Annotated in this window: 190 protein-coding genes and 4 pseudogenes (2 of these 194 running past the window's edge); 91 read left to right on the forward strand and 103 right to left on the reverse strand. The window is 60.5% G+C overall.

What is annotated here, in order from left to right; all coding sequences use genetic code 11:
* A protein-coding gene (gene acnB / locus JIO00_RS12860) for a bifunctional aconitate hydratase 2/2-methylisocitrate dehydratase (protein WP_010459703.1) crosses the window boundary here: on the reverse strand, positions 1 to 2230 show its 5' portion. The gene continues 380 nt to the left of window position 1, outside the view; 2230 of the gene's 2610 nt are visible here — the first part of the coding sequence; the start codon lies at positions 2228 to 2230; the stop codon falls past the left edge of the window.
* Between the two features lie 408 nt (positions 2231 to 2638).
* On the opposite strand from acnB, the gene JIO00_RS12865 reads away from it, so the two are divergent.
* The gene (locus JIO00_RS12865) at positions 2639 to 3109 is read left to right on the forward strand and encodes a DUF1289 domain-containing protein (protein WP_010459705.1); all 471 of its coding nucleotides are present in this window, start codon (positions 2639 to 2641) and stop codon (positions 3107 to 3109) included.
* 127 nt (positions 3110 to 3236) lie between these two features.
* Here the strand turns inward: JIO00_RS12865 and JIO00_RS12870 are convergent, their stop codons facing one another.
* Positions 3237 to 4100 (reverse strand): universal stress protein, encoded by an 864-nt coding sequence (locus JIO00_RS12870; protein WP_077749702.1) that lies wholly within the window; start codon positions 4098 to 4100, stop codon positions 3237 to 3239.
* A gap of 161 nt (positions 4101 to 4261) precedes the next feature.
* On the opposite strand from JIO00_RS12870, the gene JIO00_RS12875 reads away from it, so the two are divergent.
* From JIO00_RS12875 to JIO00_RS12885, 3 genes and pseudogenes are all read left to right on the forward strand, one after another.
* Positions 4262 to 4870, forward strand: a complete 609-nt coding sequence (locus JIO00_RS12875; RefSeq protein ID WP_010459709.1) for a tRNA-(ms[2]io[6]A)-hydroxylase — start codon at positions 4262 to 4264, stop codon at positions 4868 to 4870.
* A gap of 176 nt (positions 4871 to 5046) precedes the next feature.
* The gene (locus JIO00_RS12880) at positions 5047 to 5754 is read left to right on the forward strand and encodes a winged helix-turn-helix domain-containing protein (protein ID WP_010459711.1); all 708 of its coding nucleotides are present in this window, start codon (positions 5047 to 5049) and stop codon (positions 5752 to 5754) included.
* Positions 5755 to 7040 (forward strand): annotated as a pseudogene (locus tag JIO00_RS12885) (ATP-binding protein). It abuts the gene before it with no gap.
* A 658-nt stretch (positions 7041 to 7698) separates the two neighbouring features.
* Here the strand turns inward: JIO00_RS12885 and JIO00_RS12890 are convergent.
* From JIO00_RS12890 to JIO00_RS12900, 3 genes are all read right to left on the reverse strand, one after another.
* The gene (locus JIO00_RS12890; RefSeq protein ID WP_077750494.1) at positions 7699 to 8487 is read right to left on the reverse strand and encodes a MipA/OmpV family protein; all 789 of its coding nucleotides are present in this window, start codon (positions 8485 to 8487) and stop codon (positions 7699 to 7701) included.
* A 102-nt stretch (positions 8488 to 8589) separates the two neighbouring features.
* Complete coding sequence (locus JIO00_RS12895) at positions 8590 to 9078, reverse strand: GFA family protein (protein WP_010459717.1); 489 nt, start codon at positions 9076 to 9078, stop codon at positions 8590 to 8592.
* Positions 9079 to 9124: 46 nt separating this feature from the next.
* The gene (locus tag JIO00_RS12900; protein WP_229801754.1) at positions 9125 to 9559 is read right to left on the reverse strand and encodes a PaaI family thioesterase; all 435 of its coding nucleotides are present in this window, start codon (positions 9557 to 9559) and stop codon (positions 9125 to 9127) included.
* Between the two features lie 217 nt (positions 9560 to 9776).
* Between JIO00_RS12900 and JIO00_RS12905 the strand changes: the two genes are divergently transcribed.
* The 3 genes from JIO00_RS12905 (at position 9777) to JIO00_RS12915 (ending at position 12986) form a co-directional block, all read left to right on the forward strand.
* The gene (locus JIO00_RS12905) at positions 9777 to 10661 is read left to right on the forward strand and encodes a LysR substrate-binding domain-containing protein (RefSeq protein ID WP_200668394.1); all 885 of its coding nucleotides are present in this window, start codon (positions 9777 to 9779) and stop codon (positions 10659 to 10661) included.
* Positions 10662 to 10761: 100 nt separating this feature from the next.
* Positions 10762 to 11886 carry an agmatine deiminase gene (aguA, locus tag JIO00_RS12910; RefSeq protein WP_077750492.1) on the forward strand — a complete coding sequence of 375 codons (1125 nt, stop codon included), beginning with the start codon at positions 10762 to 10764 and terminating at the stop codon, positions 11884 to 11886.
* A gap of 2 nt (positions 11887 to 11888) precedes the next feature.
* Positions 11889 to 12986 (forward strand): extracellular solute-binding protein, encoded by a 1098-nt coding sequence (locus JIO00_RS12915; protein WP_010459725.1) that lies wholly within the window; start codon positions 11889 to 11891, stop codon positions 12984 to 12986.
* A 132-nt stretch (positions 12987 to 13118) separates the two neighbouring features.
* On the opposite strand, the gene JIO00_RS12920 is transcribed toward JIO00_RS12915, so the two are convergent.
* The 5 genes and pseudogenes from JIO00_RS12920 to JIO00_RS12940 form a co-directional block, all read right to left on the reverse strand.
* Positions 13119 to 13736: a DNA-3-methyladenine glycosylase family protein gene (locus JIO00_RS12920; protein ID WP_200668398.1), complete on the reverse strand. Its 618-nt coding sequence runs from the start codon at positions 13734 to 13736 to the stop codon at positions 13119 to 13121.
* Positions 13737 to 13741: 5 nt separating this feature from the next.
* A complete protein-coding gene (locus tag JIO00_RS12925) occupies positions 13742 to 14545 on the reverse strand; it encodes an isocitrate lyase/PEP mutase family protein (RefSeq protein WP_200668400.1) in 804 nt (267 codons plus the stop codon).
* A 40-nt stretch (positions 14546 to 14585) separates the two neighbouring features.
* The gene (locus JIO00_RS12930; protein ID WP_200668402.1) at positions 14586 to 15668 is read right to left on the reverse strand and encodes a bifunctional transcriptional activator/DNA repair enzyme AdaA; all 1083 of its coding nucleotides are present in this window, start codon (positions 15666 to 15668) and stop codon (positions 14586 to 14588) included.
* Positions 15669 to 15897: 229 nt separating this feature from the next.
* Positions 15898 to 16938: a DMT family transporter gene (locus JIO00_RS12935; protein ID WP_200668404.1), complete on the reverse strand. Its 1041-nt coding sequence runs from the start codon at positions 16936 to 16938 to the stop codon at positions 15898 to 15900.
* A gap of 73 nt (positions 16939 to 17011) precedes the next feature.
* A pseudogene (locus tag JIO00_RS12940) lies at positions 17012 to 17630 on the reverse strand (LysE family translocator).
* A gap of 489 nt (positions 17631 to 18119) precedes the next feature.
* Here JIO00_RS12940 and JIO00_RS12945 point away from each other — a divergent pair.
* The gene (locus JIO00_RS12945; RefSeq protein ID WP_077750487.1) at positions 18120 to 18479 is read left to right on the forward strand and encodes a DUF6124 family protein; all 360 of its coding nucleotides are present in this window, start codon (positions 18120 to 18122) and stop codon (positions 18477 to 18479) included.
* Between the two features lie 204 nt (positions 18480 to 18683).
* Here the strand turns inward: JIO00_RS12945 and JIO00_RS12950 are convergent, their stop codons facing one another.
* The gene (locus JIO00_RS12950) at positions 18684 to 19040 is read right to left on the reverse strand and encodes a DUF7079 family protein (protein WP_077750545.1); all 357 of its coding nucleotides are present in this window, start codon (positions 19038 to 19040) and stop codon (positions 18684 to 18686) included.
* Positions 19041 to 19566: 526 nt separating this feature from the next.
* Between JIO00_RS12950 and JIO00_RS12955 the strand changes: the two genes are divergently transcribed.
* Positions 19567 to 19929, forward strand: coding sequence for a DUF6124 family protein (locus JIO00_RS12955; RefSeq protein ID WP_010459737.1), 363 nt, complete (start codon positions 19567 to 19569; stop codon positions 19927 to 19929).
* 170 nt (positions 19930 to 20099) lie between these two features.
* Here JIO00_RS12955 and JIO00_RS12960 read toward each other — a convergent pair whose 3' ends face one another.
* Complete coding sequence (locus JIO00_RS12960) at positions 20100 to 20996, reverse strand: DMT family transporter (RefSeq protein WP_077750513.1); 897 nt, start codon at positions 20994 to 20996, stop codon at positions 20100 to 20102.
* Positions 20997 to 21087: 91 nt separating this feature from the next.
* Between JIO00_RS12960 and JIO00_RS12965 the strand changes: the two genes are divergently transcribed.
* The 5 genes from JIO00_RS12965 to JIO00_RS12985 all read left to right on the forward strand — a co-directional run bounded on the left by JIO00_RS12965 (position 21088) and on the right by JIO00_RS12985 (position 26225).
* The gene (locus tag JIO00_RS12965) at positions 21088 to 22419 is read left to right on the forward strand and encodes an aminotransferase-like domain-containing protein (protein WP_200668406.1); all 1332 of its coding nucleotides are present in this window, start codon (positions 21088 to 21090) and stop codon (positions 22417 to 22419) included.
* Positions 22420 to 22575: 156 nt separating this feature from the next.
* Positions 22576 to 23547, forward strand: a complete 972-nt coding sequence (locus JIO00_RS12970; protein WP_102594382.1) for a tripartite tricarboxylate transporter substrate binding protein — start codon at positions 22576 to 22578, stop codon at positions 23545 to 23547.
* Positions 23544 to 24038, forward strand: a complete 495-nt coding sequence (locus JIO00_RS12975; RefSeq protein WP_077750510.1) for a tripartite tricarboxylate transporter TctB family protein — start codon at positions 23544 to 23546, stop codon at positions 24036 to 24038. Before JIO00_RS12970 ends, JIO00_RS12975 begins: the two co-directional genes overlap by 4 nt.
* Positions 24039 to 24052: 14 nt before the next feature.
* A complete protein-coding gene (locus JIO00_RS12980; RefSeq protein ID WP_010459748.1) occupies positions 24053 to 25561 on the forward strand; it encodes a tripartite tricarboxylate transporter permease in 1509 nt (502 codons plus the stop codon).
* 76 nt (positions 25562 to 25637) lie between these two features.
* Entirely contained in the window at positions 25638 to 26225 is a 588-nt protein-coding gene (locus tag JIO00_RS12985) for a LysE family translocator (RefSeq protein WP_010459750.1), read from the forward strand.
* 66 nt (positions 26226 to 26291) lie between these two features.
* On the opposite strand, the gene JIO00_RS12990 is transcribed toward JIO00_RS12985, so the two are convergent.
* Positions 26292 to 27125, reverse strand: a complete 834-nt coding sequence (locus JIO00_RS12990) for an AraC family transcriptional regulator (RefSeq protein WP_010459752.1) — start codon at positions 27123 to 27125, stop codon at positions 26292 to 26294.
* A gap of 35 nt (positions 27126 to 27160) precedes the next feature.
* On the reverse strand, positions 27161 to 27658 hold the full coding sequence (locus JIO00_RS12995) for a VOC family protein (protein ID WP_200668408.1): 498 nt from the start codon (positions 27656 to 27658) through the stop codon (positions 27161 to 27163).
* A gap of 266 nt (positions 27659 to 27924) precedes the next feature.
* Between JIO00_RS12995 and JIO00_RS13000 the strand changes: the two genes are divergently transcribed.
* The gene (locus JIO00_RS13000; RefSeq protein ID WP_077750507.1) at positions 27925 to 28173 is read left to right on the forward strand and encodes a transmembrane sensor/regulator PpyR; all 249 of its coding nucleotides are present in this window, start codon (positions 27925 to 27927) and stop codon (positions 28171 to 28173) included.
* Positions 28173 to 28367, forward strand: a complete 195-nt coding sequence (locus JIO00_RS13005) for an NnrS family protein (protein WP_200668410.1) — start codon at positions 28173 to 28175, stop codon at positions 28365 to 28367. Before JIO00_RS13000 ends, JIO00_RS13005 begins: the two co-directional genes overlap by 1 nt.
* Here JIO00_RS13005 and JIO00_RS13010 read toward each other — a convergent pair.
* The gene (locus JIO00_RS13010) at positions 28364 to 29281 is read right to left on the reverse strand and encodes a LysR family transcriptional regulator (protein WP_234452955.1); all 918 of its coding nucleotides are present in this window, start codon (positions 29279 to 29281) and stop codon (positions 28364 to 28366) included. The genes JIO00_RS13005 and JIO00_RS13010 overlap by 4 nt on opposite strands.
* A gap of 113 nt (positions 29282 to 29394) precedes the next feature.
* Here JIO00_RS13010 and JIO00_RS13015 point away from each other — a divergent pair, with 113 nt between their 5' ends.
* The 5 genes from JIO00_RS13015 to JIO00_RS13035 all read left to right on the forward strand — a co-directional run bounded on the left by JIO00_RS13015 (position 29395) and on the right by JIO00_RS13035 (position 34519).
* A complete protein-coding gene (locus tag JIO00_RS13015) occupies positions 29395 to 30240 on the forward strand; it encodes an oxidoreductase (protein ID WP_200668414.1) in 846 nt (281 codons plus the stop codon).
* Between the two features lie 382 nt (positions 30241 to 30622).
* On the forward strand, positions 30623 to 31078 hold the full coding sequence (locus tag JIO00_RS13020; protein WP_200668416.1) for a (2Fe-2S)-binding protein: 456 nt from the start codon (positions 30623 to 30625) through the stop codon (positions 31076 to 31078).
* A 24-nt stretch (positions 31079 to 31102) separates the two neighbouring features.
* Complete coding sequence (locus tag JIO00_RS13025; RefSeq protein WP_200668418.1) at positions 31103 to 33271, forward strand: xanthine dehydrogenase family protein molybdopterin-binding subunit; 2169 nt, start codon at positions 31103 to 31105, stop codon at positions 33269 to 33271.
* A 1-nt stretch (position 33272) separates the two neighbouring features.
* Positions 33273 to 33851, forward strand: a complete 579-nt coding sequence (locus JIO00_RS13030) for a hypothetical protein (RefSeq protein ID WP_010459768.1) — start codon at positions 33273 to 33275, stop codon at positions 33849 to 33851.
* A 74-nt stretch (positions 33852 to 33925) separates the two neighbouring features.
* On the forward strand, positions 33926 to 34519 hold the full coding sequence (locus JIO00_RS13035; RefSeq protein WP_200668420.1) for a GGDEF domain-containing protein: 594 nt from the start codon (positions 33926 to 33928) through the stop codon (positions 34517 to 34519).
* On the opposite strand, the gene JIO00_RS13040 is transcribed toward JIO00_RS13035, so the two are convergent.
* Complete coding sequence (locus JIO00_RS13040; RefSeq protein WP_145310173.1) at positions 34510 to 35787, reverse strand: amidase; 1278 nt, start codon at positions 35785 to 35787, stop codon at positions 34510 to 34512. The genes JIO00_RS13035 and JIO00_RS13040 overlap by 10 nt on opposite strands.
* Complete coding sequence (locus tag JIO00_RS13045) at positions 35784 to 36209, reverse strand: VOC family protein (protein WP_200668422.1); 426 nt, start codon at positions 36207 to 36209, stop codon at positions 35784 to 35786. The genes JIO00_RS13040 and JIO00_RS13045 overlap by 4 nt, the downstream gene beginning before the upstream one ends.
* A gap of 114 nt (positions 36210 to 36323) precedes the next feature.
* On the opposite strand from JIO00_RS13045, the gene JIO00_RS13050 reads away from it, so the two are divergent.
* Positions 36324 to 37190 carry a LysR family transcriptional regulator gene (locus tag JIO00_RS13050; RefSeq protein WP_200668424.1) on the forward strand — a complete coding sequence of 289 codons (867 nt, stop codon included), beginning with the start codon at positions 36324 to 36326 and terminating at the stop codon, positions 37188 to 37190.
* A gap of 195 nt (positions 37191 to 37385) precedes the next feature.
* On the forward strand, positions 37386 to 38597 hold the full coding sequence (locus tag JIO00_RS13055) for a hypothetical protein (RefSeq protein WP_200668426.1): 1212 nt from the start codon (positions 37386 to 37388) through the stop codon (positions 38595 to 38597).
* A 203-nt stretch (positions 38598 to 38800) separates the two neighbouring features.
* Here JIO00_RS13055 and fabI read toward each other — a convergent pair whose 3' ends face one another.
* The 8 genes from fabI to gloB form a co-directional block, all read right to left on the reverse strand.
* A complete protein-coding gene (fabI, locus tag JIO00_RS13060; protein WP_077749640.1) occupies positions 38801 to 39595 on the reverse strand; it encodes an enoyl-ACP reductase FabI in 795 nt (264 codons plus the stop codon).
* Between the two features lie 21 nt (positions 39596 to 39616).
* Entirely contained in the window at positions 39617 to 41227 is a 1611-nt protein-coding gene (locus tag JIO00_RS13065) for an ABC transporter ATP-binding protein (RefSeq protein ID WP_200668428.1), read from the reverse strand.
* A 1-nt stretch (position 41228) separates the two neighbouring features.
* Positions 41229 to 42248: an ABC transporter permease gene (locus tag JIO00_RS13070; RefSeq protein ID WP_010459784.1), complete on the reverse strand. Its 1020-nt coding sequence runs from the start codon at positions 42246 to 42248 to the stop codon at positions 41229 to 41231.
* 1 nt (position 42249) lies between these two features.
* Positions 42250 to 43323 (reverse strand): microcin C ABC transporter permease YejB, encoded by a 1074-nt coding sequence (locus JIO00_RS13075; RefSeq protein WP_010459785.1) that lies wholly within the window; start codon positions 43321 to 43323, stop codon positions 42250 to 42252.
* Between the two features lie 4 nt (positions 43324 to 43327).
* Positions 43328 to 45169, reverse strand: coding sequence for an extracellular solute-binding protein (locus JIO00_RS13080; RefSeq protein WP_010459787.1), 1842 nt, complete (start codon positions 45167 to 45169; stop codon positions 43328 to 43330).
* Positions 45166 to 46974, reverse strand: a complete 1809-nt coding sequence (locus JIO00_RS13085) for an extracellular solute-binding protein (protein WP_370655179.1) — start codon at positions 46972 to 46974, stop codon at positions 45166 to 45168. The genes JIO00_RS13080 and JIO00_RS13085 overlap by 4 nt, the downstream gene beginning before the upstream one ends.
* A 362-nt stretch (positions 46975 to 47336) precedes the next feature.
* Positions 47337 to 48791, reverse strand: a complete 1455-nt coding sequence (locus JIO00_RS13090; RefSeq protein ID WP_200668430.1) for a transglycosylase SLT domain-containing protein — start codon at positions 48789 to 48791, stop codon at positions 47337 to 47339.
* A gap of 99 nt (positions 48792 to 48890) precedes the next feature.
* A complete protein-coding gene (gloB, locus tag JIO00_RS13095; RefSeq protein ID WP_145310159.1) occupies positions 48891 to 49658 on the reverse strand; it encodes a hydroxyacylglutathione hydrolase in 768 nt (255 codons plus the stop codon).
* Positions 49659 to 49723: 65 nt separating this feature from the next.
* Here gloB and JIO00_RS13100 point away from each other — a divergent pair, with 65 nt between their 5' ends.
* Positions 49724 to 50482 (forward strand): class I SAM-dependent methyltransferase, encoded by a 759-nt coding sequence (locus tag JIO00_RS13100; protein ID WP_010459795.1) that lies wholly within the window; start codon positions 49724 to 49726, stop codon positions 50480 to 50482.
* A 91-nt stretch (positions 50483 to 50573) separates the two neighbouring features.
* On the forward strand, positions 50574 to 51026 hold the full coding sequence (gene rnhA / locus JIO00_RS13105) for a ribonuclease HI (protein WP_008152099.1): 453 nt from the start codon (positions 50574 to 50576) through the stop codon (positions 51024 to 51026).
* 138 nt (positions 51027 to 51164) lie between these two features.
* Here the strand turns inward: rnhA and JIO00_RS13110 are convergent, their stop codons facing one another.
* Positions 51165 to 51467 carry a DUF2388 domain-containing protein gene (locus JIO00_RS13110; protein WP_200668431.1) on the reverse strand — a complete coding sequence of 101 codons (303 nt, stop codon included), beginning with the start codon at positions 51465 to 51467 and terminating at the stop codon, positions 51165 to 51167.
* Positions 51468 to 51657: 190 nt separating this feature from the next.
* On the opposite strand from JIO00_RS13110, the gene dnaQ reads away from it, so the two are divergent.
* The 3 genes from dnaQ (at position 51658) to JIO00_RS13125 (ending at position 55504) form a co-directional block, all read left to right on the forward strand.
* Positions 51658 to 52416 carry a DNA polymerase III subunit epsilon gene (dnaQ, locus tag JIO00_RS13115; RefSeq protein WP_010459800.1) on the forward strand — a complete coding sequence of 253 codons (759 nt, stop codon included), beginning with the start codon at positions 51658 to 51660 and terminating at the stop codon, positions 52414 to 52416.
* Positions 52417 to 52619: 203 nt separating this feature from the next.
* Positions 52620 to 54875 carry an Orn/Lys/Arg decarboxylase N-terminal domain-containing protein gene (locus tag JIO00_RS13120; RefSeq protein WP_172790823.1) on the forward strand — a complete coding sequence of 752 codons (2256 nt, stop codon included), beginning with the start codon at positions 52620 to 52622 and terminating at the stop codon, positions 54873 to 54875.
* Between the two features lie 14 nt (positions 54876 to 54889).
* Entirely contained in the window at positions 54890 to 55504 is a 615-nt protein-coding gene (locus tag JIO00_RS13125; RefSeq protein ID WP_200668432.1) for a GNAT family N-acetyltransferase, read from the forward strand.
* Here the strand turns inward: JIO00_RS13125 and JIO00_RS13130 are convergent.
* Together JIO00_RS13130 and JIO00_RS13135 are read right to left on the reverse strand one after the other, a co-directional pair.
* Complete coding sequence (locus JIO00_RS13130) at positions 55470 to 56363, reverse strand: LysR substrate-binding domain-containing protein (RefSeq protein WP_200668433.1); 894 nt, start codon at positions 56361 to 56363, stop codon at positions 55470 to 55472. The genes JIO00_RS13125 and JIO00_RS13130 overlap by 35 nt on opposite strands.
* A gap of 88 nt (positions 56364 to 56451) precedes the next feature.
* Positions 56452 to 56712: a hypothetical protein gene (locus tag JIO00_RS13135; protein WP_010459809.1), complete on the reverse strand. Its 261-nt coding sequence runs from the start codon at positions 56710 to 56712 to the stop codon at positions 56452 to 56454.
* A gap of 175 nt (positions 56713 to 56887) precedes the next feature.
* On the opposite strand from JIO00_RS13135, the gene JIO00_RS13140 reads away from it, so the two are divergent.
* Complete coding sequence (locus JIO00_RS13140; protein ID WP_154911789.1) at positions 56888 to 57448, forward strand: NADPH-dependent FMN reductase; 561 nt, start codon at positions 56888 to 56890, stop codon at positions 57446 to 57448.
* A 112-nt stretch (positions 57449 to 57560) separates the two neighbouring features.
* Positions 57561 to 58844 carry an arsenic transporter gene (locus JIO00_RS13145; protein WP_010459813.1) on the forward strand — a complete coding sequence of 428 codons (1284 nt, stop codon included), beginning with the start codon at positions 57561 to 57563 and terminating at the stop codon, positions 58842 to 58844.
* Positions 58845 to 58974: 130 nt separating this feature from the next.
* On the opposite strand, the gene JIO00_RS13150 is transcribed toward JIO00_RS13145, so the two are convergent.
* The gene (locus JIO00_RS13150; RefSeq protein WP_200668434.1) at positions 58975 to 59925 is read right to left on the reverse strand and encodes a DUF1853 family protein; all 951 of its coding nucleotides are present in this window, start codon (positions 59923 to 59925) and stop codon (positions 58975 to 58977) included.
* Positions 59926 to 60032: 107 nt separating this feature from the next.
* Between JIO00_RS13150 and JIO00_RS13155 the strand changes: the two genes are divergently transcribed.
* From JIO00_RS13155 to JIO00_RS13190, 8 genes are all read left to right on the forward strand, one after another.
* Positions 60033 to 60923: an NAD(+) kinase gene (locus JIO00_RS13155; protein ID WP_010459816.1), complete on the forward strand. Its 891-nt coding sequence runs from the start codon at positions 60033 to 60035 to the stop codon at positions 60921 to 60923.
* Positions 60920 to 61894, forward strand: a complete 975-nt coding sequence (locus JIO00_RS13160; protein WP_370654424.1) for a metallophosphoesterase — start codon at positions 60920 to 60922, stop codon at positions 61892 to 61894. Before JIO00_RS13155 ends, JIO00_RS13160 begins: the two co-directional genes overlap by 4 nt.
* A complete protein-coding gene (locus tag JIO00_RS13165; RefSeq protein WP_010459820.1) occupies positions 61891 to 62760 on the forward strand; it encodes a rhomboid family intramembrane serine protease in 870 nt (289 codons plus the stop codon). Before JIO00_RS13160 ends, JIO00_RS13165 begins: the two co-directional genes overlap by 4 nt.
* 30 nt (positions 62761 to 62790) lie before the next feature.
* Positions 62791 to 63051 carry a YeaC family protein gene (locus JIO00_RS13170; protein WP_010459822.1) on the forward strand — a complete coding sequence of 87 codons (261 nt, stop codon included), beginning with the start codon at positions 62791 to 62793 and terminating at the stop codon, positions 63049 to 63051.
* The gene (locus JIO00_RS13175) at positions 63048 to 63878 is read left to right on the forward strand and encodes a DUF2797 domain-containing protein (protein ID WP_042932108.1); all 831 of its coding nucleotides are present in this window, start codon (positions 63048 to 63050) and stop codon (positions 63876 to 63878) included. The genes JIO00_RS13170 and JIO00_RS13175 overlap by 4 nt, the downstream gene beginning before the upstream one ends.
* Before the next feature lie 10 nt (positions 63879 to 63888).
* Positions 63889 to 66546 carry an aminopeptidase N gene (pepN, locus tag JIO00_RS13180; RefSeq protein WP_200668435.1) on the forward strand — a complete coding sequence of 886 codons (2658 nt, stop codon included), beginning with the start codon at positions 63889 to 63891 and terminating at the stop codon, positions 66544 to 66546.
* A gap of 384 nt (positions 66547 to 66930) precedes the next feature.
* Positions 66931 to 68010, forward strand: coding sequence for a WD40/YVTN/BNR-like repeat-containing protein (locus JIO00_RS13185; RefSeq protein WP_200668436.1), 1080 nt, complete (start codon positions 66931 to 66933; stop codon positions 68008 to 68010).
* A gap of 15 nt (positions 68011 to 68025) precedes the next feature.
* Entirely contained in the window at positions 68026 to 70410 is a 2385-nt protein-coding gene (locus tag JIO00_RS13190; protein ID WP_042932105.1) for an efflux RND transporter permease subunit, read from the forward strand.
* A 113-nt stretch (positions 70411 to 70523) separates the two neighbouring features.
* Here JIO00_RS13190 and JIO00_RS13195 read toward each other — a convergent pair whose 3' ends face one another.
* Positions 70524 to 71243 carry a FadR/GntR family transcriptional regulator gene (locus JIO00_RS13195; RefSeq protein ID WP_010459832.1) on the reverse strand — a complete coding sequence of 240 codons (720 nt, stop codon included), beginning with the start codon at positions 71241 to 71243 and terminating at the stop codon, positions 70524 to 70526.
* Positions 71244 to 71431: 188 nt separating this feature from the next.
* Positions 71432 to 73168, reverse strand: coding sequence for an IlvD/Edd family dehydratase (locus JIO00_RS13200; RefSeq protein WP_010459835.1), 1737 nt, complete (start codon positions 73166 to 73168; stop codon positions 71432 to 71434).
* A gap of 193 nt (positions 73169 to 73361) precedes the next feature.
* On the opposite strand from JIO00_RS13200, the gene JIO00_RS13205 reads away from it, so the two are divergent.
* The 9 genes from JIO00_RS13205 (at position 73362) to JIO00_RS13240 (ending at position 80331) form a co-directional block, all read left to right on the forward strand.
* Positions 73362 to 74684: an MFS transporter gene (locus tag JIO00_RS13205; protein WP_083376877.1), complete on the forward strand. Its 1323-nt coding sequence runs from the start codon at positions 73362 to 73364 to the stop codon at positions 74682 to 74684.
* A gap of 150 nt (positions 74685 to 74834) precedes the next feature.
* Positions 74835 to 75827, forward strand: coding sequence for an AraD1 family protein (gene araD1 / locus JIO00_RS13210; RefSeq protein WP_200668437.1), 993 nt, complete (start codon positions 74835 to 74837; stop codon positions 75825 to 75827).
* A 10-nt stretch (positions 75828 to 75837) separates the two neighbouring features.
* Positions 75838 to 77418: an aldehyde dehydrogenase (NADP(+)) gene (locus JIO00_RS13215; protein ID WP_200668438.1), complete on the forward strand. Its 1581-nt coding sequence runs from the start codon at positions 75838 to 75840 to the stop codon at positions 77416 to 77418.
* 200 nt (positions 77419 to 77618) lie between these two features.
* On the forward strand, positions 77619 to 77915 hold the full coding sequence (locus JIO00_RS13220; RefSeq protein WP_200668439.1) for a DUF5629 family protein: 297 nt from the start codon (positions 77619 to 77621) through the stop codon (positions 77913 to 77915).
* Positions 77902 to 79077, forward strand: coding sequence for a lactonase family protein (locus JIO00_RS13225; RefSeq protein WP_200668441.1), 1176 nt, complete (start codon positions 77902 to 77904; stop codon positions 79075 to 79077). Before JIO00_RS13220 ends, JIO00_RS13225 begins: the two co-directional genes overlap by 14 nt.
* A gap of 156 nt (positions 79078 to 79233) precedes the next feature.
* Complete coding sequence (locus JIO00_RS13230) at positions 79234 to 79413, forward strand: hypothetical protein (protein WP_010459844.1); 180 nt, start codon at positions 79234 to 79236, stop codon at positions 79411 to 79413.
* A 210-nt stretch (positions 79414 to 79623) separates the two neighbouring features.
* Positions 79624 to 79749, forward strand: a complete 126-nt coding sequence (locus JIO00_RS29945; RefSeq protein WP_255311789.1) for a hypothetical protein — start codon at positions 79624 to 79626, stop codon at positions 79747 to 79749.
* A 115-nt stretch (positions 79750 to 79864) separates the two neighbouring features.
* The gene (locus JIO00_RS13235) at positions 79865 to 80077 is read left to right on the forward strand and encodes a hypothetical protein (protein ID WP_200668443.1); all 213 of its coding nucleotides are present in this window, start codon (positions 79865 to 79867) and stop codon (positions 80075 to 80077) included.
* Entirely contained in the window at positions 80074 to 80331 is a 258-nt protein-coding gene (locus JIO00_RS13240) for a hypothetical protein (RefSeq protein ID WP_010459851.1), read from the forward strand. Before JIO00_RS13235 ends, JIO00_RS13240 begins: the two co-directional genes overlap by 4 nt.
* Before the next feature lie 25 nt (positions 80332 to 80356).
* On the opposite strand, the gene JIO00_RS13245 is transcribed toward JIO00_RS13240, so the two are convergent.
* The 3 genes from JIO00_RS13245 to JIO00_RS13255 are packed head-to-tail and all read right to left on the reverse strand — an operon-like array spanning position 80357 to position 85832.
* Positions 80357 to 80953 (reverse strand): glutathione S-transferase, encoded by a 597-nt coding sequence (locus tag JIO00_RS13245; RefSeq protein WP_200668444.1) that lies wholly within the window; start codon positions 80951 to 80953, stop codon positions 80357 to 80359.
* Positions 80950 to 84591 (reverse strand): AAA family ATPase, encoded by a 3642-nt coding sequence (locus JIO00_RS13250; RefSeq protein ID WP_200668445.1) that lies wholly within the window; start codon positions 84589 to 84591, stop codon positions 80950 to 80952. Before JIO00_RS13250 ends, JIO00_RS13245 begins: the two co-directional genes overlap by 4 nt.
* Positions 84588 to 85832: an exonuclease SbcCD subunit D C-terminal domain-containing protein gene (locus JIO00_RS13255; RefSeq protein WP_010459857.1), complete on the reverse strand. Its 1245-nt coding sequence runs from the start codon at positions 85830 to 85832 to the stop codon at positions 84588 to 84590. Before JIO00_RS13255 ends, JIO00_RS13250 begins: the two co-directional genes overlap by 4 nt.
* 210 nt (positions 85833 to 86042) lie before the next feature.
* On the opposite strand from JIO00_RS13255, the gene JIO00_RS13260 reads away from it, so the two are divergent.
* Positions 86043 to 87626 carry an ABC-F family ATP-binding cassette domain-containing protein gene (locus tag JIO00_RS13260; protein ID WP_200668446.1) on the forward strand — a complete coding sequence of 528 codons (1584 nt, stop codon included), beginning with the start codon at positions 86043 to 86045 and terminating at the stop codon, positions 87624 to 87626.
* A 6-nt stretch (positions 87627 to 87632) separates the two neighbouring features.
* On the opposite strand, the gene JIO00_RS13265 is transcribed toward JIO00_RS13260, so the two are convergent.
* The 7 genes from JIO00_RS13265 to JIO00_RS13295 form a co-directional block, all read right to left on the reverse strand.
* Complete coding sequence (locus JIO00_RS13265; protein ID WP_200668447.1) at positions 87633 to 89270, reverse strand: BatD family protein; 1638 nt, start codon at positions 89268 to 89270, stop codon at positions 87633 to 87635.
* A complete protein-coding gene (locus tag JIO00_RS13270; protein WP_010459861.1) occupies positions 89267 to 91006 on the reverse strand; it encodes a tetratricopeptide repeat protein in 1740 nt (579 codons plus the stop codon). The genes JIO00_RS13265 and JIO00_RS13270 overlap by 4 nt, the downstream gene beginning before the upstream one ends.
* Positions 91003 to 92082, reverse strand: coding sequence for a vWA domain-containing protein (locus JIO00_RS13275; RefSeq protein ID WP_010459863.1), 1080 nt, complete (start codon positions 92080 to 92082; stop codon positions 91003 to 91005). Before JIO00_RS13275 ends, JIO00_RS13270 begins: the two co-directional genes overlap by 4 nt.
* Positions 92075 to 92569 carry a DUF4381 domain-containing protein gene (locus JIO00_RS13280; RefSeq protein WP_200668448.1) on the reverse strand — a complete coding sequence of 165 codons (495 nt, stop codon included), beginning with the start codon at positions 92567 to 92569 and terminating at the stop codon, positions 92075 to 92077. Before JIO00_RS13280 ends, JIO00_RS13275 begins: the two co-directional genes overlap by 8 nt.
* Positions 92566 to 93510: a DUF58 domain-containing protein gene (locus JIO00_RS13285; RefSeq protein ID WP_010459867.1), complete on the reverse strand. Its 945-nt coding sequence runs from the start codon at positions 93508 to 93510 to the stop codon at positions 92566 to 92568. The genes JIO00_RS13280 and JIO00_RS13285 overlap by 4 nt, the downstream gene beginning before the upstream one ends.
* Before the next feature lie 5 nt (positions 93511 to 93515).
* Entirely contained in the window at positions 93516 to 94475 is a 960-nt protein-coding gene (locus JIO00_RS13290; protein WP_003218556.1) for an AAA family ATPase, read from the reverse strand.
* Between the two features lie 269 nt (positions 94476 to 94744).
* Positions 94745 to 95098 (reverse strand): hypothetical protein, encoded by a 354-nt coding sequence (locus JIO00_RS13295; protein ID WP_102594848.1) that lies wholly within the window; start codon positions 95096 to 95098, stop codon positions 94745 to 94747.
* A gap of 503 nt (positions 95099 to 95601) precedes the next feature.
* On the opposite strand from JIO00_RS13295, the pseudogene JIO00_RS13300 reads away from it, so the two are divergent.
* Positions 95602 to 100504: pseudogene (locus tag JIO00_RS13300) on the forward strand (NAD-glutamate dehydrogenase).
* 101 nt (positions 100505 to 100605) lie between these two features.
* Here the strand turns inward: JIO00_RS13300 and JIO00_RS13305 are convergent.
* The 4 genes from JIO00_RS13305 to pdxR form a co-directional block, all read right to left on the reverse strand.
* Positions 100606 to 101316, reverse strand: a complete 711-nt coding sequence (locus tag JIO00_RS13305) for a hypothetical protein (RefSeq protein ID WP_010459884.1) — start codon at positions 101314 to 101316, stop codon at positions 100606 to 100608.
* A gap of 226 nt (positions 101317 to 101542) precedes the next feature.
* Positions 101543 to 101956 (reverse strand): cupin domain-containing protein, encoded by a 414-nt coding sequence (locus tag JIO00_RS13310; RefSeq protein ID WP_010459886.1) that lies wholly within the window; start codon positions 101954 to 101956, stop codon positions 101543 to 101545.
* Between the two features lie 156 nt (positions 101957 to 102112).
* Positions 102113 to 102406: an antibiotic biosynthesis monooxygenase family protein gene (locus JIO00_RS13315; RefSeq protein WP_010459887.1), complete on the reverse strand. Its 294-nt coding sequence runs from the start codon at positions 102404 to 102406 to the stop codon at positions 102113 to 102115.
* Positions 102407 to 102529: 123 nt separating this feature from the next.
* Positions 102530 to 103963 carry a MocR-like pyridoxine biosynthesis transcription factor PdxR gene (gene pdxR / locus JIO00_RS13320; RefSeq protein ID WP_010459888.1) on the reverse strand — a complete coding sequence of 478 codons (1434 nt, stop codon included), beginning with the start codon at positions 103961 to 103963 and terminating at the stop codon, positions 102530 to 102532.
* A 206-nt stretch (positions 103964 to 104169) separates the two neighbouring features.
* Between pdxR and JIO00_RS13325 the strand changes: the two genes are divergently transcribed.
* The 3 genes from JIO00_RS13325 (at position 104170) to JIO00_RS13335 (ending at position 106314) form a co-directional block, all read left to right on the forward strand.
* Entirely contained in the window at positions 104170 to 104610 is a 441-nt protein-coding gene (locus JIO00_RS13325) for a carboxymuconolactone decarboxylase family protein (protein ID WP_010459889.1), read from the forward strand.
* 86 nt (positions 104611 to 104696) lie between these two features.
* Positions 104697 to 105617 carry a LysR family transcriptional regulator gene (locus tag JIO00_RS13330; protein WP_174604237.1) on the forward strand — a complete coding sequence of 307 codons (921 nt, stop codon included), beginning with the start codon at positions 104697 to 104699 and terminating at the stop codon, positions 105615 to 105617.
* A 175-nt stretch (positions 105618 to 105792) separates the two neighbouring features.
* On the forward strand, positions 105793 to 106314 hold the full coding sequence (locus tag JIO00_RS13335; RefSeq protein ID WP_083376864.1) for a GNAT family N-acetyltransferase: 522 nt from the start codon (positions 105793 to 105795) through the stop codon (positions 106312 to 106314).
* A gap of 1 nt (position 106315) precedes the next feature.
* Here the strand turns inward: JIO00_RS13335 and JIO00_RS13340 are convergent, their stop codons facing one another.
* Positions 106316 to 107008 (reverse strand): aspartate/glutamate racemase family protein, encoded by a 693-nt coding sequence (locus tag JIO00_RS13340; RefSeq protein ID WP_200668449.1) that lies wholly within the window; start codon positions 107006 to 107008, stop codon positions 106316 to 106318.
* A gap of 78 nt (positions 107009 to 107086) precedes the next feature.
* Between JIO00_RS13340 and JIO00_RS13345 the strand changes: the two genes are divergently transcribed.
* The gene (locus JIO00_RS13345) at positions 107087 to 107863 is read left to right on the forward strand and encodes a helix-turn-helix domain-containing protein (protein WP_200668450.1); all 777 of its coding nucleotides are present in this window, start codon (positions 107087 to 107089) and stop codon (positions 107861 to 107863) included.
* Between the two features lie 70 nt (positions 107864 to 107933).
* Positions 107934 to 108428, forward strand: coding sequence for a hypothetical protein (locus tag JIO00_RS13350; RefSeq protein WP_010459894.1), 495 nt, complete (start codon positions 107934 to 107936; stop codon positions 108426 to 108428).
* A gap of 129 nt (positions 108429 to 108557) precedes the next feature.
* Here JIO00_RS13350 and JIO00_RS13355 read toward each other — a convergent pair whose 3' ends face one another.
* Together JIO00_RS13355 and ccoN are read right to left on the reverse strand one after the other, a co-directional pair.
* Positions 108558 to 108779, reverse strand: a complete 222-nt coding sequence (locus tag JIO00_RS13355) for a hypothetical protein (RefSeq protein WP_042932102.1) — start codon at positions 108777 to 108779, stop codon at positions 108558 to 108560.
* An 8-nt stretch (positions 108780 to 108787) separates the two neighbouring features.
* Positions 108788 to 110215, reverse strand: coding sequence for a cytochrome-c oxidase, cbb3-type subunit I (gene ccoN, locus JIO00_RS13360; RefSeq protein WP_010459896.1), 1428 nt, complete (start codon positions 110213 to 110215; stop codon positions 108788 to 108790).
* A 273-nt stretch (positions 110216 to 110488) separates the two neighbouring features.
* On the opposite strand from ccoN, the gene JIO00_RS13365 reads away from it, so the two are divergent.
* From JIO00_RS13365 to JIO00_RS13375, 3 genes are all read left to right on the forward strand, one after another.
* Positions 110489 to 112162 (forward strand): nitrite/sulfite reductase, encoded by a 1674-nt coding sequence (locus tag JIO00_RS13365; protein WP_077749666.1) that lies wholly within the window; start codon positions 110489 to 110491, stop codon positions 112160 to 112162.
* A complete protein-coding gene (locus JIO00_RS13370; RefSeq protein WP_083376860.1) occupies positions 112159 to 112638 on the forward strand; it encodes a DUF934 domain-containing protein in 480 nt (159 codons plus the stop codon). The genes JIO00_RS13365 and JIO00_RS13370 overlap by 4 nt, the downstream gene beginning before the upstream one ends.
* 255 nt (positions 112639 to 112893) lie before the next feature.
* Complete coding sequence (locus tag JIO00_RS13375) at positions 112894 to 113862, forward strand: hypothetical protein (protein ID WP_083376859.1); 969 nt, start codon at positions 112894 to 112896, stop codon at positions 113860 to 113862.
* A gap of 115 nt (positions 113863 to 113977) precedes the next feature.
* On the opposite strand, the gene JIO00_RS13380 is transcribed toward JIO00_RS13375, so the two are convergent.
* On the reverse strand, positions 113978 to 116332 hold the full coding sequence (locus JIO00_RS13380; protein ID WP_200668451.1) for a tetratricopeptide repeat protein: 2355 nt from the start codon (positions 116330 to 116332) through the stop codon (positions 113978 to 113980).
* Positions 116333 to 116546: 214 nt separating this feature from the next.
* Between JIO00_RS13380 and JIO00_RS13385 the strand changes: the two genes are divergently transcribed.
* Positions 116547 to 117218 (forward strand): DUF3313 domain-containing protein, encoded by a 672-nt coding sequence (locus JIO00_RS13385; RefSeq protein ID WP_010459901.1) that lies wholly within the window; start codon positions 116547 to 116549, stop codon positions 117216 to 117218.
* A gap of 136 nt (positions 117219 to 117354) precedes the next feature.
* Here JIO00_RS13385 and JIO00_RS13390 read toward each other — a convergent pair whose 3' ends face one another.
* The 7 genes and pseudogenes from JIO00_RS13390 to JIO00_RS13420 form a co-directional block, all read right to left on the reverse strand.
* A complete protein-coding gene (locus JIO00_RS13390) occupies positions 117355 to 118350 on the reverse strand; it encodes a DUF3829 domain-containing protein (protein WP_200668453.1) in 996 nt (331 codons plus the stop codon).
* Positions 118347 to 119720: a J domain-containing protein gene (locus JIO00_RS13395; RefSeq protein WP_200668454.1), complete on the reverse strand. Its 1374-nt coding sequence runs from the start codon at positions 119718 to 119720 to the stop codon at positions 118347 to 118349. Before JIO00_RS13395 ends, JIO00_RS13390 begins: the two co-directional genes overlap by 4 nt.
* A 145-nt stretch (positions 119721 to 119865) precedes the next feature.
* Complete coding sequence (locus tag JIO00_RS13400) at positions 119866 to 120894, reverse strand: HAD family hydrolase (protein WP_200668455.1); 1029 nt, start codon at positions 120892 to 120894, stop codon at positions 119866 to 119868.
* Positions 120891 to 121160 (reverse strand): annotated as a pseudogene (locus JIO00_RS13405) (hypothetical protein); the annotation flags it as partial. The pseudogene JIO00_RS13405 and the gene JIO00_RS13400, both read right to left, overlap by 4 nt.
* A 55-nt stretch (positions 121161 to 121215) precedes the next feature.
* Complete coding sequence (locus tag JIO00_RS13410; RefSeq protein ID WP_200668456.1) at positions 121216 to 122616, reverse strand: DUF1254 domain-containing protein; 1401 nt, start codon at positions 122614 to 122616, stop codon at positions 121216 to 121218.
* Between the two features lie 16 nt (positions 122617 to 122632).
* On the reverse strand, positions 122633 to 122845 hold the full coding sequence (locus JIO00_RS13415; RefSeq protein ID WP_145307337.1) for a hypothetical protein: 213 nt from the start codon (positions 122843 to 122845) through the stop codon (positions 122633 to 122635).
* Between the two features lie 322 nt (positions 122846 to 123167).
* On the reverse strand, positions 123168 to 123593 hold the full coding sequence (locus JIO00_RS13420; protein ID WP_010459909.1) for a YciI family protein: 426 nt from the start codon (positions 123591 to 123593) through the stop codon (positions 123168 to 123170).
* Positions 123594 to 124088: 495 nt separating this feature from the next.
* Between JIO00_RS13420 and tpx the strand changes: the two genes are divergently transcribed.
* From tpx to JIO00_RS13455, 7 genes are all read left to right on the forward strand, one after another.
* Positions 124089 to 124589, forward strand: a complete 501-nt coding sequence (tpx, locus tag JIO00_RS13425) for a thiol peroxidase (protein ID WP_010459910.1) — start codon at positions 124089 to 124091, stop codon at positions 124587 to 124589.
* A gap of 444 nt (positions 124590 to 125033) precedes the next feature.
* Entirely contained in the window at positions 125034 to 126350 is a 1317-nt protein-coding gene (locus JIO00_RS13430) for an MdtA/MuxA family multidrug efflux RND transporter periplasmic adaptor subunit (protein ID WP_145307333.1), read from the forward strand.
* The gene (locus JIO00_RS13435) at positions 126347 to 129451 is read left to right on the forward strand and encodes an MdtB/MuxB family multidrug efflux RND transporter permease subunit (protein ID WP_010459912.1); all 3105 of its coding nucleotides are present in this window, start codon (positions 126347 to 126349) and stop codon (positions 129449 to 129451) included. The genes JIO00_RS13430 and JIO00_RS13435 overlap by 4 nt, the downstream gene beginning before the upstream one ends.
* On the forward strand, positions 129448 to 132555 hold the full coding sequence (locus JIO00_RS13440) for an efflux RND transporter permease subunit (RefSeq protein WP_010459913.1): 3108 nt from the start codon (positions 129448 to 129450) through the stop codon (positions 132553 to 132555). The genes JIO00_RS13435 and JIO00_RS13440 overlap by 4 nt, the downstream gene beginning before the upstream one ends.
* Positions 132552 to 134033, forward strand: a complete 1482-nt coding sequence (locus JIO00_RS13445; protein WP_010459914.1) for an efflux transporter outer membrane subunit — start codon at positions 132552 to 132554, stop codon at positions 134031 to 134033. Before JIO00_RS13440 ends, JIO00_RS13445 begins: the two co-directional genes overlap by 4 nt.
* A gap of 207 nt (positions 134034 to 134240) precedes the next feature.
* Positions 134241 to 136340, forward strand: a complete 2100-nt coding sequence (locus JIO00_RS13450) for a putative bifunctional diguanylate cyclase/phosphodiesterase (RefSeq protein ID WP_200668457.1) — start codon at positions 134241 to 134243, stop codon at positions 136338 to 136340.
* Positions 136341 to 136476: 136 nt separating this feature from the next.
* Positions 136477 to 137223: an SDR family oxidoreductase gene (locus JIO00_RS13455; protein WP_010459916.1), complete on the forward strand. Its 747-nt coding sequence runs from the start codon at positions 136477 to 136479 to the stop codon at positions 137221 to 137223.
* A 152-nt stretch (positions 137224 to 137375) separates the two neighbouring features.
* Here JIO00_RS13455 and mapR read toward each other — a convergent pair whose 3' ends face one another.
* The 3 genes from mapR to JIO00_RS13470 form a co-directional block, all read right to left on the reverse strand.
* Positions 137376 to 138785, reverse strand: a complete 1410-nt coding sequence (mapR, locus tag JIO00_RS13460; protein WP_010459917.1) for a GntR family transcriptional regulator MpaR — start codon at positions 138783 to 138785, stop codon at positions 137376 to 137378.
* 130 nt (positions 138786 to 138915) lie between these two features.
* Positions 138916 to 140343 (reverse strand): cytochrome c oxidase accessory protein CcoG, encoded by a 1428-nt coding sequence (ccoG, locus tag JIO00_RS13465; RefSeq protein ID WP_200668458.1) that lies wholly within the window; start codon positions 140341 to 140343, stop codon positions 138916 to 138918.
* A gap of 196 nt (positions 140344 to 140539) precedes the next feature.
* The gene (locus JIO00_RS13470; RefSeq protein WP_010459921.1) at positions 140540 to 140773 is read right to left on the reverse strand and encodes a DUF3203 family protein; all 234 of its coding nucleotides are present in this window, start codon (positions 140771 to 140773) and stop codon (positions 140540 to 140542) included.
* Between the two features lie 124 nt (positions 140774 to 140897).
* Here JIO00_RS13470 and JIO00_RS13475 point away from each other — a divergent pair, with 124 nt between their 5' ends.
* Entirely contained in the window at positions 140898 to 141410 is a 513-nt protein-coding gene (locus JIO00_RS13475) for an MgtC/SapB family protein (RefSeq protein ID WP_010459923.1), read from the forward strand.
* Between the two features lie 10 nt (positions 141411 to 141420).
* Here JIO00_RS13475 and JIO00_RS13480 read toward each other — a convergent pair whose 3' ends face one another.
* Complete coding sequence (locus JIO00_RS13480) at positions 141421 to 141588, reverse strand: hypothetical protein (RefSeq protein ID WP_167362284.1); 168 nt, start codon at positions 141586 to 141588, stop codon at positions 141421 to 141423.
* Positions 141589 to 141796: 208 nt separating this feature from the next.
* Here JIO00_RS13480 and JIO00_RS13485 point away from each other — a divergent pair, with 208 nt between their 5' ends.
* From JIO00_RS13485 to glgB, 3 genes are all read left to right on the forward strand, one after another.
* On the forward strand, positions 141797 to 143794 hold the full coding sequence (locus JIO00_RS13485; protein WP_200668459.1) for an alpha-1,4-glucan--maltose-1-phosphate maltosyltransferase: 1998 nt from the start codon (positions 141797 to 141799) through the stop codon (positions 143792 to 143794).
* A gap of 186 nt (positions 143795 to 143980) precedes the next feature.
* A complete protein-coding gene (treS, locus tag JIO00_RS13490) occupies positions 143981 to 147322 on the forward strand; it encodes a maltose alpha-D-glucosyltransferase (protein ID WP_200668460.1) in 3342 nt (1113 codons plus the stop codon).
* A gap of 2 nt (positions 147323 to 147324) precedes the next feature.
* Positions 147325 to 149556: a 1,4-alpha-glucan branching protein GlgB gene (glgB, locus tag JIO00_RS13495; RefSeq protein ID WP_145307317.1), complete on the forward strand. Its 2232-nt coding sequence runs from the start codon at positions 147325 to 147327 to the stop codon at positions 149554 to 149556.
* Positions 149557 to 149714: 158 nt separating this feature from the next.
* Here the strand turns inward: glgB and JIO00_RS13500 are convergent, their stop codons facing one another.
* Positions 149715 to 150788, reverse strand: coding sequence for an autotransporter domain-containing protein (locus tag JIO00_RS13500; RefSeq protein WP_077749965.1), 1074 nt, complete (start codon positions 150786 to 150788; stop codon positions 149715 to 149717).
* A 527-nt stretch (positions 150789 to 151315) separates the two neighbouring features.
* On the opposite strand from JIO00_RS13500, the gene JIO00_RS13505 reads away from it, so the two are divergent.
* Positions 151316 to 152086 carry a DUF2092 domain-containing protein gene (locus JIO00_RS13505; RefSeq protein ID WP_077749964.1) on the forward strand — a complete coding sequence of 257 codons (771 nt, stop codon included), beginning with the start codon at positions 151316 to 151318 and terminating at the stop codon, positions 152084 to 152086.
* Between the two features lies 1 nt (position 152087).
* Complete coding sequence (locus tag JIO00_RS13510) at positions 152088 to 152651, forward strand: hypothetical protein (protein WP_010459935.1); 564 nt, start codon at positions 152088 to 152090, stop codon at positions 152649 to 152651.
* Positions 152652 to 152663: 12 nt separating this feature from the next.
* On the opposite strand, the gene JIO00_RS13515 is transcribed toward JIO00_RS13510, so the two are convergent.
* The 14 genes from JIO00_RS13515 to JIO00_RS13580 all read right to left on the reverse strand — a co-directional run bounded on the left by JIO00_RS13515 (position 152664) and on the right by JIO00_RS13580 (position 171062).
* On the reverse strand, positions 152664 to 153464 hold the full coding sequence (locus tag JIO00_RS13515; RefSeq protein ID WP_169857990.1) for an endonuclease/exonuclease/phosphatase family protein: 801 nt from the start codon (positions 153462 to 153464) through the stop codon (positions 152664 to 152666).
* A 196-nt stretch (positions 153465 to 153660) separates the two neighbouring features.
* Entirely contained in the window at positions 153661 to 154419 is a 759-nt protein-coding gene (locus JIO00_RS13520; RefSeq protein WP_077749963.1) for a PIG-L deacetylase family protein, read from the reverse strand.
* A 124-nt stretch (positions 154420 to 154543) separates the two neighbouring features.
* On the reverse strand, positions 154544 to 155203 hold the full coding sequence (locus tag JIO00_RS13525; RefSeq protein ID WP_010459942.1) for a glycosyltransferase: 660 nt from the start codon (positions 155201 to 155203) through the stop codon (positions 154544 to 154546).
* Entirely contained in the window at positions 155200 to 155799 is a 600-nt protein-coding gene (locus tag JIO00_RS13530; protein WP_145307307.1) for an SAM-dependent methyltransferase, read from the reverse strand. Before JIO00_RS13530 ends, JIO00_RS13525 begins: the two co-directional genes overlap by 4 nt.
* The gene (locus JIO00_RS13535; RefSeq protein WP_145307305.1) at positions 155796 to 156554 is read right to left on the reverse strand and encodes a PIG-L deacetylase family protein; all 759 of its coding nucleotides are present in this window, start codon (positions 156552 to 156554) and stop codon (positions 155796 to 155798) included. The genes JIO00_RS13530 and JIO00_RS13535 overlap by 4 nt, the downstream gene beginning before the upstream one ends.
* Complete coding sequence (locus JIO00_RS13540) at positions 156551 to 157540, reverse strand: acyl-CoA dehydrogenase family protein (protein WP_154504539.1); 990 nt, start codon at positions 157538 to 157540, stop codon at positions 156551 to 156553. Before JIO00_RS13540 ends, JIO00_RS13535 begins: the two co-directional genes overlap by 4 nt.
* 1 nt (position 157541) lies before the next feature.
* Positions 157542 to 159701 (reverse strand): glycogen debranching protein GlgX, encoded by a 2160-nt coding sequence (glgX, locus tag JIO00_RS13545; protein WP_010459951.1) that lies wholly within the window; start codon positions 159699 to 159701, stop codon positions 157542 to 157544.
* Positions 159702 to 159895: 194 nt separating this feature from the next.
* Positions 159896 to 160210, reverse strand: a complete 315-nt coding sequence (locus tag JIO00_RS13550) for a DUF2934 domain-containing protein (protein WP_083376845.1) — start codon at positions 160208 to 160210, stop codon at positions 159896 to 159898.
* Positions 160211 to 160231: 21 nt separating this feature from the next.
* The gene (locus JIO00_RS13555; protein WP_200668461.1) at positions 160232 to 163012 is read right to left on the reverse strand and encodes a malto-oligosyltrehalose synthase; all 2781 of its coding nucleotides are present in this window, start codon (positions 163010 to 163012) and stop codon (positions 160232 to 160234) included.
* Positions 163009 to 165087, reverse strand: coding sequence for a 4-alpha-glucanotransferase (gene malQ / locus JIO00_RS13560; RefSeq protein ID WP_010459957.1), 2079 nt, complete (start codon positions 165085 to 165087; stop codon positions 163009 to 163011). Before malQ ends, JIO00_RS13555 begins: the two co-directional genes overlap by 4 nt.
* The gene (gene treZ, locus JIO00_RS13565) at positions 165084 to 166880 is read right to left on the reverse strand and encodes a malto-oligosyltrehalose trehalohydrolase (protein WP_077749958.1); all 1797 of its coding nucleotides are present in this window, start codon (positions 166878 to 166880) and stop codon (positions 165084 to 165086) included. The genes malQ and treZ overlap by 4 nt, the downstream gene beginning before the upstream one ends.
* 16 nt (positions 166881 to 166896) lie before the next feature.
* Positions 166897 to 168483 carry a glycogen synthase GlgA gene (gene glgA / locus JIO00_RS13570; protein WP_010459959.1) on the reverse strand — a complete coding sequence of 529 codons (1587 nt, stop codon included), beginning with the start codon at positions 168481 to 168483 and terminating at the stop codon, positions 166897 to 166899.
* Positions 168484 to 169080: 597 nt separating this feature from the next.
* Complete coding sequence (locus tag JIO00_RS13575; RefSeq protein ID WP_154504547.1) at positions 169081 to 170094, reverse strand: aldo/keto reductase; 1014 nt, start codon at positions 170092 to 170094, stop codon at positions 169081 to 169083.
* A 68-nt stretch (positions 170095 to 170162) separates the two neighbouring features.
* The gene (locus JIO00_RS13580) at positions 170163 to 171062 is read right to left on the reverse strand and encodes a LysR family transcriptional regulator (protein ID WP_077749957.1); all 900 of its coding nucleotides are present in this window, start codon (positions 171060 to 171062) and stop codon (positions 170163 to 170165) included.
* A 213-nt stretch (positions 171063 to 171275) separates the two neighbouring features.
* On the opposite strand from JIO00_RS13580, the gene JIO00_RS13585 reads away from it, so the two are divergent.
* The 3 genes from JIO00_RS13585 (at position 171276) to JIO00_RS13595 (ending at position 179015) form a co-directional block, all read left to right on the forward strand.
* Positions 171276 to 176294 carry an Ig-like domain-containing protein gene (locus JIO00_RS13585; RefSeq protein ID WP_200668462.1) on the forward strand — a complete coding sequence of 1673 codons (5019 nt, stop codon included), beginning with the start codon at positions 171276 to 171278 and terminating at the stop codon, positions 176292 to 176294.
* A 566-nt stretch (positions 176295 to 176860) separates the two neighbouring features.
* Entirely contained in the window at positions 176861 to 178270 is a 1410-nt protein-coding gene (locus JIO00_RS13590; protein WP_200668464.1) for a hypothetical protein, read from the forward strand.
* A gap of 382 nt (positions 178271 to 178652) precedes the next feature.
* Complete coding sequence (locus JIO00_RS13595) at positions 178653 to 179015, forward strand: DUF6124 family protein (RefSeq protein WP_010459965.1); 363 nt, start codon at positions 178653 to 178655, stop codon at positions 179013 to 179015.
* A 321-nt stretch (positions 179016 to 179336) separates the two neighbouring features.
* Here JIO00_RS13595 and JIO00_RS13600 read toward each other — a convergent pair whose 3' ends face one another.
* Positions 179337 to 180647 (reverse strand): MFS transporter, encoded by a 1311-nt coding sequence (locus JIO00_RS13600; RefSeq protein WP_010459966.1) that lies wholly within the window; start codon positions 180645 to 180647, stop codon positions 179337 to 179339.
* A gap of 169 nt (positions 180648 to 180816) precedes the next feature.
* On the opposite strand from JIO00_RS13600, the gene JIO00_RS13605 reads away from it, so the two are divergent.
* The 4 genes from JIO00_RS13605 (at position 180817) to JIO00_RS13620 (ending at position 186506) form a co-directional block, all read left to right on the forward strand.
* Positions 180817 to 181935, forward strand: coding sequence for a sugar diacid recognition domain-containing protein (locus JIO00_RS13605; protein ID WP_200668466.1), 1119 nt, complete (start codon positions 180817 to 180819; stop codon positions 181933 to 181935).
* Between the two features lie 225 nt (positions 181936 to 182160).
* On the forward strand, positions 182161 to 183303 hold the full coding sequence (locus JIO00_RS13610; protein ID WP_200668468.1) for a glycerate kinase: 1143 nt from the start codon (positions 182161 to 182163) through the stop codon (positions 183301 to 183303).
* Between the two features lie 346 nt (positions 183304 to 183649).
* Entirely contained in the window at positions 183650 to 185275 is a 1626-nt protein-coding gene (locus JIO00_RS13615; RefSeq protein WP_200668469.1) for a methyl-accepting chemotaxis protein, read from the forward strand.
* Positions 185276 to 185318: 43 nt separating this feature from the next.
* The gene (locus tag JIO00_RS13620; protein WP_077750477.1) at positions 185319 to 186506 is read left to right on the forward strand and encodes a pyridoxal phosphate-dependent aminotransferase; all 1188 of its coding nucleotides are present in this window, start codon (positions 185319 to 185321) and stop codon (positions 186504 to 186506) included.
* 94 nt (positions 186507 to 186600) lie between these two features.
* Here JIO00_RS13620 and JIO00_RS13625 read toward each other — a convergent pair whose 3' ends face one another.
* The 10 genes from JIO00_RS13625 to JIO00_RS13670 all read right to left on the reverse strand — a co-directional run bounded on the left by JIO00_RS13625 (position 186601) and on the right by JIO00_RS13670 (position 198648).
* Complete coding sequence (locus tag JIO00_RS13625) at positions 186601 to 187599, reverse strand: NAD(P)-dependent oxidoreductase (RefSeq protein ID WP_200668470.1); 999 nt, start codon at positions 187597 to 187599, stop codon at positions 186601 to 186603.
* Between the two features lie 21 nt (positions 187600 to 187620).
* Positions 187621 to 188919 (reverse strand): MFS transporter, encoded by a 1299-nt coding sequence (locus tag JIO00_RS13630; protein ID WP_200668471.1) that lies wholly within the window; start codon positions 188917 to 188919, stop codon positions 187621 to 187623.
* Positions 188920 to 188964: 45 nt separating this feature from the next.
* The gene (locus JIO00_RS13635; protein ID WP_200668472.1) at positions 188965 to 190002 is read right to left on the reverse strand and encodes a sugar kinase; all 1038 of its coding nucleotides are present in this window, start codon (positions 190000 to 190002) and stop codon (positions 188965 to 188967) included.
* Positions 189995 to 190777: a sugar phosphate isomerase/epimerase family protein gene (locus tag JIO00_RS13640; RefSeq protein WP_200668473.1), complete on the reverse strand. Its 783-nt coding sequence runs from the start codon at positions 190775 to 190777 to the stop codon at positions 189995 to 189997. Before JIO00_RS13640 ends, JIO00_RS13635 begins: the two co-directional genes overlap by 8 nt.
* 140 nt (positions 190778 to 190917) lie before the next feature.
* Complete coding sequence (locus JIO00_RS13645; protein ID WP_325166943.1) at positions 190918 to 191943, reverse strand: LacI family DNA-binding transcriptional regulator; 1026 nt, start codon at positions 191941 to 191943, stop codon at positions 190918 to 190920.
* Positions 191944 to 192056: 113 nt separating this feature from the next.
* Positions 192057 to 192665 (reverse strand): LysE family translocator, encoded by a 609-nt coding sequence (locus tag JIO00_RS13650; protein ID WP_010459979.1) that lies wholly within the window; start codon positions 192663 to 192665, stop codon positions 192057 to 192059.
* 52 nt (positions 192666 to 192717) lie between these two features.
* The gene (locus JIO00_RS13655) at positions 192718 to 193557 is read right to left on the reverse strand and encodes an AraC family transcriptional regulator (RefSeq protein WP_200668474.1); all 840 of its coding nucleotides are present in this window, start codon (positions 193555 to 193557) and stop codon (positions 192718 to 192720) included.
* A 76-nt stretch (positions 193558 to 193633) separates the two neighbouring features.
* Positions 193634 to 194275, reverse strand: a complete 642-nt coding sequence (locus JIO00_RS13660; RefSeq protein ID WP_010459983.1) for a DUF1345 domain-containing protein — start codon at positions 194273 to 194275, stop codon at positions 193634 to 193636.
* A gap of 102 nt (positions 194276 to 194377) precedes the next feature.
* Entirely contained in the window at positions 194378 to 197476 is a 3099-nt protein-coding gene (locus JIO00_RS13665; RefSeq protein WP_200668475.1) for an efflux RND transporter permease subunit, read from the reverse strand.
* Positions 197477 to 197490: 14 nt separating this feature from the next.
* Positions 197491 to 198648 (reverse strand): efflux RND transporter periplasmic adaptor subunit, encoded by a 1158-nt coding sequence (locus JIO00_RS13670; protein ID WP_083376828.1) that lies wholly within the window; start codon positions 198646 to 198648, stop codon positions 197491 to 197493.
* Positions 198649 to 198942: 294 nt separating this feature from the next.
* On the opposite strand from JIO00_RS13670, the gene JIO00_RS13675 reads away from it, so the two are divergent.
* The 3 genes from JIO00_RS13675 (at position 198943) to JIO00_RS13685 (ending at position 203397) form a co-directional block, all read left to right on the forward strand.
* Positions 198943 to 199644, forward strand: coding sequence for a response regulator transcription factor (locus JIO00_RS13675; protein ID WP_010459989.1), 702 nt, complete (start codon positions 198943 to 198945; stop codon positions 199642 to 199644).
* A gap of 4 nt (positions 199645 to 199648) precedes the next feature.
* Positions 199649 to 200962 carry an ATP-binding protein gene (locus JIO00_RS13680; RefSeq protein ID WP_102593763.1) on the forward strand — a complete coding sequence of 438 codons (1314 nt, stop codon included), beginning with the start codon at positions 199649 to 199651 and terminating at the stop codon, positions 200960 to 200962.
* 158 nt (positions 200963 to 201120) lie between these two features.
* Positions 201121 to 203397, forward strand: coding sequence for a hypothetical protein (locus JIO00_RS13685; protein WP_200668477.1), 2277 nt, complete (start codon positions 201121 to 201123; stop codon positions 203395 to 203397).
* Between the two features lie 136 nt (positions 203398 to 203533).
* On the opposite strand, the gene pncA is transcribed toward JIO00_RS13685, so the two are convergent.
* The 4 genes from pncA to JIO00_RS13705 all read right to left on the reverse strand — a co-directional run bounded on the left by pncA (position 203534) and on the right by JIO00_RS13705 (position 206059).
* Positions 203534 to 204163, reverse strand: a complete 630-nt coding sequence (gene pncA, locus JIO00_RS13690; RefSeq protein ID WP_200668479.1) for a bifunctional nicotinamidase/pyrazinamidase — start codon at positions 204161 to 204163, stop codon at positions 203534 to 203536.
* A 49-nt stretch (positions 204164 to 204212) separates the two neighbouring features.
* Positions 204213 to 204980 carry an anti-sigma factor family protein gene (locus JIO00_RS13695; protein WP_200668481.1) on the reverse strand — a complete coding sequence of 256 codons (768 nt, stop codon included), beginning with the start codon at positions 204978 to 204980 and terminating at the stop codon, positions 204213 to 204215.
* Entirely contained in the window at positions 204977 to 205462 is a 486-nt protein-coding gene (locus tag JIO00_RS13700) for an RNA polymerase sigma factor (RefSeq protein WP_077748369.1), read from the reverse strand. Before JIO00_RS13700 ends, JIO00_RS13695 begins: the two co-directional genes overlap by 4 nt.
* A gap of 66 nt (positions 205463 to 205528) precedes the next feature.
* A complete protein-coding gene (locus JIO00_RS13705; protein WP_083376824.1) occupies positions 205529 to 206059 on the reverse strand; it encodes a tetratricopeptide repeat protein in 531 nt (176 codons plus the stop codon).
* Between the two features lie 194 nt (positions 206060 to 206253).
* Between JIO00_RS13705 and JIO00_RS13710 the strand changes: the two genes are divergently transcribed.
* From JIO00_RS13710 to nudC, 3 genes are all read left to right on the forward strand, one after another.
* Positions 206254 to 207027 (forward strand): class I SAM-dependent methyltransferase, encoded by a 774-nt coding sequence (locus JIO00_RS13710; protein ID WP_200668483.1) that lies wholly within the window; start codon positions 206254 to 206256, stop codon positions 207025 to 207027.
* A gap of 206 nt (positions 207028 to 207233) precedes the next feature.
* Positions 207234 to 208046 (forward strand): crotonase/enoyl-CoA hydratase family protein, encoded by an 813-nt coding sequence (locus tag JIO00_RS13715; protein WP_200668485.1) that lies wholly within the window; start codon positions 207234 to 207236, stop codon positions 208044 to 208046.
* 5 nt (positions 208047 to 208051) lie between these two features.
* Positions 208052 to 208882, forward strand: a complete 831-nt coding sequence (gene nudC, locus JIO00_RS13720; protein ID WP_169857798.1) for an NAD(+) diphosphatase — start codon at positions 208052 to 208054, stop codon at positions 208880 to 208882.
* Here the strand turns inward: nudC and JIO00_RS13725 are convergent.
* The 3 genes from JIO00_RS13725 to JIO00_RS13735 all read right to left on the reverse strand — a co-directional run bounded on the left by JIO00_RS13725 (position 208850) and on the right by JIO00_RS13735 (position 210990).
* Entirely contained in the window at positions 208850 to 209629 is a 780-nt protein-coding gene (locus tag JIO00_RS13725) for a TSUP family transporter (protein WP_102593769.1), read from the reverse strand. The two genes, nudC and JIO00_RS13725, sit on opposite strands and share 33 nt — an antisense overlap.
* A gap of 264 nt (positions 209630 to 209893) precedes the next feature.
* Complete coding sequence (locus JIO00_RS13730; RefSeq protein ID WP_010460010.1) at positions 209894 to 210370, reverse strand: nuclear transport factor 2 family protein; 477 nt, start codon at positions 210368 to 210370, stop codon at positions 209894 to 209896.
* Positions 210371 to 210426: 56 nt separating this feature from the next.
* Positions 210427 to 210990, reverse strand: a complete 564-nt coding sequence (locus JIO00_RS13735; RefSeq protein ID WP_102593770.1) for a TetR/AcrR family transcriptional regulator — start codon at positions 210988 to 210990, stop codon at positions 210427 to 210429.
* A gap of 236 nt (positions 210991 to 211226) precedes the next feature.
* Here JIO00_RS13735 and pssA point away from each other — a divergent pair, with 236 nt between their 5' ends.
* Positions 211227 to 212570, forward strand: coding sequence for a CDP-diacylglycerol--serine O-phosphatidyltransferase (pssA, locus tag JIO00_RS13740; protein WP_010460013.1), 1344 nt, complete (start codon positions 211227 to 211229; stop codon positions 212568 to 212570).
* A 3-nt stretch (positions 212571 to 212573) separates the two neighbouring features.
* On the opposite strand, the gene JIO00_RS13745 is transcribed toward pssA, so the two are convergent.
* The 5 genes from JIO00_RS13745 to efeU all read right to left on the reverse strand — a co-directional run bounded on the left by JIO00_RS13745 (position 212574) and on the right by efeU (position 218118).
* On the reverse strand, positions 212574 to 213743 hold the full coding sequence (locus tag JIO00_RS13745; protein ID WP_145307271.1) for an MFS transporter: 1170 nt from the start codon (positions 213741 to 213743) through the stop codon (positions 212574 to 212576).
* A gap of 161 nt (positions 213744 to 213904) precedes the next feature.
* Positions 213905 to 214729, reverse strand: coding sequence for an iron uptake system protein EfeO (gene efeO / locus JIO00_RS13750; protein WP_200668487.1), 825 nt, complete (start codon positions 214727 to 214729; stop codon positions 213905 to 213907).
* 24 nt (positions 214730 to 214753) lie between these two features.
* Positions 214754 to 216052, reverse strand: coding sequence for an iron uptake transporter deferrochelatase/peroxidase subunit (gene efeB / locus JIO00_RS13755; RefSeq protein WP_200668489.1), 1299 nt, complete (start codon positions 216050 to 216052; stop codon positions 214754 to 214756).
* Positions 216053 to 216070: 18 nt separating this feature from the next.
* Positions 216071 to 217270, reverse strand: a complete 1200-nt coding sequence (gene efeO / locus JIO00_RS13760; protein ID WP_200668491.1) for an iron uptake system protein EfeO — start codon at positions 217268 to 217270, stop codon at positions 216071 to 216073.
* Positions 217271 to 217278: 8 nt separating this feature from the next.
* Positions 217279 to 218118 carry an iron uptake transporter permease EfeU gene (gene efeU, locus JIO00_RS13765; protein ID WP_200668493.1) on the reverse strand — a complete coding sequence of 280 codons (840 nt, stop codon included), beginning with the start codon at positions 218116 to 218118 and terminating at the stop codon, positions 217279 to 217281.
* Positions 218119 to 218408: 290 nt separating this feature from the next.
* Here efeU and JIO00_RS13770 point away from each other — a divergent pair, with 290 nt between their 5' ends.
* From JIO00_RS13770 to JIO00_RS13795, 6 genes are all read left to right on the forward strand, one after another.
* The gene (locus tag JIO00_RS13770) at positions 218409 to 219425 is read left to right on the forward strand and encodes an AraC family transcriptional regulator (RefSeq protein WP_200668495.1); all 1017 of its coding nucleotides are present in this window, start codon (positions 218409 to 218411) and stop codon (positions 219423 to 219425) included.
* Between the two features lie 151 nt (positions 219426 to 219576).
* Positions 219577 to 221235, forward strand: coding sequence for an AMP-binding protein (locus tag JIO00_RS13775; RefSeq protein WP_145307258.1), 1659 nt, complete (start codon positions 219577 to 219579; stop codon positions 221233 to 221235).
* A 20-nt stretch (positions 221236 to 221255) separates the two neighbouring features.
* Positions 221256 to 222017 carry an SDR family NAD(P)-dependent oxidoreductase gene (locus JIO00_RS13780; protein WP_200668497.1) on the forward strand — a complete coding sequence of 254 codons (762 nt, stop codon included), beginning with the start codon at positions 221256 to 221258 and terminating at the stop codon, positions 222015 to 222017.
* Positions 222018 to 222029: 12 nt separating this feature from the next.
* The gene (locus tag JIO00_RS13785) at positions 222030 to 223229 is read left to right on the forward strand and encodes an acetyl-CoA C-acyltransferase (RefSeq protein WP_200668499.1); all 1200 of its coding nucleotides are present in this window, start codon (positions 222030 to 222032) and stop codon (positions 223227 to 223229) included.
* Between the two features lie 136 nt (positions 223230 to 223365).
* Entirely contained in the window at positions 223366 to 224493 is a 1128-nt protein-coding gene (locus tag JIO00_RS13790) for an acyl-CoA dehydrogenase (protein ID WP_200668501.1), read from the forward strand.
* 13 nt (positions 224494 to 224506) lie between these two features.
* Positions 224507 to 225280, forward strand: a complete 774-nt coding sequence (locus JIO00_RS13795; protein WP_077748383.1) for an enoyl-CoA hydratase — start codon at positions 224507 to 224509, stop codon at positions 225278 to 225280.
* Between the two features lie 116 nt (positions 225281 to 225396).
* Here the strand turns inward: JIO00_RS13795 and JIO00_RS13800 are convergent, their stop codons facing one another.
* From JIO00_RS13800 to JIO00_RS13820, 5 genes are all read right to left on the reverse strand, one after another.
* Positions 225397 to 226548 carry an acyl-CoA dehydrogenase family protein gene (locus JIO00_RS13800; RefSeq protein WP_200668503.1) on the reverse strand — a complete coding sequence of 384 codons (1152 nt, stop codon included), beginning with the start codon at positions 226546 to 226548 and terminating at the stop codon, positions 225397 to 225399.
* 3 nt (positions 226549 to 226551) lie between these two features.
* On the reverse strand, positions 226552 to 227658 hold the full coding sequence (locus tag JIO00_RS13805; RefSeq protein WP_200668505.1) for an enoyl-CoA hydratase/isomerase family protein: 1107 nt from the start codon (positions 227656 to 227658) through the stop codon (positions 226552 to 226554).
* Between the two features lie 218 nt (positions 227659 to 227876).
* Entirely contained in the window at positions 227877 to 228584 is a 708-nt protein-coding gene (locus JIO00_RS13810) for an HPP family protein (protein WP_010460040.1), read from the reverse strand.
* Between the two features lie 160 nt (positions 228585 to 228744).
* Positions 228745 to 229923, reverse strand: a complete 1179-nt coding sequence (locus JIO00_RS13815; RefSeq protein WP_200668507.1) for an MFS transporter — start codon at positions 229921 to 229923, stop codon at positions 228745 to 228747.
* A 106-nt stretch (positions 229924 to 230029) separates the two neighbouring features.
* Positions 230030 to 230686 carry the final stretch of an MmgE/PrpD family protein gene (locus JIO00_RS13820; RefSeq protein ID WP_200668508.1) on the reverse strand. 723 nt of this gene lie beyond the right edge of the window, so the window shows 657 of its 1380 coding nt (coding positions 724–1380); its start codon lies beyond the right edge, outside the window — the gene reads right to left on this strand; its stop codon occupies positions 230030 to 230032.

Genomic DNA, 230686 nt, shown 5'->3' on the forward strand with positions numbered 1-230686 from the left:
TCGGCGGCGACAGCCACAGACGGGTTGGAAGCTGACCTTTGACCTGATCCAGCAGTTTACCGGCAGCGCGGAAGTGACCGATGTTGGTCATGCACGAACCGATGAACACTTCGTCGATCTTCTCGCCAGCAACGCTGGACAGCAGACGGGCGTCGTCCGGATCGTTTGGCGCGCAGAGCACAGGCTCTTTGATGTCGGCCAGGTCGATTTCGATGATTTCAGCGTATTCGGCGTCAGCATCGGCAACCATCAGCTCAGGGTTGGCAACCCAGGCTTCCATCGCTTGAGCACGACGTTCCAGGGTACGCGCATCGCCGTAGCCTTCACCGATCATCCAGCGCAGCAGGGTGATGTTGGAGTTCAGGTACTCGGTGATGGATTCTTTCGACAGCTTGATGGTGCAACCGGCAGCCGAACGTTCAGCCGAGGCGTCGGACAGCTCGAAAGCTTGTTCGATGCTCAGGTTGTCCAGGCCTTCGATTTCCAGGATGCGACCGGAGAATGCGTTCTTCTTGCCTTTCTTCTCAACGGTCAACAGGCCAGCCTGAATCGCGAAGTAAGGAATGGCGTGAACCAGGTCACGCAGGGTGACGCCCGGTTGCATTTTGCCTTTGAAGCGCACCAGGATCGATTCCGGCATGTCCAGCGGCATGACGCCAGTGGCGGCGGCGAACGCTACCAAGCCAGAACCGGCCGGGAACGAAATGCCCATCGGGAAACGGGTGTGCGAGTCACCACCGGTACCGACGGTGTCCGGCAGCAGCATGCGGTTCAGCCAGCTGTGGATGATGCCGTCGCCCGGACGCAGGGAAACGCCGCCGCGGGTCATGATGAAGTCTGGCAGGGTGTGGTGGGTGGTCACGTCGATCGGCTTTGGATAGGCCGCGGTGTGGCAGAAGGACTGCATCACCAGATCGGTCGAGAAGCCCAGGCACGCCAGGTCTTTCAGTTCGTCACGGGTCATAGGACCGGTGGTGTCCTGAGAGCCGACGGTGGTCATCTTCGGTTCGCAGTAGGTGCCAGGACGAACGCCTTTGCCTTCTGGCAGACCGCACGCCTTGCCGACCATTTTCTGTGCCAGGGTGAAGCCTTTGCCGGTATCGACAGGCGCTTCAGGCAGCTTGAACAGATCGGTAGGGCCCAGGCCCAGTTCGGCACGTGCCTTGTCGGTCAGGCCGCGACCGATGATCAGCGGAATACGGCCGCCAGCACGAACTTCGTCCAACAGAACCGGGGTCTTCATTTCGAAGGTGGTCAGGACTTCGTCAGTGCCGTGTTTGCAGACTTTGCCAGCATGCGGGTACAGGTCGATCACGTCGCCCATGTGCATGTTGGTCACGTCGAATTCGATTGGCAGTGCGCCGGCATCTTCCATGGTGTTGTAGAAGATCGGAGCGATTTTGCTGCCGAAGCAGAAACCGCCGGCACGCTTGTTCGGCACGAAAGGCACGTCGTCACCGAAGAACCACAGCACCGAGTTGGTGGCGGACTTACGCGAAGAACCGGTACCGACCACGTCACCGACGTAGGCGATCGGGAAGCCTTGACCGCGCATTTCTTCGATCTGCTTCATCGGACCGGTGACGCCCTGGGCGTCAGGCACGATGCCTTCACGGGCCATTTTCAGCATGGCGAGGGCGTGCAGCGGGATGTCCGGGCGGGACCAGGCGTCCGGAGCAGGGGACAGGTCGTCGGTGTTGGTTTCGCCGGTGACCTTGAACACGCGCAGGCTGATCTTGTCGGCCAGCACAGGGCGGTTCTTGAACCACTCGCCGTCAGCCCAGGATTGCAGCACGCCTTTAGCGTGTACGTTGCCGTTCTTGGCTTTTTCAGCGACGTCGTGGAACGCGTCGAACATCAGCAGGGTGTGCTTGAGTTCTTTGGCAGCGACTGGCGCCAGTTCGGCGTCGTCCAGCAGATTGACCAGGGTCACGATGTTGTAGCCGCCCTGCATGGTGCCGAGCAGTTCAACAGCGCGTTTCTTGTCGATCAGAGGGGAGGTTGCTTCGCCTTTGGCGAGGGCAGACAGGAAACCGGCCTTTACATAGGCTGCTTCGTCCACGCCTGGCGGAATGCGATTGGTGATCAGGTCAACGAGGAAAGCTTCTTCGCCAGCCGGGGGATTCTTCAGCAGCTCGACCAGGCCTGCAGTTTGTTCGGCGTTTAGCGGCTGGGGAACGATACCCAGTGCTGCACGCTCTTCGATATGTTTGCGGTAGGCTTCAAGCACAGTTATTACCCTCATCAGTGGTCCCAAATGGGTGTCCGGGACGCTCATCCCGAAATTGCCGTACTCATGCGCTGCGTGGCGTTGTGGGCCACTTAGCCAGAATTACCGACAATTCCTTACAGAAGCTGCTTTCAAAGTTTTACGCCTGCAGAACGGGGAGCTGATGAGGGTTGGCGTAGAGCTTTTCCCCGCTGGAAAAACCCTTCGCCAACTCCGCTCTGAAGGAACGACTGTGCTCGTGACGCTTTGAAAACAGCTTCTAACGGACATTGGCGCCTTAAAAGGCTGGCTGATTCTACGGCAAAAAAAAATTAAAGGTAAGTTGGCCCCTCAAGATTGAGGGGTGATCAATGTTAGACAAAGGGCTAACATGCCGGCCTGTTCTGCTTTCCCGTGTCCTCCTGACCTATGCCCAATCAGACCATCAAGACCCCCTGCGTCGGCCTCTGTTCCACTGTTTACGGTGATCTGGTGTGCCGTGGCTGCAAGCGTTTCCACCATGAAGTGATCAACTGGAATGGTTACAACGAGGAGGAAAAGCGCGCGGTGTGGCTGCGTCTTGAGCAGTTGTTGTCCCAGGTGATGGCCAGCAAGCTGGAAATTTTCGACCCGCAGCGCCTGCGCTTGCAACTGGAGCAGCGCAAGATCCGCTTTGTGCCGCATCAATCCGAGTATTGCTGGGCTTATCAGCTGATCGCCCGTGGTGCGCGGGTCATCAATAACCTGGAAGCCTACGGGATGGTGCTGATGCCGGAGTTTCGCGACTGGAACCTGCCGGAATTGCGTGACGCCATTGATCGGGAATTCTTTTTGCTCTCTGAGGCGCATTATCAGCGCTACATTGCGCCGGGGTTTCTGAAAGACGCTTTTGGCGGCTGAACATTAAGTGCTTCGCGGGCAAGCCTCGCTCCTACAGGTTTTGTGTTGATCACACCCGTTGTGTCCGACACAAACCCTGTAGGAGCGAGGCTTGCCCGCGAAGGCGTACTACCCGACGCCGCAAATCTCAATGCTGCGTCACAATCTCCTCCAGATGATCCATGATCGTATCCGGCTTCAGCACCAGCACATCGCTCTCCACCGCATCCAGCACCACCTCCGCCGTATTCCCGATCAACGCTCCGGACAACCCGGACCGCGCAACAGTGCCAATCACCGTCACCGCCGCCTGCAGCTTGTGCACCATGAACGGAATCAACACATCCGCCGGACCTTCCTCGATGTGCAGGTGATCATCATCGATATCGAACTCGGCCTGAAAGGCCTTGCACTGCTCGCGATAGCGCGCCTCGATGGTTTCGCTGAGCTGCAGCGTAGGGTCCGCCGCCGACAGCATCGGTGACGGATGGGCACTGACCACGTGCAGTTTGGCCTTGGCCAGGCTGGCGATGTCGTAACCGTGATCGACGATGGTGGCGTGCAACGTGCGGTGTTCGCCATCGGCATTGCCGACGTCAATGGCCGCGAGAATGACCCCGCCGGTCCACGGTTTAGAGGTTTTCACCAGCAGCACCGGCGTCGGGCAATAACGCAGCAGTTTCCAGTCCGCCGGGGTCAGCAGGGCTTTTTTCAACGGGCTGTCGGGGTAATGCTGTTTGATCACCAGCCCGCAGCCTTCCGCCTGCTGCACATCGACAATGGTTTCGTGCAGGCTCTCATTCCAGGCCTGCTCGGTGGTGACGCTGTAGCCGTCCTGCAACAGTGCCGCCTTGAGCACGCCCAACATGCCGCTGTGGTCATGCTTGCGATCGCACACCAGCAGATGCAGATGCGCCTGGGTCACGCCTGCAATCAGTTTGGCCCGTTTGAGCGCCAGGCTTTCCGAGTGTTCGGGTTCGATGACCACCAGGATGCTGCGAATGGCTTGCATGATCGGGATCTCCAGGAAGGTAAAAAATACTGCGTTGGACAACTATAGTTGGTCGCCGCCAACCCGGTACTTGATGCATATCAACGGCGGCGACTGGTGGTCTGGCGGCAGGCCGGTATAATCGGCGCCCTTCGATTCAGACCTTTTATTCCGTGAGCCCCATGATCCTTCCCGAAATTCACGAGTTCCTCGGCTGCCGAACCCCCGATGGCTGGGTCCAGGCCGCGCTTGCCGATCAGGACACCTTGCTGATCGACCACAAGAACTGTGAGTTCAAGGCGGCCAGCACGGCGTTGAGCCTGATCGCCAAGTATCACTCCCATGTCGACCTGATCAACCTGATGTCGCGCCTGGCCCGGGAAGAGCTGGTGCACCACGAGCAGGTCATGCGCCTGATGAAAAAGCGCAAGATCGAGCTGCGTCAGCTGTCCGCCGGGCGTTATGCCTCGGGCCTGCGCAAAGTGGTGCGCAGCCACGAGCCGGTCAAGCTGGTGGACACGCTGGTGGTCGGCGCATTTATCGAAGCCCGCAGCTGCGAGCGTTTCGAGGCGCTGGTACCGCATCTGGACGAAGAACTGGGCAAGTTCTATTTCGGCTTGCTGAAAAGCGAAGCGCGGCATTTCCAGGGTTACCTGAAACTGGCTTACCAGTACGGTGATGCCAAGGATGTTGCGCAAGTCATTGACCGGGTCCGTGCCGCCGAGCAGGAACTGATCGAGTCGCCGGACGTGGAGTTCCGTTTTCACAGCGGTGTCCCGGCATCGGCGTGATTCGCCCTCCGCACGTTGCAATCTTTTGCGACTGAATTGTTAAAAACTCTTAAGAGTATGAAAGATCACTGAAAACCGGCCCTCGAGGCCGGTTTTTGCTGCCCGTCATCACCGTCCCGTCTCCGATTGGCGCCATAATGCCGCCCACTTCTCACAAGGGTTGGCAGACGGTCGTTATGGATAACCTGGGTTTTGGCAAAGTATTGCTGGTGGAAGACGACGAGAAGCTCGCCGGGCTGATCGCGCATTTCCTGTCCCAACATGGCTTTGAGGTCCGCCAGGTTCACCGCGGCGACCTCGCGTTGGCCGCGTTCCTCGAATTCAAACCGAAAATCGTCGTGCTCGACCTGATGCTGCCGGGGCAGAGCGGCCTGCATGTGTGCCGCGAGATCCGCAGCGTGTCCGACACGCCGATCGTCATCCTGACGGCCAAGGAAGATGACCTCGATCACATCCTCGGCCTGGAGTCCGGTGCCGACGACTACGTGATCAAACCAATCAAACCGCCTGTATTGCTGGCCCGCCTGCGTGCGTTGCAACGGCGTCAGGCGCCGGACAGCGGCGTGTGCAGCGCCCTGGAGTTCGGCAACCTGAGCATCGACCGCAGCTGTCGCGAAGTGCGGTTGGCGGGGGAGGTCATCGAAATGACCACCATGGAATTCGAACTGCTGTGGTTGCTGGCCAGCGCTGCCGGCAAGGTTTTGTCCCGCGACGACATCCTCAACCGCATGCGCGGTATTGCGTTTGACGGCCTCAACCGCAGTGTCGACGTCTACATCAGCAAGTTGCGCGGCAAGCTCAAGGACAACCCGCGCGAACCGGTGTGCATCAAGACCATCTGGGGCAAGGGTTACCTGTTCAATCCGTTTGCGTGGGAGCTGTAAATGCTGCGGTTATTTCTTGGGCTGTTTCTGGTGATGACGGTCGGCCTGGTACTGGGGTTGCAAACGGTCGAGCGCACGTTCGATGCACTTCTCGATGATCAGATGCAGAGCTACAACCGCGAGGCGGTGCGTGGCCAGGCCTGGTCGCTGGCCGAGCAATTACGCGATCTGGACGGGTCGGACCGGGAGCGCGAACTGGAAGCGGTGCGCCCGCACTATGGCTTGGGCCTGACGCTGGTCGAGAGCCGTCAACTGTCCCTGACCGATCAGGAGAAAGCCGAGTTGGCCCAAGGGCTTCTGGTGATCCGTGACAAGTACACGCAGTTCATCTCGCGCATTGACGAGGGTTCGCAGTTGCTCAGCATCAAGCTGCCGGCCGAGCCCAGTCTGATGCCGTTCTACATTGCCGCGGCGTATCTGATGATCGCGGTGATGATCGGTTTCGTGTTGATGTTCTGGGTACGCCCGCATTGGCGAGATCTGGAGAAACTGCGCCTGGCGGCCGAACGTTTTGGCGATAACGACCTGTCGTCGCGAATCCAGCTGTCCAAACGCTCGAACATTCGTGACCTGGCCGAGCACTTCAACCTGATGGCGGCGCGCATCGAAGGCTTGATCGCCAATCAGCGCGAACTGACTAACGCGGTGTCCCACGAGTTGCGCACGCCGATTGCCCGGCTGTCATTCGAACTCGATCAGCTCAAGCAACAACCCGATCCGACCCAGAACCGCGAACTGATTGCCGACATGTACGCCGACCTGGGCGAGCTGGAAGAAATGGTTTCCGAGCTGCTGACCTACGCCAGCCTTGAGCGCGGCGCTACGGTCATCAGCCGGGAAAACATCCAGGCCAACAGTTGGCTGGACAGCGTGGTCGGCAGCGTGGCCCTGGAGGCCGAGGCTGCCGGGGTGCAGTTGTTGATTGTCGAGTGTCAGGTCGATGAGGTTCGCATTGAGCCACGCTTTATGGCCCGGGCGGTGATCAACCTACTGCGCAATGCCATTCGTTATGCCGATGAGCGGGTGGAGGTGTCGTTGGTCCGTACCGGTGATCACTACGAAGTGCGGGTCAACGATGATGGGCCAGGTGTGCCGGTGGACGGGCGCGAGAAAATTTTCGAACCGTTCTCGCGCCTTGACGCCAGCCGTGATCGCCGCACAGGTGGGTTTGGTTTGGGGTTGGCGTTGGTGCGGCGGGTGTCGCAATCCCATGGCGGGCAGGTGGAAGTGGGGGATTCGCCTTGGGGGGGGCGTCGTTTCGCATGACGTGGGCGCATCTGGATTGATTGCGTTGATCTCACCGGCCCCCATCGCGAGCAGGCTCACTCCCACAGGGGAATGCATTCCAAGTGTGGGAGCGAGCCTGCTCGCGATGGGGCCATTCGCAACACCGAAGCGCTAAAAGGTGTACACCACCTGCCCACCCACCGAATTCTCCCACAGGAGAATGCATTCCAAGTGTAGGAGTGAGCCTGCTCGCGATGAGGCCATCCGCAACACCGAACAGCTAAAAGGTGTACACCACCTGCCCACCCCACCGAAGTCTCCCACAGGAGAATGCATTCCAAGTGTAGGAGTGAGCCTGCTCGCGATGGGGCCATCCGCAACACCGAAGAGCTAAAAGGCGTACACCACCTGCCCACCCACCAAAGTCTCCCACAGGGGAATGCATTCCAAGTGTGGGAGCGAGCCTGCTCGCGATGGGGCTATCCGCAACACCGAAGCGCTAAAAGGTGTACACGACCTGTCCCGCCACCGAAGTCTCCCACAGGAGAATGCATTCCAAGTGTAGGAGTGAGCCTGCTCGCGATGAGGCCATCCGCAACACCGAAGAGCTAAAAAGCGTACACGACCTGTCCTGCCACCGAAGTCTCCCACAGGAGAATGCATTCCAAGTGTGGGAGCGAGCCTGCTCGCGATGGGGCCATCCGCACCACCGAAGCGCTAAAAGGTGTACACGACCTGCCCAGCCAAAGAGGTCTGCATGCGCCGCTCGACAATCGGACTGTCGGCCGCATCACCTGCCAGATACTGCGCGGCCAGCACCGTCGACACACTCCACTGATCATCAATCGGCATCGACCAGCTCAACTCCGCCCCTCGACTCACCAACCCTCCGCGAGTGTCATGCGTCCTGAACTGGCTGCGCGAAGCCTGCGCCACACTGACGCCATACCAGGTGCGCACGTAATGGCTGTCGCCAAACTGACTGTTCAGGCTGCCCACGACCTTGCCATAGTCGCCCTCATAAAACGGCGCGCTGATGCTCAGCTTCAGGCGATTCCAGGATGAACCGGTGTCGTGATCGTCATCGTCCTTTTCCAGCGCATGCTCGAACTCGGCGCCGAGAATGATCGGGCCCATGTGATAAGTCCCGTCCAGACCCAACGCCGGCCGCGACTTGATCGAGCCCATGCCGTTGAGCTCGTCCGAGCCTTTGAACCCGCTCTTGCGATCCTTGCGCACATCGCTCGCGCCGATGTACACGCTCAGGCCGAAGTCGTCTTCATCAAAAGCCCAGCCCAAACCCTTTTCCGTGTCCAGAAAGAGGCCATAGGGGCTGATAACCTTGGCGCCCAGCAGCGGCGCCACTACGCGCTCGTCGCTGCCGCTGTACCGCGGCGCGCTGGCGGCACCGGCGCGCAAGGTGTATTGCCAGTCTTCAGCGCGTAATGAGTCGGTGGGAAGCAGCAGGCAAAACGAAGTCAACGACAGACACATCGAACGTAACATGGGAGCACCCGAGGGGAGGTTGGATGCGCCCATGCTAGGCGGCCGCCGGCCGGCAATCTTTGAGAGCTTTGTCGGGAAACTGTCAAAGACTGTGAAGCGGCTTTAGCGGCTCAAACCCAGGCGTTCATGCCATTGGGCGATGGACTCCTCGGGGTAGACGTCGAATTGCTGGTCGGCAGGATGCGCCTCGACTTCCACCCACGGCGCCTTGGAGCCGAGCATCAAGTGCGTGTGTTCCGGTGGCACCGGCAATGGCGTGTCGATGGCCGAGGCAAACGGGTGGATCAGCTCCGGCCACTCAGGACTGAACAGCCACAAACCTGACCCGCAAAGGCTGCAGAAATGCCGTTCGGCGCTGCTGCTGTGGGCGCGTTTGTCGCCTTCGTCCTTGAGTCGTGCATGATAAATCGCGATGTGCTTGCGGCCGCGGACTTTCAGGCTGGCGGCATCACCGGCAATATTGATCGAGTAACCGCCACCGCCCTGAGTCTTGCGGCAGATCGAGCAATAGCAGCGCTGATAAGGGTAGGGGTGGGCGCTGGTCAAACTGAACGACACAGCGCTGCAATGGCAGGAACCTTCGAGCTGCATGGGAACCTCCGACAAGGGTTGGGTTTACCCCAGACAGCCTAGACCGTCAGCGGACGTCGACCGGCACCAGAATCGCATCACCGGTCGCCACCAGCTTCAGCTGGTCGCCGGTTTGCGCGAACAACTCGGCGCGGGCAAACACCTGCTTTTTGCCGGCCTTCACCACCCGACCCCTCGCGATGAACACTTCGCCAATGGCGGGTGCCAGGCAGTTGACCGAAAAATGTGAAGCCAGCACGTTGCCGGCAACCGTCCCTGCGGCGAATCCGCAGGCCGTGTCGAGCAGCGCGCCGATCAGGCCGGCGTGCAGAAAGCCTGCGTATTGCGCCATGTCGGCCTCGCGAAAAGCCAGGGTCAGCTCGGCTTCACCGCTCGCGGCCGCGGTCACTTCGAAGCCTGCCCAGCGGTTGAAGGCTGAGGTTGAATTGATGTGTTTGAGTGCGTCGAGCATGTCGAATCCCTCCGGTTGAGACACCAACATGCGCCGGGTTCCGGGGGAAGTCATGGTGGATAAGGGAGGGTGATGGGCCGCAGGATTTGTGGTGAATGTGCCGCCTTCGCGAGCAGGCTCGCTCCTACAGTTGAAATGCATTCCCCTGTAGGAGTGAGCCTGCTCGCGAAGAACGATAGCGCGGTCCCGCTGGACGCCCACCCATGCCCAAGGCAGCATGGTCGCCTTCATCACCGGGGCTGAATTCATGCGACGACTGCCTTCCTTAGCAGCACTCAGAACCTTCGAATGCGCCGCCCGCCACGCGCATTTCGGCCGGGCCGCCGCCGAGCTGTGCGTCACCGACAGCGCCGTCAGCCATCAGATCCGTCAGCTCGAAGAGCACTTGGGCGTCTCTTTGTTCATCCGCGAAGGTCGGCAAATCCGCCCGACCATGGCCGCAGGGCGATTGATGCAAAGCCTGCAGCACGCCTTCGAACTGATCGGCGAGGCCTGCGATGAATTGCGCGACCCGTCGTCGTTGGCGGTGTTGCGCCTGGCGGTCACCGCCGAGCTGGCGCAAAAGTGGCTGATGAGTCGGCTCACGGACTTCTACGCGCGCTATCCGCACATCACGCTGCACCTCTACGAACAACCGATCGACGCCACGGCGCCGGGGGAGGACATCGACCTGGCGATCACGTATGGAACGGGCCCGGTCGACAGCAGCGCGTACTTCGTCCGTCCCTTGCCGGCGTTGCAATTTTTCCCGGTGTGCAGCCCCGGCCTCTTCAACCAAGGCACCCTGAAAACCCCGAAGGACCTGGCGCGCCATTGCCTGCTGCACGACGATCAGGACGGCAAGACCTGGACCGCCTGGCTCACCAGTCATGCCGGCGATCAGCGTCCCGAACGCCAACTGTATTTCGCCCACGCGGGCCTGGCGCTGGAAGCGGCGGCGCAAGGGCAGGGCGTGGCCATGGGCGACAATCTGACGGCTCAGGAAGACTTGCTCAGCGGTCGTCTGGTCCGGCCATTCACCTCCAGCATGACCGCGCTCGGGCAATATGCACTGGTGTGTGAGCGGGTGCGTCTGGAGCGTCCGGCCGTGGCGCAGATGCTGGAGTGGTTCAACGATCAGCTGATCGATTGATGAGTTGAATTCAAGTATTCCGAAATAATCATCGTTGGCGAGGAGGGCGCCGACGACCTTAGCCTGTGGTCATTCCAATCCCCGCTGATGAGGTCTGACCATGGCACGTTTGCTCGATTCCACCCCGAAACTCGACGGCTTCCGCCTGCCCGGCGAATTCGAAACCAAGGCCGGTTGCTGGCTCGGCTGGCCGGAACGTACCGACGTCTGGCGCAACGGTGCCAAGCCTGCGCAGAAAGTCTGGGTGCAGATCGTCACCGCCATTGCCCAGAGCGAACCCGTGACGGTGTGTGCTTCCGCCGCCCAGTTCGCCACCGCTCGCCGCCAGTTGCCGCCTGAGGTTCGCGTGGTGGAAATGACCTGCAACGACACCTGGTTCCGCGACAGTGGCCCGTGCTTTGTGGTCAACGACGACAGCGGTGAAGTGCGCGGCGTCGACTTCGAGTTCAACGCCTATGGCGGTCTCGACGGCGGGTTGTACTACCCGTGGGACAAGGACGATCAGATCGCCAGCAAGATTCTCGAAATCGAGCGTTTCGACCGTTATCGCGCGCCGTTGATTGCCGAGATGGGCGGGATCCAGAGTGACGGCCAGGGCAGCATCCTCACCACCGAGCAATGCCTGCTCAACCGCAATCGCAACCAACATCTGGGCAAGGAAGAAGTGACCCGTCGCCTGACCGATTACCTCGGTGCCGAGCAAATCATCTGGCTGCCACGGGGTTGCAAGTTCGACGAAACCGACGGCCACGTCGACGATCTCGCCTGCTTCGTGCGCCCCGGCGAAGTGGTGCTGCAATGGACCGATAATCGCGATGACCCGCAGTGGGAAATCTATCAAGAGGCCTACGACATTTTGCGCAGCACCCGCGACAGCCGTGGCCGCGAGTTGATCGTGCACAAGCTGCCGCAACCGGATGTGCTGGAGTGGACCGCTGAAGAAGCCGAAGGCCTGGACCAGCAAGACAGCACCCATACCCGTCAGGCCGGGACCCAAATCTGCGCGTCGTACATCAACTACTACGCCGGCAACAGCTCGATCGTGGTGCCGCTGTTTGGTGATCGCAACGATCAGGCGGCGCAGGCGACGCTGGCCGAATTGTTCCCGCAGCACACAATTGTCGGCATCGAAAACTCCCGGGAAATCCTCCTCGGTGGCGGCAACGTCGCATGCATCACCATGCCGCAATACGCCGCCCCCGCCAACAACAGGAAGGGAGTTTAATCATGGGCCTGCACAAACTGACTCAAGCGTTATTGCTGGTGCTTGCACCCATGTGTGTGCAGGCCGCCGACACCGCGAAACCGGTGGTGAACCTGTACATCTGGGGCGAATACCTGGCCCCGGATACCCTGGCCAATTTCGAGAAGAAAACCGGCATCCATGTGGTGGTCGATCACTTCGACTCCCTTGAAACTGCCGAGACCAAACTGCTGACCGGCCGCAGCGGTTATGACCTGGTGCTGACGGCGGGGCAGCACCTGTCCCGGGCGATCCAGAGCGGGGCGATTCAAACACTGAACCTGCAACGGCTGCCGCACTTTGCTGGCGTCGGCGAAGAGTTCCGCCAGCACATGGCGGCGTTCGATCCGGGCAATCGTTATGCCGGGATCTACGCCTGGGGCACTACCGGGGTCGGCTATCAGGAAGAGGCGATCAAACAGCGTTTGCCCGATGCGCCACGGGACAGCTGGGCGATGCTGTTCGACCCGGCCGTGGTGTCGAAATTTGCCGATTGCGGGGTCAGTCTGCTCAACGACCCGAACGAGGTGTTTGCCGCGGTCATGAAGTACATGGGCCTGGACATCAACCGCCAGAACCTCGATGACCTGAAACTGGCCGAACAACAATTGGCGAAGATCCGGCCGTACATCCGCTACTTCGACAATGACCTGAACATCAGCGACCTGGCCAACGGCAATACCTGCGTGGCGATGTCGTGGAACGGCAACGTGGCCATCGCGGCCGGGCAGGCCGAGGCGGCGAACAAACCGTTCAAGCTCAGTTACCGGATACCGAAGGAGGGCACGTTGATCTGGTTTGACGCCATGGTCATTCCCAAGGATGCACCGCACCCCGAGGCCGGGCTGGCGTTGATGGATTACCTGATGACACCCGAAGTGATTGCGCCGATCACGGACACCATTCACTACGCCAATGCGATTACGGCGGCGGACGGGTTGATTGATCCGGCGATTCGTAACGATCCAGGGACGTATCCGTCGGCGCAGGTGAGGGCTTCGTTGTATAGCAAGAATGACAATGGCAAGGCGTTCAACCGGGCGCTGATTCGGGCGTTCAGTCGGTTGAAATCCGGGTTGTGATCGGCTTTGAGTGATGCGGTGAATGGGCAATCGCCTTCGCGGGCAAGCCCGCTCCCACAGGTCGGGCACAGATGCTGCGTACACAAAAATCCTTGTGGGAGCCGGCTTGCGCGCGATGAACGATAACCCGGTTTATTTGCCGGTCATCCGCCACAAATACCAGGAAGCCACCGTCCGATACGGACGCCACGCCAAGCCAATCTCCACCATCTGCTTACGCGTCGGCTGCACCTCCAGACCCTTCAGCCGGCGATACCCCTCACGCACCCCAAAGTCATCCGCCGGCAAAATATCCGGTCGCTCCAGGCTGTAAATCAGCAGCATCTCGACCGTCCAGCGCCCAACCCCGCGCAAGGTAATCAACCGCTCGATCAGCGCCTCATCGTCCATCGCCAGTGCGGTGGCGTAATCCGGTACGACACCGTCCAGAGCCGCCTGCGCAATCCCTTGAATGGTCGCGATCTTGCCCGCGGAAAACCCGCAACTGCGCAGTGGATCAAAGCCTGTCGCCAGAATCTGCTCAGGCCTTGGAAACGTCGTCGCCGGAAACAACGCCAGCAGCCGGCCGATAATCGCATCCCCGGCCTTGGCGTGCAGTTGCTGATAGGCAATCGCCCGCACCAGCGATTCATAGGGATCGCGAGCTGCGTGGGGCGCATGCAGGCAGGGGCCAACGGCGGCGATGTGGCGCCGCCAGTCGTCATCGATTGATGACAGAAACCCGGTCGCGGGCAGATAGGGATCGGGCATGGCGATCAAGCGTTCCCGGCAGGTTTCAGCAGGGCATTGATTTCCCCATACGTGAAGGCCTTGAGGTGGCTGCTGTCGAGTTTGCCAGTTTCCAGAAAACCTTTGGCCAGGGACGCCATGGCGCCATACAGAAATTCGGCGATGCCCGAGCCGGCACTCAGGCGTCGCACGCCGAGTGATTGCAGCGCTTCAGGCGACGGCAAACCCGGCAACCCGAGCACATTCACCGGCAGCGGTGTGCCCTGGCACAGCGCAGCGATTTCATACTCCGCCGTGACGCCCGCCGCAAACAGCCCGTCAGCCCCCGCCGCCTGATACAACGCGGCACGCCTGAGCGTTTCGGCGACGCGGTCTTCGGCAGGCACCAGACCCCTTAAGTACACGTCGGTGCGGGCATTGATGAACAGCTTCACCTTGCGCCGATCGGCCACCTGCCGGGCGACTTCGATCTTGCGCACCAGCAGCTCAGGCGCGCAGGCACCGTCCTCGATATTGATCCCCACCGCGCCGGCCGCGATTACCGCATCAACGACTTCGGCCACCCGCGTCAGGTCATCGGAATAACCGGCCTCGATGTCGACGGTCAACGGCACCGAGATCACCCGGGCGATGGACTCGACGGTCGATATCAGGCGTTCGAGGGGCAGGGCATTGCCGTCCGCATATCCATGCGCCCAGGCCACCGCCGCGCTGCTGGTGGCCACGGCCTTGCAGCCCAGTTGCTCAACGATGCGCGCCCCGGTGGCGTCGGCGACGTTAGTCAGGATCAGTAAGCCGTCGTGGTGCAGTTGATGAAATCGAGTGTCCATCGAATGTCGTTCCTTATGACGTTTGCAGAAAATCAGGGGATCAGAATGCGAGTTGTCCGGTCAGCTGCACCGCGGCTTTTTCCAGCCGGAGCAAAAACGCCTTGCGCGGTTGACCTCCACCATAGCCCGTCAACGAGCCGTCTGCACCGATCACCCGGTGGCAGGGCAATACAATCGAAAGACGGTTCTGCCCGTTGGCCAGGCCCACGGCGCGACTGGCGCCGGGCTTGCCCAGTGTTGCGGCGATGGTGCCGTAGGTGCTGGTCTGGCCGTAGGGGATCTTCGCCAGTTCAGCCCAGACCTGCCGCGCAAATTCGCTGCCGGGCAAGTGCAGTGCGACGGTGAATTCAGTGAGTTTTCCGGCGAAATACTGGGTCAGCTCGGCTTCAATCTGCTGCAAATGGGCGTTGTGTCCCGGCGCCACGGCATAGCCATAACGCTTCTGCAGTTCTTCGACTTCCCGGGTCAGTGCCGGTCGATCCAGAAACTCCAGCAGCACCAGTCCACGGCGTTCGGCCATGGCGATCATCGGCCCAAGCGGTGTGGTCAGGCGCGTGAACAACAGCGGCTCGCTGTTGGCCGCGCGGCCCGGCGTGATGTGAAAGGATTTTTGAAACGCATCGCGAAAACCGCTCAGGGATTCGTAGCCCGAGTCAAACGCCACATTGTCGATGGAATCGCCCTGTTTGATACCGCCCAACGCCATCCCCAGGCGTCGGGTGCGCAGCCAGGCGTGGAAGGTCATGCCGAAATGCTGCTTGAACCAGCGGCGCAGTTTCAGCGGCTCGATGCCCTCTGCCAATAACTGGGCATCGGTCCAGCGCAGGTCGGGATCGTTGTCCACCGACTTGAGCAGCCCCTGCACCCAGTCCGGCGCAATGGCCGCGGCGTCCAGCGGTTTGCAGCGCAGGCAAGCGCGATAGCCCGCCGACATGCACTCATCGGCGTGGGCGAAGAACTCGACGTTCTCCGGCTTGGGCTTGCGCGCCGTGCAACTGGGGCGGCAGAAGATTCCAGTGGTCTTCACGGCAGTAAAGAACACCCCCTCGTAGGCGGTGTCTCGTTCGAGCATGGCGCGAACCATCTCGGCGTGGGGCGGAAGCAAAGCGTTTTGTAGGTTCATGGGCTGAGCATAAGGCCCGTTGGGCGACGTCTCCACCGGAAAATCGACAGGGAATTTCGCTGACTCGTTACAGGGGGGGCGATGCGGTCGCATTCGATTTTCGGTTCGACGTGCGGTGCCATGCACCCGCGACGGGCCGGCCAGTCCCCAATGGCTTTTGTGCCGGCGAATTCCGAAGAGTCTTTGTTATCGACAGGCTCGCGACCAAAACCAACGCACTTTCCCCCTGCTAATGCTTGTGTCGGTGATGGATGTCCGGAAAGTGTGGATGGCTGTGACGGATCGGCGTGTGCTGATGTTCGTGGCTGTGCGGCTCGGTCCCGTCCCACTCGAACGAATGCTCATGTTGATGATGCTCGTCATGCACGTGCCGATGGCCATGGGTGAGTGCCACGTGCTGATGCTCATGAGCATGATGCTCCCTGAGATGTATCCAGACGCCCAGGCCCATCAGCAGCGACGCAATCCAGAACGTCAGGGAAACCGTCTCACCGAACAGCAGGAGGGCGATGGCAGCGCCGAGAAAAGGCGCCGTGGAAAAGTAGGCGCCCGTGCGAGCAGTGCCCAGCCCGCGCAACGCCAGCACGAACAACACCAGGCTGATGCCGTAGCCGAGGAAGCCGACGATCAACGTCGGCCCGATCACCGTGATGTGCGGCAGTTTTGCCCCCAGCAGCAACGCCAGCGAGCAGTTCACCAACCCTGCGGCCAGCCCCTTGATCCCGGCAATGAACACGGCATCCGAGGCCGACACCTTGCGCGTGAGGTTGTTATCGATCGCCCAACAGGCGCAGGCCAGTGCGACCGCCATTGGCCCGATCCAGCCTTGTGGCTGAGCCGAATCGTGCGGCCACGCCAGGAGCAATCCACCCGCGACAATGGCCAGCATCCCGGCGACGATGCGTCGGTCCGCATTTTCCTTGAACACGACCCACGCCAGCACGGCAGTCAGTACCGCTTCGAGGTTGAGCATCAGCGAGGCTGTGGCGCCGGAGGTCAGGGTCAAACCAAACATCAGCGCCACCGGCCCCAGCACGCCGCCAAACACGATGGCACCGATCAGCCAGGGCCATTCAGACGCTTTCAGGCCGCTGGGCTGCCAGCCCCGGTCGCGGATCAGCCTGACGAGGGTCAAGCCCAGCCCGCTGCCCAGATACAGCAATCCAGCCAGCAGGATCGGCGAGACGTCCAGGCCCAACACCTTGGCCAGCGGCGTACTCGCCCCAAACAGCGCGGCTGCGCTCAGGGCATAGACAACGTTCAGGTTCATTCGAGGCTCGGCGAGTATTGATTAGTGATGCAGCGCAGTTTGAACCTGCGCTGCATCCCGTCAACCCCTGGAATCAGGCGCGACGCGCCATCAACAGCACCGAAGCCGCCGCCGACAACAACCCCGCGCAGCAACGGTTGAATAGCCGCTTGCCCCGGGGCTCGGCAAACCAGCGGCGCATGTGCAGGCCCATGTAGGCGTAGGCGCTGATGGCGATCCATTCCAGCATCAGGAACAACGCACCGAGCAACGCAAACTGTGGCGTCACGGCGCGGGTCGGGTCGACGAACTGCGGCAGGAACGCGGTGAAGATCAGGATCGCCTTGGGGTTGCCGGCCGCCACCAGAAACTCCTGTCGCGCCAGCGCCAACACGCCGACCGACGCACCCGTCGCGGCTTTTTCGACGCCCGGATCGGCGCGCCACAATTGCCATGCGAGGTAAAACAGATACGCCGCGCCAACGATCTTGATGCCGTAGAACAGCAACTCGGACGTTTGCAGCACCACCGCCAACCCGGCCGATGCCAAGGCAATCATCCCGGCAAACGCCAGCAACCGCCCGATCCCGGCCACGCAGGAGATGCGGTAGCCGTAGCGGGTCGAGTTGCTGACCGACAGCAGATTGTTCGGGCCCGGCGCCATGTTCAGGGAAGCAGGCGGGGATAAACAGCGTGAGCGTGGCGAGGTCCATGACAGGTCTCCGGTAACGAGAGCGGTATTTTTATCATGGGCGGCGGGGGCTTTCCCCGTACAGCGGTGGACGCAAGTCGCCGTACACTTTTGTTGTTTGTCGTGAGTGCGCGCCCGCTCATTCAACATGATTTGCGGGCGCTTGTTTAAAACCCGTCGGGTTTACTTCCTGAAAGCTACAAATCCTTGCGCCGTTGCCTACGGCTGCGCCAGAATCCGCCGGCTTGTTGTGCTGTAGACCTTGATTCTATTGTTTCCGTGCCGCTGAACACTCAGCGGTCGGGCTTGGAAACTCGACGGGTAAACGACACGAAGGCACCTCTTCATAACGTATTTTTTCGCACTAAGTGCGTTGCGTTATGGCGGCTGTGCGTGGGAGACCTTATAGGTCTGCCGGGCTCGTTTACCCTGGTTTTCCAACCTGCGTACAGCTGCCACCCCTTCGCTTGGAAACGAACGTGGCAGCCTCACCAGTAAACGAGGTTTCACCATGTTCAAAGTCACACCAAACCCGCCGGACACCGATCCGGTTTCCCCATACGAACCTGACTCAAAGAAGCTCAACGAGGCTGCGGAACGGGCGCTCGACTTCCACTTCCCGTCGAATGCCGATATCAAAGCCACTCCGCGAATACGCAGCGCCCTGTTTTCCGTAGACCCCGAGGCCTCGGCCGAAACCCTGGCGGTTTATCTGGTCGAGACCCTGGCCTCGGTCGATGTGATGGTCCATCAGTTGGTGGATCATCTGGAGGGTGAATCGCGTTACGCGTTGTTGGGTATATCCAACAGCATCATGACGGCGGAGATCACGGCAAACCGGGTGTTGGATAAGATTGATCTGCCCAAGTAGGTGCCGCTTGCTGTGGTGAGTGGCTAACGGATGTTTGGCTGTTCATCAGGGCCAGAAGTGACATAGCCGCGACTCGTACGTTTCAAACGCGAAGAACCCCCAGTGGTCTGCCGATCACTGGGGGTTTTTGTTGGCCGCAAGACCGGCCGGTTTCATCGCCGGTCATGCTCCCCCGGTCACATGTTGCGTATCGCCTCGTTCTCGTTAAGCACGAAATTTCATGAGCTCCTTCCAAATGTAACCGTAGCTGTAGCGAAGCCATGCAACTTTTAACAAGTCGAAGTTACGTCGTAGCCAACTGTTTTTTCGCGCTTTTAGTTCTTTGGCTATTTCATCCAGCAACCATTCATCCTTAAAACCAGTCCAGACAGGAGGGACTGGCGTTTCGAGGTTGCTGAAACACACAGGCGCGACCTCTGAGTACAAAATGTCCTCAACGACCTTTGGGTCATAGCCCCGGATTCGTTCTGCGATAGAGGCGTAGTCGACGGAGCTGTCTACAAAAGCCTCTGCCAGCGCGATCTGGATGCTTGCTCGTTCCGCAGTTGTCAGATGTCCCAATGGGCCAGCTCCTCTAGTTCTGCGTCGAACGTATGCAGTGATGTGACTGCGCCATTTCCGTACCGCACGAGAGCGGTATTTTTATCATGGACGGTGAGGGGCTTTCCCCGTACAGCGGTAGACGCAAGTCGCCGTACACTTTTGTTGTTTGTCGTGAGTGCGCGCCTGCTTATTCAACATGATTTGCGGGCGCTTGTTTAAAACCCGCCGGGTTTACTTCCTGAAAGCTACAAATCCTTGCGCCGTTGCCTACGGCTGCGCCAGAATCCGCCGGCTTGTGCGTCTTGGGCCTGGGCTCTATCGTTTCCGGGTCGCTGCCAATTCAGCGTCCGGATTTGACCGTCCGACTCAATCAAGGCGCACCAGTGCCCAAGAAAAGTTTCCGGCTTTTTTGCGGTGGCTGTGCGCGGGACATCTTCGGGTGTGCCGGATTCCTTGATTTCCGGTCGGTCAACCCGCGTACAGCTGCCACCTTCATTCGTTTGACCGCGAATGGTGGCAGCTCCACTAATCAAGGAGCATCACAATGTTCAAGGCCACACCCAATCCCCCGGGAACCGACGACGTTTCCCCCTACGAATCCGCCGATTCCAAAAAGCTCAACGAAGCCGCCGAGCGAGCGCTCGACTTCCACTTCCCGTCGAATGCCGATATCAAAGCTATCCCGCGAATACGCAGCACCCTGTTTTCCGTAGACCCCGAGGCCTCGGCCGAAACCCTGGCGGTTTATCTGGTCGAGACCCTGGCCTCGGTCGATGTGATGGTCCATCAGTTGGTGGATCATCTGGAGGGTGAATCGCGTTACGCGTTGCTGGGTATATCCAACAGCATCATGACGGCGGAGATCACGGCGAACCGGGTGTTGGATAAGATTGATCTGCCCAAGTAGGTGCCGCTTGCTGTGGTGAGTGGCTAACGAATGTTTGGCTGTTCATCAGGGCCAGAAGTGACATAGCCGCGACTCGTACGTTTCAAACGCGAAGAACCCCCAGTGGTCTGCCGATCACTGGGGGCTTTTGTTGGCCACAAGACCGGCCGGTTTCGCCGGGCACCGTCGGTCTACCTCGCAAACCTCCTCGCACCCACCACACACAAAATCACCGCAACAGTGACTCCGAGCATGCCGAGGCTGACCTGCTCGTGAAGCAACGTGGCCGCCAGCGCCAATCCAAAAAACGGCTGTAGCAGCTGCAGCTGGCCAACGGCTGCAATCCCCCCTTGGGCCAATCCGCGATACCAGAATACGAAGCCGATCAGCATGCTGAAGAGCGACACATACGCCAGGCTCCACCAGGCCGGCGCGCTGATGCCCGAGAACGAAGAGGGCGTCAGCCACCAGGTCAGTGGCGCCACGATCGGCAGTGACACTACCAGCGCCCAGGAAATCACCTGCCAGCCGCCCAGGGTTTTGGAAAGCTTCGCCCCTTCGGCATAACCGAGGCCGCAGGCAAGAATGGCCAGTAGCATCAGGATGTCGCCGGCCGGCGAAGCGGTGAGCCCCTGGGAAACGGCGAACCCGACCACCAGTAAACTGCCCAGGACCGAGAAGAACCAAAAGGCCGGCCGGGGACGCTCGCCGCCGCGCACCACCCCGAACGCGGCGGTCGCGAGTGGCAACATGCCGACGAAGACAATGGAGTGCGCGGACGTCACATATTGAAGCGCCAGCGCCGTCAGCAGCGGAAACCCGACCACCACGCCCAGCGCGACGATGACCAAGGGCAGCATCTGGTGGCGCGCAGGGCGCTTTTCCTTGAACAGCCACAACATGCACAGCGCCAGCACGCCGGCGATGGTGGCTCGGGCGACGGTCAGAAAGACCGGCTCGAATTCCAGGACGGCCACCCGTGTCGCGGGCAGCGAACCGCTGAAGATCAGGACGCCTATGAGTCCATTGATCAACCCGCTGGTGTTCTTTTCCACGGTCTGGTTTTGCAGCTTCGATGTGCGTTCCATTTGGCGTCCACTCAAGGGGCGGGGTTGCGTTCAGCGCATCGTATGACCGACTATCGATACAATCAAAAAATTGTCATGGATACATTTCCCTATGCCTCGCTCCCGGTACAAGTCGCTGGTGGACGCCTTCGCAGCCGATATCCGCTCAGGGCGTTTGCCGCCCGGTACGCGCCTGCCGACTCATCGTTTGCTCGCCGCCAGCCATGGCTTGGCCTTGGTCACTGCCAGTCGGGTCTATGCAGAGCTGGAGGCCATGGGCCTCGTCAGTGGCGAAACGGGGCGCGGGACTTTCGTCCGGGAGACTTCGCTGCCGCCCAGCCTGGGCATTCATCAGCCCAGCGTGGCGGCGGGGATGATCGACCTCAACTTCAACTATCCCTCGGTACCGGGGCAGGCCGATCTGCTGCGCAATGCCTTGCGTCAGCTCGCATTGTCCGGTGACCTGGAATCCCATCTGCGCTATCAACCGCACGCGGGGCGCCTGCATGAGCGGGCATCAGTCGCGCGCCATCTGGAGGTGCGCGGGCTGACGGTACAGGCCGAGCAGGTGTTGCTCGTCAGTGGCGCGCAGCATGGTTTGACGGTGGCGTTGATGGCGCTGCTGCAACCGGGTGACGTGATCGCGGCCGACGCCTTGACCTATCCAGGGTTCAAGGTGCTGGCTGAAACGCTGCATCTGGAAGTCGTGCCTATTCCCGGGACCGATACCGGGCCGGATCTGGAGGCGCTGGAAAAGCTCTGCCGGAGCCGATCGGTGCGAGCCGTCTACACCATGCCGACGCTGCACAATCCGCTGGGATGGGTGATGGCCGCCGATCAGCGTGAACGCCTGGTGGCGATTGCGCGCCAGCATGACCTGCACATCATCGAGGACGCTGCCTACGCGTTCCTGGCCGAAGACTCGCTGCCGCCGCTCGCGCAACTGGCCCCCGAAAGAACGGTGTACGTTTCAGGCTTTTCCAAGAGCGTCGCCACCGGCCTGCGCGTCGGATTCGTCGCTGCGCCCCTGCAAACCGTGCCCGCACTGGAGCGCACGATCAGGGCGACTACCTGGAATACCCCCGGGGTGATGACGGCGATTGCGTGTGCGTGGATCGATGACGGCACCGTCAGCCAGCTCGAAGCGCAAAAACGTGCAGACGCACAGGCCCGCCAGGCCGTGGCCGATCAGCACCTGGCCGGCCTGCAATTCGTGCGCCATCCATCCTCCTACTTTATCTGGCTGCCCTTGTCGGAAGACGCACGGGCCGACCAGATTGCCATGGCATTGATGCGCGAGCAGGTGGCGGTATCGACCGCCGAACCGTTTGCGACTTCTGTCCATGTGCCCCACGCAATCCGCCTGGCGCTGGGTTCGGTGGATTTGGGCGCACTTGCCGTGGCTCTGGAGAAAGTGAAGCGGGTGGTCGGGGCGTACACGTAGCGAAGTCATTGCCCGGGTGTGATCACTTCGCTAGCCACACACCCATAACCACAACCATGACCTACGCTTGTTCACAGACGCATGTTCAGAGAGCAGGGTTTGCTCCTGAGCGCGATTCAATCGGCACCCCACAAAAATAATATCGGGAGAGTCCCTATGCTTGCCTTGCTCCGTCGATCAAGCCGCTTCATGGCAATTGCCGTCACCGCTGCCGCGCTCGCGGCTCCGGCGTTTGCGCTGGACACCGTCAAGTTCATGGCCCCTGGCTCGGTCGGTGGCGGCTATGACCAGACCGCACGGGATCTGGGCAAAGCCCTGGTCGAGGCCAAGGCGGCCAAATCCGTCACCTTCGAGAACAAGGGCGGCGCTGGCGGTACGCTCGGGCTGGCGCAATTTGCCAACAGCACCAAGGGCGACCCGAATGCGCTGCTGGTGGTCGGGGCGATCATGGTCGCAGGTATTGAACAGAACAAACCGCAAATCACCTTGAAGGACGTGACACCGGTTGCCCGGCTGTTCACCGAATACAACGTCATTGCCGTACGCAAGGAGTCCGAGTTCAAAACCCTGGAGGACTTGCTCAAAGCCTTCAAGGACAAACCCTCCAGCATCACGTGGGGCGGAGGTTCCAAGGGGTCGATTGATCACATCGGGATCGCCGACCTGGCCGGCAAAATGGGAATCCCCGTTAACAAGGTGAACTACGTGGCGTTCGCGGGTGGGGGCGAAGTGGTGGCGCAGGTACTCGGAGGCCAGATCAAGGTGATCACCGGAGGTTATGCCGAACTGGGCCAATACATCCGCAACGGCCAGTTCCGGGTGCTCGCCATCGGCGCGCCCGAGCGCATTGCCGGCATCGACGCGCCAACGCTCAAAGAGAGTGGTTACGACGTGACTATCGGCAACTGGCGCGGTGTTTACGGTGCCGCGGGCCTCACACCCGAGCAGCGCAAGGAAGTGACGGACGCCGTGCTGGCCGCCGCCGCCAGCGATGGCTGGAAAGCCAATGTCGAGACCAATAAATGGGCGCCCAACCTTCTGACCGGCGATGAGTTCGGCAAATTCGTCGACGAGGAACACGTGCGGCTGCGCGCGATGCTGGTCGAGGTCGGGTTGATTGCGAAATGAACCCGACTCGTAGAATCCTGCCGGTGCAACTGGCGATTGGCCTCGGTGTGGTCGCCATCAGTACAGTGTTGGCGCTCGGCGCCAACCGCTTTCCTGAGGAAATGGGTTTCGTCATCCTTGGCGCTCACGTCTATCCCTACGCATTAGCGGTGTTCCTCGGTGTGGTCGGTCTGTTGCTGTGTTATCAGGCCGTCACCGGTGGTTTTCGCGAATTGGCCGATCACGAAGACGAGTCTGCCAAGGCGCTGCCCGGCGGCAAACTCGGGGCTGCCTGGGTGACCGCGGGCCTGGTGGGCGTGGCAGTGCTGATCAACCTCATCGGGTTCGTGCTGTCGGCGGGGTTGTTGTTCGCCTGTTCAGCCCGGGGGTTTGGCAGTCGTCGCCCGGTGCGCGACCTCGCCATCGGCATTGCCCTGACGCTGCCGATTTACTGGCTGTTCAACGCCGGGCTCGGCGTGTCCCTTCCGCCCCTGATCAACGCCTGGATCTGAGGAGGTAAAGCACGGTGGATATTCTCTCAAGCCTGGCCATCGGTTTCGCCGCCGCGCTGACCCCGATCAATCTGATGTGGGGATTCATCGGCTGCCTGCTCGGCACGGCCATCGGTGTGTTGCCGGGGATCGGACCGGCGCTGACCGTTGCGCTGCTGTTGCCGATCACGGCCAAGGTCGACCCCACGGGGGCGCTGATCATGTTCGCCGGGATCTATTACGGCGCTCAGTTCGGCGGCTCGACCACGTCCATCCTGCTCAATACCCCCGGGGAATCGTCGTCCATGGTCACGGCCCTGGAAGGCAACCTCATGGCCCGAAACGGACGGGCAGGGCCGGCCCTGGCGACGGCGGCTATCGGGTCGTTTGTCGCCGGCACCATCGCGACGGTCCTGCTCACCTTGTTTGCGCCCATCGTTGCCACGTTGGCACTGAAGTTTGGTCCGGCGGAGTATTTTGCGATTCTGGTGCTGTCCTTCACGACGGTGTCGGCAGTGCTCGGCGCTTCGATGCTGCGGGGTTTCGTCTCGCTGGGGATTGGCTTGACGATTGGCTTGATCGGCCTGGATTCGACCTCGGGCATTGCCCGCTACACCCTGGGCGTGCCGGAGTTGGTGGATGGCATTGAAGTCGTGCTCGTGGCAGTCGGTTTGTTTGCCGTGGGCGAGGCGCTGTACAGCTTGCTGTATCAAAAAGAAGAAGCGTCCGGTCGGCACCGGCTAACGTCTTTGTGGATGACGCGCGCCGACTGGAAACGCTCGATTCCCGCCTGGCTGCGGGGCACTCTGATCGGTTTTCCTTTCGGCTCCATTCCGGCCGGTGGCGCTGAAATCCCGACCTTTTTGTCCTATTCGGCCGAACGCAAACTGAGCAAGTTTCCCAAAGAGTTTGCAGGCAGCAAGGGCGAGGGTGCCATCGAAGGCGTTGCCGGCCCCGAGGCCGCCAACAATGCCAGCGCGACCGGTTCCCTGGTGCCGCTGCTGACGCTGGGCATTCCGACTTCCGCCACGGCTGCAATCCTGTTGGCCGCGTTCCAGAACTACAATCTGCAACCGGGGCCGATGCTGTTCCAGACCTCGGGTGATCTGGTCTGGACCCTTGTCGCCTCGCTGTACATCGGCAACGTCATCCTGCTGGTGTTGAACCTGCCGTTGGTGGGGTTGTGGGTCAAATTGTTGCAGATTCCCCGACCGTACCTGAACGCCGGCATTCTGGTGTTCGCCACCATTGGTGTATACGGCATGCGCCACTCTTCGTTCGACCTGCTGCTGATGCTGGCAATCGGTTGGGGCGGGGTGCTGATGCGGCGCTTCGATTTCCCTGTCGCGCCGGTGATCGTGGGCATGCTGCTGGGACCGATGGCCGAAAAACAGCTGCGCAACGCGTTGTCCATCAGCGAAGGTGACTGGATGATCTTTCTGACGCAACCTATCGCCGCGTCGTTTCTCGCGCTGACCCTGTTGGTGTTGATCGTGCCCCATCTGCTGCACGCTCGGGGCATCAAGTTGCATGAGGATGATTAGGCAGTTTTCTTCAATACGCAGGGCAGGGCGCTCAGTACCTTGGGCGCTGGTTTTCCTGAATTGAAGAAGGTGTGCGATGAGTCTGATTATCTCCATGGCCACATTTGCCCTGGTGGCGTCGATAACGCCGGGTCCGGTCAACATTGTCGCGTTGAGTTCGGGGGCGCAGTTCGGCTTTCGCGCCAGTCAGCGGCATGTGGCCGGGGCCACGTTGGGCTTTGTGTTATTGCTGGTGTTGATGGGCCTGGGGCTGCATGAGGTGTTGCGCATCTGGCCCGCGCTGACACAGGTGGTGCAACTGGCGGGCGTGGCGTTTTTGTTGTTCATGGCCTGGAAGCTTGCGGCAGACGATGGTCGCATCGACGCCAAAGAGTCGCGCCGGGCACCGTCGATGCTGTATGGCGCGGTGATGCAATGGCTTAACCCGAAAGCCTGGCTGGCGTGTGTGGCGGGCATGGGCGCCTTCGTCGCGGACGGCGAGGCGCGGTTGGTCTGGCAGTTTGCAGCGGTGTATCTGGTGATTTGCTACGTGTCGGTGGGGTGCTGGGCGTATGCCGGAACTTTCCTGCAGGGCTATCTGAATAACCCTGCAGGCATGCGCTTGTTTAACCGCGTCATGGCGCTATTGCTGGGGGCGAGTGCCGTGTATCTGCTGGTTTCCTAGCCCCCGGCCACTCACCTCAATCGAGACCGTGCAGTAAACTGAACTCATTTTTTATCAACGGCGTGCTTAGCCTCGATACTGTCCCGGTGTCGCTGCCAGATGCTGTTTGAATACCCGCTGGAAATGCGCCTGATCGGCAAATCCCGCTTCCAGTGCTACCTCCGCAATCAACTTGCCATTGCGCAATTGATCACGGGCGAACTGGATACGCCGGTTGACCAGAAAGGCATGGGGCGTCATGCCGTAATGGTGCTTGAAGGCGCGAATCAGGTAGGACGGAGACAGTTGAGCCGCGTCGCAAATATCCTCGAGCTTGAGTGGGTGTGTACAGTTGTCACGAATGTAGTCGGCGGCCCGTTCCAGCTTGAAGTTGGGTTCGCGCAACGCTTGATCGACCGGGTTTAGCCGCTGTTGCACATCGGTAAAAAACTCCACCGCCGCACTGTGTTTGCACAACACGTCCTGCCAGGGATCAACCAGTATTTCGTACAAGCTGTTGAGGCCGTCGAACAGGTTGCCATCGCGGGTGTGGGTGACGGAAAACCGCCTGAAGGCGGAGTCCTGGCTGAAGCCGAGCTGACGCTGCAAATCCGTCAGCCAGGGCGTTTCGACGTACAGCATCAAGTATGACCACGGCTGGTCGTCGATCGGATTGCAGGCATGGACATCATCAGGGTTCATCAACACCACGGTGCCGGCGCTGACCTGGAACTGCGCTTGCTCATGAAGGTAAGTACTGCGCCCGGCGGTGATCGCACCGATGGAAAAGTGCTCGTGGGAATGCCGGGTGTAGCAGACCTCGCGGCCGTCGGCGATGGAACGGGCCTCGATGAAGGGCAGGGCATCGTCTCGCCAGAAACGGGGTGCTGTGTCAGCGTCTTTGGCAAAGGTGTGCTTCATCGTCAATGTCCTCGGCAGGCCAGCAACGGAGTGTATTAGCTCTCGTCGTCAAAGGCTCGTCGCAACGCGGCAATGTCGAGCTTTTTCATCTGCATCATGGCTTGCATGGCGCGTTGGGATTTCTTCGTGTCGGGGTCTTTGAGCATGTCCATCATGGCGACCGGCACGATCTGCCAGGACAAGCCGAACTTGTCCTTGACCCAACCGCACTGCTCGTTCTGCGGATGGGCGGAAAGCGAGCCCCAGAAATAGTCGACTTCTTCCTGGGTCTGGCAGTTGACCTGAAACGAAATCGCTTCGCTGAACGTGAACACCGGGCCGCCATTGAGGCCTGTCATGGGCTGCCCGTCGAGTTCGAAGCTGACCGTCATCACAGAGCCTTCGGGCATGCCATGAACCTCCTGGCCGGCCTTGCCGTAGTGAGTGATGGCAGTGATTTTCGAATGATCGAAGATCGAACAGTAAAACTTCGCTGCCTCTTCGGCCTGATTGTCGAACCAGAGGCAGGGCGTCAGTTTTTGCACGCGTTGCATGATGAAGCTCCTCTACGGGTGATTCATGCTGGATTATCAGCGTAGCCAGCTTGTAGTCGATTGGCTGGACCGTAGATCGACATTTACCCTTAGGTCTTAGTGTGCGATTGAGTCAAAATGACACTTATATGAGTCATATAGACCATTAACGAGAGTGGTCGTTATGACTCATATCGCTTCAGGGTGCTGATTTGGAAGGATTAAAAAACTGGCATGAGACTTGATACGTAAAACGTACAACTGAACTGCTTCAGGAGTACGGAAAAATGTTCGAGTTCTTCAACAATCCTCAGAACGTTCTGAACCTGTCGAGTCGCGTGCTGGGCGCGGGTCTGGCACTGCTTTTGGCGGGCATCTACGGCGCGTATCTCTACGGCGGCCATGTGCCAATCGTGGCGCTGGTGATGATGCATGCCATGACCATCGTCGGGCCGACCTTGCTCAAGATCGGCTACGTGATGCGCCTGCTGGCCCAGCATCGGTTGAGTAAAGGTTTGGTCAGGGCGTTGGCCTGATGCGCAGACTCGCCGCTGCACCCCTTTTCAGTCTCGGCTTTCGACCCTTCTTTCTGGCGATCGCCGGTGCGAGCCGGGTGTTTCCGGTACCGTTTTCCGGGTGGGGGCTGGGACTCTCGGCGTTGCTGTGGAGCGGCGCTTTCGGCCTGTTTCTCATGCACTACACCGGCATCCTGTTGAGGCCGAGACTCTAATGCCCAAGGCCGCCGCGATCAGCGATCCACTGCGTGGCCATGTCGATGAAAGCGCGCAGTTTCGGTTGAGTCTGGGTACGGCTGGGGAAGTACAGGTACAACCCCGAACTCAGCGGCACAAACGGCTGCAGCACTCGCTCCAGCTGACCGTTCGCCAGCTCGTCGATGATCTCCAGGTTGCAGGCGTAAGCTAATCCGAGCCCGTTTCGGGCGGCGCTGATCAGTAGCTTGCGATCATTGACGAGCACGCCACTCTCGACGCCCACCGTGAAGTCTCGCCCGTCGCGGCGAAACTCCCAGCGATGCGCGCTGCCGGAGCTGGCGAAGCGGAAGCCGATGCACGCATGCCGGGTCAGCTCTTCCGGGCTGAGCGGTTTGCCGGCCTTGGCGAAGTACGCTGGCGAACCCACCACCGACCATTGCAGGTCCGGTGTCAGGCGCACGGCGATCATGTCTTTCTCGATGGACTCTCCCAGCCGGATCCCGGCATCGAAACCGCTTTCCATCAAGTCGACTGTGGCGTCGTCCAATGAAATGTCGAGGCTGACCTGCGGATAAGCCTGGCGAAACAGCGGCATCAGCGGCTCGATCAACAAGGCGCCGGACAGGCGTGGCGCGGTGATGCGCAACGTGCCCATCGGTTGGTCGCGAAAACCGCTGAGCACCGCCAAAGCTTCGTCGATTTCACTGGCCGCCGGACGCAAGCGAGCGAACAGGCTGGCGCCAGCCTCGGTCAACGCCACCCGGCGCGTAGTGCGCTGGAACAGCAACACGCCGGTGCGCCGCTCGAGCAGTTTGATCGCGTGGCTGACCGCCGTGGGCGTCACCGCCAACCGGGTGGCGGCGAGGGTGAAGCTTTTGTGCTCGGCCACCGCCAGAAACTCGGTCAAGCCATCGAAAGGATCGTGATTCATATCGGCGCCATTATGAAAGACAGTTTCATAGTGCTTGTAACACGAGGGCATTTTTCAGACCAATCTTCCTGCGTACCTTGTGCTCACCCCAACCCGAACAAGGAACTCGATTCATGACCACTTCCCACACCTTCAAACGTGTCTGGCTCATCACTGGCGCTTCCCGCGGTATCGGCGCCAGGATCGCGGCCGCTGCACTGGCCAATGGCGACGCCGTGGTGGCCACCGCCCGTGATGCCAGCAGCGTCACCCAACGTTTCGGCACTCAACCCGCGTTGCTCGCCGTGTCCCTGGATGTCACCAACGAAGCGCAAGGCGTTGCGGTCGCCAAGGCCGCCATCGAGCATTTCGGGCGCATCGATGTGTTGGTCAACAACGCCGGCTTTGGTTTGCTGGGCGCGGTGGAAGAAGCCAGCGCCGATGAAGTGCGCCGTGTGTACGAAACCAACGTCTTCGGTTTGCTGAACATCACTCGGGCCGTGTTGCCATACATGCGCGCCGCCCGCAGTGGGCATGTGATCAACCTGTCATCGGTGGGTGGTTACGCGTCGGGGCCGGGGTTTGGCGTCTATTGCTCGACCAAGTTTGCCGTCGAAGGCCTGAGCGAGGCGTTGCACGCCGAGTTGGCACCTGTGGGCGTCAAAGTCACCGTGGTTGAGCCTGGATATTTCCGGACCGAATTCCTCGAGGGCAACTCCCTGGTCGAATCCCCGTCGACGATTGCCGACTACGACAGCACGGCGGGTGAGGTGCGCAAAATTGCCAAGGCCGTGACCCTGAACCAGCCGGGCGACCCGGACAAGCTCGCCCAGGCCATGATTATCCTGGTGGAAGCGAAAAAGGCACCGCTGCGCTTGCCGCTGGGCAGTGATTGCGTCGCGGCGATCGAAGCCAAGAACGCCTTCGTCGCTGATGAGTTGCAGACGTGGCGCGAGGTGTCGGTGTCCACCGACTACTGATCGCAATCTTTGTGGCCAGGGAGCTGCTGTGGCGAGGGAGCTTGCTCCCGCTTGGCTGCGAAGCGGCCCCAAGCCCTCCAAACCCGGTACATCAGAAAAACCGTGTTAGCTGGTTTTGCGACGGCTTCGCCGTCGAGCGGGAGCAAGCGCCCTCGCCACAAATGCCCACCAGGCACAAAAGCCCGCTAACCATCCAAGCGCCATCACTACAAAACCTCATTCAAAGGCCACTCATCAAGGTGGCCTTTTTTTGACCGGTGGTCGATGAACCGGTCTCGCCCGGCATTTTGCGCTTAGCTGTAGGGATAACCGGAGGCGCGCGTAGGCATTCCGTGTCACAGCGACGCCCCTTCAGAACACCGTGAGTCTGAGGAAATTCGCAATGCTGACCCTGAATATCAACGGCAAGGATCAGGAGTTGGATGTCCCCGCGGACATGCCGCTGCTCTGGGTCCTGCGCGATGTCGCGCACCTGACCGGGACCAAATTCGGTTGCGGCATGGCCCAGTGTGGCGCCTGCACCGTGCACGTCGACGGCGCGCCGCTGCGCTCGTGCATCACGCCCGCCACCGCGGTGGCCCACGGGCAAAAAATCCTTACCATCGAAGGCCTGTCCACGGATGGTTCGCACCCGGTGCAGCAAGCCTGGGCCGAACTCGACGTGGTGCAGTGCGGTTACTGCCAGTCCGGGCAAATCTTGTCCGCCGCCGCGCTGCTGGCGAAAATCCCCAAACCCACCGACAGCGACATCGATCAGGCGCTCTCCGGCAATATCTGTCGCTGCGGCACCTACCCAAGGATCCGCGCCGCGGTCAAACGCGCCGCCGAGATCGGTTGATGCCACGTTGAAGGGAGTCTGAATATGAACAGCATCAACCCGGTGTCACGTCGCGGTTTTCTCAAGGGCAGCGCGCTGTTGGGCGGAGGTCTGGTGGTGGCGTTCGTCATTCCCGGCGCCCATCGCTTTGCCGTGGGGGCGGAGAATGAAGGCAACGTGTTTGCGCCCAATGCGTTTTTACGGATCGGCAACGACAACGTCGTCACCGTACTGCTCGGCCACTCGGAAATGGGCCAGGGCATCTGGACCGGCCTCACCATGCTGATCGCAGAAGAACTGGACGCCGACTGGTCGAAAATCCGCGTCGAACATTCACCCGCCTCGGCGGCTGACTACGGCATGGCGGGTTTCGGCGGAATGCAGATCACCGGCGGCTCGACTTCGACGTGGATGGAGTTCGATCGTTATCGCCAGGCCGGCGCGGCAGCGCGTCTGATGCTGGTCGACGCAGCCGCCAAGCGTTTCAACGTCGCCCCCTCGGCGATTCACACCGAGTCAGGTGTGGTCATTGCCGGCGACAATCGCGCGACCTACGGCGAACTGGCGGACGACGCCGGCAAGCTGCCGGTGCCGGATCCGGCTTCGATCAAGTTCAAAGAGGCCAAGGACTGGAAACTGATCGGCAAACCCACCAAGCGCCTGGACACCCCGGAGAAAATCACCGGCCGGGCCAAGTTCGGCATGGACGTGCAATTTGAGGGCTTGATGACCGCCATGGTCGCCCGCTCACCCGTGTTTGGCGGCAGCGTCAAATCTTTCGAAGGCGCCGAAGCGCTGGCCGTGCCGGGCGTGCATAAAGTGGTGCAGGTGCCCACCGGCGTGGCGGTGATTGCCGACCATTACTGGGCGGCGAAGCTGGGGCGCGATGCGCTGAAGGTCGAGTGGGACCTGGGGCCGAATGCCGGCCTCGACAGCCAGAAATTGCTGGAAAGCTTCCGCAAACTCGCAACCACGCCTGGCGTCTCGGCCAGCAAAGCCGGCGATACCGCCGCCGCGCTGGGCAAGGCGGCCAAGACCGTCGATGTCGAATACAGCGTGCCGTACCTGGCCCATGCGCCGATGGAGCCGCTCAATTGCACGGTGAAAATCAGCAAGGACAAGTGCGAGATCTGGACCGGCACGCAGTTCCAGACCCTGGATCAAATGATCGCGGGCAAGATCACCGGGCTCAAACCTGAGCAGGTTGAAATCCACACCGAATTCCTCGGCGGCGGCTTCGGTCGTCGGGCCAATCCGACCTCGGACTTTGTCGCTGAAGCCGTGCAGGTCGCCAAGGCGGCAGGCGGGCCGGTGAAAACCGTCTGGTCCCGGGAGGATGACGTCCGCGGCGGTTATTACCGCTCGGCGTTCCTGCATCAGGCACGGATCGGCCTGGATGCTGGCGGCATGCCTGTGGCCTGGAAGCATGTGATGGTCGGTCAGTCGATCATGGCCGGCACCATGATGGAGGCGACGATGGTCAAGGACGGTATCGACAAGACCTCGGTCGAAGGCGTTGCCGACAGCCCGTACCTTGAAGACCTGGCCAATCACCAGGTGGAACTGCACTCGCCGACTACCGGCATCAGCGTGTTGTGGCTGCGTTCGGTGGGGCACAGCCACACGGCGTTTGTCATGGAGTCGTTGATTGATGAACTGGCGGAGGCGGCTGGCAAGGATCCGGTGGATTACCGACGAACCTTGCTCAAGGCGCATCCGCGACATTTGGGCGTGTTGAACCTCGCCGTCGAAAAAGCCAACTGGAAGGCGGAACTGCCGGACGGCCATGCCTTGGGTGTGGCGGTGCATGAGTCTTTCGGCAGTTACATCGCGCAGGTCGCTGAGGTGTCCCAGGACGACCTGAAAATCCGCGTGCACCGGGTGGTGTGCGCGGTGGACTGCGGGATTGCGGTCAACCCGATGAGCATCGCGGCGCAGATGGAGTCCTGCATCACCTTCGGCCTCGGCTTTACCTTGCACAGCAAACTGACGTTCAAGGACGGCCAGGTGGTGCAATCCAATTACCACGACTATCAGGTGCTGCGGCTCAACGAAATGCCTGTGGTCGAAGTGCATATCGTGCCGAGCACTGAACGGTCCGGCGGTATTGGCGAAGCCGGCGTCCCACCCACGGCGCCGGCAGTGGCCAACGCGGTGTTCGCCCTGACCGGGCAGCGCTTGCGGGAACTGCCGTTGCAACTGTCGGGGGTGTGAGATGAGACGACATCTGATTCTGGGGACGGTGGTGTTGATCGGCTTGGTCAGCTATGCCGAGCACCTGTTTGCTGACGATAAGGAAGCGATCAAGGCGTTTGATACGGTGCAGAAGGTCTTTCAAAGTCCGCGTTGCCAGAACTGTCATATCCCGGGCGATTCGCCGTTGCAGTTCGATGCAGGCATCCCCCACGCCATGAGCGTAGTGCGCGGGATGGACGGCAAGGGCGCAGCGGGTTTGCCCTGCGCGACCTGTCACGCCGAGGCCAATCCGCCCGCCAGCTACGGGCCGCATACACCACCGGGGGCGCCGCACTGGAGCTTGCCGCCCGCGGCGCACAAGATGGCCTGGATCGGGCTGCCGGCCGACCAGTTGTGCGCGATGATCAAGGATCGCTCCAGTAATGGTGACCGTGATTTCGCGGCCCTGATCAAGCACGTCACCGAGGACAAACTGGTGCTCTGGGGCTGGAATCCGGGTGAGGGAAGGGCGCCGGTGCCGGTGCCGCACGACATTTTCGTCACCCAATTCAAGCTGTGGGCGACCGCTGGAGGCCCGTGTCCGGTGCAGGGCAGTTGACCGGCGGTCCGTTAACAGGGAGTCAAACCGGGTATGCACGACTCTAAAGTACATACCCGCCAATGGAGTGAGTCATGCTGATCCCAGGCAAACCGGTCAAGCGCGGTGCTTGTACAGACCCGTTACGTTCGCCACTGCAGGAGCGTGAGCTGTTGCGTGACCTGGCCCGCAAGGCCGAGCAAGAACTGATGGGCGTGCAGATGGCGAGCATGGACGAGTTGACGCTGCTGCCCAACCGCCACGGTTTTACAGCGCTGGCCCAACAGGGGATGGACGCCTGCCAGCAACTGGGGCTGCCGGCGACGCTGCTGTTTTTCGACCTCGATAACTTCAAGCGAATCAACTATCTATACGGGCGCGCCGAGGGTGATCACGCCCTGAAGACCTTCGCTGACGTGCTGCGTATCGCCTTTCGCGAAAGCGATGTGATTGGTCGACTGGGCAACGATGAGTTTGTCGCCCTGTTGACGGGTGCAAGCGTTGTCGAGCTGTCCTCGATCAAGGCCCGGCTCGAAGAAATACTCGCCGAGCGCAATGCCACGGCGAATCGCAGTTTTGCCATTCACTTCAGCATTGGCCAGGTCGAGTTTGATGCTCGGCTAAACCCGACAGCGGAAGACGTGTTGACCCTGGCCGATAAGGCGATGCACGACACGGATCATTGCTGAGCGGCGCCTTGCAACGCTGCGGCAACGTAGGCGGCCGTTCGCAACAGCCGGCCATCGTCCCTGAACTTCCCGATGATCTGTAGCCCGACCGGCAACATGGGGTGGGCGCGCACCAGCGGTACGTTCACCTGCGGCCAGCCAAACGCCCCCCAGAACTTGATGAAATCCGACGGTCCGGTGCTTTCCAGGCCCATCGGCGCGACCATCCCGCAGGAGGCGCCGAGCATGGCGTCGAACGGTTGGCAAAGCTCATTCAAACGGGGCGCAAGGGTGGCCAGGCGCGCCTTGGCAGCGGATTCCTGCTCCCAGGTTGTTGCCGCCGCTCGCTCGAACATGGCCAGTGTCGATGGGCTCAGTTGAGCACGATGGCGTTGGAATTCCTTGGCCAGCGAGCGGGCACCTTCGCAATCGTTGATCAGCTGATGGTCGTCGAACACTGCGGCAAACTCATCGGGCAGTTCCAGTTCGCTCACATAATGGCCGGCGCTGCGCAACTGATCCGTGGCCTGCTCCAGAGCGCAGGCCACCTCGGCGTCTACCTGATCCCAGCGTGAGGTGCGGCAGAAACCCAGCCGCAGTGGACGCCGCTCAACGTCAGGCACTACAAAACCGGGAATCAACACCCGCGCCACAAGGTGCAGATCGCGCACCGATCGTCCATACCAGCCCACGGTGTCGAAGCTCGGCGCCAGCGGCTTTACACCTTCCAGCGACACCAGTCCCAGGGACGGTTTGTAGGCGAAGAGACCGCAATAGGACGCCGGCTTGAGCAACGAGCCCGCTGTTTGGGTGCCCAGCGCCACCGCAAAGAAACCCGCTGCCATCCCCGCCGCCGAACCCGCGCTGGAGCTGCCCGGCGTGCGAGCGAGATCGTGAGGATTTCGGGTCGGGCCAGTGTGCATGTAGGCAAATTCGGTGGTGTGGGTCTTGCCCATGATCAGCGCCCCGGCCTGGCGCAGCAGCGTCACGACGTGGGCATCCCGGGACGGTTGATGGTCGGCGTAGATGGGTGAGAAGAATTGCGTGGGGTAGGCGGCCGTGTCGAAGATGTCCTTGATGCCGACGGGGACGCCGGCCAGCAGGCCGCGTCCGGTGATCTGCGCAGCATCGGCACGCACCTGCCGGTCGTCGAACGAGACGAACGCCTGAATCTCCGGCTCCCGCGCCTGAATGCACTCAAGAAAGGATTCGGCGATGGCGGCAGCGGTCGTATCGCCATTGACTACCGCTTCACTGAGGGTGGTCGCGTCAAGGGCTGGGCGGTTCATTTGGCGAACAACTGGCTGATGTTTTTAAATGCCTTGAACTCCAACGCGTTGCCGCAAGGGTCGAAGAGAAACATCGTGGACTGCTCGCCCACCAATCCCTGAAAGCGGATGCCTGGCTCGATCACGAAGCGTGTCCCAAGGCGTTTCAAACGCTCGGCCAGCGCCTCCCATTCCGCCATCCCCAGCACCACACCGAAATGCGGTACCGGTACGTCATGACCGTCCACGGCATTGGTGTGCGCCGCTTCCTGTGAAGCGTTTTTCGGTGCCAGGTGTATCACCAGTTGATGGCCGAAAAAGTTGAAGTCGACCCAATGCTCGCTGGAACGGCCTTCTTCAAGACCGAAGACTTCGCCATAGAAACGCCGGGCAGCGGCCAGATCGTAAACCGGTACAGCCAAGTGAAAAGGGGAGAGTTGCATCGGATTCGCCTCGGATTGTCAGGAGATGAGGCTGAGTTTAGCGCTATGATTTTTGATTGAAAGACGATAGTTTTTGCGTCGAGCTCAAATTATTTCGATCAATCGAGAAGTCCAATGCTGCGCGAATTGAAAACCTTCGTCGCCGTCACACGCTACGGCACATTCGCCGCCGCCGGCATGCACATCGGTCTGACGCAGTCGGCGGTCAGCGCGCAGATGCGCAACCTGGAAAAGGCGCTGGGCATCCGCCTGTTCGATCGCACCGGGCGACAGGCGATTCTGAATGCCGCAGGGCAACGGGCATTGCCGATGGCACAGCAGATCCTCGACACGTTTAGCCGGATGGGCGTCAGTGAGGACGTCAGCGAGTACCGTGGCGAGTTGAAAATCGGTGCGGTGGCCACGGTCCAGACCGGGTTGTTGCCTAAGGCATTTTTGCGCTTGAGGGAGCAGGCACCGCTGCTGGAACCGAAACTGGTGCCGGGCGTGTCGTTGAGCCTGCTGAGTCAGGTTGATACGGGTGAGGTGGATCTGGCGATATTGATCAAGCCGCCCTTCGAACTGCCCAAGGAGCTGTCGGCGCAGGTGATTCGCCGGGAACCGTTTGTATTGATCGTGCCGATGGATCTTGAGGGCGATGATCCGCTGCAGATCCTCGCGAGCCAGCCGCACGTGCGGTACGACCGTAACTCATTCGGAGGGCGCCTGATTACGCGATTTTTGCGTGAACAGCAGATTGATGTGCACGTGGCGATGGAGATGGATGAGCTGGAAGCCATTGTGAAAATGGTTGAATGCGGGTTTGGTGTTTCACTGCTGCCCGAGGCCGGGTTATGGCTTGAACATGGGGCGAAGGTCAGGATCATCGCGCTGGGCGAGCTGACGTTTTATCGGGAGATTGTCTTGTTGCAGCGCTACAGCCAACGCACGCAGCCGATCCAGCTGTTGTTTGCCAAGTGCCTGGCGCAACCTGCCGGCTAACGCAGGCGTGGCAGTGTATGTGCTGTAAAGAATGAATTTTGGCTCTTGAAGACAGTAAGACTGTTATTTATGACAGTGATATGCGTGTCGGCTTTCGCATTAGGGTGGCGCTGTCAAACGGATCTGGCTGTCGGGATGGATGTTTGTTGGCATTCCCCTGATTGCATGGAGCCCTTACTTCAGGAGGATAACGGCATGACAGCGCAAGCCAACACGCAGCAAGCACCAGGTGACCTGGATGTGGGATTTGCTGACAACGGTATGATCAATATTCCCCAAGGTTCGTCTCAGTGTGTCGTTGAAACATCTGCCGGCAAACTTCTTTACGTGGCTCAAACAGGCCGTGTCTCATGGGTTTATCGGGCCATGGCTGATGGCACTTCCGATCCGACCTTCAAACCGTTCGCGTGGGACTTCGCCAAAGGCCAATTCGAAAGTTTCACACGTTTACTTGCTCGAAGAGACGGCAAATTCCTCTTGATTGGTAACTCGGGTAATGAGCCCTTTATCCGGCAGGCTGCGATCACGCGATTCAACGAGGGAGGAAGTCCTGATTTAGTCTTTGGCACAAAAATGCTGCCTTTACCCGTAGACCCCGTCCCTCCGGAGCAGGGTTTGCAGACATTCGGACCTACGGGATGCCTCACTGCTGACAACCATGTGTTAGTGGCCGCAAGTTACCAATTGGCGGACAGCGAGGGCACAACTATCGATTCGGCAGGTAGGGTATACACCCTGGATGACCAAGGTCATCCCGACACTGGATTTGAAGTCAGATTCAAGGGGCCGATTACAACGATTCATAGTATCGGCGTCCTGTCAGACGGGCGCAGCGTTGTGTTTGGGATTGTTGACCGCCCGGCATCAGGCACATCAGTGCCGAACGCGGTCTTGGCTTGCTACAACCGAGACGGCACGTTGAACAAAACCTTCGGCATTGACGGATTTTGGGAAGACAAAAGCTACGCTGGTTTTGGCTCGATGGTGGTGGATGATGACAAGATAATCATCGCCGCTGTCACGTCGATTAATAACGATGGCAACCGTTATGTTTCCGTGCAACGGGTATTGGGTGATGGCACCTCGGATAAGACCTTTAACAATGGAGCGCCGTTGGTGGTTGATCTGGGTTCCGGCTTTATAAACATCCCGTCCATCACCGTACAGCCGGATAAAAAAATCGTGGTCGCAGGGAGTGAGAATTTTCCTGTGCAAAACCTGTACTGGCTGCGTACCACCGAGGGCGGTGAGCTAGACACTTCTTTCGGTGATTCTGGGGTGGTTCGACAGCAAGCTGGCCGGGTGAATGACATTATTGTCCAGCGCACCGGCAATCGACTCATCCTCGCGGTTAATCTGGACTCAAGTGAAGCTCAAGGTCCGAAAGTCTTGGGTATCCTGAGCTGATAGCGTCTTTACGACCACGCAAGCCACAAATCCTTGTGGGAGCGAGCCTGCTCGCGATTGCAGTGTGTCAGTCAACATCAATACTGAATGTCAGACCGCAATCGCGAGCAGGCTCGCTCCCACAGGGGATTTGCGTCGGGCTTGATAATGCAGGCATAAAAAACCCGCCAGACGAGGCGGGTTTCTTATTGGCTAGCAGAAGATCACTCTTCCAGGCTACCCATCGCAGTGGTGTTGAAGCCACCGTCTACATACATGATTTCGCCGCTGATGCCGGACGCCAGGTCCGAGCACAGGAAGGCGCCGGCGTTGCCGACTTCGTCGATGGTGACGTTGCGACGCAGCGGGGTTTGCGCTTCGTTGGCGGCCAGCATCTTGCGGAAGTTCTTGATGCCGGAAGCGGCGAGGGTGCGGATCGGGCCAGCCGATACGCAGTTGACGCGGGTGCCGTCCGGGCCCAGGGAGCCGGCCAGGTAACGCACGCCGGCTTCCAGCGAAGCCTTGGCCATGCCCATTACGTTGTAGTTCGGCATGGTGCGCTCGGCACCCAGGTACGACAGGGTCAGCAGGCTGCCATTGCGGCCTTTCATCATTTCGCGGCCAGCTTTGGCCAGGGCCACGAAGCTGTAGGCGCTGATGTCGTGAGCGATGCGGAAACCTTCACGGGTGGTGGCTTCGGTGAAGTCGCCGTCCAGTTGGTCGCCCGGGGCGAAGCCGACGGAGTGCACGATGCAATCCAGTCCGTCCCACTTCTTGCTCAGCTCAACGAAAACCTTGGCGATTTCTTCATCGCTGGCCACGTCGCACGGGAAGCACAGGTCAGGGTTGGAACCCCAGCTTTGTGCGAACTCTTCGACACGACCCTTGAGTTTGTCGTTCTGATAAGTGAAGGCAAGCTCAGCGCCCTCGCGATGCATGGCGGCAGCGATGCCGGATGCGATGGACAGCTTGCTGGCGACACCGACGATCAGTACGCGCTTACCGGCGAGAAAACCCATGTGTTGCTCCTCTCTTTCAGGTTATTGCGCAGTGGCCGGAGCCAGGAAAGCGGCTTCCAGCAACTGCTGTGTATACGGATGTTGGGGGGCGGCAAAGATACTTTGCGCGTCTCCCTGTTCGACCACTTGGCCCTGCTTGACCACCATCAGCTGGTGGCTCAGCGCCTTGACGACAGCCAGGTCATGGCTGATAAACAGATACGTCAGGTTGTACTTGGTTTGCAGTGAACGCAGCAGCTCCACCACTTGGCGTTGCACGGTGCGGTCGAGGGCCGATGTCGGCTCGTCCAGCAAAATCAACGCCGGTTTTAGCACTAATGCCCGGGCAATGGCGATTCTCTGCCGCTGCCCACCGGAAAATTCGTGGGGGTAGCGGTTCCGGGTTTCCGGGTCCAGGCCTACCTCCTTCAATGCCGCAATAATCGCTTGTTCCTGTTCCGCCTCGGTGCCCATCTTGTGGATCCGCAGGCCTTCGCCGACGATCTGGCTCACGCACATCCGTGGGCTCAGGCTGCCAAACGGGTCCTGAAACACCACCTGCATCTCCCGGCGCAACGGCCGAACCTCGGCCTGCGTCAGGCAGTCTAGCTGCTTGCCTTCAAACCGGATGGCGCCTTTGCTGCCGATCAGCCGCAAAATCGCCAAACCCAGTGTCGACTTGCCCGAACCGCTTTCTCCCACAATCCCCAGGGTCTGGCCCTGAGGCAGGCTGAAATTGATCCCGTCCACCGCTTTGATGTGGTCAACGGTCTTTTTCAGAAAGCCTTTCTTGATCGGGAACCAGACTTTCAGGTCCTCGACCTGCAGCAGCGGCGGGCCAATCACGTTGGTCGCAGGCGTACCGCTGGGCTCCGCTGCCAGCAGTTCCCGAGTGTACGGATGCTGCGGCGCGCGGAACAACTCTTTGCACGATGCCTGTTCGACGATGCAACCGCGCTGCATGACACATACGCGATGCGCAATTCTTCGTACAAGGTTCAAATCGTGACTGATCAGTAGCAAGGCCATGCCCAGGCGGGCCTGCAATTCCTTGAGCAATTCGAGGATTTTCAGCTGAACGGTCACGTCCAGCGCGGTGGTTGGCTCGTCGGCAATCAGCAGTTCCGGCTCGTTGGCCAGGGCCATGGCAATCATCACCCGCTGGCGCTGGCCACCGGACAACTCGTGGGGTAAAGCCTTGAGGCGCTTGTGCGGTTCAGGAATGCCGACCATTTCCAGCAATTCCAGGGTGCGCCTGGTCGCCACTTTGCCGACAAGGCCCTTGTGAATACCCAGCACCTCGTTGATCTGCTTCTCGATCGAGTGCAGCGGATTGAGCGAGGTCATCGGTTCCTGGAAGATCATCGCGATCCGGTTGCCGCGGATGTGGCGGATGGTTTTCTCTTTCAGACTCAGCAGGTCTTGCCCCGAATACTCGATGGTCCCGGACGGATGCCGGGCGAGCGGGTAGGGCAGCAGTCGCAGGATCGAATGCGCGGTCACCGATTTGCCTGAGCCGCTTTCGCCAACCAGAGCCAGGGTTTCGCCGCGCTTGATGTCGAAGCTGACGCCTTCCACCACCCGCTGGCAGTGATCGCCGACGACGAATTCGACGGCCAGGTTGCGCACTTCGATCAGATTGTCCTGATTCATTTCACTTCCTCGGGTCGAAGGCATCGCGAGCGGACTCGCCGATGAACACCAGCAAACTCAACATCAATGCCAACACGGCAAACGCGCTCATGCCCAGCCAAGGTGCTTGCAGGTTGGATTTGCCCTGGGCCACCAGTTCACCCAAGGACGGCGCACCCGGCGGCAAACCGAAGCCCAGGAAGTCGAGGGCGGTCAGGGTGCCGATGGCGCCGGTCAAAATGAACGGCATGAAGGTCATGGTCGAAACCATGGCGTTGGGCAGGATGTGGCGGAACATGATCGCGCCATTCTGCATCCCCAGCGCCCGGGCCGCGCGCACATATTCCAGGTTACGCCCGCGCAGGAACTCGGCGCGCACCACGTCCACCAGGCTCATCCACGAGAACAGCAGCATGATGCCCAGCAGCCACCAGAAGTTCGGCTGCACGAAACTGGCGAGAATGATCAGCAAATACAACACCGGCAGCCCGGACCAGATTTCCAGGAAACGCTGCCCGGCCAGATCCACCCAGCCGCCATAGAACCCCTGTAAGGCCCCGGCGATCACACCGATGATCGAACTGAGAATGGTCAGCGTCAGGGCAAACAGTACCGAAATCCGGAAGCCGTAAATCACCCGCGCCAACACATCGCGGCCCTGATCGTCGGTGCCCAGCAGGTTGTCGGCCGAAGGTGGCGCCGGCGCCGGGACTTTCAGATCGTAATTGATGCTTTGGTAGCTGTAGGGGATCGGCGCCCACAGCACCCAGGCATCCTTGGCCTTGAGCAATTCACGGATGTACGGGCTCTTGTAGTTGGCCTCCAGCGGAAATTCGCCGCCGAACGCGGTTTCCGGGTAGCGCTTGAGCGCCGGGAAATACCAGCCGTTGTCGTAATGCACCACCAGCGGTTTGTCGTTGGCAATCAGTTCGGCGCCGAGGCTCAGGCCGAACAGCACCAGAAACAGCCACAGCGACCACCAGCCACGCTTGTTGGCCTTGAACAGTTCAAAACGCCGGCGATTGAGCGGGGACAGATTCATCTCAATGCTCCCGGCTTTCGAAGTCGATGCGCGGATCGACAAAGGTGTACGTCAAATCGCCAATCAGTTTCACCACCAGCCCCAGCAACGTGAAGATAAACAGCGTGCCGAACACCACCGGGTAATCGCGGTTGATCGCCGCCTCGAAACTCATCAAACCGAGACCGTCCAGGGAGAAGATCACTTCCACCAGCAGCGAGCCGGTGAAGAAGATCCCGATAAACGCCGACGGGAAGCCGGCGATCACCAGCAGCATCGCATTGCGGAACACATGACCGTAAAGCACACGGTGATTGGTCAGGCCCTTGGCCTTGGCAGTGACCACGTACTGCTTGTTGATTTCGTCGAGGAAGCTGTTTTTGGTCAGCAGGGTCATGGTCGCGAAGTTGCCGATCACCAGCGCGGTCACCGGCAATGCCAGGTGCCAGAAGTAATCGAGAATCTTGCCGCCGGTGCTCAGCTCATCAAAGTTGTTCGACGTCAGTCCCCTGAGCGGGAACCAGTCCAGGTAGCTGCCGCCGGCAAACACCACGATCAGCAGGATCGCAAACAGGAACGCCGGGATCGCGTAACCGACGATGATCAGCGAACTGGTCCAGACGTCAAAGTGGCTGCCGTGTCGCGTTGCCTTGGCGATCCCCAGCGGGATCGACACCAGGTACATGATCAGCGTGCTCCACAGCCCGAGCGAGATCGACACCGGCATCTTTTCCTTGATCAGGTCGATGACCTTGGCGTCGCGGAAGAAACTGTCGCCGAAGTCCAGGGTGGCGTAGTTCTTGATCATGATCCACAAGCGTTCCGGCGCCGATTTGTCGAAGCCGTACATGTGCTCGATTTCCTTGACCAGCATCGGGTCCAGGCCCTGCGCGCCGCGATAGGCCGAGCCGGCCACCGAGACTTCGGCACCGCCGCCGGCAATGCGGCTGGTGGCGCCTTCGAAGCCTTCGAGCTTGGCGATCATCTGCTCCACCGGCCCACCGGGGGCGGCCTGGATGATCACGAAGTTGATCAGCAGAATGCCGAGCAAGGTCGGGATGATCAGCAGCAGTCGCCGAAAAATATACGCCAGCATCTGATTACTCCGTGCCCGCAGGGTCGGCTTGCAGTTTGGTTTCGACTTCTACCGCAGGTTTCGCATCAGGCTTGACCCACCAGGTAGTGGTGCCGATGTCGTACTTGGGAGAGACTTTCGGGCGACCGATGTGGTTCCAGTACGCCACGCGCCAGGTTTTGATGTGCCAGTTGGGGATCACGTAATAGCCCCATTGCAGCACGCGGTCCAGTGCCCGGGCATGAGCCACCAGGCTTTTGCGCGAATCGGCGTTGATCAGTTGTTCGACCAGTTGATCGACCACCGGGTCCTTGAGGCCCATGGAATTGCGGCTGCCGGGTTTGTCGGCCGCGGCGGACATCCAGAACTCGCGCTGCTCGTTGCCCGGCGAGTTGGATTGCGGGAAGCTGCCGACGATCATGTCGAAGTCTCGTGAACGCACGCGGTTGATGTACTGCGAGACATCGACCCGACGAATCACCAGGTCAATGCCCAGGTCGCTGAGGTTGCGTTTGAACGGCAGCAGCACGCGTTCGAATTCGGTCTGGGCCAACAGGAACTCGATGGTCACCGGTTTGCCGTTGGCGTCGACCATCTTGTCGTCGACGATCCGCCAGCCCGCCTCTTGCAGCAGTTGGTAGGCTTTGCGCTGCTGGGCGCGGATCATGCCGCTGGCGTCGGTCATCGGGTTCTGGAACGCTTCGCTGAATACCTGCTCGGGGATCTTGCCGCGGAACGGACTCAAAATTTCAAGCTGATCGGCGTCGGGCAGGCCGGTCGCGGCCATTTCCGAGTTTTCGAAGAAACTGCGGGTACGCACGTAGGCGCCGTTGAACAGTTGCTTGTTGGTCCATTCAAAGTCCAGCAGCAACGTAAATGCCTGGCGCACGCGCACGTCCTGGAACACCGGACGGCGCAGGTTGAACACAAAGCCTTGCATGCCGGTCGGGTTGCCGTTCGGGATCTGTTCCTTGTTCAATCGGCCTTCGGTGACCGCCGGGATGTTGTAGGCGTTGGCCCAGTTCTTCGCGCTCATTTCCAGCCAGTAATCGAACTGCCCCGCCTTGAGGGCTTCCAGCGCCACCGTGTTGTCGCGGTAGTAATCGGTGGTCATCACGTCGAAATTGTAGAAGCCACGGTTGGCCGGCAGGTCCTTGCCCCAGTAATCCTTGACCCGCTCGTAGCGGATCGAACGCCCGGCCTTCACGTCGGTCACCTTGTAGGGGCCGCTGCCCAACGGTATTTCGAGGTTGCCTTTGTTGAAATCGCGATTGGCCCACCAGTGTTTGGGCAACACCGGCAACTGGCCGAGGATCAGCGGCAGTTCGCGGTTGTTGTTGTGCTTGAACTTGAACAGCACGGTGAGCGGGTCTTCGGCGACCGCTTCCTCGACATCGCTGTAGTAACCGCGATAGAGCGGGGCGCCCTCTTTGGTCAGCATCTGGAAACTGAACACCACGTCTTCGGCGCGCATCGGATGGCCGTCGTGGAAGCGCGCTTCAGGACGCAGGTAGAAGCGCACCCAGCTGTTGTCCGGGGCTTTCTCGATCTTGCCGGCGACCAGCCCGTATTCAGTGAACGGTTCGTCCAGTCCCTGTTTGGCCAAGGTGTCGTAGATCATGCCGATGTCGTCGGCCGGTACGCCTTTGCTGATGAACGGGTTGAGGCTGTCGAAGCCGCCGAACCCGGCCTGGCGAAAGATTCCGCCTTTGGGGGCGTCGGGGTTCACGTAGTCGAAATGCTTGAAGTCGGCCGGATATTTCGGCGGCTCGTTGTACAGGGTCACGGCGTGTTGCGGGGCGGCGCAGGCCAGCCCGGCGAACAGCAGACCGCTGGCCTGCATCAGCAGTGCGCATAGGGGCTTCATCGATCTTTCTCCGAAGATTTCAGCCACCACGCGGAGAGGCCCAGGGTATAGGGCGGCGTGGTGACGAAGGCGAACCGGTTGCGGTAGGCCAGGCGGTGATAATTGAGGTACCAGTTGGGAATCATGTAGTGCTGCCACAACAAGACCCGGTCCAGGGCTTTGCCGGCGGCCACTTGTTCGTCGCGGGTTTGCGCGGCGAGCAATTGTTCAAGCAGGTGATCGACCACCGGGTTGGCGATGCCGGCGTAGTTTTTACTGCCCTTGACCCCGACCTGGCCGGAATGGAAATACTGCCATTGCTCCAGGCCCGGGCTGAGGGTCTGGTTGAGCGTCATCAGGATCATGTCGAAATCGAACTGATCGAGGCGTTGTTTGTACTGCGCGCGATCCACTGTGCGCAGCCGCGCATCGATGCCAATGTTGGCGAGGTTCTCGACGTAAGGCTGAAGGATGCGCTCCAGGTTCGGGTTGACCAGCAGGATCTCGAGCTTGAGCGGTTGGCCTTTGGCGTTCTCGATCCGTTGTCCATTGAGCTTCCACCCGGCCTCGGCGAGCAGCGCCAGGGCCTTGCGCATGGTTTCCCGAGGGATGCCGCGTCCGTCGGTCTTTGGCAGGCTGAACGGCTCGGTGAGGAGCTTGGCGGGCAATTGCTCGCGATAGGGCTTGAGCAACAGCCATTCATGACCGACCGGCAGGCCCGTGGCGGAGAATTCGCTGTTGGGGTAGTAACTCATGGCGCGCTTGTAGGCGCCGCTGAACAGCGTGCGGTTGGTCCACTCGAAGTCGAACATCAGCCCCATGGCTTCACGGACTTTGGTCTCGGAGAAGATCGGGCGCCGGCTGTTCATGAACAGACCCTGAGTCTGGGTCGGGATCTGGTGCGGGATCTGCGCCTTGATCACGTCTCCACGGCGCACGGCCGGGAAGTTGTAACCGTTTTCCCAGTTCTTCGCCTGGTGCTCGATGTAAATGTCGAATTCGCCGGCCTTGAAGGCTTCGAACGCCACATCGCTGTCGCGGTAGAACTCGACTTCCATGCGGTCGACGTTGTACTTGCCACGATTGACCGGCAGGTCCTTGCCCCAGTAATCCTTGACCCGCTCGAAAATGATCTGGCGTCCTGGCGTCACCGAGGTGATGCGATAAGGCCCGCTGCCCAGCGGTGGTTCGAAGGTTGTAGCCTTGAAGTCGCGACCTTTCCAGTAATGCTGCGGCAGCACCGGCAATTCGCCCAGGCGCAGGATCTGCAACGGATTGCCGGCACGCTTGAAGACGAATCGAATGCGCTGCGGGTTGAGGATGTCGACCCGCAACACTTCCTGAAGGCTGGTGCGGTACTGCGGGTGACCTTCCTTGAGCAGCAAGCGGTAGGAAAACGCCACGTCGTAGGCGGTAATCGGCGTGCCGTCGTGAAAGCGCGCTTCGGGGCGCAGGTTGAACACCACCCAACTGCGGTCCTCGCTGTACTCCACCGATTGTGCGATCAGGCCATAACTGGAGGTCGGCTCATCGCCGGACGGCGCGTATTGACCGGTGCCGACCATCAGCGGTTCGTTAAGCTCGTTGATGCCGTATTGCAGGAAATTGGCGGTGGAAACCGGGCTTGAGCCCTTGAATGTGTAGGGGTTGAGCGTATCGAAGGTGCCAAACGCCATCACCCGCAACGTACCGCCCTTGGGCGCTTGCGGGTTGACCCAGTCGAAGTGGGTAAATCTGGCCGGGTACTTGAGCGTGCCGAACTGCGCATAACCATGGCTTTCGCTGATCGTCGCGCTTGCGGTGGAGCTCAAGGCCAGGCTGATCAGGAAGAGGAGGAGGGGACGCTTCAAGTCAGAGATCCGATCCAGGCGGCTTGGGCTTTGTGGGCCGTACAGTAACAGCTTGTATCGACAGGAAAAAGACAGGGGGTTAATGCGCTGTTAATTGCCGAGGTGACGATGCGGCAGGTGCTGTGCCTGTGGCGAGGGAGCTTGCTGCCGCTGGGCTGCGAAGCGGCTCCAAAACCTGAAAATTTTTATAATTTCTGACACACCGCATGTTCAGGGTTTACGACTGCTTCGCAGCCGAGCGGCAGCAAGCTCCCTCGCCACAGTTCCCATGCATCCCCCGATTCCAGCAGAGCTCAAATTGCAGGCGAAAAAAAGCCCCTGGATTCAGGGGCTCGTTTTTAGCGCGGCGAAGACACCGTCAACATCTGCCCAGGCTTGAGGGCCTGGCCAACACGCGGATTCCAGCGCTTGAGGTGCTGCATTTCAACGTTGAAGCGTTTGGCGACCATGTATAGCGAATCGCCTTGCTTGACCTTGTATTGGGTCTGCGGCTTCTGTTTGTCGGCTTTGCTGTTGGTCTTGCTGTTCGCCGCCACAACGGTGTTGACGCGACCGCCGCTACGTTTGGCAGTGTCCTGCATCACCAGGGTCTGGCCGACCTTGAGGTTCTTGCCGGTCATCTTGTTCCAGCGCTGCAGGTCCTTGACGGCGACCTTGTTCGCCTTGGCGATGGCGGCCAGGTTGTCGCCGCGTTTGACGCGGTAGGCACGTTTCAGGCTGGCGACTTCGGATTCATCGGCGCCTTCGAAGACCGGCTTGAGCGACTTCTTGCTGATCAACTCTTCAGGACGCATGGTCGAGAGGCTGGCGGTCAGCAACTGCGCCTTGGACGTTGGCACGAGCAAATGCTGGGGGCCGTCGATGGTGGTGCGCTGTTTGAAGGCCGGGTTGAGCTGGAACAACTCGTCTTCGTCGATGTTGGCCACCGCGGCAACCTTGGACAGGTCCATGCGCTGGTTGATTTCGACGACCTGGAAATAAGGTTCGTTGGCGATCGGGTTGAGGTTCACGCCGTAGGCTTCGGGGGACAGCACAACCTGGGACAAGGCCAGCAGCTTGGGCACGTAAGCCTGGGTTTCGGCTGGCAGCGGCAGGTTCCAGTAATCGGTCGGCAGGCCCAGCTTCTCGTTGCGCTCGATGGCACGGCTGACCGTGCCTTCACCGGCGTTGTAGGCCGCCAGAGCCAGCAACCAGTCACCGTTGAACATGTCGTGCAGGCGGGTCAGGTAATCCATGGCCGCAGTGGTCGAGGCGGTGATGTCGCGACGACCATCATAGAAGCGGGTCTGACGCAGGTTGAAGTAACGGCCGGTGGAAGGAATGAATTGCCAAAGGCCCACCGCATTGGCCCGGGAGTAGGCCATCGGGTTGTAGGCGCTTTCAATCACTGGCAGCAGCGCCAGTTCCAGCGGCATGTTGCGTTCTTCAAGGCGTTCGACGATGTAGTGAATGTAGAGGCTGCCGCGTTCACCGGCGTTTTCAAGGAAGGACGGGTTGCTGGCGAACCACAGGCGCTGTTGCTCGATGCGCGGGTTGACGCCCAGGTTGTCCTGCAACTGGAAGCCCTGGCGCATGCGCTCCCAGACATCCTGTGGAATTTGCGGAGTCGGCTTTTCGCTGAGCCAGATAGGTTTCTGCTTGGCGCGAGCGGCGATGTTCGGAGTGTGTGTCGCTTCGGTCTGCGGCACATGGCTGGAACAGCCCGCCAGAGTGGCGGACACAGCCACCGCTATGGCTTTAGCCAAGCGGGTCAATGCGTCTGAATTGATGGCTTTACGAATAGATGACGACATTGGCTGGAAGTAAGTTCCGGGCAAAAATGTCGGGCGATTCTAGAAAGCGCACCCTCTGCGGTCAACCATTCAGAATTTTTGTACCAACGGGGCGGCGACTTAGAACTTATCTTTCCAAGCCCGAAGAGCAGCAAAGACCGCACTCGGAGACCGGTTTTGGGTTCCATTCCGTTCGTCCACTTTTTCTTTAACGGATGTTTCGTCCACACGCAAAAAGGGGTTGGTCAGTTTTTCAAGCGCCAGAGTAGAGGGCAGCGTCATGATTCCGGCAGCACGTTGCTCGGTAACTTTTTCCAGACGTGCGGCGGTGTCAGGATTGCCGGGTTCGACCGCTGCGGCAAATTTCAGATTGCTCAGGGTGTATTCGTGGGTGCAATAGACCAGCGTATCTTCCGGCAGCTCAGCGAGGCGGCTCAGCGAGGTGTGCATCTGCTCGGGCGTGCCTTCAAACAAGCGCCCGCAACCGGCGGCGAAAAGGGTGTCGCCGCAGAACAGCAGGCCGTGGTGATAATAGGCAATATGCCCCAGGGTGTGTCCGGGAACCGCATAGACGTCGAAGTCCCAGCCCAGCACGCTGACACGGTCGTTGTCCTTGAGCGCCACGTCTCGCGCCGGGATGGTTTCGCTGGCCGGGCCGTAGACTTTCGCGTCTGTCGCTTTTTTCAGCTGCTCGACACCGCCGACATGATCATGATGATGGTGAGTGATCAGGATATCGCTCAATACCCAACCCTTATGCGCCGCCAGCCATGCTTGCACGGGCGCGGCATCACCCGGATCGACCACGGCGCAGCGCTGGGTGTTGTGGTCCTGTAACAACCAGATGTAGTTGTCGGTGAAGGCGGGCAGGGCACTGATCTGTATCATCGTCGGATTCGCCAAGCGGAAAACAATGGCGCATCTTAGAACTTCCTGGCGCGTTGGAGAATGCAATGACCGATAAAGCGTTCGCTCAGGCCGATCCTGAGTGGCTGAATTTGATCAGCGCGGCCCGTGAATGGCTGTCCGGGCCCATCGGGCAATTTCTGTTGGACGAAGAGCGGCGCATGCTTGAAGACGAGCTGGGCCGCTTCTTCGGTGGCTATCTGGTGCATTACGGCCCGTCGGCCCAGACACCGCCGTCGGCACCCCAGGTTCAGCGCAATGTGCGACTTGGCGCGCCGTTGCCGGGGGTCGAGATCGTCTGCGAAGAGCAGGCATGGCCGTTGAGCGAGCATGCCGCTGATGTGGTGGTGATGCAGCACGGCCTGGATTTCTGCCTGTCGCCCCACGGCTTGCTGCGTGAAGCCGCGAGCAGCGTGCGGCCCGGCGGGCATCTGCTGATCATCGGGATCAACCCCTGGAGCAGCTGGGGCTTGCGCCATGTGTTCGCTCACGACGGCTTGCGCAAGGCGCGCTGCATCTCACCGTCGCGGGTCGGCGACTGGCTGAATCTGCTGGGCTTCGCGCTGGAGAAACGCCGCTTCGGGTGCTATCGTCCGCCGCTTGCGTCACCCGCCTGGCAGGCACGCCTGGCCGGTTGGGAGCGCAAGGCCGGAGACTGGCAACTGTCGGGCGGCGGCTTCTATTTATTGGTGGCGCGCAAGATCGTTGTTGGCCTGCGACCCGTCCGTCAGGAGCGGCGCGAACCGATGGGCAAGCTGATTCCATTGCCAATGGCCAAGGTCAACCGTCGTAACATCGAGCCGTAATACACTCTTTATTTTCCCGGCCGGGTTCGCCCCGGCCTCGGGCATCGTCGTCACTGATCGGCGAGCCACCGCATTTTCTGGATAGATTGGCATGAGCGATAGCGTAGAACTCTTCACCGACGGCGCCTGCAAAGGCAACCCTGGCCCTGGCGGCTGGGGCGCGTTGCTGGTGTGCAAAGGCATTGAAAAGGAGCTGTGGGGCGGCGAAGCCAACACCACCAACAACCGCATGGAGCTGATGGGCGCGATTCGTGGCCTGGAAGAACTCAAGCGCTCCTGCGACGTGCTGCTGGTGACCGACTCCCAGTACGTGATGAAAGGCATCAACGAGTGGATGGACAACTGGAAGAAGCGTGGCTGGAAAACGGCGGCGAAGGAACCGGTCAAAAACGCTGACCTATGGAAACTGCTGGATGAGCAGGTCAACCGCCACAACGTCACCTGGAAATGGGTACGCGGGCACATCGGCCACCATGGCAACGAACGGGCTGACCAACTGGCCAACCGTGGCGTGGATGAAGTGCGCGGGTACAAGCAGGCTTGATCGGTAGTGCCGCCCTTCGCGAGCACTGTCTGCCGGAAATCCATGCAGGAGCGAGGCTTGCCCGCGAAGAAAGCGCCGCGGTGTAACTGAGAGACCGCGTTATCGTTCTTCGCGAGCAAGCTTCGCTCCTTCGGGGCGTCACAGCATCAAGATCGCGGTGGCCAGTTGTTGGTCTGAATACGGTTCGTTGACCACCCCGCGAATCCGCAAAAACGCCGCCTGGATCCGCGCCCCGCGAATCACCCCCTCGCTCGCCACAAACGCTGCCGCATCATCCTTGGCCGCCAGTACGATCTTGTCTTCGCTGAATGAGCCACTGGTGCCTTTGGTGGAGCTCATCGTCAGACTGACGGTGACGTCTGTGCTAATGACAAAACTGGTGGCGTGGGCGCCGGAACCCAGCAAACAGGTACTCAATAAAACCAGCCGTGCAGTCTTCATGACGATTTCAAACCCTGGGTCAGCAAGGGGTGCACGCTAGCAATCCATCGGCTTCCAGACTTTATGAATATTGCTAATGATTGTTAAAAACTGCATGAGCGCCCGTCACCTGGCAGTGCGCGCGCCGGATCCCGCGAGCGTGTTAACATCGCCGCTTTTGCACGATTGACCCGTTGAGAGCTGAGCACTGATGGCCACCAGATCCGTTGTACTCGATACCGAAACCACCGGCATGCCGGTGACCGACGGCCACCGGATTATCGAAATCGGTTGTGTCGAGTTGATCGGTCGGCGCCTGACGGGCCGGCATTTCCACGTTTACCTGCAACCGGATCGCGAGAGTGACGAAGGCGCCATCGGCGTCCACGGCATTACCAACGAATTCCTGGTGGGCAAACCGCGTTTCACTGAAGTGGCCGATGAGTTTTTCGAATTCATCAAAGGCGCGCAGCTGATCATCCATAACGCGGCGTTCGACGTTGGCTTCATCAACAACGAATTCGCCCTGATGGGCCAGCACGACCGTGCGGACATCACGCAACACTGCTCGATCCTCGACACCCTGATGATGGCCCGGGAACGTCACCCGGGGCAGCGCAACAGCCTCGATGCGTTGTGCAAACGTTATGGTGTCGACAACTCTGGCCGTGAACTTCACGGCGCCTTGCTCGACTCCGAGATCCTCGCCGACGTTTACCTGACCATGACCGGCGGCCAGACCAGCCTGTCACTGGCCGGTAATGCGTCCGACGGCAACGGTTCCGGCGAAGGCGCTGACAACTCCGCCACCGAAATCCGCCGCTTGCCGGCTGACCGCCAGCCGACCCGGATCATCCCCGCCAGCGAAGATGACCTGGCCCGGCACGTGGCACGCCTGGAAGCCATCGCCAAGTCCGCCGGCGCCCCGTCGCTGTGGCAGCAGTTGGTCGAGGCCAAGGCGCAGGCTTGAGGCGAATCAGATGTAACAGGGCTTTTGTGGCGAGGGAGCTTCCTTGCCACAAGTAGTCCTGCTGAATGTTGGAGAGTTGATGGCCACATGATGGTGCACTCATTGACCCGCTTCAGGGCATCGTCGCTCGCCACATCCGCTTCAACCCTCTACCCTGAGCATATTGGCAGGCCACGGTCTGCAGCCTCAGGACACTGAGCCTCATGTATAAAGATTTGAAATTCCCGGTCTTGATCGTGCATCGCGACATCAAGGCCGACACCGTCGCCGGTGATCGCGTGCGTGGCATCGCCCGGGAACTGGAGCAGGAAGGCTTCAGCATCGTTTCGGCGGTGGACTACACCGAAGGGCGGCTGGTCGCTTCGACCCATCACGGCCTTTCCTGCATGTTGATCGCCGCCGAAGACGCCAGCGTCCACTCTCATTTGTTACACAATATGGCCGAGCTGATCGGCCTGGCGCGAGTGCGGGCGCCGGACTTGCCGATCTTTGCGCTGGGCGAACAGGTCACGCTGGAAAACGCCCCGGCCGATGCCATGGCCGAACTCAATCAACTGCGCGGCATTCTCTATCTGTTCGAAGACACCGTGCCCTTTCTGGCGCGGCAAGTGGCCCGGGCGGCCCGTAAATACCTGGATGGTTTGCTTCCGCCGTTTTTCAAGGCGCTGGTGCAACACACCGCCGATTCCAACTATTCCTGGCACACACCCGGCCATGGCGGTGGCGTGGCGTATCACAAGAGCCCGGTGGGGCAGGCGTTTCACCAGTTTTTCGGGGAAAACACCCTGCGTTCGGACTTGTCGGTGTCGGTGCCGGAACTGGGTTCCTTGCTCGATCACACCGGCCCGCTCGCTGAAGCGGAAGCCAGGGCGGCGCGCAATTTCGGCGCCGATCACACCTTTTTCGTGATCAATGGCACCTCGACTGCCAACAAGATCGTCTGGCATTCGATGGTCGCTCGCGATGACCTGGTGCTGGTGGACCGCAACTGCCACAAGTCGGTACTGCACTCGATCATCATGACCGGCGCGATTCCGTTGTACCTGTGCCCTGAACGCAATGAGCTGGGGATCATCGGACCGATTCCGCTGAGCGAGTTCAGCCGCGAATCGATTCAGGCAAAGATCGACGCCAGCCCGCTGACCCAGGGGCGTGAGCTCAAGGTCAAGTTGGCCGTGGTGACCAATTCGACCTACGATGGCCTTTGCTACAACGCCGAACTGATCAAGCAGAGCCTGGGCAACAGCGTCGAGGTCCTGCATTTCGACGAGGCCTGGTACGCCTACGCGGCGTTCCACGAGTTTTTCGCCGGTCGTTATGGCATGGGCACGTCCCGTAGCGAAGACAGCCCGCTGGTATTCACCACGCATTCCACACACAAACTGTTGGCCGCGTTCAGCCAGGCCTCGATGATTCATGTCCAGGACGGAGGTGCGCGGCAACTGGATCGCGATCGCTTCAATGAAGCATTCATGATGCACATCTCGACGTCGCCGCAGTACAGCATCATCGCTTCGCTGGACGTGGCATCGGCGATGATGGAAGGCCCGGCCGGGCGTTCGCTGTTGCAGGAAATGTTCGACGAAGCCCTGAGTTTTCGCCGGGCGCTGGCCAATCTGCGCCAGCACATCGCTGCGGACGACTGGTGGTTTTCCATCTGGCAGCCACCGTCGGTGGAAGGCATCGAGCGCGTGGTCACCGAAGACTGGCTGCTGCAACCCGACGCCGACTGGCATGGCTTTGGTGGGGTGACTGACGATTACGTGTTGCTTGATCCGATCAAAGTCACCTTGGTGATGCCTGGCCTGACGGCGGGCGGTGCGCTGAGCGAACGCGGGATTCCGGCGGCCGTGGTCAGCAAGTTCCTTTGGGAGCGCGGGCTGGTGGTCGAGAAGACCGGCCTCTATTCATTCCTGGTGCTGTTCTCGATGGGCATCACCAAGGGCAAATGGAGCACGTTGCTGACCGAGTTGTTGGAGTTCAAGCGCAGTTACGACGCCAATGTCAGTCTGGCGTCGTGCCTGCCATGCGTGGCGCAACAGAACGTCGCGCGTTATCAGGGCATGGGTTTGCGGGATTTGTGCGATCAACTGCACGCCTGTTATCGCAGCAATGCCACGGCCAAACACCTCAAGCGCATGTACACCGTGTTGCCGGAAATCGCCATGAAGCCGGCTGACGCCTATGATCATTTGGTGCGGGGAGAGGTGGAGGCAGTGTCGATTGATGCCCTGGAAGGGCGAATTGCCGCGGTGATGCTGGTGCCGTACCCACCCGGCATCCCGCTGATCATGCCGGGGGAGCGGTTCACCGAGTCGACCCGGTCGATCATCGATTACCTGTCGTTTGCTCGCACGTTTGACAGCAGCTTCCCCGGGTTTGTCGTTGATGTGCACGGACTGCAACACGAAGACGAGGGCAATGGACGGCATTACACCGTCGATTGCATCAAGGAATGAGGACCTTTCCCAGCATGCAACCGATCATGAATCCCAAATACCCAGGCCTCTCGGTGCGTGTCGCCGATGAGGGGTTTGCGCCCTATATCTGGGGCAGCGATTTCAGTTTTGAAGTCGCGGCCTATGGCGCAGCTGAAATCGGCAAACCGGTGGAGCAGTGGCGGGTCACGCCGATCACCCCTTATCGAAAGTGCTACGGGATTGATCCCGAGGAGTTCAGCAGTTTTCGCGATGCCGCCGACAGTGCGGTGTTCATGGCCTATCTCGATGACGAGCCCGTCGGTCATCTGGTGGTCAGCACCAACTGGAACGGCTTTGCCCATATCGACGAGTTGGCCGTGCATGCGCCAGCGCGCCGTCACGGTGTGGCCAAGGCGTTGCTGGATGTGGCGCAGTTCTGGAGTCGCAAGAAGAAGTTGCCTGGCATCATGCTCGAAACCCAGAACAACAATCTGGGCGCCTGTCGACTCTATGAGCGCTGTGGTTTCGTGATAGGCGGGATCGATCATCTGCGTTATCGCGGCATCGACCCGAACACCGCCGAAGTCGCGCTGTTCTGGTATCGCCTGTTCGATAATCCGCTGGAAAACCCGCTCAGCGCGACAACATCGCCACGGCTTGTTCCGTGAGGATGTCCAGCAGCACCTGAACGGCGGGCATGGGCTCGCCGTTCTTCAGGGTCAGGGCATAGAGGCTGATCGGCACCGCAGGCGCCAAGGGGCAGGCATCCAGGCCGCTCGACTTGGCCCCAAGGGCGGTGAAGGGGTCGACAATCGCCAGGCCTTCGCCGGCCTCGACCATGCTGCGCATCATCTGATGAGTTTGCACCCGCGTCTGGATGACCGGGGCAGGGCGCAAGGCATGCAATTTGTTATCGAGCGCCGGGCTTAGCGGATCATGACCTTCCAGGCCAACCATCGACTGGCCGGCCAGGTCCTGCAACGAAATGTACTTCTGTTTCGGTTGCAGCCAGCCATGGGGCGCCAACAGCTGGAGCTTGCCTTGGGCAATCACTTGGCAATAGATGTCGGCGTGGTCGGGATCGTGCAGGCTCAGCCCCAGATCGCTTTCACGCAGCAGCAGGCTTCTGACGATCTCGCGGGTGGGTTGGCTCAGCAGGGTGCAAGCCGCATCGGGAAGGCGTCGGCGCAGGGCGGCGATGCTGTGGGGCAATAACTGCTGGGCCAGCGGCGGGGTGCATATGATGCGCAGCGGGTGCGCCTGATACTGCTTGAGGCTGCTGGCCAGGCGCTGGACCGGTTCAAGCGCGTCATACACGCGGGCGATTTCAACCTGCAGCTCCCGCGCCTCGCGCGTCGCCTGCAAACGTCCACGCACGCTGGAAAACAGCATGAATCCCAACTGATCCTCGGCGTCGCGCAAAATGCCTTCGACCTCGGCCACCGGCAACTGCAGCCATTCGGCGGCGGTGCCCAGATGACCGGTCTGCAAGAGCGCGTGGATCACTTCGATATGACGTAAACGCATGCGTGAAGTCCATGTTCAGCAGGTGAGGGAGTCAGTGACTGAATCCTAACTCAAGTGCGCGCATATGACTTCTGCTCATAACGCGGGGTTATGAGGCGGTGGTGATTTCCGGCCGGATGCCGACGTAAGTGTCGGGTTCGCGAACGATGGTGACATCCGACTGAATCAGCAGAAACTGGTTGTCATCGAGCTTCTTGACGCGATCGCCAATGGCCAGCTTATAGGTGGTGACAGGCTTCGTGTCGCCGAGGCCGTCTGCCGACGGGGTGGATTCCTGGAACTCATGCACGGAATAAACGCGGCCTTCCGCGTCTCTTGCATGGAACTGATCGACGAGTACTGCTGCCATCTGCTTAGAACCTCTGGAGATAAATCACTCAATTTGCGGTTCTGTAGACCGTGGTTAAGCGAAGTAAGTTTTCCTACAGGAAAAAAATAGTCAGGGGCGGTGAATTCAACAGCCCACTGGGTGAATCGTCATCTATAACTACAAGTCTTTCCCATCGAACAGTCGAGAGTCTTCAATGAGCAACGTCTACACGATCGCCGTACTGGTCGGCAGCTTGAGAAAGGAATCAATCAACCGCAAGGTTGCGCTCGCCCTGGCCGACCTGGCGCCTGCCAATCTCAAGCTCACCATCGTCGAAATCGGCGATCTGGCGCTCTACAACGAAGACATTGACGGGACTTCACCGCCGGCAGCCTACAGCACTTTCCGACAACAAGTGAGTTCATCCGACGCAGTGCTGTTCGTCACCCCTGAATACAACCGCTCGGTGCCGGCACCGCTGAAGAATGCGATTGACGTGGGATCGCGTCCCTATGGCAAGAGCGCCTGGAGCGGCAAGCCAGGGGCGGTGATCAGCGTTTCGCCGGGGGCTGTCGGCGGGTTTGGGGCCAACCATCACTTGCGTCAGTCAATGGTGTTTCTGGACGTGCCGTGCATGCAGCAGCCGGAAGCCTATCTGGGGGGCGCAGGTTCGGCGTTCGATGAGTCGGGCAAATTGTCCGAATCGGTGAGGCCGTTCTTGCAGAATTTCATCAATGCGTATGGCAAATGGGTCGAGCAGCATAAGAAAGAGTGACCTGAACGCAACACATCCCCTGTAGCAGCTGCCAGGTTGTTCAGTCTTTGCTTTACTGCATATTCGGAATTCCATATATTCACGCCTCGTTTTTCCAGAGGCGTGTACCCGCATGCTTATAGCGTCGCTGATTTTCCTGCTGACCATCACCCTGGTGATCTGGCAACCCAAAGGCCTGGGGGTTGGCTGGAGTGCGACATTCGGCGCCGTGCTGGCGCTGATTTTCGGGGTGGTGCACCTGGCTGATATCCCGATTGTGTGGCAGATCATCTGGAACGCCACCGGCACCTTCGTGGCGCTGATCATCATCAGTCTGTTGCTGGATGAGGCGGGATTCTTTGCCTGGGCAGCCTTGCATGTGGCCCGTTGGGGAAAGGGCAGCGGGCGCAAACTCTTCGCTTATATGGTGCTGCTCGGGGCGCTGGTGTCGGCGTTGTTCGCCAATGACGGTGCGGCGCTGATTCTCACCCCGATCGTGATTTCCATGCTGCTGGCGCTGCGCTTTTCCCCGGCGGCGACGTTGGCATTCGTGATGGGCGCCGGGTTCATCGCCGATACCGCGAGCCTGCCGTTGGTGGTGTCGAACCTGGTGAACATCGTTTCGGCGGACTACTTCGATATCACTTTCAACCGCTATGCGGCGGTGATGATTCCGGTCAACTTCGTCAGCGTCGCCGCCACGCTGGCGATGCTGATGTGGTTTTTTCGTCGTGACATCCCCAAGGCTTACGACCCCGAACAACTGGAACATCCGTCGACGGCGATCCATGACAAGGCGACGTTTTATGCCGGTTGGGCAGTGCTGGCCATCCTGTTGATCGGCTGCTTCGCCCTTGAGCCGCTGGGCATTCCGATCAGCGCCATTTCCGCTGTCTGTGCCGCGTTGCTGCTGGCCATCGCCGCCCGTGGCCACAAGATCTCCACGCGCAAGGTGATGAAAGAAGCGCCGTGGCAGATCGTGATTTTCTCGTTGGGCATGTACCTGGTGGTCTATGGCCTGCGCAATGCCGGGCTCACCGGGTATCTGGCGGGGTGGCTGGACGGGTTTGCGCAGTACGGCGTTTGGGGCGCGGCGATGGGCACGGGCGTGCTGACGGCGCTGTTGTCGTCGATGATGAACAACTTGCCGACGGTATTGATTGGTTTGCTGTCGATCGATGCCAGCCAGGCCACGGGAGTGGTGAAGGAAGCGATGATTTATGCCAACGTCATTGGCAGCGACCTGGGGCCGAAAATCACGCCGATTGGCAGTCTGGCGACGTTGTTGTGGTTGCATGTGCTGCAACGCAAGAACATTCAGATCGGCTGGGGGTACTACTTCAAGGTCGGGGTGGTGTTGACGGTGCCGGTGTTGTTGGTGACGTTGGCGGCTTTGGCTTTGCGGTTATCCATTTAGAATGGGGTGGCTTCTTCGCGGGCAAGCCTCGCTCCTACAGGATTTATGACGAATGCAAATTCAGCGAACGATACAAAACCTGTAGGAGCGAGGCTTGCCCGCGAAGGGGTCAACCCAGGCACTACAAATCTCAACCACTGCCCGGCACATTCGGCCAAAGATCCGCCACCAGAAACAATCGCTCCGCTTCCTCCCAATCCCCATCCGCGTTCTCGATCAGGCGCACCATCAACTGCGCCGGGGCCAATGGCTCCAGGTCACTGAGCCATGCCTCCAGCTGCCCGGTGTTCCAGGTCTGTTCCGCCGGGTAATGCGCCGGCGCCAGCCATGCATGGCGGGGCAGGGGTTGCCAGCGGCCGAACGGGCGCTGCACGACAAAGTCCGCCCAGTCTTTCTGATGCAGCCAGCTGCCGCGCAGATGCTGCGGATGGGCACCGTGGGGGGGCTCGGCTTGTCCTGGCCACGGATACAGCAGATAACCGCCCAGCCACAGATGCGCGCTGAACTGCTGAATATCCAGCGCCGCCAGTACCTCGCGACTCTCGGGGCGGGCGGAAATCGGCAGTTGGTGTTGCGTCAGATGCGCCAGTTTGCGGTCCAGTCGATCATGACAACCTGGTCCGAGCCACTGCGCCGTGTCCTGTCCGTCACCATTCTGCGGCCCCAGATACAGCTTGATCGCCAGTTCCAGATGATGTACGCCGTCGCGGTCGCGCAACAGCATGTCCAGCTCGCCCAAGGTGTGGCCTTCGCGGCGGATCGGCATGTTGGCGGCAATCAACTCGATACCCGGCGCATGGCGCACGGCGTATTGCCACAAGCGTTCGTAATACAGGCCCAGTCGCCGGGTCCTGGCCTGCGCCAGCCAGTGCAGCAAGTCGTAACTGTCGCGGTCGAGTTGCTTCAGCCAGCGTTCCAGCTGCTCAGGTGCCTGCACCCAGTCGCTGCCGGCCAGCGGATGGCGTTGCGGCCACGGAGTGGTGTCGAGCATCGGCGGCGCGAGGATGACCCAGGCAAGGTCGCGCACCTCGGGGTGGCGCAACTGGTGGGGTAACTGGAGCAAATCGGGAAATAGGATCATCTTGCGAGCATAGCCCTAAACATGAGTACACCCTTGTGGCTGAAAGGATTTTGTCTATCCCGCGCTTTCGCCCATAATCGTGTTTTTCACCGTCGCGCAGGAACCCCATGGAGCAATTTCGTAATATCGGCATCATCGGTCGCCTGGGCAGTTCGCAGGTGCTGGATACCGTCCGCCGACTGAAACGGTTTCTGCTAGATCGTCACCTGCACGTGATTCTCGAAGACACCATCGCCGAAGTCCTGCCCGGTCATGGCCTGCAAACCTCGTCTCGCAAGATGCTCGGCGAAGTCTGTGACATGGTGATTGTGGTCGGCGGTGACGGCAGCCTGCTTGGCGCCGCGCGTGCCTTGGCCCGACACAATATTCCGGTGCTCGGCATCAACCGGGGCAGCCTCGGTTTCCTGACCGACATTCGCCCGGATGAACTGGAAGTCAAAGTCGCCGAAGTGCTCGATGGCCATTACCTGGTGGAAAACCGCTTCCTGCTGCAAGCCGAAGTCCGGCGCCATGCCGAGGCCATCGGCCAGGGCGATGCGCTGAACGACGTGGTCCTGCACCCGGGCAAATCGACGCGGATGATCGAATTCGAGTTGTACATCGACGGCCAGTTCGTCTGCAGCCAGAAGGCCGACGGCCTGATCGTCGCAACGCCCACCGGTTCGACCGCCTATGCGCTGTCGGCAGGCGGGCCGATCATGCACCCCAAGCTCGACGCTATTGTGATTGTGCCGATGTACCCCCATACCTTGTCGGGCAGGCCAATTGTGGTCGATGGCAACAGTGAGCTGAAAATCGTCGTGTCCAAAGATATGCAGATTTACCCGCAAGTCTCCTGTGACGGGCAGAACCATTTCACCTGCGCGCCGGGCGACACCATCACCATCAGCAAAAAAGCCCAGAAACTGCGGCTGATCCACCCGCTCGACCACAACTACTATGAGGTCTGCCGGACCAAGCTTGGCTGGGGCAGCCGGTTGGGTGGTGGAGGCGACTGATGCTCGATCCCGCGCGTAGCTACGACCTGATCGGTGACGTGCACGGTTGCGCTCTGACCCTTGAGCACTTGCTCGACCGGCTCGGTTATCACAAACAAGGTGGCGTCTGGCGGCATCCATCGCGCATGGCGGTGTTCGTCGGCGACATCATCGACCGCGGCCCGCGGATTCGCGAGGCGCTGCATATCGTCCACGACATGGTCGAGGCCGGTCAGGCGCTGTGCATCATGGGCAACCATGAATTCAACGCCCTCGGCTGGGCCACGCCGGCGCCGCCAGGCAGCGGCAAGCAGTTCGTGCGCGAACACACGCCACGCCATGCGCGCCTGCTCGGTGAAACCCTGACGCAATTTGAACATCACCCCGGCGACTGGCATGACTTCCAGCAATGGTTTTACGAACTGCCATTGTTTGTGGATGCCGGGCGTTTCCGCGTGGTGCACGCCTGCTGGGATGCCGGCCTGATCGAGCCGCTGCGCGCGCTGTTCCCCGATGGCTGCGTTGACGAACATTTCCTCCAGGCCTCGGCCGTGCCGGGCAGTTTCGCCTGCACCGTGTTCGATCGTTTGCTGCGCGGGACCGACATGCGCCTGCCCCACGGGCTGACCATGACCAGCGGCGATGGCCTGACGCGTTCGTTCTTCCGCACCAAATTCTGGGAAGACGACCCGCAAACCTATGGAGACATTGTGTTCCAGCCCGACGCCTTGCCCGAACCCGTGGCCCAGACGCCCCTGTCGTCCACCGAAAAAAATACCTTGCTGCGTTACGGCGTCGATGAGCCGCTGTTGTTCGTTGGCCATTACTGGCGCAGCGGCAAACCGGCGCCGATCCGTCCGAACCTGGCCTGCCTGGATTACAGCGCGGTGCTCTACGGCAAACTGGTCGCCTATCGCCTGGATCAGGAAACCCGCCTCGACCCGCACAAGTTTGTCTGGGTCGATGTCGAGCGGCCGGAGGTGTTGCGATGACTACCGTTGCTGTTTTACGCCTGCCGCTGGCCGTGGATTTGAGCGGGTTCGTCAAACTGCTGCAACGCATGCAGGTGCCGCATCGGGTCAGCGAAGAGTCCGGTGAACAGGTGCTGTGGGTGCCGGCCAATATCAGCGAAGACGTCCGTTCCTTATATGAACGTTTCCCGGCGGGCGACCCTGATCAGCAGCTGGACATTCCGGTCGCGCAAACCACCAGGCGGCCTGGTTTCGTCGAGCAGATGCGCCATGCCAAGGCAACCGGCTTGGTGTTGCTGCTGAGCCTGATCGTCGGTGCGGTGACGCTGCTGGGGGAAAACCTCGACACGCTGCGTTGGCTGACCTTCCTCGATTTTCGTATCGTTGGCGAGTACATCCATTTTGTGCCCTTGGCCGACAGCCTGGCGGCGGGGCAGTGGTGGCGTCTGGTGACGCCGATGCTGATCCACTTCGGCATCCTGCACCTGGCCATGAACGGCATGTGGTACTGGGAGCTGGGGCGGCGCATCGAGTCGCGTCAGGGCAGCATCAACCTGATCGGCTTGACCTTGCTTTTCAGCCTGGTGTCGAACTACGCCCAGTTTGTTTTCAGTGGCCCGACCCTGTTCGGCGGGTTGTCCGGGGTGCTTTACGGCCTGCTCGGGCATTGCTGGATTTTCCAGATGTTGTCGCCGAACCCGGCATATCGCCTGCCGCGCGGCGTGCTGGTGATGATGCTGGTGTGGCTGGTGCTGTGCCTGTCGGGCCTGGTCTCGATGATCGGTTTCGGTGAAATCGCCAACGCAGCCCATGTCAGCGGGTTGCTCGTCGGATGCTTGACCGGTTTGTTGGGCGGTTTGTACAACCGCCGTAAACTGGCCGTCTAATCAGTTATGTATTAAAGAGCGGAGCCCTTGATGTCCTCTTTTAACGAAATGATTCAAAACATCACCCCCGATATCTACCAGAGCCTGAAGCTGGCGGTGGAGATCGGCAAATGGTCCGACGGTGGCAAACTCACCGCCGAACAACGTGAATTGTCGCTGCAAGCGATGATCGCCTGGGAAATCCAGAACCTGCCCGAGGAAGAGCGTACCGGCTACATGGGCCCGCAGGAATGCAGCTCGAAGTCGATCAGCGTGCCGAACATCCTGTTCAAATCGGATGCCATCCATTGATTGAGATTGGCCGTGGTGCAATCAGCAAAATGTCGGCGCGCCTTGACGGGCCGAACGTGCAGTACGCGTTTCGTCTGGATGACGTCGAGGTGCCGGTCAATCCCTTGATCGGCAGCACGGTGCGTCTGGAATATCTGGGGGCGATTCATTGCACCCATTGCGGGCGCAAGACCAAAACCAGTTTCAGCCAGGGGTATTGCTATCCGTGCATGACCAAACTGGCGCAGTGCGACCTCTGCATCATGAGTCCGGAGCGTTGCCACTACGACGCTGGCACCTGCCGTGAGCCGGAGTGGGGCGAGAAGTTCTGCATGACCGATCACATTGTGTATCTGTCGAATTCGTCCGGGGTGAAAGTCGGGATTACCCGCGCCACCCAGCTGCCGACTCGCTGGATCGACCAGGGCGCCCGTCAGGCGTTGCCGATCATGCGCGTTTCGACCCGCCAGCAATCGGGGTTTGTCGAGGACCTGTTCCGCAGTCAGGTGGCAGACAAGACCAACTGGCGTGCTTTACTCAAGGGCGACGCGGTGTCGGTGAACCTGGCCGAGGTTCGCGATCAGTTGTTCGACAGCTGCGCCGAAGGGTTGCAAGGTTTGCAGGAACGATTCGGCCTACAAGCAATCCAGACCATTGCCGACGTAGAAACCCTCGAAATCCGCTATCCGGTCGAGCAATACCCGGCCAAAATCGTCAGCTTCAACCTGGACAAGAATCCGATTGCCGAAGGCACGTTGTTGGGGATCAAGGGCCAATACCTGATTTTCGACACCGGCGTCATCAATATTCGTAAATACACGGCTTATCAGCTCGCCGTGCATCAGTAAGGACTCCAGCATGCGCACCGAACAACCGAAGATGATCTATTTGAAAGACTATCAGGCGCCCGAGTACCTGATCGACGAGACGCACCTGACCTTCGAGTTGTTCGAGGACCACAGCCTGGTCCATGCGCAACTGGTGATGCGCCGCAATCCCGAGCGCGGCCCGGGCCTGCCGCCGCTGGTGCTGGACGGCCAGCAACTCGAGCTGCTGTCGGTCACCGTGGCTGACCGCGAGCTGAGCGACGCTGATTATCAGCTGACGGAAAACCACCTGACCCTGCACCCGACCAGCACCACCTTCACGGTCGATACCAGCGTCAAGATCCACCCGGAAACCAACACCGCCCTGGAAGGTTTGTATAAATCCGGCACGATGTTCTGCACCCAGTGCGAGGCCGAAGGCTTCCGCAAGATCACCTATTACCTCGACCGCCCGGACGTGATGAGCACGTTCACCACCACGGTCATTGCCGAGCAGCATAGCTATCCGGTGTTGCTGTCCAACGGCAATCCGATTGCCTCCGGTCCCGGCGAAGACGGCCGGCACTGGGCGACCTGGGAAGACCCGTTCAAGAAGCCGGCGTACCTGTTCGCGCTGGTGGCCGGTGACTTGTGGTGCGTCGAAGACAGCTTCACCACCATGAGCGAACGCTCGGTGGCGCTGCGCATTTATGTCGAGCCGGAAAACATCGACAAGTGCCAGCACGCGATGAACAGCCTGAAAAAGTCGATGCGTTGGGACGAAGAGGTCTACGGTCGCGAGTACGATCTGGACATCTTCATGATCGTCGCGGTCAACGACTTCAACATGGGCGCCATGGAGAACAAGGGCCTCAACATCTTCAACTCCAGCGCCGTACTGGCCCGCGCCGAAACCGCCACCGATGCCGCGCACCAGCGTGTCGAGGCGATCGTCGCTCACGAGTACTTCCACAACTGGTCGGGCAACCGCGTGACCTGCCGCGACTGGTTCCAGTTGTCGCTCAAGGAAGGCTTCACCGTGTTCCGTGATTCGGGCTTCTCCGCCGACATGAACTCGGCCACCGTGAAACGCATCCAGGACGTGGCTTATCTGCGTACTCACCAGTTCGCTGAAGACGCAGGCCCCATGGCTCACGCCGTGCGCCCGGACAGCTTCATCGAGATTTCCAATTTCTATACCCTGACCGTGTACGAAAAGGGTTCGGAAGTGGTCGGCATGATCCACACCTTGCTCGGTGCCGAAGGCTTCCGCAAAGGCAGCGACCTGTATTTCGAACGCCATGACGGCCAGGCCGTGACCTGCGACGACTTCATCAAAGCCATGGAAGATGCCAACGGTGTCGACCTGACCCAGTTCAAACGCTGGTACAGCCAGGCCGGTACCCCGCGTCTGGCGGTGAGCGAGTCCTACGACGCCGCCGCGAAAACCTACAGCCTGACTTTCCGCCAAAGCTGCCCAGCGACCCCGGACAAGGTGGAAAAACTGCCGTTCGTGATTCCTGTGGAATTGGGCCTGCTTGACTCGAAAGGGGCGGCCATTGCGTTGCGTCTTTCCGGTGAAGCCCAGACGCAGGGTACTTCGCGGGTGATCTCGGTGACCGAAGCGGAGCAGACCTTCACCTTCGTCGACATCGCTGAACAGCCGCTGCCTTCATTACTGCGCGGCTTCTCGGCGCCAGTCAAACTGAGCTTCCCGTACAATCGCGATCAACTGATGTTCCTGATGCAGCACGACAGCGACGGTTTCAACCGCTGGGATGCCGGTCAGCAATTGTCGGTTCAGGTGCTGCAAGAGCTGATCACTCAGCAGCAAAAGGGCGAAGCACTGGTGCTGGATCAACGTCTGGTTTCTGCTCTGCGCACCGTGCTGTCCGACGAGACGCTGGATCAGGCGATGGTTGCGGAAATGCTCTCGCTGCCGGGTGAGGCGTATCTGACCGAAATCAGTGACGTGGCTGACGTCGACGCCATCCATATCGCTCGCGAGTTTGCCCGCAAGCAATTGGCTGAAGGTTTGTTCGAGGCGCTTTGGTTGCGTTATCAGGCCAACCGCGATCTGTCGAAGAAAACCCCGTATGTGGCCGAGGCCGAGCATTTCGCCCGTCGTGCCTTGCAGAACATCGCGCTGTCGTACCTGATGCTCAGCGGCAAGCCGGAAGTGTTGGCGGCGACGCTGGAACAATTCGAGACCAGCGACAACATGACCGAACGCCTGACCGCGCTGGCGGTGTTGGTCAATTCGCCGTTTGAAGAGCAGAAGGCCTTGGCGCTGGCGAGTTTTGCCGAGCACTTCAAGGACAATCCGCTGGTCATGGATCAGTGGTTCAGTGTCCAGGCGGGCAGCACGTTGCCCGGTGGTCTGGAGCGCGTTCGTCAGTTGATGGAGCATCCGGCGTTCAACATCAAGAACCCGAACAAGGTGCGGGCATTGGTCGGCGCGTTTGCCGGACAGAACCTGATCAACTTCCATGCGGCGGACGGTTCCGGGTATCGCTTCCTGGCGGATCTGGTGATCGAGTTGAATGGCTTCAACCCGCAGATCGCTTCCCGCCAGTTGGCGCCGCTGACTCGCTGGCGCAAATACGACGACGCCCGTCAGGCGTTGATGAAAGGCGAGCTGGAGCGGATTCGTGCTTCGGGTCAGCTGTCCAGCGATGTGTTTGAAGTGGTCAGCAAAAGCCTGGCTTGATCCCTGTTCCGCGGAGTACCTGATCATTCCCACGCTCTGCGTGGGAATGCATCTCGTGACGCTCCGCGCACAGCCTCTACAGCGGACGCAGAGCGTCCATGGCGGCCTTCCCACGCAGAGTGGGAACGATCTTCACGATCTTGCTTAACATCACCCCTCCGAATGCCTCCCCATTCATCCACACCCGCCATCCCCCCAGTTAACAAAACATAACGTGGCGTCGATTGTCAGACCTTTCCAAACCCCGATAGGATAAGCCAGCTTCCGAAGGGGCTCTAGATTGCGCATTTCAGGACTATGCTCCAGAACAGGCAATCCCGATGAGCACCCCTTACGGCGCCCTGAAAGGTTGAACGACCTAACAATAATAATGGGGGAAGGTCTATGAGTGAGCCTGTCATGGGTGTGGGTATCTGCCGCCCGCCGGCATTACGCAAGTTCGCGTTGCTGGCCACAGCGCTCTCGCTGTTGGGTTGTGCCGTGCTGTCGGCACCTGCGGTGGCCGCTGCGGCGCCAGCGTCCGACACTGTTTATGCCGTTGAATCTGCCAAAGCCAGCAAGAGCCTGATGCTCGACGTCGTGCACGTCGGCAAGCGCCTGGTGGCTGTGGGTGATCGCGGGCACATTCTGTATTCCGATGACCAGGGTGCAACCTGGACCCAGGCCAAAGTGCCGACCCGGCAATTGTTGACGTCGGTGTTTTTCGCCGATGACCAACACGGCTGGGCCGTCGGCCATGACGCTCAGATACTCGCCAGCGAGGACGGTGGCGCCACCTGGACCAAGCAATTCGAAGATTTGAAACGCGAATCGCCGCTGCTCGACGTCTGGTTCCAGGACGTCAACAGCGGCTTTGCCGTGGGCGCCTACGGTGCGTTGCTGGCCACCACCGACGGTGGCAAACACTGGGAAGATGCCAGTGATCGCCTCGACAACGAAGACCAATACCACCTCAACGGCATTGCGGCGGTCAAGGATGCCGGGCTGTTCATCGTCGGCGAGCAGGGCAGCATGTTCCGCTCCGCCGACTGGGGCCAGACCTGGGAGAAGCTTGAAGGTCCATACGAAGGTTCGCTGTTCGGCGTGATCGGCACCGCTCAGGCCAACTCACTGCTGGCCTACGGATTGCGGGGCAATCTGTTCCGCTCGACCGATTTCGGCACGACCTGGGAACCGGTCGAACTCAAGGCTGCCCGCGGTGCGCTGGAGTTCGGTCTGTCCGGCGCGACGCTGCTCGACGACGGCTCCATTGTCATCGTCGGCAACGGCGGCTCGGTGATCCGCAGCAACGATAACGGTGAAACCTTCAGCGTGTTCAACCGCCCGGATCGCATTTCCGTTTCGGCGGTGACCGCAGCAGGCAACGGCAATCTGATTCTGGCAGGACAGGGCGGCGTTCGCGTCACCACGCCAACCGGCGCAGAGAATGGCAAAACGGGTCGTCCAAATGAGCCGGGCAAATAATAAGAAGGCGGGTCTATGACATCCTTGAGCAGTCATCACCAAGACAAGGCGACGTTTCTGGAACGCCTGATTTTCAACAACCGCCCGGCAGTGATCGTCATCTGCCTGCTGGTCAGCATCTTCCTGTTCTGGCAGGCGACGCTGATCCGGCCGTCCACCAGTTTCGAAAAAATGATCCCCCTGGATCATCCCTTCATTCAAAAGATGATGGAACACCGTAACGATCTGGCGAACCTGGGCAACACGGTGCGCATTTCCGTGGAAGCCACCGACGGTGACATATTCTCCAAGGAATACATGGAGACCCTGCGTCAGATCAACGACGAAGTGTTCTACATTTCCGGCGTCGACCGTTCCGGCCTCAAGTCGCTGTGGAGCCCGAGCGTGCGCTGGACCGAGGTGACGGAGGAGGGCTTTGCCGGTGGCGAAGTGATCCCGCAGAGCTATAACGGCTCCCAGCAAAGCCTCGACCTGCTTCGCAACAACGTGCTCAAGTCCGGTCAGGTCGGGCGCCTGGTGGCCAACGACTTCAAGTCGAGCATCGTCGACATCCCGCTGCTGGAGTCCTACCCGGACCCGCAGGATCAGGGCAAGTTGCTGGCGCTGGACTACCGCAAGTTCTCCCACGAGCTGGAAGAAAAGATCCGCGACAAGTTTGAAGCGCAGAACCCTAATGTGCAGATCCACATCGTCGGTTTCGCCAAGAAGGTCGGCGACCTGATCGATGGCCTGGTCATGGTGGTGATGTTCTTCGGCGTCGCCTTCGTCATCACCCTGATCCTGCTGTACTGGTTCACCAACTGCATGCGCAGCACCGTGGCGGTGTTGAGTACGACGCTGGTGGCGGTGGTCTGGCAGTTGGGGTTGATGCACTTCTTCGGTTTCGGGCTTGATCCGTATTCGATGCTGGTGCCGTTCCTGATCTTCGCCATCGGTATTTCCCACGGCGTACAGAAGATCAACGGGATCGCCTTGCAGTCCAGCGAAGCCGACAACGCCTTGACCGCCGCACGACGCACGTTCCGCCAGTTGTTCCTGCCAGGGATGATCGCGATCCTTGCGGACGCGGTGGGCTTCATCACGCTGTTGATCATCGACATCGGTGTGATTCGTGAACTGGCCATCGGTGCCTCCATCGGTGTCGCGGTGATCGTGTTCACCAACCTGATCCTGCTGCCGGTCGCCATCTCCTACGTCGGCATCAGCAAGCGCGCTGTCGAACGCAGCAAGAAAGACGCGCACCGCGAACACCCGTTCTGGCGCCTGCTGTCGAGCTTTGCCAGCCCGAAAGTCGCACCGGTGTCGATCGTCCTGGCCTTGCTGGCCTTCGGCGGTGGCCTCTGGTACAGCCAGAACCTGAAAATCGGCGACCTCGACCAGGGTGCCCCGGAACTGCGGCCGGACTCGCGTTACAACAAGGACAACAACTTCATCATCAGCAACTACTCGACCAGCTCCGACGTATTGGTGGTGATGGTCAAGACCAAGTCCGAAGGTTGCTCGCGCTACGAAGCCATGGCGCCGATCGACGAACTGATGTGGAAGATGCAGAACACCGAGGGCGTGCAGTCGGCGATCTCCTTGGTGACCGTGTCCAAGCAGATGATCAAGGGCATGAACGAGGGCAACCTGAAATGGGAAACCCTGTCGCGTAACCCGGACGTACTGAACAACTCCATTGCCCGTGCCGATGGCTTGTACAACAACAGTTGCTCCCTGGCGCCGGTGCTGGTGTTCCTCAACGACCACAAGGCCGCCACCCTGGATCGCGCCGTGCATGCGGTGCAGGACTTCGCCAAGGAAAACAACAAGGACGGCCTGGAGTTCATCCTCGCGGCGGGTAACGCCGGTATCGAGGCGGCGACCAACGAGGTGATCAAGGAATCCGAGCTGACCATCCTGATCCTCGTTTACATCTGCGTCGCGACCATGTGCATGATCACCTTCCGTTCCTGGGCGGCGACCTTGTGCATCGTGCTGCCGCTTGTGCTGACCTCGGTACTCGGCAACGCCCTGATGGCCTTCATGGGCATCGGCGTGAAAGTCGCGACCCTGCCGGTCGTTGCGCTGGGGGTGGGGATTGGCGTGGACTACGGCATCTACATCTATAGCCGTCTGGAAAGCTTCCTGCGTGCGGGCCTGCCGTTGCAAGAAGCCTACTACCAGACGCTCAAGTCCACTGGTAAAGCCGTGCTGTTCACCGGCCTGTGCCTGGCGATCGGTGTGTGCACCTGGATCTTCTCGGCCATCAAGTTCCAGGCCGACATGGGCCTGATGCTGACCTTCATGCTGCTCTGGAACATGTTCGGCGCGCTTTGGCTGCTGCCGGCGCTGGCTCGCTTCCTGATCAAGCCGGAGAAACTGGCGGGGCAGAAGGGCAATTCGTTGTTCGCTCACTGATCCCTGGCTGAAATAGAAAAGCCGCAACCTGGGTTGCGGCTTTTTTTCATCTGAGGATTAACACAACCCTTTGCAGGAGCCGGCTTGCTGGCTCCTAAAAAGGATCGCGTTGGTTATGAGGGATCTGTGCCGAGCACGACGTTCAGCGCACTGCGCGCATCGTCGAGCTGAACGAGGGTCGCATGCCGCGCACCCAGCGCATCGCGGTTCTCGATCGCCGTCAGGATCGCCTTGTGTCGGGGCAGCGCCAGTTCATGCAGGTTCGGCCGCTGGTTGGAATGTTTCAGCGCTTCAGCAATCGCCACCGACAGCATGTTGCACAGGTTGGCCAGCAGATCGTTGTGGGTCGCATCGGCGATGCGGCTGTGAAAATCCAGGTCCGGCTGCAACAGCGCTTCCGGCGTCGGTGCGGCTTCCATGCGCTGGTAGGCTTCACCGATGGAGGCGATGTCTGCGTCGGTCGCGAACTGCGCGGCGAGGGCGGCGGCAGCGGGTTCGATGATGCTGCGCACGCTGGTCAGCAACTCGAAAAATTCATTCTGTGGGCTGCTTTGCATCAGCCAGTGCAGCACATCCGGATCGAGCATGTGCCATTCCTTGCGCTGCTTGACCACGGTGCCGACCCGCGGACGGGAATACACCAGGCCTTTGGCAACCAGCACGCGGGTGGCTTCGCGCAGCACCGGGCGGCTGACCGCGTACTCCTCGCACAGCAGGGCTTCGGCGGGCAGTTTGTCGCACGGTTTGAAGCGCCCGGAAACGATCTGCATGCCCAATTCCTGGACGATGCGCGAGTGCATGCTTTTGCGGTCGGAGGGTTTGCGGTAATCCATGGGGAACGGCGCGATCCTGTGCGATGGAGATGCCGCGCATGATAGCAGGCGCGGACCCGGTCCTGAATCAGATGAAGAGCCAATGTGGAAGTGAGCCTGCACGCGATAGCGGTCGTTCAGTCAACATCAATGTTGAATGTTCGACCGCTATCGCGAGCAGGCTCGCTCCTACAGGGGGATTGATGTGATCAGTGAGAGTGGCGCGGGACTTCGGAACCGCGGCAGCCAACCAGGAAGTCGAAATCGCAGCCCTGATCCGCTTGCAGCACATGGTCGATGTACAGCTGACGATAACCGCCCACGATCAGGTTTTGCGGCGGTTGCAGATCTGCCATGCGCGCCGCCAGTTCAGCATCCGGGATGTCCAGGTGCAAACGCCCGTTGGCGCAATCCAGTTCGATCCAGTCGCCTTCCTTCACTGTTGCCAGAGGCCCGCCGGCCGCTGCTTCCGGGGCCACGTGCAAAACCACGGTGCCATACGCCGTGCCGCTCATGCGTGCGTCGGAAATGCGCACCATGTCCGTCACGCCCTGGGCCAGCAGCTTGGCCGGCAAACCCATGTTGCCGACTTCGGCCATGCCCGGATAACCCTTCGGCCCGCAGTTCTTCATCACCAGAATCGAGTTGGCATCGACGTCCAGGTCCGGATCGTTGATCCGCGCCTTGTACATGTCGAAGTTCTCGAACACCACCGCACGCCCGCGATGCTGCATCAATTCGGCACTGGCCGCGGATGGCTTGAGCACTGCACCGAGGGGCGCGAGGTTACCGCGCAATACGCAAATGCCACCGTCGGCGCGGATCGGGTTGTCGAGGGTGCGGATCACTTCGTCCTGGCCGTAGATCGGCGCGTCCTTGGTGTTCTCGCCCAGGGTTTTGCCATTGACGGTCAAGGCGTTCGGGTTGGGGATCAGGTTAGCTTCACCGAGGCGACGCAATACCGCTGGCAGGCCGCCGGCGTAGTAGAACTCTTCCATCAGGAAGCGCCCGGACGGTTGCAGGTCGACAATGGTCGGCATGCCGCGACCGATGCGGGTCCAGTCATCCAGGTCCAGCTCGACGCCGATACGACCGGCGATGGCTTTCAAGTGGATCACGGCGTTGGTCGAGCCACCGATGGCGGCGTTCACGCGGATGGCGTTTTCGAAGGCTTCCTTGGTCAGGATCTTCGACAGCCGCAGATCTTCACGGACCATCTCCACCGCACGCATGCCGGACATGTGCGCCAACACATAACGCCGCGCATCCACCGCGGGAATCGCCGCGTTGTGGGGCAGGGACGTGCCCAGTGCTTCGGCCATGCAGGCCATGGTCGACGCCGTGCCCATGGTGTTGCAGGTGCCGGCCGAACGGGACATGCCGCCCTCGGCCGCGAGGAAATCGTCAATCGTGATGGTGCCGGCTTTGACTTGTTCGCTGAGCTGCCAGACCACGGTGCCGGAGCCAATGTCCTGGCCTTTGTGTTTGCCATTGAGCATCGGCCCGCCGGTAACGACGATGGCCGGCACGTCGCAACTGGCCGCGCCCATCAGCAGCGCCGGGGTGGTTTTGTCGCAACCGGTCAGCAGGACCACGCCATCAATCGGGTTGCCACGAATCGCTTCTTCAACGTCCATGCTTGCCAGGTTGCGGGTGAGCATGGCGGTAGGGCGCAGGTTCGATTCGCCATTGGAGAACACCGGGAATTCCACCGGAAAACCACCGGCCTCGATCACCCCGCGTTTGACATGCTCCGCGATCTGGCGGAAATGCGCGTTGCACGGGGTCAGTTCCGACCAGGTGTTGCAGATGCCGATGATCGGCTTGCCGTGGAACTGGTGGTCGGCGATGCCCTGATTTTTCATCCAGCTGCGGTACATGAAGCCGTTCTTGTCAGCGGTGCCAAACCATTGGGCGGAGCGCAGGTTGGGTTTTTTATCGGACATGATCGATTCTCTTATTGTATGACTATATTGTTCGGGCTAAGGCGTAACATAAGCGCAATTTCGCCGGTTTGGAAGTGTTGTTGGTTAATTAGTAATACTATATAGTCGCTTTCAACGGAGGGATTGCCCTGGCGGTTTTCAGCGAGAGGCGTCCCCCGAGGTTCTATAACAACAACAATCGGAGACCGATCTCATGAGCCAGGAACTGCGGCTTATTCGTCGCATTACGCTGAAACTGATTCCCTTCCTGATCCTGCTGTACCTGATCGCCTATGTGGATCGCTCCGCCGTAGGTTTCGCCAAGCTGCACATGGGCGCCGACATTGGCCTGGGTGACGCAGCCTATGGCCTCGGTGCAGGGTTGTTCTTCATTGGCTACTTCCTGCTGGAAATCCCCAGCAACCTGATGCTCGACCGCTTCGGTGCCCGACGCTGGTTCGCACGGATCATGGTCACCTGGGGCGCCATCACCATCGGCATGGCGTTCGTCCAAGGGCCGCACAGCTTCTATGTCATGCGCTTTCTGCTCGGCGCGGCCGAAGCCGGGTTCTTCCCGGGCGTTCTCTACTACATCACCCAATGGTTCCCGGTTCGCCATCGCGGCAAGATCCTTGGCCTGTTCATTCTTTCCCAGCCCATCGCGATGATGATCACCGGCCCGGTGTCCGGCGGTTTGCTTGGCATGGACGGCGTCCTTGGTCTGCACGGGTGGCAGTGGCTGTTCATCGTCATCGGCACCCCGGCGATCCTGCTGACCTGGCCGGTACTGCGTTACCTGCCGGACGGACCCCAGCAAGTGAAATGGATGGACCAGGCCGAGAAAGACTGGCTGACCGGCGAACTGAAAAAGGACCTGGAGGCCTACGGCCAGACCCGTCATGGCAATCCGCTGCATGCCCTGAAAGACAAACGCGTGTTGCTGCTGGCGCTGTTTTATCTGCCGGTGACCCTGAGCATTTATGGCCTGGGCCTGTGGCTGCCGACGTTGATCAAACAGTTTGGTGGTACGGACCTGGTGACCGGTTTCGTGTCATCGGTGCCCTACATCTTCGGGATCATCGGACTGCTGATCATTCCGCGCAGTTCCGACCGCCTGAATGATCGTTACGGTCACCTCGCCGTGCTTTACGTGCTGGGCGCCATCGGGCTGTTCCTCAGCGCCTGGCTGACGGTGCCTGTGCTGCAACTTGCGGCGTTGTGCCTGGTGGCGTTTGCGCTGTTTTCCTGCACCGCAGTGTTCTGGACCTTGCCCGGTCGTTTCTTCGCTGGCGCCAGTGCGGCGGCCGGGATCGCGTTGATCAACTCGGTGGGCAACCTGGGCGGCTACATTGGCCCGTTCGTGATCGGTGCACTGAAGGAGTACACCGGCAACCTGGCGTCGGGGCTGTACTTCCTGTCGGGGGTGATGGTGTTCGGGCTGGTGTTGACCGGCGTGGTCTATCGGTTACTGGAGCGCAAGCATGTGCTGGCGGCCGACCAGTTCGCGGCCAGTGCTCGCGGCGCGACTCGCACCTGAGAGATCACACAAATGCCCTGTGGGAGCGAGCCTGCTCGCGAAGGCGGAGTGTCAGTCGGTAATGATTTTGGATTTGACGGCCTCATCGCGAGCAGGCTCGCCCCCACAGGGTGCAATGCCGCCTTCAAGATTGTTTACAGGAGAAAATCCATGCGTTTAGTGCAGTTCGAACTGAGTAACGGCGAGCGCCGGGTAGGCGTGGTCGAGGAGGGGCTGGTGCGCGAAGTGCAGGACGCGCGCACGGTCCGTGACCTGGCCCTGGCGGCTATCGAGGCGGGCGTCAATCTGCAGCAGCAGGTGAAAACCCTGGGCCTGGGCATCGGTCATGACTACGCGGAGCTGCTGGCGCAACTGCGGATCCTCCCTCCGCTGGATCACCCGGACCCGGCGCACATGCTGGTCAGCGGTACCGGCCTGACCCATCTGGGCAGCGCTTCGGCCCGCGACAAGATGCACCAGCAGGCCGGCGACGAAGCGGCAATGACCGACACCATGCGCATTTTCAAATGGGGCGTGGAGGGCGGTAAACCGGCGGCCGGGCAGGCCGGTGTGCAACCGGAGTGGTTCTACAAGGGGGACGGCAGCATCGTCGTGCGTCCGGGCCAGCCGTTCCCGCTGCCACCCTTTGCCGAAGAGGCGGGTGAAGAGCCTGAACTCAGCGGCCTCTACGTTATCGGCCACGACGGTAAACCGTATCGCCTCGGTTTCGCGGTGGGCAACGAGTTCTCCGACCATGTGATGGAGCGCAAGAATTACCTCTACCTGGCACATTCGAAATTGCGCAGTTGCAGCTATGGCCCGGAGCTGCGGGTCGGCGAATTGCCGGCACATCTGGCTGGCACCAGCCGCATCCTGCGTGACGGTGAAGTGCTGTGGCAGAACGAGTTCCTCAGCGGCGAGGCCAACATGTGCCACAGCTTCGAGAACCTTGAGTACCACCATTTCAAGTACAGCCAGTTCTTGCGTCCGGGGGACGTGCACATTCATTTTTTCGGCACCGCGACCCTGTCCTTTGCCGACGGCATTCGCACCCGGGAGGGTGATGTGTTCGAGATCAGTCAGGCCGAGTTCGGCGCGCCTTTGATCAACGGGATCGCCCCGGTTGAAGCCGCTTTCGAGCCCGGCACCGTCGGCACCCTTTAAGGAGATACGCATGCCTCAGATTCTTGGTCACAACTACATCGGCGGTCAGCGCAGCGCGACTGGCACCGTCAAAATGCAAAGTGTTGATGCCAGCACCGGCGAAGCCTTGCCTCATGATTTCTTCCAGGCAACGCCTGAGGAAGTCGATGCCGCCGCCAAGGCTGCTGCCGCCGCTTACCCGGCCTATCGCAGTCTGAGCGCGGAACGTCGCGCGCAATTTCTCGATGCGATTGCCGATGAACTCGACACCTTGGGCGATGACTTTGTCGCGGTGGTCTGCCGCGAAACGGCATTGCCGGCCGGACGTATTCAAGGTGAGCGCGGGCGCACCAGCGGGCAGATGCGTCTGTTCGCCAAAGTACTGCGTCGCGGCGATTTCTACGGCGCGCGAATTGATCTGGCACTGCCGGATCGCCAACCGCTGCCACGACCGGACCTGCGCCAATACCGCATCGGTCTTGGGCCTGTTGCGGTGTTCGGTGCGAGCAACTTTCCGTTGGCCTTCTCCACGGCGGGCGGCGACACCGCGTCGGCACTGGCAGCCGGTTGCCCGGTGGTGTTCAAGGCTCACGGCGGCCACATGGCCACCGCCGAACTGGTCGCCGATGCGCTGATTCGCGCGGCGGAAAAAACCGGCATGCCGGCCGGCGTGTTCAACATGATCTACGGCGGCGGGGTCGGCGAAGCGCTGGTCAAGCACCCGGCGATTCAGGCGGTCGGTTTTACCGGTTCGCTGAAGGGTGGCCGCGCCTTGTGCGACATGGCTGCCGCACGTTCACAACCGATCCCTGTGTTCGCCGAGATGTCGAGTATCAACCCGGTGATCGTGTTGCCGAAGGCATTGGCTGCTCGGGCCGACACCGTCGCCCGTGACCTGACCGCTTCGGTCGTGCAGGGATGCGGTCAGTTCTGCACCAATCCCGGTCTGGTCATCGGTATTCGCTCGCCGCAATTCACCGCGTTTGTGCAGCAGGTCGCGGGCCTCATCGGCGATCAGGCGGCGCAAACAATGCTCAATGCCGGGACGTTGAGCAGCTATGGCAACGGCCTGCAAAAACTCCTTGCTCACCCGGGCATTGAGCATCTGGCTGGCAATCCGCAGCAAGGCAATCAGGCGCAACCGCAGTTGTTCAAGGCTGACGTCAGCCTGCTGATCAATGGCGATGCAGTGCTGCAGGAAGAAGTGTTCGGCCCGACCACTGTGTTCGTCGAAGTGGCGGATCAGGCGCAACTCAGTGCCGCGTTGAACGGCCTGCACGGGCAGCTGACGGCGACGATCATTGGTGAGCCGGCGGACTTCGAACAGTTCGGCGAGCTGACGGCGTTGCTGGAGCAAAAGGTCGGACGGATCCTGCTCAATGGCTATCCGACGGGCGTTGAAGTCTGCGATTCGATGGTCCACGGCGGGCCGTACCCGGCAACTTCCGATGCACGCGGCACGTCGGTCGGCACGTTGGCGATTGATCGATTCCTGCGGCCGGTGTGTTTCCAGAACTATCCCGACAGCCTGTTGCCGGAACCGCTGAAGAACGCCAACCCCCTGCGCATCCAGCGCCTGGTGGACGGCAAACCTTCCCGCGACGCCCTTTAACAGCTCACCGTAATCCCCGTGGGAGCGAGCCTGCTCGCGAAAGTGGTGCATCAGTCAACAACAATATCGACTGACACTCCGCATTCGCGAGCAGGCTCGCTCCCACAGTATTTTGTGTCGCCAGCATGTTGGATGAGCGACACAGACCCACCCTCACATTGAGCTATCATTGCGTCTTTCCCATTCAAAGATTGACTGCCATGACTGCCGCATCCGACACCTTGATCAACGCCCTCGAACACTGTGACATGCTGGAAATCGACGGGCTGCACGCCTTCGATTTTTCCCTCGATGAAGACGAAAACCTGCACATCGAATGCATGGACGGCCGAGCACTCAAACGTTGGAAGTTCAGCATTGCGCAGATCACAGCGGCGACTTTCGATCCTGATTTGAAGAGCTGGATCATTACCGGCGATTCCGGTGAGCATCGACTAGTGCCTATGGACGCGTTCGGCGGTGGTGACGACGAGGAAGAAGGGAATGAGGATGCATAAGCTCTGGCCGCTGTTGATGGCCGGCAGCATCGGCGCGATGGGCATTGAAGCCGTGTCGGCCGACGACTATCAGTTGCTGGTCGGTTCCTACACGGCGGGGCAGAGCCAGGGGATTCATCGCCTGAACTTCGACAGCGCCACCGGGCAGATCAACCCCAAGCCGCTGCAAGTGGTCACCAGTGAAAACCCGTCCTGGCTGACCGTTTCCAAGGATCAGCAGCGTTTGTTCGTGGTCAATGAAAACGGCCCCGGCCAGAAAGACCCGGTCGGGCGCGTCAGCAGTTATTCAATCGATCCCAAGACCCATGCACTGAGCCTGATCAATCAGGTGCAGAGCCTGGGCAACGAGCCGACCCATTCGAGCCTCAGCGGTGAGGCCAGTCATTTGTTCGTCAGCAACTATTCAGTGGTTGAAGACCCGGGCGGCACGTTGGCGGTGTTGCCCGTGGGCGCCGACGGCAAGCTCCAGCCCGTGGTGCAGATGAGCAGTCACCCGTCGAGCCGGGTCAATCCCGAGCGGCAGATGTCGGCGCATGTGCATTCGACGGTTTCCTCGCCGGACGGCCAGTACGTGTTCTCCAATGACTTGGGCGCCGACAAGATCTTTGTCTACCGCTTCGATCCCAAAGCCAATCCGGAGCTACCGTTGACTGCCGCCACACCGGCGTCGGTCCAGTTGCCAGCCGGCAGCGGGCCGCGTCATTTGCTGTTCAGCGCCGATGGCAAACACGCCTGGCTGACCATGGAAATGAGCGCGCAGGTCGCGGTGTTCGATTACCAGAACGGCAAACTTGAGCAGACCCAGATGGTTGATCTGGCGGCGGGCCAGCCTGTTTCCGACAAGGCCGCCGCTGCGTTGCACGCCTCGGCCGATGGCAAGTTCCTTTACGTCAGCAACCGTGGCACCGCCAATCAGGTGCTGGTGTTTGCCATCGATCCTGCGACCGGCCATCTTCAGGAGCTACAACGTCGTTCGGTGGACGGTGATCACCCGCGCGAGTTCAGCCTCGACCCGAGTGGCCAGTTCTTGCTGATTGCCAACCAGAAGAGCAACCAGATTGTTGTGGTCGAACGCGATGCCAAGAGCGGTTTGTTGGGTAAAACCGTACAGAAACTGCCGATGGATGCCCCGAGCGACCTCAAGTTTCTGGTGCGTCAATAGGCCGCAGGCCCCGGTTGATGGGGCCTGCATCCTTGTATTAATGAGGCTGATATCTGCTAATGCTACAAAAGATTTCAAGGCGCCAACCCTCGAAGGTTAAGTTTGCTCCACGGCCCCATCGGGCAAACAAGCCAACTGAATCCGAGGAATACCGCCATGAACTTCAATCTCTTCTCCATCATCGCCGCTTCTGCCATCTCCGCCACCGTTGCTCTGCCAGCCAGCGCCAACGTTGAGATCAGCGACAAAAAATCCCACGCCCAGAGCTACACCCAGAAATACCTGCAACAGAGCGCCAACTTCTACGCGGCACTGGATCACAAGACCCAAGCCTGAAATTCAAGCCCTGCACCCTTTATGCAGGAGCGAAGTCACTTGCGCCGATCGATCGAAATACGTCGAACGTCGATGAGTGATGTCGCTCCTGCATAACGCGTTTACGACAGCATCACATTGCCATCAATGTATCGCTTGATATCACATGGCCATGCATTTAGATTTGACGTTGATTTTTTGACTCAACATCTAATAACAAGGATCGACAGCATGGCGATGCGTCTGGCAGTGGTTCTTCTGTTCCTCTATTCAACCCCCATTCTTTCGGCTGCTCAGCCCGTTTCCCAGGAGCCGGACGCGGCCCGCGAACGCTTGATGAGTTTTATTCAAGACTGAGATAGACGGGCTTAATGATCAATGAAGCTGATGGTGACTATGGAAAACCCTGAGTGGTTGTCACCGCTTTTTTGATCGATTCTGTGGGCACTTAAACATGCCCACGGAGAACACCATGGCCAGCTCAATCCTCACTTCTGCCAAATACGGCGCCTACCTGGCCATAGGTCTTTACGTGGCCCTGGTGCTGATCGTCAGCGTTTCGTCCAATTTGCAGCACACCTTTGAAGCGCCGGTTCAGGTCGCTTATCCCGCCATCCAGTTCGAACACCGTGCTCAAAGCGTCGTGGTCGATCAAGCCGCATCGGCGAGAGTGGCAGGGGCATGAAAGGCAGCAAACTCTGGGTCATTGCCTTCCTGGCATTCATGACCAATGGCGCTTCCCTGTTGGGGATAGGGCAGGGCTCGGCGGGTTCAGTTGCGCGGTCCATCGAAGCCAATCACAACCTGGCGCGTAATATTGAAACGGCGAAAGCGCTTGGGTTGTTGGCGGGTAATCCACCAGTGAAACGCCAGGAGGATTTCTTCGGGCCCTTCCAGGTGGATTGCTCGGTGTTGCAGATGTGCGATGTGTTTGCCTGAGCGCGAGCGGCCACAGAAGGGGCGATTACTTGTGCATGACTGCGGTGAACAGGTCTGACGCCAGAAACCGCTGCAACCACCCCTGCAACCGCACATAAGGCGTCTGCCCGAACCACTCGCGATCGACATGGGCGAATTGCCGTATGAACGGCATCAACGCCACATCCGCCAGGCTCGGATGCGCCGCCAGCAGGTAATCGCGTCCCTCCAGCAACACCTCCAGCTTGCGCAAGAACACCTCACCTTCAGCACGATAGGTGTCCATCGGCTGCTCGGGGTAACGCTCGGCGTACTTGTAGCGATTCAAATGCACCTTGAACACCTGATCGTTCTCTTCAATCAGCGCGGCGATGTGCGCCTGTCCGGCAGGATCACCCTTGAGCAACCAATCCTGCGGATCGTTCTGCGCCAAGGACCAGTGCATGATCGCCAGGCTTTCATCGATGACTTGACCGTCGATACTCAGCACGGGGACCGTGCCCTTGGCCGACAGCGCAAGCATTTCGGCAGGTTTGGCTTTCAGGCTGACCTCGACAATCTGCACCGCAACGCCCGAATAGCGCAGGGCCATGCGCGCCCGCATGGCGTAAGGGCAGCGGCGGAACGAGTACAGCGTATTCATTTGACCTCCAGGGTACTCAAGCCATTGCCCTGGCGTTGGACCTGAATCTGCACCGGAATCCGCTCATGCATTTCCTGCACATGGGAAATCACCGCCACCTTGCGGCCCTGGGCTTGCAAGCCGTCGAGTGCGTCCATGGCCAGTTGCAGGGATTCCGGATCGAGGCTGCCGAAGCCTTCGTCGATGAACAGCGATTCGATTTTCAGTGTGCTCGAAGCCATCGACGCCAAACCGAGCGCCAGGGCCAACGACACCAGGAACGTCTCGCCGCCCGACAACGAATGCACCGAACGCAGCTCATCGCCCATCTCGGTGTCCATCACCAGCAACCCGAGCATGCTGCCGCCGCGTTTCAGGCGATAGCGCCGCACCAGTTGTCGCAGCTGTACGTTGGCGTGATGCACCAGCAAGTCGAGGTTGTAGGCTTGGGCGATCTTGCGGAAGGTGTCGCCGGTCGCCGAGCCGATCAACGCATTCAGGCGAGCCCAGCGCTGGTACTCGCTGTAGGCGTCGGCGATCTGCTGCGCCAGGGCTTGGTTGGCGTTCTGCCGACGCTGATCCTCGGCCTGTTCGGCGCGCAGTTCGGCGCAACGGTGCTCGCTGGCGGCGAACAGGTTTTGCAGGTCTGTCAGTGCCGTGGCGAGTTGCTCGGCATCGAGATTGCCGTTGTGTTGCGCCTGATGATTGAGCAGACGCTGGTCCCGTTCCTGCAATCGCACGTTGGTCTGTTCGATGGCTTTTTCGCTTTGCTGCAAGTGCTGCCGCAGTTCGCTGACGTGCTGGTCGTCGACGCTCAGCAGCGCTTCCAGTCCGCCATCGTCGAGCTCTGGATGCAAGGCGCGCCAGTCGGCGATCTTTGCGCTCAGTTCGCGGTCTTCGGTTTCCAGGGCCAACAGGCGCTCTTGTCTGGCTTTGAGTTCAGCGGCCAGTTCGACTAACCGCGTGCGCACGGTTTGCAGTTCCTGATGGGCTGTTGCCTGGGCAGTGCGCGCCTGTTCGACGGCTTGATCCAGTTGCTGCTGCCAGTGTTCGGCGCTGCTGTGTTCGCCCAGCAATTGCGTCAGCCGTTCCTGGCAAGCCTGTTGTTGCTCGGCGAGGACGGTGAATTGCTGCTGCGCCAATTCCAGTGCCTGGGCGCGGGCCAGTTGGCGGTCCTGTTCTTTTTCCAGTGTCTGCTGGCGTTGTTGCTGTTCGCCGAGCTCATCGCGTTGCTGTTCGAGTTGCTCCAGGCGCTGGGCGATCTGCCGGTCGAGTTGCATGAAGGTCGCGGCCGGTTCGTTGCGCAAGGCCTCCAGTGTCTCGGCCGGAAGCAGGGTGCTGAAGGCGTTCAGCTCTTCATCGAGGCGCTGGCGATCACTGCCCAGCTCACGCTGCTGGTTACTCAGGTGCTGCGTCGCTTGCTGGCTAGCTGCCTCGGCACTGCGCAGTTGCTGCTGAAGGCGAGCCGCGTCTTGCTGCAGGGTGAGCAGGGCGGTCTGCCGTTGTTCATCCTGGGTGATGCTCTGGTTTAACTGGCTGTTTTGCTGCGCCAGCCAACTGTCGCGCTTGTTCGCGTCCTGAGCCAGCAGTTGCGTCGACAACGGATGGGCTTCGAGGCTCGGGGTCAGGCCTTGTTGCTGGCTGGCGAGTTGCTCCTGTTGCTGCAGCAGTTCTTTTTGCTGAGCAATCAAACCGCCGACTTCACCGCGCAAATCGGTGAGTTTCTCTTTCAGCAGGTCGACGGCCTTCTGCGCATTGGCCTGCTCGCTTTCATCGTGGCGACCGAGGCTTTGCAGCAACGCTTCGGGTTGATGATAGGGATGGTCGGGGCTGCCGCAGACCGGGCAGGGCTGATCGTCCTGTAGCTGTGCGCGCAGTTCTTCGACGCTGGCGCTGCGAGCCAGACGCTGACGCTCCAGCAGTTCGCGAGTGACGGTCAGGGTCTGTTCGGCGATGACCAACTCGTTCTTGGTCTTCACGCCGTCCTGGGTCAGGCGATCACGTTCCTGCTGGGCGCTGAGCTGGCGTTGCGTCAGCTCGGCGCTGCGCTTGTCGATCTCCTGCTGGCTGGCCCACAGCCGTGTCAGTTCTTCAAACGCCCGCAGTTGTTTGCGGTTGTCCTGCAACAAGTTGCCCAGTAACTGGATTTGTTCGGCCACGGCTTCCGGCTCGGCACCGGCTTCTTTGTAGAGCACTTCCAGATGCTGCTTTTGAGCCGCCAGTTCTTCGCCGGCGCGGGCGGCGCTTTGCTCCAGAGCCGCCAGTTCAGCCTGGCCCTTGTTCAAGCGATTACCGATCAACATCAGCTGTTGCAGGCGATCACGGTAGGCGTTCCACGCCTCGCTCAACGGTGCTAAATGCGTGCTTTGCTCAAGCTCCCCGGCAATCCGCTCCAGACGTGCAGCCACCTGTTTTTGTTGCTCGAGCAGGCCCTGAATCGTGTGCTGTCCTTGAGTGCCGGCCAGTTCCGCCTGTTGCTTGTGCTCTGCACTCACACTGGCGTCTTTGACCAGCCGAGCGAGGGTGCTTTGCTCTTCAAAGGCCTGGCGCAGCAACGGAGCTTTTTTCGTGTGCTGGCTTTGGGCGTCGACCAGCGCGGTCTGCGCAGCGCTCAAGCTCTGTTCGAGTTGCGCCTGCCGCTCGTTCAACTCGGCCTGCTGTTGGGTGTGCTGCTGAATCTGCGCCGCCAGCGGGGTGAGCTGGGCGGTGAGTTCGGTCTTGCGGGCGAACTGGTGCCGTTGCGGGGCCAGTTGTTCCAGGCGCGTCAGCTTCAACCGGTCGCCAACCAGGCTTTCCCAGTGCTGCCGGGCGCTGGTCAGCTGTTCGGTGGCGCTCTGTTGTTCGTCCCGCAATTGCCGCAGGTCCTTGAGCCAGGTGTGCTGCAATTCAAGTTGTTTGAGCTGCGCTTGCTGGGTCTTGAGTTGCTGCTGCGCTTCTTTGAAGCGCGCATCGAGCTCGGCCCGGGCTTCGGGAGCCAGCGGCGTCACACCCGTGGCCTGATCCTGCAACAGCTTGTGCGCTTCACGCGCCTCTTTGGCTTTGTCGAAGGCGCGGCGACCGAGGCGGGTGTACAGCGCGGTATCGGTGAGCTTTTCCAGCAGTTCGCTGCGTTCGTTGTCGTTGGCCTTGAGGAAGGCACTGAACTCGCTCTGGGCCAGCAGCACGGCGCGGGTGAACTGTTCGAAGTTCAGGCCCAGCACGGCTTCGAGCTGGGTTTTGAACTCGACTTTCTGACTGGCCAGCAACTGATCCTGATCGATGTCGCGCAGGCTCTGACGACTGGCTTGCAGCTTGCCGCCGGCCTTTTCGCGAGCGCGATTGGCTTCCCAGCGCGCACGGTAACGACGGCCATCGATGCCGACGAAATCCACCTCGGCATACCCTTCGCCGGTGCCACGCCGCAGCAAGGTGCGCGGGTCGCCGGTGCTGATTTCGCCATCGGCGTCCGGTGCCTTGGCCGACACCTGAGCGTTGCTCAATCGCGGAACGGCGCCAAACAGCGCGAGACACAAGGCGTCGAGCAAGGTGCTTTTACCCGCGCCGGTCGGCCCGGTGATCGCGAACAGGCCGGCACTCGCCAGCGGTTCAGCGGTAAAGTCGATTTCAAAGGGCCCGGCCAGCGAGGCGAGGTTTTTCAGGCGGATCGCGAGGATCTTCATGGTTGTTCGCTCTCCATCTGCACGTCCTGCAACAGCTCGGCAAAGTCTTTCAGCGTTTGCTCATCGACCTCGCTGCCGTAGCTGTCCTGCCAGGCACGACTGAACAATTCCTGCGGCGTGAGCTGGTCCAGTTCGATCAACGTGGTGCCGTCTTCGACACCCTCGCGACTGCCGTTGCCGGCATATTCGGCGGCAATGCGCACCAGGCGCACGGCTTTGCCTTGAAGGGCGCTTTCAACCTGGTGACGCAAGTCGGGTTGTGGTTCGTCGAGACGCACCCGCACTTCCAGCCACGGCTGGCGCTGGATGTCGGCCAGCAAATCGATGTTCGGCAGGTCGGCCAGTTGCAAGAGAATCTCGGCCAGCGGTGCCGGGCCGATGCGTTGCAGGTTGACCGCACGGGGAATCAGTTTCGGTTCGACGCTGACCAGGGTTTCACCGTCGAGCGTGACGTCGAGAATCTGATGCTGATAGCCGATTTCCGAGAACGACAATGGAATCGGCGAGCCGCTGTAGCGGATGCGCTCTTCACCGTTGACCTTCTGCGGCTTGTGTAAATGCCCCAGCGCGACGTAGCTGATGCTCGGCCCGAACAGGCTGGCGGGCAGGGCTTCGGCATTGCCGATGATCAGGCTGCGCTCGGAGTCTTCCGAAACGGAACCACCGGCCATGTGCGCATGGCTGATGGCAATCAGCGCCTGGCCAGGCTTGCGCTTGGCATTGGCCGCCTCGATCAGCCATTCATGAACCTGACCGATGCCGCGCAAGTAGTTGTCACCCAACTGCGCGCCGGTCACTTCGGCCGGGCGCAAAAACGGCAGCGCCAGGCACCAGCCGGCGATTTCACCGCTGGCATCTGGCAACGGCAGTAACAGCCGTTCGGCGTCCAGTTGACCGTCGTCGAGCCACAGCACGCGGCCAAGCGCATGGGTGCGCAAACGGCGCATCAACGGCGCGGGCAGTTCGATCCGCGAGCCGGAGTCGTGGTTGCCGGCGATGATCACGATGGTCAGCAACGGTTGCTGCTCGTGGGCGCTGACGATGAATTCGTAGAGGCGTTCCTGGGCTTTGACTGGCGGGTTGACCGTGTCGAAGATATCGCCGGCAATCAACAGCACATCAGGCTGGTCCAGCTTCAGCTGGCGCAACAGCCATTCAAGAAAGCAGGCGTGCTCGAAATCGCGGTCCTGGCCGTGCAGGTTTTGCCCAAGGTGCCAGTCGGAGGTGTGAAACAGACGCAAGGCGTACTCCGTAGGAAATAAGGTGATGGCCGCGTGGAAAATGAGGGCGGCGAAAGGGGAGAGAGTTTAATGGCAAAAGACCGGGGGATGCTGAAAGCTTTAAACGATTGCCTATCGATTGTGTGGGATTTCAGTATGGTAGGCAGTCGCAGTGACGAGACGGATGCTGTAGCGCACCACCAGGGAGTTTTGAATAGTTAAGGAGACGTCATGACCCAACGATTACTTCAACTCGATCAAGTGTCGTACAACCTGCCCGATGGGCGCGTTCTGTTCGATCACTTGAATCACACCTTTAACTCCAGGACCACTGGCATTGTGGGTGCCAATGGCTGCGGAAAGTCGTTGCTTGGCCGCCTGCTGACGGGGCAACAATGTCCCACCAACGGCATCGTCCGTCGCGAAGGTCAGGTCTATGCCGTGGCGCAGTTATTGGAGCCCGAGCGCTATCCCACCGTTGCCGCGCTGGCCGGTGTCGACTTAATTCTGGCGGCGCTTGATCGCATCGCCCAAGGCAGCGTCGACGAGGATGACCATGCGTTAGCGGTCGATCAATGGGATTGCGCCACACGCCTTGAGGCGGAGCTGGAGAAGATCGGCCTGGGCCATTTGAATGCCGACTCGCACACCGACGTCCTTAGTGGGGGCGAGCGGCAGCGGGTCGCGCTGCTGGGGGCGTGGTTGTCTCGGGCCGACTGGCTCATTCTGGATGAGCCCAGCAACCACTTGGATATTGATCAGCAACACGAGCTTGCGCAGCAGATCGATCGCTGGCCCAGCGGCCTGGTGTTGATCAGTCATGACCGGGGCCTTCTGGAGCACGTGAACGAAATTGTCGAGCTTTCGCCATTGGGGTTGGCGGCCTATGGCGGCAACTACAGTCAATATGTGGCGGCGCGCGAGCAGGAACAGCAGTCGTTCCAGTCGGCATTGCAAGGCGAGCGGGCACAGGCCAAGCGCGAGCAACGTGAGATGGCCGTGCAGATGGAGCGTCAGCAACGGCGTAATGCGCGCGGCGACCGTCAGGCCCGCGACGGCAATCAGACCAAGTTGATCACCAACGCCCAGAAAGAACGCAGTGAAAACAGTCAGGGAAAATTGCGCCTCAATCAGCAAGTGGCCCGGGAGCAGCAACAACAACGTATTGCCGAAGCCCGGGCGCGGTGTGCGCCGGATATCCAGCGCATGATGCTGTCCCCGGAAAGCGTGGTGCCCAATGGCAAGCTGATTGTGCAGCTCAACGACGTCATTCTGCCGTTCGGTCACACGGCGCCGGTCAATCTGACGCTGACCGGGCCTATGCGCATGGCAATCCTCGGCGCCAACGGTAGCGGTAAGTCGACCTTGTTGCAGGTGATCGCCGGCCAGTTGCCGGTTCGCGAAGGCGAAGTCATACGCACCTGTCATGTCGGCTGGCTGGATCAACACGCCGGGTTGCAGCACCCCGAGCGCACGGCGGTGCAATGGCTCTACGAGAGCAATCCGGAGTTGCCCGAAGCCGAGGCGCGAACCAGGTTGGCGCAGATGGGCATTGATGCGGATCGAGCGACGCTCAAGACCAGTCAGTTGAGTGGTGGCGAACGCCTGAAAATAGCCCTGGCGGCGCAGTTGTATGCACTGCGGCCACCGCAGTTACTGTTGCTGGACGAGCCGGACAACCATCTGGACTTGCCCAGCAAAGTAGCGCTGGAACAGATGCTCAATCAGTTTCAGGGCGCGTTGATCGTCGTCTCTCACGACAGCGCTTTTTTACAGGCCATTCATCTGGACGCCGAGTTTCATCTCAACAGTTAGAGGTCGTTACTTCGGATACAGCGGCGGCAGGCCACTGTCACCCACCGGATCCTGAACCCGTTCGGCAATCGGGATCGCTTTGATCGCCCGCCACAGTTCTTCGCCTTGCCAGTGCTGGCCGGTTTCGCTGTAGAGCGCGCCGTTCAAGCCGTCCAGTGCGTCGGACAGTGGCACGAAGCGGGCGGCCATGTCGGCGAGGGTTTCCGGTTGTTGCCGGGCCCAGGCGTCGAGGGCCTGGCGGGTGGCGTGGGGATCGTTGGCCTGGCAGGCGCGCTTGAGTTCGTCGAGGACGGTGCGTGGGCTCGGGCCGGTCTGCGCGGCGCGCAGCACGGCGGGTTGCCAGCGGCCACGCCACCAGAGACCGAAACCGAGCAGGGTGGTGCAGGCCAGGATCAAGGTGCTGAGTTTCCAGCGCCAAAGGGTTTCGCTGTCGGCTGCGGACATGACCGACGGCGTGCCAGCCGGAGTATCGACCACCAGGCTCGGATTACTCGCCACTTGCAGGCTTCGGGCCGGCAGGCTGCTGTGTTCCAGGTGATCTTCGAAGGTGTTCCACCAGACCACTTCCACCGCAGGCAACTCGATGGCGCCACTGCGGCCCGGCACCAGCGCTTCGCGCTCTTCACGACTGCCGATCAGGCCGCGCTCGGTGCTTTGGTTGCTCAGCACCGGTTGGTCCGGGTAACGGCGCAGGCCGTTGACGTCGGTGGCGGGCAGCGGCGGCAGTTGGGAACTGGCCAAGCCTTCGGCCTTCAAGGTCATGCTACGAGTCAGCGAATCACCCGCCTGCGCATGGTCCGGCTCCGGGTTCCAGCTTTCGCTCAGGCTCAGGCTACGGGCCGGCAACCAGGGCAGGTCGGCAGGGTAGGTAATGGGTTTGGCCTTGACCGTCAGCAGAATCGGAGTGGAGCTGACACGCATCAGTTTCCCGGACTTCGGCGCCTGGGTGGCGTCCTGGGTGGGTTGGGTGTCGACGAGCGTTGCACTGAAAATCTGCGCCGGAATGGTCAATTCGCCGCTGTGTTGCGGGTAGATCGCATAGCGCATTTCAATCACGCCATGACGCAGGCCGTTGATGGCTTTCTCGTAAGTGCGCGACTCGCCCAGTTGTTCGATGCGCGCGTCGGGAATCTGCAACGGAGTCAGGCTGCTGTCGTCGTACAGCGACACCGAATGATAGATGCGTAAAGTCAGAATGGCCTGGGCCTGCACATAAACACTGGACTGGTCGAGGCTCGCGTCGATAAACACCGGGGCCAGTTTGTTCGCGGTGTCCTGGGTTTCGCTTTCGACCACTTGCACGGTAATCGGCTGGCTTTGCACCTCGCCCAGTTGCAGCGGGGGAATCGTCACGCTGCCGTTTTCCTTGGGCAGCAAGGTGATGATCCAGCGCGTGGTAGCGCGGTTATCGCCGTTCAGGGTGGTCAGTTGGTTGACCTGGCGGGTGCCACGCACTTCGAACAGCGGTTCCAGCGGTGCCAGGTCAGGCTTGCCGAATTGGGTGACGTCGTTGGATTCCAGGGTCAGTTCGACCGTCTCGCCGGAGTTCAGGCGACTGCGATCGACACTGGCGACCAGCGCCGCCGCCTGAGCCTGGACGGTGCTGAGCAGCAGGGCGAGCATGAAAAGGGTGAAGCGGGTCATCGCGTTTTTTCCTGATCCTGATGTTGTTGCTGTTCGTACCAGAATTTGCGCCTGAGCAATTCGCCCGGGTCATCGGGGATCTTGCGCAGCCATTGCTCCAGCGCCTGACGCTGTTCGCCGTCGATATTGTCGCTGGCCGGCCGCATCGGTGGTGTGGTGCTTTGCTCGTCCCCCAGCTCGCTGCCCGGGACTTCATTGGCGCCCGGTTTCGGCGGTGTTGTGGCCTGTTGCCCGGCGTCCGGCGTGGTCTGCCCGGCGTCGGACTTCGGTGGGTTGTTGTCCGCGGGCTGTGTGGCGGCACCCGGTGGCGTTTCTTGCTCGGTGTCCTTGGTCTCGTCATCGGCGGATTTCTGCGGCTCAACCGGTGGCGGTGCGTTTTTCTGTTTGAGCAGACTTTCTACCAGTGCCTTGTTGGTCTGCGCGGGGCGCAGATCCGGCTGGCGTTCCAGCGCCTGATCGTAAGCGTCCAGCGCCGCTTCCAGCTCACCGCTTTTGGCCAGGGCGTTGCCACGATTGTAGTGGGCGTGGGCATCGTTGCCCTCGGCGAACCGCTGGGCGGCGCCGCTGTAGTCGCCGGCCTCATACAGCGCGACGCCTTGCCACTGCGGATCCTCAAAATGCTGCGAAGCCTTCGCCGGATGGCCTTGCCTGAGCAGATGCAGGCCCCGTTGATCGGGGCGCAACCACAAGTCTTCAAAGTCGAAGGCATAGCTCGGTTGCGGCAACAGGAACAGTAAAGGCAGACAGAACAACCAGCCACGGCGACCGGCGCACGCCGCCAGTAGCAACAGCGGCAGCAGCAGCCAGTAACCCTGATCGGCCCAGGTGTCCAGGCGCAAGGTCTGGCCGTCGTTGCGCAGGGTGCGTGGACCGTCAAGCAGGCCGAGCCCGCGCAGGTCGGTATCGCCCAGTCGCGCTGGGCGATAGCGTCCGCCAAGCTCGTTGGCAAAAGCTTTCAGGCTTGGACTGTCCAGGTACGGCACAAGGATCGCGCCCTGGTCGTCCTTGAGAAAACTGCCGTCCTCCTGTGCGACCGGTGCGCCTTCGGCGGTGCCGATGCCGAGCATCAGGAACTGCGTCGATTTTCGATCCAGTGCCTGGCGAATGCCTTCACGTTCCAGGTCCGTCAGGGTGGAACCGATCAACAGGATCCGGCCTTCACCCAATCCCCCCTGACTCAGCAGTGCCAGGGCCTTGGTCACAGCGAGGTCCGCGCGATGGCCGGCTTCGGGCATCAGCGACGGCTTGAGCGCATCGAGCAGATTACGGCTGGTCGACAGGTCATCCGACAGAGGCACCAGGGTGTGGGCGCTGCCGGCGTAAACGACGATTGCAGTCTGGGCGTCGCTGCGCACTTGCAGCAGGTCCAACAGTTTGCGCCGAGCCTGTTCGAGTCGGTTCGGCGCAACGTCGGTGGCGAGCATTTCCGGGGTCAGCTCAAGCACGACCACCAGCGGGTCGGCGGGTTTCTGACTGATTTGTTCGACGCGCTGCCAACTCGGTCCTAACAAGGCCAGGACGGTCAGTATCCACGCCAGGCCGAGGACGACCCACGGCAGTTTGCTGTCGCGACCGTTGCCACCGCTCAGCAAAGCAGCGTGGAAGGCCGGTGGCAGGATCATCTGCCAGCGCCCGGCGCGTTTTTGTCGATGCCAGAGTTGCCAGAGCAGCCAGCCCAACAGCGGCAACAACAGCAACCACCAGGGGCGGAACCAGTACGGCCACAGCGCACTCATCGGCGCCTCCGCAGCCGCAGGCGTTTGAGCCGCTGGCGCCAGTCAGGCAATTGCGTTTGCAAAAACAGGTCCTTGGTAAAGAGCCGTTGCAGCGGGTTGTCCGGCCAACGCTCGCGCACCACCAACAACATGCTCAACAACAATGCCAGCGCCAAAGGCCAGTGATACAGCGCCTGCGCCGGGCGGGCCTGGGTCGGCTGTTGGGTCACGGGCTCAAGTGTGTCGAGGGTGTCCTTGATCGTTTGCAGCTCTTTGCCATCGTGGGCGCGGAAGTACTGACCGCCGGTGACTTGGGCGATGGCCATCAACGCCGGTTCATCCAGATCCAGGCTCGGATTGACCCCCAGGAACCCCAAGGTGCCGCTTTGCTCCGGGTCAGCGCCGATGCCGATCGGGTAGATTTTCACGCCTTCCTTGGCCGCCAGGCGCGCCGCCGTGAGCGGGTCGATTTCACCGCCATTGTTGGCGCCATCCGTGACCAGGATCAACACACGGCTCTGGGCCGGACGCATGCGCAGGCGCTTAATCGCCAGGCCGATGGCATCGCCTATCGCCGTGTTCTTGCCGGCGATGCCGATTCGCGCTTCGTCGAGCCACACGCGCACGGTGTGCCGGTCGAACGTCAAGGGCGCTTGAAGGTAAGCCTGGCTGCCGAACAGGATCAGGCCGACACGGTCACCGTCGCGACTTTCAAGGAAGTCACCGAGCAAGTGCTGAACCAGCGACAGTCGACTGACGTCTTCGTCCTGCCACTGCATGTCGGGGAAATCCATGGAACCGGACACGTCCACGGCCACCAGCAGATCGCGACCACTGGCGGCAATCGGCAGGGGATCGCCCAGCCATTGCGGGCGCGCCGCCGCTATCAGTAACAACAGCCACAACAGAATGAACGGTGCTTGCTGGCGCCAGGCCGGCAGGTTGGCGCGCGCACGGCGGCGGGCCAGGCCTTCGAGGTCATTGAGGAAGCTGACCTTGAGCGCCGGTTCGCCGCTGTCGGCCACCGGCAGCAGGACGCGCATCAACCAGGGCAGCGGCAGCAGGGCAAAGATCCACGGCCAGGCGAACTCAAACATGTTTGCGAATCCAGGTATCGACGGCTTGAGTGAGGCCGGCGATGGCCTTGTCGTCGAGTTTGCATTCGGGTTTGTAGGCGCCTTCGACCAGCACCATCCAGCGGGTCAGACCGGCGGCCGGGCAGCGGTTGTCGAGGAACGCCAGCCACTTGCGCCCGTTGAGGGTGTGGCTCTGGCTGTAGGGATAGTGATTGCGGCACAGGCGTTTGAGCAAACCATTGAGTTGTTGCAACCAGGCGCCGGCCGGTGCGCCGTCGTAGGGCTTTGGCATCCGCGCCAGTTCGGCGAGTGCGGCGATGCGCACCGGGTCCAGCGGTTGTTCGGCACGGACGATCGGGCGCTTGTTCGGAATGAATCGGCGCGCCTTCCACAGGCCGACACCGATCAGCGGCAGCAACAACAGCAACAGCCACCAGCCGGGCGCGGGGGGCCAGAACTCGATGGGCGGCGGGGTAATCAGCGGTTGCAGTTGATCGAGGCTGCTCATCGACCTTTCCCCGGTTTCTGTGGGTTGAGGTACTCGCGCAGTTGCTCGACCATCTCGCTCTGGGTGCTCAGCGGCATCAGCAATACCCGCAGTTTTTGCGCGAGCAATTCCCAGCGGGCGATGCGCGCTTCGGCCTGGGCGCGGTAGGTCTGGCGCAGGTCGAAATTCAGGGTGTCGAGTTCCAGTTGCGCGCCACGTTCAACGAAACGAAGCAGCCCGGCGGCGGGCAGGGCGTGGTCCAGCGGATCGGACAGCGGCAACAGCAACAGGTCGCAATGGCGCGACAACAGGCTCAGTTGCTGTTCCGAACCTTCGGTCAAGGCGCGTTCATCGCAGATCACAATCACCAGGCTGCCGGGGCGCAGCACCTCCCGTGCACGACGCAGGGCCATGTTGAGGGAATCGCGGTTCTGTTCGCTTTCGGTGTGCAGCGACTGATTGACCCGCACCAGACGGTTAAGCAGTTGCAGCAGGCTTTGTTTGCTGCGCCGGGGTTTGATTTCGTAGTGCTCGTTGTCGCCGAACACCAGCCCGCCGACCCGGTCGTTATGGCCAAGGGCCGCCCAGCCGATCAGGCTCGCTGCCTGAGCGGCCAGCACTGATTTGAACATCAGCCCCGAACCGAAAAACAGCCGACGGCTTTGCTCGACCATGATGAAAATCGGTCGCTCGCGTTCTTCGTGAAACAGCTTGGTGTGGGGCTCCTGGGTGCGGGCGGTAACGCGCCAGTCGATGGTGCGCACGTCGTCGCCGGCCTGATAAACCCGAACCTGATCGAAGTCCACGCCACGGCCGCGCAGTTTGGAGTGGTGCAGGCCGATCAGGGGGCTGCGCTGGCTCGGCGTGGAAAACAGCTGCACTTCGCGCACGCGATGGCGCATCTCGATCAGCTCGGCGAGGCTGACGCGGATGCCCGGCTCGGGCGGAAGGAGGGCGTTCATGGGGGTCAAGCGACGGCTACGACGTCGAGAATCCGCTGGACCACCCGGTCCTGATCGATGCCAGCGGCTTCGGCTTCAAAGGACAGAATGATGCGGTGGCGCAGTACGTCGAACAGCACGGCCTGGATGTCTTCCGGGCTGACGAAGTCGCGACCGGCCAGCCAGGCATGGGCCCGGGCACAGCGATCGAGGGCAATCGAACCGCGAGGACTGGCGCCATAGGCGATCCACTCGGCCATCTCCGGGTCGAACTTGGCCGGGGTGCGCGTGGCCATGACCAGTTGCACCAGGTATTCCTCCACGGCGTCGGCCATGTACAGGCCAAGGATTTCCTTGCGTGCGGCAAAAATCGCCTGCTGGCTGACCCGGCGCTCAGGCTTGGTTTCGCCGTTCAGGGCTTCGCCACGGGCCTGTTGCAGGATGCGGCGTTCGACGGCGGCATCGGGGAAGCCGATTTTCACGTGCATCAGGAAGCGGTCGAGCTGGGCTTCCGGCAGGGGATAGGTGCCCTCCTGCTCGATCGGGTTTTGCGTGGCCATCACCAGAAACAGCGGTGACAGCTCGTAAGTGCTGCGCCCGACACTGACCTGGCGCTCGGCCATGGCTTCCAGCAATGCCGATTGAACCTTGGCCGGGGCGCGGTTGATTTCGTCCGCCAGCACCAGGTTATGGAAGATCGGGCCTTGCTGGAACACGAAGCTGCCGGTTTCCGGGCGATAGATTTCCGTGCCGGTGATGTCGGCCGGCAGCAGGTCGGGGGTGAACTGGATGCGATGGAACTGGGCTTCGATGCCTTCGGCGAGTTCTTTGATGGCCTTGGTCTTGGCCAGCCCCGGGGCGCCCTCGACCAGCATGTGGCCGTCGGCGAGCAAGGCGATGAGCAAGCGCTCGATGAGTTTTTCCTGGCCGAGAATCTGCGTTGAAAGAAAGGTTCGCAGCGCTAGCAGCGCTTCACGATGTTCCATCGATGACTGTTCCTGGAAAGGGTGACCGAAGACGTTCGAATAACGCCAGGGCTGGGGGCGTTACTTTAATCCATCGCGGGGGGCGGCGACTAACGGCATTTTGTGCAAAGTGTGGGAAATGGTTGGGGAAATTGTTGGAGATTTGTAGCAGGGGAGTGATTGGGTGGCTGTGCCGGCCCCACCGCGAGCAGGCTCACTCCTGCATTGACGGTGTACGACGATCAACTGTAGGAGTGAGCCTGCTCGCGATGGGGCCGGTCAAGGCACCCTCAAATCTCTCTTATATAGGTGCCAGTGCCCTTAAGGATGTTCTGCAAGGTTTCTTCCACTTCAGCCAGATCGCTCGCATCGGTGCTGTGAGTGATCTCCAGCGAATCATCCCCATTCAACGCATCCGCATCCGCCGCGGCGATTTCAATCAGCAAGCGAGTTGCGCTCAAGGTCACCTTCACGCCATCCAGCGTCGAAGGCTCGCCATCAAGGGTGATGTCCAGCGCGTCCTCGTCGGGGTAACGAGTCATCAGGAACATGTCGCCCTGATCGCTGTGGCAGCAGAGCATGGCCATGTTGTCTTCTTCGTCATCGCACGGGTTGACGATCAAGAGTGCGGTGGTCATTTGCATGGGAAAATCCTGGCTCGGCGAGCGTGGTGAACGTAACAAAAGGCAATTCTGCCAGCCCTCGGGAATTTCTGCTTGTCTGAGTGTCAGATCATGTGTCGTGAACACTTGGAGTGTTACTGGTCATTTCTGGTACGGATGTGCCGCAAAACCGGGGATAAAGCGCCCGTTTTCCTGCACGACTGCTAGTGTTGTTCGAGGCGCATGTCGTGAGCTGCGTACCGATGACCGAATATGTCGCAGCGCCGCAAGCACAGGCCTTGCCGCACTCGTTAAGCTGCGCATCGAATGGATATCCGTAAAGACAGTGTGCAATTCATCGCACAGGCGTTTTTACCGATACCCCTTCATGGAAGGTGAATGTGACCTGAGTGTCTCGTCCAGCTTCACCCACCTGTCACCCTGTTTCCTCTGCCCGAGAATCAGGAACAGGGTGACGGATCGCCCCGAAAGGGGTTTTGCACGCGACGCTTCCATCAATAACAAGCCCAAGCGGAGTACCACAGATGGCGTTCTTCACCGCAGCCAGCAAAGCCGACTTCCAGCACCAACTGCAAGCGGCACTGGCCCAGCACATCAGTGAACAGGCACTGCCACAAGTGGCGCTGTTCGCTGAACAATTCTTCGGCATCATTTCCCTGGACGAGCTGACCCAGCGTCGGTTGTCCGACCTCGCCGGCTGCACCCTTTCTGCGTGGCGCCTGCTTGAGCGCTTCGATCACGCGCAACCGCAAGTGCGCGTCTACAACCCGGATTACGAACGCCACGGCTGGCAGTCGACCCACACCGCGGTCGAAGTGCTGCACCACGACCTGCCATTTTTGGTGGACTCGGTGCGTACCGAGCTGAACCGTCGCGGCTACAGCATTCACACCCTGCAAACCACTGTGCTGAGCGTGCGTCGCGGCAGCAAGGGCGAGCTGCTGGAAATCCTGCCGAAAGGCACCCAGGGCGAAGGCATTCTGCAAGAATCGCTGATGTACCTGGAAATCGACCGCTGCGCCAACGCGGCCGAGCTCAATGTCCTGACCAAAGAGCTGGAGCAGGTTCTCGGTGAAGTCCGCGTCGCGGTCACCGATTTCGAACCGATGAAAGACAAGGTCCAGGAAATTCTCTCCGGCCTGGACAACAGCCAGTACGCCGTCGATCCAGAAGAAAAAGCCGAAATCAAAAGCTTCCTGGAATGGCTGGTGGGCAACCACTTCACATTCCTGGGCTATGAAGAGTTCGTGGTTCGCGATGAAGTCGACGGTGGTCACATCGTCTACGACCAGGATTCCTTCCTGGGCCTGACCAAACTGCTGCGCACCGGCCTGACCTACGATGACCTGCGCATCGAAGACTACGCCGTGAACTACCTGCGTGAACCGACCCTGCTGTCGTTCGCCAAGGCTGCGCACCCAAGCCGTGTACACCGTCCGGCTTACCCGGATTACGTGTCGATCCGCGAAATTGACGCCGACGGCAAAGTCATCAAGGAATGCCGTTTCATGGGCCTGTACACCTCTTCGGTGTATGGCGAGAGCGTGCGGGTCATTCCGTACATCCGCCGCAAGGTCGAAGAAATCGAACGCCGTTCCGGCTTCCAGCCCAAGGCTCACCTGGGCAAGGAACTGGCGCAGGTGGTCGAAGTGCTGCCGCGTGACGATCTGTTCCAGACGCCGGTGGACGAGCTGTTCAGCACCGTGATGTCGATCGTGCAGATCCAGGAGCGCAACAAGATTCGCGTGTTCCTGCGCAAAGACCCGTATGGCCGTTTCTGCTACTGCCTGGCCTACGTGCCGCGCGACATCTACTCCACCGAAGTGCGCCAGAAGATCCAGCAAGTGCTGATGGATCGCCTGAAAGCCTCGGACTGCGAGTTCTGGACCTTCTTCTCCGAGTCCGTGCTGGGCACGCGTGCAACTGATTCTGCGCGTCGATCCGAAGAACCGTCTCGACATCGACCCGGTCCTGCTGGAAAAAGAAGTGGTCCAGGCCTGCCGCAGCTGGCAGGACGACTACGCCAGTCTGGTAGTCGAAAGCTTCGGCGAAGCCCACGGCACCAACGTGCTGGCTGACTTCCCGAAAGGCTTTCCAGCCGGTTACCGTGAGCGTTTCGCTGCCCATTCGGCCGTGGTCGACATGCAGCACCTGCTGAGCCTGACCGAAAAAAATCCGCTGGTGATGAGCTTCTATCAACCACTGGGCCAGGTGTCTGGTCAGCGCGAATTGCACTGCAAGCTGTATCACGCCGATACACCGCTGGCGCTGTCCGACGTGTTGCCGATCCTGGAAAACCTCGGTCTGCGCGTGTTGGGTGAATTCCCGTATCGCCTGCGCCACAACAGTGGCCGCGAGTTCTGGATTCACGACTTCGCGTTCACCGCCGCTGAAGGCCTGGAACTCGACATCCAGCAACTCAACGACACCTTGCAGGACGCCTTCGTCCACATCGTGCGTGGCGATGCCGAGAACGATGCGTTCAACCGCCTGGTGCTGACCGCCGGCCTGCCTTGGCGCGATGTGGCGCTGTTGCGTGCCTACGCCCGTTACATGAAGCAGATTCGACTGGGCTTCGACCTGGGTTACATCGCCAGCACCCTGAACAACCACACCGACATCGCTCGCGAGTTGACCCGGTTGTTCAAGACCCGTTTCTACCTGGCGCGCAAGCTGACCAGCGACGATCTGGAAGACAAGCAGCAACGCCTGGAACACGCGATCATTGCCGCGCTGGACGAAGTCCAGGTGCTCAACGAAGACCGTATCCTGCGTCGCTACCTGGACCTGATCAAGGCCACGCTGCGGACCAACTTCTACCAGACCGATGCGAACGGCAAGAACAAGTCCTACTTCAGCTTCAAGTTCAACCCGCACCAGATTCCAGAGCTGCCCAAGCCCGTACCGAAGTTCGAAATCTTCGTTTACTCGCCACGCGTCGAAGGCGTGCACCTGCGCTTCGGCAACGTCGCTCGCGGTGGTTTGCGCTGGTCTGACCGTGAAGAAGACTTCCGTACCGAAGTGCTGGGCCTGGTAAAAGCCCAGCAAGTGAAGAACTCGGTCATCGTGCCAGTGGGCGCCAAGGGCGGCTTCCTGCCGCGTCGTCTGCCACTGGGCGGCAGCCGAGACGAGATCGCGGCCGAGGGCATCGCCTGCTACCGCATCTTCATTTCGGGCCTGTTGGACATCACCGACAACCTGAAGGACGGTGCGCTGGTTCCGCCGGCCAACGTCGTGCGTCATGACGACGATGACCCGTACCTGGTGGTCGCTGCGGACAAGGGCACTGCCACCTTCTCCGACATCGCCAACGGTATCGCCATCGACTACGGCTTCTGGCTCGGCGATGCATTCGCATCGGGCGGTTCTGCCGGTTACGACCACAAGAAGATGGGCATCACCGCCAAAGGCGCGTGGGTGGGCGTTCAACGTCACTTCCGCGAGCGCGGCATCAATGTCCAGGAAGACAGCATCACCGTGGTGGGCGTCGGCGACATGGCCGGTGACGTGTTCGGTAACGGCTTGTTGATGTCCGACAAGCTGCAACTGGTCGCAGCCTTCAACCACTTGCACATCTTCATTGACCCGAACCCGGAGCCGGCCAACAGCTTCGCCGAGCGTCAGCGCCTGTTCGACCTGCCGCGCTCGGCCTGGTCGGATTACGACACCAGCATCATGTCCGAAGGCGGCGGGATCTTCTCCCGCAGCGCGAAAAGCATCGCGATTTCCCCGCAGATGAAAGAGCGCTTCGACATCCAGGCGGACAAACTGACCCCGACCGAACTGCTGAATGCCTTGCTCAAGGCACCGGTAGACCTGTTGTGGAACGGCGGTATCGGCACCTACGTCAAAGCCAGCACCGAAAGCCACGCCGATGTCGGCGACAAGGCCAACGATGCACTGCGCGTGAACGGCAACGAACTGCGCTGCAAAGTGGTGGGCGAGGGCGGTAACCTCGGTATGACCCAACTGGGTCGTGTCGAATTCGGCCTCAATGGCGGCGGTTCCAACACCGACTTCATCGACAACGCCGGTGGCGTGGACTGCTCCGACCACGAAGTGAACATCAAGATCCTGCTGAACGAAGTGGTTCAGGCCGGTGACATGACCGACAAGCAACGTAACCAGTTGCTGGCGAGCATGACCGACGAAGTCGGCAACCTGGTGCTGGGCAACAACTACAAGCAGACCCAGGCCCTGTCCCTGGCGGCGCGTCGTGCCTTGCCGCGGATCGCTGAATACAAGCGCCTGATGAACGATCTGGAAGGTCGCGGCAAGCTGGATCGCGCCATCGAGTTCCTGCCGGCCGAAGAAGCCATCAACGAGCGCGTCGCTGCAGGCCATGGCCTGACCCGTGCCGAGCTGTCGGTGCTGATCTCCTACAGCAAGATCGACCTCAAGGAAGCGCTGCTCAATTCCCAGGTACCGGACGACGACTACCTGACGCGCGACATGGAAACCGCTTTCCCACCAAGCCTGGTGAGCAAGTTCTCCCAAGCCATGCGCCGTCACCGTCTGAAGCGCGAAATCGTCAGCACCCAGATCGCCAACGATCTGGTCAACCACATGGGCATTACCTTCGTTCAACGACTTAAAGAGTCAACCGGCATGAGCCCGGCGAACGTGGCCGGTGCTTATGTGATCGTGCGTGATATCTTCCATCTCCCGCATTGGTTCCGTCAGATCGAATCCCTGGATTATCAGGTTTCCGCCGACGTGCAACTGGAGCTGATGGACGAGCTGATGCGCCTGGGCCGTCGCGCCACGCGCTGGTTCCTGCGTGCCCGTCGCAACGAGCAGAACGCTGCCCGTGACGTTGCGCACTTCGGTCCGCACCTCAAGGAGCTGGGGCTGAAGCTTGACGAACTGCTCAGTGGCGAGATCCGCGACACCTGGCAGGCCCGCTATCAGGCGTACGTCGAAGCCGGTGTGCCGGAGTTGCTCGCACGCATGGTGGCTGGCACTTCGCACTTGTACACCCTGCTGCCGATCATCGAGGCCTCCGACGTGACCGGCCAGAACCCTGCAGACGTGGCCAAGGCCTACTTCGCCGTGGGCAGCGCGCTGGACATCACCTGGTACCTGCAACAGATCAGCGCTCTGCCGGTTGAAAACAACTGGCAGGCCCTGGCCCGTGAAGCGTTCCGTGATGACGTCGACTGGCAGCAACGTGCGATCACCATCTCCGTCCTGCAACAGGGCGACGGCACTCAGGACGTGGAAACCCGCCTGGCGCTGTGGATGGAAGAGCACGAAGGCATGATCGAACGCTGGCGCGCCATGCTGGTGGAAATCCGTGCCGCCAGCGGTACCGATTACGCCATGTACGCGGTGGCCAACCGTGAGTTGCTGGACCTGGCGTTGAGCGGGCAAGCGGTAGTGCCTGCGCCTGTCACAGCAGCTGCGGAGCTGGAACCGGCTGCCTGATCGGCTGTTGAATGAAAAAAACCCGCATTGAGAGATGCGGGTTTTTTTTTGGGGTAGACGTGCTCATTTCATTGTGATTAAAGGCAAGATTATGCTGAGCGCTAGTACGACGCTTGAAGTTGTTTTGACTCAATGGCTGATAGTGTCTCTGTGGGTTGCATCACTAAATTGTTGAGCGATTGATCAAACTTTTGCAGTGCCCGAATTTGCACATTCTGTTGCTCGTTAATATCCGCCACAATCTCTTCACTGCGCTTGTAATCGGCCCATAACGGACTCAACGCTTTGGCATCATGCCCTTGAGCAGTGCCGATGTAATTGAAGTTTGAGTCGTAGAACTGCGCACTCACATGCGCTTCGATATCCGAACTGCGCGATGTGATCAATTGGCTGCGGGTGTCGACAATGGCGACCACGTCGGGCTTCGCCGCCCTGAGGCTTTGCATGTCCGGATACACCGTCACCGAGCCGAACTGGCGTTGTAACGATGCCTTGACCCAGTCCACGGCATGGTCCGGTCTGGAGGTGGCCACGTAGGCGTCGTGGATCGATTGCACCAGCAGGCTCTGGCCGAAGCCGGTGCCGGCGTTGGCCTGGTAGTGTTGCAGGTAGTCGCGGTTGGCCTGGGTGTTGCGGCTGTAGACGATACCCAACGAAACCTGGTGGCCGTTGGGGACGTGCGTGGCATTGCTGCGGCCAACCGGTCCAGTAAAAAGGCCTTCCAGTGAAGACCCGGCTTTGGGCGCAGTGGGAACAGAGCAGCCCGCCAGGATGAGGGTCATTGTTAATGTACTGACAAGCGCGAGTTTCATGGTGTTACTCCAGTGAAACAACATGAGTCGGAAGTTGTAATGTCGGAATATCCGGCGAGTTGTCCAGACTAAACCTGTCGCTGCACAATGAAATAGCCAGTCGCTGCACTTCTTGGCTGGGCGATAGTTTAATTGGGTTTAAGCGAGGCCCAGTAATTACGCCGGGAAATAAAAAGGCCCGAAATGTTAATTCGCGCCTTTTTATTTATGGCTATCCCTTCAGCTATCAGTTTTCCAAGGGGATCAACACTTTCTCGTCGGGGGACAACACCATGAATACCAACAGCTTGGCAGGCTTGGTTGCACTGGCGTTTTTCGAAACCAAGTGTTCCGAACCGGCGGGTTCGTACCAATACTGTCCGGCCTTGTAAGTGATTGCTTTCTCACCCTTCACTTGAGAAATAACCGCACCTGACAGCACGTAGGCCATGGCAGTGCCTTCATGCTTGTGGGCAATCGACGATTGGCCGGGTTTGTAGTCGACCTCGATCATCATGGCTTTTTTGCCGGGCACGTTTTTCAGCGCTTCATCCTGCAATACCGTGATCTTTTCTGAAGGGCCTTCGTGAGCAATGGCAGTCGCAGAAACGGTCAGGGCAAGGGCAGCCAGGGGAGCAGCAAGGATACGCAAAGCTTTCATGGTCATTCACCTGCGGTTGGTTTAGTTGTCAGAAACAACAGTAGTGCGCAGGTGGGGCCAATCAAACAGCCAATATTCGCGAAGGTGAGGGGACCAATCTGTAGCGGCCCTGTGGCGAGGGGACAAGCCCTCCGCCACAGGGCCGCTACAGGGCGTTCAGCGGATCGGGAAGCTGTTGAAGTCGACGGAGTTCGCCAATCGGTTGTCGATCAGGCCAATAAAGCCTTGTACTTCAGGGCAGTTGAAATGCGATTGCATGGCCGCTTCCGATTGCCAGCGGGCGCTGACGGTCCAGCGGTTGCTGTCCTCTGGGCAGCGGTCGACCATATAGGAATCACAGCCCGGTTGCTGACGCAGGGTGTCGACAATCTTTTGCAGTTGCTTACCCAGTTCTTCCGAGCGGCCGGCGGCGGCCTGCACCTGTACGGTATTGATCACTTCGTTGGACATTGCTCACACTCCTGAATCAGGCCGGACGAATCCTGCTCACTGAGGGATAACGCTTATGCAGGATAGGCCTGCACCTGTGGACCGCCAATAGCCAATCGCTGGATAAAGACGCAGACCAATCGATCAGGCCACCTGCTGCAAAATGTCGCGCAAACGGTCCAGGGCGATGTCGATGTCCAGGGTTTCGATGGCGCCAAAGCCCAGGAACAGCCCGGCCCGTGGCGCTTGCTGGTAGAAAAAGCTGTCGATAGCGTAGAGGCCGACTTCGACCTTTTTCGCCAGTTCGATCACCAACGGAATATCGATAGGCACTTTGCACATCACCACCATGTGAAACCCGGCCGTGGTGGGCACGGGTTCAAGCCAGGGCGAAAGGTCGCCCGCCATGCGCGACAGGATCCGCTCGCGACGTCCGGCATAGATCGTATGGCAGCGCCGGATATGCTTGAGCAGGCAACCTTCGGCGATGAACTTGGCCAGCGCCCACTGGGGCAGGGTGGAGGTGTGCAGGTCGGTCAGTTGCTTGGCGCGGATGACGGCTTCAAGAATCGCCGGCGGCAACACCGCATAACCGAGGCGCAGCTCCGGCAGCATGGTTTTCGAAAAGGTCCCGACGTAGGCGACGATGCCGCGCTCATCCATGCTTTGCAGTGAATCGGTCGGGCGGCCTTCGTAGCGAAACTCGCTGTCGTAATCGTCCTCGATGATGATTGCGCCCAACTCATAAGCCCGTTCCAGCAGCGCAACCCGGCGCGCCTGACTCATCGGCATGCCCAGCGGAAACTGGTGGGACGGCGTGACGTAAATCAGCCGGGTGCCCAAGGGGATCTTGTCCACTTCAATCCCTTCGGCATCCACCGGCACCCCGATCACCGTGGCCCCATGGGTGCCAAACAACAGGCGAGCCGGCGGATAGCCGGGGTCTTCCATGGCGACAATGCTGCCCGGACGGGTCAGCACCCGGGAGATCAGGTCCAGCGCCTGTTGCGCGCCGTTGCACACCACCACGTCTTCGTCCTGGCAATTGACCCCACGGGAAAACGCGATGTGCCGGGCGATCGCGTTGCGCAGTGCCGGCAGGCCTTCGGGCAGGCTGTAGAAGCCCTTGGAACCGGCAATCTGGCGCAACGCGTGAGAGGTGCAGCGCCGCCAATCGTCCTGCGGAAACTGGCCTTTGCTGGTCGCCCCACCGATGAAGTCGTAGCGTAACGAGCCCTCCAGGGTCGGGTGGCGCAGAAACACCGGCAGGTTGCGCCAGGACTCGATCACCTCGAAGCTCGCCAGCTGTGAATGGCTTTGCTTGGGGGCGGCTTTGGCCGTCCGGGCGTTGACGAACGTGCCTTTGCCGATCACCCCGGTGAGGAAGTTCTCATAGGTCAGTTGCGCGTAGGTGTCGGAAATGGTCTTGCGCGAAATGCCCAGCTGTTCGGCCAGCAAACGACTGGGTGGCAGTTGCGTCCCGGCTGCCAGGCGGCCGGATTCAATGGCGCTGCGCAGTTGGTTGTACAACTGGCCTGCCAGGTCCTTGCGGCCGTTGATGACAACATGAAGTTCCATACCGGCGAGGCTCCTGGAGCGATTGAGGCGCGTGTGCGTCGCGCCAGATTACCCGCATGAGCCGCCGTGCAGAAGTTGCGTGGGCGAAAAACCCGGGATTGGTCTGCCGCCGAATGGTCCACGGCTTTTTCGCCGAATTGGATCTGTAACGCCGCTGCGTCAGCGCCTACCTTGGGGGTCTTCATTTGATCCAAGAGGGTCACCCCATGAGTTCCCGCCTGGATTACTACAGTGCGTCGCCCAAAGCGATGAAAGCGATGATTGCCATGGAGGCCTTGACCAGCAACCTCAGTATCGAGCCAGCCTTGCTGCATTTGATCAAGATCCGCGCCTCGCAACTCAATGGCTGCGCCTTCTGCACCGACATGCATTCAGTGGACGCGCGGCGCCTTGGCGAGACGGATCGGCGCTTGTATTCGATTGTGGTGTGGCGCGACAGCGGCTTCTTCAACCCTCGTGAACGCGCGGCGCTGGCCTGGACCGAAGCGGTGACCTTGCTTTCCGAAAGCCATGTGCCGGATGACGTCTACGCCGTGGCGCGTGAGCAGTTCAACGAAAGCGAAATGGTCGACTTGACCATCGCGGTCACCACCATCAACAGCTGGAATCGCCTGGCGGTGAGTTTTCGGCAAAGCCCCAGCAGCTGAATCGATTTTCCGCCGTAGGTGTCACGTCAGGTTCATAAACGCTGCGCAGGATGAGGGCTTCAAGGATAGATCGACAGGAGTCATTGATGTCATTCATGGAATCCACCCGCGCCGCCGGTATCGATCCGGTACTGGCGCAGTCTTTCCGGGTCAGCGCCCGTTGCGGCTGTTTCATGCAAGCGGCCCGCAGCCTCAACATCAAATCAACTCAGTTGCGCAAACACCTCGCGCAGCTCGAAACGCAATTGCAGTGTTCGCTGTTCAATCACCAGGACAATGGCCTGGCCTTGAGCCGTGAAGGGTTGCAGCTTCAGGCGCAATTGATCGCCCTGGCCCATGAACACGACGTGCCGGTGATCGAACAGCCGCTGATTCGGTTGGCTGTGGCCGAGTCGATCTTGCACGACATCCTGGGCCGCGATCTGGTCTCGTTGCTGCGACGCAACGCCAGCGTGCGCCTGGACATCATCACGCTGGACAGCGAACTGTCGCTGCGAGCGGTCAGTGCAGATGTGGTGCTGTGGCTGGCAGGCACCGAGTCACCGCTGCCGGGCCCGAGTTTCCCTGTCAGCGAGCCTCAGCCTTTGGCGCGACTGGATTATCTGCCGCATATCGCCAAACGTTATTCACGGGTAGCGGCCCGCCCCGACAGCCTCGATGACCTCGCTGACTTCATGTTGGTGCAATGGCAGCCTGATCGTCAGGTCGAGAGTTTTCGGCCGTGGAATGGCGTGGTCGATCAGCGTCTGGCCGGCGTGGTGCAGTTGCATTCTTATGAGCTGATGCTGGAAATGATTCGTTGCAGCGCCTGCATTGGTTTGCTGCCCAATTACATGAGCCAGTTTGACAGGGGGCTGGTCGGGTTATCGGGGTTGTTCGACCAGCCGATGCAGCGCCAGGTGTGGATGGCGGTCAATGCCGAGTCTGCGGGGCAGGCCGAGGTGCAGATGATCGTCGAACTGATTCACAACACCTTCAACGAGCGGCGGGAGTGGTTCGAAGCCTAACCCCGATCCAAACTGTGGGAGCGAGCCTGCTCGCGATAGCGTCGTAACATTCAATATCCAAGGTGACTGACCCGCCGCTATCGCGAGCAGGCTCGCTCCCACATGGGATTCTCGCCATTCCAGGAGATGGTGTTGTAGAGTAAGCGGCCATGTCTGCATCAAGGATGAGTCAACCATGCCCGCCACCGATTCTGTCATCACCCTCGAACGCTTCAGCGAATCCCACATCGACGGCGTCACCGCGCTCTACAACGAGCCGGCGATTACCCGTCAGGTCCTGCAAATGCCGTTTCAATCCACCGAGATCTGGCGCCAACGCCTGGCTTCGGATAACGAGCGGCTGGTGAAGCTGGTGGCGCTGCATCAGGGCGCGGTCATCGGCAACATTGGTCTGGAGCAGTTCTCGCGGATCCGCCGCAGCCATGCCGGCAATCTCGGCATGGCGGTCGCGGTGCAATGGCAAGGCAAAGGCGTGGGCTCAAAACTGCTGGCAGCGGCGCTGGACGTCGCCGACAACTGGATGAACCTGCAACGGGTCGAGCTTTCGGTGTACGCCGACAACGAAGCGGCCATCGGGCTTTACCGCAAGTTCGGTTTCGAGACCGAAGGCCTGTTCCGTGACTACGCCGTGCGGGACGGCCGACTGGTCGATACCCTGAGCATGGCGCGCCTGCGCCGCTCACTCAAGTCCGACTGACTCAGTCACCCAGCGCGAACGCCACCGCCGCCTGCGCATGCAGTGCGGTGGTGTCGAGCAAGGGCAGGGCGCTGTGCTCGGGTTTGATCAGCAGGCCGATTTCCGTGCAGCCGAGAATGATCGCCTGGGCGCCACGCCGAGTCAGGGACTCGATGACCTGCTGATACACCTTGCGTGACGCCTCGCTGATCACCCCGACGCACAACTCGTCATAGATGATCCGGTGCACGGCGTTGCGTTCCTCGGCGTCCGGCACCAGCACCGTCAACCCCATCGCGCTCAGGCGATCCTTGAGAAAGTCCTGTTCCATGGTGAACGCCGTCCCGAGCAACCCGACTTTCAGCGTTCCGGCCTCCACGGCGGCCTGACCGGTCGGGTCGGCGATGTGCAGGAACGGAATACTGATCGCGGCCTGAATCTGCCCGGCCACCTTGTGCATGGTGTTGGTACACAGCACCACGCATTCGGCACCACCGGCCTGCAGTCGCTGCGCCGCATCCACCAGAATCGCCGCCGCGTCGTCCCAGCGCCCGGCATGCTGGGCCTGTTCGACAGGGCCGAAGTCGACGCTGTACATTAGCAATTTCGCCGAACGCAACGGCCCGAGCCGGTCGCGAACCTGTTGGTTGATGAGGCGGTAATACTCGGCGCTGGACTCCCAGCTCATGCCGCCGATAAGGCCGATGGTGCGCATGGCGTGCTCCTGTTGTTGGCAACCCTTTGCAAGAGAGTGTCCAGTGGATCCCGGTTTCGATCTATCAGGAAATTTCACATGCCTGATGTCATAAGTCAGCGTTTGTTCGACGGCAAAGTCTGCCTGCAACTCTTGCCCCGTGCGGCGTACAGCGCGCGTGACGCGGCGCAGTCGCAAACGCTTGGGGTCACGCTGGAGCGTCAGCAGGGCATACACGCCATCGATTCCGACCGTCGGGTGGATTTCGATACCTTGCCCGGCGTCTTGGCGTATACGCCGATCGGCGTCGAGGTGTTCTCCGAGTCCGTCACCGGTGGTGAATACCTGCTGATGCGCCTGGACGAACCGTTTGCCGATGAACAGTTACCCTGTGTCACCCGCCGTGTGCAGTCTTCAGGCAATCGACGTGCGCTGACCCTGGCACGAGCGGTGCGGCGTCTGTTGCTCGCGCCGCAGCCCGATCTACTGGCGTTTGAGCAGTGTGCGCTGGGGCTCGTTGGCTTGACCCGGCAGAAAATCGACACCACACAGCGGATCACGTCCATGTCCTTCGTCCGGGTGCTGGAGCAGATCGCCGAGCAGTTCCACCAGCCTCTGACGCTTGCGCAACTGGCCGACACTTACGGGCAGAATCCGCTGCGTTTCCTGCGCGATTTCACCCAGGCCATGGGCCTGACGCCCCATGCTTATCTGGTGGAAGTTCGCCTTCAAGCGGCACGCCGCATGATCGAACGCACAGACCTGAGCCTGGCCAATATCGCCCTGGATTCGGGGTTCGCCCATCAGTCGCACATGGGCAGCGCGTTTCGCAAATACCTGGCCATGACCCCCAGCCAATACCGTTCACGCTTTTAGTCGTACGCCGGCAGCGCGCATCTGCCATGCTCAACGTCCGCAGCACCGCTTCAACCAAAGGAACACCGCAATGGACGACGTACAGCAACTGGGCGAGATGCTTCGCCACTATGCAGAAAGCGAAGCGCACAAGAAGCAAGTGTTTGAGTCGCAATCGGCCGTGTGGGCGACGCGCATTGGTGAACTGTTCGACCAGATCCAGCAATGGCTGGAGCCGATCCAGGTGCCGAACCTGCTGGAAGTGAGTCGCGAGGTGTATGTCGCTTCAGGGCCGAGCGTTCCGGTCGAGTCGTCGACGTTCAAGACCGAGAAACTGAGCATTGTCATTGCCGGCAAACCGGTGGAGTTCGTGCCGGACGTGATGGGCGTCGGTGGTCAGATTTCGTTGGCGGTGATGGGTTTGACGGCCGCGCGGTATGGCAGCATTTCGCTGGTGTGCCTGCCGCCTTCCACGAGCTGGCAATGGCGCAAGACCAATGGTTTGAAAGACCCGGATACGTTTGCCTTCGACGCGAACTTCCTGGCGCAGCAGTTGCAGAGCCTGATCCCCCGCGAACGCGGCTGATTCTCGACCTTGCACATAATCCTGTGGGAGCGGGCCTGCTCGCGATGACGGTGTATCAGTCAGCATTAATATCGACTGACACTGCGCCATCGCGAGCAGGCTCGCTCCCACATTTGGATGTGTGGTGTGTCAGATTTCCAGGTTGACCCAACCGGGTTTAGCTTCTTCGGGGGCTACCGCCTTCACAGTCTTCCCCGTCGCCAACTCCACCCGCCGCGCCACCTCAGGGTCATCGGCAAACGGAATCAGGCTCGCGTCCTCCAGGCTCTCGGCCGTCTGGTGTTTCAGGCAGTACTCGATTGCCAGCCAAAACCCCACGACCCCAAACAGATTCAGCACTATCTCGGTCATCTCAAACCTCACGCAATCTGCGCTTCACGTTCGGCCATCGCCATGTCCGAAACCCGCACGGTGCGCCACGTGTTGTAGGCCATCAGCAACATGCCGCTGAGGAAGAAAACCCCGCCGGCAAAGCGCACCACGAACCCCGGATGGCTGGCCTGCAAGGCCTCGACGAACGAGTAGGTCAGGGTGCCGTCGTCGTTGATCGCACGCCACATCAACCCTTGGGTGATGCCGTTGACCCACATCGAGGCGATATACAACACCGTGCCGATGGTCGCGAGCCAGAAGTGCAAGTTGATCAGCGGCGTACTGAACATCTGCTCACGACCAAAGACTTTCGGCACCATGTGGTAAATGGCCCCGAAGGTGATCATCGCCACCCACCCGAGGGCGCCAGCGTGGACGTGGCCGATGGTCCAGTCGGTGTAATGGGAGAGGGCGTTGACCGTTTTGATGGCCATCATCGGACCTTCGAACGTCGACATCCCGTAGAACGCCAGCGACAGCACCAAAAAGCGCAGGATTGGGTCGGTGCGCAATTTATGCCAGGCGCCCGACAGGGTCATCATGCCGTTAATCATCCCGCCCCAGCTCGGTGCCAGCAGGATCAGCGACATCGCCATGCCCAGCGACTGCGCCCAGTCCGGCAGTGCGGTGTAGTGCAAATGGTGCGGGCCGGCCCAGATGTACAGGGTGATCAGCGCCCAGAAATGCACGATCGACAACCGATACGAATACACCGGCCGCCCGACCTGTTTCGGCACGAAGTAATACATCATCCCCAGGAACCCGGTGGTCAGGAAAAAGCCCACCGCGTTATGCCCGTACCACCACTGCACCATGGCGTCGGTGGCCCCCGAATACACCGGATAGGACTTGAACCAGTCCACCGGAATCGACAGGTGATTGACCACGTGCAGCATCGCGATCACGACGATGAAGGCACCGAAGAACCAGTTGCCGACGTAGATGTGCCTGGTCTTGCGCTGCACCACGGTGGTGAAGAAGACGATGGCGTAGGCGACCCAGACCACGGTCATCCACACCGCGCCGGAGAACTCGATCTCGGCGTATTCCTTGGTGGTGGTGTAGCCCAGCGGCAGGGTGATCAGCATCACCACAATCACCGACTGCCAGCCCCAAAAGGTGAACGCGGCCAGTTTGTCGGAGTACAGCCGTACCTGACACGTGCGCTGCACCGCGTAGTAACTGGCGGCGAATTGCGCGCTGCCGGCAAAGCCGAAAATGACCAAGCTGGTGTGCAGCGGGCGCAAGCGGCCGAAGGTGGTCCACGGCAGGTCGAGGTTCATCTCGGGCCATACCAGTTGCGAGGCGATCCATACCCCCATTGCCATCCCCACGACGCCCCAGACGATGGTTGCCACGACGAATTGGCGGACGACCTTGTAGTTATAGGCCTGTCCGATTGTTGCTGTGCTCATGGTCAATGCTTCCACGGTTGCAAAGTCTTGCCAGGCCACCCGGACTGGCATGTCGTCCACTGTAGAAACCCTGCCCGAAACAAAACAGACTCAGAAAAACCGAGTTTATGCGGATCAGATACGAGGCCTGCCTGCGGTGATCTGACGCACTCTGATACGGTTTTTTAGCACTCAGGTGAATCTGTAACGCGCTGCGCCGTAGGTTCATAGTCACTGCCACAAGCACCGCCACCCTGTAGCAGAGCGTGCGATCCACCCTGATGAGGTAGCTACATGTATCAGTACGACGACTATGACCGGGCCTTGGTCTTCGAGCGGGTTGCGCAGTTTCGCGATCAGGTCGAGCGTTTCATGACGGGCGAGTTGAGCGAGGAAGAGTTCCTGCCGTTGCGACTGCAGAACGGCCTGTATATGCAAAAGCACGCCTACATGCTGCGCGTGGCGATTCCTTACGGCACCCTGAGCGCCAGGCAGATGCGCACGCTGGCGAGCATCGCCCGGGACTATGATCGCGGTTACGGCCACTTCACCACTCGGCAGAACATGCAGTTCAACTGGATCGAACTGGCGCAGGTGCCGGATATCCTCGAACGACTTGCCCAGGTCGAGATGCACGCGATCCAGACCTCCGGCAACTGCGTGCGCAACATCACCACCGAAGCGTTTGCCGGTGTGGCGGCGGACGAACTGATGGACCCGCGACCGCTGGCCGAGATCCTGCGCCAGTGGTCGACCATCAACCCGGAATTTCTGTACCTGCCGCGCAAGTTCAAGATTGCCATCTGCTCGGCGGAGCAGGACCGCGCCGCGATCATGATGCATGACATTGGCCTTTATCTTTATCGCGATGACAGTGGGCAGATGCTGCTGCGGGTCATTGTCGGTGGCGGGTTGGGGCGCACGCCGATTCTTGGATTGCAGATTCGCGAGGGCTTGCCCTGGCAACATTTGCTTTCCTATGTCGAGGCGGTGCTGCGGGTCTACAACCGTCACGGCCGACGCGACAACAAGTACAAGGCGCGGATCAAGATTCTGGTCAAGGCCCTGGGCATCGAAGCTTTCGCCAGGGAAGTGGAGGAAGAATGGCAGTACCTCAAGGACGGTCCGGCGCAGTTGACCAACGTCGAATATGAGCGGGTCGCCAGTGCCTTCGTGGCTCCCGATTACCGTTCACTGTCCGACACGGACCTGAATTTCGGCACGCGCCTGGCCGAGAACCCGGCCTTCGCACGTTGGGTTACGCGCAACGTTCAACCGCACAAGGTCGCGGGTTACACCAGCGTGGTGCTGTCGACCAAACCGGGCTTCGACTCACCACCGGGGGACGTTACGACCGAGCAAATGTTGGCCGTGGCCGAGTGGTCCGAACAGTTCGGGTTCGGCGAAATTCGCATCGCCCATGAACAGAACATCGTGCTGCCGGACGTACCCAAAGCTGATCTCTACGCCCTGTGGTGCCTGGCCTGCGAGCAGGGCCTGGGCTGCGCCAATATCGGTTTGCTGACCGACATCATCGCGTGCCCCGGCGGCGATTTCTGCGCGCTGGCTAACGCCAAATCGATCCCGATTGCCCAAGCGATCCAGGCACGTTTCGAGGACCTGGATTACCTCCACGACCTGGGCGACATCAGCCTGAACATTTCCGGCTGCATGAACGCCTGCGGTCACCACCACATCGGCAACATCGGCATTCTGGGCGTCGATAAGAACGGCAGCGAGTGGTACCAGATCACCCTCGGCGGCAGCCAGGGCAAGAACAGCGCCCTGGGCAAAGTCATCGGCCCGTCCTTTAGCGCTGCCGAAGTGCCCGAGGTTATCGAGCGGATCATCGCCACGTTCGTCGATTACCGCGAGAGCGAAGAACTGTTTGTCGACACCTTGCAGCGCATTGGTCTTGAGCCGTTCAAGGAGCAGGTTTATCCAAAGTTGCTGGAGGTCTCGGCATGAACAATCTGTTGCGACTGGTGGAGGGTGTGGCGCGGATTGTGGCTGACGATCCTTGGGTGCTGGTCAGGGACGCAGAGGGTGAATTGCCGGACGGGTCAGTGATTTTACCGTTGAGTCGCTGGCTTCAAGCGCCCGCACAGCATGCGGTCTGGCTGGGGCCTGACGACGAGGTGGAAAGTCTGAAGCCGTGGTTTGACGCATTGCCGCTGATTGCCCTGGATTTCCCGAGTTTCCGCGACGGTCGCGGTTACAGCCAGGCGTACCTGCTGCGTACTCGGTTGGGCTGGACGGGGGAATTGCGCGCGGTCGGTGATGTGCTGCGCGATCAGCTCAGCCACATGCGCCAATGCGGATTCGATAGTTTCGCGGTGCGCGAAGACAAATCCGCCGAGGACGCGCTGAAGGGATTGGCCGGGATGAGTGTGCTCTATGGGCGTTCAGTGATTGAACCGCGGCCGTTATTCAGAAGACGCTGAAACCGACACCGATGTTTGCAGCAACGGTCGAGCCGCACGAGGTTGCGTTCGGCGGCGGAGCCGTCGTAAACCCGGAGCACGCGGTACTCATGACACAACGTGCAAACTGATTTCTCGACTGCTGCGCAGGCGAACGCAGACTCGCAAACTCGACAGCTGCTACGGGCGCGCCCTCGGCATTTTTGCTTGGGCCGCTGATGGCATTTTGGTAGAGTCCACGCCTCATCAGGGAGTCGGTAAAGAAAGGAGTCTGGTTTGAGTGTGGGCAAAAAGATTTTGGGGCTGATTGCGCTGTTGCTGATGTTGGCGCTGTGGGCCAGTTATTTTTACGTGTTCAAGGAAAACCGTGACGGCCAGTTGGGCGGAGCCTTCGACAGCACGGCCTGGTGCGGCACGCCACCGGCCAGCGATGCCGTGCTACTGGGCAAGGATCAACTGACGCTGCGCATCACCAACACGGTGCGCGGCGAGTTCATGCTCAGTGGTGCCGTGGTGGTGTCCGAGCGCACCTTCAACCGCTACGACCTGGGCCGCAACGAACTGCGCCTGCGTCTGGAACCTTTGCAGTGGTCGTTCGGCGTCACGCCGATGTTCCTTGAGCAGGTCAAGGTCCAGCCGCTGAGCCGCAACCTCGCGTCGGCCAACAAAAGCGCCTACGCCGAACTTGAGCCAAGGCCCATCGGAGTGCAGGGCCGGGCCACGGATTTTCCCTTCGATACCTACCGTTATGGCTACAAACCGGTGCTGTATTACCTCAAGGGCAACGAGCGCATCGACTTGAGGTTCAAAAACATCACCACGCTGATGGAGATGTCGAACACGTTCACGCCGGTCCAGAAGTACAACCGCGTCGACTACATCAACGAACGCAACGCTATGATCCGCGACGAAGACTACAAGGCCTACGGCGCCCACGAGTGTGCATTCAGCGTTGAGCGCAAAGGCTCGTTCAAGGTGATCGTGCTGCTCTTGTTGCTGGTGCTGTGCCTGCCGCTGCTGCACGTGTTCTATCGCGATGAACCGGGGATCGATTTTCTCGCCACGCTGGTGAGTATCGGCGCGATCCGGGTGTTGCTGGTGGGGCCGATGAAGGACTTCCAGCTGTACACCATCGACTTTTTGTTCGCGGGGGTGATTATCCTGGTGGGCACGGTGTCGCTGATCAAGGCGATGCGGGCGAACAGCCGGCGGGAGTTGGCGTTGAAGAGTGGTTCTTCGTGGTAAATCCGATCTGAAACCGGGTTGACGCCATCGCGGGCAAGCCTCGCTCCCACCAGGATTGCATAAACCCTGTAGGAGCGAGGCTTGCCCGCGAAGAGGCCTTCGGGTCAACCATCGGTCATTTCAACGCCGGATCGCCCCCGTTCATTTTCTTCCAGCGTTGCAACAGCACCTGCGCCTTCGGTTCCTGCCCGTTATCCAGGTAGTACTGGATCAGCGACAACCGCGCATTGCGGTTGGCCGGTTGCACGTTCAACAACCGCTCCAGCTCTTCGCATGCCTCATCAACCTTGCCGCTGTCGTGCAACGCCACCGCCAGCACGTAGCCGTATTGGGCGTTCTGCGGTTCCAGTTGCGCGGCTTTGCGCAAGGCTGGCATGGCTTGCGCTGACTGGCCCGCACGCACCAGCGCCAAGCCCTGGGTGTGTTGCAGCAGGGCGTTGTCCGGGTGTTCTTTCAGGCTTTGTGCCAACAGCGTCTGCGCTTCCTGGCCGCGTCCATTGGCTTCCAGCCATTGCACCAGCGTGACCAGCGCCGGGTAGAAATCCGGATCACGCTTGAGGGCGGTGCGCAGCAGCGATTCGACTTCGTCGTTGCGCCCGCTGGCCTGGTAGAGCATCGCCAGGTTCAGGTTGGACTCGGCGCGCTCGGCCAGGCTTTTTTGCACCGCTTCGTATTCGGCAATGGCCGCGTTCCAGTTGGCCTGGGCGCTGCCCAATCCGTTACGCGCGACGCTCAGCAAGTCTCGGGCCGCGACGATCCGCACCGCCTTCACCGGATCGTCCAGCAACGGCGTCAGCAGCGGCGCACGCTCCGGTGGCGGCAGGAACGCACTGATTGCCCGCACTGCGCTTTCACGCACCTGCGGTGCAGGGTTGCTCAAGTCCTTGGTCGCGAGTTTCAAGGCCTGTTCGCTGGGGTATAGCGGCAGTTCTGCCAGCAAGGTGGCGCGCTGAATCGCCGGCAGGTTGCTGCGCTGCAACTGTTCGTACAAGGCTTGCGCGGCGCCGGGCTGGCCGTTGCGAATCAGCCACAGGCTTTCGTCGTAGCGTGGCGCCTGCGCCGTGGTGGCGGTGTTCCAGAGTTTGAATTGCTCAGTGACCTTGTCGCCGGCCTTGCCTTGGTGACAGGTCAGGCAGGCGTCCGGCGTGCCGAGTTTTTTTGCCCGCTCCGGGTTGGGAATGCTGAAGCTGTGGTCGTGCCGGAAGTCGTTGCCCATGTAGAACTTGCCGGGCATGTGGCAATCCACGCATTGGGAGCCAGGCTGGCCCGGGGTGTGGCGGGTGTGTTCGATGGAGTCGTAGTTCTTGGCTTGCAAACCCTTGCCATCGACGCCTGTCACCGAAGTCTTGCCGGCGGTGTTGTGGCATTGCAGGCAAACGCCGTTGCCCGGGGCCTTGAGTTCGGTGCTGTGGGGGTTGTGGCAGTTGCTGCAACGCACGCCCTTGTCGAGCATTTTGCTTTGGGCGAAGGAGCCGTGTTCGAACACTTCATCCTTGATCTTGCCGTCCAGCGCGTACAGCTCGCGGGTCAGGGGGCTCGGCAGGTAGTCGTCCATCAAACGCTTGCCAACGGTGTAGCCGTCGCCCAGCGGTGCGCGGCGCGAATGGCAGCGGGCACAGGTTTCGATTTCGACCGTGGCGTCCTTGTCCTTGAGGTCGACCGCAAAGCCGGCGTGGATCAGACCGCCTTTCTTCGCCGTCCATTCCAGGTGGTTGGATGCGGGCCCGTGGCATGCCTGACAACCGACACCGAGGCTGTTCCACTGGCTGTCGAAGGTGTTTTTGGCCGCGTCGAAATTGCGCTTGTAACCAGTGGTGTGGCATTCGACACACATGAAATTGGCGTTCTGGCTGGGCTTGCTCCAGTGCAGCGGGTTCTTGAAATTCACGCCCTGGCCCGGATAGAGGTGGAACCAGCGGTTTCTCTCGGTATCCCAAGCCACACCCAGCGCTTGCAAGCGACCTTCGCCGACCTCTATCAGGTATTGCTGCAACGGCGCGATGCCAAAGGTGTAGGCCACTTTGAAGTCGGCATTCTTGCCGTCAATCCCGGGCGTGTTGACCCAGAAACCGTCGTCCTTGCGCGAGAAACGGGTGGTTTCGTTTTGCGCCTTGAACGTGACGTTATTGAAATCGCCCAGCATCGTTTCGGCATTGGCCTCCTGCATCGCCAACTGGTGATGGGAGCCTTGCCAATCTTTCATCTGTTCGCTGTGGCAGCCCCGGCATTGTTGCTCATCGACCATCTTCGCCGGTGTCACGACGACGGGTTGCGCTTTGGCCGGCTGAACCGTCGGCGTACTGACGGGCACGGTATTGATCGGCGCTGGCGTGCTGTACAGCAGAAACCAGCCGATTGCCGCCACGGCCACCAGCAAGACGCCGATGGTTACGGGAAACAGGTAACGGTTAATCAATGTCGGTGGTGAATCAGGGGTTGGGGTTGCTGCTTTATTTTTATATTTCGGCATTGCAGCTTCCATAGTCCAGTGCATTTGCCGTCAGGCGTGCGTTGAGGCTTGATGCAGCTTTGCCGGAGGTTCTGTGTCTGTCAAATGGCGCTTGTGAGCCATTGCGCAGCGATAGATAAATAGTGTGCTTTTTGACAACAACACGCTGTGCGTTGGCTATAACTGTAATTCCCGTATGCAATACCGTTGTCGGCCTTCTGACAGGAGTTACAGCATGAAGCTTGCGTTAATGATGAGCACGTTGTGCATTGCCTCGATCGGGGTGGTGGGCTGTGCCAGCAAAGTCGTAGAGCCGGACCAGTATTCAGGTTTTCTCAAGGACTACAGTCAACTCAAGGAAGCCAAGTCACCCTCGGGCGCGACAGTGATGCGCTGGGTCGATCCCAAGCTCGACATCCGTCAATACACCAGCGTCTACATTGAGCCGACCCAGCTCTATCCGAAACCACAACCGACGGTGAAAATCCCCCAGGCGACCCTCAACGGCATCACCGGTTACTACGACCAGGCGCTGAAGCGCGAGGTGGGTAAATCCCTGCCATTGGCCGCAGGTCCTGGCCCGGGCGTGATGGTGGTACGTGCCGCGATTACGGCGGTAAGCAGCAAGACAGAAGGGCTGAAACCTTATGAAGTGATCCCGATTGCGCTGGTGGCCGCGGCGGTCAGCACGGCCAGCGGTATTCGTGATCAAGAGACCGATCTGGCCACCGAAGCGGTGTTCCTCGATGGCGGCAATAACCATGTGTTAGCCCAGGTCGTGCGCAAGGGCACCGGCAAGCCGCTGGAAAACGAGTCTCAGGTGATGAAGGCCGATGACGTGAAAGGCGTGATTGATGGTTGGGCGTCGGATTTGCATCAGTCTTTTCTAAAGCTTAAGTCCAAGTGATGCGTTGACGCTTGATGGTCGCTTCGCGGGCAAGCCTCGCTCCTACGGTATTGAGTCGTTAGTCAACTTTATGAACGACCTGATCCTGTAGGAGCAAGGCTTGCCCGCGCAGGCGGCCTCAAGAACAACACATCACTCAATACTCAGCACGTGCCAGCCGGTTGTAATGGCTGATCACCGAATCATATCCACGCGTCACCGCATAAAAATCATCACTCAATCGCTGTGGTTCAGCCTTGTTCTTCCAGTCCTTGTGCAGCGCATTCAAGGCATCCAGATACTTCTGAGTCGGCCTGGCGATGTGCGACCAGAGATAACTGGGTGCTTCGTTACGTTTTTGCGTTTCCTGCATATGGCGTTGGCCGAACTGCTGCAGGTAATCCCAGGCCAATTGCAGTTCAGCGATGGCTTTAGCCAGTGCCTGCGGCGTCAGGGTTCGATTGTTCACGCCCTCGGTTACAAGATTCAGCGTGTCCCTGGCCTGGATCATGTAGGCCAGCAAATACCAGTGAATGTCCTTGCCCAGGCGCGTTTCGATCAGTTTGAGTTGCTCGCGCCGCTGTTCAAGGTCCAGCGCTTCAACCTGCTGCCTCAGTACCGTTGACGCCGTGAGGTAGTCCTCGGCCCTGGGTCTGAATTGATCGGCAAAGGCGGGCTGCACCTCACTGATGGCGGTCGAAAAACGCGCCTGTCGGTAAAAGGTGATTTGCTGCGTAAAGGGCGTCACTTGCTGTAATGCCTGTGCGTAGGCATCGGCTTTCAACGCCAGTGTTGGGTCGTAGTCCAGCAACTTGAGTTTTTCGCTGATTTTCGGCGAACAGATATCCCTTTGAATGGCGGGTGCATCACGGGCACCGTTGTCGTCGAAATCATGCTGGTTGGTGATCCAGTCTCGCACCGGTTCCGCAGGTTGCTTCGGCGATTTGTACAGTGCGTAGGCCACCCGCCAATGCACGTCGACCCGGTTGATGCAATCGATCATCGGGCTCAGGGCATTGGCCTGTGCGGTGAGCGGAGCGTCGTGTTGATCCAGCCACAAATCGATGCGGGCGACGAATGTCGAAGAGCCGGCCAGCCCCATCAGGATCAGCATCACAAGGGTCGCCACCGGGAATAGCCATTTCGGGTTCATGGCTGTTTCTCCTGGCCGTACCACTGCTCAACAGTGGCCGGCACGTTGCATTCGCTGGCGGTGGCCGGCATCCGGCTGCACAAGCGTTCGGTCCACTGTTGCAGGCCCTGGTTGCGGTTGACCGTACTTTGGCTTGAGATCACTTTGAACACGCCGAGTACTAAAACCAGTACCAAAATGCCCGCGCCCATCAGGCTGCGCTTGAGCAAGGGGCTGGCGTGTTGCCAGGAAACGTGCGGTTTGACCTTCCGTCGGCGTATAAGTCCGACACTCATCAGTGTCGTGATGTAAACGATGCTGCCGACCACGCCATACACGTTGCCAATGCCCGCCGCCATCGCAATGCAGGGAATCAAGTCGCGCAGCACTCCAAACGGCAGGGGCATGAGCGAGGGCGAAAGGCGCACACTCAATCGATCGTCCAGCCACCAAAAGCGATGGGCAAAGTGCGCCGTCAGCCAGTTGAGTGCCCATCCGACGACCGCGAATATCACCGACCAGAACACCGTGACGCCGATCAATTCGCCCAGACGCGTGCCCAACGGCGCGAACTGAATAAAGGTGCCGACCAGACAGGCCAGGACAATACCCAGGTAAATCGGCCAGCTGTCATAGGTATGTTCCCAGTCACGCCAGAAGAACGGCGTACCGCCGGGCAGGTCTGCGCAGATGTCGGGGTGGTTGGCGTACAACGCAGAGCTCAGCTTTCGACAGTGCACCCAATCGTCTTCGCGCAAGCGTCGGGCCAGGGCTCGGCGCTGACTGAATGGGCCCGGCGCCAGCAGCAAGTGGGCGGCGCGATGCTCTGGCGTGGCAGCGGGTTCTGCGGCGAGGCGTTGTTGCCGGGCCAGAAATATCGGCGCTTCACGACGCTCCGCCAAGCGCTCGCGCTGTAGCGACAGTTCTACAATCAGTTCTTCGTCCAGTTCCAGGCGCTGCCAGAGACTGAACCAGTGAAAGGTTTCCATTGCCCATTCGAGCAGTGTTTCACAGGTCTCGAAGTGTTCGACGCAATGCCTGAGCACGGCGTCTTCCATCACATCGGCCGCGCCATGTTCGAGGGCGGCGGCATAACGTTGTTCGAGCTCGACACGGCTGACACCGTCCAGCGATCGCGTGACCCGTTGCAGCGTGTCGACTTCCACCACCGACAGCCCGCTCAGGTCCCACGGGGCATCGTTACCCGAGTCATCCTCGCGCAATTGCTCCCATTCCTTGATGCTCAGCGCTTGCTCATACGCCTCACGCAGACGCTGAAAGCCCTCTGGGTCTTCATCCGGGCGCGTCTGTTTGAGCAGGATTGCGTATTGGCGTTTGATACTGCGTGTATCGGCATCGGCCGGGAGGCCAAGGGTGGTCCAGCAACTCATTGCGTGTGCAACTCCATGAAACCCGGGACGCGTCCACTGGTGGCAATTTGATTTTGCGCACCCTACCTGTTTCCCGTCGAAAAGTCCTCGGGTCTTACCTTCAGTCACCGACAAACGTTTATTGCAGTCCGGCGTAACGCTTTTTTTATTGCACTTGCTCGGGAGCGGGCGCATCGAACGGATAGATCTGGCGCCATTCGGATGCCATATCCACAATCGTCCAGCCACGGGTTTTGGCTTCGTCCAGGGCCTTGTCCAGACGCCCGATCTGCGATTGACGGTCATAGGCCCATTCGCGCTTGGCGTCGGTGTGGTGCACCAACCCCATGAAGCGTTTGCCCGGCCCGGCGGCGGTCCACTGCAGCATTTGCAGGTCGCCATCGGAGTTGCCGAACGCGAGGATCGGCCGGCGCCCGATCACTGCGTCGATGCTTTCCGGTTTGCCCGGGCCGTCGTCGTTGTGGGCCAGTTTCGGGGTGCGCACGATCGAGGCCTTGCCGTCCTTGAACTGGAACGCGGTGACAAAGGTGGTGCCGATCACTTGCTCGGGTGGAATGCCGTAGACCTTCTCGGCAAAGGCGCGCATGAACGCGGTGTCGCCCCCGGAGACGATGTAGGTCTTGAAGTCCTGGCTGCGCAGGTAATCGAGCATTTCCAGCATCGGCTGGAAGATCATCTCGGTGTACGGCTTGCCGGTTTTCGGATGTTTGGCTTGGCTCAGCCAGGTCTTGGCGTAGTCATCGAAGGCGTCGGTGGTCATGCCGGTGTGGGTGGCGCCGAAGATCTTCAGGATGCCGTCCATACCGGTGGCAGCCAGGGCCTGGTGATCGTTTTCCAGCACGGCTTTGAAGGGCTGGGTGGTTTTCCATTCCGGGTGTTGCGGTGCGGTGCGCTTGACCTCTTCGAGGGCAAACAGCAACTCGAAATACATCGGCTGTTCGCTCCACAACGTGCCGTCATTGTCGAAGACGGCGATGCGGTCCTCGGGTTTGACGAAGTCCTTGCTGGATTGGTCGGTGACTGCCTGGACGAACTCGATGATGTTTTGCTTCGATGGTCCGTCGTTCCACGAGGGCAAGGGTTCGGCTGCCAGGGCCAGCAGCGGCATGCTCAAGACCAGCGCAAACAGCAGCCTCAGCCCATGGCGTCGGCGGGTCGACATCAGGTTTGTCATGGGAAGTCCTTCTCGTGAATAGGGTTGAGTGGGCGCAACGCGTCAGCTGCCGGGGGCGGGTGGTGACAGGTCTGACTATGCAGCGTAGCCAAGGATTTCTTCAGTTGGCGCAACGCCTGATCTTCGGTCGGTTGCCGGCTGTAACAGGCGCGCAACAGGTTTTGCAGGCGCGGGCCGAGGTTGCCCGGTTTCAGGCCCAGGCGGCTGCGTCTGCCCCAGAGGTACAGGGCGCTCAGTTGTGCCGGTTTGCCATCGATCTGCACCGGAGTTTTGCACCGGGTGTGTCGGTCGGGGTGCTCCTGCGGTTTATGGGGTGGGAATTCATGGTTTAGCCGGCACGGGGTTTAGCAGCGGCATTTTCCACTTCCCGCTGGCAACTTCGGGTTGTGGCAGGTAAAGGCGCAAGACCCCATAGAACGGGCCTTCCGGCGCAGGCAGCCAGTTGCTTCGCAGGTCCTTGGCCGGTGCATTGTTTTGCAGATAAAGGGTCAAGCCACCGTCGGTATCGAGCTTGAGATCGGGCAGCATCCGCGAATTGATCAGGTAGCGATTCAACGGGTTGGCCACCAGCAACTTGTTCTTGCTGTCGTACATCGTCAGCGACCAAAACGCATCGGCCGGGGGCAGGGCGCCTTTGTCGAAATGCAGGGTGTAATCGTGTTTCGAGGCGTCGAGCGGCTTGCCGTCCTTGTCGATGAAATAGCCGATGTAATTGGCCTCTTCGGCCGAGTTGCCGAAAATCCCCAGGTTGGCGCCAGCGTAGCGGTACAGGTAATTGCCCTTGAGGTGATCGCGAGTGCCGTAGAAATCGCCGCTGGTGACCTCGTGAGTATCGACTTTGTCTTTCTTGAATCGGGCGAATTCGGCCTTGGCATCACTGATACCGTCTTCCAGGGCCTGGCGTTGTTCTGCGGTGAAGTCGTGCAGGTTGAAAGGCTCGCCGGCCTCGATGCCGATGGTCTTGAAGCGCGCGAGCAAGTCCGATTCCGCGTCCTGCGCCGGGGCGAAGGCCAGCATGAAGTTAAGGTAGCGGAACAGATCAGGGGTATCGCTCATGGTCGGGGTGGGTTTGGGCCAGGCAATCTTCGGCGCGGCGGGTGGGGCCTTCTGCTTGACGTAGTGGCTCAGCGTTTCGACCTTGTAGCCTTTCTGAATCTTCTTGACCTGGGCCAGGTCCTTTTCATCGAACAGCTGCGTGCGATACAGGGCGTAGGCGATGTCGGTTTCGCTGCGCAACAGGCGATCCATTTTTACCGGTTGCTGACCCTGCCAGTTGGGGCCTGCGACCATGAAATGCCCGCCGTTGTTGCCCGTACTGCGGGTGCCCAGGTACGCAAAGTTTTGCGTGTAGGCGTCGATCAATTGCACGGAGTAGTAACGGTGCTCGTCGATGGGCGGCAAGGTCAGCACAGCGGGTTCGGCGCGCAGGTCCATCCACACAAAGGAGTAGGGTGTGTCGGCGTTGGGTGTGACGAACGCGGTGTCCTTGGCGGTGAACGCCTTCGCGGTGTTGCCGATCCGGTTGAACGGCGCCTTGAAGTTCGCGCTCTTTGTGTCAACCGCTTGGGAGTAGAGGGTTTTGTACATCTCCACCACCGGAAATCCGTACAGGTAGGCTTCCTTGGCGATGCCCCGGGCGTCTTCGGGAGTAGCAGTGAAGTCGGCCCATGCGCTGGTGCTCAGGGCGAGCGAGAGCGCGGTGAGCAACAGGCGGTTAGTCATAGTGAACCCTTGGGCGTCATTTCACCGCTGTGACGGCGTCGAGTACCGGACGGGATGGGGGGGCGATCGCCATAGAACCCGTGTAGAAACAAAGGATCGCTTCTTGGGCCGGCAGACTGTTTTCCAGCGCCGCCTTGCGGATTTGGGTATCGAGGTCCTGGGCACCGACGCCGCAACTGACGAACATGGTCATCAGGCTGTAGCCGGCCAAGCGAATTGCACAGTGCATACGAGACTCCTATTTACCGAAAGGCAGTTGTGTCGCGGTTGCCACTGCTGCGTAATCTCTTTCCTATCAAGCCTGTATGACATGTTTGTTGAAGTTAGCAGCTAACGTCGGATTCGCCAGCCGGACGGGGGCTTTGGATGTTTGTTCAGGTTTTCGGTATTTTTTGTGCATTGAAATTGAATGCAAACCTGAGGCTTGGGTGATGTGGCAGAAAAGCCATCGCGGGCAAGCCTGGCACCTGCAAGAGAGCGCGGTGTGGTGATCGACTTGCCCGAGAAAGGTGTTGATGAGGTGGCGCTGGACGCTTAACCCCCTGCAATGTTCAGCGCTTTTTCATCTGCTCGCGTATCCGTTCTTCCTGCTCGCGCAGTTGCGGAGTGAATTCCTCGCCAAAATCTTCTGCCCCGTAGATCGGGCGTATCTCGATCTCGGCCTCAGTGCCCGGCATCGGATTGGGGCAGCGTTTGACCCACTCGATCGCTTCCTCTTTCGACTTGACCTCCCAAATCCAGTAACCGGCAATCAACTCCTTGGTTTCAGCGAACGGGCCGTCGATGACCGTGCGTTTTTCGCCGGAGAAACGCACACGGGCGCCTTTGCTGCTCGGTTGCAGGCCGTCGCAGTCGATGAGGATGCCGGCTTTGGTCAGTTCCTCGTTGTAATTGCCCATCGCTGTCATCAATTCCTCGGTGGGCAGCACACCGGCCTCGGAGTCCGGGCTGGCTTTCACAATGATCATGAATCGCATGGTTTTATCTCCGCTGGAGGGTGGGTGATTCACTGTCTAGTCGAATGGGCGTGAGCCGAATCGACAGGCAATGTGTGAAATGTAGAGGCGGTGGCTGCCTTTCATCTTGAACGCCGGGTGAAGGCGGGAGAGGGCGGTACGCTGTACACCGGCTGCGCGAACTGTTCGGCTGTCGGTGGTGCGTTGATATGCGCCGGATTTTCGAGACACGGCACCAAAATGTGCTGCGGTTGCTGAGACAGTGGGCACGCATCCGACCCTGTGGGAGCGAGCCTGCTCGCGAAAGCGGTGTACCAATCGACATCCATTTTGAATGTTCGTCTGCTATCGCGAGCAGGCTCGCTCCTACAGGTTTCTGTGTCGTTTGGAAGAGTTGTATCCAGTTTAGGGGGCGACACTTCACAATTTGTATCCGGGCATAGGTCGTCGGGCCATTTCGTGGTTAACTTCGGCCTCTTCAAAATTCTCCACAACAACGTCAGAAGGACTCCGTTCATGGCTCAAGTCACTCTTAAAGGCTCCCCGGTTCAAGTCAACGGCCAACTGCCACAAGCCGGTTCCAAGGCGCCAGCCTTTTCCCTGGTTGCCGGCAATCTGTCCGACGTGACCCTGGCGAACTTCGCCGGCAAGCGCAAAGTGCTGAACATCTTCCCAAGCGTCGACACCCCGACCTGCGCCACTTCGGTACGCAAGTTCAACGCCCAGGCCAACGACATCGCCAACACCGTGGTGCTGTGCATCTCCGCTGACCTGCCGTTCGCTCAAGCTCGCTTCTGCGGCGCCGAAGGCCTGGAAAACGTACAGAACCTGTCGACCCTGCGCGGTGCCGAGTTCATCGAGAACTACGGCGTGGCCATCGCTGACGGCCCGCTCAAAGGCCTGACCGCCCGTGCCGTCGTGGTACTGGACGAAAACGACAACGTTCTGCACAGCGAACTGGTCAAGGAAATTGCTGAAGAACCGAACTACGAAGCGGCACTCGCCGTTCTGAAATAAGGTTACTTTTACAATTGTTAACGGCCTGAGGGGGCGTTCTCAGTTAATTTCCCCGCCGCGTTGTCGCCTTAAAGCGGGCCAGGCAAGGCGCAGGCCGCTGGGAATGGTTGTTCCCTTTCCAAGGCCTGCAACGCAGGCTGGCCCGCTTTAAGGCACAACCCGAAGGGCCGGGCCTGCTGTTGTGCAGGGCTGCGTTGCTCGAAGCTTATTTGGAATGACCAAACCACGCTTCTCGCGCCTAGCTCTGCACAACAGCAGACCCGGCGCGGCGGGGTAATCAGCTGAGAACGCCCCCTCTGTCCAGGCCGTTTTCATTTGTGCTTCAGTGTCTTAGATAAATCTCCTGTTACGTAAGCCGAAGGTAAATTGCCGGTAAAGGCGCTTTGCTTAATGCCCACCAGTGCTTATCGTTCAGCCTCCTGTAGAAAGAAGCTCACGCGCCCAATGGTTGATCATTCCATGCAATCCTCCGCTTCCCGTAATCCTCGTCGCTGGCTGCTCGGCCTGCTTGTCCTGTTGGTCATCGCGGGCCTGTGCTGGAAATTCTGGCCCGCCGGCACTGCCAATAAGGACGGAGCTGCGCCGAAAGCCGTGGCCGGCCACACAGGCAAGTCGGGGGGGATGCGTCCTGGCTTCGGCGGGGCGACCGGACCGATCCCGGTGCGCGTGGCGCCGGCGGTCAAGGGTGATTTTCCGCTGTACTACAAGGCACTGGGCACCGTTACCGCACTGAACACCATCAATGTGCGTAGTCGGGTTGGCGGCGAACTGATGAAGATTTCCTTCGAAGAAGGGCAGATGGTCAAGGCCGGCGACCTGCTGGCTGAAATCGATCCGCGCCCTTACCAGAACGCCTTGCTCCAGGCCGAAGGCACGCTGCTGCAGAACCAGGCACAACTGAAAAACGCGCAGGTCGACGTCGAGCGTTATCGCGGCCTGTTCAAGGAAGACAGCATCGCCAAGCAAACCCTGGACACCGCCGAAGCACTGGTCGCCCAGTACCAGGGCACGGTCAAGACCAATCAGGCGGCGGTCAACGACGCCAAGCTCAATCTCGAATTCACCAGGATCCGCGCCCCGATTACCGGGCGCGTGGGTCTGCGGCAGCTGGACGTCGGCAACCTGGTGGCGGCCAACGACACCACGGCGCTGGCGATCATCACCCAGACCCAGCCGATCAGCGTCGCCTTCACCTTGCCGGAAAACAGCCTCGACATCGTCCTGGCACGCTACCGCACCGGCGCCAAATTGCCGGCCGAAGCCTGGGACCGTGGTGACACCAAGTTGCAGGCCACCGGTGTGTTGCAGAGCCTGGACAACCAGATCGACGTGACCACCGGCACCCTGAAATTCAAGGCACGCTACGAGAACCGTGATCAGGCGCTGTTCCCCAATCAGTTCGTCAACGTCCACCTGCTGGCCGACACCTTGAAAGACGTGGTGCTCGCGCCATCGGCGGCGATTCAGTTCGGCACTAACGGCACCTTCGTCTACGCCTTGGACGGTGACAAGAAAGTCGCGATCCGCCAGTTGAAAGTCGGTGCCAGTGACGGTGAAAACACGGTGATTACCGAAGGCCTGGCGCCTGGGGACCGTGTGGTCCTCGAAGGCACCGACCGCCTGAAGGAAGGCAGCGAAGTGGAGGTGGTCAACGACACCAAGGACGTGCCGACCACCCCGACCGGGCACCTGCAAGGCAAGTCGGCAGCCAGCTCGGCTGAGCCGGCGACCACCGACAAGGCGAAAAAGGGCGGCGCATGAACATCTCGCGGCTGTTCATCCTTCGCCCGGTCGCCACCACGCTGAGCATGCTGGCCATTATCCTGGCGGGCGTGATTGCTTATCGGCTGCTGCCGGTGTCGGCATTGCCTCAGGTGGATTACCCGACCATCCGCGTCATGACGCTGTATCCCGGCGCCAGCCCGGATGTCATGACCAGCGCCGTGACCGCGCCGCTGGAGCGTCAGTTCGGGCAGATGCCCGGCCTGACTCAGATGGCGTCGACCAGTTCCGGTGGCGCGTCGGTGCTGACCCTGCGTTTCAGCCTCGACATCAACATGGACGTCGCCGAACAGCAGGTGCAGGCCGCGATCAACGCTGCGACCAATCTGCTGCCCAAGGACCTGCCGGCACCGCCGGTGTACAACAAGGTCAACCCGGCGGACACCCCGGTGCTGACCCTGGCCATCACCTCCAAAACCATGCTGTTGCCCAAGCTTAACGACTTGGTCGATACGCGCATGGCGCAGAAAATCGCCCAGATCAGCGGCGTCGGCATGGTCAGCATTGCCGGCGGCCAGCGCCAGGCGGTGCGGATCAAGGTCAACCCGGAGGCGTTGGCGGCCAACGGCTTGAACCTGTCGGATGTGCGCACCCTGATCGGCGCGTCCAACGTCAACCAGCCCAAGGGCAACTTCGACGGCCCGACCCGGGTCTCGATGCTCGATGCCAACGACCAACTGACCTCGCCGAAGGACTATGCCAACCTGATTTTGGCCTACGCCAACGGCGCGCCGCTGCGCCTCAAGGACGTGGCCGAGATTGTCGACGGCGCCGAGAACGAACGCCTGGCGGCGTGGGCCAATGAAAACCAGGCGGTGTTGCTGAACATTCAGCGTCAGCCCGGCGCGAACGTTATCGAGGTGGTCGACCGTATCAAGGCCTTGCTGCCGAGCATCACCGACAACCTGCCGGCCGGCCTCGACGTCACGGTCCTCACCGACCGCACCCAGACCATCCGCGCCTCCGTCACCGACGTGCAGCACGAATTGCTGATCGCCATCGCGCTGGTGGTCATGGTCACGTTTCTGTTCCTGCGCCGCTTCAGCGCCACGATCATTCCGTCGGTGGCCGTACCGCTGTCGTTGATCGGCACATTCGGCGTGATGTACCTCGCCGGTTTCTCGGTCAACAACCTGACCTTGATGGCCCTGACCATCGCCACCGGTTTCGTGGTGGACGATGCGATCGTGATGCTGGAGAACATTTCCCGGTTTATCGAAGAAGGGGACAGTCCCCTTAATGCGGCGCTGAAGGGCGCCAAGCAGATCGGCTTTACCCTGATTTCCCTGACCCTGTCTTTGATCGCGGTACTGATCCCGCTGTTGTTCATGGCGGACGTGGTGGGGCGCTTGTTCCGCGAATTCGCCATCACCTTGGCGGTGGCGATCCTGATTTCCCTGGTCGTGTCGCTGACCCTGACGCCGATGATGTGCGCACGGTTGTTGAAACGTGAACCCAAGGAAGAAGAGCAGGGCCGTTTCTACCGGGCCAGCGGCGCGACAATTGATTGGATGATCGCGGCTTACGGCCGCAAGTTAAAGTGGGTTCTCAAGCATCAACCGCTGACGCTGATGGTAGCCATCGGCACCCTGGCGCTGACCGTGTTCCTGTATTTGATCGTGCCCAAGGGCTTTTTCCCGGTGCAGGACACGGGCGTTATCCAGGGCATTTCCGAGGCGCCGCAGTCGATTTCCTTTGCGGCGATGAGCGAGCGGCAGCAGGAACTGGCCAAGGTGATCCTGGCCGATCCGGCGGTGGAGAGCCTGTCGTCCTACATCGGTGTCGACGGCGACAACTCGACGCTCAACAGCGGTCGCCTGCTGATCAACCTCAAGTCCCACAGCAACCGCGACCTGAGCGCCACCGAAGTGATCGCCCGTCTGCAACCGGAACTGGACAAGCTGGTCGGCATTCGCCTGTTCATGCAGCCCGTGCAGGACTTGACCATTGAAGACCGTGTCAGCCGCACGCAATACCAGTTCAGCATGTCTTCGCCAGATTCCGAGTTGCTCAGCCTGTGGAGCGGTCGCCTGGTGGACGCACTGACGCAACGCCCGGAGTTGACCGACGTCGCCAGCGACTTGCAGGACAAGGGCTTGCAGGTCTATCTGGTGATTGACCGCGATGCAGCGTCGCGGGTCGGCGTATCGGTGTCGAACATCACCGATGCGCTGTACGACGCCTTCGGCCAGCGGCAGATTTCCACCATTTACACCCAGGCCAGCCAGTACCGCGTGGTGCTGCAATCGCAGTCCGGCGAGAAGATCGGCCCGGATGCGCTGAACCAGATTCACGTCAAGACCACCGACGGCGGGCAAGTGCGCCTGTCCAGCCTGGCGCGCATCGAGGAGCGTCAGGCGCAACTGGCGATCACTCACATCGGCCAATTCCCGGCCGTGATGATGTCCTTCAATCTCGCACCCGGCGTGGCGCTGGGGCACGCGGTGGAAATCATCGAACAAGTGCAGAAAGACATCGGCATGCCGATTGGCGTGCAGACCCAGTTCCAGGGCGCCGCCGAGGCATTCCAGGCATCGTTGTCGAGCACCTTGCTGCTGATTCTGGCGGCGGTGGTGACCATGTACATCGTGCTCGGCGTGCTCTACGAGAGCTACATCCACCCGATCACCATTCTCTCGACCTTGCCCTCGGCGGCGGTCGGCGCCTTGCTGGCGTTGTTGTTGAGCGGCAATGACCTGGGCATGATCGCGATCATCGGCATCATTTTGCTGATCGGCATCGTGAAAAAGAACGCGATCATGATGATCGACTTCGCCCTCGACGCCGAGCGCAATCAGGGCATGGACCCGGAAACCGCGATTTATCAAGCGGCGCTGCTGCGTTTCAGGCCCATCCTGATGACTACCCTGGCGGCATTGTTTGGTGCGGTGCCGTTGATGCTGGCCACCGGTTCCGGCGCTGAATTGCGCCAGCCGTTGGGCCTGGTGATGGTTGGCGGTTTGCTGCTGAGTCAGGTGCTGACGTTGTTCACCACGCCGGTGATCTACCTGTATTTCGACCGTCTCGGTCGGCGCTGGGGTCGCAAGTCTGAAGCCGCGGAAGCGGTAGAGCAGCCATGAACCTGTCCGGACCTTTCATCAAGCGGCCGGTCGCGACCATGCTGCTGAGCCTGGCGATCATGCTGCTGGGCGGCGTGAGCTTCGGCCTGTTGCCGGTGTCGCCGTTGCCGCAGATGGATTTCCCGGTGATCGTGGTCCAGGCCAGCTTGCCCGGCGCCAGCCCTGAGGTTATGGCCTCGACCGTGGCCACGCCGCTGGAACGCTCCTTCGGCGCCATCGCCGGCGTCAACACCATGAGCAGCCGCTCCAGCCAGGGCTCGACCCGGGTGATTTTGCAGTTCGACCTCGACCGCGACATCAACGGTGCGGCCCGGGAAGTGCAAGCGGCCATCAACGCCTCGCGCAACCTGCTGCCGAGCGGGATGCGCAGCATGCCGACCTACAAGAAGGTCAACCCGTCCCAGGCGCCGATCATGGTGCTGTCGCTGACCTCCGACGTGCTGGAAAAAGGCCAGCTCTATGATTTGGCCTCGACGATCCTGTCCCAGAGCCTGTCCCAGGTGCAGGGCGTCGGTGAGGTGCAGATCGGCGGCAGCTCCCTGCCGGCGGTGCGCATCGAACTCGAACCCCAGGCGCTCAACCAGTACGGCGTGGCCCTGGACGATGTGCGCAACACCATCGCCAATGCCAACGTGCGCCGGCCCAAGGGCTCGGTCGAAGACGGCCAGCGGCTGTGGCAGGTGCAGGCCAACGATCAACTGGAAAAGGCCAAGGATTACGAATCGCTGATCATCCACTACGCCGACGGCGCGGCATTGCGCCTGAAAGACGTGGCCAAGGTCAGCGATGGCGTCGAGGACCGTTACAACAGCGGCTTCTTCAACAATGACGCGGCGGTGCTGCTGGTGATCAACCGCCAGGCCGGTGCGAACATCATCGAGACGGTCAACGAAATCAAGGCTCAGCTGCCGGCGTTGCAGGCGGTGCTGCCGGCCAGCGTCAAGCTGAACCTGGCGATGGACCGCTCGCCGGTGATCAAGGCGACGTTGCACGAAGCGGAAATGACCCTGCTGATCGCCGTGGCGCTGGTGATTCTGGTGGTGTTCCTGTTCCTCGGTAACTTCCGCGCCTCGCTGATTCCGACCCTGGCGGTGCCGGTGTCGCTGGTCGGCACGTTTGCGGTGATGTACCTGTACGGGTTCTCCCTGAACAACCTGTCGCTGATGGCGCTGATCCTGGCCACCGGGCTGGTGGTGGACGACGCCATCGTGGTGTTGGAGAACATTTCCCGGCACATCGATGAAGGTGTGCCGCCGATGAAGGCCGCCTACCTCGGCGCTGAGGAAGTCGGCTTCACGTTACTGTCGATGAACGTCTCGCTGGTGGCGGTGTTCCTGTCGATCCTGTTCATGGGCGGGATTGTCGAAAGCCTGTTCCGCGAGTTTTCCATCACCTTGGCAGCGTCCATCGTGGTCTCGCTGGTGGTCTCGCTGACGCTGACGCCGATGCTCTGCGCCCGTTGGCTCAAGCCGCACACGCCGGGGCAGGAAAACCGTTTGCAGCGCTGGAGCCAGCGGGCCAACGAGTGGATGGTCGGCAAATACGCCACCAGCCTCGACTGGGTGCTGCGTCACCGCCGGCTGACCTTGCTCAGCCTGATCGTGACAGTCGGCGTTAACATTGCGTTGTATGTCGTTGTTCCTAAAACGTTTATGCCGCAACAAGACACCGGCCAGCTCATCGGTTTTGTGCGCGGCGACGACGGTCTGTCGTTCAGCGTCATGCAGCCGAAAATGGAAACGTTCCGCCGTGCCGTGCTCAAGGACGATGCGGTGCAAAGCGTCGCCGGGTTCATCGGCGGCACCAACGGCACCAACAACGCCTTTATGCTGGTGCGCTTGAAGCCGATCAAGGAACGCAACATTTCCGCGCAGAAAGTCATCGAGCGCCTGCGCAAGGAAATGCCCAAGGTCCCTGGTGCGCAGTTGATGCTGATGGCGGACCAGGACTTGCAGTTCGGCGGGGGGCGTGAACAGACCACTGCGCAGTATTCCTACATCTTGCAAAGCGGTGATCTGGGCGCATTGCGCCAGTGGTACCCGAAAGTCGTCGCCGCTTTGAAAGCGTTGCCAGAGTTGACGGCGATCGATGCCCGTGAAGGTCGGGGCGCCCAGCAAGTAACGCTGATCGTCGACCGCGATCAGGCGAAACGCTTGGGGGTCGACATGGACATGGTCACCTCGGTGTTGAACAACGCCTACAGCCAGCGGCAGATCTCGACGATTTACGACAGCCTCAACCAATACCAGGTGGTGATGGAGGTCAATCCGAAATACGCCCAGGACCCGATCACGCTCAAGCAGGTGCAAGTGATCACCGCCGACGGTGCGAGAATTCCGCTGTCGACCATCGCGCACTATGAAAACAGTCTGGAAGATGACCGGGTCAGCCATGAAGGCCAGTTCGCCTCCGAAAGCATTGCCTTCGACATGGCGGAAGGCGTCACGGTGGAGCAGGGCAGCGCCGCCATCGAGCGCGCAGTTGCCAAGGTGGGCCTGCCGGAAGATGTCATTGCGAAAATGGCCGGCACCGCCGATGCCTTCGCCGCCACCCAGAAGAGCCAGCCGTGGATGATTCTCGGCGCGCTGGTGGCGGTCTATCTGGTGCTGGGCGTGCTGTATGAAAGCTACATTCATCCGCTGACGATTTTGTCGACATTGCCGTCGGCCGGGGTTGGCGCGTTGCTGTCGATCTACGCGCTGGGCGGCGAGTTCAGCCTGATTTCGTTGCTCGGGCTGTTCCTGCTGATCGGCGTGGTCAAGAAAAACGCCATCCTGATGATCGACCTCGCGCTGCAACTGGAGCGCCAGCAGGGCCTGGCGCCGCTGGAGTCGATTCGCAGTGCCTGTCTGCAACGTCTGCGGCCGATTCTGATGACCACCCTGGCGGCGATCCTCGGCGCGTTGCCGTTGCTGTTGGGCCGTGCCGAAGGCGCGGAAATGCGTCAGCCGCTGGGCCTGACCATCATCGGCGGGCTGATTTTCAGCCAGGTGCTGACCCTTTACACCACCCCGGTGGTTTACCTCTATCTCGACAAACTGCGCCATCGCTTCAACAAATGGCGTGGCGTGCGTACCGATGCTGCTCTGGAAACTCCGCTATGACTGACCGTTCGCTTATCAATCTGGCCACGCCACTGGCAGCCGCCCGAGGCTCGCGTTTGTTGAGCCTGGCGCTGTGCGTGGCGATGCTCAGCGCTTGCGCTGTCGGCCCGGACTACCAGCGCCCGCCAGCCGCCGCGCCGGTGCAATACAAGGAAGCCGCCGGCTGGCGTCAGGCCAGCCCGAGTGATTCACTGGCCCGTGGTGCCTGGTGGGAGTTGTATGGCGATCAGCAGCTCAACGGCCTGATCGAAAAACTCAACCGCTCCAACCAGACTGTCGCCCAGTCTGAAGCCCAGTACCGTCAGGCCCAAGCCTTGGTGCGCAGTGCCCGGGGCGCGTTTTTTCCGACGGTGGACCTTACAGTCGGGAAAAATCGTTCCAGCCAGGGTACCGGCAGCAGCAGTTCGAGTTTGACCAGTTCCTCCAGCGGGATTCGCGACACCTACACCGCGCAGGCCGGGGTCAGTTGGGAGGCGGATATCTGGGGCAAATTGCGTCGGGGCCTGGAAGCCGACACCGCCAACGCCGAAGCCAGCTTCGCCGACCTGGCGGCGATGCGCCTGAGCCAGCAATCGGAGCTGGTGCAGAACTACCTGCAATTGCGGGTGATCGACGAACAGAAACGCCTGTTGGAAGCGACCGTCGAGGCCTATCAGCGCTCGCTGAAAATGACCGAAAACCAGTACCGCGCCGGTGTCTCCGGCAAGGACGCGGTGGCCCAGGCGCAGACCCAGCTTAAAAGCACCCAGGCGGACATGGTCGATCTGATCTGGCAGCGTGCCCAGTTCGAGAACGCCATCGCGGTGCTGATCGGGCTACCACCCGCCGAGTTCAGCCTGGCCGAAACCAAGACCATCCCGGCATTGCCTGAAGTGCCGCTGGGCCTGCCGTCGCAGCTGCTCGAACGTCGCCCGGACATCGCTTCCGCCGAGCGTTCGGTGATGGCGGCCAACGCCAACATCGGCGTGGCCAAGGCCGCCTACTACCCGGACCTGACCCTGAGCCTGAACGGCGGTTACAGCAGCAGCACCTATGCCAACTGGATCAGCGTGCCGAACCGCTTCTGGTCGGTAGGGCCGCAACTGGCCATGACCCTGTTTGATGGCGGCCAGCGTTCGGCCGAGGTCGATCGCAGTGAAGCGGCCTACGACGAAACCGTCGCCAAGTACCGCCAGACCGTGCTCGATGGTTTCCGCGAGGTGGAAAACTATCTGGTTCAGCTTAAGGTGCTGGAAGACGAAGCCGGCGTGCGCCAGGAAGCACTGGATGCTGCGCGTGAATCCCTGCGGTTGACGCGAAATCAATACAAGGCCGGATTGATTGCTTACCTGGACGTGGTAGTCATCCAGGCCACGGCGTTGAATAACGAACGTAACGTGTTGAGTCTGTTACAGAGCCGCTTGATCGCCAGTGTGCAGTTGATCGCAGCGCTGGGCGGTGGTTGGGACGGGGCGCTTCAAGTCAGCGAGAACAAATAGCCCTGACACCCAACCCCTTTGTTGATCGTTCCCACGCAGAGCCTGGGAACGATCAACTTGAGCCTTTGGGGCGATCAAACAAGCGTTTCATCGGGTTGATGGCCATTTGATTACTTTGTCAGTGCGTTCTTTTGCGCAATCAGTACAATCGCCCGATTTGCCCTGCCGAGAACGGAAGCAGTACGGGGGGCGATCGCGAGAAGTCACATGCTCATCGGTAGCTATTCCCCCACGCTGGTTATCATTTCGCTCTGTGTAGCGATTCTCGCCTCCTATACCGCGCTCGACCTGACCGAACGCATTGCCACCGCCAAGGGCCGTGCCGTGTTCCTTTGGACCGCGGGCGGCGCCTTTGCCATGGGCGTGGGCGTGTGGTCGATGCACTTTATCGGCATGCTCGCGTTCACCTTGCCCATCGATCTGGGTTACGACTTCAGCCTTACGTCCCTGTCGCTGCTGACCGCGATCCTGTCCTGCGGTTTTGCCCTGTGGCTGGTCAGTCAGCCCCGGTTGCCGTCCTGGCAACTGGCGTTCGGCGCGCTGATCATGGGCGCCGGGATCAGTGCCATGCATTACACCGGCATGGCGGCCATGCGCATGCAGCCGGGCATCGATTACGACCCGACGCTGTTTGGTGCATCGCTGCTCATCGCCGTCGGTGCTTCCGGCGCCGCGTTATGGATCGCCTTCCGCCTGCGCCAGCACACGCCGTATGTGGGCCTGTTTCGCGCCGGTGCGGCGGTGATCATGGGCCTGGCCATCGTCGGCATGCATTACACCGGAATGGCGGCGGCACGCTTCCCGGACGGCAGTTTCTGTGGCGCCGCCCTCAGCGGCTTGAACGGCAAAGGCCTCGACAACCTGGTGCTGATCACCACGCTTGCGGTATTGAGCATCGCCTTGTTGACCTCGGTTCTCGATGCGCGTCTTGAAGCCCGCACCGCGGATCTTGCGCGCTCGTTGACGCAAGCCAATCGCGAACTGACCCAACTGGCCCTGCACGACACCCTGACCGGGTTGCCCAATCGCATGTTGCTGGCCGACCGTATCGAACAGGCCATGTCCAAGGTTCAGGAGCAGGGCGGTTGCTTTGCGCTGATGTTTATCGACCTCGACGGCTTCAAACCGGTCAACGATGCCTTCGGCCACCACATGGGCGATCAGTTGTTGCGTGAGGTCGGTTTACGTCTGCGCGAAGACATGCGCAGTCAGGACACCTTGGCGCGGATCGGCGGCGATGAATTCGTCCTGCTGGTACGCCTCAGCGAGCCAAATGACGCGCTGAACGTCGCCTCGCGGCAGGTCGGGTTGATCGGCAGTTCGTTCCGGGTCGCCGAGCAAGACCTGCAGATTTCCGCCAGCCTTGGCATCGCGCTGTACCCGGGCAACGGCCAGACCGCCCAGGAATTGCTGATGAACGCCGACGCTGCGATGTACCACGCCAAGGGCGCCGGGAAAAACGGCTACAGCTTCTTCGACGCCTCGATGAACAGCAACGCGCGTAAACAGCTGCAACTGCTCCAGGATTTGCGCAATGCCCTCGATCAGCAGCAGTTCAGCCTCTATTACCAACCCAAGTTCGACGCCAGCAATGGTCGTCCGGTGGGTGCTGAGGCGTTGCTGCGTTGGGAGCATCCGACCCAGGGCATGCTGCTGCCGGACAAGTTTATCGAGCTGGCGGAAAGGACCGGGCTGATCATTCCCATTGGTGAATGGGTGCTGAACGAAGCCTGCCGCCAGATGCGCGAGTGGTACGTGCTCGGCTACACCGACTGGCGCATTGCGGTGAACCTCTCGGCGTTGCAGTTCTGCCATACGGGCCTGGTCAAGAGCGTCTCCAACGCCTTGGCCCGGCATCAGTTGCCGGCCAACAGCCTGACCCTTGAAATCACCGAAACCACCGCCATGAGCGATGCCGATGCGAGCATGACGGTGCTTCAGGAACTCTCGGAAATGGGTGTCGATCTGTCCATCGATGACTTCGGCACGGGTTATTCGAGCTTGATGTACCTCAAGCGCCTGCCGGCCAATGAGCTGAAGATCGACCGCGGTTTTGTCCGCGATCTGGAACACGACAGTGACGACGCCGCCATCGTGTCCGCCATCGTCGCGCTCGGCCAGGCGCTGGGCTTGCGCATTGTCGCCGAAGGCGTCGAGACCGGTGTCCAGCAAGACTTCCTGACCAAACTCGGTTGCGATTCGTTGCAGGGCTACCTGCTCGGGCACCCGCTGCCGGCGGATCGCTTCATGGCCGACATCGTCCGTGGTGAACGATGGGTGCCTGTGGCCGCTGTCGAGCCTGCCTGATCGTGAGGGGCGACGGCGTCTACAGAGACCCCAATGCACACAGCGTTGGCGAGTTCAGTTGATGTGAGTCCATGCAAAAGCCGGCAATGGAGGTTATTCTTGCCCCCGATTGCTTACGCGTGAAGGGGAAGTCAACATGGACAAAGTCATTGTTATCACCGGCGGCGGCCGTGGTATCGGCGCGGCAACCGCGCTGTTGGCTGCAGGGCTTGGTTATCGGGTCTGTATCAACTATCAGTCCGACGAATCGGCTGCACAAAGCGTCCTTGAGCAAGTTCGGGCTCTGGGTGCTCAAGCCATTCTCGTGCGTGCCGACGTCAGCATCGAAGACGAAGTGATCAGTCTGTTCCACCGCGTGGACACCGAACTGGGTCGCGTCACGGCGCTGGTGAATAACGCCGGCACCGTGGGTCAAAAATCCCGCGTCGACGAAATGTCTGAGTTCCGCATTCTCAAAACGCTCAAGACCAATGTCCTGGCACCGATCCTCTGCGCCAAGCACGCGATCATGCGCATGTCGCCCAAGCATGGCGGGCAGGGCGGCAGCATCGTCAATGTGTCCTCTGTAGCCTCGCGTCTGGGCTCACCCAACGAATACGTGGATTACGCAGCGTCAAAAGGCGCGCTGGACAGCTTCACCATCGGCCTGTCCAAGGAAGTGGCGGGCGAAGGCATTCGCGTCAACGCGGTGCGGCCAGGCTTTATTTACACCGACTTCCATGCGCTGAGCGGTGATCCGGATCGGGTCAGCAAGCTGGAATCGGCGATCCCGATGGCCCGCGGTGGACGGCCGGACGAAGTGGCCGAGGCGATTATCTGGTTGCTGTCGGACAAGGCTTCTTATGCGACCGGGACTTTTGTTGACTTGGGCGGTGGGCGTTAATCCTTAAGATTTGTATTGTCCGGCCCGGGCTCCTTCGCGAGCAGGCTCGCTCCTACAGTGGATTGATGTGAACACAGTATTTGTGAACGACACTAAATTCCTGTGGGGGCGAGCCTGCTCGCGATGACGGTAGCCCAAACGACATCAACGCTTCAGAACGACCGCACTATCCGCCCCAACGTCTCCATCGCCTTCTCCGAATCCTCGGTCCACGGGCTGCCATAATTCAGCCGGATACAATTCCTGAACCGCTGCGTCGGTGAAAAGATCGGCCCCGGCGCGATGCTGATGCCTTGCGCCAGTGCCATCTGAAACAACTTCAACGAATCCATCTGCGGCGGCAGTTCCAGCCACAGGAAGTAGCCGCCGGCCGGTTGGCTGACACGTGTCTGCGCCGGAAAATAGCGGGCAATGGCGGCGAGCATGGCGCTTTGCTGTTCTTCCAGGGCGTAGCGCAGTTTGCGCAGGTGCCGGTCGTAGCCGCCGTGTTGCAGGTAGTCGGCGATGGCGGCCTGGGCCGGCATCGAGGCGCACAGCGAAGTCATCAGTTTCAGCCGTTCGATCTTCTGCGCATATCGCCCGGCGGCGACCCAGCCGATGCGGTAGCCGGGGGCGAGGCTCTTGGCGAAGGAACCGCAATGCATCACCAGCCCTTCGGTATCAAACGCCTTGGCCGGTTTCGGCGCCTGCTGGCCGTAATAGAGTTCGGCGTAGACGTCGTCCTCGATCAGCGGCACCTGGTGGCTGCGCAATAACTCGACCAGCTCCTGCTTCTTCGCCTCGGGCATGGTCGCGCCCATCGGGTTCTGGAAACTGGTCATGCACCAGCAGGCCTTGATCGGGTGGCGCTCCAGGGTTTGCGCGAGTACGCCCAGGTCGATACCGTCGCGCGGGTGCACCGGGATCTCGACGGCTTTGAGTTTCAGCCGTTCCAGGATTTGCAGGCAGGCATAGAACGCTGGCGCTTCAATGGCCACCAGGTCGCCGGGTTCGGTGACCGCTTGCAGGCACAGGTTCAGGGCTTCCAGCGCGCCGTTGGTAATCAGCAGTTCTTCCATCGGCAACATCAGGCCGCCGACCATGTAGCGCAGGGCAATCTGGCGCCGCAGCTGCGGGTTGCCCGGCGACATGTCGGTGACGACCATGCGCGGGTCCATGTCCCGTGCGGCGCTGGCCAGGGAGCGGGACAGGCGCTGCAACGGGAACAGGGTCGGGCTGGGAAAGGCCGAGCCGAAGGGCACGGTGGTCGGGTCCTTGATCGAGTCGAGGACCGAAAACACCAGCTCGCTGACGTCGACTTCGGTGGATTCATTGACCTGGCTGCTGATCACCGGCTCCGAGAACGGACTCGGCGCGTGCGCGTTGACGAAATAGCCGGAACGCGGCCGGGCGCGGATCAGGCCACGGCGTTCGAGCAGGTAGTAAGCCTGGAATACCGTGGACGGGCTGACCCCGTAAGTCTGGCTGGCATAGCGCACCGACGGCACGCGTTGGCCAGGGCCCAGGACGCCGGAGCGAATCAGTTCAGCGATGTCTTCGGCGAATTTTTCGTAGCGTTTCATCGAGTGCCTGGATTGGTGTTTTTCAGTGAAATCGAGGTGACTTCTTCGCGGGCAAGCACCGCTCCTACAGTCAGCACGAAACCGTAGGAGCGAGGCTTGCCCGCGAATGGCAGCACCGCAGTCTAAGGGATCAACGGTTCATCGGCGCAACAAACCGGCTCTTGGCCACGCTATAGATGTCCGGTTCGTCACTGTCGACAATCTTGAAACTGATCGTCTGCGAGCTGCTGCTGGGGCGTTCGGCGGTCATGGCCACTGACACCGGTACATCGACAATCTCACCCGGCGCCAGGCTCAGCTCGGTCTTGCCTTGCAGCACGAAGCCTTCGCCGTCCACCAGGCTCAGCCGATAGTCCTGACGCAGCTGGGTCTTGTTGATGACCTTCAAGCTGTAGATGTTTTCGATCTGCCCCTGGCTGTTCTCTCGGAACAGGCCGCGGTCCTTGCTCACGTCCAGCGACACCATCGACCGCTCGACCAACGCCAGGGCGAGGGCGCCGATCATCACCAGCAGCACCGCGGTGTAACCGATCAGCCGCGGCCGTAGCAGATGAGTCTTGCCCCCTTGCAACTCATGCTCCGAGGTATAGCTGATCAAGCCACGGGCATAGCCCATTTTGTCCATGATCGAATCGCAGGCGTCGATACACGCCGCGCAGCCGATGCACTCCATTTGCAAGCCGTCGCGTATGTCGATCCCGGTCGGGCAGACTTGCACGCACAGCTGGCAATCGATGCAATCACCCAGGCCCACCTCGGCCGGTGTCACCTCGCGTTTGCGCGGGCCACGGTTTTCACCACGGGCCACGTCGTAGGAAATGGTCAAGGTGTCCTTGTCGAACATCACGCTCTGGAACCGCGCATACGGGCACATGTGCATGCACACCGCTTCACGCAGCCAGCCGGCGTTGATGTAAGTCGCGCCGGTGAAAAACAGCACCCAGAACAGACTGACACCGCCAATCTGCAAGGTCAGCAGCTCTTCGGCCAAGGGCCGGATCGGCGTGAAATACCCCACAAAGGTCAGCCCGGTAAGCAGACTGATGGCCAGCCACAGTGTGTGCTTGGCCGAGCGGCGAATAAGTTTGTTCAGGCCCCACGGCGCGGCTTGCAGCTTGATGCGCTGGTTGCGTTCGCCTTCGGTGATCTTCTCGCACCACATGAAGATCCAGGTCCAGGAACTCTGCGGGCAGGTGTAACCGCACCAGACCCTGCCGGCGAACACGGTGATTGCGAACAGGCCGAACGCGGCGATGATCAGCAGCGCCGAAAGCAGGATGAAGTCCTGGGGCCAGAAAGTTGCGCCGAAGATGTGGAATTTGCTTTCGGAAAGGTCCCAGAGCACCGCCTGACGGTCACCCCAGTTCAGCCACACGGTGCCGAAGAACAGCAAAAACAGAACCCCCGCACCGCTCAGGCGCAATGTGCGGAACAGGCCGGTGAAGCTGCGGGTGTGAATCAGGTTGTCGCTGGATTTGGCCTTTATCTTTGGACGCAAAGGCTCGGTTTTTATAAATGAGGCAGGTTCTACGATTCGGACGGGGATTCTTTCGCTCATGGTCTTTCGCTCATCAGCCTCCATCAGGCATGAGTACTATGACCAGCGATCTGTTTGCATAACAGACTCAGGTATTGCAATAAAAAGCGGATCAGATGGGGATTGATCCGCTGCCTGCGACAACTTGATGCACCCCGTCACAGCAGGGCTCAGACGCCTATATCAGGCGCCTGCGGGGCTTGTTGATCGGGGTCAGTCAAATCACCGAATCACTGTCGGTAGCCTTCAAATGCTTACGGCCGTCCACTGCGCCTGCTACGGTCAATGCATCGGCTTCTGCTTCGGTGATGTACACGCGCTGGCCGTTGAGTTCCACCGCCGACATGGCTTTTTCCGAGTCGGTGATGATCGTGACGTCGGGGCACAGACGAATTTCTTCGCCGTTCTCGGTGATGAAGAAGCAGGTCTGGCTTTCGATGCGCACAGTCATGGCGATGTCCTTTTTTAGCGGGTTCTAAACTGTTAGGGCGCATCCGACGGACATCGTTCTGTGCAACTGATTAATGGTCGGCGCGGTCCATCCTCCCATAACGATCAATCACAAGGATTGCACCATGAACGCCTGGTGGCATGAGGTTTGGGTAACGCTGCAAGCGGAGTTCGCCGACATCGGCGATGCGTCACAACTGACGCGTATAACCGTGAGATTACTGATGGCTGCGATCCTGGGCGGCATTCTGGGTTTCGAGCGTGAGCAAAAGGGCAAGGCCGCCGGCGTGCGTACGCACATGCTGGTAGCGCTGGGAGCTGCATTGTTTGTGCTGGTGCCACAGATGTCCGGCTCCCAGGCCGATGCCATGAGCCGGGTGGTGCAAGGCGTGATCGCCGGGATCGGCTTCCTCGGCGCCGGCACCATTCTGAAAAACCAGGAGGGCGATGAAGGCCACGTAAAAGGCCTGACCACCGCCGCCGGTTTATGGCTGACCGCCGCCATCGGTGTCTCGGCCGGGCTGGGCCGCGAGGCGACGGCGGTGTTTAGTACGCTGCTGGCGTTGGCGATTTTCAGCGTGATGCCGAGGATCGTGCAAATGCTCGACAGGGACAAAGACGAGCAGGAACGACCCTAGATCGCCATCGTCACTCAGGCGAGACGATCACCGGCGGCATCGTGCTCGGTGGTTCTTCCCGGGGTGGCGGCGTAGTGCCAGGCGGTTCCTTCTCAGGCACCGGTTGCGGTTCGGTCGGCGGAATGGTCGGGGTGTCGATGTTCGGATCAGGTGTCTCGGCAGGGATTGGAATACTCATCGTTGAAGCCTCCAGTGGCACATGGCGTAAGTCGTGCTTAAGTGAGTTGACCGTCACGCAAGGGATTTGATTCCGCAGCAAATGGGCGTGAACTTTTCCCCGCGCTTGTCGCTCGGAACCTAAGTGAGTTCATTTCGGGCCCGACGGGTTTCGTGTGAAAGACGACCAGACACAAGAGCGTCCATGGGGCGTTAAGGAGAGATGCTCGATGACTGCTGAAAAACCGACAGAGCTGAACTACAACCCTCATATGCCACTGTCGCAGGCGTTACTGCTGCCGCGCATCGCGATTGAAAACGTGATGCCGACCCTGGATGGCGGGCAGTTCGCGGCCAAGGCCGTGGTGGGCCAGGACGTGGTGGTGACCAGCAAAGTGTTCGCCGACGGCCACGACAAACTGGCCGTACGCATACGCTGGCGTGCCGACGGCGACGAGGCCTGGCAGAGCGAGGTCATGACCGAACTCGGCAATAACGGCTGGGAAGGGCAGTTCCGCGTTGAGGATCAAGGCCGCTACGTCTTTTGTATCGAAGCCTGGATCGATCAGTACGCCAGCTTTCTATACGAGATCGAGAAGAAGCACATTGCCGGCGTGCCCATCAGCCTGGAGTTGCAGGAAGGGCGCAACCAGGTGAAACAGGCGGCCGAGCGCTCGGAAGGGCCGCTGAGCGAAGACCTGGCGGCGTTGCACCATGAATTGTCCGGGTTGCTCGAAGCGGAACAAGTCACCTTGTTTCTGCACCAACGCAGTGCGGACCTGATGGCTCAGGCCGATCACCGTGCCTACTTGAGCCTCAGTCCCGAATTTCCGCTGGACGTCGAGCGCGAGCTCGCCCAGTTCGCCAGCTGGTATGAGTTGTTTCCGCGCTCGATCACCGACGATCCAAACCGTCACGGCACGTTCAACGACGTGCATGCCCGGCTGGCGATGATTCAGGACATGGGTTTCGATGTGCTGTACTTCCCGCCCATTCATCCGATCGGGCGCAGCTTCCGCAAGGGCCCGAACAATTCACTGAGCGCCGGCCCCGACGATCCGGGCAGCCCGTATGCCATCGGCAGCGAAGAGGGCGGGCACGAGGCGATTCACTCCGAACTCGGCACCCGCGAAGACTTTCGTCGACTGGTGGCGGCGGCGGCGGATTACGGACTGGAAATTGCCCTCGATTTCGCGATCCAGTGTTCCCAGGATCACCCGTGGCTCAAACAGCACCCGGGCTGGTTCAACTGGCGCCCGGACGGCACGATCAAATACGCCGAGAACCCGCCGAAAAAGTACCAGGACATCGTCAACGTCGATTTCTATGCCAGCGATGCAATTCCCAGCCTGTGGGTCGAGCTGCGGGACATTGTGGTCGGTTGGGTCGAAGAGGGCGTGAAGATCTTTCGTGTCGACAACCCTCACACCAAGCCGCTGCCGTTCTGGCAATGGCTGATCGCCGATGTGCGGGCGTTGTATCCCGAGGTGATCTTCCTGGCGGAGGCCTTTACCACGCCGGCGATGATGGCGCGGCTGGGCAAGGTCGGTTACTCCCAGAGTTACACCTACTTCACCTGGCGCAATACCAAGCGGGAACTGGCGACCTATTTCACCGAACTCAACGAGTCGCCATGGCGCGAATGCTACCGGCCGAATTTCTTCGTCAACACGCCGGACATCAACCCCGCGTTTCTGCATGAATCCGGACGCGCCGGCTTTCTCATCCGCGCGGCGCTGGCGACCATGGGCTCCGGTTTGTGGGGCATGTATTCGGGCTTCGAACTCTGTGAAGCCGCGCCGGTACCGGGCAAAGAGGAATACCTCAATTCCGAGAAATACGAGATCCGCCCACGGGACTTTACCGCGCCGGGCAACATCATCGCCGAGATCGCCCAGCTCAACCGCATCCGCCGGCAAAACCCGGCGTTGCACACGCACTTGGGCCTGAAGGTCTACAACGCGTGGAACGACAACATTCTGTACTTCGGCAAACGCAGCGCGGATGGCAGCAACTTCATTCTGGTGGCCGTCAGCCTCGATCCGCATAACGTCCAGGAAGCGAATTTTGAATTGCCTCTTTGGGAAATGGGCTTGCCCGATGACGCCAGCACTGAGGGTGAAGACTTGATGAGCGGCCATCGCTGGACCTGGTACGGCAAGTATCAGTTCATGCGAATCGACCCGGCGCATCAACCGTTCGGTATCTGGCGAATCACAACTTCTTGAAGACCCCAGATTTGCGATGGGATGAACTTTTGTGGCGAGGGAGCCTGCTCCCGCAGCGGCCCTATTTTTTCAGGGTCAACTGATTTACAGGTTTTGCGACTGCTTCGCAGCCGAGCGGGAGCAAGCTCCCTCGCCACAGGTAGGCGTTCGGCTCAGGGGCTGCACTGAATTCAACAGGAGTTTCAAATGGCGAAGAAACCCAAGGCAGCCACCTTTATCAAGGATCCGCTCTGGTACAAGGATGCGGTGATCTACCAGGTTCACGTTAAGTCTTTTTTCGACTCCAACAACGACGGGATCGGCGACTTTCCCGGCCTTATCGCCAAACTCGATTACATTGCCGACCTCGGCGTCAACACCATCTGGCTCTTGCCGTTCTATCCGTCGCCACGGCGCGATGATGGCTACGACATTGCCGAATACCGTGGCGTCCACCCCGATTACGGCACCATGGCCGACGCCAAACGTTTCATCTCCGAGGCCCACAAACGCGGCCTGCGGGTGATTACCGAGCTGGTCATCAACCACACCTCCGACCAGCACGCCTGGTTCCAGCGCGCACGAAAAGCCAAACCCGGTTCGGCGGCGCGGGACTTCTACGTCTGGTCCGACGACGATCACAAATACGACGGCACCCGGATCATCTTTCTCGACACCGAAAAGTCCAACTGGACCTGGGACCCGGTCGCCGGCCAGTACTTCTGGCACCGGTTCTATTCGCACCAGCCAGACCTCAACTTCGACAACCCGCAAGTCATGAAAGCGGTGCTGTCGGTGATGCGCTATTGGCTCGACATGGGCATCGACGGCCTGCGCCTGGACGCGATTCCCTACCTGATCGAGCGCGACGGCACCAACAACGAAAACCTGCCCGAGACCCACGACGTCCTCAAGCAGATCCGTGCCGAGATCGACGCCAACTATCCAGACCGCATGCTTCTGGCCGAGGCCAATCAATGGCCGGAAGACACGCAGCTGTACTTCGGTGACACCGATAAAAAAGGCCTCAACGGTGATGAATGCCACATGGCCTTTCACTTCCCGTTGATGCCGCGCATGTACATGGCGCTGGCCCAGGAAGATCGTTTCCCGATCACCGACATCCTGCGCCAGACCCCGGAGATCCCGGCCAACTGTCAGTGGGCGATTTTCCTGCGCAACCACGATGAGTTGACCCTGGAAATGGTCACCGACAAGGAACGCGATTACCTGTGGAACTACTACGCGGCCGACCGTCGGGCGCGGATCAACCTCGGTATTCGACGCCGCCTCGCACCGTTGATGGAACGGGATCGCCGTCGGGTGGAACTGCTCAACAGTCTGCTGCTGTCGATGCCGGGCACACCGACGATGTATTACGGCGATGAAATCGGCATGGGCGACAACATCTACCTCGGCGACCGTGACGGCGTACGCACGCCCATGCAGTGGTCGATCGACCGTAACGGCGGTTTTTCCCGCGCCGACCCGGCGAGCCTGGTACTGCCGCCGATCATGGACCCGCAATACGGTTACCTGTCGGTCAATGTCGAGACCCAGGCCGGCGACCCGCATTCGCTGCTGAACTGGACCCGGCGCATGCTCGCCGTGCGTAAGCAGTCCAAGGCCTTCGGGCGTGGCACGCTGAAAATGCTCTCGCCGAGCAACCGGCGAATTCTGGCCTACACCCGTGAATACAACGGGCCGGACGGCAAATACGAAATCATCCTGTGCGTGGCCAACGTATCGCGCAGTGCGCAAGCGGCGGAGCTGGACCTGTCGGCTTACGCCGGTATGGTGCCGGTGGAGATGCTCGGGGGTAACGCCTTCCCGCCGATCGGCCAGTTGAATTTCCTCCTGACGCTGGCGCCTTACGGCTTTTATTGGTTTGGACTTGCTGCGGAGAATCAAATGCCCAGCTGGCACGTAGAACCGGCGCAAAGCCTGCCGGACTTCACCACCCTGGTGTTGAAAAAACGCATGGAAGAACTGCTCGAAGCGCCGTCACGCGGCACGCTGGAGCAGGGCATCTTGCCGAACTGGCTGCAAAACCGTCGCTGGTTCGCCGGCAAGGACGCGGCCATCGAGAAGGTCAACCTGGTCTATGGCGTGCGCTTCGGCGATGCGCAGCATCCGGTGTTGCTCAGTGAAATCGAAGTCACCAGTGGCGGCCAGACCAGCCGTTACCAGTTGCCTTTCGGCTTCATTGCCGATGATCAGGTCGGGCCGGCGTTGCCGCAGCAACTGGCGCTGTCTCGGGTTCGACGTGGCCCTCAAGTGGGGTTGATCACCGACGCATTCAGCCTGGAAAACTTCATCCGCGCGGTGCTGCGGGGTATGCAGGAAAACACCGTGTTGCCTTCCGATGGCGGCGAGATCCGTTTCGAACCGACCGAGGAGCTGGCCAAACTGGGCCTGACGGCCGAATCCGAAGTGCGCTACCTGTCGGCCGAGCAGTCCAACAGTTCGGTGGTGATCGGCAGCAGCCTGGTGCTGAAGCTGATCCGCAAGGTCGCCTCGGGCGTGCACCCGGAACTGGAAATGAGCGCCTATCTGACCAACGCTGGTTTTAGCAACATCTCGCCGCTGCTGGGGTCGGTGGTTCGCCGCGACGCCAAGGGCGAGGACAATCTGCTGATGATTGCCCAAGGCTATTTGAGCAATCAGGGCGATGCCTGGGAATGGACCCAGAACAACCTCGAACGGGCACTGCGTGACGAACTGGCCGACGCCATGTCCGAGCAGGAGCAGCACTACAACGCACTGGGTGAGCTCAAAGACTTCGCTGGCATGCTCGGCCAACGGCTGGGTGAGATGCACCAGGTGCTGGCGGCCCCGACCGATGACCCGGACTTCGCCCCGCAGGTCACCACGCAAAAAGAGGCCCTGGCCTCGGCCAAGGACGTCGCGGCGCAACTGGAGCACTCGCTGAAGTTGCTCAAACAGCATCAAAGCGAACTGAACCCGGCGGACAAAGCGCTGGTCACTCGTTTACTGGACAACAAAAAAGCCATCCTCAGTCATGTCCAGGACCTGGGCGAAAAAGCCGTCGGTGGTTTGCGCATTCGCGTCCACGGCGATTTGCACCTGGGTCAGGTGCTGGTGATCAAGGGCGACGCCTTCTTGATCGACTTCGAAGGCGAGCCGGCACGGCCGCTGAGCGAGCGACGCGGCAAGCACAGCCCGTACAAAGATGTCAGTGGCGTGTTGCGCTCCTTCGATTACGCCGCGGCGATGGCGATCAACGTGCATAACGTCGACAACACCGCCGAAGCCCGAGCGGCACGGCAACGGGTAGCCGACCGTTATTTGAATGAAGCAAAACAGGCATTTGTCGACGCTTATCGGCTGGCGGCAGCTAGTCTTGCTCATGCGTGGCAAGATCCGGAAGGCGAGGACGCCGCGTTGGCGTTGTTCGGGCTGGAGAAGGCGGCGTATGAGGTGGCTTATGAGGCTGAAAATCGCCCCACGTGGTTGCCGGTGCCATTGCACGGTTTGTATGGATTATTGAGTGGGCTTAAACCCTTTTCCGAGCTTGGTGGAGAGTAGTCATGAGTTTCTCGAACAAGGAACAGGGTCACGCTAAAGAAGCGCTGCTGCCCAGATCGCGGGATATCGACGCGCTGGTACGCGCCGAACATCACGACCCTTTTGCAATTCTCGGCCCCCACGGCGATGACGCCGGCGGGCAATTCATTCGAGCGTATCTGCCAGACGCGCTGAGCGTGCAGGTACTGGCCAGGGACTCCGGGGAAGAACTCGGCAACCTTGAAGCCACCCAGACGCCGGGCCTGTTTGTCGGGCACTTCGATCGGGCGCAGCCGTATCTTTTGCGCACCCGTTGGGCCGGTGGCGAACAGGTTTCCGAGGACCCTTACAGCTTTGGTCCATTACTCGGCGAAATGGACTTGTACCTGTTCGCCGAAGGCAATCATCGCGACCTCAGCGCCTGCCTCGGCGCGCAGCTGAAGACGGTGGACGGCGTCGACGGCGTGCGTTTCGCCGTGTGGGCGCCGAATGCCAAACGGGTGTCGGTGGTCGGTGACTTCAACAACTGGGACGGTCGTCGGCACCCGATGCGTTTGCGCCATCCCACCGGGGTCTGGGAAGTGTTCATCCCGCGTTTACAGGCAGGGGAAACCTACAAATACGAAATCCTCGGCGCCCACGGGATTCTGCCGCTCAAGGCTGACCCGATGGCATTGGCCACCTCGCTGCCGCCGGATACCGCGTCCAAAGTCGCCTCACCGTTGAACATCGACTGGCAGGACCAGGCGTGGATGGAGTCTCGTGGCGAGCGTCATCTGCCGAGTGCGCCGCTGTCTATCTACGAGTTGCACGCCGGCTCGTGGCAATGCGAGCTGGACGATCTGGGTGAAGTGGCGCGCCAGTACACCTGGCACGAACTGGGCGAGCGGCTGATTCCTTATGTGAAGGAACTGGGCTTCACCCACATCGAGCTGATGCCGATCATGGAACACCCGTTCGGCGGTTCCTGGGGTTACCAACTGCTCTCGCAATTCGCCCCGAGCGCCCGTTATGGTTCGCCGGATGACTTCGCCGCCTTCGTCAACGCCTGTCACCAGGCTGACATCGGCGTGATCCTCGATTGGGTGCCGGCGCATTTCCCCACCGATACTCACGGCCTGGCGCAATTCGATGGCACCGCGTTGTATGAATACGGCAATCCGCAGGAAGGTTTCCATCAGGACTGGGACACGCTGATCTATAACCTGGGCCGCACCGAAGTGCACGGCTACATGCTGGCCTCGGCGCTGCACTGGCTCAAGCATTTCCACGTCGATGGCCTGCGGGTCGATGCCGTGGCGTCGATGCTCTATCGCGATTACTCGCGCAAGGCCGGCGAATGGGTGCCAAACCGTCACGGCGGTCGCGAGAACCTCGAAGCCATCGACTTCCTGCGTCACCTCAACGACGTGGTCAACATCGAAGCGCCCGGTGCGCTGGTGATTGCCGAGGAATCCACCGCGTGGCCGGGTGTCAGCCAGAGCACGCAACAGGGCGGGCTGGGCTTTGACTACAAATGGAACATGGGCTGGATGCACGATTCGCTGCATTACATCCAACAGGATCCGGTGTACCGCGCCCATCACCACAACGAGCTGAGTTTCGGCCTGGTGTATGCCTGGTCCGAGCGTTTCATCCTGCCGATCTCCCACGATGAAGTGGTGCACGGCAAGCACTCGCTGATCGACAAGATGCCTGGCGACCGCTGGCAGAAATTTGCCAACCTGCGGGCCTATTTAAGCTTCATGTGGGCGCATCCTGGCAAGAAACTGCTGTTCATGGGCTGCGAGTTCGGCCAGTGGCGCGAGTGGAATCACGATCAGCAACTGGATTGGTACCTGCTGCAATACTCCGAACACAAGGGTGTGCAGAAACTGGTCGGCGACCTCAATCGGCTGTACCGCGAAGAGCCGGCGATGCATGACCAGGACGACGCGCCGCAAGGCTTCCAGTGGTTGATCGGCGATGATGCGATCAACAGCGTTTACGCGTTCCTGCGTTGGAGCAAGGAAGGGCGGCCGGTGTTGGTGGTGGCGAACTTCACGCCGGTGCCGCGTCAGGCCTATCGCATCGGCGTACCGTTCGCCGGGCGCTGGGGCGAGGTGATCAACAGCGACGCGGCGATGTATGCCGGGTCCAACTATGGCAACAACGGCGGGGCGTTTACCGAGGAAGAGCCGAGCCATGGCCAGAACATTTCACTGGTGTTGAATCTGCCACCGTTGGCGGTGTTGATCCTGAGTCCTGAGGGTTGATCCAGTACGGGGTCTCTCCCATCACGAGCAGGCTCGCTGCGACATGATCGTTCCCCACGCTCCGCGTGGGAATGCAGCCCCGGGACGCTTAGCGTCCCTACGATGTGACGCAGAGCGCCACTGGAGGCATTCCCACGCGGAGCGTGGGAACGATCACTTCACCACCGCATCCGCACACCCAGACTCCCGATCAAGCCGTTCAAATCATTTTCATCCACATCGCTGCTGTAATCGGCGCTGACGTAGAAACTCACCGCGGGCGTGACTCTGGCCACCAGCCCCAACCCCACTTCGACCGTCGATGAGTTGCGGCTGCTGCTGATCTTGTCGACCTGATCGAGGGTCACGGTGTTGCCGGTGTACACGGTGTGCCACAAGTTGGTCCGCACATAGGGTTCGACCCCCAGGCCGTTGATGTCGTAACTACCTTTCAACCTTGCGCCGACCCGGCCGCTCCAGGACGTCAGGTCGCTGGACGATGCATTACTTGAACCGGCATAAGGCGTATCCAGCGTGATGCGCTGATTAATCAACTGCGCTTGCGGTTCGACTACCCAGTTTTCGCTGACCCCAATCGGAAATCCGCCTTCCACCGACAACGTCACCGCACTGCCTTCGGTTGCTATCCGCGCGCCCTGGTCGTTACGGCTGAAACCGGCGACCCGTCCACCACTGGCCGACAGATCCACGTGCCAGCCTTGTGGCCCGGTCAGGCTCCAGTAGGCGCCGAGGCTCTGGCCTTGAAGGTTGAGGGTGTCGGTCTCGGGGGCGGCGAGGGCGCGACTGGTCAACAGGCCGTTGCTGTTGCCTTGTAACTGCGTCATCCCGCCGATCAGCCCGACCCGTTGGGTATGGCCGCTACCGCTTTGCAGGGTCAGGATCGCCGGGCCTTTGAATTCGGTGCTGCCAGGGCTGGAAAACCCTTGGGTCATTACATCGGTCTGTGCTTGTCGCGATGCCTGTCCGTACAACTGGTCCCAGGTCGAAGGCGCGGCATCTTCGATGGTCAGGCGAGAACTTCGTGTATCGGAGGCGGCGCTGAAATGGCCGGGGTAGGGGGCGGTGATGTGTATCGTGGGCAAGGTCATTGCCGGAACATCCTGGCGATACCAGGGGGCGGTTTCATCCTCTGCGTGCCCGGCTTGCACCTCCATGGACGAACACAGCAGCAGAGAACTCGAGACAGTGCAAAAAGTGATTTTGATCTCTTGTTGGGTGAATGAAGTTTTCATGGGGGTCTACCTTGCAATCGCATGCCGTATCTCGCTTTGGCGTCTCTCCTACCCCGAATGAGGGGCGACCGAATGGATTGAGGCAAGCCGCTGGCCGCCCGATTTCGCGGGTGTCTGGAGGTTTGCCCCTGGTGGATTTCCGGGGGTAGTAACGTGAAGCTAAGAAGACCCTTGACAATGCGTCAAGAAAATGGCCGATAGGCGGTAATGGAATTTTAGTGCTCGCAAGTGACTGATTTTTGCCGCGCATCTAAGTACTTGTTTGTTCGAAAAATCGTCAAAAAACCCTCGGGCCAGAGCCTTTGGATAGTGGGCTACCGGTCTGTCCGGGCGGGGTTCAGGGCCTGCTTGCCCGACGATGTCCATGTCTCGATTCTGTCAGTAATGCTGCGCTGAAATGAACGCAAGGAAATCGCTGTCCTCACACCGGTTTGTCTATCTGGCGAACAGGACTGGCCGCAACTAGGCTGAACATTCAGCCACAAGGTTTCGGGCGGCAGCCCGGCGCAGGGACAGGAGCAAAATCGATGAAAACCCAACCCAGTGTTTTCTGCCTGATGTTTACCCTGCTCCTTGCCCCAGGGGCTCGCGCCGAAGAGGTACCGGCGGCGGACGCCACCCCGATCATCAATCCGCAGGTGGTCGATAAGCTGATTGATATGGGCAACTACCTGCGCAGCCTGTCGAAGTTTCAGGTAGATGCCGAAGTGACCCTGGATACCGTCCTGGAGACCGGGCAGAAGATCAAGTCCGAGGCTTCCACTACCCTGAAAGTGCTGGGGCATGACCGAATGTACGCCCGGACAGAAGGCGATGTCCGAACGCGAGAGTTCTTCTATAACGGCAAGAAACTGACCCAGTACTCACCGTACCTCAAGTACTACACCACGGTGGATGCCCCACCCAAGGTGTCCGAAACCCTGCACATGATCGAAAACCATTACGGGATCCAGATCCCCATGGAAGACCTGTTTCTGTTTGGCAGCGATCAGGCCCAGATCGATGCACTCAAGGAAGCCCTGTACGTGGGACCGTCGACGATCAAGGGCCAACTCTGTGATCACTTGGCCTTTCGGCAGGAGGGCGTCGACTGGCAATTGTGGATCACACGGTCCGAGAAGCCACTGCCGTGCAAACTGGTGATTACCACCACCGATGAGCAAAGCTTTCCGGAATACAGCGCGGTGTATCACTGGAACCTGAAGCCTGGCCTCCAGGAGTCGATGTTCACCTTCAAACCGGCCAAGGGTGATGTGGCGATTGCGCTGAAGAAAGCCGCTGATCAGGGAGGGGAATGACATGAACCGGTCGATGTCGTGGAGCCTGTTTGTATCGCTAGCCACTGCCGCAGTGCTGACTGTCGGCCTGATCGCCGAAGCGGATGCCCGGCCACGGGGCCAGGGGCAGGCAAGGGCGTCAGTCAACCGTGCGCCAGCCCCCAATGCCCAGCGGGCGCAGCGGATCAATACCCCGCCGCGCGCGAGCAACGTCAATGCGGGCAATCGGGTGAACTCAGGCAACCGGGTCAATGCCGGGAACACTGTCGGCAACCGTACCAACATCAACAACAGCACTCGTAACGTCAACATCAACAACAATCGCGACGTCGACATTGATGTCGACGGGCATGGCCGCTATGGCTACGACGATCACTATCATCCGATCGCCACGGCGGCGGCCGTGACTGCAACGGTCGCGGTGACAGCAGCGGTGGTTGGCTCGATCCTGACGCCGGCACAAATGCCCACCAGTTGCGTGCAGGTCATGCAATACAACACGGTGTACATGCAGTGCGGTTCGACCTGGTACCAGCCGCAGTATCAGGGCAGCAATGTGACCTATGTTGTGGTCAACGCACCTTGATGCATTGATCGCTCAGAGGTGCACTTCCACCGCCAACGGCAAGTGATCCGACAGGTGCGTCCAGGGTTTATTGCCGAGAATTCGCGGGTTGTGGCTGCTGGCGTTGCGCAGGTAGACCCGGTCCAGGCGCAGCAGCGGAAAGCGCGCCGGGTAGGTTTTCGCCGGGCGGCCATTGTGGCGTTCGAAGGCTTCGTGCAGGTAATGGCGACGGGAGAGGGCGGCGTTGCCTTGCAACTGCCAGTCGTTGAAGTCGCCGGCGATGATGACCGGCGCATCGTCGGGCAGGGATTCGAGCAGTAGGCAGAGCAGTTGCAGCTGCAACTGGCGATGACTTTCCAGCAAGCTCAAGTGCACGCAGATCGCATGGACTTCAGCGTGCCCCGGCACGTCCAGTACGCAGTGCAGCAAGCCGCGGCGTTCGGGGCCGGTGATCGAGACATCGAGATTGCGGTGTTCGCGAATCGGGTATTTCGATAGCAGCGCGTTGCCATGATGGCCGTTGGGGTAAACGGCGTTGCGACCGTAGGCGAAATCGCTCCACATGCTGTCGGCCAGGAACTCGTATTGCGAGGTCTGCGGCCAGTCGTTGTAACGGGAGGAATGCCGATCGTGCTCGCCGACCACTTCCTGCAGGAATACAAGATCGGCCGACGTACTGCGCACCGCTTCTCGCAGCTCCGGAAGGATGAAACGCCGGTTGAGGGCGGTAAACCCTTTGTGGGTGTTGACCGTCAGCACCCTCAATCGATGAATCGCCGGGGGCGAGTCCAAGGGCACTGATTCAACGGCTCGCTGCTCGGAATCGCTGGTCACGTTCACTCCTCTGAATCTGGGCTGCTTATGCATGCGACTGATGCAGCGGCGGGCAGTTCAGTTTGAGCGACACCCATTCCAAGTGGGAGCGAGCCTGCTCGCGATAGCGGAGTGACATCCAGCATTGATGTCGACTGCCCCAACGATATCGCGAGCAGGCTCTCTCCCGCAGGGATGGGTTGGATGGGGAATTGGGTCAGACAAAGACAACTTCATAGGGCAAACGCATGCGCTCCAATATCACCCGGGGCAGCAGTGGCGCGATGCCGATGGCCGGTTCGCCGTCGAGCTGGCTGGCGTAGGCGTGGGTGGCGTGGCTTTTGCGCGCGACGGTCCAGGTGTCGAGGCGTACTTTGCGCGCACGATGCCAGGGAAAGAGTCCTTGATCTCGGGTCGGCCAGTGCCAGGCCCAGACCGGCAGTTCGTTGATCGTCGCGCCGACCATGCTCGCCGCATTGGCGCTGGCGCGGCCGACGGCGTCATGATCGCAGGTGCCGTCTTCGCGCCAGGTAGTGAACACCACATCGCCGGGGCGCAAATAACGGGCGATGAATTGGGTCAATTGGGTTTCATGCTTGGCCAGGGCGTTGTCGGTAAAGCCGCCGCGAATCCACTTCAGGCTGTGCATCGGCAAACCGAGCCGGCGCAAGGCTTCGACGCTTTCCTGGCCGCGAAACACACTCAGGCGTTTCTCTGACCACTGTTGCGAGCCCGGATGGCTGGCGCTGCCATCGGTGATCGAGATCAATTGCAGGGGATGACCCAACGAGGAAAGGAGCTGAAGCAAGCCTCCACACATGACCACTTCATCGCCAGGATGCGGCGCAATGACCACGGCACGCGCGCCAGTGGGGACCAGGGTCTCGGTGTTGATGACGGGGATGTTGTCCAGTTGCCGGGCGCTGTTCCAGACCTGTCCCGGCAAGCTGCTTTCGATGAGGGAAACGGGTTTCATCGGGCTACGTCCTTGTTCTGTTTGAGAGCAATGTGCAGCGCTCCATACCCTGGATTGCCGCGAGGAGAGTATTGCTCAAGTCTCGCTATTCGTCGCGTGGTGCTGTCATCTGAGACGGTATTTTTTAACCAGGCTGTACCAGGTCTCGCAAATAATCGCCGAAACCACCGCGTGCGCGACTGTCCAGCCGAGCACTGGTCAGCACTTGCGGGCGATGGCTCCAGGCTATGTTTGCGCCACAGCGTTCGAGTTGTCGCACCAGTTGCACATCTTCGTCACAGGCCAGCGGTTCGAAACCGCCGGCGCGCTGATAGGCGTCAGCACTGATGCCCAGATTGGCTCCATGAATGTGCCGATGACCTTCGCGGGCCTGATAGTGCTGGTGATAGCGAATCTGAGCCGACTCATCGAACGCCTCGTGCCACGCCTCCACCGTAACCGTGCCGCACACCGCATCGACGTCGAGGGCCAGTTGCGCCACCAGCCAATCGTGCGCCACACGGCTGTCGGCATCGGAACAGGAAATCCAGCGAGCCCCGCGCTCCAGCAGAAACCGTGCGCCGGCGGCGCGGGCCTGACCGACGTTGCGTGCCTCGATCGCCAGACTGTGCACCGGATAGGCGCTGACGATCTCCGAGGACCGGTCGGTGCAACTGTCGAGCACCACCAGCACCTCGACGGTTTCACCGCCCAGCCGCTCGTGTTGCGCGGCGAGCAGGGCCGCCTCAAGGCAGTCTTCAAGCAAGTCTTCTTCGTTATGCGCGGGGATCAGAATGCCGATCATCGCAAGCCCTCCAGAGCCGCCACGGAGCGTGGTTCACGACTCCAGAGTTCCAGTAGAAAATCCGCTTCCTGATGCAGGGCCAGTCGCGGCAAATGCAAATGTTCGTGGAGCAAGTCATGGACTTGCCGGGCGTTCAACGGACAGCCGTCGATGGGCGGGCGCCAGTGGCAGGCCAGCAGCTGGCCGTCGGCGGTCAGCGATTGTGCGGCCTGTTCGATCAGGCGTTTCAGATCATCGGCGTCGAGGTAGTAGCCGACCTCGCTGAGCACGATCAGGTCGAATTTCTCGTCCGGCCAATCGGCAGGCAAGCGGCTGTGGCGGACTTCGGCGTGGTCGAACGGGCCGAGTCGGGTGCGAGCCAGCGTCACGGCTGCGGCGGCGGTGTCGCAACACAGCAGACGATCGCAGCGGCTGGCCAGCTCAAAGCTCAACTCGCCGTTGGCGCAGCCGGGCTCAAAGATCGCCCGGTAGTGAGGGCGGGGCAGTGCGGCGAGGGTGATTGCGCGTTTGCGCTGTTCATACCAGCGCTGACGGAACGACCAGGGATCATCGTTGCCGGCAAACAGACCGTCGAAATAGCGGTCGTCGACGCTCATACAAACACCACTTCGAACGGTTGCAGCAGCCGTTCCAGCACATAGGGCGCCAGCACGGGCGGCAAGCCGATGTGCGGGTCACCCTCCAACTGGCTGGCAAAGGCGTGGATCGCGTGGCGTTTGCGCGCGACCAGGTGCGGGGCCAGGAGGATTTTTCGCGCCCGGTGCCACGGCACGAAACTGTCTTCAGGTGTCGCCCAGTGCCAAGTCCATACGGGCAATTCATAGACGGTCGCACCCGCTCGTCTTGCCGCTGTGGCGCTGGCCCGGCCCACGGCTTCGTGGTCGCAATGGCCGTCCTCGCACCACGTGGTGAATACCACGTCGTTGGGGTGCAAGTGACGTTCGATGAACTCGCTCAGCTCGCTTTCTCGATCAGCGACCTGGCTGTCTTTGAATCCACCGCGCAGCCATTTCAGGCTGTGCAGGGGCACACCGAGACGTCGCAAGGCTTCGACCGATTCCTGTGGCCGCACCGCGCTCAGGCGCTCCACCGGCCAGCGCTCGGAGCCGGGATGGCTGGCGCTGCCATCGGTGACCGAGATCAGTTGCAAGGGCCGACCGGCGGCGGCGAGCAATTGCAGGAAACCGCCGCAGCCCAGCACTTCGTCATCCGGGTGCGGAGCGATGATCACTGCGCGGGCACCTTCCGGCACCAGGCTCAGGATATCGATCACCGGTAACTGCGCCAGGTGGCTGGAGGTCTGCCACCGATGAAGCGGCGTGCCCTGGCCGACGATAGGATTGGTTTTCATAACGTCCATGTTCCGGTAATGACGGTTTGGCCGAGGGCGGCGAGGTCGCGTTCGGCGTGGCTTTGGCGCAGGAACACCGGCAGGTCGGCGATCAATCGGGCGAACTGCCGATCCCTACAGTAGGGACCCGCGCCGAGGGCGTGGCCGACATGCAACATGACCTGTTCGGCGGTGTGTTCCACCACCGCACGGGCGCGCCGGGCCAGCAATTCGGCGTCGTCCAGCGGGGCGGCGTCGATCATCAGTGCGCTGACCCGCAAGACCTCGGCGGCGGCATGCAGCGCACTGTCGACGGCGCCGAGGTGAGCGAGGGCGTGGGGCTCTTCATGGTGCGCGCAATGGCTGCGCAGGCGTTCGGCAATGCTTTGCGCCGCGCCGTACCAGCAGGCGGCAATGCCGATGCCGCCCTGCCAAAAACCGGGCCGATTCAGGTAATCGCCGGGTGAACCGATGGCTTGGCCCTCGGCGCCTTCGAACAGCACTTCGACGCTGCCGGAGGCGCCCATGCCGACCGCTTGCCAGCCTTGATCGGTCACGGTCACGCCGGGTTGATCCAGCGCCACCGCAACCAATTGCTGGCAGTCCTGTTGATCCCAGGCCGTGAGCAGCGCATGACTCAACACCACCGCGCCCGAGCACCAGGCCTTGCGCCCGTTCAACTCGACCATGTGTCCCTGCGGACGGACGCGCACCCGGGCGTTTGGCGGTTCAGCGGCCCACATCCCCCACGTGCTGCCCGGTGTCGGCGAGCCACCCAACTGCTGGATGATCGCCAGCGCATCGGTATGGCCTTCGTACAACTTGCACAACCCTAGGTCATGCCCGCCGACTTCGGCCAACCGCTGGAAGCGTTCCAGCGTCTGGCCACTGCCGGGCAGCGGAAGCTGATCAAGCCCAGCCTCCACCAACGCCCGCAGGCACCGGCCTAGCGCCTGAGTATCGGCGTAGTCCGGTGGCTGGCGAGTGAGAAACGCTTGAAGGTCCATTTCACTCTTCTTCCTCATGCTGCAATTCGAACAGCAGCAGCGAACGCCCGGTGACGGAGTACTCGTGCCCGAACTCGAAGCGTTCCTGCCCGCGAATCGACGGTTGATTGGTGTCGACCATGCACGTCCAGTGATAGCCGTCCGGCACTTCCGGCAAGGTGAAGTTGACGATGTCGTGGTGCGCGTTGACCACCAGCAACAGGGTTGCGTTACCGCCTTTGCGGCGGATACCGGTTTCCTGGGCGCGGCCGTCCATCAACATGCCGAGGCAGCGGCCGTGCGGTTCTTCCCACTGCTCGATGGACATTTCACTGCCATCCGGGGCGAGCCAGGTCACGTCCTTGACGCCGATGTCCTCGTTGTAATTACCCACCAGGAAGCGTCCGCGACGCAGGATCGGATAGGCCAGGCGCAACTTGATCAGGCGCTTGACGAACTTGAGCAGGGCCTTGCCGTCTTCGCTCAGGTCCCAATTGACCCAGCCAATGTCGCTGTCCTGGCAATAGGCGTTGTTGTTGCCTTCCTGGGTCCGGGCGAACTCGTCGCCGGCCACCAGCATCGGGGTGCCTTGGGACAGCAGCAGCGTGGCGAAGAAATTGCGCATTTGCCGCTGACGCAGTTCATTGATTTCCGGATCGTCAGTCGGGCCTTCGACGCCGTGGTTCCAGGACAGGTTGTTATTGCTGCCGTCCTGATTGTTCTCGTCGTTGGCTTCGTTGTGCTTGTCGTTGTACGACACCAGGTCATTGAGGGTGAAACCGTCATGGGCGGTGATGAAGTTCAACGAGGCATAGGGCCGCCGGCCGCGCTGATTGAACATCTCGCCGGACGCCGTCATGCGGCTGGCGAAGTCGGCCAGTTGGCCGTCATCGCCTTTCCAGAACGCGCGCACGGTGTCGCGGAACTTGTCGTTCCACTCGACCCAGCCCGGTGGAAAACCGCCGACCTGATAACCGCCGGGGCCGCAATCCCATGGCTCGGCGATCATCTTCACCTGGCGCAGCACCGGGTCCTGGCGGCAGGCCACAAGGAAGCTGTGACGTTCGTCGAAGCCTTCATGGTAGCGGCCGAGAATGGTCGCCAGGTCGAAGCGGAAACCGTCCACGTGCATTTCCGTGGCCCAATAGCGCAGGGAGTCGGTGACCATTTGCAGCACGCAAGGGTGACTCAAATCGAGGGTGTTGCCGGTGCCGGAATCGTTGATGTAGTAACGCTTGTCATCAGGCATCAAGCGGTAATACGAGGCGTTGTCGATGCCGCGCATGGACAGGGTAGGGCCTTGTTCGTTGCCCTCGGCGGTGTGGTTGTAGACCACATCGAGGATCACTTCCAGATTGGCTTCGTGCAGGTGCGCGACCATCTCCTTGAACTCGGCGATCTTGCCGCTGGCCAGGTAACGCGGGTCCGGGGCAAAGAAGGCGATGCTGTTGTAGCCCCAGTAATTGGTCATGCCTTTGTGCAGCAGGTGCTGGTCGTTCACGAAAGCGTGGATCGGCAGCAACTCCACCGACGACACCCCGAGCTTGCGAATGTGTTCCAGCACGTCATCGACCATCAACCCGGCGAAGGTGCCACGCACGTTCTCGGGGACCGAAGGGTGGCGCATGCTGATGCCGCGCACATGGGTTTCATAAATGATCGTCTTGTCCCACGGCACGCTGACGCGATGGTCGTTGCCCCAGGTGTGAGCCGGGTCGATCACCTTGCACTTGGGGACAAACGGTGCGCTGTCGCGTTCATCGAAACTCAAATCGGCGTCAGGATGCCCGATGGTGTAGCCGAACAACGCTTCGGACCATTTCAGCTGGCCGACCAGTTGTTTTGCATAGGGGTCGATCAGCAGTTTGTTGTGGTTGAAACGATGACCGTTGGCCGGGTCGTAGGGGCCATAGACACGGTAGCCGTAAATCAGCCCTGGGTGGGCGTCGGGCAAATAGCCGTGATAGATCTCGTCGGTGTATTCCGGCAGTTCGATACGTTCGAGTTCGACCTCGCCGGCATCGTCGAAGATGCACAGTTCGACTTTGGTGGCGTTGGCGGAAAACAAGGCAAAGTTGACCCCCAGACCATCCCAGGTCGCACCCAGCGGGAAGGGCAAGCCTTCACGGATTCGCGAGGCCTCGGCGTGAGGTTCTGGCGCGGCTTTCTTTGGATTGGACATAGATGCTCCTGCAAAAAGGGGATTCTTTGTAGGAGCGAGGCTTGCCCGCGAAGGCGGTGTTTCAGTCACAGTTGAATCGACTGACATGCCGCCTTCGCGGGCAAGCCTCGCTCCTACAGGTTTTTCGTGGGCGAGCAAGCCCACGGTGGCCAGGGGGCTGGCCACGAGGTCAATCAGGACGCGATAGTGAAGCGTCAGACAGCAGGCGGTTTGCGCGCTGCTTTAGGCTTCTTCTCGGCAGCTTTTTCGCCGGGCGGAATTACCTTTGAAGCCGCTGCAGGCTTGGCCTTGGCTTTCGGCTCGGGCACCTTGCCATTGGCTTTGGCCACAGCAGGCTTGGCAACCGTTTTACTGCCGGCAGCCTTGGGCAATTTTTTGGGGGCCAGGGCTTCGGCTTCAGCCAGCTTGCGCGCCATCTCCCAATGCCGGGCGTCCTGGCCCTCAGGCTTACCTTCCGATTCCCAGATTTGATAGGCAAATTCGCGAACGCGTTTATCGTCGGTACTCATCGCAATACTCCTGAACTGAACTCAAGCTTGGGTAAACGTTTGAATAAAGAGATTGACCGGGAAATCCCCCAGCGCGGCGCTGATGTTCAGCTCCCTGTGGTGTGTGACTGCGGTGCTCGAGAAAAGTCCCTTCAGATTTTCCTCGGAGGCGGTGAACGGTAATTTCACCCGTGTATCGCCCCAGCGCAGCGCGTCAACCCGGGGTTCGGCACTGTTTTCCAGCAGCGGGGCGCATCGAATCGGTACGATCACGATGGCCCGTTTTCCCTGATGTTCGCGAGCAAAGGCCAGCACTCGGTGAGCCTGGCTGCCCACGACCTCAAGTGCTTGATACGTCCCTCGTCGAAACAGCTCCGCATGCTCGGCCCGCAGGTTCAACACCTGCTTGATCAGGGTTTGCTTGATGTGCCCGTCACGCCAGTTGGTCAACAGGTCAGGCAGATTCAACGGCACCTGCATCGTCTGTTGGCGGCTCACGTAATCCACCGGCCGGCGGTTGTCCGGGTCCACCAGCGAGAAGTCCCAGTACTCGTTGCCCTGGTAGAGGTCCGGGATCCCCGGCACGGTCATGCGCAGCAAGGTTTGCGCCAACCCGTTGAGGGCACCGGGGACGGCGATGCTCTTGGCGGCTTTGCTGAGTGCGGTGCACAAGAGCTCGCCTTCAGGGCTGAGCAGCAAGCGTTGCAGGAATTGCTGAACGGCGTTTTCGTAAGCCTCGTTCGGCGCGCTCCAGCTGCTTTGCAATTTGGCTTCACGCAAGGCTTTTTGTTGCCACTGCCACACCCGTTGAGTGTAGTTCTCCAGCGCCGGTTGATCGTAACCGTGCAAATCGAGTGGCCAGCTGCCGAGGAGCGCTTGATACAGGATCAATTCATCGCCCGCCGAGGGCATCTGGTCGTCTTCACGCAAGGGCCGGGCAAGTGTCCGCCACAGCGGGACCTGCTCGGCGTACCAGGCGCTGCGTTCACTCAACACCGCCAACCGCGCGCGGGTGTCTTCGCCGCGTTTGTGGTCGTGGGTGGCGGTGGCTAGCAGGTTGTCCGGAAACTGCTCCAGGCGATTGATGCAGACGGCATGGAAATCGGCGACCGGCGCACTGAATTGCTCGGTGCTGAAGCCCACATCATTGCGCGACAGCAGCACCGCTGAGCGATAGAACGCGGTGTCTTCCACAGCCTTGGCTGCGGCGGGTGAAGTCAGTTGCTGGAACCGCACACACGCATGCTTGAGGATCTTGCGCTGACGACCCACCGGGCGTTTGCGCCACGGCTCACCGCCGAGCCAACCGGCCAGGCAATCGAGCACCGGCCAATCGGCCTCGCCGAGGGTCTGCCGGGCACCGTCCATGGCCTGCTGGAAAAACACATCGTCTTCGGCAGAACGGCCACGCGGGCTGATGTAGGTGCGGTACACCGGGAAATGCACGATCAGTTCCTGCAACGCCCGACGGATCGCGCCCAAGGTCAGGTCGCGGGTCATCAGATCGTCCCGAGCCACTTGCAGCAACGCCTGGGCCACACTCTCGAAATCACCGGCCAAGGAGCCGTTGAGAATCTGCTGGCGCGCCAATTGCGCTTCCTGACGGAAGTCGGCGGGCCGTTCGCTGAAGCGATTCCACAGTTCACCCAGAACCTTTTCACCCTCGGGATCGTGCTGCAGCAACGACAACTGGTTCATGAATTCGTAACCGGTGGTGCCGTCCACCGACCAGTCGCGGTGCAGGGTTTCACCTTCACCGAGAATCTTCTCGACGTAGATTGGCAGGTGCCGGTCGGGCGACAGGGTATCGACCCGACGCCGTAGTTTGCGGCAGTAGCCGCGCGGGTCGGCGAGGCCGTCGATGTGGTCGATGCGCAGACCGTCGACCAGCCCTTCAGCCACCAACTCGAAGATTTTCGCGTGGGTCGCTTCGAACACGGCGGGGCGTTCGACCCGCAGGCCGCCCAATTCGTTGACATCGAAAAAACGCCGCCAATTGATGTCATCCGCCGCCGTGCGCCAACTGGCCAGCCGATAGCTTTGGCGTTCGAGCAGGTTGTGCAGCCGCTTAAAACCATCGGGCGTCAGCGAATCGTAGGCACTGAGATTCTGCTGAATGCACTGCAGGATCGCAGGGTCACTGGCCAGTTCGCGCAGCTCTGCCTTCAGCGGTTGCGCCAGGCTGTGCGAGTCGGTCTGGTAGCTCAAAGCACTGAAACGGTCGGCGAGAAACTTGAGTTGCTCGTCGTCGGTTCGCAGCAGTTCACCGTAGCTCGACGGGCAGATCGGGAAGTGATGCTCGTAGTGCTCGACATAAAACGCACCGCGTTGTGCATCAAAGCGCAAGGGCAGGGTGCCGTCTTGCAAGGCGACGCCGTAATCACTGCCAAGGAAAGGCAGCAGCAACTGGCCCTCCATCAGCGGGTCGGGTGAGTGCCACTGAATGTCGAAAAACTCGCCGTAAGGGCTCAGGCGTCCCCACTCCAGCAAATCCAGCCACCAGGGGTTATCACTACCGCCGACGGCCATGTGGTTGGAAACGATGTCGAGGATCAGCCCCATCTTGTGTTCGCGCAGGGCCGCAACCAGGCGGCGCAGGGCCGCTTCGCCGCCCAGCTCAGGGTTGACCGTGGTCGGGTCCACCACGTCGTACCCGTGCATTGAACCGGCGCGGGCAGCAAGCAGTGGCGAGGCATAGACGTGGCTGATGCCCAGGCTGGCAAAGTACGGCACCAACGGCACGGCTTGATCCAGCGTGAAGCCTTTATGGAATTGCAGGCGCAACGACGCGCGAAGCGGCAGCGGTTGTATTGACTGATTCATTGGTCACGCTCGCCAGCCTGAAGTCGAGCGCAGGCGAGCAATTCCAGGCGCCGCGAGGCGTCCGGGTCATCGAGCAGCGCTTCACTGCTGCCCGGCAAGCGCCGCGACCAGTTGGGGTGCGTGTCGATGGTGCCGGGCAGGTTGGCCTGTTGTTCGATGCCCAGGGCATCTTCCAGCGGCAGCAACACCAGCGGTGCCCGCGTATGCCCTAGAAAGCGTACCGCCGCGTCCAGTATCTGGTCCGTCTCATGGGATTCTTCGCGGAAGTTCTGCGGGTCCTCGCTCAGCACGCGACGCAGGCCTTCACGCTCGCGCTCACGGTGATGGCGCCATTCGATTTCACCCGTGGCATCGACCAGGCCCAATCGGGCGTTCCAGTCGATGTCACGGCCATGCCACCAGCCATTGAGCGTCGGCAGGTCATGGGTGCTGGTGGTCGCGAGGGCGTTGTCCGGCCAGTCGAGAATCGATTTGAAGTGCGCGTTGTCCTGTTCAAACAGCAGCACGCGCATGCCGAGGATCGAGCGGGCGATGAGTTTTTCCCGCAGACCATCGGCCACCGTCCCGAGGTCTTCGCCCAGTACGATCGCCTGATGGCGATGGGATTCAAGGCTGAGCAGGCGCAGCAGGTCGTCCACCGGGTAATACAGGTAGGCGCCGTCGGCGGGCGGCGAGCCATTGGGGATCACCCACAGCCGTTGCAGGCCCATGACGTGATCAATGCGCAAGCCGCCGGCGTGGGCGAAATTGGCCCGGAGCATTTCGATGAAAGCGCGAAAGCCGTTGCGCACCAGGCCTTCAGGAGAGAATGCGGAAATGCCCCAGCCCTGGCCGGTGCGGTTGAGAATGTCCGGCGGCGCTCCCACCGTCAGTGAGGCGAGCAGTTCGTCCTGGCGACTCCACGCCTGGCTGCCACCGCCGTCGGCACCCACCGCCAGATCAGCGATCAGCCCAATGCTCATCCCCGCGCTGCGGGCGGCGGTTTGTGCGCGCTCCAGGCAACGGGTGATCAGCCATTGGCTGAACGCGAAGAAGCCAATGCGACCGGCGTTCTCTTCGGCAAATTCGGCGAGGGCGGCGCTGCGCGGGTCGCGCCATTGTTCCGGCCACTCGCGCCAGTCGAGGGTTTCACCCTTGGCGGCGCGCGCTTCTTGTATGGCTTCGAAGCGGCAGTGGTTTTCCAGTGCCTCACCGGCCGCGTGGCGGAAACTGCTGAAATCGGCATGCAACGGGTGTTCGCCCTGGACGAAGCCTTCATACAAGGCTTGCAGCAAACGATGCTTGGCTTCGGCGGCCACGGGCCAGTCAATCAGCGGCTGTTCTTCCAGGTGTTGCAGTTCGGCAGCGAGGCCGGTGGCGTCTATCGCGGCACGCCACGCGCGCTCGCCGAGAATAGCGCCCGGCGCAGCGTAGAGGCTGTTGAGAAACAACCGGCTGGACGGTGAATACGGGCTGTAGCGTTGGGTGTCGCTGCCAAACATCGCGTGCAGCGGACTGATCGCCAGCGCCTCGGCACCGCGTTCGCCGGCCACTCGAGCGAGGTCTTCCAGCGCCTGGGTATCGCCGAACCCGCCATCGCCGGCGCGACGCAGCGAGTACAACTGCACGCTGAGGCCCCAGGTGCGCGGGATCGGACTGTCGACGGCATCGCCGACGCTGTAGCAACGCGCCGGTGCCACGGCCAGGGTAAATGATTGTCCGTCGATGCTGACGTGCTGATACCCGACCGGAACCAGGCCGGGCAGTTGGGCCTCGGCGTCCAGTTTCAGGTTGAGTCGTGAGCCATCTTCAAGGTGGATCTCGCACGGCGATTCCGGTTCAAAGAAATGCGCCAGGTCGAGGCTGACGCCGAAATCGGCGGTAATGAGCGGCGGCAGATGCCGGGTCTGTTGCACCTCCTGCAATTGCAGGAGGCTGGCGTCGATTTCCTGTGCGGTGCTGGCCGGGTGGCCGAGTCCGATCAGGACATTGCGCAATACCGAGGGGGCGACTTTCTGCGGGCGGCCGTTGGCGTCGATCCAGTCGACTGCCAAACCGGCACGGCCGGCCAGTATTTCCAATTGCGCATCACTCATTGGCGCTCTCCATCCGGGGGTAGCAAGGGGGCTGCGGCCGTGAGGCTGACTAGCGCGCAATACGGGGCAAGGGTGCCCTGTTCCAACAGGCCGGCTGACTGAGGCGGCGTTTCGAACAACAACCTGGCGTCGGCCTGTGGGGAGTGGACCACTGGCTTGTCGCTGAGGTTCAGGTCAATGCGCAGCTGACGGCCATTGCCCAGTCGCCAGCGCGCTGTCACTGCACCTTCGCCCAACACCTCGGCACCCAGGGCTTGAGCGCCCGGCAGGTGGGGGATGATGTGGTCGTGGCGAATCCGCAGCAGTTGGTGATACAGCCCCTGCATGGCCGATTGCCGGGTGGCGGTCAGTTTTGGCCGCGACGCTTCAAAGGTCTGAGGCGCGTTCGGATCGGGGATCTGTTCGCGTCTATGAGGATCGGCAAAGGCGCTGAAGGCCGCGAATTCATTCCGTCGCCCTTCACGGACCAGCTCCGCCAGTTCACCGTGGTGACTGGTGAAAAACAGGAACGGCTCTTCGGCCGCGAATTCGTCGCCCATGAACATCAGCGGGATCATCGGCGACAGTAGCAACAGCGCGGTCGCCGCTTTCAGGGCTTCGAGGGGAGCCAGTTGATGCAAGCGTTCGCCGAAGGCACGGTTGCCGATCTGGTCATGGTTCTGCAAAAACAGCACGAACGCGCTGGGCGGCAGGTGACCGCTGGGCTCGCCCCGGGTTGTCCCGTGGCGGGTCACGTGGCCCTGAAACACGAAGCCCTGGCTCAGGCAGCGCGCCAGTTTTTCCGTGGGGTTGTCGGCATAGTCAGCGTAGTAGGCGTCGGTTTCACCGGTCAGCAAAACGTGCAAGGCGTTGTGGCCGTCATCGTTCCACTGCGCGTCGAATCCTTCCTCCAGCAGGCTGGCCTGGTTGTGTTCGTTCTCGACCGTCAGCCAGACGTGCCGCGCCGGGTTGGTTTGCTCGCGAACCGTCTGCGCCAGTTCCTGAAGAAAGTCCGGGCTCTCAATGGCGTGCACGGCATCCAGCCGCAGACCATCGAAGCGGTATTCCAGCAACCACATCAGCGCATTGTCGATAAAAAAGTCCCGCACTTCTCGGCGCCGGAAATCGATGGCCGCGCCCCAAGGCGTGTGCTTGTCTTCGCGAAAAAAGCCCTTGGCGTAGTGATGCAGGTAATTGCCGTCCGGGCCGAAGTGGTTGTAGACCACGTCGAGAATCACCGCCAGGCCATGGCCGTGGGCGGTGTCGATCAGATGTTTAAGTTGTTCGGGAGTGCCATAGGACGATTGGGGCGCGTAGGGCAGAACCCCGTCGTAACCCCAGTTGCGATCGCCGGGGAACTGCGCCAGCGGCATCAGCTCGATCGCGGTGATGCCCAGGTCAACGAGGCGCGCCAGGTGCTTCTCGACTTCACTGAAGCCGCCGAGCGCACCGACATGCAATTCGTAGATGACCGCCTCGTTCCAGGGGCGGCCGGTCCAGGCGCTGTTCTGCCATTGATAGGCGAGTGGATCGACCACCACGCTGTGGTCGCCGATATCGCCGGCCTGCGCGCGGGAGGCCGGGTCCGGCACTTCCAGCTCGCCATCGATGTTGTAGCGGTAACGCGTACCCGCCGTGCAACGGGTCTTGATCACGAACCAGCCATCAGCCTGAGGCAGTAGCGGCAAGGATTGTCCATCTTCCAGTTCGACACTGACGTAAAACGCATCTGGCGCCCACAAGGCAAAACGCGTGTGTTCTGCGTCCAGCATGATTGCGCCGTGGGGCCAGGTCTCAAGGGTCCGTAACGGCATCGTTGAAAACCTCTTTTTACTGTTTGCCCGATTTACCCAGGGCTTTGGCGACCAGTCGTTCGTAGAGTTCGGCGTAGGGTTCAACCGCCTTGCACCAGTTGAACGGCGCGGCCATGGCGCGGCACCGCATGGCGCTGAGCAGGCCGGGGAAGGCGAAGACCTTGAACGCGCGGCTCAGGGCTTCTTGATAGCTCTCCACCGTGGATTCGTCGAACAGGAAACCGGTCACGCCGTTTTCGATGGTGTCGGCCAGACCGCCGGTATTGCGGGCCACCGGCAGCGAGCCGAAGCGCTGGGCGTACATCTGGCTCAAGCCGCATGGCTCGTAACGCGACGGCATCAACAGGAAATCACTGCCGGCGAACATGCGACGGGCGTCGGTTTCATTGAAGCCGATGCGCACGCCGATTTGCCCGGGGAAGCGCAGGGCGAGTTCCCGCATGGCTTGTTCTTCTTCGGGCTCGCCACGACCGATGATCGCGATCTGGCCCCCGTTGTTGACGATGTATTCGGAGACCGCTTCGGTCAGGTCCAGACCTTTCTGATAGACCAGGCGCGAGACCACGGCGAACAGCGGGCCTTCGGAGTCTTCCAGGCCGAACAGGTCGCGGACATGGGCGGCGTTGACTGCTTTGCCGTCCCAGTCGCCGATGCCGAACGGGCAGAACAGGTGCGGGTCGGTGGCGGCGTCCCAGCTTTCATCGATGCCATTGGGAATACCGCTGAGCAGGCCTTGCTGGGTCTTGGCGGCGAGAAAGCCGTCGAGACCGCAGCCGAAGGCCGGCGTGGTGATTTCCTGGGCGTAAGTGGCGCTGACGGTGGTGATGTGGCTCGAATAGGCCATGCCGGCCTTGAGGAACGACATCTTGCCGTAGAACTCCATGCCTTCCTGTTGCAAGGCATGGTTGGGAATACCGAGTTCAGGGCACGAGCCCAGGCTGGTGACGCCTTGATAGGCCAGGTTGTGAATGGTGAAGAGCGTCGGGGTGCGCTGTCCACGCCAGTGCATGTACGCTGGCGCCAGGCCGGCTGGCCAGTCATGGGCATGCACCAGATCCGGGCACCAGTGGATTTGTGCCAGATTGGCGGCGATATCGGCGGCGGCCAGGCCCAGGCGGGCGAAACGAATGTGGTTGTCCGGCCAATCGCGGCCGTTGTTGGCGCCGTAAGGCGAACCTTCGCGCTCGTAGAGTTCGGGGCAGATCAACACGTAAATGACCAGACCGTCCGGCATGTCCATGCGTCCGATCTTGCAGGGTGGCAGTGCGGCGTGCCCACCCAGTTCACCGATGATATGGATCGGGTTTTCACTGTGCAGCACTTGCGGGTAACCGGGGATCAGCACCCGCACATCGTGCAGATGAGACATGGCCCGAGGCAGCGCTGCGGAAACGTCACCCAGGCCGCCGGTCTTGACCAGATCGGCGATCTCGGAGGTGACGAACAATACCTTCTTTCTGTTCGGATTCTGACTGGCAGCCGGTGACAGCGTTTTGGTGCCTGGTACGCTGATCGATTTGGCGCTCGGAGCATTCACGGCGCTTGATTCGCCGACCTGCTGATGAGCACGCTCTCCCTGAATATCTAAAGCCGCACTAATCATATGAATCTCCCGTGTTGTTGATCTAATTCTAGGTCTGGCACCAACGGTGTTCGTGGCCAAATCCTGTGGCCGGGCGCAAACGCGCTTCGCATCGGTGAGCAAATGCTGCCCCATGCGCTAATGCAGAAAGGGTGAAGGGGCCGTTGCAAGGAATGCACCAGTCGCTGAGGCCCTACCTTTAACCTGACCCTTGGGCAGGACCGAAAGTTTCGAGTTTTTTACCACCAGATGACTGACCGGTTTTACCTCGCGAAAATGAGTCTAGGCCAGATCCTAGAGCGGGGCAGGTCAAGTGGCGAAATTGTTCGACAATCGGTGGGGAGAGGGTAAAGGCACAACGCTTGTAGGGGGAAACGCACCGACGAAGGGCAGGTTTATTTTTCGGCACGGGTCAAAACGGGACTGGCAAGTCACGGTAATGGGCGTGGTTTACGGGGTTTTGCACCATTGCAGTGCGAGGTGTGTCGGGTGTGAGGGCCTCATCGCGAGCAGGCTCGCTCCCACAGGATCGCGGTCATCCGTGGACTATTTTCACTGCAAGCCGCTCCCACCTTGAAATGCGGTCCACTGTGGGAGCGAGCCTGCTCGCGAAAAATATCAGGCGGTACGCGGTTTACGCCCTGAAACAAAATGACTCACATCATTGAACCCTGGCGTCGACGAATGCCCCGGCGTGACCAGCGAATCAATGAACGCCTCGTCTTCAGCCGTGATCTTCACCGCCTGCGCCTTGGTGTAAGCATCCCATTGCTCCTCGGTGCGCGGTCCGACAATCGCCGATGTCACGGCGCTGTTGTTCAACACCCAGGCAATGGCGAACTCGACAATGCCCACGCCACGTTCCTGCGTGTACCGATGAATCTGCTGGGCAATACGCAACGACTCCACTCGCCATTCGGTTTCCAGAATGCGTTTGTCAGCGCGACCGGCGCGGCTGTTGGCGTCCGGTTTCACGTCCGGCGCATATTTGCCGCTGAGCACTCCGCGCGCAAGCGGACTGTAAGGCACCACGCCCAAACCATAGTTTTGCGCGGCAGTGATCTGCTCGGTCTCGGCCTGACGGTTGACGATGTTGTACAGCGGCTGACTGATCACCGGCCGATCAACACCCAACTGGTCCGCCACCCGGATCACCTCGGCAATCCGCCAGCCACGGTAGTTCGACAGACCCCAGTACCGGATCTTGCCCTGGCGAATCAGATCGCCAATCGCCGACACGGTCACTTCCAGCGGCGTGTTGTGGTCTTCGCGGTGCAGGTAATAGATGTCGAGGTAGTCAGTGCCCAAACGCGTCAGGCTGGCATCAAGGCCATTGAAAATATGCTTGCGGCTCAACCCGCTGCGGTTCGGCACACCGTCCACCGGGCCAAAACCGACCTTGGTCGCCAGCACCCATTCGTGACGGTTGCCGGCAATCGCTTCGCCGACGATCTCTTCGGAACGGCCGCCGGTGTAGACGTCCGCAGTGTCGATGAAATTGATGCCCTGGTCCCAAGCCTTGTCGATGATCCGCAGGGAATCTTCGGTACTGGTCTGTTCGCCGAACATCATGGTGCCCAAGGTCAGGGTCGACACCTGTAAACCCGAATGACCCAGCGTGCGATAACTCATGAGGAAATCCTTTTACCGTGGGAAAGCTTCAATCAAATACCAGAACGCCTGCGCGTCGAAAAGTGAATTTATACGCAAAGTGCATGACAACGTTCTTGCAGAAACGCTTGCAACACCTTGACCCGCTCCGAGACCTGCACCCGATGCGGGCACAGCAAATTGAACGGCACGCTTTCGCCTTGCCAGTCATCAAACAGCGTCACCAGCCGCCCGGCCTGCACATCGGCGGCGACATCCAGCCAGGCTTTATAAGCAATGCCATGCCCGGCCAACGCCCAGCGACGGGCGACTTCGCCGTCGTCGGTGAGGTAGTCTCCGCGCACCTCAACCTCCAACACTTCATGCTGCCGACTGAAACGCCAACAGTTATAAGGCCGGCCGTTACGCAGGTAGAGCAGGGCGCTGTGCTCGCCGAGGTCCGCCGGCGTTTTCGGCGTGCCGTGGCGGGCGAGGTAATCGGGACTGGCGCAGGCCACACGACGATGCCCCGGCAGAATCGGCAACGCCACCAGCGTCGAATCGCTGGGCACGCCGAAACGCAACGCGACGTCGACGGTTTCGCGAAAGAGGTCTGAGTGGCGGTCATTGAGCAGCAGTTGCAGCTGGATATTCGGGTGCTGGCGCTTGAAGTCATCCAGCCACGGCAACAACACATTACGCCCGAAGTCCGACGGCGCGGCCAGTTGCAACACGCCGCTCAAGCCTTGGGTTTGAGGCTTGAGGGCCTGTTCACCTTCCGCCAGGGCGGCCAAGGCCAGACGCACGCTTTCCAGATAACGCCGGCCTTCCTCGGTCAGGCGCATGCTGCGCGTGGAGCGCGCGAACAGGCGGATGCCGAGGCGGGTTTCCAGGCGTTTGAGGGCGATGCTGGCAGCGGCAGGGGTGAGTTCCAAAGTACGGGCGGCGGCGGAGATGCTGCCGGAGTCGGCGGTGCGAACGAAGATCTCCAGGTCGAGAATCGAGCTCATGGGTAAAAATCCTTTAAAGATCCGGCGCTTTTACCGTCATATTTTGTTGATTCGCAAGCACATGCTTGAGATCGAAGCGACGCGTCGCTCCCATACGGGATGTACCACTTGTCGGGAAAGCACCTCCACCTGTCATTTATGACAGTAGCCAATCGCCGTGACTCACACCTTAAATAACTCCGTCGCCCAGCCCCCCTCGACAGGAGTCTCCCCATGCTCGTGCAACCCGTCCGTCACCCCGTTTCCAGGCTGCTGCGTGAACCAGAAATCCCCGGTGCCCGTCTACTGGACTCTTCCACTGACGTCTGGGCAATCAACCGTGCCGCCGCCCTGGACAACTTCCCCATCAGCGGGCTCAAGGTCTACGTCCCGGCCTGGTCAAGCATGGGCAAAGGCGACAAGGTCGAGCTGCAGTTCAACGGCCAGGTGGTCAATCAGCACATCATCACCGACGACGCCGAAGTCGGTCAGCGAGTGACCTTGTGGGTCGAGCCCAGGCATTGGCTGACCGGGGCGCACACGCTGGCGTACCGGGTGACCCGTTTCAATCAGGGCGCCGAGACGTTTACGCCGGCGCTCAAGCTCTACGCCAAGCTGGAGATTCCTGCGGGCCAGGACCTTAACCCGGAAGAAGGCAGCCACTCGAACCTGTACCTGTTCATCGATCCGGCCATCGTCGAGAACATCGTCGACAAGGAGATCGCCGCGGCCGGGGTGGACATCATCGTTCGGGCCGAGTCCGGGACCGGCGTGCCTTATCCGGATGCGGCGGTGGGCGATGTCATGGTGCTGAGCTGGGGCGGTGTGCTCGTGGAATCCGCGCCGCTGACTGCCGAGCAGATCAGCGACCCGGCCACTCACCCGATCGTGATCCACGTCGACGAAGCCACCATCCTGGCCGCGGGCGACACCGACATCTCCGGGCTGGCGGTCACCTTCCGCGTGCGCGATGTGGTGCACAATTTTTCGGAAGACTGGTGCAAGGCCACGCGGCTGGTGGTCATGACCGGCGTCGATTTTCTGGACGCACCGGTCGTCCAGGAGGCCGTGAACAACGTTCTCGACCTCGATGCGCTGGGCGAAGATGACATCACGGGCGAGGTCTGGGCCAAAGCGCCGGCGTTCGAGCAGGACGACCGCATCATCCTGAAGATGCGCGGCACCACCGTGGACAACGAGGCCGTGGAAGTCATCGCGCCGGCCCAGACGGTCGACAACCTGCCGCATACTTACAAAGTCATCCTGTCCAACGCCGACGTGCGCCAACTGGCCAAAACCCAGGTGACCTTTTCCTATCGCGTAGAGCGCCCGGGCGTGACCGACCCCCTGCCGTCCAAGGGGCAATTTGTCACCTTCATCGGCGAACCGAAACACCTGGCCGCGCCCAAGGCCGAAGATGAACAAAACGGCGCGATTGATCCGGACCTGCCTCACCCCCGCGTGCGGATTCCGTTCGATCCGATCATGCAGCAGGGCATGGCCATCGACCTCATCTGGGCCGGCACCCGCCCGGATACCGGCAGCTACACCCCTGAGCTGGATTGGTATTTTCCAACCTGGGAAGAGATCGAAGCCCAGCAAGATTTCTTCATCGCGGTGGACGGCAGGCACCTGAAAACCCTGGAAGGCGGCACGCTGGAGCTGTCGTACTACCTGCTCCGCGAAGGCCCGAACGGTGAAGTCATCCGCCGCGAATCGCTGCATGCGGCGCCGCTACAGGTGGGCGAGCCGCAGTTCGAGTTGGTCAAACCGATCGTGCAGGGTGAACAGGACGGAGCGCTGGAGCCCGGGGACCTGCCCGGCGGCATCGGCAAACTGACCGCGCCAAGGCCGACCGTCAAACCGACCCAATCCGGTGACATCGTGACCTACACCTGGACGGGTGAAGTCACGGGTACCACGGAAGACTCCGTCACCCTCAACGGGCTGTCCAAAGACAAGGATGTGAATTTCACCCTCAACGCCACGTTTGTCGCCGAACACATCGAGCCGAACCGCGGCAAGAAGGTGACGGTGAGTTACCGGATCTGGCGGGCGGCGACGAGCGAGACGAGTTATTCGAATGTGCTGGAATTTGGGGTTGGCCAGGCGATTGGCCAACTGTTACCCCCGGCCGTGAAAGAAGCGGACGGCGGCACCCGCCTTGATCCGTTGAATGCCCAGACCCATCTGACCGCCGTCGTCAACTACGACGGAATGCTGGTCGGCGACCAGATCACTGCAATCTGGACCGGTGCCGACGGCACGCTGCCCGAGGGTTCGCATACCACCGCACCGTGGCCTGTGACCACGCTCGGGCCGCAGGAGATACCGTTGGAGCCTAAGGTGGTTGCCTTCAGCCTCGGCAAAGCGGTAACGGTGAACTACAAGGTAACTCGCGGCAGCAGCCCCATGCCCTCGGACACCCTGACGTTATCGGTGCTGCCACTGCCGGAAAACGTGCTCGACAAACCATTGATCCTCGAAGCTGACAACGAGGGTGCCGGGACGGAGTTCAATATCAGCGGCCTGACCACTGCCACGGTGCGGTGCAAGGCATGGCCACTGATTGCCCTCCACCAGCCAGTCTGGCTACACCTTCGCAGCCAGAGTGCGAGTGGCAGTGCTCACGAGACAACACTGCTGGCCTACCCGAGAAATGCCGTACATCAGGACTGGCTGAACCGCGGTTATTACGACGCCCCCATTCCGTTGGCTTACCTTCAGGGGCTGGGCGATGGAAAAACACTAGAGCTGGTGTTCAAGGCCGCACTGGACAAAGGGACCGATGAAAACAATGCGCTGCCGTTTCAGGTGCGTACTTATACGATCAAGACTGTGGAGGATGTGAAACCTGCGATCACCCGTGTGACCGATTCCAATGGGGATGAGATCGCAGAAGGCGGGAGCACGGTTGATACCAGCATCACGCTGACCGGTACAGCCAGCAAGGGTCAGAAAGTCGATGTGCTCGACGGTACGGTCTCCAAAGGTCAGCCGACGGCGGATCCGGGCACGGGGGGCTGGACCTTGCTGGTGTCCGGGTTGAGTGCGGGGGCCCATAGCTTTACCGCGAAGGCGTTGTACGGTTCGGGTCAGAGCTCCGCGCCACGAACCTTGACCGTGGCGGTAGCGGTCACACCGGCCATTGACTCGGTCACCGATTCCAAAGGCCCGGTCGCCCAGGGTGGCATCACCTTTGACCGATCAGTAACCGTCACTGGCAAGGCCAGTCCCAATCAGAAAGTGCGCTTGCTCGATGGCACTACTTCACTGGGGGAACCTACCGCCAATGGCAGCGGCATATGGACTCAGGTGGTAAGTGCATTGACCGTCAAGGCTTACAGCCTCAAGGCACTGGCGCTGTATGGCGAAGGCGAAGAGTCCGCTCCACCATTCACGTTTACCGTGGCGGTGGCGGTCACACCGGCCATTGACTCGGTCACCGATTCCAAAGGCCCGGTCGCCCAGGGTGGCATCACCTTTGACCGATCAGTAACCGTCACTGGCAAGGCCAGTCCCAATCAGAAAGTGCGCTTGCTCGATGGCACTACTTCACTGGGGGAACCTACCGCCAATGGCAGCGGCATATGGACTCAGGTGGTAAGTGCATTGACCGTCAAGGCTTACAGCCTCAAGGCACTGGCGCTGTATGGCGAAGGCGAAGAGTCCGCTCCACCATTCACGTTTACCGTGGCGGTGGCGGTCACACCGGCCATTGACTCGGTCACCGACTCCAAAGGCCCGGTCGCCCAGGGTGGCATCACCTTTGACCGATCAGTAACCGTCACTGGCAAGGCCAGTCCCAATCAGAAAGTCCGCTTGCTTGATGGCACCACGTCACTGGGGGAACCTACCGCCAATGGTTCGGGTGTCTGGACTCAGGTGGTAAGTGCATTGACCGTCAAGGCTTACAGCCTCAAGGCGCTGGCGCTGTATGGCGAAGGCGAAGAGTCCGCTCCACCATTCACGTTTACCGTGGCGGTGGCGGTCACACCGGCCATTGACTCGGTCACCGACTCCAAAGGCCCGGTCGCCCAGGGTGGCATCACCTTTGACCGATCAGTAACCGTCACTGGCAAGGCCAGTCCCAATCAGAAAGTGCGCTTGCTCGATGGCACTACTTCACTGGGGGAACCTACCGCCAATGGCAGCGGCATCTGGACTCAGGTGGTAAGTGCATTGACCGTCAAGGCTTATAGCCTCAAGGCACTGGCGCTGTATGGCGAAGGCGAAGAGTCCGCTCCACCGTTCACGTTTACCGTGGCGGCGGCGCTCAAACCGGCCATTGACTCGGTCACCGATTCCAAAGGCCCGGTCGCCCAGGGTGGCATCACCTTTGACCGATCAGTAACCGTCACTGGCAAGGCCAGCCCCAACCAGAAAGTCCGCTTGCTCGATGGCACCACTTCACTGGGGGAACCTACCGCCAATGGTTCGGGTGTCTGGACTCAGGTGGTAAGTGCATTGACCGTCAAGGCTTACAGCCTCAAGGCACTGGCGCTGTATGGCGAGGGCGAAGAGTCCGCTCCACCGTTCACGTTTACCGTGGCGGTGGAGGATAAACCGACCATTGATTCGGTCAAAGGCTCGCCAAGCGGGGTCGAAATTCCCAATAGCGGTACATCGTTCGAGACCAGCGTGACGCTGACCGGCACGGCCAGCAAAGGTCAGAAAGTCCAGGTACTCGACGGTACAACACCGAAGGGCCAACCCACCGCCGATGCGACGACGGGAATCTGGACCTTGACCGACACCGGCCTGGCCTTGGGGCCGCACAGTTTTACGGCGAAGGCGTTGTACGGAAGTGAACAAACGTCAGCTGCACGAACATTTGAAATTAAACCATTTGTTAGCTTTGAGAACTTTCAAAGCCTGCCAACTGGAGACGTTCCTGTAAATGGAACTCCTTTAGAAACGCCTGCACTTTTTCTAAGCGTTTTGCAAGGCGGCTATGTAGTCATTGCCCCAATCGCCCATCCAGTGCCCGGGAAGTTGGAGGGGCAATGTATAGACGGTGTTAATGCAAGAGTCAGACTGGAACTCAAAGCGCCAGTTTCTCAAGTCAGCTTTTGGCACTGGGCGCAATTTACTGCCGTTATCTATGGGGTAGGAGGTGAGATTTTGTACGAAGAAACTGTAGAGCCTATTGATTCGGTTGCACAGAGCACTTTTACGTTTGCCGGGATTAAGCGAATCGAGCTAATTATCCGTGGAAATAGTTTTATAGATACGTTTTCTTTTTCGTTGTAGCCCAAAAGATGTTTGCGGGTGCTGTTTAAGTGCTGTTTAAGGGGGCGGATCTATTTGCTAGAGAAAAGGAGGCTCATCTATTTCCGTTCCCCCAAACACCTGTTGCCATAAATAAAATTGAGGAAATGGGGACGTATTTATTTTATCCGGCGGACATTTATTGATTAGCCCTGAGTGAGGATTAAGCAGGAATGTTTAACAGACATCTCCAGACACTCTCTCAGGCTACACAACCTTGCGCCGTTGCCTACGACTGCGCCAGAATCCGCCGGCTTATGCGCCTTGGGCCTGGGTTTTATCGTTTGTCCCGTCGCTGAATATCAGCGATCGGGTTTGGTAGCCCGGGTCATCTTTAGACGTACAACGTTCGCTCTTCATTTTATGGCGGCTTTGCATGGGGCACTTCGGTGCGCCGGGTTCTAGAGTCCTGGTCTGCTAACCCCGTATAAGCACGCCTACCGCTTGTCAGCCACCTCCGGTTACCTGTTATTTCTGACAGTAGCCAATACCATCGTCTTACGCCTTAATTGACTCCGTCACTCATACCCTCGACAGGAGTCATCATCATGTCTGTTCAATCCGACCGCACCACTTCAACGTCAGAAGCATCCGAAAAAGCCGTGATAGGCTCAGGTCGCCTGAAAGTCATGGGCGCGCGCTCAAATCCCCACCTGTTTGGGCTGTCCGGTACGTCACGTCTACTGCGCGCCTTTGATGCCCTTACCGGGGAGCCAGTCGTTGCGCAGTGGAAGTACGCGACTGACAACGACTGGACAACGGCCCACACCTGGCGCGATACCCAGCAACAGGCACTGCATGTTCGCGTCGGCGACGATCAGGTCATCCTGAATTCGGCGAACATTATTGGCAGTTGGGGCGCCTTCGTCGCGCGTACTGATGACGGGGGCCTCGTCGGCTGGGGGCATCCGGATTTGGGTGCAGCGATCCCTGCGGACACTGCGCCCCCGAATGACATCGCTGCTGTCAGCGCCACTTCCAGCGCTTTTGCCGCCCTTCGAGCCGATGGAACGGTGGCGGTTTGGGGCGACGCGGGCGCTGGCGGGAATATGGGCGGTGTCAGTTCTTCGGGTTTTGTTGAGGTCAGCGGTGGCAAAAGCGCGTTCGCCGGTATAAAAAACACCGGGCAAGTGGTGGCCTGGGGGCAGGGTAGCGAAGTGCCCGAGTCCATCGGCGCGCTGAGGGACATTGTGCAGTGCGTGGGCAGCGACGGTGTATTTGTCGCACGACGGGAAACCGGGCATTTGGTGGCTTGGGGCAAACCTGACACCGGTGGAACGCTGCCGCCCGAGATCGCGATGCTTTCCGACTTCAAAACCTTCCTCGGCACCCAATATGCTTTTGCCGCATTGCGCGCAAAGGGCAGTCTCGTCGCCTGGGGCCGGAGTACCGGGGGAACCCTGCCGGCACCCATCGCCTCACTGACCGATGTCAACGAACTGTGCTGCGCCAATCAGTTCGCCTTTGCTGCAACGCGTTCCACCGGCCAGGTTGTGGCCTGGGGGCACCAAATGGGGGGTGGCACCATCGGCAACCCAGAAATAGAGGCCCGGACTGATATTGAAGTAGTTTGCTGCACCTTTTCCGCATTTGCTGCTCTTTGCACTAACGGTCAGGTTGTCGCCTGGGGAGATGGCTCAGCTGGTGGCGAAATACCTGCCGATATTGCACAACGGCGCGACATTGTTCAGGTGGTTGGCTCGTCGGCAGCCTTTGCAGCCCTGTGCAAGGATGGCAGCGTTGTGGCCTGGGGGAATAAAAGCTTGGGGGGCGATACATCTGCGGTGGAAAGCCGGTTGACCGATGTACGAGCCATTTACGCCAATAGTACCGCGTTCACGGCGCTGACCTCGGACGGCCGCGTGGTGACTTGGGGGAGCGCTCAAACGGGCGGCGACAGCAGTCCGGTGCAAGAACTGTTGGATGGCAAGGTTTCCTATCAGGTGCAAGCGGGTTAGTCAGGGCTGTTGCAACAGCCGTGATGAGTAAGTAATAAACGGAGATGTTTAACAGACATCTCCAGACACTCTCTCGGACTACACAACCTTGCGCCGTTGCCTACGACTGCGCCAGAATCCGCCGGCTTGTGCGTCTTGGGCCTGGGTTTTATCGTTTGTCCCGTCGCTGAATATCAGTGATCGGGTTTGGTAGCCCGGCAATTAGGCGCATATAGCCACCGTTTACAGGCCTCTTCAGGTCTCTGTTTTTATGGTGGCCATGCGCAGGGCTCCTTCGGGGGCGCCGGGTCCTAATTGCCGGTCTACCAACCCGCGTATGGCCACCACCTTTCGTTTGGTAGCGAGGGTGAGGGCTCCTTAATTTCAATTAGGAGTTTCATCTATGTTCAAACCAACACCAAACCCACCCGAAGCGGACGACGTTTCCCCCTACGAATCCACCGATTCCAAAAAACTCAACGATGCCGCCGAACGAGCGCTCGACTTTCACTTCCCATCCAATGCCGACATCAAGGCCACCCCGCGAACCCGCAGCACCCTGTTTTCCGTAGACCCCGAAGCCACGACTGAAACCCTTGCGGTGTATCTGGTCGAGACGCTGGCGTCGGTCGATGTGATGGTTCATCAGTTGGTGGATCATCTGGCGGGTGAATCGCGTTATGCGCTGTTGGGTATTTCCAACAGCATTATGACGGCGGAGATCACGGCGAATCGGCTGCTGGATAACGTTGGCCCGCAGGGCTAAAGCCAATTTCGAAGAGGCACATACTCGTGGCGAGGGAGCTTGCTCCCGCTCGGCTGCGCAGCAGTCGTAAATCCGGTATCTGCGGTGTACCTGAAAGGTCGCGGTTGCAGCTTTTGGGGCTGCTTCGCAGCCCAGCGGGAGCAAGCTCCCTCGCCACAAAAGCTTGAGTGTTCACAAAAGTGTGTCTGGCCACATAAGAGCTGTGTGCACACGAGAAATAAGAAACGGCCCGAAAGGGCCTTTTTTTGTTGATCGGAAGGGACGCGGAGCGTCCCGGGCTGCATTCCCACGCGGAGCGTGGGAACGATCATCTGTAACGCCTTACACCCGCAACGTGCGCGTCATGCGCAGCGCCAACAAGCTCCCGCACACGATCACGCCCGCCAGCAGATAAAGCGCCGCATCGGTCGAGCCGGTGCTGTCCTTGACCCAGCCCACCAGGTACGGGCTCAGGAAACCCGCCATCTGTCCCATGGAGTTGATCAGCGCCAGACCACCCGCCGCCGCGCCCGCGCTCAACATCGCTGTCGGTACTGGCCAGAACATTGGCAAACCGGTGAGGGCGCCCATGGTGGCGATGGTCAAACCGAGAATCGCGATGGCCGGTGTTGTGGCGAAGTTCACGGCAATCAGCAAGCCCACCGCGCCCATCAGCATCGGCACCACCAAATGCCAGCGTCGTTCTTTGCGCAGGTCTGCCGAACGCCCAACCATCAACATGAACAGCGCCGCCAGCAGATACGGAATCGCGCTCAACCAACCAATCACCAGGTTATCGCTGAAGCCCAGGTTTTTGATGATCGATGGCAGCCAGAAGTTGATCGCGTAGACGCCGCTCTGGATGCAGAAGTAAATCAAACCGAAGGCCCAGATCGCCGGGTTCTTGAACACGGCCAGCAGCGAGTCAGTGGCGGTTTTCGGTTTGTTGGCCAGATCGATGGCGTGGTCGGCTTCCAGCACCGAACGCTCGAACGGTGTGAGCCACTTGGCATTGGCGTAACTGTCGCTCAGCAGGAAATAGGCGAGGGCGCCGAGGATTACGGTCGGGATGCCTTGCAACAGGAACATCCACTGCCAGCCCGCCAAACCGCCTTGGCCCGCCGCGAAATGGTTAAGAATCCAGCCAGAGAACGGGCTGCCGAGCAGGCCGGACACCGGGATCGCCGACATGAACAGCGCCATGATGCGGCCACGGCGGAAGGTCGGGAACCACTGCGAAAGATACAGCACCACGCCCGGGAAGAACCCGGCTTCGGCTGCGCCGGTGAACAGGCGCAAGGTGTAGAACTCGGTCGGGGTAGTGACGAACAGCAGGCAGGTCGACAGCGTGCCCCAGACGATCATCATCAGCGCGATCCAGCGCCGTGGGCCGAATTTGGTCAGGGCCAGGTTGCTCGGTACGCCGCACAGCACGTAGCCGATGAAGAAGATCCCGGCCCCGAGGCCGTACACGGTTTCGCTGAATTTCAGCGCGTCGAGCATCTGCAGTTTGGCGAATCCAACGTTGACCCGGTCGAGGTAGTTGAACAGGTAGCAGATGAAGATGAAGGGGATCAAACGCAGGGTAATGCGTTTGTAGACGGCGTTTTTGTCGTCAACGATGGCCTGGGTAGCGGCGGCGCTCTGTGACATGGCGGGCTCTCTCTTTATTATGATTTTTTGCGATGCGCAGGGTAACGTTGATCGCCCAGAGAGTCTCGGCCACCCTCGGGGTGGCTGTCTTTGTGCCTGAGCACAGGGTTTGCGACCCAGCCCTGTGCGGGTGAACAACCTGTCCCATCACGCTTTAAAGGATCCCGATATGTTCGAACTCGATCACGACCTGGCCCAGGACATCGTCGACCGGGCGATGGCCATCCTGCCGTACAACGTCAACGTGATGGACAGCCAGGGATTGATTCTCGGCAGCGGCGAGCCGGAGCGCATCAACACCCGCCATGAAGGCGCGCAATTGGTGTTGGCCAATGGGCGCGTGGTGGAGATCGATGCGCAGACGGCGATTCACCTCAAAGGCGTGCAGCCGGGGATCAACTTGCCGTTGCTGCTCGATCAGCGCTTGATCGGTGTGCTGGGCATTACCGGCGAGCCGGAGCAACTGCGCACCTATGCCGAGCTGGTGCGGATGACCGCCGAAATGTTGGTAGGCCAGCGCAATCAGCAGGCCGAGCAGCAATGGCGGCGTCAGCGTTGCGATGATCTGCTGGCATTGCTGTTGAGCGAGGCCGGGGATTCGCCGCGCTTGCTGGATGAAGCGCAGCAATTGGGCCTGAAACCGCAAATGACGCGGGTGCCTTATCTGTTCGAGTTGGGCATGGAGCACGGTCCCGGGCAGACGGTGGAGGCGCTCAGTGCCTGGCTGACTTCGCGTTACCCGGACAGCTGGTGCGTGAGTTCGGCCAAGTCTTCGTTGCTGTGGTGTCGGCCGGCGAGTCAGGCGATCGAGAATAAACGGCTGCTGGAAAAACTCGATGGCCTGGGCTGGAACATTGTGCGCATTGCCGTGGGGGGGCAGGCGGATGGGTTGTCCGGGCTGCGTCGTTGTTATCGACGGGTTGGCGACTTACTGGCCTATGGGCGCGATGTGCTGCCGCGTTCGCGTTTGCTGACGCTCAACCGATATCGGTTGCCGGTGATGCTGTGGCGGCATCGCAACGATGACGCGCTGGATGAATTGCTCAAGCCACTGCGCAAAGTCATCGCCAAGGACGGCAACGGCCAATTGCTGGCGACCTTGCGCAGTTGGTGCGAGCACGACGGGCAGAGTCAGGCCTGCGCGGATGCGCTGGGGATTCATCGCAACAGCTTGCGCTATCGGATGGAGCGGATTGCCGAGTTGAGCGGGGTTGATCCGCTGAAACTGGACGGCATGCTCGCGCTCTACCTCGGCGTGCAGCTTTTGCCACAAACGGATGTCCCGTAGCGATCTCAAGGACGCCATCGCGAGCAGGGGTTTTGTGAACACCGCAGGACCAATGTGGGAGCGAGCCTGCTCGCGATGGCGGACCAGCAGCCGCACAGATGCTGGATCTGAAAACAGGCGTTTTGTAGAAATGAACAACAAACGCCACCCCCGCTTGTGCAGCGGACCGGCGTTATTGTGCGGGGCTGCTGGCAGCATGGAACGCATTGGAACTGGAGAATTCGCATGAAAATCGTGATCGCCCCCGATTCGTTCAAGGACAGCCTGAGTGCCCAGGGTGTGGCCGACGCCATTGCCCTCGGTCTGGCGCAGGTCTGGCCGGATGCGCAACTGGTCAAATGCCCGATGGCCGACGGCGGCGAAGGCACGGTCGAGTCGATTCTGGCGGCGTGCGAAGGCGAATTGCGCAGGACCCAAGTTCGCGGTCCGCTCGGCATCACCGTCGATGCCGCGTGGGGCTGGTTGCCGCAAACCCACACCGCAATCATCGAAATGGCCGAAGCCAGCGGTCTGCAACTGGTGCCGCCGGGGCAGCGCGATGCGTGCATCAGCAGCACCTTCGGCACCGGAGAACTGATTCGTGCGGCGCTGGATGCCGGGGCGCAACGGGTGATCCTGGCCATTGGCGGCAGCGCCACCAATGATGGCGGTGCCGGAGCGATGCAGGCGCTGGGCGTGAAGTTGCTGGACGTGCAAGGGCAGGCTCTGGCCCCAGGTGGATTGGCCCTGGCGCAACTGGCTTGCATCGACCTGAGTGCAATTGATCCGCGCCTGACCGACGTGCGTTTCGACATCGCCGCCGACGTCAACAACCCCCTGTGCGGTCCGCACGGCGCTTCCGCGATTTTTGGTCCGCAGAAAGGTGCGTCGCCCGAGCAAGTCCTGCAATTGGACGCTGCCCTGGGGCACTTCGCCGAGCTGTGCGCCCAGGCGTTGGGCAAGGACGTCCAGCACGAACCGGGCAGCGGCGCGGCAGGGGGCTTGGGGTTCGCGGCCAAGGCGTTTCTGGAGGCGCAATTCAAGGCCGGGGTTGAAGTGGTGGCCGAACTGGTCGGGCTGGCCGAGGCGGTGAAGGGCGCTGATCTGGTCATCACCGGCGAAGGCCGTTTTGACGCCCAGACCTTGCGCGGCAAAACCCCATTCGGCGTCGCACGCATTGCCCGGGAGCAGGGCGTGCCAGTGATTGTGATCGCCGGGACGTTGGGCGAGGGTTATCAGGACCTGTATGAACATGGCATCGATGCCGCGTTTGCCTTGGCCAGTGGGCCGATGACGCTGGAACAGGCCTGTGCCGAGGCACCACGGTTGTTGCGTGATCGCGCCAGTGATATCGCACGGGTTTGGCGGATCGCCAACCGCAAGCCCTGACCCAAATTGTCTGCACACAGGAATCCTGTGGCGAGGGAGCTTGCTCCCGCTGGGCTGCGAAGCGGCCCCAAAATCTACGGCCGCTGCGCAGCCGGACGGGAGCAAGCTCCCTCGCCACAAATGTTCATCAGGGCCACCACTGTGTTTCAGCGTTGAAACAGATGTCGCCCAGCAAAAATATTTTTCTCCAATCCCCGCAAAAAACCTCATCCCCAGCCGATACAGCCAATAAGCGCACACAAACCTATTACAACAGTGGCGCCCCGCTGATCCTGTGCGCCTCACGCCCGCCACTCAGCCATCACCGCAAGGACGCTCGCCGCCTCAATCACCCGAGTATCGTCCTATGTCCCTGCGTAATCTGAATATCGCACCTCGAGCCTTCCTGGGGTTTGCTTTCATTGCCTTGCTCGTCATCGTGCTCGGTGTGTTTGCGGTGAATCGCATGTCGATCATCCGCCAGGCCTCGATCGACATGGGCAGTACCCAACTGCCCAGCATCGGCTTCCTGGGCAATGTCACCGAAAACATCCTGCGCATGCGCATCCTGTCGTTCCGGATTCTGGTCAACCGCGAGCCGGCCAGTTTGCAGGAAGCTGAAGCGCGGATCGCGGTGCTTATCGACAAGGCGCGCAAGGCCCAGGCCAGTTATGCCGAGTTGCCGATGGAGCCGGACGAAGAGGCGCTGTACAAGGTATTCAGCGCGACGCTGGAAAAATACATGCAAGCGCAACGCGAGATGCTGGACCTGTCGCGCCAGAACAAGGTGGATGAGATGCGCGCCTTGATCAACACGCGGATCAAGGAAGGCACCGACCTGATGGGCGAGCAGCTCAATAAACTGGTGGCTTACAACCAGCAGGGCGCAAAAGCGGCCGGGATGATTGCGCAAGAAAACTACAACACCGCCGTGAACGGCATCATCGTGGTGTCGGTGGTCGCGTCGCTCCTGACCGTGCTGCTGGCCTGGCTACTGACCCGCAGCATCGTCACGCCGCTCAATCGCGCAGTCCAGGCCGCAGAAACCATTGCCGGCGGCAACCTGAGCAAAGCCATCGAAATCGACGGCAAGGACGAACCGGCACGCTTGCTCGGGGCCTTGTCCGTCATGCAGGCCAACCTGCGCAAAACCATCGAACAGATCGCCGGTTCCGCCACGCAACTGGGGGCCGCCGCAGAAGAACTCAGCACCGTGACCGAGGAAGCGTCCCGCGGCCTGCAACAACAGAACAACGAAATCGAACAAGCCGCCACGGCGGTCAACGAAATGACCGCTGCCGTGGAAGAAGTCGCGCGCAACGCCGTGTCGACCTCCGAAGCGTCGAGCCAGTCGACCCAGGCCGCCCGTGAAGGTCGCGACCGCGTGGTGGAAACCGTGGACGCGATCCAGACCATGACCCACGACGTGCAAAACACTTCGTTGATGATCGAAGGCCTGGCCGCACAGGGCCGCGACATCGGCAAAGTACTGGACGTGATCCGCGCCATCGCCGAACAGACCAACCTGCTGGCGCTCAACGCAGCCATTGAAGCGGCCCGGGCCGGTGAAGCCGGACGTGGTTTTGCCGTGGTCGCAGACGAAGTCCGGGCCCTGGCCCATCGCACGGCACAATCGACCCAGGAAATCGAAAAAATGGTCGCCGGCATCCAGAACGGCACGGGCGAAGCCGTCTCGTCGATGCAGCAGAGCAATCAGCGCACCCAGAGCACCTTGGAGATGGCCCGCGCCGCTGGTGTGGCGCTGGAGCAGATCACCCAGTCAATCCACTTGATCAACGAACGCAACCTGGTGATCGCCAGCGCGTCGGAAGAGCAAGCCCAGGTGTCCCGTGAAGTCGACCGCAACCTGGTGAACATCCGCGACCTCGCCACCCAGTCCGCCGCCGGTGCCAATCAGACCAGCGCCGCGACGCATGAGCTGTCGCGCCTGGCGGTCGATTTGAATGCGATGGTGGCGCGTTTCGTGATTTGAGATAGGGTTGAGACTGGGAGTCCGCGCGCGACAGGAGAAACACATGCGCTATTCAGCCTTGACCCAACGAATCGCCGGCGACGGAGCGGCAGCCTGGCAGATTCATGACCGAGCGCTGGAAATGCGCGAGCAAGGAGTCGACGTACTGCTGTTGTCGATCGGCGATCCTGATTTCGATACGCCGGCGCCCATCGTGCAGGCGGCCATCGACAGTTTGCGGGCCGGCGACACGCATTACCCGGAGGTGCGCGGCAGTCGCGGATTGCGCAGCAGCATTGCGCGGCGCCATCGACAGCGCAGTGGTCAGGCGGTGGACGCCGATCATGTGATCGTGTTTCCGGGCGCGCAGTGTGCGGTGTATTCGGTCGCGCAATGCCTGCTCGATCCCGGCGATGAGGTGATCGTCGCCGAACCGATGTACGTGACCTATGAAGGCGTGTTCGGCGCTTGTGCGGCCAAGGTGGTGCCGGTGGCAGTGCGGCCGGAGAACGGCTTTCGCGTTGACCCGGCGGATGTCGCGGCGCTGATTACGCCGAAGACCCGCGTCCTGTTGCTCAACAGTCCAAACAATCCGTCCGGTGCAAGCCTGTCATTGAAGACCTGGCAAGCGCTGGCGGTGTTGTGCGTGCGTCATGATCTGTGGCTGATCAGCGACGAGGTCTACAGCGACCTGTTGTTCGAGGGCGAACACATCAGCCCGGCAAGCCTGCCGGGCATGGCCGAACGCACCGCGACCATCAACAGCCTGTCCAAATCCCACGCCATGAGCGGCTGGCGCGTGGGTTGGTCAATCGGCCCGAAACTGTTGGCCGAGCACCTGGTGCATTTGTCGTTGTGCATGCTGTTCGGCATTCCCGATTTTGTGCAGAAAGCCGCGCAAGTGGCGCTGGATGAAGACCTGCCGGAAGTGGCGCTGATGCGAGAGGAATATCGCCTGCGTCGCGATCTGGTGTGCGCGAGGTTGAGTGGTTGCCCGGGGATCCGCCCGATCCGGCCGGATGGCGGGATGTTCGTGATGGTCGATGTGCGCCCGACCGGGTTGTGCGCCCAAGGGTTTGCCGAGCGTCTGCTGGAGGGTTACGGCGTGTCGGTGCTTGCCGGCGAGGCATTCGGGCCAAGTGCGGCGGGGCATATCCGCATCGGGTTGGTGGTGGATCAAGTGAAACTGGCGGATGCGTGCCGGCGGATTGCATTGTGTGCTGCGGACCTGCTCGAAGCGCGGCGGGCCTGACAGTGTTGTGTGAGTGCCGGCCTCTTCGCGGGCAAACCTTGCTCCTACAGGATCGGCGAAACCCGTAGGAGCTAGGCTTGCCCGCGAAGGCTGACTAACAGACGCCGAAATCCTTACGCTCGGACCACGCCCCGACATTCACCAGGTTCTTCGGCCGTTCTCCAGCCAACGCCATCAGCAGATTATCCACCGCGCACCCAGCCATCGCTTCCCGAGTCTCATGCGTCGCCGACCCCATATGCGGCGTCGCCACCACGTTGTTCAACGTCAACAACGGCGAATCAACATTCAGCGGCTCACGCTCAAACACATCCAGTCCCGCAGCGCGAATCTGTCCGGTGCGCAATGCCTCAATCAGCGCGGCCTCATCGACGACTTTTCCTCGGGAAATGTTGATGAAAATACTCTCCGGGCGCATCAAGGCGAACTCTTCAGCGCCAATCAACCCTTCGGTTTCAGCCGTCAACGGCAAGGTCAGGCAAATGAAATCGGCCTGTTGCAACAGCGCCGTCAGGCTGCGGTACTGAGCATCAAAGCGTTGCTCAACCGCCGGTTTTGACGAATGGCTGTGATAGATCACCGGCATGCCAAAACCAAAATGCCCGCGCTGGGCCAACGCCTCACCAATGCGCCCCATGCCGATGATGCCCAGGGTCTTGCCGTGCACGTCGGTGCCGAAATGCACCGGGCCGATGTTGCGGTTCCACTGACCGGCACGGACCATGTTGGCCAGTTCCACCACCCGCCGGGCCGTCGCCAGAATCAGCGCGAACCCCGTGTCCGCCGTGGTTTCCGTCAGCACGTCCGGGGTGTTGCTGAGCAGAATGCGCCGCTCGGTCAGGTAGTCGATGTCATAGTTGTCGACGCCCACCGAGACACTGGCAATCGCTTCAAGATTGGGCGCCAGATCAAGCAGTTCGCCGTCCAGCTTCAGACTTGCGCCAAGCAAGCCATGGGCGCGGGGCAGGGCGGCGCGCAGTTGTTCGATGCCCTCCGGGTTGAGGTTGTCGATCAGTGTCACGTCGGTGTGCTCATGCAGGCGAGCCATCAACAGCGGCGAGAGTTTCTTGTACAGCACGACCTGCTTTTTCATCGTCATCATCTCAACTTCAAATCAAGGGTGAGCCGGCACTGGCCGTTGCGTATCGGCCTTGGCCACGACCCGGTCACTGGCGCCGGGCTTGAGGAAAATCGTCAAAATCACGGAGAGCATCAACGCGCCGCTCATCAGCAAGTAAGAAGCGCCGGGCGAGCCGGTGGAGCTGTTCAGGTAGCCGACCAGATACGAACCGCCAAACGACCCCAGCGCGCCCATGCTGTTGATCAGCGCCATGGCCCCGCCGGCAACGTTGGCCGGGAGGATTTCCGGAACGATGGCGAAAAACGGCCCATACGGCGCATACATGCAGGCGCCGGCGATCACCAGCAGGGTGTAGGACCACCAGAAATGTTCGGCGCCCAAGGCATAGGAACCGTAGAACGCAATCGAGGCGATCAGCAGCGGCGGCCAGACGAAGCGTTTGCGCTTCTGCAATTTGTCCGAGCCCCAGGACACCAGCAGCATGCCGATCACTGCGGCCAGGTACGGCAGCGCCGAGAGCCAGCCGGCTTCGATCATGTCCATCTGCGCGCCGGCCTTGAGGATCGACGGCAGCCACAACACGAAACCGTAGACACCAATGCTCCAGCAGAAAAACTGCAGCGCAAGGATGATCACTTTCGGCGAACGGAAGGCTTCGGCGTAGTTCTTCACTGCTTTGATGCCGACCTGTTCGGCGGCGAGAGCGCTTTCCAGGTCGTGCTTCTCCTGGTCGGTCAGCCACTTGGCCTGGGCCGGACGGTCATCGGCCAGACGCCACCAGATAAACGCCCAGAATACCGCCGGCAAACCTTCAATGATGAACATCCAGCGCCAGCTGTAATGCTGCACCAGATAACCTGACACCACTGACATCCACAGCATGGTCACCGGGTTGCCGAGGATCAGGAAAGTATTGGCCCGGGAGCGTTCGGCGCGGGTGAACCAGTGGCACAAGTACACCAGCATCGCTGGCATCACCGCGGCTTCGACCACACCGAGCATGAAACGGATCACAATCAGCCAATAGGCGTTGGAGACGACCCCGGTCAACGTCGCGAGCCCGCCCCAGAGGATCAGGCTGAGGAAAATCAGCTTCTTCACGCTGTGCTTCTGCGCATAGATCGCGCCCGGTATCTGGAAGAAAAAGTAACCGAGGAAAAACAGCGCGCCGAGCATTGAAGACAGGCCGGGCGTGATCATCAGGTCGGCGGCCATCCCGGAGGCGGCAGCGAAGCCGTAATTGGCGCGGTCCAGATACGCCAGGCTGTAGGTGATGAAGACGATGGGCATGATGTACCACCAACGGCGGGTGGCGAGTGAGGCGGTTTTCATGGTGGTGCTCCTGAGCTTGTTGTTTTTGTCGCAGCAGGTAACGGGTCAGAAATCTTCAGTGGCTGTGCGGGGCTCTTCGCGGGCAAGTCTCGCTCCTACAAGAGCGCCGCTGTCCTGTGGGCGCGAAGCTTGCCCGCGAACAGCGGTCTCAAATTCGACGGACATCTCAAGTCGGGTCGGCAACCCCTCCATATCCCCGCGACTCTGCACCGCACGGCTGCCAATCCAGTTGGCCCGCTGCACGGCATCGGCGAAGCTGTGGTTTTCGAGCAAGGCGCTGATCATGCCGACGGCAAAGCCATCACCGGCGCCGACGGTATCGACCACCGTTGCCACCGGCACACCCGCGACAAACCCTTGATCTTGCTGCGTGCGGTAATACGCGCCATGAGACCCGAGTTTGATTGCCACCGCTTCTGCACCCTGATCGAGATAAAACGCCGCAATGTCCTCCGGGTCTTCATACCCGGTCAGCAAACGTCCTTCACTCAACCCCGGCAACACCCAGTGGGCGAGGGCGGCGAGACGGTTGATCTCGCTGATCATCAGTTGCTCGCTGGCCCACAGACTTGGGCGCAGGTTCGGGTCGAAGGACACGCTGCGCCCGGCAGTGCGCATGCGGGTCATCAGTTCAAAAGACATTTCCCGGGCCGACGCAGACAGCGCCGGAGGAATGCCGGTAGCGTGCAGATGTCGCGCGTTGAGCAACGGCGGGGAGATCGATTGCACCGACAAATGACTCGCCGCCGAGCCGCGACGGAAATACTCGACCGCCGGATCACTGCCATCGTCGGTACGAGACTTGAGCTGAAACCCGGTCGGGTGTGCCGGGTCGATGGCGACATGGCTGCAATCCAGGCCTTCCTTTTCCAACGTATCGACGACAAACCGTCCTAACGAATCGGCACCGACCCGGCTCAGCCACGCCACGTTGAACCCCAGCCGCGACAGGCCGATCGCGACGTTGCTGTCCGCCCCGGCAATGCGCTTGTGGAATTGGCCGACGGCCGCCAGATCACCGTTCTGATCGGCGACGAACATCGCCATGGTTTCGCCGAACGAGAGGATATCGAACTCAGACATGGGCACTCTCCAGACGGGATTGGCCGAGGCGGGCGAGGGTGGCGACGTGGTCGGTGGTCAACTGCACCAGGTCATCGCCTTGCAGCGGATATTCCGCCGCGCGCATCACGCCTTGGGCCATGTGCCGCAGCAGTTGTTCCCACAGTTGCACATCGCTGGCAGCCGGTGGGATGGCGACCAGTTTGCCGTCAGCCCGGCGCGCAACGGCTTTGCAATGCACGTAGCCGACATGCCGACCGAGCAGCCGAGCGGCATTGACGGCGGACTGGTCCTGCCATTGCCAGTTGCCGATGTCGAAGGTCATTTTGATCGGCAGTCGGTGTTGCTCGACTTCGCCGAAGAAGCGTTGGAACGGCTCGATACGCCCGCCGTGCAAGGTCTGGTCGTTTTCCACCAGCAGCTGCACCGGGCTTCGCGCGAGGATCCGGCTCAAGGTGTGCAGATCGTTGTTGTCGGTGAAGTAGCCCAAGGAAACTTTCAGCCATTTGGCGCCGAACGTTTCAGCGCGCTGGAGGGTGCAAAGCAGTTCAGGGTTGGGTTTCGACTGGCCGGCCAGCCACAGTTCCATCGGTGAGGAATAGATGCTTTCCAGGCCATGTGAGCGAGTGGCGTCGGCCAGTTGCACCGGGTTTTCATGGGTCAGCAATTCTTCGCGCCATTCAATGCGCGTGGCACCGGCAGCCGCCAATACCTCGATAAAACTGCCTTGGCCACGTTGGCGGACCAGATCGGCGCCGTAGCTCGACAGGCTGATGGAAACGGGTGGTTTATTCATTGTTTTGCACCTCTGAAACCGGTTTCATTTTTGTTCAAAAAAAATGGCTTGAGTAATGTGGGGTTCTTTCGGGCCTCATCGCGAGCAGGTGTACGCATTCCAATGTGGGAGCGAGCCTGCTCGCGATAGGGCCATCACATTCACTGAAGATTCCCAAGGGTCGACCCACGCACAATCAACCGCGCCGAAAAATCCATCGTCCGCACCGGTCCGTCATCCCCACGCAACCGCTTGAGCAAACACTCAAACGCGCTCGCGCCAATCTCCGCCGTCGGCTGGGCCAGCGCCGTAATCCCGCTGCCCACCAGCGGATACCAATCCAGATCATCCAAAGCAATCAACCCGACATCCTCGAACAGATTGCACTGCAACTCGCGCAAGGCATGGGTTGCGGCCAACGCCGCAATGCCATTGGCACAGAACAACGCTTTGTGACCAGGGCCGGGGGTTGTCAGGAAGGTTTTCAGTTGCGCAGTCAGCTCGCTACCGGTTTCGACCACCGCGCCGGTCAGCGTCCGACGCTGCCCGATCTGCGCCTTGAAACTGCTGACCCGCTCTATCCGCGAGCTGGTGCCGTCAAACGGTTCAGTCACCATCAGCACGTCGCGATAGCCGCGTTCCTGCAAGTGGGCGATGGCCATTTCCACTGCGGCCGGGTTGTCCAGACCGACCAGATCACTTTCAAGCTGCTCAACCTTGCGATCCACCAGCACCATCGGCATCTCCCGATGCAGCTCGCGCAACTCATCGCGGTGGTGGCCCAGGGTATTCACGATCAAGCCTTCGATGTTGTACGAGCGCAGCAACGCGAGGTGCTGGCGCTCCTGCTCGTCATCGCGATCGGTGTTGCACACCACCAGGCTGTAGCCGTGCTGACGGCAGGCGGTTTCCACCCCGTGCATCACGGCAATCGAATAAGGGTTACGGATGTCGGCTACCAGCATGCCGATCAGGCGAGTGCGGCCGCGTTTCAGGCCGCGGGCCATCTGGTTGGGGCGATAGCCGAGTTGGGCAATTGCCTGCTCGATGCGCAAGGCAATGGCATCGGAGAGCAGAGCGCGATCATCGCCGATGAAGCGCGAGACGCTGGCCTTGGAGACGCCGGCGTGTTCGGCGACGTCAAGCATGGTGACGCGGCTGCGCTGGGCGGCGGAGAAATCGTTCACGGTCTGAAACCTTCTTATTGGATTTAATGAAACCGGTTTCAGAAGACACCAGAAACGAATCCCCCGTCAAGTAGCGAATGAACGATGAGCCTATAAACGCCGACGGATGGAGGTCACAGCCAGACACTCAGCCAGGCCGAAACCAGCAGCAATACCGCCATGCCACGGTTGAAACGTTGCATCGCCTGCGGCGAGCGTAACCAGCGCATGGAGCCTGCGCCGAGCAGTGCCCATACGCCGAGGCAAGGCAGGGAAATCAGGAAAAATGCCAGCGACAGATACACCACCTGTACCAGCCGATGTTCACCCGTTCCGGCAAAGACGCTGACGACGGCGAGGGCCATCATCCATGTTTTCGGGTTAATCAATTGCAAGCTGGCGGCGCCCACCGCTCCAAGTCGCGCCTTGGTTTCCTGCGCGGCAACGGATTGCGCCGGGGCGCTGAAAATCTGCCACGCGAGGTAACTCAGCCACATCACTCCGATCCATTGCATGGCGGTTTGCACGGCGGGCAACGCGCTCAGCGACGAACCAGCTCCGGTACCCACCACCAAAACAAGGGTGGCGGCGCTGGCACAGGCACCGAGAATGATCGGCAGCGCGGCAGAAAGTCCATATCGGGCGCTGTTACTCAGCACCAGAATGTTGGTGGGGCCGGGCGTGATCGACGCCACGAAAGCAAACAGCAGGAAAGGCAGGAACGTCGGGAAAGAGGGCAGCATCGTGGGCAAACTCCGGTGAAGATCGATGATGACGATCTTCACAATCGGCGTATCACCTGTCTGGAAGATTTGAGCAGCGCTTGCGGTACAGCGCGGGTGTCAGGCCATAGGCTCTTACAAACCAGCGGCCCAGATGACTTTGATCGGAAAACCCCAATTCCATGGCGATTGTGGCCGGTAGTTCTCCGCGGGCCAGCAGGCGACGCGCGGTGGCCAGGCGTAATTGCACGAGGTAAGCATGGGGTGCGATGCCATAAGCGGCCTTGAACGCGCGGGTCAAACGGAATCGATCTACGCCAGTTGCCGCAGCTAATTGATCGAGACCGATGTCGTAACGGGCGTTGGCATGCAGGTACTCCCGGGCCTTCTGCGCCACCCGGGGCAGGCGCGGGTCTTCCGCATAACGGGTGCGCCAGTGCAAGTGAGTGGTGAGGCGCTCCAGTAACCCGTCAAGAGCGCTCTGGCGCACGATTCTCAATTCCGCCCCGTGCAAGGCTTCAAAGGCGAGGCTGATGGCGTGAGCCAGCCTTGTATCACTGGCCAGGGTGGTGGCGAAACTCAATTGACTATTAAGCGGCGCGTCTTCGAACAGCGCGCTCAACTCACGTTCCAGCCACTGTGGGTCGAGATACAACATGCGGTAGGTGAACCCATCCTCCGTCGGCGCCTCTCCGTCGTGGATGTCTCCCGGTTCGAGCAAGAACACTTTGCCCGGCGTGCTCTGATGCTTGGCGCGCCGGCAATTGAATTGCTGAACGCCTTGCTCGGTCACGCCCACCAGGTAGCTGTCATGCCAGTGCGGATCGTAAGCGTGGCCCTTGAAATGCGCGCGCAGGGTTTCGATGCCGGTGTCGGCGTCTTGGGTCAGGTCGATCCAGTTGTGGGTGGTCATGTTGCACCTGCGAAACCGTTTACCGACGTATTTAACGCCGACGCCGGGAACAATGACTAGAACGTTTGTGCAGCGCTCAGCCAAATAACCCGGCTGCGATGTTGATCGAAAAACCGAGAATCGCCGTATTGAACAAAAAACCGATCAGTGATTGCGCCAGCACAATCTTGCGCATGCTCCGAGTCGCCACGCCCACATCCGAAGTCTGCACCGCCACGCCAATGGTGAAAGAGAAGTACAGAAAGTCCCAGTAATTGGGAGTTTCCAGTCCTTCGGCGAAGCGTAGTGCCAGGTCCTTGCCGTCCCAGGTGTAGAACAGGCGAGCGTAATGCACGCTGAAAATCACCCCGATCAGCAGCCATGAGCCGATGACCGTCAGCGCGGTGAAGCCGTAATGCAGAAGCTTGCGGGTGGTTTCCAGGTCTTTGCTGCCGGCCAGCTCGAAGGTGATGGTCGCGAGGCTGGCAATCGCCGCGATGCACACCACAAACAACACCAACCCGGCGTTTTCGTCTTCGATCTCGGCAATACGCCTTACATCAGGCGCCTTGGCGCGGGCGGCGAGCCAGAGCATCAGGATCAAGTACGTCCAGACCCCGACATTCCAGCCAATGAGGATTTTGCTGATGATCGAATCGACTGGAGCCAGAATGCCTGCTGCGAGGCCAAGGGTGGCTGCGGCAGACAGGCGAGGGTGGGTGCGGGCGAGATAGGGCATGGGTGCTCGATGGGCCAGGGTATGCGACCACCTTAGTCCAGTGTGGTCTGTTGTGACCACACCAGAGAAAACAACCCGCTCCCGCAGGGGATATGTGGTGGGTTAGATGTCTTTATGGCGTTTGCGGACCAGCTTCATCACCACCACAAAAAACACCGGCACAAACACCACCGCCAGCGTCGCTGTGATCATCCCGCCGATCACCCCGGTGCCGATTGCTTGCTGACTCGCCGAACTGGCCCCGGTAGCAATTGCCAACGGCACCACACCCAGAATGAACGCCAGCGACGTCATCACAATCGGCCGCAACCGCAAGCGCGCGGCTTGCAGCGTGGCGTCGACCAAGTCATGCCCTTCGTCGTACAGGCTCTTGGCGAATTCGATGATCAGGATCGCGTTCTTCGCCGACAGGCCAATGATGGTGATCAGTCCGACCTTGAAGAACACGTCGTTGGGCATCCCGCGAAAGGTCACGGCCAGCACGGCGCCGAGCACACCCAGCGGCACTACCAGCAGCACCGATGTCGGAATCGACCAGCTTTCATACAGCGCCGCCAGGCAGAGGAACACGATCAACAGCGACAGCCCGAGCAGAATCGGTGCCTGACTGCCGGACAAACGTTCCTGCAAAGACAACCCGGTCCACTCCTGACCCAACCCGGCCGGGCCGAGTGCAACCAGCCGCTCGATTTCCGCCATGGCTTCGCCGGTGCTGTGGCCGGGCGCCGGCTCGCCGGAAATGCTGATCGCCGGGTAGCCGTTGTAACGGGTCAACTGCGCCGGGCCTTGGGTCCATTTCGCCTGGACGAAGGCCGACAACGGCACCATTTTTCCGCCGTCGTTACGCACGTGGATCTTCAGCAGATCGGCCACCTGGCTGCGTTGATCGCCTTCAGCCTGAACCACCACCCGTTGCATCCGCCCCTGATTGGGGAAGTCGTTGATGTAGGCCGAACCGACCGCCGTGGAGAGCACGTTGCCAATGTCGGCAAAGGACACGCCCAAAGCGTTGGCCTGTTTGCGGTCGACTTCCAGCTGCACTTGCGGCGCCTCGGCCAGCGCGCTTTCGCGCACGTTCATCAGGATCGGGCTTTTCTCGGCGGCGGCGAGCAATTCGCTACGCGCTTTCATCAGCGTGGCATGACCGAGGCCGCCACGGTCCTGCAAGCGGAACTCGAAGCCGCTGGAAGTGCCGAGACCGTCAACCGGCGGCGGCAGCACCGAGTAGGCCACCGCATCCTTTATCTGACTCAGGGCAATGTTGGCGCGGTCGGCAATCGAACTCGCCGAGTCGTCGCTGCCCCGGTCCGACCAATCCTTCAGCGTGGTAAATGCCAGCGCGGCGTTTTGTCCGCTGCCGGAAAAACTGAAACCGAGAATCACTGTGCTGTCGCCGACACCCGGCTCAGTGGCGTTGTGCGCTTCAACTTGTTCCACGACCTTGACCGTGCGGTTTTTGCTCGCGCCCGGTGGTAGCTGAATGTCGGTGATGGTGTAGCCCTGATCCTCAACCGGCAGAAACGAGGAGGGCAGGCGACTGAAACACAGGCCCAGACTAATCAGCAGTACGCCGTAGATCAGCAGATAACGGCCCGTGCGTTTCAGTGCATACGCCACCCAACCTTGATAACGCTCGGTCAGACGCTCGAAACCACGGTTAAACCAACCAAAGAACCCGCTCTTTTCGTGATGCTCACCCTTGGCAATCGGCTTGAGCAGCGTCGCGCACAGCGCCGGGGTCAGGGTCAGCGCAAGGAAGGCGGAGAACAGGATCGAGGTGGCCATCGACAGCGAGAACTGTCGGTAAATCACCCCGACCGAGCCCTGCATGAACGCCATCGGAATAAACACCGCCACCAGCACCAGGGTGATGCCGATGATTGCCCCGGTAATCTGCTTCATCGCCTTGCGCGTCGCCTCTTTGGGCGACAGGCCCTCGGTGGCCATGATCCGCTCGACGTTTTCCACCACCACGATGGCGTCATCCACCAGAATGCCGATGGCCAGTACCATGCCGAACATGGTCAGCACGTTGATCGAGAAGCCCAGCGCGAGCATGGTCGCAAACGTGCCCATCAGCGCCACCGGCACCACCAGCGTCGGGATCAGCGTGTAGCGGATGTTCTGCAGGAACAGGAACATCACCGCAAACACCAGCAGCATCGCCTCGCCGAGGGTGTAAACCACTTTGGTGATAGAGACTTTGACGAACGGCGAGGTGTCGTAAGGAATCTTGTATTCCACGTTCGCCGGGAAGTAGCGCGCCAGTTCATCCATCTTCGCTCGCACCAGGGTAGCGGTGCTCAGCGCATTTGCGCCCGGCGCCAACTGTACGCTGACGGCGGTGGAAGGCTTGCCGTTCAGGCGCGTGCCGAACTGATATTCCTGGCTGCCGATCTCGACCCGCGCCACGTCCTTGATGCGCACGGTGGAACCGTCAGGGTTGGCCTTGAGGACGATGTCGGCGAATTCTTCCGGCGTCGACAATTGGCCTTTTACCAGAATGGTCGCGGTGATTTCCTGGGTGGTACGCGTCGGCAAATCGCCGATGCTGCCGGCCGAGACCTGGGCGTTCTGCGCGACGATGGCGGCGTTGACGTCGCCCGGGGTCAGGTCGAAACCGATCAGCTTCTGCGGGTCGATCCAGATGCGCATCGCCCGTTCGGCGCCATACAACTGGGCTTTGCCGACGCCGTCCAGACGCTTGATCTCGTTCATCACGTTGCGCGCCAGGTAATCACTGAGCGCCACATCGTCGAGCTTGCCGTCGCTGGAAGTCAGGGTGATCAACAACAGGAAACCGGCGGAGACTTTCTCCACCTGCAAGCCTTGCTGATTGACCGCTTGGGGCAGGCGCGACTCCACGACTTTCAGCCGGTTTTGCACGTCGACCTGAGCCATTTCCGGGTGGGTGCCCGGCTGGAAAGTGGCCTTGATGGTGGCGCTGCCGAGGCTGCTCTGGGATTCGAAATACAGCAGATGATCAGCGCCGTTGAGCTCTTCCTCGATCAGGCTGACTACGCTCTCGTCGATGGTCTGCGCCGAAGCGCCGGGGTACACGGCGTAGATTTCGATCTGCGGCGGCGCGACGTCGGGGTATTGCGCCACCGGCAACTGAGGAATGGCCAAGGCGCCGGCCAGCAGGATGAACAGGGCAACCACCCAGGCGAACACCGGGCGATCGATAAAGAACTGCGGCATAAAAAGCGTCCTGCTTACTGACCAGAAACCTGGGCAAGTGGAAGAGGGGTGTTGTCGATCTGGACTTTTTCACCGGGCTTGGCGTGTTGCAGGCCTTCGGTGACGATGCGGTCGCCGGGGTTAAGGCCGGCGGTGACGATCCAGCGATCGTTCTGTACCGCGCCCAGTTCTACCGTTTGCTGGCCGATGCGCTGCTCGGCGTCGATCACCAACACCTGGGCAATGCCGGCGCTGTCACGCTGAATGGACCGTTGCGGTACGCTGATGCCTTGCTGATTGACGGCTTGTTCGAGGCGCACCCGCACGAAGCTGCCCGGCAGCAAGTCGAGGTCCGGGTTGGGGAACTCGCTGCGCACGATAATCTGGCCAGTGCCCGGGTCGACAGTGATGTCGGTGAATAGCAGCTTGCCCGGCAGCGGGTAAAGGCTGCCGTCATCCTGAATCAGCGTGGCTTTGGCCTGGCCCTGGCCCACTTCCTTCAACTGCCCGGAACGGAAGGCGCGGCGCAGGTCGTTGAGTTCCCGGGTCGATTGGGTCAGGTCGGCGTGAATCGGGTTCAGCTGCTGGATCAGTGCCAGCGGCGTGGTTTCGTTCTGCCCGACCAGCGCACCTTCGGTCACCAGCGCGCGGCCGATGCGCCCGGAAATCGGCGCAGTGACGGTGGCGTAGCCGAGGTTGAGTTTCGCCCGGTCCACGGCGGCCTTGTTGGCGGCGACATCAGCAGCGGTTTGCCGGGCACTGGCCCGGGCGTTGTCGTAATCCTGGCCGCTGATGGCGTTGCCTTCGATCAACTGGGCATAACGCTGTTCCTGCAATTTGGCCTGGAACGCATTGGCTTCAGCCTTGCGCAAGGACGCTTCGGCGCTGTCGAGGTCAGCCTTGAAGGGTGCCGGGTCGATACGGAACAGCACATCGCCTTTTTTGACGTCGCTGCCTTCGCGAAAGGTGCGTTGCAACACGACGCCGGCGACCCGGGCGCGGACTTCGGCAATCCGTGGCGCGGCAATCCGCCCGCTCAGTTCACTGGTGATCGACAGGGGCCGGGCTTCGATTGTTTCGACGCGCACCGTGGCCAGAGGCGCCTGTTCTTCGGCGTTCGAGGACTTGTCACAAGCGCTCAGCGTCAATGCCAGCGCCATCAGGCTGAGCTTGGCAAGCAGGTTCTTTGACATGTAATTACCCCAATAATGACTGCCCGCATCCTACGGGGAGGCGAGGAGAGTAGCGGTGAAGCTTTGTTGGTGCTGTGTGAAATTGTGTAAGGGTTTTGCTCGCGGGCGTGCGGGGGCGTATATCCTTGGCCGCTTGAAACTTTTTGCGCCTGTCAGGCCGCCTTCGCGGGCAAGCCTCGCTCCTACCGTTAATCGCATTCCCTCGTTGGAGCGAGTATGCGCATTTCCCTGTAGGAGCGAGGCTTGCCCGCGAAGAGGCCCCAAAGGTCGCCACTGCACTTTCTGGAAACACCCATGCCCAACATCCTCCTGGTCGAAGACGACACCGCGCTCTCCGAACTGATTGCCAGCTACCTGGAACGCAATGGCTATAGCGTCAGTGTGATCAGCCGTGGCGACCACGTGCGCGAGCGGGCGCGGGTCAATCCGCCGGACCTGGTCATCCTCGACCTGATGCTGCCCGGGCTCGATGGCCTGCAAGTCTGCCGCTTGCTGCGGGCGGATTCGGCCACGCTGCCGATCCTGATGCTCACCGCTCGCGACGACAGCCACGACCAGGTGCTGGGGCTGGAAATGGGCGCCGACGACTACGTCACCAAACCCTGCGAACCCCGCGTCTTGCTGGCCCGCGTGCGCACGCTGTTGCGCCGCAGCAGCCTCAGCGAACCGCAGACCGCCAACGACCGCATCCTCATGGGCAACTTGTGCATCGACTTGTCCGAGCGCACCGTGACTTGGCGCGATCAGCTGGTGGAGCTGTCCAGCGGTGAATACAACCTGCTGGTGGTGCTGGCCCGGCATGCCGGCGAAGTGCTGAGCCGCGACCAGATCCTGCAACGCCTGCGCGGCATCGAATTCAACGGCACCGACCGCTCGGTGGACGTGGCGATTTCCAAGTTGCGGCGCAAGTTCGACGACCACGCGGGCGAGGCGCGCAAGATCAAGACCGTGTGGGGCAAGGGCTACCTGTTCAGCCGTTCCGAGTGGGAATGCTGAGACGATGTTCAGGATCCTGTTTCGCCTCTATCTGGTGATGATCGTCTCGTACAGCGCGGCGATCTACCTGATGCCGGACTTGGTGATCAAGCTCTTCCATGAGCGGTTCGTCACCTACAACCTCGATTATTCGCGCGGGCTGCAAACCCTCATCGTCAAACAGTTCCATGCCGTGCCGGAAGCTCAATGGCCAGCGTTGGCGACTGAAATGGACAAGGAGTTTGCCCCGCTGCGCATCGTTCTGACCCGCCATGACGATCCCGACTTCACCCTCCAGGAGCGCCAGCGTTTGCAGCGTGGCGAGAACATCGTGCGCATCGGCGACTGGGGCTGGCGCACGCTCGCCGTGGCACCGCTGAATGAGCAGTCCGTTGTCGAAATGGTCGTACCGCCGGACCCGATGGACGTCAGCCTGTTGTACTGGAGCATCAACGTCCTGATCGGCGCGACCATGCTCGCCTGCCTGTTGCTGTGGCTGCGTCCGCACTGGCGCGATCTGGAACGGCTCAAAGGCACCGCCGAACGTTTCGGCAAGGGCCACCTCGGCGAACGCACACAGATCTCCTCGCACTCCAACATCGGCAGCCTGGCCACTGTCTTCGACACCATGGCCGGCGACATCGAAAACCTGCTCAACCAGCAACGCGACTTGCTCAACGCCGTGTCCCACGAACTGCGCACACCGCTGACGCGCCTGGACTTCGGCCTGGCCCTGGCGCTGTCCGACGACTTGCCGGCCGCCAGTCGCGAGCGGCTGCTGGGGCTGGTCGCGCACATACGGGAGCTGGATGAGCTGGTGCTGGAGTTGCTGTCCTACAGCCGACTGCAAAACCCGGCGCGTCTGCCGGAGCAGGTTGAAGTGTCGCTGGACGAGTTCATCGACAGCATTCTGGGCAGCGTCGATGAAGAACTGGAATCGCCGGACATCGTGATCGACGTGCTGCTGCATGGGCAACTTGAACGCTTCGTGCTGGACCCGCGACTGACGGCTCGCGCGATACAGAACCTGCTGCGCAATGCCATGCGCTATTGCGAAAAGCGTATTCAGATTGGCGTAAAGGTCTGTCCGAAAGGGTGTGAAATCTGGGTCGACGACGACGGCATCGGCATTCCCGACGATGAGCGCGAGAGGATTTTTGAACCGTTCTATCGACTGGATCGCAGCCGGGATCGGGCAACGGGCGGATTTGGCCTGGGGCTGGCGATCAGTCGTCGGGCGCTGGAAGCGCAGGGTGGCACGCTGACCGTTGAGGCATCGCCGCTCGGCGGAGCGCGATTCAAATTGTGGTTGCCGACGCCGGCCAGCACTTCGGCTTAAGGTCAGGCGCGTTTTCAGACTAAAGGTAGTCATTCAGGTTTTTAAGGTGCTGTACCTGTCAGATCTGACAGTAGCGGTCATCGGCCGGGCGGTGTTGAATAAAAAGGACGTGCTCTTTTCTATCCAGCCATCGCAGCCCGGCCTACAGGGACTTTCCCATGAATACGATGACCACATTCACCCTCGACAAACCCCTCATTCCGGGAATGAAAGAACCGATTCCGGGGCCGGACGGCGTCGACGCCGGGCTGCCACTGGCGTTGACTTACCTGTATCCGGAAGGGGTCAAAGTGTTCATCGAGCCTTCGTCCCTCGCGCAAGCCGGTGACACCTTCAAGTTGCAGCTCAACGGCGCAACGGTGGCCTCATTCCCCGTGATGGCGGGTGAAGAAGACAAGCGTGCGACTGTTTACGTGCAGACCCGGCACTGGACGGACGGGCTCAATACGCTCGATTGCTTGCTTGATCGCGCAGGCACCGAGATCGACGCTTCGGCGCCGTTGCGAGTGTTATTCCATGCGCAGCGCCCCGGCCTCGTGGATCAGTTTCCTGGCGAGGAAGGTCATTCGGAGCTATCGATTGAAGTCGAGTCAGAAGTGCTGGATCAAGGCGTGGACCCTGAGCGGGCGAGCGAAGGTGTTATCGTCACGCTGTCCTATCCGTTGATGAGGACGTTTGACCAGATTCGGCTCGATTGCAATTCCATTGTGCTCAACCACACGGTGACCCAGCCTGAAGTCGATCAGGGTTGGCTCGAGATGACGGTCGACGAAGCGACATTTGTTGCGGCTGGCGATAATCCGCGTTTTCGCATCAATTACACAGTGATCGATCGCGTAGGTAACGGGCCGGATGTCAACAGCCCGTACTCGGCCAGTCTGTATCTGTACGTCAACCTGAAGGGCACGTGGTATGACCCACCGATCGTCAGTGAAGACCCCGCCGATGCCGAAGACGATCCCGATACCATCGAGCTTGAAAAACTCGCGGGCAAACCGGCCACGGCACAGGTTTACGTGCCGCGCGGTTGGTTGAAAGACGACGAAATCCACCTCACTTGCCGCTTCCGCAGCGCCGACGGATCGGAACCGGAAGACGTGTTGACGCTCATTGAAACAATCAAGAATGTCCCTTTCATGTATTCGCTGTCCGTTCCATACGATCGATTCGCCCGAGTTGCGGGCGGGACTGCCGTGTTCAGTTACACCCGCATGAGTCAGGGCAATAGGCTTGATCGTTCCATTGCGTTGAAGGTCGACGTCAAAGGCAAGGCTGTCTCCTTGCTGCAACCGCCAACGCTGGTGGGGGCGGGCACTCCACTGGACCCACTGGACTTTGTTGATGGCGTGACCGCTCGTGTGGAATTTCTTGACGATGTTCCCGGTGATCAGGCCCGACTGTTGGCCGAAGGTACACCCGGTCTCGGCTCGCCGACGTTCGCCGCCATGGCCTTCAACAAAAATCATCGGGCGAACTTTCTGCTCAAGCCACAGATGTTGATGGCCAATCATGGTGCGGTCATGAGCCTGTCCTGGGTGTTGCTCCGCGATACTGCGGCACAAGCCAGCGATTCACTGGATGTGACGATCAATCGAATAAAAGACAAGGATCCGCGCCTGCCAAAGCCGTCGATCCCTCAAGCCCTCGGCAATAAGGTGCTGGATCTCGGCTCGTTTGCGGGCCCAGTGCAGGCGCAATGCGCGCCATGGCCCGGGATAGGACTTGGGCAATTGCGTTGGTTTCGCCTGCACGGTGTTGATGTAAATGGCAACGAGTACGTCATCCCTATCGCTCAGGGCGCACCTGTCACGAATGTGGAGATAGGCGGGCTGGACAACACGGTGCCACGGGATCTGCTGCTGAAGTTCAAGCCCGGAAGCCAGCTGCAAATGGTGTTGAAAGTGGGGTTCGACGGCAAGGACGATGAAAGCGCTGCCGTGGTGTTTGCCACACAGGAACTGACAGTATTGAACCTGCCCGCTCAGCCTCTGGAGGACTTTGACGGTGCGCCCACCCAAACGGTGCGGCACGGCGGTGTCATTGATCTGTCCAGCATGCGGATCACGTTCAAGTCGGGAGAAGGCGAGGTTGCCGTCACCCCCCGCACTGAAATTGGCGAATCGTTTCCGGGACAGGTAGAAAACCAGGTGCTGAGCATCGGTCGCGAGGCGTTTGGCACAGCGGCGGTGAACGTGGAATTGAAACTCAAGAACAGTTACTCACGGATCAGTTTCTGGCACGTCAGCTCCAATTACGACAACAGCACTGTGTCGTATTACACCGCCGCTGGAGCCTTGCTGGGCACACAGAAACTGGGGACATCATACGGTGGTCCGGTGAATGTTTCATTTGATGCACCGGGTATCGCTCGGCTGGATTTTCACTGCCCTACGCCGGACTGGTTCTCACTCGATAATTTCAGAGTGGCTGATTAGTGTGGGGCCGAAACGGAACAGACTTGGTTATCGGTGAGTGAGCGATTGCAATTTCCAGGTAGCGTCTGCCAAGCCTGCGAAACTGCGTTCGAGTCGTGGCGCACTCGATCGCAGTCCTTGTGGGCAGGTGCCGGGGTTAACCCGGCACTTGATCCGCTGAAACCAGATCAACGCCAGCCACCTGCATCCGCTCGATCGCAGCCGCCAACGATCCGTCCAGGTCAATCGCCCGGCACGCATCCAACACCACGAACACATTGAAACCCGCTGCCCGCGCATCCAGCGCCGAGAACATCACGCAGAAATCCAGCGCCAGTCCGACCAGGTAGAGCGTGTCGATGCCGCGTTCTTTCAAATAGCCGGCCAGGCCGGTGGTGGTCTTGCGATCCGCTTCCAGAAATGCCGAGTAACTGTCGATGTCCGGGTTGCAGCCCTTGCGGATGATCAGTTGCGCGTGGGGCAGGTTGAGATCCTTGTGTAACTCGGCCCCTGCCGTCGCCCGTACACAATGATCCGGCCACAGTGTTTGCGCGCCGTAAGGCAGCTCGATGACCTCGTAAGGTTCGCGATCGGGATGGCTGGACGCGAACGAGGCGTGGCCGGGCGGGTGCCAGTCCTGGGTAATGATGACCTGTTTGAACCGGTCGCCCAGGCGGTTGATCAAGGGCACGATCAAGTCTCCCTCGGGCACCGGCAGTTGCCCCCCGGGGATGAAGTCGTTCTGTACGTCGATGACCAGCAAGGCTGTGCGAGAAACGTTTGGCATGGGGAGGTTCCTCCTTGGAAAACAGACGCCAAGCATAGGGCAACTTCGCTCACGCGCTAAGTCGGCTACGCAACGATTTCGCCATGCCTTCCAGTTCCGCCGCCGGGTTATGCCCGATCAGCATCCACGCATGTTCCATGTCTGCCCAATACACCACATTCATCCTGTGCCGAATCTCATGGGAAAAATGCCGGCTACCACTGTTGGAGCGCTTGGCGCACAAGGCAATCGGACCATGTGCCGGGTCCAGATAAGTAATCTGCGCGATCGGCATGCCGTCGTATTCGAGGATCTGCGCGCGCTTCAATTCGGACCGTGGCAGGGCCAGTTTTGCAGGCGTCAGGTTCAGGCCCAGGCGCGCGTCGATGGTTCGCAGTTGCGCCCGTTGTGAGGCTTCGTCGACGGGCAAGTGTTCCAGGGTTTGTGGCACGTACAGCGACATATAGTCGGCGACCAGGCCCCGCCAGTTGCTTTTCTCCTGACTCAGTTGCCAGGCAAGGAACAATCGATCCGCCACCACGCCACTCACCACCAGGCCGGCCGCAGCCGCGAGGAATCGGCGTCGATTCAGGGCCGGACGTTCAGGCGAGGGCAAAGTGTCGAGCATCGACTGCAAGCGGTGGACAGGCGCCTGTTGGGTCAGTTCGTCATAAGCCTCTTTGAACGGCAGGTTGCTGCGGGCCAGCCATTGCAGGCGCAAGTTGAGTGTCGAGTCTTCGGCGACGGCCGCGTCGATGCGGGTGCGCTGGTCGGCATCGAGCTGATCGTCGAGGTACGCCACCAGTTCCTCGTCCGAAGGTGTCGCGCGCTCGTTCATCGACGTTCTCCCGTGAAAGGGTTCGGCACTGTGTGCAGTGGCGGATATTCAGCCAGTTTCACCCGTGCGGCGGCGAGGCGGCTCATGACGGTGCCGATGGGCACTTGCAGCACCTCGGCGACTTCGCGATACGACAGGCCTTCAACGTAAGCCAGGTACACCGTTTCACGCTGGGCCTCGGGCAGGGCGTCGACGCGGCGGATGACCTGGGCGGCGAGCACATGGGTCTGCGCCACGGATTCTCCGTCAACCGACAACTGGCTGTCGGCATCGACCAGGCCCTGACCCTGGCGCACCCGTCGGGAGCGCACTTCGTTGAGCCAGATCGAATGCAAAATGCTCAACAGCCAGCGGTCCATGCGGGTGCCAGGGACAAACTGCCCGGCACGCTCAAGTGCCCGAACGCAGGTGGCTTGCACCAGGTCTTCGGCCACATGCCGTTGCCGGGACAGCAGCAGGCCGTAACGCCATAAACGCGTCAAATGCTGGCCCAGTTCTGTTCGTATTGCCTGATCGCTGGCGATGGCGACCTCCGTCTGTTCGGTGTGTCAGGTTTTCGATGAATCATTGATCGCTTCGGCCAGGTCCTGATATTCCTCACACGTACTGCCACAGATCGATTTGATCTGCTGCAACTGCTCTTGCGCAAGGTCCAGCCGACCTTTGATCACGTAAGCCTCGCCGAGGTATTCACGCACTTGCGCATAGTGCGGGTCGAGTTTGACCGATTGCAGGTAATAACCGATGCCTTCGTCGGTACGCCCCAGTTTACGCGTGGCATAGCCGCGGTAGTTCAGAGCCTTGGCCGTATTTGGATTCTTGAGCGTATCGAGCAGGGCCAGGGCTTCTTCGTAGCGACCGTCCTTGGCCAGGCGGTAGGCGTAATCGGTGCGGTCAGCGTCCGGGACCAGGCTGCTGGTTTGCATGACGCACTTCTGCGATTTGGTGTCGAACACCTGGCCTTTGGGGCAGTTGGGTTTGGCCGGAGCGTCATCGTCGCCATCGGCCAGGGCCAGTGAACCGGACAACGCAACGGCGAGCAACAGCGGGGCGGTGAAAACAGCAAAACGGATAGTCATGGAAAATGCTCGGCGAGTTGATTCGATTGAGTGTAAACCACGCCCCGGCCGCAGGCGGCAGCCGCAGGGGCAATTCTCATGGGGCGTTGATTGGAGAACACCGCAGGGTGAACAATTATTCATTTCTTTGGCGGGGAAAGCTCAAATCGAGGCGCTATGCTCGACAGCATTCGTTGTTGTTCAGGAGCACTGCCATGAAAGATCAGGTCCATCATTCTGCGGCTGCGGGTTACAAAACCGGGGCCGATACGTATTTTCGCGGCCGCCCGGACTACCCGCCGCAAGTGGCCGAGTGGCTGAGCGAAACCCTGGGCTTGAACGCGGGCAAAACCGTGATCGATCTGGGCGCGGGCACCGGTAAATTCACTGGGCGCCTGGTCGCGACCGGCGCGCAGGTGATTGCCGTGGAACCGGTGCCGCAGATGCTTGAGAAGTTGTCCGACGCGTTCCCCGATGTGTTGGCGGTGAGCGGCACCGCGATGGATTTGCCGCTGCCGGATGCATCAGTGGACGTGGTGGTCTGCGCCCAGGCCTTTCACTGGTTTGCCAGCACTGAAGCGCTGACCGAAATCGCCCGGGTCCTCAAGCCCGGTGGCAGACTGGGCCTGGTGTGGAACCTGCGCGATACCAAGGTGAGTTGGGTGCCGAAACTGGATGCGATCGTCAACGCGCTGGAAGGCGATACGCCGCGCTACTACACGGGAGCCTGGCGTCAGGCCTTTCCTCATCCGGCGTTCGGGCCGTTGCAAGCCCAGTATTTCAGCCATGGGCACACGGGGGCGCCGGAAGATGTGATCTTCAATCGCGTGCGCTCCACCAGTTTTATTGCGGCGTTGCCCGAGGAGCAGCGGGAGAGGGTGGATGAACAGATGCGGGCGTTGATTGCCGGGGAGCCTGACTTGCGCGGCAAGGATGTGGTGACCGTACCTTATGAAACCGTGGCGTTTGTGGCGGTGAAGGGCAGTTAGATCGGCGGTGCTGCCTTCGCGGGCAAGCCTCGCTCCTACAAAGGCACCGTATGCCCGTAGGAGCGAGGCTTGCCCGCGAAGAGGTCAGATCAGACACTGGAGAACCCGAGGCAGTCCCGCTTTTGGCCGAACCACTGCCTTACTCCCCCACGCAATGCCTTGTTATAGTCCGGTCCTCATTTTTGCCCGGTAAAAGGATCACTGCCATGTCTCAGTACACCGCGTTCACCGTCGAACTGGCCGATAAAATCGCCCATGTGCAGATCAACCGCCCGGAAAAGATCAATTCGATGAACGCCGCGTTCTGGAGCGAGATCATCGAAATTTTCCAGTGGATCGATGACACCGATGAAGCCCGGGTTGTTGTACTCAGTGGCGCCGGCAAGCACTTTTCCTCCGGCATCGACCTGATGATGCTGGCCGGGGTGGCCAATGAACTGGGCAAGGACGTCGGCCGCAATGCGCGCCTGCTGCGCCGCAAGATCCTCGCTCTGCAAGCGTCGTTCAACGCCGTCGATAACTGCCGCAAGCCGGTGGTGGCGGCGATTCAGGGTTATTGCCTGGGCGGCGCCATCGACCTGATTGCCGCGTGCGACATGCGTTACGCCGCCGAGGACGCGCAATTTTCGATCAAGGAAATCGACATCGGCATGGCCGCCGACGTTGGCACTTTGCAACGTTTGCCGCGGATCATCGGTGACGGCATGCTGCGTGAACTGGCTTACACTGGTCGCACCTTTGGCGCCGAGGAAGCGCGCAACATCGGCCTGGTCAATCGCGTTTACAGCGACCAGGCCAGCCTGTTGGATGGTGTGATGGGCATTGCCCGGGAAATCGCCAGCAAGTCGCCGATCGCGGTCACCGGCACCAAAGAGATGATCAGCTACATGCGCGACCACCGCATCGACGACGGCCTCGAATACGTTGCCACCTGGAACGCCGCCATGCTGCAATCCACCGATTTGCGCGTGGCCATGGCTGCCCATATGAGCAAACAGAAACCCGAATTTCTGGACTGATTAAAATGACTTCACGCTGGACCACCGCAGTACTGGACACCGATCAACCTGGCGGCTGGGCCGTGGCTCGCAGCCCCGAAGGCTTTCTGTTCGACGACAATGGCGCGCTGTTCCCCCGCGAATGGCTCAAACGCCAGGACCTGTCGATCCTGGCCGAACATGGCATCGGTCACCTGGATGGCGAACCGGTCTACCTGCTGGAATTGCGCAGTCACAGCGACGTACCGGGCTGCAACTGGAAAGGCTTGCGGGCGTTCATGCTCGATGGCGATCACACGGTGTACAAGGTGCTTGGTTATGCCGCGCAGATCGGCACCTGGTACCGCGAGCATCGCTTTTGTGGCAATTGCGGTCAGGCGGCGACGCAAGTTCCTCGTGAGCGTGCGATGTACTGCGAACCGTGTGATTTACGCTATTACCCGCGCATCTCGCCGAGCATGATTGTGCTGGTGACCCGGGGCGACGAGGTGCTGTTGGCCCGTTCGCCACGTTTCGTGGCCGGGGTCTACAGCACGTTGGCGGGGTTTGCCGAGCCGGGCGAGTCAGCCGAGGACTGCCTGATTCGCGAAGTGCGCGAGGAGGTGCAGATCGAGGTCAAGAACATCCAGTACCTGGGCAGCCAGTGCTGGCCGTTCCCGCATTCGATGATGCTCGGCTTTCACGCCGAGTACGCCGGTGGCGAGATTGTCTGTCAGGAAGACGAGATTGAAGACGCCCAGTGGTTCAACGTTCATGAGTTGCCACCCTTGCCGGCGTCGCGCTCGATTGCCCGTTACCTCATCGACGTCTACGTGGCGCGGCGCTTAGGCCACGCTGAACCAGTGCTGCCAGGCTAGCCGCACGGTCAAGCCCAGCACCACGGTGATGAACACCGGGCGAATGAACTTCGCGCCGCCGCTGATGGCGGTGCGAGCCCCGAAGAACGCGCCGACCATCACCGACAGGCCCATGCTCAGGCCGATGATCCAGTCCACCTGCCCGGAAAACACGAACACCGACAGCGCCGCGATGTTGCTGACGAAGTTCATGCTGCGCGCCACGCCGCTGGCCTTCACCAGGTCGATGGGATACATCAGCAGACTGCTGACAGTCCAGAACGCGCCGGTTCCCGGACCGGCCACACCGTCGTAGAAACCGAGGCTGAAGCCTTGGGTCGATTGCCACTTTTTCTTGATCGGTGCGTCGCTGTCCAGCGGCGCTTTCGGTGTGCCGCCGAACAACAGGTACAGGCCACAGGCAAACACAATCACCGGCAGCATCTTGTTCAGCCATTCGGCGGGCAGGTAATGCGCGACCACGGCGCCGGTCAGTGCACCGACCAGCGTACCGACGATGGCGTGCACCCACTGCCGGGGATGGAACAGCTTGCGGCGATAGAAGGTAAAACTGGCGGTGGCGGAGCCGAAGGTCGAACTCAGCTTGTTGGTGCCCAGCACCAGGTGTGGCGGCAGGCCGGCGGTCAACAGCGCCGGGGTAGTCAGCAGACCGCCACCGCCGGCGATGGCGTCGATGAAACCGGCAATGAAGGCGACAATGGCCAGAATGGCCAGGGTGGTGAGGTCAACGCTGAGTTCAAAAGGCATGGAAATCGGCTTATTCGGCGGGGTGCAGCAAGGGGCTGCGGGGAAAGGCCGATATCTTACCTAGATCCAGACTTTGCGGCGACTGGTCTGGCCCTTTCGCGGGCAAGCCTCGCTCCTACAGGATTTATGTCGTCCGCCCGTTTTGTGATGACCACAATCCCGTAGGAGCGAGGCTTGCCCGCGAAGGCTGATTCACAGTCAACAAATAAGTGGCCTGTTACATCGCCTTCGCGGGCAAACCTCGTTCCTACAGGGGATCAGCGGTTACAGACCGAGGTCGGACAGGCTCGGATGATCATCCGGGCGGCGTCCCAGTGGCCAATGGAACTTGCGGTCGCTTTCCTTGATCGGCATGTCGTTGATGCAGGCAAACCGGTTGGCCATCAAACCGTTTTCATCGAACTCCCAGTTTTCGTTGCCGTAGGAACGGAACCAGTTACCCGAGTCGTCGTGCCATTCATAGGCATAACGTACGGCGATGCGGTTGCCGGTGAAGGCCCAGAGTTCCTTGATCAGGCGATAATCCAGTTCCTTGGCCCACTTGCGGGTCAGGAAACCTTTGGCTTCTTCGCGGTTGTAGGCGAACTCGGCGCGGTTACGCCACTTGGTGTCCAGGGTGTAGGCCAGCGACACGCGTTCCGGGTCGCGGGAGTTCCAGCCGTCTTCGGCCAGGCGAACTTTTTCGATGGCTGATTCACGAGTAAACGGCGGCAATGGCGGACGAACTTCGGCGTTAGACATATATAGTCTCCCTTTCAAGTTAGAGTTCGAGCAAGTTGTCAGGCTTGGTTCAAGTGTTACAGGTCCAATAACTTTCGCGCCATGCATTGCGCATTATCGGCGGCACTGTGATCACCCATCACAAGCGCTACGGTAATGGCGCCGTCGATCAGGATCAGCAGCTGTTTGGCCAGCGTCTCCGGGTCGTTAGCGCCATGTTCGGTGCAGAGCTCGCACACGTAGTCGAGCAGCTTTTGTTTGTGGTCTTTGGCGACCAGGCGAACCGGGTCTGACGGGTCGCCGGTTTCACCACTGGTATTGATGAACGCACAGCCACGGAAGCCTTCAGAGGCGAACCAGGCCTTGAGCACGGTAAACAGGTTGAGCAGGCGGTCGGCCGGGGTTTCAGCCTGGTCGACTTCACTTCTGTACCAGTGCATCCAGCGCGCGTCGCGGCGTTGCAGGGCGGCGACGGTCAGCTCCTCCTTGTTGGCGAAGTAGCGGTAGATACTTTTTCTGGAGACGCCGGCGGTTTTCACCAGAAGATCCATGCCAGTGGCGGCGATGCCACTTTTATAGATCAACTTTTCGGTGACATCCAGAATGATGTCGCGTGTGTCGTTGCTTGTGATTTCGTTCATGTGGCGAACAGTAGAACGATCGTTCTCCTTGGTCAACAGGTTTTTAGAAAGATCGTTCCCGCGCTCTGCGTGGGAATGCATCCCGTGACGTTCCGCGTCACATTTCGAAGCGGACGCAGAGCGTCCATGGCGGCATTCCCACGCAGAGCGTGGGAACGATCGGTGCCGTGGGAAGACCCAAGCGGATCCATGGTGTAAGCTCTCGGACTCTTCGGAATTGACCCTTTGCGAGCCCTATGCCGTCGCTTTTCAAACGCTCTCTGCTGCCTAAGCTGCGCAGTTTTCCGCTGACCGCCGATGCCGTCACCATTCTTTCCGGCGCTGCCGAGTTCCGGCGTTGCCTGCTGGAAAAAATCGCCAGTGCCACCCAACGCATCTATATCGTTGCGCTGTACTTGCAACAGGACGAGGCCGGTCAGGAAATCCTTGATGCCTTGCACGCCGCCAAACTGAAGCGTCCGGAACTGGACGTGGTCGTGGTGGTTGACTGGCTGCGCGCTCAGCGCGGCTTGATCGGTGCCGGCAAACAGCCGGGCAACTCGGCCTGGTACCAGGAAGCGACGCGCACCCACGAAAGTGTTGTGCCGGTGTACGGCGTGCCGGTGCAGACTCGCGAGTTGTTCGGCGTGCTGCATTTGAAAGGCTTTGTGATCGATGACTGCGTGATCTACAGCGGCGCGAGCCTGAACAACGTTTACCTGCACAAGTTCGACAAGTACCGCTACGACCGTTATCACCTGCTGCAGAACCACGCGCTGGCTGATTCCATGCAGCACTTGATCCAGCACGGTCTGATCGCTTCCAAAGCGGTGCATCGCCTCGACCTGCCGAACCTGCCGACCACCCGCAGCCTGCGCAACGACATTGGCGATTTGCGCAGCCGCCTCAAGCACGCGGCGTACGACACCACGGCCGGCAGTACGGCGAAGGGCGGTTTGTCGGTGAGTCCGCTGCTCGGTGTGGGCAAGAACAACCCGTTGAGCCGAGTGATTTGCGAGTTGATCGCCAGCGCTCAGCATCAGTTGACCATCTGCACACCGTATTTCAACCTGCCATTGGCGGTGACCCGGGAAATCAACCGGGCTCTGGGGCGCGGCGTGAAAATCGACATCGTGGTCGGCGACAAGACCGCCAACGACTTCTTCATCCCGCCGAGCGAGCCGTTCAAGGTGATCGCCGCGTTGCCGTATCTTTACGAGATCAGCCTGCGGCGCTTTGCCAAACGCCATCAACACAGCATCGACAGCGGCAAGTTGAACCTGCATTTGTGGAAGGACGGCGACAACACCTATCACCTCAAAGGCATGTGGATCGACAAGCGCTACACCTTGCTGACCGGTAATAACCTCAACCCACGGGCGTTCCGCCTCGACCTTGAGAACGCGTTGCTGATCGATGACCCGAAAGGCGAATTGCTGGAGCCGCGCAGTAAAGAACTGGGCGAGATTTTCCACAACACCACGCGCATCCAGCGATATCAGGATCTGGAAACGCTGCTGGAATACCCGGCGGCGGTGGCCAAGTTCCTCAAGCGTGTCAGTCGGGTGCGGATCGAGCGGTTGCTCTATCGGATTTTGTAACCCTCAGTGCTGCCGCGTCTGTGGCCACAACGCCACCAGCAGCAACAGCGCAGCGGCAACCAGGTAGGGAAGGCGCGGATCGACGTCGTAGATCAACGTCGCCGCCAGCGGTCCGATTACCACGCCAAAGCCTTGCGCGGCACCAATGGAGCCGGCGGTGGCGCCTTGTTCCGAGGCGTCGACCGCGTTGGCCGCCAGTGCGGCGAACGACGGAAAGATCAGCCCCATCCCACCCGCCGACACGAAAAAACACAGCCATAAACCCCACGCAGCATCCGCCAGGATGCTGCCGGCAAAGCCCACGGCCGCCACCAGTGCGCCCGCGCGGATGAGCCGCAGCGGCGGCCATTCAAGCCGGCGCACCAGCAGTTGCGAACAGATCAGCGCGAAACCGACCATGGTCAAGGCGATGCCCGCGGTTTGCGCGGCATCGGCCGGGTTCATGCCGAGTCGGTCGAGGGCGAAGAAGCCGACGGTGATCTGCGCAATCGACACACAGAGCATCGCCACAAACGCGACGGCCATTGGGCGACGCAGTCGTGGATCGTTCAGATGAACCTTGCGCGGCGCTTGCCGCAGGTGCAGTTCCTGACCCTTGAGTTTGTAGTGCAGCACCACAAACGCCAGTAACGGCAGGATCGCCATGGCATAGAACGGCAGGCTCAGACTGAAGCGCGACAACAACGCCGCAATCGCCGGGCCGATCACCAGCCCGCAGGCGTTGGCCGCGCCCAGGGCCGCCATGGCTTTGGCGCGGTGTTGCGGCTCGATGTTGTCGGCGATCAGCGCGTTGCCGCCCACCGGAATCGCGGCATAGAACACGCCGATCAGGCCGCGTCCGATCATCAACCCGATAAACCCCAACAGCGCCGACGGCAGAAAACGCAACGAGGCATCGATGAACAGGCACAAGGCCCAGTAGGCGAGGGTGAAGCCGGCTGTGGCGATCAACAGAATCCGTCGCCGGCCATAGCGATCACTGGCCCGGCCCCAGGGGCGGGCGAGCAACATCCAGATCACCCCGGACACCGTCACCGCCGCGCCGGCCTGCCAGGTGGCCAGGCCCAACACCCGGGCGATCGGTCCGATCAGGGAGACGAACGCCATCATCGACATGGAACAGGCCATGTTGGCGACCATGAGTGGGCGCAGGTCGAAGGCAGGGGTGGTCATGGTGAGTCTTCCGTGAGCTTTTATTCTTGGCGGGGGATGTTAGCGCGGGTTATGTGCAAGGCAGGAGGAATATCGGTGAGCGTGATAATGCCTTCGCGGGCAAGCCTCGCTGCAGGAGCGAGGCTTGGCCGCGAAAAGGCCCGCCAAAACGCTACAAAAAATCAGTTCAAACCCAATTTCCCACGCAATGTGGAAAGGTCTTCAGCCAACGTATTCACCGGCCCAACCAACGCCTTGCGGTCGTTCTCTTTCACCTTGTCATATGTCTCGAACCCACCATCCCCGGTTTTGTACTTCGCCAGAATCTTGTTCACGCTGGCAAAGTTCTTGTCGACCTTGGCAATAAACGCCGCGTCCTGCTTTTCGATCTGCGGACGGAACAGGTCGACGATTTTCTTCGCGCCGTCGATGTTGCCCTGGAAGTCATACAGGTCAGTGTGGCTGTAGCGGTCTTCTTCACCGGAGATCTTGGTGGCCGCCACTTCTTCAAGCAAGGCAGCGGCGCCGCCCACCACTTTCTCGGGCGGGAAGGTCAGGCTGGCGACGCGGGTTTGCAGGTCTTTGACGTCTTTGTTCAAGCCATCGGCCAGTTGATCGAGACCCTGGGTGCTGTTTTGCGAGAACAGCGAATATTCAATGCGGTGGAAACCGGTGAAATCTTCGGCCTTCACGCCTTTTTCGTGGTCATCAACGCGTGAGTCGATGGACGCATCGAGGTCGCTGAACAGCTCGGCAATCGGCTCGATCGATTCGTAGAAAACCCGGGTCGGTGCGTACAGTTTCCTGGCGGTGGCCAAGTCGCCTTTTTTCACTGCATCGGTGAACTGCTGTGTGTGGCTGGCCAGCTCATCCAGTTGCTCGGTGACATAGATTTTGTAATCCGAAATCGGCTGCACCAGCTCCAGCGGCGCCGTCGTCGCGAAAGCCGACAGCGGGGTATTGAGCAAGCCTAGGGTCAGCAATAACGCGAGGGGCGACTTTTTCATGGGACGGTTCCGTGTGGGGGTTGTTCAGGTGTTTGTTTTGGGTGAGGTAGCGTCAAGCAGCGAGCGACCGATGAAGTCCTGGTCGCCCGTCACACCCGGCAGGGTGAAGAAGTAACCGCCGCCGACCGGCTTGAGGTATTCCTCCAGCGGCTCGCCGTTGAGTCGGGTCTGGACGGTGATAAAACCTTTGTCCAGATCGGCCTGGTAGCAGATGAACAACAAACCCATGTCCAACTGGCCGTTCTTGTTCACGCCGTTGGAGTAGTTGAACGGCCGGCGCAGGATCAGGTTGACCTGGGTCGCAGCAGTGCGCGGGTTGGCCAGGCGGATATGCGCGTCGAGTTTGGTCAGTTTGCCTTGCGGGTCCTTGGCGTAGTCCGGAACTTCAGTTTCATGGGCGCCGCCCATGGGCGCGCCGGTGGCTTTTATGCGGCCGAGAATGCTTTCCTGTTCCTGCAAGGGCGTGCGGTCCCAGCGCTCGACGAAGTTGCGGATGATCCGCACCGCCTGATAGCTGCCATTGGCGGCCCACGCCGGTTCGTCGCTGCCCGGTTGCACCCAGACGAGGCTGTCCATGGCCTTGGCGTCGTTGGAGTCCGGGTTCGCCGAGCCGTCGCGAAAACCGAGGAAATTGCGTGCGCTCTGCGCCGGCACACCGGGTTTCGCCGGGGCCTGGGGCGGCACGCTGCCTTCCTGTTTCCAGCGCACCAGCAGCAGGTCCGGCAGGTTTTTCACAATGTCGCGCAGGGCGTGGATGTTGGTGTCGGTGGTGTTGGCGCAAAACTGCAGACTCAGGTCGCCGTGGCAGCAATCGGCGTCCAGAGCATCGTTAGGAAAACCGACCATGCGGCTCAACCGTTTGGGCTTGGCCGCGGCCAGGCCGAAGCGCTCGTCGAACAGCGACTCGCCCACCGATACGGTGATGGTCAGGTTGTCCGGCGTGACCACCGGGCCGAGGATGCCCGAATCCATCGGCGGCAGTTTCGGATCGACTTGCGCCACCGGTCCGCCCTGCATCAGGAACGCGATGCGCTCGTTGAGGGTGCGGAATAGCCGTTCCAGGTCCTCGCGATCACTGGCCAGCACATCAAACGACACCAGCATGCCGGACGCCGGGCGCGGAGTGACGATGCCGGTCTGGTGCTTGCCGTGGAACGCGTGGCGGTCTTCGGTCTTGTCGCTGCTTGGTGCTTCGGTGACTTGCGCGGGGCTTGCGGCCATCGCCGGGCAGCTCAGTGCGGAGCCTGCCAGCGCAACACCCGCAGCGCCCATGCCCATCAATACACGGCGACGCTGGAGGTTGAAGTGTTCTGAATCGTTCATCGGTTTTGAGTCTTCTGCTTAAAGGCCGGAAAGGCCGAGGGCGGGATCGATTCCATCGAGTGCGTCGGCCAGCGCCTTGGCCTTGTCGGCGATCTGTTTACGCTGCGCGGCACTCACCGTGTCGTAGCTCGCGTAGCCGTCCTGGACCTTCAACCCATTGAGTTCGGCATCGAGGGCGGTGATCGCGCTGTCGATCTTCGGCAGCAACTCGACGGCGGACGTGGTCAGCAACGGGCGCAACAGGTCGACGACTTTGCGCGCAGCAAAGAGGTTGGCGGCAAAACCGTTCAGGTCGGTGTGGCTGTAGCGTTCTTCTTCACCGCTGCTGGCACGCACATCGGCGAGGCTGTGCAGATTGCGCACGACAATGCTCACCAACTGCTCCGGTGGCAGCGATTGCGCGAGCAGTTGCTGTTTGAGCGTGGCGACGTCGCTGTTCAAGCGCTGGGCAACCGGTGCCAGACCGTCGAGGTTGCGTTGCTGAAACAGCGCGTACTCGATGCGGTGGAAACCGCTGAAGGCTGGATCCTGTTCGCGTTTCTCGAAGTAATCGGCGCGGGCATTGATGGCGTTGTCCAGTTCAGCCAGACGCTGGGCGGCGGGGGCGATCCGTTGATAAGCGGCGCGGGCGGGCACATACAGCGCTTGTGCCTGGCTCAGGTCGCCAGCGGCGATTGCTTGCTCAAGGGCGGCGACGGCTTTGATCAGCGCGTTGCTTTGACTGCTCAGGTACACACGGAATTCAGACAACGGCCCTACGAAGGCGACCATCGACGGCTTGGCCTTGGCGGCCGCGTCGGAGGCGGCAGTCGGAGTCACGTGCAAGGTGCCTCGCGGGTTGCTCAGCAATCCGCAGGTGATCGCATAGTCGCCGGGTAGCAGGTTGGCATTGATCACCTGGCTCAGGCCCGGCGCGATGTTTTCCCGTTCTTCGACCACCAGCACGCCGTCAAGGATCTCCCATTCCACCGCCCGATCCGAGCGATTGACGATGCGGAAGCTGGCGCGACCCGCCGGAACGGCAAGCGCATTCGGCTCGCAGCTGTGCGGGTGAATGGTCACCAGCACTTCGTCATGGTTAACCTGGCGCTTGGCCGCCGCCATTTTCGAGGCGTAGTAGAACAGGCCGCCGGCGGCGATCATCACGATTACCGAACCGGCCACCGCCCAGCGCAAGGCGCGGGGAGGCGAGGCCTGGGGAGGGGCTTGATTTGGCATGGGTGCCCTTATTGGCTGGAAACGGAAGAAGGTTGTTCAGCGGGTGCCGGGGCTGGGATGAAGAACATCACCAGCGCCACTACCAGGTAAATCAGATAGGCCCCGAGGGTGCTGACCGTCGGCGCGTCCTGGTAACCGAACATGCCGGCCAGCACCGATCCCACCGGGCCGTCCATCGGCAGCGTCGCACTGAAGTCCAAGAGCACGGTTTGCAGGTGATTCCAGACTCCGGCTTCATGCAGCGCCTGCACCGAGTTGGCGAGAATGCCCGCCGCCACCACCAGGATGAACAAGCCGGTCCAGCGGAAGAACGCGCCGAGGTTCAGGCGCATGCTGCCGGTGTAGATCAGGAAGCCGACGATGATCGCCAGGATCAGGCCGAGGAGGGCGCCGATCGGTGCCGCCGGGCCTTCGCTCTGCTGGAACACCGCGAGCAGGAAGAACACCGTCTCCAGGCCTTCCCGGGCCACGGCGAAAAACACCATGGCGATCAGTGCCGTGACCTGGTGTTTGGAGCCGGTCAGCGCGTGGTCGAGGGAGACGTGCAGCGAGTGCTTGATCGAACGCGCCACTTTGCGCATCCAGAAGACCATGGAGCTGAGAATGCCGACAGCCACCAGGCCGACCACACCTTCAAACAACTCCTGTTGTTTCTGCGGGAATTCGGCGCTCACCAGCTCCAGACCACCGCCCACCAGCAAGGCCAGCGCAACGGCAAGGAAAACGCCGATCCACACGGCGGGCATCCACTGGCCACGGCCGGTCTGCTTAAGGTAGCTGGCGATGATGCCAACGATCAACGCGGCTTCAATGCCTTCGCGCAGCATGATCAGAAAAGGAACAAGCATTCAGCACCGTCGTGGAATTAGATAGGGTGCTAAGTTGTAACATAATGACACTCATTCCCAAATGGCATTCATTGGCATTTACCTGAACCTAACCTGAACAACTCTAAAGATCACACCCCCCCTTGTAGGAGCGAGGCTTGCCCGCGAAGAACGATCACTCGGTATCAGGGCAAGACCGAGTCGCCTGCTTCGCGGGCAAGTCGGATCGCCGCACCGCTCGCTCCTACAGGATTGGGTCGCTGTGCGCTAAGATGCCGGCACTCAAACAAGATCAAGGCCCACCTCGCTCAATGTCGGAAAAAGACACCATCGCCATCCAACTGGTGCGTGAAGCCCTGTTGCAAAGCTGCGCCCCCGGAGCCGCCACCGACGAGGTATTGAACAAGGTCGGCATTGATCCGCAGCTGCTGCAAACCAGTGATGCCCGCGTTCCGGCGACGGCGTATGCACGGCTTTGGCGCTTGCTGGCCCGGCGCGGGGACGATGAATTTTTTGGCATGGACCCGCGCAAGCTCAAATCCGGCAGCCTTGAGTTTCTCTGCCGCAGCTCGATGATCCAGCCGAGCCTGGCAGCCGGCCTGACCTCAGGCCTGAGTTTCCTGTCGTTGATGCTCGAACGCATGCCGGCGCAGCTGGTTCGTCAGCAAAGCCTGGCGGAGATCGTCTTGCTGGAAGATGAGCTGGACCCGCGCCGGGCCTTTACCTATTTCACCTACTGGATGATCGTGCACGGCGTTGCCTGTTGGCTGGCGGGGCGGCGGATACCGATTCTGGCCATTGAATTACGTTGCCCGGCGCCGGATTTCTGCGATGACTATCAGGTGATGTTCTCCGAGAACCTGCGATTCGACCGGCCCCGCACGCGGATGATTTTCTCGGCGGATTGCCTGGACCTGCCGATCAAGCGCAGCCCGGAAGAACTCAAGCGCTTCCTGGCCCATGCGCCAGCGAATATTCTGGTCAAGTACCGCGACCCGGAGAGCCTGGCGAGCCGGATCAAGCATGATCTACGCCAGTTGCCCGCCGATCACTGGCCGGAGACCGAGCCTCTGGCGCAGCAACTGTGCATGTCGGCCTCGACCTTGCGCCGGCGCCTGGCGGAGGAAGGGCAGACCTATCAAGGGCTCAAGGACAGCGTGCGCAAGGAATTGGCCATTGTCTGGCTGGCTGAGCCGAGTATCAGCTTTGCCGAGATCGCCACGCGGCTGGGGTTTGCGGATGCGAGTTCGTTCTACAAGGCGTTTCGCAAGTGGTCGGGGTCCAATCCTGGGCATTATCGGAGTTTGATCCTCAACGAAGCGAGCTAGATACCGATCATTCCCACGCATTGGCTACCTTGGCCAAACCAGTCAGACAACTTGATAGCTTTGACCATTGCCCCGAGCCCCGCGTGGGGTGAGTATTTCTGTGGTTTTTACGGTTCCCCCAACCTAATAAAAATACACAGGGATTCTGGCAATGCGCGATTACTTGTCTGCCACGTCACAGTTCAATTATCAGCACACCGTCGACGCCGCCCTGGCCGGCGATCTGACTGCCCTAAACGCCTGCGTCGAGTGTTGCGACCGGCATGCCTTGCCGGGGCGTATTGCGCTGTTCTGGGAAGGCCGCGACGGCGCCAGCGCCACGTACACCTTCAAGGACTTGCAGGACAAAGCCGCGCGCTTTGCCAACTTCCTTCTGGCCCAGGGCGTGAAAAAAGGCGACAAGGTCGCCGGCCTGCTGCCACGTAATATCGAATTGCTGATCACCGTCTTCGCCACCTGGCGCATCGGCGCGGTCTATCAGCCTTTGTTTACCGCCTTCGGCCCGAAAGCCATCGAACACCGACTCAGCTGCTCCGGCGCCAAAGTGGTGGTGACCGATGCGGTCAATCGCCCCAAACTCATTGAAGTCGCCGACTGCCCGACCATCGTTACCGTCGGCGGTGCGAAAGGCCAAGGCATCGTCCGTGGCGATTACAGCTTCTGGGCCGAACTGGCCAATTATTCCCCCGAGTGCGAACCGGTGTTGCTGACCGGCGAAGACCCGTTCCTGCTGATGTTCACCTCGGGCACCACCGGCCCGTCGAAAGCCCTGTCGGTGCCGCTCAAAGCCATTGTCGCTTTCCAGAGCTACACCCGCGACGCCGTGGACCTGCGCCCCGAAGACGCGTTCTGGAACGTCGCCGATCCGGGCTGGGCCTACGGCATCTATTTCGGCGTCACCGGTCCCATGGCGATGGGGCATCCGATCACCTTTTACGATGGCCCGTTCACCCTCGAAAGCACCTGCCGGGTGATCAATAAATACGGGATCACCAACCTCACCGGGTCACCGACGGCCTATCGCTTGCTGATTGCCGGTGGCGACGAGTTCGCCAAGTCGATCAAGGGCAAACTGCGCATTGTCAGCAGCGCCGGTGAGCCACTGAACCCGGAAGTGATCCGTTGGTTCGCCGACAACCTCGGGGTGGTCATTCATGACCATTACGGCCAGACCGAACTGGGCATGGTCCTGTGCAATCACCATGGCCTGGAGCACCCGATCCACATGGGCGCCGCCGGGTTTGCCTCGCCGGGCCACCGCATCGTGGTGCTCGACGACGAATACAAGGAGCTCGGCGTCGGCCAGCCCGGCATCCTCGCCATCGACCGTACCCAGTCGCCGATGTGCTGGTTCGCCGGTTACGAAGGCGCGCCAACCAAGGCCTTCGTTGGCAACTACTACCTGAGTGGCGACACCGTCGAGTGGAACCCGGACGGCAGCATCAGCTTCGTCGGGCGCAGCGATGACGTGATCACCACTTCCGGCTACCGCGTCGGCCCGTTCGATGTGGAAAGTGCATTGATCGAACACCCGTCAGTGATCGAAGCCGCCGTCGTCGGAAAACCCGATCCGGAGCGCACCGAACTGGTCAAAGCCTTCGTCGTGATTTGCGAGCAATACCGCCCGACGCCGGAGCTGGCCGAAGAACTGCGCCAACACGTGCGCAAGCGTCTGGCCGCGCATTCGTACCCGCGTGAAATCGAATTTGTCAGCGAGTTGCCGAAAACCCCAAGCGGCAAATTGCAGCGCTTTATCTTGCGCAACCAGGAAATCGCCAAGGCTCAAGAGGCTGCGGCGAAGAACGTTTAGCTTGAATCAAGGACACAATGATGCAGATCGAAAACAAGGTTTTTCTCGTCACCGGCGGTGCCTCGGGCCTCGGTGCGGCCACCGCTGAAATGCTGGTCGCGGCTGGCGCCAAAGTGATGCTGGTGGACATGAACGCCGAGGCGGTCGCGGCCGAGGCGCAACGTCTCGGCGCGCAAAGCGTAGTGGCCGACATCAGCGACGAAGCCGCTGCCGAAGCCGCTGTGCAGGCGACGGTGAAAGCCTTCGGCGGTCTCAACGGTCTGGTCAATTGCGCCGGCATCGTGCGTGGCGAGAAGATCCTCGGCAAGACCGGCCCGCACGCGCTGGCCAGTTTCAGCCAGGTGATCAACGTCAACCTGATCGGCAGCTTCAATATGCTGCGCCTGGCTTCGGCGGCCATCGCCGAAACCGAAGCGGATGCCGACGGCGAACGCGGCGTGATCATCAACACCGCCTCAGCCGCGGCTTACGATGGCCAGATCGGCCAGGCCGCTTATGCAGCGTCCAAAGGCGCGATCGTCAGCCTGACCTTGCCCGCCGCCCGTGAACTGGCGCGCTTCGGCATCCGCGTGATGACCATCGCCCCCGGCATTTTCGAAACCCCGATGATGGCCGGCATGACCCCGGAAGTCCGCGCGTCCCTGGCGGCTGGTGTGCCATTTCCGCCGCGTCTGGGCAAACCGGGCGAGTATGCTGCGCTGGTCAGGCATATCATTGAAAACAGCATGCTCAATGGCGAGGTGATCCGTCTCGACGGTGCCTTGCGCATGGCCGCTAAATAAGGAGGATTTGTCATGACTATTGCCAACGATCCCATCGTTATCGTCAGCGCCGTCCGCACCCCGATGGGCGGTTTCCAGGGCGACCTGAAAAGCCTGACCGCGCCGCAACTGGGGGCTGCCGCGATCCGCGCTGCCGTCGAACGCGCGGGTATCAAACCTGAATCCGTAGAAGAAGTGCTGTTTGGCTGCGTACTGCCCGCCGGGCTCGGTCAGGCACCGGCGCGGCAAGCTGCATTGGGCGCGGGGCTGGATAAATCGACCCGCTGCACCACCTTGAACAAGATGTGCGGCTCGGGCATGGAAGCAGCGATTCTGGCCCACGACATGCTCGTTGCCGGCAGCGCCGACGTGGTCGTCGCGGGCGGCATGGAAAGCATGTCCAACGCACCGTACCTGCTGGACCGCGCTCGCAGCGGTTACCGCATGGGCCATGGCCGCGTGCTCGATTCCATGTTCCTCGACGGTCTGGAAGACGCCTACGACAAGGGCCGCCTGATGGGCACCTTCGCCGAGGATTGCGCCGAAACCAACGGTTTCAGCCGCGAAGCCCAGGACGCGTTCGCCATTGCCTCGACCACCCGCGCGCAGCAGGCGATCAAGGACGGCAGCTTCAAGGACGAGATCGTGCCGATTACCGTGACTGTCGGAAAAGAGCAGGTGCTGATCAGCAACGACGAACAACCACCGAAAGCCAAGCTGGACAAGATCACTTCGCTGAAACCGGCATTCCGCGAAGGCGGCACGGTGACCGCGGCCAACTCCAGTTCGATTTCCGACGGTGCGGCGGCGCTGGTGCTGATGCGCCGGTCCGAAGCACAGAAACAAGGTCTGAAACCGCTGGCAGTGATTCACGGCCATGCTGCATTTGCCGATACCCCGGGCCTGTTCCCGGTGGCACCGGTGGGCGCGATCAAGAAGCTGCTGAAGAAAACCGGCTGGTCCGTGGACGACGTCGAGCTGTTCGAAGTCAACGAAGCATTCGCGGTGGTCAGTCTGGTGACCATGACCAAACTGGAAATCCCCCACGAGAAGATCAACGTGCACGGCGGCGCCTGCGCCCTGGGCCACCCGATTGGTGCGTCTGGCGCGCGGATTCTCGTGACCTTGCTCTCGGCCCTGCGCCAGAAAGGCCTGAAACGCGGCGTTGCAGCGATCTGCATCGGCGGCGGTGAAGCCACGGCCATGGCTGTGGAATGCCTTTACCAAGGTTGACGCAATTCCCACTGTAGGAGCGAGCCTGCTCGAGAATGCGGTGTGTCATTCAACGTTAATGTCGACTGACACGGCTCTTCGCGAGCAGGCTCGCTCCTACAGGTTCTGCGTCAGGCTCAATTTTTAAGGATTCACCATGATTCCCGATGACGACCAACAACAGATCCGCGACATGGCCCGACAATTCGCCCAGGAACGGCTGAAACCGTTTGCCGCCGAGTGGGACCGCGAACACCGCTTCCCCAAGGAAGCCATCGGTGAGATGGCCGAACTGGGCTTCTTCGGCATGCTGGTGCCGGAGGAGTGGGGCGGTTGCAACACCGGTTACCTGGCCTACGCCATGGCTTTGGAAGAAATCGCCGCCGGTGACGGCGCCTGCTCGACGATCATGAGCGTGCACAACTCCGTGGGTTGCGTACCTATCCTCAAGTACGGCAACGACGATCAGAAAGAACGCTTCCTCAAGCCACTGGCCAGCGGCGCGATGCTCGGCGCCTTTGCCCTGACCGAACCGCAGGCCGGTTCCGACGCCAGCGGCCTGAAAACCCGTGCGCGCCTGGAAGGCGATCACTACGTGCTCAACGGCTGCAAGCAGTTCATCACGTCCGGGCAGAACGCCGGGGTGGTGATCGTGTTTGCCGTGACCGACCCGAGTGCCGGCAAGCGCGGCATCACGGCGCTGATCGTGCCGACCGATTCGCCGGGCTACAAAGTCGCCCGGGTCGAAGACAAACTCGGTCAGCACGCCTCCGACACCTGCCAGATTCTCTTCGAAGACGTCAAAGTGCCGGTGACCAATCGGCTGGGTGAGGAGGGCGAAGGTTACAGGATCGCCCTGGCCAACCTTGAAGGCGGCCGTGTCGGTATCGCCTCGCAATCGGTGGGCATGGCCCGCGCCGCGTTTGAAGCGGCCCGCGACTACGCCCGTGAGCGTGAGAGTTTCGGCAAGCCGATCATCGAACATCAAGCCGTAGCCTTCCGCTTGGCAGACATGGCGACGCAAATCGCCGTCGCCCGGCAGATGGTGCATTACGCAGCGGCACTGCGGGACAGCGGTCAACCGGCCCTGGTCGAAGCGTCCATGGCCAAGCTGTTCGCCTCGGAAATGGCCGAGAAGGTCTGCTCCTCGGCGTTGCAAACCCTCGGTGGTTACGGTTACCTGAACGACTTCCCGCTGGAGCGGATCTACCGCGACGTGCGGGTTTGCCAGATCTACGAAGGCACCAGCGATATTCAGCGCATGGTTATTTCGCGCAATCTTTAAGAAGGAGTCCATTGTGAGTTACGAAACGATTTTGCTGGAAACCCACGGTCGTGTAGGCCTGATCACCCTCAACCGTCCGCAGGCGCTGAACGCGTTGAATGCGCAGATCGTCAGCGAACTGAACCACGCCCTCGATGGCCTGGAAGCTGATTCGAACATCGGCTGCATCGTGCTGACCGGCTCGAAAAAAGCCTTCGCCGCCGGCGCCGACATCAAGGAAATGGCCGAGCTGACCTACCCGCAGATCTATCTGGACGATCTGTTCAGCGACAGCGATCGCGTGGCCAACCGCCGCAAGCCGATCATTGCAGCGGTCAACGGTTTCGCCCTGGGCGGTGGCTGTGAACTGGCGCTGATGTGCGATTTCATCCTTGCCGGCGACAATGCGAAATTCGGCCAGCCGGAAATCAACCTCGGCGTGCTGCCGGGTATGGGCGGCACCCAGCGCCTGACCCGCGCCGTGGGCAAGGCCAAGGCCATGGAAATGTGCCTGAGCGGACGTTTGATTGATGCGGTAGAAGCCGAGCGCTGCGGGATCGTCGCGCGGATCGTGCCGGCGGATGAACTGCTGGAAGAAGCGCTGAAAGTCGCCGCGTTGATCGCCAAGAAGTCGTTGCCGATCGCGATGATGATCAAGGAAAGCGTCAACCGCGCGTTTGAAGTGAGCCTGTCGGAAGGCGTGCGCTTTGAGCGCCGGGTGTTCCATGCGGCGTTTGCGACGCAGGATCAGAAGGAAGGGATGGCGGCGTTCATTGCCAAGCGTGAGGCGCAGTTCCAAGGTAAGTGATGTAGCGACCTCACCGACGCCTTCGCGGGCAAGCCGCGCTCCTACTGGGTTACGAGTCGTTCATGCGAACACCGATAACCTGTAGGAGCGAGGCTTGCCCGCGAAGCTTTCAAGCTTCACACCAGATAGTTTTTCAACTCCCGGGCAATCACCATCCGCTGTATCTCGCTCGACCCTTCATAAATCTGCGTAATCCGCGCGTCCCGGTAATAGCGCTCCACCGGGTAATCTTCCAGATACCCGTACCCGCCATGAATCTGCATCGCCGACGAGCAGACTTTCTCGGCCATTTCCGACGCAAACAGCTTGGCCTGCGAAGCCTCGGACAGGCACGGTTTGCCGGCACTGCGCAGCCGAGCCGCATGCAGGATCAGCAAGCGCGCCGCGTTTAGCCGGGTGTGCATGTCAGCGAGCATATTCGCGATGCTCTGGTGCTCGATGATCGGTTTGTCGAACTGCACCCGATCCCGCGAATACGCCAGTGCGGCTTCGAACGCTGCCCGGGCAATGCCCAGCGCCTGGGCAGCGATGCCGATGCGGCCGCCTTCGAGGTTGGACAGGGCGATGGCCAGCCCTTTACCGCGATCACCCAGCAGATTGGCTTCGGGAATCGTGCAGTTGCTCAAAGTCACCGCGCAGGTGTCGGAGGCGCGAATGCCCATTTTGTGTTCGGTGCGGTCGACGATGAAACCGGCGGTATCGGTCGGCACCAGGAACGCCGAGATGCCGCGCTTGCCCAGGTCCGGATCGGTCACGGCAAACACAATCGCCAGTTTTGCCCGCTTGCCATTGCTGACGAATTGCTTGGCGCCGTTGATCACCCATTGGCCGTCGCGCAGTTCGGCGCGGGTGCGCAGGTTGTGCGCTTCGGAGCCGGCTTGCGGCTCGGTCAGGCAGAAGCAGCCGATCACCTGTCCGCTGGCCAGATCCGGCAACCAGGTTTGTTTCTGTTCTTCGGTGCCGTAGTTGAGCACCGGGCCGCAGCCCACGGAATTGTGGATGCTCATCAATGCGCCCGTGGCGCCGTCGCCGGCCGAAATCTCTTCTACCGCCAGGGCGTAGGCGACGTAGTCGACATAGGTGCCGCCCCATTCTTCCGGCACCACCATGCCCAGCAGGCCCAGTTCACCCATCTTCGCCACCAGACCGTCATCGATCCAGCCGGCCTTTTCCCAGGCTTGCGCATGGGGTGCGATTTCGCCGCGGGCAAAGTCCCGGGCCATGTCGCGGATCATGACTTGTTCTTCGCTCAATTCGATATCGTGCATGGCTCAGCTCCCGCTCTGGTCAAAACCGCTGAAGAAACTCGCGACGTGCTCGGCGTCCAGCGCCTGCAAGGTTGGCGGATTCCAGCGTGGTTGCTTGTCTTTATCGATCAGCAAGGCGCGCACGCCTTCGATCAGGTCGCCGCGCGCGAACCACTGACGGTCCAGGTGCAGCTCAAGGGCGAAACAGTCTTCAAGGCTCAAATGCCGACCACGGCGCAGCATTTCCAGGGTCACGCCCATCGCCAGCGGCGAACGGCTCTCCAGCAGGTCGGCGGTGGTCATGGCCCATTCATGGCTGTCGGCGACCGTCACTTCACGCAGTTGCTCAACAATACTCGGCACATCGGGCAGGGCGAAGAAGTGATCGATGGCCGGGCGCAGCGCTTCCAATGGCGCATCGGGCAGTTGTTGCACCGCGAGTTTCGCCAGCAGGCCTTGCAGGTCCTTGAGCGGCGTGTCGCGCCATTCGAGCTGGTCGAGTTGCTCGTCGAGGGCGCCGAGTTTTTCGCTTTCCAGAAACCAGTCTGCCAAGCCGCAATAGAGCGCATCGGCTGCTCGGATTTGCACGCCGCTGACGCCCAGATAAATCCCCAGCTCACCGGGAATCCGTGGCAAGAAATGACTGCCACCGACGTCCGGGAAATAACCGATGGCCACTTCCGGCATCGCCAGACGGCTCTTCTCCGTGACCACGCGCAAGTCAGCGCCTTGCACCAGGCCCATACCGCCGCCGAGGACAAAACCGTCCATCAGGGCCAGCACCGGTTTGCAGTAGTGGTGGATGGCGAGGTCGAGGGCGTATTCCTCGACGAAGAAATCTTCGTGCAGCGTGTCGCCGCTTTTGAAACTGTCATACAGCGAGCGAATATCGCCGCCGGCACAGAAGGCTTTCTCGCCGGCACCGCGCAAGACCACCGCGTGAACCTGCGGATCCTGCGCCCAGGCGTCGAGCTGGCGCTGCAGGTGGCGGACCATGTTCAGGGTAATGGCGTTGAGACCGGCGGGGCGATTGAGGGTCAGGTGACCGATGTGGTTGCGGACCTCGGCCAGCACTTCGTTTGGCGTGGCATCCATGAACGAAGTCTCTTTCGATGAAACCTGAGCAGTCATCACTAACTCCCTGCTTTTATTGTTCTTTATAGAGAAGCTCGCGCGCGAGCGATGCTGGATCGTAACAGTGCAAAATTGTGATGTACAACCGGGATATGTGCAGGTGCTTTCTGCATATTTGCATGAACCTGTGAGAGCGAGCCTGCTCGCGAAGGCGTTGTGTAATTCAACATTGAGGTTGACGGGCAGGGCGTCTTCGCGAGCAGGGAGGTGTGCCGTCAGGAACTATGACGCAGCACTTCACTAATACTGCGACGTTTGGCGTGTAACTCACTGATATGAATCAGTTGTTCCAGGTCTTCCGGGGTGACATCGAAGAACGCCTCCATGTCCGCCAATGCCAGTTTCAAGTCCTGGGCGGTGATGGCCTGGCTGTCGATCGGCGGATGATCCGCCGGCACCATGGGCACCGGTTCGGCGGCGCGCTTGGGGTAGCGAATGCGCGTCAGGTTGTTATAGGCCAGCGCGCAGAGCAGCATGGTCGATGCGGCGAGCATGACCGCGCCGAGGGCTTTCCAGTCCAGCGCGATGGTTGCCGGATCGGCCAGCACCAACAGCAACGCCAGCGCTCCGGCCGGCGGGTGCAGGCAACGCAGCCAGCACATCAGGATCAGCGCCATGCCCGCCGCCAGGCAGGCGCTGCCAAGGGTTCGGCCGAGAACATGTGCGACCAGCAGCGCAACGACGCCGGCACTCAAATAGCCGCCCAGAATCGACCATGGCTGGGCGAGGGCGCCGGAGGACACCGCGAACAGCAACACCGCCGATGCGCCCAACGGCCCGATCAAATGTTGCGCCACTTCCATGCCGAACACTTGGGCGCACAGCCAGACGCTGAACAGCGTGCCCAGGGACATGCCAATGGCAGCACGGCTCCATTCGGAAGGACGGGTGTTGATGGCGGCAGGTAACCAGCGAGCGAGCATGAGGCAAACGATCCGTTGGTAAAAATCCAGGAAAAAAAAAGGCTTAACTGGGAAACCCAGAAAGCCCTTGAAGGTGTTCCAACTATTGGGGGAGGAACGGGGCACAGTGTGCCGTTCATTCCCGATGCTGACAAATTCATATTAATGCAGTTTGAGTGCATTATATTTGCTGTAAAGCGACTCGGCGACCGCTCATGAAACACAGGAACCCGCCCATGGCCGTCAGCGCGCTCAGGGCATAAAACATGGTGGGCGCCGGTGTGTGCATCAGCAGGAAACCACAAATCACAGGGCTCAGGGCTCCGCCGAGGGCCGCGAGGTTTTGTGCGCCGTAGTAACTGCCGCGCAGTTCTTCCGGGGCCAGGGTGTCGACGAAGAGAAATTCGGCGGGGTAAATGATCATTTCGCCGAGGGTGAAGATGAACATCGCCACGCACCAGCTCACCAGGCTGTCGGCCAGACTGAAGCCGATCAGCCCGACGATAAACAGACTGGTGCCGCCGGCGATCCAGTAACGCAGCTGTTCGCGCTTGAGGAATCGGCCGATCTGGTATTGCAGCAGGATCACGCTGATGGCGTTGCAGGCGAGCAGGGCGGCCATGGTTTCCAGTGCGCGCTTGGAATCATGGGTCACCAGCAGGTATTGCGACAGGTACAGGGTGAATCGACCGTGGACCACGGTGCTGAGCAGGCAACCGCAGGTGAACATGATCAGTGTGCGGTCGTTCTTCAGAGTAATCAGCGTCTTGAGAAAACTTTGGGGTTGGCCGATCGGGGGTGTCTGCGACGAGTCCCTGGGGATGCCGATCATCAGGAAAATGCTGAAGAACGCGATGCCGCCGGCTATCAGGAACGGCGCAATCGGGTACACCCCGGCAATCACCACGCCGAGCATCGGGCCGGTGGCGTAGCCGATGTTGGTCAGGGTGTAGCGCAGGGAAAACGCCTTGGCGCGTTGGCCAATCGGCAGGTTTTCGCTGAGGATCGCCTTCGAGCCGATCAGGAACAACGCCGAGGCGGTTTCGGTGATGACCAGGGTGGCGGTGGTCAGGTAGAGGTTTTCGGCGAAGGTCAGCAGGACGAAGCCGATGGCGCTGGAGAGCATCGCCAGAATCAGCAGCCGACGTTTTTCGAGGCGGTCGATGATGTAGCCGCCATAGAGCGCGAGCAGGGTGGCGATAAATACCGCGATGCCCAACAGCAAACCGACGTCCTGCTGGTTGAGGCCGAGCTTGTTGCTCAGGAACAAGGTGAGCAGCGGGCTGGTGATGGCGCGGCTGACGACGATGGTCAGCGAAACGATCATCAACCGGCGGATTACGAGCGAGTAAGTGGCCACGGTGGGGCAAATGTCCTTATTTAGGTTGTGTAGTGTTCGTCGTGGAGCCGCGTCGCCTTCATTCGCGGGCAAGCCTCGCTCCTACAGGTTGTTGGTGTCCGCATGATCAACGCAGGACCTGTAGGAGCGAGGCTTGCCCGCGAAGAGACCCGCACAGGCAGAACACCGATTCCAACGTGTCCAACCGCCACAATTGCTCAAGCAATTCCCCAGCCTGCTCCTGGGCCATCACCCGCCCGGCCAGACTGAAAAACTTCTCCTCCAGCGCCGCATCACTCAACGGATTCCCCGGCGCGCCCAATGGCGGGTCGACACAAATATTTGCCTGCCGACCGTCCACGGTCCGCACGCAGATGACGGGCTCGCCATCCTCTGACAGTTGCGGATCCACTTCAAGACGAATGCGCGCCATCCAGTGAGCAATCCGAGGGTCGCCCCGTTGTGCCTCGTCATAGGCTTCCAGCCGGCAATGACCATGAACCAGCCGGGCGGTGAGGGCATAGGGCAAACTCATCTGTGCCGCCGCGAGCGTGCTGACATCCTGCCCACCGCACATGTCCTGAAGAAACCCGCACAACGAGACGTCGATGTCTTCAATCTGATCGGCGCCGACCTGCAGTTGATCCATTAACAACCCCAACGCATCGATTGCCGAATGAGTCCCCCGGCACGCGGCGTAGGGCTTGATCGAGCAGCGGGCGAGCTTCCACACGACGCCCAGATCCGCATCGAGCGCGGTCGGCTCTGAAGCCACGCCGGCCAG

The organism is Pseudomonas sp. SW-3 (assembly GCF_016615645.1).
Lineage (GTDB): Bacteria > Pseudomonadota > Gammaproteobacteria > Pseudomonadales > Pseudomonadaceae > Aquipseudomonas > Aquipseudomonas mandelii.

Coding starts and splice junctions, on each gene's coding strand:
- tpx (WP_010459910.1), top strand. CDS start 124,089: ATGGCTCAAGTCACTCTTAAAGGCTCCCCGGTTCAAGTCAACGGCCAA.
- JIO00_RS13430 (WP_145307333.1), top strand. CDS start 125,034: ATGGTTGATCATTCCATGCAATCCTCCGCTTCCCGTAATCCTCGTCGC.
- JIO00_RS13330 (WP_174604237.1), top strand. CDS start 104,697: ATGTCATTCATGGAATCCACCCGCGCCGCCGGTATCGATCCGGTACTG.
- JIO00_RS13685 (WP_200668477.1), top strand. CDS start 201,121: ATGAATACGATGACCACATTCACCCTCGACAAACCCCTCATTCCGGGA.
- JIO00_RS13070 (WP_010459784.1), bottom strand. CDS start 42,248: ATGAATCTGTCCCCGCTCAATCGCCGGCGTTTTGAACTGTTCAAGGCC.
- JIO00_RS12920 (WP_200668398.1), bottom strand. CDS start 13,736: ATGCCCGATCCCTATCTGCCCGCGACCGGGTTTCTGTCATCAATCGAT.
- JIO00_RS13805 (WP_200668505.1), bottom strand. CDS start 227,658: ATGACTGCTCAGGTTTCATCGAAAGAGACTTCGTTCATGGATGCCACG.
- malQ (WP_010459957.1), bottom strand. CDS start 165,087: ATGAGTGATGCGCAATTGGAAATACTGGCCGGCCGTGCCGGTTTGGCA.
- JIO00_RS13675 (WP_010459989.1), top strand. CDS start 198,943: ATGCCCAACATCCTCCTGGTCGAAGACGACACCGCGCTCTCCGAACTG.
- JIO00_RS13410 (WP_200668456.1), bottom strand. CDS start 122,616: ATGACTAACCGCCTGTTGCTCACCGCGCTCTCGCTCGCCCTGAGCACC.
- JIO00_RS13445 (WP_010459914.1), top strand. CDS start 132,552: ATGACTGACCGTTCGCTTATCAATCTGGCCACGCCACTGGCAGCCGCC.
- efeO (WP_200668487.1), bottom strand. CDS start 214,729: ATGAAAAAGTCGCCCCTCGCGTTATTGCTGACCCTAGGCTTGCTCAAT.
- JIO00_RS13155 (WP_010459816.1), top strand. CDS start 60,033: ATGGAGCAATTTCGTAATATCGGCATCATCGGTCGCCTGGGCAGTTCG.
- JIO00_RS12990 (WP_010459752.1), bottom strand. CDS start 27,125: ATGAAGCACACCTTTGCCAAAGACGCTGACACAGCACCCCGTTTCTGG.
- JIO00_RS12960 (WP_077750513.1), bottom strand. CDS start 20,996: ATGGAACGCACATCGAAGCTGCAAAACCAGACCGTGGAAAAGAACACC.
- JIO00_RS12915 (WP_010459725.1), top strand. CDS start 11,889: ATGGGCCTGCACAAACTGACTCAAGCGTTATTGCTGGTGCTTGCACCC.
- ccoG (WP_200668458.1), bottom strand. CDS start 140,343: ATGAGCGAAAGAATCCCCGTCCGAATCGTAGAACCTGCCTCATTTATA.
- JIO00_RS12880 (WP_010459711.1), top strand. CDS start 5,047: ATGGATAACCTGGGTTTTGGCAAAGTATTGCTGGTGGAAGACGACGAG.
- JIO00_RS13200 (WP_010459835.1), bottom strand. CDS start 73,168: ATGTCCGATAAAAAACCCAACCTGCGCTCCGCCCAATGGTTTGGCACC.
- JIO00_RS12955 (WP_010459737.1), top strand. CDS start 19,567: ATGTTCAAGGCCACACCCAATCCCCCGGGAACCGACGACGTTTCCCCC.
- JIO00_RS13785 (WP_200668499.1), top strand. CDS start 222,030: ATGACTATTGCCAACGATCCCATCGTTATCGTCAGCGCCGTCCGCACC.
- JIO00_RS13275 (WP_010459863.1), bottom strand. CDS start 92,082: ATGTTTGAGTTCGCCTGGCCGTGGATCTTTGCCCTGCTGCCGCTGCCC.
- JIO00_RS13235 (WP_200668443.1), top strand. CDS start 79,865: ATGGCCAGCTCAATCCTCACTTCTGCCAAATACGGCGCCTACCTGGCC.
- JIO00_RS12895 (WP_010459717.1), bottom strand. CDS start 9,078: ATGCAGCTCGAAGGTTCCTGCCATTGCAGCGCTGTGTCGTTCAGTTTG.
- JIO00_RS13800 (WP_200668503.1), bottom strand. CDS start 226,548: ATGCACGATATCGAATTGAGCGAAGAACAAGTCATGATCCGCGACATG.
- efeU (WP_200668493.1), bottom strand. CDS start 218,118: ATGCTTGTTCCTTTTCTGATCATGCTGCGCGAAGGCATTGAAGCCGCG.
- JIO00_RS13110 (WP_200668431.1), bottom strand. CDS start 51,467: ATGAAGACTGCACGGCTGGTTTTATTGAGTACCTGTTTGCTGGGTTCC.
- ccoN (WP_010459896.1), bottom strand. CDS start 110,215: ATGAGCACAGCAACAATCGGACAGGCCTATAACTACAAGGTCGTCCGC.
- JIO00_RS13660 (WP_010459983.1), bottom strand. CDS start 194,275: ATGCCCTATCTCGCCCGCACCCACCCTCGCCTGTCTGCCGCAGCCACC.
- JIO00_RS13195 (WP_010459832.1), bottom strand. CDS start 71,243: ATGGATTACCGCAAACCCTCCGACCGCAAAAGCATGCACTCGCGCATC.
- JIO00_RS13185 (WP_200668436.1), top strand. CDS start 66,931: ATGAGTGAGCCTGTCATGGGTGTGGGTATCTGCCGCCCGCCGGCATTA.
- JIO00_RS13295 (WP_102594848.1), bottom strand. CDS start 95,098: ATGCAAATGACCACCGCACTCTTGATCGTCAACCCGTGCGATGACGAA.
- JIO00_RS13580 (WP_077749957.1), bottom strand. CDS start 171,062: ATGAGCTCGATTCTCGACCTGGAGATCTTCGTTCGCACCGCCGACTCC.
- JIO00_RS12945 (WP_077750487.1), top strand. CDS start 18,120: ATGTTCAAAGTCACACCAAACCCGCCGGACACCGATCCGGTTTCCCCA.
- JIO00_RS13090 (WP_200668430.1), bottom strand. CDS start 48,791: ATGTCGTCATCTATTCGTAAAGCCATCAATTCAGACGCATTGACCCGC.
- JIO00_RS13215 (WP_200668438.1), top strand. CDS start 75,838: ATGCCTCAGATTCTTGGTCACAACTACATCGGCGGTCAGCGCAGCGCG.
- JIO00_RS13400 (WP_200668455.1), bottom strand. CDS start 120,894: ATGACAAACCTGATGTCGACCCGCCGACGCCATGGGCTGAGGCTGCTG.
- JIO00_RS13450 (WP_200668457.1), top strand. CDS start 134,241: ATGCTCATCGGTAGCTATTCCCCCACGCTGGTTATCATTTCGCTCTGT.
- JIO00_RS12925 (WP_200668400.1), bottom strand. CDS start 14,545: ATGGACACTCGATTTCATCAACTGCACCACGACGGCTTACTGATCCTG.
- dnaQ (WP_010459800.1), top strand. CDS start 51,658: ATGGCCACCAGATCCGTTGTACTCGATACCGAAACCACCGGCATGCCG.
- JIO00_RS13730 (WP_010460010.1), bottom strand. CDS start 210,370: ATGTCTAACGCCGAAGTTCGTCCGCCATTGCCGCCGTTTACTCGTGAA.
- JIO00_RS13310 (WP_010459886.1), bottom strand. CDS start 101,956: ATGAAAGCTTTGCGTATCCTTGCTGCTCCCCTGGCTGCCCTTGCCCTG.
- JIO00_RS13250 (WP_200668445.1), bottom strand. CDS start 84,591: ATGAAGATCCTCGCGATCCGCCTGAAAAACCTCGCCTCGCTGGCCGGG.
- JIO00_RS13035 (WP_200668420.1), top strand. CDS start 33,926: ATGCTGATCCCAGGCAAACCGGTCAAGCGCGGTGCTTGTACAGACCCG.
- JIO00_RS13770 (WP_200668495.1), top strand. CDS start 218,409: ATGTCGGAAAAAGACACCATCGCCATCCAACTGGTGCGTGAAGCCCTG.
- JIO00_RS13225 (WP_200668441.1), top strand. CDS start 77,902: ATGAGGATGCATAAGCTCTGGCCGCTGTTGATGGCCGGCAGCATCGGC.
- pssA (WP_010460013.1), top strand. CDS start 211,227: ATGCCGTCGCTTTTCAAACGCTCTCTGCTGCCTAAGCTGCGCAGTTTT.
- JIO00_RS13595 (WP_010459965.1), top strand. CDS start 178,653: ATGTTCAAACCAACACCAAACCCACCCGAAGCGGACGACGTTTCCCCC.
- gloB (WP_145310159.1), bottom strand. CDS start 49,658: ATGATACAGATCAGTGCCCTGCCCGCCTTCACCGACAACTACATCTGG.
- JIO00_RS13230 (WP_010459844.1), top strand. CDS start 79,234: ATGAACTTCAATCTCTTCTCCATCATCGCCGCTTCTGCCATCTCCGCC.
- JIO00_RS13485 (WP_200668459.1), top strand. CDS start 141,797: ATGACTGCTGAAAAACCGACAGAGCTGAACTACAACCCTCATATGCCA.
- JIO00_RS13100 (WP_010459795.1), top strand. CDS start 49,724: ATGACCGATAAAGCGTTCGCTCAGGCCGATCCTGAGTGGCTGAATTTG.
- treS (WP_200668460.1), top strand. CDS start 143,981: ATGGCGAAGAAACCCAAGGCAGCCACCTTTATCAAGGATCCGCTCTGG.
- JIO00_RS13525 (WP_010459942.1), bottom strand. CDS start 155,203: ATGATCGGCATTCTGATCCCCGCGCATAACGAAGAAGACTTGCTTGAA.
- JIO00_RS13420 (WP_010459909.1), bottom strand. CDS start 123,593: ATGCGATTCATGATCATTGTGAAAGCCAGCCCGGACTCCGAGGCCGGT.
- JIO00_RS13285 (WP_010459867.1), bottom strand. CDS start 93,510: ATGAACGCCCTCCTTCCGCCCGAGCCGGGCATCCGCGTCAGCCTCGCC.
- JIO00_RS13345 (WP_200668450.1), top strand. CDS start 107,087: ATGCCTGATGTCATAAGTCAGCGTTTGTTCGACGGCAAAGTCTGCCTG.
- efeO (WP_200668491.1), bottom strand. CDS start 217,270: ATGCCAAATCAAGCCCCTCCCCAGGCCTCGCCTCCCCGCGCCTTGCGC.
- JIO00_RS13350 (WP_010459894.1), top strand. CDS start 107,934: ATGGACGACGTACAGCAACTGGGCGAGATGCTTCGCCACTATGCAGAA.
- JIO00_RS12935 (WP_200668404.1), bottom strand. CDS start 16,938: ATGAACCTGAACGTTGTCTATGCCCTGAGCGCAGCCGCGCTGTTTGGG.
- JIO00_RS13020 (WP_200668416.1), top strand. CDS start 30,623: ATGCTGACCCTGAATATCAACGGCAAGGATCAGGAGTTGGATGTCCCC.
- JIO00_RS13705 (WP_083376824.1), bottom strand. CDS start 206,059: ATGACTATCCGTTTTGCTGTTTTCACCGCCCCGCTGTTGCTCGCCGTT.
- JIO00_RS13170 (WP_010459822.1), top strand. CDS start 62,791: ATGTCCTCTTTTAACGAAATGATTCAAAACATCACCCCCGATATCTAC.
- JIO00_RS13270 (WP_010459861.1), bottom strand. CDS start 91,006: ATGAGTGCGCTGTGGCCGTACTGGTTCCGCCCCTGGTGGTTGCTGTTG.
- rnhA (WP_008152099.1), top strand. CDS start 50,574: ATGAGCGATAGCGTAGAACTCTTCACCGACGGCGCCTGCAAAGGCAAC.
- JIO00_RS13790 (WP_200668501.1), top strand. CDS start 223,366: ATGATTCCCGATGACGACCAACAACAGATCCGCGACATGGCCCGACAA.
- JIO00_RS13605 (WP_200668466.1), top strand. CDS start 180,817: ATGTTCGAACTCGATCACGACCTGGCCCAGGACATCGTCGACCGGGCG.
- JIO00_RS13665 (WP_200668475.1), bottom strand. CDS start 197,476: ATGCCGCAGTTCTTTATCGATCGCCCGGTGTTCGCCTGGGTGGTTGCC.
- JIO00_RS13240 (WP_010459851.1), top strand. CDS start 80,074: ATGAAAGGCAGCAAACTCTGGGTCATTGCCTTCCTGGCATTCATGACC.
- JIO00_RS13540 (WP_154504539.1), bottom strand. CDS start 157,540: ATGGACCTTCAAGCGTTTCTCACTCGCCAGCCACCGGACTACGCCGAT.
- JIO00_RS13615 (WP_200668469.1), top strand. CDS start 183,650: ATGTCCCTGCGTAATCTGAATATCGCACCTCGAGCCTTCCTGGGGTTT.
- JIO00_RS13775 (WP_145307258.1), top strand. CDS start 219,577: ATGCGCGATTACTTGTCTGCCACGTCACAGTTCAATTATCAGCACACC.
- pncA (WP_200668479.1), bottom strand. CDS start 204,163: ATGCCAAACGTTTCTCGCACAGCCTTGCTGGTCATCGACGTACAGAAC.
- JIO00_RS12985 (WP_010459750.1), top strand. CDS start 25,638: ATGAGTCTGATTATCTCCATGGCCACATTTGCCCTGGTGGCGTCGATA.
- JIO00_RS13745 (WP_145307271.1), bottom strand. CDS start 213,743: ATGACCACCCCTGCCTTCGACCTGCGCCCACTCATGGTCGCCAACATG.
- JIO00_RS13145 (WP_010459813.1), top strand. CDS start 57,561: ATGCTTATAGCGTCGCTGATTTTCCTGCTGACCATCACCCTGGTGATC.
- JIO00_RS13260 (WP_200668446.1), top strand. CDS start 86,043: ATGACCCAACGATTACTTCAACTCGATCAAGTGTCGTACAACCTGCCC.
- JIO00_RS13585 (WP_200668462.1), top strand. CDS start 171,276: ATGCTCGTGCAACCCGTCCGTCACCCCGTTTCCAGGCTGCTGCGTGAA.
- JIO00_RS13470 (WP_010459921.1), bottom strand. CDS start 140,773: ATGACTGTGCGCATCGAAAGCCAGACCTGCTTCTTCATCACCGAGAAC.
- JIO00_RS13315 (WP_010459887.1), bottom strand. CDS start 102,406: ATGTCCAACGAAGTGATCAATACCGTACAGGTGCAGGCCGCCGCCGGC.
- JIO00_RS13385 (WP_010459901.1), top strand. CDS start 116,547: ATGAAGCTTGCGTTAATGATGAGCACGTTGTGCATTGCCTCGATCGGG.
- JIO00_RS13340 (WP_200668449.1), bottom strand. CDS start 107,008: ATGCGCACCATCGGCCTTATCGGCGGCATGAGCTGGGAGTCCAGCGCC.
- JIO00_RS13015 (WP_200668414.1), top strand. CDS start 29,395: ATGACCACTTCCCACACCTTCAAACGTGTCTGGCTCATCACTGGCGCT.
- JIO00_RS13055 (WP_200668426.1), top strand. CDS start 37,386: ATGACAGCGCAAGCCAACACGCAGCAAGCACCAGGTGACCTGGATGTG.
- JIO00_RS13395 (WP_200668454.1), bottom strand. CDS start 119,720: ATGAGTTGCTGGACCACCCTTGGCCTCCCGGCCGATGCCGATACACGC.
- JIO00_RS13625 (WP_200668470.1), bottom strand. CDS start 187,599: ATGAAAAAGCAGGTCGTGCTGTACAAGAAACTCTCGCCGCTGTTGATG.
- JIO00_RS13505 (WP_077749964.1), top strand. CDS start 151,316: ATGAAAACCCAACCCAGTGTTTTCTGCCTGATGTTTACCCTGCTCCTT.
- JIO00_RS13140 (WP_154911789.1), top strand. CDS start 56,888: ATGAGCAACGTCTACACGATCGCCGTACTGGTCGGCAGCTTGAGAAAG.
- JIO00_RS13725 (WP_102593769.1), bottom strand. CDS start 209,629: ATGCCTTTTGAACTCAGCGTTGACCTCACCACCCTGGCCATTCTGGCC.
- JIO00_RS13065 (WP_200668428.1), bottom strand. CDS start 41,227: ATGAATCAGGACAATCTGATCGAAGTGCGCAACCTGGCCGTCGAATTC.
- JIO00_RS12900 (WP_229801754.1), bottom strand. CDS start 9,559: ATGTTGGTGTCTCAACCGGAGGGATTCGACATGCTCGACGCACTCAAA.
- JIO00_RS13045 (WP_200668422.1), bottom strand. CDS start 36,209: ATGCAACTCTCCCCTTTTCACTTGGCTGTACCGGTTTACGATCTGGCC.
- glgA (WP_010459959.1), bottom strand. CDS start 168,483: ATGATTAGTGCGGCTTTAGATATTCAGGGAGAGCGTGCTCATCAGCAG.
- araD1 (WP_200668437.1), top strand. CDS start 74,835: ATGCGTTTAGTGCAGTTCGAACTGAGTAACGGCGAGCGCCGGGTAGGC.
- JIO00_RS13390 (WP_200668453.1), bottom strand. CDS start 118,350: ATGAACCCGAAATGGCTATTCCCGGTGGCGACCCTTGTGATGCTGATC.
- JIO00_RS13325 (WP_010459889.1), top strand. CDS start 104,170: ATGAGTTCCCGCCTGGATTACTACAGTGCGTCGCCCAAAGCGATGAAA.
- JIO00_RS13415 (WP_145307337.1), bottom strand. CDS start 122,845: ATGCACTGTGCAATTCGCTTGGCCGGCTACAGCCTGATGACCATGTTC.
- JIO00_RS13550 (WP_083376845.1), bottom strand. CDS start 160,210: ATGAGTACCGACGATAAACGCGTTCGCGAATTTGCCTATCAAATCTGG.
- JIO00_RS13735 (WP_102593770.1), bottom strand. CDS start 210,990: ATGAACGAAATCACAAGCAACGACACACGCGACATCATTCTGGATGTC.
- JIO00_RS13050 (WP_200668424.1), top strand. CDS start 36,324: ATGCTGCGCGAATTGAAAACCTTCGTCGCCGTCACACGCTACGGCACA.
- JIO00_RS13040 (WP_145310173.1), bottom strand. CDS start 35,787: ATGAACCGCCCAGCCCTTGACGCGACCACCCTCAGTGAAGCGGTAGTC.
- JIO00_RS13480 (WP_167362284.1), bottom strand. CDS start 141,588: ATGAGTATTCCAATCCCTGCCGAGACACCTGATCCGAACATCGACACC.
- JIO00_RS13555 (WP_200668461.1), bottom strand. CDS start 163,012: ATGAATCAGTCAATACAACCGCTGCCGCTTCGCGCGTCGTTGCGCCTG.
- JIO00_RS12930 (WP_200668402.1), bottom strand. CDS start 15,668: ATGAACCTACAAAACGCTTTGCTTCCGCCCCACGCCGAGATGGTTCGC.
- JIO00_RS13290 (WP_003218556.1), bottom strand. CDS start 94,475: ATGGAACATCGTGAAGCGCTGCTAGCGCTGCGAACCTTTCTTTCAACG.
- JIO00_RS13635 (WP_200668472.1), bottom strand. CDS start 190,002: ATGTCTGAGTTCGATATCCTCTCGTTCGGCGAAACCATGGCGATGTTC.
- JIO00_RS13435 (WP_010459912.1), top strand. CDS start 126,347: ATGAACATCTCGCGGCTGTTCATCCTTCGCCCGGTCGCCACCACGCTG.
- JIO00_RS12995 (WP_200668408.1), bottom strand. CDS start 27,658: ATGCAACGCGTGCAAAAACTGACGCCCTGCCTCTGGTTCGACAATCAG.
- JIO00_RS13590 (WP_200668464.1), top strand. CDS start 176,861: ATGTCTGTTCAATCCGACCGCACCACTTCAACGTCAGAAGCATCCGAA.
- JIO00_RS13025 (WP_200668418.1), top strand. CDS start 31,103: ATGAACAGCATCAACCCGGTGTCACGTCGCGGTTTTCTCAAGGGCAGC.
- JIO00_RS13535 (WP_145307305.1), bottom strand. CDS start 156,554: ATGAAAACCAATCCTATCGTCGGCCAGGGCACGCCGCTTCATCGGTGG.
- JIO00_RS13670 (WP_083376828.1), bottom strand. CDS start 198,648: ATGTCAAAGAACCTGCTTGCCAAGCTCAGCCTGATGGCGCTGGCATTG.
- JIO00_RS12875 (WP_010459709.1), top strand. CDS start 4,262: ATGATCCTTCCCGAAATTCACGAGTTCCTCGGCTGCCGAACCCCCGAT.
- JIO00_RS12870 (WP_077749702.1), bottom strand. CDS start 4,100: ATGCAAGCCATTCGCAGCATCCTGGTGGTCATCGAACCCGAACACTCG.
- nudC (WP_169857798.1), top strand. CDS start 208,052: ATGACTTCACGCTGGACCACCGCAGTACTGGACACCGATCAACCTGGC.
- JIO00_RS13365 (WP_077749666.1), top strand. CDS start 110,489: ATGTATCAGTACGACGACTATGACCGGGCCTTGGTCTTCGAGCGGGTT.
- JIO00_RS12890 (WP_077750494.1), bottom strand. CDS start 8,487: ATGTTACGTTCGATGTGTCTGTCGTTGACTTCGTTTTGCCTGCTGCTT.
- JIO00_RS13610 (WP_200668468.1), top strand. CDS start 182,161: ATGAAAATCGTGATCGCCCCCGATTCGTTCAAGGACAGCCTGAGTGCC.
- glgB (WP_145307317.1), top strand. CDS start 147,325: ATGAGTTTCTCGAACAAGGAACAGGGTCACGCTAAAGAAGCGCTGCTG.
- JIO00_RS13150 (WP_200668434.1), bottom strand. CDS start 59,925: ATGATCCTATTTCCCGATTTGCTCCAGTTACCCCACCAGTTGCGCCAC.
- pdxR (WP_010459888.1), bottom strand. CDS start 103,963: ATGGAACTTCATGTTGTCATCAACGGCCGCAAGGACCTGGCAGGCCAG.
- pepN (WP_200668435.1), top strand. CDS start 63,889: ATGCGCACCGAACAACCGAAGATGATCTATTTGAAAGACTATCAGGCG.
- JIO00_RS13650 (WP_010459979.1), bottom strand. CDS start 192,665: ATGCTGCCCTCTTTCCCGACGTTCCTGCCTTTCCTGCTGTTTGCTTTC.
- JIO00_RS12965 (WP_200668406.1), top strand. CDS start 21,088: ATGCCTCGCTCCCGGTACAAGTCGCTGGTGGACGCCTTCGCAGCCGAT.
- JIO00_RS13130 (WP_200668433.1), bottom strand. CDS start 56,363: ATGCGTTTACGTCATATCGAAGTGATCCACGCGCTCTTGCAGACCGGT.
- JIO00_RS13575 (WP_154504547.1), bottom strand. CDS start 170,094: ATGAGTTATCGCACGCTGGGTCATTCGGGTTTACAGGTGTCGACCCTG.
- JIO00_RS13440 (WP_010459913.1), top strand. CDS start 129,448: ATGAACCTGTCCGGACCTTTCATCAAGCGGCCGGTCGCGACCATGCTG.
- efeB (WP_200668489.1), bottom strand. CDS start 216,052: ATGAACGATTCAGAACACTTCAACCTCCAGCGTCGCCGTGTATTGATG.
- JIO00_RS13120 (WP_172790823.1), top strand. CDS start 52,620: ATGTATAAAGATTTGAAATTCCCGGTCTTGATCGTGCATCGCGACATC.
- JIO00_RS13280 (WP_200668448.1), bottom strand. CDS start 92,569: ATGAGCAGCCTCGATCAACTGCAACCGCTGATTACCCCGCCGCCCATC.
- JIO00_RS12865 (WP_010459705.1), top strand. CDS start 2,639: ATGCCCAATCAGACCATCAAGACCCCCTGCGTCGGCCTCTGTTCCACT.
- JIO00_RS13655 (WP_200668474.1), bottom strand. CDS start 193,557: ATGACCACCCACAACTGGATCGACCTGACCCAAGACGCCGACACCGGC.
- JIO00_RS13245 (WP_200668444.1), bottom strand. CDS start 80,953: ATGAATACGCTGTACTCGTTCCGCCGCTGCCCTTACGCCATGCGGGCG.
- JIO00_RS13630 (WP_200668471.1), bottom strand. CDS start 188,919: ATGAAAACCGCCTCACTCGCCACCCGCCGTTGGTGGTACATCATGCCC.
- JIO00_RS13005 (WP_200668410.1), top strand. CDS start 28,173: ATGCGCAGACTCGCCGCTGCACCCCTTTTCAGTCTCGGCTTTCGACCC.
- JIO00_RS13030 (WP_010459768.1), top strand. CDS start 33,273: ATGAGACGACATCTGATTCTGGGGACGGTGGTGTTGATCGGCTTGGTC.
- JIO00_RS13010 (WP_234452955.1), bottom strand. CDS start 29,281: ATGAATCACGATCCTTTCGATGGCTTGACCGAGTTTCTGGCGGTGGCC.
- mapR (WP_010459917.1), bottom strand. CDS start 138,785: ATGAAACGCTACGAAAAATTCGCCGAAGACATCGCTGAACTGATTCGC.
- JIO00_RS13075 (WP_010459785.1), bottom strand. CDS start 43,323: ATGCTGGCGTATATTTTTCGGCGACTGCTGCTGATCATCCCGACCTTG.
- JIO00_RS12970 (WP_102594382.1), top strand. CDS start 22,576: ATGCTTGCCTTGCTCCGTCGATCAAGCCGCTTCATGGCAATTGCCGTC.
- JIO00_RS13715 (WP_200668485.1), top strand. CDS start 207,234: ATGTCTCAGTACACCGCGTTCACCGTCGAACTGGCCGATAAAATCGCC.
- JIO00_RS13810 (WP_010460040.1), bottom strand. CDS start 228,584: ATGCTCGCTCGCTGGTTACCTGCCGCCATCAACACCCGTCCTTCCGAA.
- JIO00_RS13190 (WP_042932105.1), top strand. CDS start 68,026: ATGACATCCTTGAGCAGTCATCACCAAGACAAGGCGACGTTTCTGGAA.
- JIO00_RS13600 (WP_010459966.1), bottom strand. CDS start 180,647: ATGTCACAGAGCGCCGCCGCTACCCAGGCCATCGTTGACGACAAAAAC.
- JIO00_RS29945 (WP_255311789.1), top strand. CDS start 79,624: ATGGCGATGCGTCTGGCAGTGGTTCTTCTGTTCCTCTATTCAACCCCC.
- JIO00_RS13265 (WP_200668447.1), bottom strand. CDS start 89,270: ATGACCCGCTTCACCCTTTTCATGCTCGCCCTGCTGCTCAGCACCGTC.
- JIO00_RS12905 (WP_200668394.1), top strand. CDS start 9,777: ATGCGACGACTGCCTTCCTTAGCAGCACTCAGAACCTTCGAATGCGCC.
- JIO00_RS13620 (WP_077750477.1), top strand. CDS start 185,319: ATGCGCTATTCAGCCTTGACCCAACGAATCGCCGGCGACGGAGCGGCA.
- JIO00_RS13455 (WP_010459916.1), top strand. CDS start 136,477: ATGGACAAAGTCATTGTTATCACCGGCGGCGGCCGTGGTATCGGCGCG.
- JIO00_RS13475 (WP_010459923.1), top strand. CDS start 140,898: ATGAACGCCTGGTGGCATGAGGTTTGGGTAACGCTGCAAGCGGAGTTC.
- JIO00_RS13335 (WP_083376864.1), top strand. CDS start 105,793: ATGCCCGCCACCGATTCTGTCATCACCCTCGAACGCTTCAGCGAATCC.
- treZ (WP_077749958.1), bottom strand. CDS start 166,880: ATGCCGTTACGGACCCTTGAGACCTGGCCCCACGGCGCAATCATGCTG.
- JIO00_RS13355 (WP_042932102.1), bottom strand. CDS start 108,779: ATGACCGAGATAGTGCTGAATCTGTTTGGGGTCGTGGGGTTTTGGCTG.
- JIO00_RS13220 (WP_200668439.1), top strand. CDS start 77,619: ATGACTGCCGCATCCGACACCTTGATCAACGCCCTCGAACACTGTGAC.
- JIO00_RS13205 (WP_083376877.1), top strand. CDS start 73,362: ATGAGCCAGGAACTGCGGCTTATTCGTCGCATTACGCTGAAACTGATT.
- glgX (WP_010459951.1), bottom strand. CDS start 159,701: ATGTCCAATCCAAAGAAAGCCGCGCCAGAACCTCACGCCGAGGCCTCG.
- JIO00_RS13380 (WP_200668451.1), bottom strand. CDS start 116,332: ATGCCGAAATATAAAAATAAAGCAGCAACCCCAACCCCTGATTCACCA.
- JIO00_RS12975 (WP_077750510.1), top strand. CDS start 23,544: ATGAACCCGACTCGTAGAATCCTGCCGGTGCAACTGGCGATTGGCCTC.
- JIO00_RS13305 (WP_010459884.1), bottom strand. CDS start 101,316: ATGAAACTCGCGCTTGTCAGTACATTAACAATGACCCTCATCCTGGCG.
- JIO00_RS13000 (WP_077750507.1), top strand. CDS start 27,925: ATGTTCGAGTTCTTCAACAATCCTCAGAACGTTCTGAACCTGTCGAGT.
- JIO00_RS13680 (WP_102593763.1), top strand. CDS start 199,649: ATGTTCAGGATCCTGTTTCGCCTCTATCTGGTGATGATCGTCTCGTAC.
- JIO00_RS13695 (WP_200668481.1), bottom strand. CDS start 204,980: ATGAACGAGCGCGCGACACCTTCGGACGAGGAACTGGTGGCGTACCTC.
- JIO00_RS13780 (WP_200668497.1), top strand. CDS start 221,256: ATGCAGATCGAAAACAAGGTTTTTCTCGTCACCGGCGGTGCCTCGGGC.
- JIO00_RS13500 (WP_077749965.1), bottom strand. CDS start 150,788: ATGAAAACTTCATTCACCCAACAAGAGATCAAAATCACTTTTTGCACT.
- JIO00_RS13370 (WP_083376860.1), top strand. CDS start 112,159: ATGAACAATCTGTTGCGACTGGTGGAGGGTGTGGCGCGGATTGTGGCT.
- JIO00_RS13135 (WP_010459809.1), bottom strand. CDS start 56,712: ATGGCAGCAGTACTCGTCGATCAGTTCCATGCAAGAGACGCGGAAGGC.
- JIO00_RS13165 (WP_010459820.1), top strand. CDS start 61,891: ATGACTACCGTTGCTGTTTTACGCCTGCCGCTGGCCGTGGATTTGAGC.
- aguA (WP_077750492.1), top strand. CDS start 10,762: ATGGCACGTTTGCTCGATTCCACCCCGAAACTCGACGGCTTCCGCCTG.
- JIO00_RS13125 (WP_200668432.1), top strand. CDS start 54,890: ATGCAACCGATCATGAATCCCAAATACCCAGGCCTCTCGGTGCGTGTC.
- JIO00_RS13710 (WP_200668483.1), top strand. CDS start 206,254: ATGAAAGATCAGGTCCATCATTCTGCGGCTGCGGGTTACAAAACCGGG.
- JIO00_RS13510 (WP_010459935.1), top strand. CDS start 152,088: ATGAACCGGTCGATGTCGTGGAGCCTGTTTGTATCGCTAGCCACTGCC.
- JIO00_RS13640 (WP_200668473.1), bottom strand. CDS start 190,777: ATGAATAAACCACCCGTTTCCATCAGCCTGTCGAGCTACGGCGCCGAT.
- JIO00_RS13520 (WP_077749963.1), bottom strand. CDS start 154,419: ATGAAACCCGTTTCCCTCATCGAAAGCAGCTTGCCGGGACAGGTCTGG.
- JIO00_RS13530 (WP_145307307.1), bottom strand. CDS start 155,799: ATGAGCGTCGACGACCGCTATTTCGACGGTCTGTTTGCCGGCAACGAT.
- JIO00_RS13080 (WP_010459787.1), bottom strand. CDS start 45,169: ATGAAGCCCCTATGCGCACTGCTGATGCAGGCCAGCGGTCTGCTGTTC.
- fabI (WP_077749640.1), bottom strand. CDS start 39,595: ATGGGTTTTCTCGCCGGTAAGCGCGTACTGATCGTCGGTGTCGCCAGC.